Consider the following 228,542-nt stretch of genomic DNA (forward strand, 5'->3'; position numbering starts at 1 on the left):
CGGACTCAACCTGGAATCCGCCGACCTTCCCCGTGGCAAAGCCGGTCCCATCTACCCCCTGGAACTCGTCCGAGCCGTCACGCTGACCTGGCTGTTCGCCGGGCAGCGCAGCAACGAGATCGCACGGCTGCGTCTCGGCTGCATCCGCTGGCAGCACAACGGCAATCCCGTCGCCGGCGACTCCGAACGCATCCTCGCGCGGGACGCTGTCTGCCTGCTGGACGTTCCCGCGCACAAGACCGGGACGGCGTTCACCAAACCGGTCGACCCGCTGCTCGGCCAGGCCATCAACGCCTGGGAAGCACTCCGCCCCCAGCAGCCGAAGCGGACCGACCAACGCACCGGAGAACAGGTCGACTTCCTCTTCGCCTACCGCGCCCGCGCCGTCTCCAGCGGCTACATCAACAGCAGCATCATCCCCATGCTCTGCCGCAAGGCCGGCGTCCCGGCCGCCGACGTCCGCGGCAACATCACCAGCCACCGCGCCCGCTCCACCATCGCCAGCCAGCTCTACAACGCCAAAGAACCCATGACCCTCTTCGAGCTGCAGGCCTGGCTCGGCCACCGCTCACCGGAATCCACCCAGCACTACGCGAAGATCAGCCCCAACACCCTGACCAAGGCATACGAGGACGCCGGGTACTTCGCCCGCAACGTGCGCACCATCGAAGTCCTCGTCGACCGCGACGCCGTCACCTCCGGCGCGGCAGCAGCCGGGGAACCGTGGCAGCACTACGACCTCGGGCACGGCTACTGCACGTACACATTCTTCGAGCAGTGCTCGCACCGCATGGCCTGCGCCCGCTGCGATTTCTACACCCCCAAAAGCTCCAGCAAAGCTCAGCTCTTGGAAGCGAAGGCCAACCTGCAGCACATGCGGGCCGCCATCCCACTGACCGACGAAGAACAAGCCGCCGTCGACGACGGTCAAGCCGCCCTCAGCCGGCTCCTGGAACGTCTCGCGGACGTCCCCACGCCATCCGGCGCCACCCCGCGCCAGCTCCTGCCAATTATTGAGCTGCCGCCATCTTGAAGAGGCAGATCAGAGACATGCCGTGGCCCTGCTGGGGACTCGCGCTGATCGACGGCGGCGGTCCGCCGTGCCGATCGTGCCAGCGATACGGACGGTGCTCAGAGAGCGGCTTGACCTTGACGCTGGGTCAACCCTCCATGCTTCCGGCAGGAGCTTCCTCGCAGTCGCCTGGAACGACTCCATGAAGGAGGCAGATGACCATGACGGCCCAATCAAGCGCCAGCCCGGTGATTCGCGTGCAGGGTCTGGAGAAGTCGTATGGGAAGCTCGAAGTGCTGCGTGGCGTGGACTTCGAGGTGGCGGGGGGCAGCATCTTCGCCCTGCTCGGCTCCAACGGGGCGGGCAAGACCACGACCGTGAGGATCCTCGCCACGCTCCTGAAACCCGACGCGGGGACAGCCAGCGTCCATGGCTTCGACGTCGACAAGCAACCGGCGAATGTGCGGGAGTCCATCAGTCTCACCGGGCAGTTCGCGGCCGTCGACGAGATCCTCAGCGGTCGGGAGAACCTCGTACTCGTCGCCAGACTGCGCCACCTCAAGGACCCGGGCGCGATCGCAGATGACCTGCTGAGGCGTTTCTCGCTGACCGACGCCGGCCCGCGGAAGGTGTCCACGTATTCGGGTGGGATGCGCCGCCGGCTGGACATCGCGATGAGCCTCATCGGAAATCCGTCCGTGATCTTCCTGGACGAGCCGACGGCCGGACTCGACCCCGAGGCGCGTATCGAAGTGTGGCATGCCGTCAAGGAGCTCGCCGAGTACGGCACGACGGTGCTGCTCACCACGCAGTATCTGGACGAGGCAGAGCAGCTCGCCGACCGGATTGCGATCCTGCACCAGGGTCGGATCATCGTGAACGGCACCCTTGCCGAGCTCAAGCAGCTCTTCCCGCCCGCCAAGGTCGAGTACGTCGAGAAGCAGCCGACTCTGGAGGAGATCTTCCTCGCCGTCATCGGCGGCGGCCACGAGAGCGGCGTCACTGGCGCGACAACGGGGGGACAGCGATGACCGCGTACTTCTTCAGCGACACTGCCGCGCTCACGGGGCGGACCCTGCGCCACGTCACACGCAGCATGGACACCATCATCACGACCGCCATCACGCCGGTCGCCATGATGCTGATGTTCGTCTACGTGTTCGGTGGCGCCATTGATACCGGGTCGGTTCCGTACGTGAACTACATGCTGCCCGGCATCCTGCTCATGACCATCGCCTCAGGCATCTCCTACACCGCCTACCGGCTGTTCACCGACGTGAAGAGCGGGATCTTCGAGCGATTCCAGTCCATGCCGATCGCACGCTCGGGCGTGCTGTGGGCGCATGTCCTCACCTCTCTGGTCGCCAACCTGATCGCGCTCGTGCTCGTCGTGAGCGTCGCGCTGCTGATGGGCTTCCGCTCGGGGGCAGGAGTTTCGGCGTGGCTCGCGGTCGCCGGCATCCTGCTCTTGTTCACCCTGGCGCTGACCTGGCTCGCCGTGATCCCCGGGCTCTCCGCGTCGTCGGTCGAGGGCGCTGGCGCTTTCGCCTACCCGCTCATCTTCCTGCCGTTCGTCAGCTCGGCGTTCGTGCCCACAAACACGATGCCCGGCCCGGTGCGCTGGTTCGCCGAGAATCAGCCCGTCACGTCGATCGTCAACACGATCCGTGCTCTGTTCACAGGGCAGCCGGTCGGCGACGACATCTGGACCGCCCTCGCCTGGTGCGTCGGCATCCTCGTCGTGGCGTACATCTTCGCGATGGCCGCCTATCGCCGGAAGATCGCTTGAGGCAGTCTGAGACCCATGCTCACCATTAGCCAACTTGCGGCCTACGCAGGGGTGACGGTGCGGGCGGTACGCCACTATCACAAGGTCGGGCTGCTGCCCGAGCCCGAGCGCGACCGGTCCGGATACCGAATCTACGACGCCGCCGCGGTCGTGCGACTGATCCGGATCCGCACCCTGGCCGATGCAGGCGTGCCGCTGGCCCGGGTGCAAGAACTCCTCGACGCCGGCCCAGAGGAGTTCGCCAGCGGCACCCAGGAGATCGACAAGGATCTGCGCGCCGAGATCCGGCGGCTGCGGGACACCCGCAGCCGGCTCGCCCGGCTGGCCGCCGGAGAGCACCTGGCGCTCCCGCAGAGCGTCGTGGGCTACCTCGACCGGCTGCGCGGTCTCGGCGTCGGGGAGCGGTACATCGAACTGGAACGGGATGCCTGGATCATGATCGCCGCGCAGGTGCCACACCTGATCGACTCCGTGATTGCCAAGAAACACCAGGAGCTGGACGACCCCGACATGGTCAGGCTCTACAGCTTCTTCACCGGGGAGCCCGACTGGCAGGCCGGCGATCCACGGATCATCGAGGTCGCCGACATCCTGGAGCGCCTGATGATTCGCGCAGTAGAAGCCGGCGAGACGGGTGCCGACGGCTTCGACGATCAGTTCGTCGCCCTGATGGACTCCACCATGCTTGAGTCCGCCCCGGGCGCCGAACTGGTGCTAGCGATTCTGAAGGAGCGCGGCTGGAGCGGCTGGACCCGCATCGAACGAGTACCTGCCGACAGACTCAACACGCACACCTGATGCCACCCAGCTGTGCTCATGCCCGCTCGGGTCGGCAGCCTGCCGCGCACATCCAGCAGTACGGTTTGACAAATTTGATTCCACAGAATACGGGTGTGGCACGCGCTGTGGCTGACCCGCATCGATGCGAAGATCACCGCCGTGCGACAGCGGCAGGCAGAAACCGAGCACGGCCGGCGCCACCGCCCCGAGCCGCCACAGTGGACAGTCGAGCTCGGCATCGGCACCGGGCGCCCGCCCGTGCAGATCCACGCTGGTGACTGCCACATGGCGGGCAAACGGCGCCGCCCGGTCGGCCGGGACGAAGCTCGGCGTCTCCTCGCCGGTGGCCTGCGGTCCTGCACCCACTGCCGTCCCGACACCCAGCTCGACATCATCGACTTACCCCGCGGCACCACCACCCCGGCCCTCAGTCCACTGCCGCAAGGACACCAGCACGATGAGCACTCCCCCGCTCCCACCGCCGGTCACAGACCCTGACCCGTCGACGTTCGTCTGCCTGGGCAGCCAGGTCGGCCCCTGCGCCGTCTGCCAGCGCAGGACACACAAGTACGGCCACGGCGGCAGCCCCCTCTGCCAGTGGTGCATGGCACCAGTCCTCAAAGGCTGGGGGCCGACCACCCGATTCACCAGCACTCGCACCTGACGGTCCGCATGCCGGGCGCCGCATGCCGGGCCGTTCCGGAGTACACCGCCACGGCCGTCCGGTGGAAGAGATCTCCGGTGACGTGGCATCTGCCCCAGCCCATGCTGACCGCCCCGGCCTGCCGCCGGGCTGGGCCGCGGAGCCGAGGTGGGACGGCTACCGCGCACGACTCGCCCGCTACGGCGACGGCCGCGAGGACCAGCGGCCTCGGCGGTCCCGAACGCACCGGTCGGGACGCCTCGCGGCGGCAGCCGCTCTAGGCTGGAGGAGGCCGCCGGAGACCATCCCCGGCGGACACCGCCGTCCGGACGGAGGTGTGACGCGTGACGACCGCCGACGATCAGGACGCCCCGACCGCCGTCGTCGTGGTCGACCCGGACGGCCGGGTCAGCGGCTGGAGCGAGGGAGGGTGTCAGCTGCTCGGCTGGACGGCGGAGGACACCGTCGGACGGCCGGTGACCGACCTGCTGGCCGGGCCTGTGCCGCCCGGATTCCCCGGGAGCCACGACGCGGACGACCTCTCCGGGGCCGTCGCCCTGCGTCACCGGGACGGTCACACGGTGGACTCCGTGATCACGGCACAGCCGTTGCGCGGCCTCCAGGGGCGCGCGCAGGGCCAGGTGGTCACCGTCCAGCGCTGGGATCGCCGGCCCGTCATCGCGGACCGGGCCTTCGAGCAGTGCCCCTTCGCGCTGGGCGTCTACGACCCCGAGCTGCGGTTCCTGTGGATCAACGCCTCCTCGGGGCGGGTGATCGCACACTCCGAGGAGCAGGTGCTCGGCAGGAAGTACCGCGAGGTGCTGCCCGAGTTCGACCGCTCGCTGTTTCCCGAACGGGACGACAAGCCCTACACAGACAAGCTCGCCGAGGTGGCGAGGACGGGCGAACCCGCGCGCCTGATCACCGTCTTCCGCCCCCTCGGCAGCAACTACGCCAATGCCTGGGCGACCAGCATCTGGCCCGTCCGGGATGCCGAGGGCAACGTGCGCGCGGTCGCCAACTGGGGCTTTGACATGAGCGCCGAGTACTGGGCCCGGCAGCGCCTGCTCATCCTCAACGAGGCCACCACCGGCATCGGGCGCACCCTCGACGTCATAGGCACCGCCCAGGAGCTGGCCACGACCTCCGTACCGGGGTTCACCGACCTGGTCACCGTGGATCTCTTCGACGAGGTGCTGCGCGGGGAGGAACCACCCTCCCCACCGACGATCAGCCGCGACGAACCCCTCACGCTCAGCCGTGCCGCCCGGCACGGCTCCGCGGACGACGCCGATCGATCGGCCGGGCCAGCGGTGCCGGTCACGCATGCGGCTCATTCCGTGGCCGCCGCCTGCGTGGCCACCGGAAGGTCCACCGCGGAACTCGCCGCCGATCCCGGCGTCGGCGGTGAATGGGCCTTCGGTCCCGGGCTCGCCGCAGACCCGGCCCACTGGCCGCCTGGCAACCCCGTGATCGACAAAGGCATCACGGCGGAAGGACTGACCGGCCGCATCACCGTGCCGCTCCGGGCCCGCGGCGCGCTGCTAGGCGTCGTCACCTTCTCCCGGCTTGACCGGCCCGAGGCCTTCACCGCCGACGACCTGATCCTCGCCGAACAACTCACCGCCAAGGCGGCCGTCGCCATCGACAACGCCCGCCGGTACGTGCACCAGAGCACCACCGCGCTGACCCTGCAACGCAGTCTGCTTCCACAGCGGTTGCCCAGCCAGGAAGCGGTCGAGGTGGCCTCACGCTACCTGCCCGCGGGGATCGACGCGGAGGTGGGCGGCGACTGGTACGACGTCATCTCCCTGTCCGGCGCACGGGTCGCGCTGATCATCGGCGATGTCGTCGGCCACGGCCTGCACGCCTCGGCCAGCATGGGCCGGCTGCGCACGGCGGTACGCACGCTCGCCGACGTCGACCTTCCACCGGACGAGCTGCTGACCCATCTCGACGACCTGGTCCTCCACTTCGCCAGCGACCTCCAGCCCACCAGTCACTTCCAGACGACCGCCGAAACCGGGGCGACCTGCCTGTACACCGTCTACGACCCGGTCTCCCGCCGTCTGACGCTGGCGAGCGCCGGTCACCCGCTCCCGCTGGTCATCGCTCCGGACGGCACCAGGATCCCGGTGTCCGCACAGCCGGGGCCGCCGCTCGGGATCGGTGGTCTGCCGTTCGAGGCGACCGAGTTCGAGCTGCCCGAGGGCAGCCTGCTGGCCCTCTACACCGATGGGCTGGTGGAGAACCGCGAGCGAGACGTCGACCAGGGGATCGCCGAACTGCTGGGCTTCCTGGACCACAGGGCTCCCTCACTGGATGCCCTGTGCGACACGGTGATGGAGGCCCTGCTGCCCGAACACCGCACGGACGACGCCGCGGTCCTGCTCGCGCGCACCCGTGCACTGGATCCCCAGCACGTCGCCGACCGGGACGTCGAGCCGGACGTCGCGGAGGTGTCGCGCGCCCGGCAGTTCGCCGTCGACCAGGTGGAGGCCTGGGGGCTGGAGGAGACGACGTTCGTCACCGAACTGGTCGTCAGCGAACTGGTCACCAACGCCATCAGGTACGGCGAGCCCCCCATCAGGCTCCGGCTGATTCGCGACACCGCCCTGATCTGCGAGGTCTCGGACTCCAGCAACACCGCACCGCACCTGCGCCGGGCGCGTGCCTTCGACGAGGGCGGCCGGGGGCTGTTGCTGGTCGCCCAGCTCACCCAGGGGTGGGGCACCCGGCACACTCCTCACGGCAAGACCATCTGGTGCGCGCAGTCCCTCGCACACACCTCCGGCGAGACTCCGCCGCCCCCTCCGGCTGAGTGATGTGCGTGGTGGCCAGGACCGGTAGGACGACCTCGACCCGGCGCCATCGATCGAATGTCCACGTGCGACAACGCAACGGGGCGCCCCGAAAGCGGATCATGCGGATCACGTATCGGCGCCGGACTTCAGTCATCCCGCTGGTCGGCCTGCGCGCCGCGGTCGACGAGACGATGATCCGGGTCAACGCATCCGGGATGAGCCGTCGGGGAGATGGCAGCACACGCCTGGACTCGCACGCAGCCTGCCAGGGCTTCGGCGGCGCGCCGCCGACCGGCGCGGAAACGGCGCAGATAGGACCACGCCATGGGGCCCGGGGGTACGCCGCGGGCGAAGGCGCGCATGTTGCGTTCGCCCGCGTTGTACCCCAGGGCGAGGAGTTCCTCGCGGGTGTACCGGCGCACATGGCACGCCGGAAGCCTGCCGTCGAGGTCCTTCAGGTGCAGCGCCGCCACGCGGATGGCGAAGGCGGGGTCGTCCCGCAGATCCTGCCAGCGCCCGGACAGACCGTGTACCCGTCGTACCTGCTCGAAGGCCGCCCGGTGCATGTTGGCCACCCCGAAGGACGCCTCCGGCTTCCACCACTGCCACAACCGCTCCAGCAGCGGATGGTGGGGCTTGTACGCCTCGTTGTACAGGACGCCCATCACCAGTCGCGGAGAGACACCGGCCTGCTCGGCACTACGCACCACCGCGCCGGCGTAGTCGGCCGGATCGTAGCCACCGGGCCGCAGCGGCGGCACCCGGACGCTGTCACTGTCCATGCACCTGCACGTGCCCTCAAGATCCCGCCGCAATCCCGCCCGGCGCCCATCCGCCCGGCCCGCGAAGAGCGCGCCCGCCCGGGGCGTCGGAGTGGTCGCGGCCGAGGAGGTACTCCAGCACGTTGGTCATCTGGAGCATCCGCTCAAGCACCTCCGGGCGGCTGTCCAGGTGGAAGTCGGCCCCGAGCGCGCGGGCCCGCCGGTGGATCATCAGCAGGGCGGACAGCCCCGAGGAGTCGATCCACGTCAGGTCACTGAAGCCGAGACGCACGGCCCGCGCAGACAGGAACCGTGTACTCGCTCCGACCAACTCCCACATCCCGGGCAGGCCATCCGCCTGGCGGTCGTCCGGGCCTTGACCCGGACGACCGCGTCCGTCACGTCGACGGACTCCACGAACACGCCCCCCAGCAGCAAGACCAGCATTTCGAAGACCTCCCTGCACCGCTACCTCCAGGGGAAGCCGCATCGCAGGTGCGGAGGTGGTCAATGCCGGACGGCACCTCCAGCGGAGGTCGGTGAGCCTCGACGGCCTGCTCTGGCGGTTGTCGGGGTGCGCAACCTCGGGGCCAGAGCTGTGCGCAGTGCCGGGGTAAGGATGTGGCGGGTCTCGGACGGGGTGAGGGCGGCGGGGGTAGGCAAGGGGTTGAGGTAGCGGGTGTAGATGAGGCCGCCGAGGAGCATCACCACGGCCGTGGCTCGGGCGGTCGCGTCCCGGCCACCAAGAAATTCAACAAGCCGGCCCAGCAGCTCGTGTTCCAGGTATTCGCGGATCACCTCGGCGGCCTCGTCTCCCTGGGTGGTGAGCTGCTGGAAGTCGGTGTCCTCCCACAGGTCCGTGACCGCGTCGATCAGGCGGTCGGGGAGGGTGGCCGGGTCGCCTCCGAGGACGTCGTCCACCGCCAGTGCGTTGGCGCACTGAAACTGCATCACCTCTGCGAACAGGCCCTTCTTTGAGCCGAAGTGGTAGGCGATCAGCGCCGGATCCACCCCGGCCGCCCCGGCCACCGCACGCACGGTGGTGCGTCGATACCCGTGCTCCAGGAACAACCCACGGGCCGCCGAGACGATCACCTGGCGGGTCGGCGGGTTGCCGCGAGGGCGGCCTCGGGTGCGGGCGGGTGCGAGGGCGGCGTTATTCATCAACGTTGAGCCTGTGCTTCGTGATCAGCACAGTCAAGGGCGTTCCGGGAAACACACGAAGGGATGACCCGACACCATGCGTATCGCAGTCTTCGGCGCCAACGGACCGACCGGCCGCCACCTCACCGACCAGGCCCTCGCCGCCGGCCACCAGGTCGTCGCCGTGACCCGCCGCCCCGGCTCCCTGCCCTCGCGGCCCGGCCTCACCGTGGCCATAGCCGACGCCACCGACCCGGTGACCGTCGATGCCGCGATCGCCGGGACGGACGCCGTCCTCTCCGCGCTGGGCGCACGCTTCAGCAAGGAGACCATCACCACGTACTCGGCGAGCGCCACGGCCATCACCGGGGCTATGGCCCGCCACGGCATCAAGCGACTTCTCGCCGTCAGCTCCAGCATCGCCGACCCGAACTGGCGTCCCACCGGCGCGCACTTCTTCAACCATGTGCTCGACCCGCTGGTGAACCGGCGCCTGGGCCGCACCCTTCACGAGGACATGCGCCGCATGGAGGACGTGATCCGTCGGACGAGTCTCGACTGGACCCTCGTGCGACCCTCGGGCCTGTTCGAGAACCCCGTCGTCACGGAGTACCACACCGCCGAGACCAGCGCCGACGGCGTCTTCACCGCCCGCGCCGACCTCGCCGCGAGCATGCTGCGCGAGCTGGAGGAACGGCGGTACGTCCGGACAGCCATGGGAGTCATCACCACGGCCGTGAAGCCGAATATCGCCAAGCTGATCTGGAACGAAGGCGTGAAGAAGAAGTGAGCCGGGCGACCGCCGAACTCCCGGCCAGCACACGGGCGTTCCTCACTCGCCCATACCCGGCCACCTTCACCACCCTCCGCCGCGACGGCACCCCGCACGTCACCCCCGTCCGCTTCACCTTCGACGCGTCCACCGGCCTGGCCCGGGTGACCACCCGGGCCAAGGCCCGGAAGGCCCGGAATGTGGCGGCGGGCGGCCCGGCGGACCGCGTCGCGCTCTGCCAGGCGGACGGCTTTCGCTGGGTCACCATCGAAGGCCGGGCCACCGTCACCGACGACCCCGCGCGCCTGGCCGAGGCAGTCCGCCGCTACATCGTCCGCTACCGCGCAGCCCCGCCCGCCTCGCTGGACCTGGTCGTCGTCGAGATCGCCGTCGACCACGTCCTGAGCCTCAACCTCTGAATCCCCCGTACTGAAAGCGAAGTGACCCCGCGATGCCCACCCTTCCCATCCTCGAGTCCACCCTCCACTACCGCGAGTCCGGCGACCCCGCCGGGCTGCCGTTCGTCTTCCTCCACGGCAACCCCACCTCCTCCCACCTGTGGCGGAACGTCCTGCCGGGTGTGGCCGCGCCCGGCCGCCGCCTGCTGGCCCCGGACCTCATCGGCATGGGCGACTCCGGCAAGCCCGACCTTGCCTACTCCTTCGACGACCACGCCCGCTACCTCGACGCCTGGTTCGACGCCCTCGGTCTTACCGAGGCCGTTCTCGTCGGCCACGACTGGGGCGGCGCGCTCGCCTTCGACCGGGGCGCCCGTCTCCCGGACCGGGTCCGCGGCCTTGCCTTCACTGAGACAATCATCAAGCCGCTGGTCGGCGACGAGTTCCCGGCTGCGGGGCGGGAGTTGTTCACCCTCCTGCGCACCCCCGGGGTGGGCGAGGCGATGGTCCTGGAGAAGTCGCTGTTCATCGAAGGACTCCCGGACACGGTCGCCACCCCGCTCGCCCCTGCTGACCTGGAGGTCTACCGCAGGCCCTTTCCCACCCCGCGGAGCCGCCGCCCGGTGTTGGCGTGGACGCGCATGATGCCGCTGGACACCGAGCCCGCCGACGTCGTGGCCCGCGTCGAGCACTACGACGCCTGGCTGGCCGCCAGCCCCGAAGTCCCCAAGCTGCTCGCCGCGTTCGAGCCGGGCCCGGGCGCGATGACCGACCACAGGGCCGTGGCCTGGTGCGAGGAAAACATCGCAGGCCTGGAGGTCTCCCGTCACGGCCTCGCCGGTCACCACTCCCCGGAGGACCGCCCCGAGGAACTGGCCGCGGCGATCAACGCCTGGGCCGACCGCCATGGGCTGGCGCGCCAATAGGTGCCCCCTACCACGACGTGCCGATCGTTGCGGGGCAAGCTGTGCTGCCGCAGACGGATGTACACGCCGCGATCGGCATCACCTTCGAACGCTCAGCGAACGGCAAGCCCCGGACGCCACCGCCCGGCCATCTCCTGGAAGCCCTGCCTGGGACAGCAAAAGACGCCATGGCGAAGTGACTACTCAATCAACTCATGGTCGAGGAGGGTGGTGCGGCCCCACGCCGTGTCGCTGCACGCCCCTGTCCGGGTGGGGAGTTGGGCAGTGCGGACCGGTTCAGGGGCGCACCCTGGTGCCGACTTCCGTCGGCCGGACCTCGTAGCGATCTTCTGGCAGAACCTTCGCTCCCGCCGGGCTGAGCCGGCTGGAACTGCTGCGCCAAGTCGGCAACGCCGCCTCGCGCCGTGTCGCGGAGGGCCGGGTACGGCGTGGAGGCCGTACTCCCGCCATGCCTCCCGCGTATCCCGAGGACGGCCATCTGCACGGGTGCCGTCTGCCGTCACCGTTCCGTCACAAGTAGTCACCGCACGGAACCCTGCCGCTCTCCCGCCATGTCTGCACTCACGTACCACGACCACGCGTACCGCGGGGCAACAACCGACGACCGAAACCGCGGACGAGACGACTCAGGGGGACGACGGCATGCGGCACAGCAATGGCATTCGCAGGGCGGCTCTGGCGACGACGGCGGTCACGGCCGTCGCGGCGGCGGTGACCGGCATCCTGCCCGGCACCGCCATGGCGGCGAGTACCACCACCTCCACCCCGCCGCCCGCCTGCTCGGCCTCCGCCCTCCAGGTCAGCGCCCGGCAGGCCGTCCACCGGCCCGTCGGGACCGGGACCGGGGCGGCGGTCGTGCAGTTCACCAACGTCTCCCGGAGGACGTGCGTCCTGAAGGGCCATCCGACGGTCGCGGGCGCCGGCAACGGCTCCCCCGCCCACAACACTCCGCTCAAGGTCACCCGTACCGGCAGGGCGGCCACCGTGACGGTCCGGCCGCACGGCAAGGCGTGGGTGAAGCTGACCTTCGTCCAAGTCCACGGGGAGGCCGACGGCTACTGCGTGTCGGGCAAGGACCCGGTGACGTATCCGACGATGGTCATCGGGCTGCCGCACTCCGGGAAGCACCAGGTCGCACTGAACGACGGGGTGTGGGCCGAGTGCGACAACAAGGTGACCGTCACCCCGGTCTCGGCGGTCAGGCCTTCCTGACCCCACCGTCTCCACAAATCGAGCAGCCTGCACGACGATCGCAACTCTCTGACCTGCACGTCTACGAGGCACTGCACACAAGTACAGGTCAGAGGCTTGCAACTGCACTACGAGCGGCGCAGATTGGCGCCCGCGACAGAACTGCCGCCCGGACACGGCGACAACACGAAGTCGTGGGCCCAGGACACCAGCTGGCTCACCGCGGCTCCCTGGAACTGACGAGGGATCGAACACCTGTACCTCAAGGGCCACAACAGCCTCGTGGGTGCGAAGTCACCTCGCTCAGTCCCGGCAGCTTCACCCAGTTCACCTCGGGCCTGGCGCCCCAGGGAGTCATCGAGGGCCCGATCCTCGCCCAGGCCGCCGGCACGTGGTACCTGTGGGGCGACGCCAACGCGCTGTTCTACACCTGGCAGACCAGCGACCTCTCCACCGGCACCTGGACCGCCACCGACCGGCGCGTCTAATCCCAGCCGCTGAACTCCAAGCACGCCGACATCAAGCAGATTCCCCAGACGGTGTACGACAACATGGTCGCCCGGTGGGGAAAGCCGGACTGGAACCGGCTGAAGTCCTACAACGTCCCGGACCGATTCTGGCGGCAGGCCGAAAGCATCGGCCGCATCGACCCGTACCCCTTCGACCCCTACACCGACTCGGAATGGAAGGTGGTGCCGGGACTGGCCGACTCCTCCGGCGTCTCCTTCCAGTCCGTCACCGACCCGACCCGCTACCTGCGGCACGCCTCCGGCACGCCTGGCATCGCGCCGAGGCCGTCCTCGGCACCGACGAGGCGGCGGCTGCGGACTTGGACACGGCTTCCGACTGGGCGCGGGCCAGGGGCGGCTATTCCGCTCAGGCGCTGTTCCTGGCCAAAGCCGCCGCGCTCAGCACCAACCCGGTCAGGCGCGCCGAGCGCTACCTCGCTGCGGCCCAGGGACCCGACCGGCGGCGGGCGGCTCGCGATCCGTCTCCCCCGCTGCCCGGCCTCGCTCCTGGGCCCACATCCACCGCATCGCAGCGCTTTCGCCCTCGGCGGCCGTACCCGACCAGGGGCGCAGTGCGCAACCCCGGAATGGGCGACGAGGGCCTCAAGGTCCTCGCCGAGTGACATCGCAGTTCCTCGTCGGCTCGCCGCAGTCGCCGGCCGGGCGCTGGTCGGGCACTGGTCGGGCGGCAGACAGTTACGTAGCTGCGCAGTACTGGTGGTCGACCGCGTTGAACCGGCCTGACTCGCTGGTGGTCACGCCCCTGTCGGCCCCGAGAGACCAGACACTGCGGGCGGTCTTGACGCCTGCCCTGCGGTCGGGTGCCATGGCCTTGTCGAAGGAGGGGCCGTGGCACTCGATGGGTACAGTGACGCCGGGGACCGTGCTGGTGAGGGTGGCGGTGACCGGCCGGACAGCTCACCGGATGCGCACCGTCCGGGACCTGCGGACAGTTTCTGGGTGGGGGTGCTCGTCCTGATCGCGGTGGTACTCCTCCTGACCGTCCTCGTGACCCACATGGACTGGAGCCCTGGAGACCCGACCAACAACATGCCGCCCTACAAGTGACACTTCCACCGCCGGCATGAGCCGATGGCCCGACGGTGCCGCCGCAGTTGCCGGCTGAGGAAGCGCAGGACAGAGCTGGACACGTGAAGCCTCTTGGTGGGTGACGTGGCAGCTGCCGGAACCGATGCTGAGCACTCCGGTGCCCGGTCCCTATCCCTGCGGCCGGGCTGGGCAGCGGAGCCGAAGTTATGGCGGGGGTTGGCAGTTGTCCGTTTGTCCGTAGTGCCGCGAGCTGGAGTGCAACGTCACCCCAGCGGTCTCGGGCCGCAGATCGACTCGCGTGGCTCGTCGGTCAGTCGGGTGTCTCGCCCGAGTCGGCTGGCTGGGAGTCGTTGGCCGGCGCGGACCGCTCGATGTCGTCGTTGGTCGCGGCCCAGCTGGCCAGCAGGTTCAGGGCGTCCTGCGAGGGTGAGTGGGGTTCAGCGGTGTAGGTGAGGAGGAACTGGCTGGGGCCGTCGGGGAGCGGGAAGGTTTCGAAGGGCAGGTCGAGGTCGCCGACGACCGGGTGGTGGAGTAGTTTCACGCCGGTGGTGTGCATGCGGACGTTGTGGGCAGCCCAGCGGTGGCGGAATTCCTCGCTGCGGGTGGACAGCTCCCCGATCAGGTCCGTCAGCCGTCGGTCGTAGAGGTCGCGGCCGGCCTCGGCGCGCAGCATGGCGACCGTGTCGCCTGCGACTTCGTCCCAGTGGCGGAAGAACTCGGTCGCGTGCGGGCTGAGAAAGACAAAACGGGCGTTGTTCGGCGGCCGTACCGGGTCGGCGTAGACCGGGGAGAACAGGGCACGTCCGAGGTGGTTGGCGGCCAGGATGTCCCCGCGTCCGCTGAGGATGAACGCGGGTGTGCCGGCCATCGAGTCAAGGACGCGCTGCACCGCGGGCCGCACGCGTTGTTGGGCCGGGCTGCGGCGTGGCGGGCGGGTCGTGCCGGCGCCGCGCAGGAGGTCGAGCAGGTGGATGCGTTCGGCCTCGTCGAGCTGAAGTGCTTGCGCGATGCCCTCGATGACGCTCTCGGAGACGCCGGTGGCGTTGCCGCGCTCCAGCCGGGTGTAGTACTCGCTGGAGATGCCCGCGAGGAGGGCTACCTCCTCCCGGCGCAGCCCGGTGACCCGTCGGCGCTCTCCGCCGTACAGGGGCAGGCCGGCCTGCTCGGGGGTGACCTTGGCCCGTCGCGTGCCGAGGAATTCCCGGATCTCCGCGCGGAAATCATCGCGGATGTCGCGGTTTGCGCCGTTGGGGTCGTTTCTTCCTGCCATGAGCTTCACTCTACGAGCCCATCCGCCGGGTTGGGGGTCCCTGTCAGTGACCCCCTCATCAGGGACTCCCGCCCCCGCGTGACAGCCGGTTTTGTTGGTGGTGCACCGCCCACGGCGGTGTGAACCGTTCAGACAGACGGCGCTCGCGGCGCCGGTCCCCGCCCTCTGCGACGCTCCGTGCTGCACGGATCAGCCCCCGCAGACAGCGGGTGCCGGATCTCGGCGCCGGAAAGGACCCCCCATGAGCAAGGTCATTCTCGTCACCGGTGCCGGACGCGGTCTGGGCACGGACATCGCCCGCGAGGCCCTCACCGCCGGCCACCAGGTCGTCGCCACCGGCCGCCGCCCCGAAGAGGTCGAGAAGACCCTTGGCGGGCCGCAGGACAATCTGCTGGTCACCAAGCTGGACGTCACCAGCCTGGAGGAGGCCGAGGCCGCCGCGCAGGCAGCCGTCGACCGCTTCGGCCGCATCGACGTCCTGATCAACAACGCCGGGAACCTGTTCACCGGCTACTTCGAGGAGATCTCGCCCGCGCAGATGCGCCGGCAGTTCGAGACCAACCTCTTCGGCCCGATGAACGTCACCCGCGCTGTCCTGCCCATCCTGCGCAAGCAGCGTGCAGGCCACATCATCACCATCACCTCGACCGCCAGGCTGGTCGGCATGGAGTTCACCTCCGCCTACGCCGCCTCCAAGTTCGCGGAAGAGGGCTGGATGGAGTCCCTGCGTCACGACGTCGAGCCGTACAACATCCACACCACGATCGTGGAGCCCGGCTACTTCCGCACCGAACTCCTCGTGGACGGCTCCACCAACTGGCCCGAGCTGTCCATCGACGACTACGCCCCGCGCACCGCCCCCAGGATCGAGGGCATGAAGAGCATGAACGGCCAGCAGCCCGGCGACCCCGCCAAGCTCGCCCGCGCCCTGCTGACCATCGTCGGCCAGGACAAGCCGCTGCTGCGGTTCGTCGCCGGTGCGGACGCCATCGAGGCCGCGGAGGTTAAGGCGAAGGAACTCCTTGCCCAGGCCGAGGCATCCCGCGAGCTGGGCGGCCGCCTGGCCTATGACGACGCTCACGCCTGAGCACCACGCCCCGCCCCCCTGCCGGGACAGGGGACGGCTGCCGGTTGCCTTTTCGACAGCACGGAGAGAGTCAACATGCCCCTCAAAGGCGAGTACGAGCCGAGCAAGGCGCAGTTTGTACGGGACCAGGTGGAGCTGTACGAAAGCTCCGGCGGTACACAGGGAACGACGCTGAGTGTCCTGGTCGCACGTAAGGAAGACGAGAGGCTCCGGGACCTGCCCGTCGTCATCCTGACCACCCTGGGAGCGAAGAGCGGCAAGATCCGCAAGACGCCGGTCATGCGGGTGGAGCACGACGGCTCCTACGCCGTCATCGCCTCCATGGCGGGAGCCCCCACCCACCCCGTCTGGTACCACAACGCGGTGGCCGACCCCCGACTCGAACTTCAGGACGGCCCGGTGCGCCAGGACATGCTGGCACGCGAGGTGACCGGGGACGAGAAGGCCCTGTGGTGGGCCCGAGCCGTCGAGGCCTTCCCCGACTATGCCGCGTACCAGAAGAACACGGACCGTGAGATCCCCGTCCTCGTTCTGGAGCCGGCGGCCCACGAGCACTGACCCGGCGCAGCCGGTTCAACCCAGGGATCCCCCGCCGCCTGGTCCTGCCGACACCAGTGTCGGACCCCACCTGACAGCGGCCGGTTCACATCCCCCGTGATCGGCCGGGTGAGCGCGCGGCTTGCCTGGACGAAGCACATCACGGACGACCGCGGCACGGATGTCCTCGGCAGCCTGACCTGCGACGACATCCACGTCTGAACACCACGCCAGGCCGAGCCGAGGCCGACAGCCACCGGGTCCATCTACGGCCCCGACCCGGCCGACGGCGCCCGCGTCGACAGCGCGCGGATCACCCCAGCACGGTCCGCCACGGGTGGCGCACCCCACTACGCACGACCACCGACCGGCCTGACAGCCGTCACGACAAGGAGTACCTGATGAAGCACGTATCACTGGGCGGGCTCGATGTCTCCCGCATCGGCCTGGGAGCCATGACCATGGCCGGCACCTACACCACGGGCGGGGGCCTCGATGACGCCGAGTCGATCCGCACCATCCACCGTGCGCTGGACCTCGGCGTCACCCACATCGACACCGCCGAGATCTACGGCCCCTTCCACAGCGAGGAAATCGTCGGCCAGGCCATCAAGGGCCGCCGCGACGACGTCGTCGTGGCGACGAAGTTCGGTCTCGTCTCGCACGCCGGCGACGGCCCCGGCGTCATCGACAGCAGCCCCGGCAACGTGAAGACCGCCGTCGAAGGCTCACTCCTGCGGCTCGGCACCGACCACATCGACCTCTACTACCAGCACCGCGTCGACCCGAACACCCCCATCGAGGAAACGGTCGGTGCGCTGGCCGAACTGGTCACCGAGGGCAAGGTGCGCCACATCGGACTCTCCGAGGCCAGCCCCGAGACGATCCGCCGGGCACACGCCGTCCATCCAGTGGCTGCGCTGCAAACCGAATACTCCTTGTGGACGCGTGACGTCGAGGCCGAAATCCTTCCGCTGCTACGGGAGTTGGGCATCGGGTTCGTGCCCTACTCTCCACTCGGCCACGGCCTGCTGACCGGGCAGATCCGCACCGTCGACGACTTCGCCGACGACGACTGGCGCAAGACCAACCCGCGCTTCACCGGCGAGAACTTCCAGCGCAACCTGCGCATCGTCGACGAAGTACAGGCAATCGGCGCCGAGATCGGAGCCACCCCGGCACAGACCGCACTGGCATGGCTGCTGACCCGCGGCGAGGACATCGCACCCATCCCCGGAACCCGACGGGTTACGCGCGTCGAAGAGAACACCGCCGCCGACGGCATCGAACTCAGCGCTGCCCAGCTCGACCGACTGAACAACCTCACACCGGCCGCAGGCGAACGCCACAACGAGGCGAACATGGCCAGCATCGACCGGTGATCTGACGTCCTGGCGACTTGCTGACCCGTCGCACCTGACCGACCCGCATCTGTTCACCCCGTTTCACTGATCACTGAAGAGGCTTTCTCATCATGTCCAAGGTTCTCCTTGTCGTAGGTCACCCCGACCTGTCCCAGTCGAAGGCCAACAAGGCCCTGGTGGACGCCGTCCGCGAGCTGGCCCATGTCACCGTGCACGACCTCTACGCCACCTACCCCGACTTCCAGATCGACGTCGACGCCGAGCAGGCACTGCTGGCCGACCACAATGTGATCGTCTTCCAGCACCCGGTGTTCTGGTACAACACCACCCCTCTGTTCAAGCAGTGGCAGGACAAGGTCTTCACCCTCGGCTGGGCCTTCACCATGGACGGCTCTGCCTCGCAGCTGGCCGGCAAGAAGGCCGTCGTCGCCGTGACCGCCGGCGTCCCCGCCGAGCACTACACCCCCGAAGGCTCGAACCAGGCCACCATCGAGACACTGCTCGGCAACTGGCACGCCACCCTGCGGCTGTGCCAGTTCGACATCCAGCCGATGGTCAAGCTGTACGGCACCGCCTTCGGCCTCTCCGACGAAGATCTGAACACCGCCGCCAAGCAGTACAACGAACTGCTCGCCTCCTTCGCCGCCTGACCGCACTCTCACGAAGACAGCCGCTCTCGCCGTCCGCGCGACGCAGCAGTGATGGTCTAGTCTCCGGTCGCTCTTCGCCGGATCGGCGCCATGCGACCGCTCCAGGCGCGGCACCGAGATGGGGCCGTCGTTTCCGGAGGTCGTGGCCGGGGCCGTGCAGCTGCCGGACGCGAACTCGTTGGACGGCAAGCTGGTCGTATGGGATGCCGCGGGCCGCCTCGCGTTCGAGCGGCTGCCGAACCGGCTTGCCCGGCGTGGTGCCGGGGCGGCCCGGGCGGCGCAGGAGTGGCCGGCCAACTTCGTCGCGTTCGATCTGCTCAGGCTGTCCGGGACGGACACCACCTCGTGGCCGTACTGGCGGCGCAGGGCCGCACTGGAACCGTGTTCGCTGCCCGCCGACTGTCGGCGCCGTGGACGCTGCGTCCGTCAACCGAGGCCGACGTCGTTCGCGAGTAACTAACGTGGGCGTCGATCGGGATGGAGGGGGTGGTCTTCCAGAGCCCCGCCAGCTACTTCCCGTCGATCTAGAAGAACCTTTCACCGCGGTCATGTCGAGGCATCCTGTCTGTCTGGGTGCTTTGGTACGACTGGACCAACTTCCCCGACGAGACGGTCTTCTTCTTCGTCTGGCAGGGTCCTCTTGGCTTCCTCGACGAGAACGACAAGATCCACGCGATCCTCGACTGGGAGGGCGTCCAGGCCCTGGCGCACAAGCCCGTCGAGGCGGCGATCTCCGCCTGACCCGACCGGGCATGACGGCCCGCCGACAAAGGTCGGCGGGCCGTCCGCGCCGTCCGTCAGCCCTACCGCACGGCGATGACGAGCTCCCCGATATGAGTCGCGCCGTCGACGCATCCCTCACCGCGCTCGGCCTCGACTACCTCGACCTCTTCCTCATCCACTGGCCGTCCCCGCACAGGATCTGTATGTCGAGACGTGGCAAGCCCTGGAAAAAGGTCCTCGCCGACAGCCGGGCGCGCGCCATCGGCGTGTCCAACTTCAAGCCCACCCACCTCGACCGCCTCCTGCGGGAGACCTGCCCGTGCCCGCCGTCAACCAGATCCAGCTGTCACCGCTGACAAGCCAGGCCGAACTGCGCGCCTACCACCAGCGCCCCGGCATCGAGACGGGGTCGTGGGGCCCGCTGGGCAAGGGAACCTCCCTGCTGAAAGACCACACGGTCAACCGGCTCGCGGTGAAGTACTCCCGTACTACCGGTCAGATCGTGCTGCGCTGGCACATGGACCTCGGCTTGGTCGCCATACCCAAGTCCACCGATCCCCAGCGGATCAAAAGCAACATCGACATCTTCGATTTCGCCCTGGCGCCCGAAGACGTGCTGGCGCGCTCACCGCCCTGGACAGGGGAGCCGAACGGCCCGCAGACTCCGACGTCTTCCAGCCGGGCCTGCGCGGCCACGGCCGGGTGCCCGCTCCCCGAAGCCCGCGCAACGTGCGCTACTTGCTCCAGACCTGGCTGACCTGGGCCGGCTTCCGCGCCGTCCGGCCCCATATGCGGGTCGCCGCCGACCGCGTGGACGTCGAGGCCATGCTCCGGGACCTCCTGACGGACAATGTCTGGTCCCGCGCCCATGGCAGGCCTACGGCGCCCAGCAATCCCATTGAACTCGCGCACAGGGCACGGGACTTGAATGCACTGCGGACGGCTCACGAAGCGTTCCTCGACATCGGGGAACACACCGAGCCGATCCCCGACGATGCCTTGCCGCAGCTTCTGCTGCTCGCCGACGACCGGGGGCGGCGGCTGCGCAGCGCCCCGGGCCCGCCCGCCGCCTGCTTCGACGACGAGTGGCCCGCACCCCGATCGGCGCAGACGTTCTCCCGCCTCCGCGGGCGGCTGAGTCCTGGCGCCGAGAAAGGGATCGACCAACAGCTGTGCCCCGCCTCCGGGTGACCTTTGCACCCCAGACCTGGGCGCCGGTCAGGGTGCGAGGGCGCCGTTCAACGCTGCCGTGAGCAGGAACCGAAGGGCATCGGACGTGACCGGGCGCGGATTGGCGTAAGGCTGGTCCACTGCCTGGCCGATGACTTCGTCCACCTCGTTCTGGGTCAGGCCGATGCCGGCGAGGGAGCGCGGGGCACCGAGTTCGACGCTCGTGCGGGCCAGGTGTCCCGGTACGTCGTCGGCGGCCAGGGCTCGGCTCAGCGCCTGTTCGGCCGCCGGTGCCGCCGGGAGGTTGAAGGCGGCGACGTACGGGAGCAGGACCGTGTGGGTTTCGGCGTGGGGCAGGTCGAAGGTACCGCCGAGGATGTGGCAGAGCTTGTGGTGCAGCGACATCGTGGTGGCCCCCAGGCAGGCGCCGCACAGCCAGGCCCCCCGCAGTGCGTCCGACCGCGCCCGAGGGTCCAGGGGGTGCTCAGCGATGGTGGGCAGGGCGGTGGCCAGGGAACGGACACCTTCCTCGGCCATCAAGGAGATGATCGGTGAGGCGTCGGGGGCGTACAGGGCTTCGACGGCGTGGGCGATGGCGTTGAAGCCGCTGGTCACCGACAATCCGACGGGAAGACCGAGGGTGAGCTCGGGGTCGTAGATCACACTGCGCGGCAGGACCGTACGGTCGCGGCCGGTCCGTTTGCGGCCGTGCTCGGTCAGGCCCCAGATGGGGGTCATCTCGGAGCCCGCGTAGGTGGTCGGGACACTGATCACGGGCAGCCCCGTTTCCAGGGCGATCGCCTTGCCCAAGCCGATCGTGGAACCGCCGCCGATGGCCAGACACCCGTCCGCGCCCGTCTCACGCGCGGCCTTGACGGCGTCCGCGGCGACGTCGGCGGGCACGTGCATCCGGGCTTCGGTGAAACGGCCCACACAGGCTTTTCCGAGCAGCGTCTCGGCTTGATCGGCGAGCTGCTCCTGCTGTGGCGTGGACAACACCAGCAGTCGGCGCAGGCCGAGTTGTTCCGCCTCCTGCGGGATCTGGGCAAGGCTTCCGGCGCCGAAGACCACTCTCATGGGCAAGGCCTCATAGTTGAAAGTCGGCTGCTTGGTGGTCATGGCGTGGCCTCCGGTGCTGTGGCCAGGACGATGTCGAACGTGGCGTGGGTGAAGGGTGCCCGCATGCCGAAGCGTTCGGCGTCCCGCTCGTCATGCGACTCGGTGAAGTCGGTGATGAGGCCGCGTTTCACGGCGAAGACGGCGTCGGAGTCGATGTACGGGCTGCCCGCGACGAACGCGTGCGTGGTGACCGGCTGATGGCCGTCGGCACGCGCGATGAAGTGCACATGGGCGGGCCGGTAGGGATGCCGACCGGTGGCGCGGAGCAGGCCGCCGACCGGGCCGTCGGTCGGGATCGGGTAGTGCGAGGGGACGACGCCGCGGAACCAGAAGCGGCCCTCGTCGTCCGTACGGAACAGCCCACGGCCGTTGCCCGGTGGCTGCACGTCGGGCTGCTGCACGTCGTAAAAGCCGTCCTCGGTGCACTGCCAGACGTCGAGTTCGGCATCGGGCAGGGGTGTGCCGTCGGCGCTCGCCACCCGGCCGGAGACGACGCACGGTCGGCCGGTGCCCAGCAGGTCGATGGACTCGCCGAGTTCGCGATGCGGCGAGACGGTCATGTGGAAGGGGCCCAGGACGGTGCTCTCGGTGCCGTCCTCGGCCCCATTCAGGGTTTCGACGAGCATGGAGACGCCCAGGACGTCGGAGAGCAGGACGAACTCCTGGCGGGTGTCGTCGCATGTCTGGCCGACGGCGGTAAGGAACCCGATAGCGGCTTCCCACTCCTCCATCGTCGGCTCGATGTCCCGCACGAAGTCGTGGAGGTGGCGAGTCAGGCTTTCCGTGATTTGTCGCAGCCGCTGGTCCTCGGTCTCCCGGAAGCTGTCCAGCACCGCGTCGGTGGCGGTCTCGACGGTGAAGTCCACCTGACGTTCCTAACTCTCGGAGGTGCCTCGGCCGGTGAGGCGGTCGGTGAACCAGTCGCCGGTGAGCGCGTCGCGTTCGGCCGCGTGGTTGTAGAGGGTGTGCTCGCCGTCGGGCCAGATCCGTACCGTGGCGGTGGCGGGGTCGGCGGCGCGCAGGAACGGCTCCTGGTCCTCGTAGCGGACCAGGGGGTCCTGGCTGCCGTGCAGCAGGAGCAGTGGGCAGGTGATGCGGTGCTTGTCCGGGTCGAAGCGCAGGCTGTCCATGACTTCGGTCACCCGGCCCAGTTCGTCTGTGCCGACCACGGCTGACAGTTGCTCGCGGGCGGTACGGAATTCCGGGACGGTCGGTACCGCCGGAGCACCGTTGACGACCACCGCGGCGACGCGCGAATCCGCGGCGGCCAGATGGGCGGCGAACAGGCCGCCGAAACTGATGCCCTGGACGCCGATCGGACCACCGAGGCGGGGATCGGCCTCGACCAGGTCGACGAAGCGGGTGAATCCGTCGATGACGTGTTCGTCGATGTACAGCCCGTGGCGCAGCCGTGACTCGCCTTGGCCGGGCCCCTCCACGAGCAGACAGGCCAGGCCGCGCGCGGTGTACACGTCAGCGACCGGCAGATACGCAGCCCCCCAGCTGCTGAGCCCGCCCCACGCGATCACAGTGGCCCGGGGCGTGCCGGCCGGCAGGCACAGCCAGCCGCCGAGCACGCCGTCGCGGTGCGGGATCTCCACGCGCTCCACCCAGGGCGCGAGAGCGGCGACCGCGGCGGTGTGCCGGGCGTACAGCTCCCGTTTCTCCGCGGTGTCGGTCTGGTCCGCCATCTGCGCGAACATCAGGGCCGCGGCAGCGAACCGGTATGCCTGCCGGGCGGTCGCGCCGTGACCCAACTCCCCTGCGCGCCGGGCTCGTTCGAGCTGCGTCTCCGCAAGGGCCGCGGCGGCGTCCGCCCACTGGGTCCCGGCCGCGGTGTCGGCGAGCAGGCGGCGGGCGTCGGCGGGATCCATGCCGCAGTCCGTGAGCCGGGTGAAGGGCATGGCCCGGTGCTGGGCGGCGACCAGCGGCGACAGCGTCGGCGTTTCCGGCTTCTCGGTCATGCCATCACCTTCACGGGTGCGGTCAGCGCGGCGTCGAGGGCGTCGACGAGCGCGCCGATGTCGGTGCTGTCGACGGCGGTGCCGAACAGGACGAAGTCCGGGCGGGCCAGATACGCGACCGCGCCGAGCAGGTGGAGGTACTCACGGTGGCGTCCGTCGAGGTCGTCGACCGTGTCGAGGGCGACCACGGCGCAACCCAGGCGCTCCAGCAGTGCTAGCCGCTCCGGCCCGAGGGCGGCGGTGGGATCCTCGGCCGTGACCAGCGCGAAGCCGTAGCCGGTCAGGTCGTCGAAGCGCCCGGTACGCCCGTCGGGCAGACCGATACGGCCTTGCGGAGTGAGCGTGCCGGCCGGCGCGTCCGTGCCCGGGCGCAGCACTCCATGGGCAAGTGGTGGGAACGGGGGCGGCGGGGGCACCTTACCGGCGAAGAAGGCCGCGTCCCGGCCTGCGGCTGCCTCGACGTCATGCATGTTGGCGACCTTGCCGAGGCCGATCGCCGCGTGAGTGAGTGCCGTGACGTGCGGGCGCGGATGCGCAGGCGGCGGAAGCCGTGGAGCCAGGCGATCGTGCGCTCGACGACGTAGCGGAAGACGCCCAGGCCAGTGCCGTGCGGCTCGCCTCGCTTCGCGATCACGGGCGGATCCCTCGCTGCCAGAGCAAGCGGCGGTACTTGTCGTGGTCGTAGCCGCGGTCGGCCAGCAGCGCGTCGGGGCGTCGGCGCGGTCTGCCGACCCGGCCCGCGACTGCCGGAATCTTGTCCAGCAGCGGCTCGAGTTGGGTGACATCATTACGGTTGCCGCCGGTCAGCGACACCGCGAGCGGGATGCCCTGCCCGTCGACGATGAGGTGGTGCTTGCTGCCCGGACGTGCGCGGTCGACCGGGCTGGGTCCGCTTTTGGGCCCCTTCGGGCCGCGCGGACGTGCGAGGAGTCAATCACCGCCCGGGACCAGTCCAGCTGGTTCTTCGACCGCAGCCTCTCCAGCAGCAGCACGTGGAGCTGGTCCCAGACGCCCGCCTCGTTCCAGGCTGCCAGGCGCCGCCAGCAGGTCATCCCCGAGCCAAAGCCCAGCTCCTGCGGCAGGTACTGCCACTGGATGCCGGTATGCAGGACAAAGAGGATCCCGCACAGGGCCTGGCGGTCCGGCACTCGAGGTCTGCCCTCGACCAGCTTCGGCGCCGGCTCGGGCAGCAACGGCTCGATAAATGACCAGAGTTCATCCGACACGATCCACGGTCGCGACTGGCGTTTCCCCAAGACCAGACCAACGAGCGGACAAGCCAACAGTCACATGATCAACAGCTTTTGTTAGAGCCAGTAAGAGCCCGCACCTGCGGCAGCGAGGGATGCGGCATGCGCATCAAGGTCCTCGCCCTGATCCAGAGCGGCCTGCAACTACTTCTCGTCTCCGGCCACATCACTTGAGTCCGACGACTGGAGCGTCGACTCCGAAGCTGCCGTCCAGTCATCAGGGTGTGAAATGGGCAGCAGGCTAGAACGTCAGCTCGGCGTGGCACTGCGCCGCACGACCGCTGCCGAACGCATCGCCGTCCTCACCTCGTCGACCAGCAGACGCCGAAAGACCAGCCTCTGCTGTCGAGCCTGGTCGCCGCAGGTGATCCCGGCATGGCGGCGTCCTACCGCGAGGTCGCTGCCTCACTCGGACTGGAAGTTCCCGCAGACGACGACGAGCTGCGTGACGTCCTGGAAGCCGACGTGCAGAAGGTTGCGTCGGCAAGGTCACGTGGAAAGGGGTTCGAGGCGTCCGCGATGGCCCCGTAGACCGTGGCGTGTTTCAACGCCCGCCAGTGCGACCCCTGCCCCCATCGGTCCTCGTGCACCCGGGGCGCTCGGCCCGCACCGTAGACGCAGACGGCGAAACAGCCTTGCCGGGCCGTACGGGTGGCGGAGCGGTTGGCTGCGCGATCACGCAGCCTCGGTGCACGTGTCGTAGGTAAGCCGGGTGAACACGCGAGCAACTTCACTCGGCGGTCAATCTGTCGGACAGGGCCCATCCCGGGGGCAGTGTTTCGGCCGCGCGGCCGAAACAGGCGTGGCGTCTACAACCGGCTGCGGATGTGGGCCGTCGACGGCACCTGGGAGCGCGTCTTCACGCTGATCACTACATTCTGAAATGATCACTAGGTTCCCGGGTCCAGGCGCATCGCTCACAGTGATCATTAGCGGATCCGCCACTCGTTCTTCTACGGCGCGCGACGGCCCGGCGGTGTCTTCTCCACGTCTGCTTCACCCCCCACCAGCCGCGCGCCCCGTTGCCGAGGTCGCCGCCCACACCGACCTCACCCTGAAGGGGGCTGGCGCCGTGGCCCTCCTCGACAAGCCGGCCGTCACCCCGGCTTGTGATGTCTCGGCGGGCGCGGCCAGTCCTCACATCCCCGCCATACCGCCGCCGGTGAGACCCGGAGCCAGCGCCGGGACCCAGAAGACGGCGACGGCCAGGACGATCGAGGCGATCCCCACGGCACGGGCCACCAAGCGACCAACCGGAGCGAGTTTCTCGGCGGTGATCACGGCGGCCAGGACCACCATGGCCCACAGGTTCATCACACCGAACGCCGCCAGCAACAACATCAGCGACCAGCAGCAGCCCAGGCAGAAGGCCCCGTGGTGGGCTCCGGCACGCAGATCGCGCGAGGCCCTGGGGTAGGAGGCGTAGCGCAGCATCAGGCCGATCGGCGAACGGCACCTCGCCAGACAACGGTCTTTGAGAGGCGTGAGCTGGTAGACGCCGCTGACGGCGAACACGGCCGCGGCCACTGCTGTCCCCGCCGCGGGAGTCAGGCGCGCCGCCCGGCCGAGGCCGACAGCCAGCGCGTAGGCCGGCAGCCCGGCCGCGGCCCAGACGAGCAGGTAGGCGACCGTGAAGACGACCATGTGCGGGGCCCGGTGCACGGTGATGGTGCGTGCGTACAAGGCGGCGACGGGTGCTGTGGCGGGCAGCATCATCGCAGTCATCATCAGCGTCCACACGGCCAGGAAAGCGGCCAGGCCCAGACCCATGGTGCCGGGCATCGCCGGCATGCCGCCCCAGCGCGTCACCATCCAGGACCAGGCTGCGGCCGCCACGACCAGCAGCACAGCGGGGGCCACCCGGATACGGACGGTAACCGGCCCACCGGTCATCCGGACCACGCGAAGGGCGCAGAGTGTCCGTTGCCACCCGTGAAGTCCCAGGACCGGCCGTACACGCCGTCCCCCGTCGCCCGGGTGGACCGGGCGATCGTCAGCGTGCTGTTCACCGGGTGGAACATGCCCGTCAGGCTCATCACCGGGCCGTCCTCGCCGAACTGCGGGGCGACCTGGTCCTCGATCTCGATGTCGATGGCATCACCCACCCGCGCGGCGTGGTGGCGGCCGTCGTCGCGGTAGTCGATGGGGACCCGCTCCACGCCGAGGACCTCGCCGATGAGCGGAGCGAGTCCCGCCATCGGCCCGCCCACCTGGCCCGAGAAGACCTTGCCCAGCGCCTCCGCCTGACCGTCGTCGGCTGAAGCGTCGACATACAGCGCCACCTGCCAGCCGCCCTCGGCCATCACCCGTGGCCCGTCGATGAAGACGGCCACGCTGCGGTCGGAGACGTCGACGTCGTCCACGTTCCCGCTGTCCACGTGGAACGCGAAGGTCACCTGGCAGCGCTCGTGGTCGGCCGGTGCGGTGAGGCCCGAGGTGGTGCAGGGGCACACCACGTCACAGTTACAGCTCTCCAGGTACGTGCCGTTCATATTCCAGGGCATGTCTCTTCCTCCCTGTTTTGCGGCCCCCCGGGGTCAAGGGGAAGCATCGAGAGGGTCCGCTCCGCCCCGGTGCCGCTCTCTTCCAGGCTATTCCTGACGCCCCCCATCGCGCAGATCCGCTGTCAGTCCAGCTCGCCGGCCTGGTACTCGATCGTCGGCGTACCGCGGCCCCGCCGGTTCGACGTCGCCCGTCAATTGGTCCCTCTGGTCCGGCATTGGTGCTCAGAAGCCGTCGCCCCATCCGAAGGTGACGTTGTACGCGCGCTGGAGTGCGTGCCTGCCATGGTCGCCGTCGGCGTAGACCCATACGAGGGCTGCGGCGAACCAGATCAGAAAGACTCCGCTGATGACGCTCAGAGCGACCAGCTTGCCATGCCAGCTGAGGAGGACCAGGGCGATGATCGCAATGGCCGCACCGACGTGGGCTCCCCGCAAGTCGAGCAACGCAGCCTTGCGTGCCGCTCTGCTTTCAGCTCGTTCTGCGGCGAAGCGTTCCTCTCGAAGAGACAGTGGTTCGTTCTCGTCGAAGTTCATCTCACCCCCCATCCCCTGACGACGCTACCTGACTCCTCCCTCGGCTGAAGCTGGGGGCTTCTCGCTCTGCCGGGTTGCCGTTGGACGGACCAGCTCCGGTGATGGGGAAGACCATGACGGCTATGGCCCCGGTGAGATTGCCGAGGCCGTAGGCGGCGGTCAGTACGGCCACGGTGGCCGGCTCGACGCCGAGGATCTTCGTCATGTGGACTGCGGTGTTCGGCAGTGCTGCAACGCTCAGGGCGACGATCATCGTCAGGTAGACGGTGCGGCGGAGGCGGCCGGTACGGGCGATGAGCGCGAGGGTCGCTCCCGGCTTGAGGATCGTCTTCTTGTCGCCGCCGTGGGACGGCGCGGTGAACGGCAGGAGCAGGACGCTGCCTGCCGCCGTGACCAGGGACGGCCCTACGGTGCCGCCGATGCCATAGGTGGCCACGTCCCCGCCCTGGGCCCGTCGTTGCGTGTGCAGTCGCGGTCCGACGATGGCGGGCAACCGGCTGCTGATGCCGCCTGTCAGCAAGGGCCCGCAGGTGCCAGCCGCGGCCAGCGTCAGCCCGGTCAGCACGGCGGGGACGTGACCGAAGGTCAGTACTGCTGTACTCAGGGCGGTGGCGTACAGCAGGCAGGCCGCCGCGATGACCTTCCGGCCGTCCTGGGCGAGGTCCAGCGGCCGGGCGACGAAGGGGCCGAGCAGGTGCGGGGCGGTGATGCAGGCGCCGAGTACTCCGGCCAACGTCCCGGAGCCGCCGGATGAGGTGACGAGCAGGACGACGGCGACCACGGCTCCGCCGTCGGCGGTGCGGGCGAGTGCAGCGGCGATGACGTAGCGCGCCAGGCCGCCGTTGCCTCTTGCGGGCACGGTGGGTGCCCCCGCCGTCCCCGGTGTGCTTGCTGTGTGCCGCTGGCTCATGTGGTCCGCGCTCAGGAGGTGAGCTGGAGGGCGTCCAGTGTGGCGACGACCTCGCGGCGGGCGGTCTCGTCCAGTGCGCGCAGGGGAAGCGGCAGGTTCGGTTCCCCCGTCAGGCCGAGGTGGGAGGCGGCGGCGGACATGACGCGCAGGCTGCCGTGACGGCGGCACAGCGCCCACAGCGGTTCGAGCCCTTCGGACAGTTCCGTGGCCGTTGCGGCGTGGCCGGCCTGGGCGGCACGGGTGAGGGCGAGGGCGGTCTGCGGGAAGGTGCCGCCGATGACCGAGTACCAGGCGTCGCACCCGGCGTTCAAGCCGCGGGCAGCCGTCCAGTCGCCGCTCACCCCGATGGTGACCGTGTCGGGGATCAGCTTGCGCAGCGCGTCGATGCGGAGCTCGGCCTGGCGCGGGTCGTCGGGCACTCCGGGGATCTTGATCGAGCCGACATTCGGCAACTGCGCGATGCGGCCGTGCAGTTCGTCGGTGAAGTGCACGTGCGTGGTGCCGGGGTTGTCGTACACGCACAGCGGTACGGAGAGCTCGCGGGTGACGTCCTCGTACAGACCGACCACCTCGTCCTCGGTGAGCGGCTGATACGTCATCGGGGCGAGCAGCACTCCGGACGCGCCCGCCTTCTGCGCGTCCTCGGCCAGCTCCAGCACGTGCGAGGTGCGCAACGCGCCTATACCGACGATGACCGGTACCCCGGAGGCGGCCTCGACCGCGGTCCTCGCGGCGTGCGCGCGCTGCTCTCGTCAAAGTTTGTCCTATGCCAAACCTACGGTACGTGTCGCCGTCGACGCCGGCAGCGTTCCCTCAAGGCGCTCTGCGCCGGCCGCCCGAAGGCCGCCACACGCGGATCAGCGAGTGGGTACACCCGAAAGACATTGGGCCACGGCGGGCAGCCGCCTCTCACGCGAGCCGGCGCGGTTCTTGATCAGCGGATGGAGGGCAGTGCCTTGTCGGGGTGGGCGGCGTGGACGAAGCGCACAGCGGTTCCGGGATGGACGCCGAAGAGGTGCACGAGATGCACCAGGTCGGCGGTGTGCCGGGCCTCGTCCAGTACTCGGTCTCTCCACATCTGACACGGAGTGATCATGGTCTGGTCGAACGCGCGGCGCAGTGCGCAGTCTGACGGGTGGAAGAGGGGTGGTGCGCCGAGTGCGTCGTGATCAGCGGGCGCGAAGGCCATCGCCTCCGCCGTCGGCGTCTGCACCACCTGAACGCCCAGCCTTTCGCCGGACAGCCGCAGATTCCACTGTCGTTGTACCCGGCCGATCACAGGAGGAAGGGCAGGTTCACCATCAGGGCGATGTATGCGATGCAGCCGAGCACGATGAACAGGGTGGACAGGACGATGTGGACGTGACGCCACGGCTGCTCGATCCTGCGGCGCAGGATGAGGCCCATGTCCTGCCCGTGACCGAACAGTACGGACTCGGTGTGCTGGTGTGGAGCCCGCCGACCCCGGGCCGGCTGTCGGGCGCGATCCGCGAGGGCCGTGACGTCACCACCAGCCGCTCGGCGTTCATGCCGGAGCGTTTCGACCCCGCAGTGCGACGCCGCTGAGCGGCCGCGCGAGGCGGCAGTGATCGGTGTTGATGAATGATCCATGACAAATCGGAAGTCACCGCCGAAGCGGGTTGAATTTGCAGAGCAAACATGAACTGTGTCACTTCTCGGGTTGCGCTGATTGGTGATCCCTGGGGGCTATGCCCACTTGTGAGGCTCTGGTTAGAGGCGCGTGAGTGGCCTTAGGTTGCGATCTGGCAGGTGATCGAACACATTCGGGCCGCAGTTCAACGCGGCTTTGTGGGGGAGCAGTTCATATGAATACGTACGGGGGGAGACGCCGGCTGCGCGCAGCCGGCGTCGTGTTCTCCGCGGCCATGGTGCTGGCGGCGAGCGCGTTCAACGGCGGCATGGCGATGGCCGGCGAGAGGGCCGGAGCCGCGGCCGCCGAAGCTGCAAAGGCAGCAAAGGACACGGATGCCGCATCGGCCGCCGAATCCGGCGGGACGGGCCACACCGCTGGAGGCGACGGGGCGGGCGAGGACAGCAAGGCGCTGGCCGAGGCCGCGCGCACGGGCAAGTTGGTGGAGATCACCTCGATGCGCGGTGAGAGCAGCGAGGTGTACGCGACCCCGGAGGGGCACCTGGAGGCGCGAGAGCATCTGCGTCCGGTGCGCACCCGGGTGGACGGCGTGTGGCGGGACATCGACACCACCCTGTCCCGTGACGCGGACGGAACGGTCGCGCCGAAGGCCACGACGGTCGGCCTGGTGTTCTCCGGCGGGGGTTCGTCCCCGCTGGTGCGGATGACGAAGAGCGGCCGTGAGCTGGCGTTGTCCTGGCCCGGGGTGCTGCCCTCCCCGGAGCTGAACGGGAACACCGTCACCTACCCGGAGGTGCTGCCCGGCGTCGATCTGCGGATGACGGCGCAGCAGGACGGCTTCACCCAGCTCCTCGTCGTCAAGTCGGCCGAGGCCGCGGCGAGCACGGACCTGAGCACGCTGCGTCTGAAGTTGGACGCCGACGGCATGCAGGTCAAGGAGACCCGGGACGGCGGTCTGGCGGCGGTCGACGAGGGCGCCAAAAGCGCGGTCTTCGAGGCCCCCCGCCCCGTGATGTGGGACTCCAGCACCAAGGCGCCCGGCAGCACCGCGACGCAGTCCGCCGCCGCAGGCGCCGCGCTCGCCCCGACGGCCTCGCCGAACACCTCCGACACGTCGAAGAGCACCTCCAACGGCACCTCGAAGCGCTCGGCCGCCGCGGCCGCCGAAGCCCCCGCCTCCGCCTCCGCGACGGCGTCCTCCTCCGCTCCGGCATCCGTGTCCGCCTCCGCCTCCGCTCCCGCGGCGGCCAAGGGCGGCGCCGACGGTTCGGAGGCCGTCGCCGCGGAGTCCGCGAACGTCGCGCCGGTCGGCGTGGACGTTTCCGCCGGGCAGGACGCGCTGGTGCTGACGCCGGACAGCGGCGTGCTGAAGGGCAAGGACACGGTGTACCCCGTGTTCATCGACCCGCAGTGGTACTCCCCGAAGGCCACGGCCTGGACGATGGCCTCCAAGTACTGGGCGTCGTCGCCGCAGTGGAAGTTCAACGGCGACTCGGACGCGGGCCTGGGGTACTGCAACTGGTCGTACTGCGCGCCGTACGACACCAAGCGGCTCTTCTACCGCATCCCGACCTCGAAGTTCGCCGGCCGGACCGTGCTCCAGGCGGAGTTCGTGGTCCGCAACACCTGGTCGGCGTCCTGCTCGGACCGGAGCGTGGAGCTGTGGCGCACCAAGGACATCTCCTCCTCGACGACGTGGAACTCGCAGGACAACGACGCCTTCTGGATCGATCGCCTCAGGACGCAGTCCTTCGCCTACGGGTTCACCGGCTGTGCGGCGAAGGACGCGGAGTTCGACGTGAAGTCCGCGGTGCAGCAGGCCGCGGACAAGAAGTGGTCGACGATGACCTTCGGCATGAAGGCCGCGAGCGAGTCCGACGGATACGCCTGGAAGCGGTTCTCGGACGACGCCTATCTGCGCGTGCAGTACAACCGCCCGCCGCCGCAGATCAAGATGTCGCAGCTGACCATGGAGTACGGCGGCTCGTGCAAGAAGCCCACCAGTGCCGCGCGGGTGCGCTCGCTGGGCAAGATCTACGCGAACGACGTCACCGACCCCGACGGCGACTCCGTCCGCGTGGAATTCCGGGCGAGCTGGGACACCGGTGACGGCAAGGGCGTCGTCACCCGCTGGAAGTCGGGTCTGACGACGGCCAAGAAGTCCGGCTCGGACTTCGCGATCACCCTGCCCTCGGTTCCCGCCAACAAGACGGTGAACTGGTACGTCCAGTCCTACGACGGGGCCCAGTACTCGCCGTGGTCGTACACGGGCGACCCGACCGCCTGTTACTTCGTGTACGACACGAGCGTGCCCAAGGCGCCCACGATCTCCTCGGCCGTCTATCCGGCCTCCGACCCCGAGAACCCGGACGACCCCTGGTACGACGGAGTGGGCCAGTACGGCGACTTCGTGATCACCGGCGCCGTCTCCGATGTGACGAAGTACTGGTTCGGCCTCAACGGCGACCCCGTCTCCGCCAACACGGTCGCCACCTCGGCCGGAGCGGCCAAGACCGTGCCCGTGCTGCCGCTCAAGCCGGGCCTCAACACCTTCACCGCGCGGTCCTTCGACACGGCCGGCAACGGCTCCGAGATCCGCACCTACCAGTTCCGGGTCAAGGCGGGGCAACTGGAGCGCGCCGACTGGTCGATGGACGAGGCGGCCGGCGCCACGCAGGCGGCGGGCAGCGCGCCCGAGCAGGCCGCGACCCTGTACAACGGCCCGACGCCTGATGTGGAGGGCAAGTTCGGCAAGGCGGTGCAGTTCGACGGCGTCGACGACTACGCCGCCACCGACATCGCCACCATCAACACCGACGTCAGCTTCTCGGTGTCGGCCTGGGTGAAGCTGTCGGCCATGCCGGCCGGAGCGGCCGTCGTCGCCTCTCAGCGCGGCAACAACACCCCCGGCTTCGAGCTGTACTACTCCAAGGGCTACGACCGCTGGGTGTTCAACCAGTACAGCGCCGACAAGGCCGACGCCACCCCCGTGCGGGCCATGCAGGCCGCCGCGGGCGGAGTCAAGGCCGGGGAGTGGACGCACCTGGTCGGCATGTACGCCGCCAGTGAGAAGCTGCTGAAGCTGTACGTCAACGGTGCGCTCGCCGGGTCCACCGCCTACTCCACGGCCTGGAACGCACGGCGCGGCATGGTGATCGGCGGCAGCTTCCTCAACGGCACGCCGACCTCGCCCTTCCCCGGCGCCATCGACGAGGTGAAGACCTTCGAGAAGCCGCTCTCGGCGGGCGAGGTGTCGAGCCTGTACACCTCGAACAGCATCGGCGGCGGCCGTCCGGCCCGTGCGGTCTTCCACATGGACGACGCCCACGGCGCGACCGCGCTGAGCGGCCGGGCCGACGTGAACCCCGCGGTCCTCAAGGGCGGCGCCACCACGGGCGCGGCCGGCGTGGACGGCAACGCGCTCACCCTGGACGGAACCGACGACTACGCCGCCACCGGCAGCCCGCACATCAACACCTCGTACAGCTTCGCCGTCTCGGCGTGGGTGAAGCTGCCGAAGACCAAACCGACCCATGCCGCGACCGTCGCCACGCAGATCGGCGACACGGTGACCGGCCCCGAGCTGTACTACTCAAACTCCTACGATCGCTGGGTGTTCAACCAGCACAGTGCCGACACCGCCGACTCCACGGTCGTGCGGGCCCTACAGCCCGAGGGCACCACCGCCTACGGCGGCGAGTGGACGCATCTGGTCGGCGTGCAGGACACCGAGGCCGACAAGCTCTCGCTGTACGTCAACGGGACGCTGGCCGGCACCGCGGCCATCCCCTCGAGCTGGTATGCCGGAGGAGCGGTGCAGATCGGCGCCAGCGCGTTCGAGGGCAAAGCCACCTCGTTCTTCCCCGGCCAGATCGACGACGTGCAGCTCTTCGACCGGCCGGTGTCGGCCGGTGAGGTGCAGCAGCTGTTCAAGCAGCGTGCGGTGGTCAAGGGCCGCTGGAAGTTCGAGACGTCCGCCGGCACCCCGCTGACCTCGCCGGACGCCTCCGCCTCCGGTAACGCCATGACCCTCTACAACGGCGCTCAGACGGGTTCGGGCTGGGTGGACGGCGCCGTCGTCCTCGACGGCACGAACGACTACGCCGCGGCCTCCGTGGTACCGGTCGACACCAGCGCCAGCTTCACCGTCAGCGCCTACGTCCAGACGGCCGCCGTGCCCACGAACCCGGTCACCGTGCTGAGCGCGCCCGGGGCCAAGAAGAGCGCGTTCGCCGTGCGCTACGAACCCAGTGCGACGCCGGCCACCGATCCGGGCCGCTGGAGGATCGCCACGGCCGAGTCCGACGTCGACTCCGCCGCGGGCTCCGACATCGGCAACGGCATGTTCTACAGCCCCACCGACTGGAACCACGTGGCGCTCGTCTACGACGGTTTCTCCAAGGAGATCCGTCTCTACGTCAACGGCGAGCTCCAGGAGACCGCCTGCGCCGACGCGGACGACGACGGCGCGCAGGACGACGCGAGCTGCGCCGACACCGTCTCGTGGTCCGACGATGTGCTCACCTACAAGGCCACGAAGACGCTGCAGCTCGGCCGGGACACCACCGGGACCACATCGAGTCAGTACTTCCCCGGTTCGCTGTCCGACGTCTGGGTCTTCCAGGGCGCGCTGACCGAGGCCCAGATCGACCACCTCGCCGTCGGCATGCCGGGCGTGGACACCGTCGTCCCCAGCGGCGACTGATCGGCTTCGCCGCGGGGAAGGGGCCGGCCGCAGTACGCGGCCGGCCCCTTCCCCGGGCCAACTGCTTCGCTCCGCCGTGCGCAGCTGTGCGCTGCCCGCGGAGCACTCAACGGGAGGAAGACGGACCGGCATGAATCTCGGACAACGCACACGAACAGGTCGGCCCTGGCGCCGGGTGGCCGTGGCCACCGCCGCGGTGCTGACGGCGACCCTGATACAGGCGTCGGGGGTCCCCGCCGTCGCCGAGGGCTGGCGCAAGCCGGCGCTGCCGCAGGCCGAGACGTCGGTCGACGGCGGTCCGGCGGGCAAGGCGGTGCCCCGCACCGTGCCGAAGGGTCCCCGTACGCCCGCGAAGGCGCCGGCCACCGCGTGGCCGAACGCGAGTGCGGCGGCGGTGACCTTGCAGCCGGAGGCGACCCGGGTCAAGGGTCTGCCGCTCACCCTGGACACGCGGGTGAAGCGGGCCGCGGACGCGGCCACCGGCACCTACACGGTGGGCACGCTGTCGCGCGAGGCGTCGCGGAAGGCGGGGGTCGACGGCCCGGTCTTCACGCTGACGCCGCGACAGGGCGCCGCCCTGCGCGGTGGCACGGTGCGCGCCGGTCTGGACTACTCCTCCTTCGCCGGCCTGTACGGCGGCGGCTACGCCTCCCGGCTGTCGCTGGTGCGGCTGCCGGCGTGTGCGCTGACGACCCCGCAGAAGGCGCAGTGCCGTACGACGCAGCCGGTGGCGAGTGTCAACGACCGCGAGAAGCAGACGCTGACCGCGTCCTCGGTGGCGCTCAGCGCGAGCACGGCGACGGTGCTGGCGGCGACCGCTTCGGCGAGCGGTGACAAGGGCGACTACAAGGCCACGTCCCTGTCGGCGTCGTCGACCTGGTCCACGGATCAGAGCAGCGGTTCGTTCGCGTGGTCGTACGACATGGGGGTGCCGCAGGTGCCCGGCGGGCTGATCCCGCAGGTCGGGCTGTCGTACTCCTCGGGAGGCATCGACGGCCGCACCGGCAACACCAACAACCAGTCCTCGTGGGTCGGTGACGGCTTCGACCTGGCGCCCGGCTTCATCGAGCGCAGCTACAAGAGCTGCACGGACGACGGGGCGACCAATGCCGACGGCAACAAACCGGGCGACCTGTGCTGGGCTTACGACAACGCCACGCTGTCGCTGAACGGTTCGGGCGGGGAGCTGGTGCCCAACGGCACGAACTCCTTCAAGCTGCGGAACGACGACGGCACGAAGGTCGACCGGATCTACGGCACTTCGTCAGACGTGCGCTCCAACGGCGCCCGCAACGACGAGTACTGGCGGGTGACGACCCCCGACGGCACGCAGTACTACTTCGGCTACAACCGGCTGCCGGGCTGGACCAGCGGCAACGAGACCACCGACTCGGCGTGGACGGTGCCGGTCTTCGGCAACAACGCCGACGAACCCTGCAACGCCTCGACGTTCGCGGCGTCCTGGTGCCAGCAGGGCTGGCGCTGGAACCTCGACTACGTGGTGGACCCGCACGGCAACGCCGTCGCGTACTACTACGACAAGGAGACCAATTCCTACGGCCGCAACCTCAAGGCCGCCGACGACACCCCCTACGTGCGCGGCGGCACCCTGGACCGCATCGAGTACGGCCTGAAGTCCACGGCCGTGTACTCGGCGAAGGCGCTGGCGAAGGTCGACTTCACCAGCTCCGAGCGATGCATCCCCGACAGCAACACCGACTGCTCCTCGATCTCCAAGGACGCGTTCTACTGGTACGACACCCCGTGGGACCTGAACTGCGAGGCGGGCGCCGACTGTGACAACGGCCGGTTCTCCCCGGCGTTCTTCACCCGCAAGCGGCTGACCGAGGTCACCACCCAGGTCCTGGTGTCGGGTTCCTACAGCAACGTCGACGGCTGGAAGCTCGCCCACCGGTGGGGCATGGCCGACACCGACTACCAGCTGCTGCTGGACTCCGTGCAGCGCACCGGCTACTCCGGCACGGCCTCGATCACCCTGCCGAAGGTCACCTTCGCCTACACCCAGCTCGCCAACCGCCTCGACAAGATCGGCGACGGCTACGCCCCGTACATCAAGTCGAGGCTGTCCACCGTCGCGGACGAGTCCGGCGGGCAGATCGACGTCGGCTACTCGGCCCCGGTCTGCGACGCCGCCTCGCTGCCCACGCCGCAGACCAACACCACCCGCTGCTTCCCGCAGTACATCGGCGGTAGTTCGACCGACGACCCCGACCGGCAGTGGTTCAACAAGTACGTCGTCGACACGGTCACCTCGACCGACCGCACCGGCGGGGCACCCGACCAGGTCACGATGTACGACTACCTGGACGGCGCGGCCTGGCACTACGACGACGATGACGGGATGACCAAGGAGAAGTCCAAGACCTGGTCGCAGTGGCGCGGTTACGGCCACGTCCGGGTGCGCACCGGCGGACAGGGCGGCGCGTCGGCGATGAAGACGCAGACCGACAGCTACTTCCTGCGCGGCATGGACGGCGACCGCAAGGACACCACCGGCGGCACCAAGAGCGTCCAGGTCACCCTCGACTCGGGTGAGGGCGACCCCCTTACCGACCACGAGTCGCAGGCCGGGTTCGCCTACAGGACGGTCACCTACTCCGGCCCCGGCGGGAAGGTGCTCTCCAAGACGGTGAGCCGGCCCTGGTACAAGGAGACCGCGAAGAAGGTCCGCACCTGGGGCACCGTCACCTCCAACCTCACCGGATCCGCCTCCACCAGGTCGTGGACCTCGCTGGACGACGGCGCGGGCGCCAAGTGGCGCACCACCGCCGGCTCCGACACCCACGATGCGACCACCGGCCTGGTCATCCAGAGCGAGGACCTGGGCGACACCACGACCGCGGCCGACGACCAGTGCACCCGCACCACGTACGTCGCCGGCAGCGTCCCCGTCGGCGCCATCGCACGGGTCGAGACGGTCGCCAAGGCCTGCGACGCCGCCACCAGCCGCCCCGCCGACGTCGTCTCCGACGTCCGCACCGCCTACGACGGCGCGAACTACGGCGCGGCGGCCACGAAGGGCGACGCCACCAGGACCGCGAAGCTCAAGACCTACAGCGGCACCAGCGCGCTCTACCTGGAGTCCACCTCCACCTACGACGGCTACGGACGGGCGCTGGCCACCACCGACCTGACGGCCGACGTCACGGTCACCTCCGCCGGCACGCTCACCCGCAGCGCCCGCACCGACGGACGGACCACCACCACCGCCTACACCCCCACCACGGGCTTCCCGACGAGCAGCTCGGTGACGACCCCGCCCGCCACGGCCGGGGACACCACGACCGCCCAGACGTCGAGCACCGCATACGAGACGCTGCGCGGGCAGCCGCTCACCGAGACCGACACCAACGGCAAGGCCACCACCTACGCGTACGACCCGCTGGGCCGCGTCACCAAGGTGTGGCAGGCCGACCGCACCACCGGCCAGACCCCGAGCTACGAGTTCACCTACACCATCACCGACGGCAAGCCGGTGGCCGTGGGCACGAAGACGATCGGCAACAACGGCGCCCAGGACACCACGTACGCCTTCTACGACGGCTTCCTGCGCCCGCGCCAGACGCAGGCCCCCGGTCCGAAGGGCGGCACGCTCCTTGCGGACACCTTCTACGACGAACGCGGCCTGACCGCCAAGGAGTTCGCCACCTACTACACCGACACCACCGCGCCCTCCACGACTCTCTTCAAGCCCGAGAACGCGCTGAGCGTCGAGACCCAGAACCGCTACACCTACGACGGCCTGGGCCGGGCGACCGAAGCACGGCAGATCGCCGGCAACGGCGACGGCGGCACGGTCCTCGGCATCACCAGGACGATCTACGGCGGCGACCGCACCACCGTCATCCCGCCCGTCGGCGGCACCGCCCAGACCACCCTCACCGACGCCCGCGGCAACACCACCGAACTGCGCCTGCTGCACACCCGCGCCCCCGAGGCGGCCTACGACACCACCACCTATGGCTACAGCCCGCGCGGTGAGCTGACCAAGGTCACCGACCCGGCCGGCAACGCCTGGACCTGGACGTACGACCTGATGGGCCGGCTCACCGACACCACCGACCCCGACAAGGGCGCCGGCCACAACGAGTACGACGACCGCTCCCGGATGACCAGCAGCAAGGACGCCCGCGGCACGGTCCTCGCCTACGTCTACGACGGCCTGGGCCGCAAGACCGAACTGCGCGACGCCTCCACCACCGGCGCCCTGCGCGCCAAGTGGGTCTACGACACCATCAGCGGCGCCAAGGGACAGCTCACCTCCAGCTCGCGCTACAGCGGCACCCAGGAGTACAAGACGAGCGTCGTCGCCTACGACCGGCTCTACCGCCCGCTGCGCACCTCGGTGACGATTCCGTCGTCCGAGGGCGCGCTGCAGGGCACGTACCTGTCGGCGACCACCTACAACGACTCCGGCACGGTGCAGGGCGTCGGCTACCCCAAGGCGGGTGCGCTGGCGGCCAATTCCGTCACCTACACCTACGAGGACGGCACCCTGCGGCCCGTCGGGATCAGCGGCCCGCTGAACCTGACCGCGACCGCGTCCTACAGCCTCACGGGCAAGCCGCTGCAGTACTCGCTGACCGCGAACGGCGGCAAGGCCACCCTGGAGACCAACACCTACGAGTGGGGCACCCAGCGGCTGGCCACCTCGCGGGTGGACCGCCAGGACGTCACGGGCGTCGACCAGTACAACACCTACAAGTACGACGAGGCCGGCAACGTCCTGTCCGTCTCCGACACCTCCCGCTCCGGCACCGACAACCAGTGCTTCGCCTACGACTACCTCGGCCGGGTGACGGACGCCTGGGCCCAGCCGACCACCGCCTGTGCCACTGCCCCCACCACCGCGGCCCTGGGCGGCCCGGCCCCGTACTGGTCGTCCTACACCTACGACAAGGTCGGCAACCGGCTCACCGAGACCCTGCACGGCACCACGACCGGTGCCGCGGACACCAAACGCAGCTACCACTACCCCGACCCTGGCGCCGTCCGGCCGCACGCCCTGGGCTCGGTGGACACCACTGCCGGGACGGTGAAGACCGGCGACAGCTACACCTATGACGCCGCGGGCAACACCCACACCCAGCTGCTCGGCGACGGCACCTCGCAGACCCTGGACTGGGACGCCGAGGGCCACCTGGCCAAGGTCACCCAGCCGGTGGAGGGCGGCAGCGACAAGGTCACCGACTACCTCTACGACGCGGACGGCAATCGCCTGATCGGCCGGACGCCGACCGAGACCACGCTCTACCTCGGCGCCACCGAGGTCACCCTGGCGAAGGGCGCCACCGTAGCCAAGGCCACCCGGTACTTCGACGTCGGCGGTGGCCACAAGGCCGTCCAGGCCGACAACGGGACGATCTCCTTCACGCTGGCCGACCACCACGGCACGGCCCAGCTGTCCGTCAACGCCGACACCCAGGCGCTGAGCCAGCGCCGCAGCCTGCCCTTCGGCGGATCGCGCGGCGCCGCGACGAACACCTGGACCGGCACCAAGGGCTTCCTCGGCGGCACCACCGACACCGCCACCGGCCTCACCCACCTCGGCGCCCGCGAGTACGACCCCGCCACGGGCCGCTTCCTGTCGGTCGACCCCCTCTTCACGGCCACCGACCCGCAGCAGATGAACGGCTACAGCTACGCCAACAACAACCCGCTGACGAACTCCGACCCGGCCGGCACGGAGATCGGCTCCAAGCCCAACTCCTGCCAGTACGACGTCAAGTACTGCACCAAGCACCAGCAGCAGGAAGTCGGCTACGACGCCAAGAGCGGCACGTCCGACTACCACCGCGGCAACATCTACAAGCGCTCCCACGCGGCGAAGAAGCACTGGGTCGCCACCAACACCCCGGTCACGAACGACGTCGACAAGCTCCAGAACTACTGGGCCAGCATGATGGACGGGGAGTTCACCGACGACTTCTGGTACAACCCGGTCTACGAGTCGGCCAAGGCGGGCTCGGCCTGTTATGGACGCGAGGGATGCCGCCAGGCCTACCTCTACGTGCTGCACACCGGCGACGCCGCCGACGCCGAGACGGCCAAGGAGATCGCGGCCACCTACTGCGTCTACCACGCGAGCCAGTGCGCGGACGAGGCCAAGGAAGTCGCGCGCGGCAGGGTCATCGAGGGCATCGTCGGCGACTTGTTCATGGCCTATCTCGGCGGTGCCGCGGGAGCCGAGAGCAAGGCGGCAGGTGCCTGCCGGAACAGCTTCGATCCCCGTACCGAAGTCCTCATGGCCGACGGCACCACCAAGCCCATCGTCGACGTGCGGAACGGCGACAAGGTCATCGCCAAGGACCCCAAGACCGGCAAAAGCGGTCCGCGTACGGTGACGGCCGAACTTCTCCACCGCGACAACGACCTCGTCGACCTCGAGGTCCGCGGCCCGGACGGCAAGACCGTCACCATCCGCACCACCTCTCACCACCCCTTCTGGGACGACACCGCCCACGCCTGGACCGAGGCCGGCCGGCTCGCCCTGGGCCACACCCTCAAGAGCGCCGACGACAGCCGGGTCACCCTGGTCGGCGTACTGGCCCGGCCCGGGGTGGCCGACATGTATAACCTCACCGTCGCCGACCTGCACACGTACTATGTGCTGGCCGGCGTGACGCCGGTCCTGGTCCACAACTGCAGCATCTCGATGGACGAGGCCATCAACCGAGCCATAGCGCACGTCGGTGACAACGCGACGGTGGTGCGGTCCGGCAGCGGCGGAGTCCAGTTCATGAGCGTGTCGACCGATGCGTCCGGGAACCAGGTCAGGAAGATCGCGAGGTTCGATGTGAACCCCGGAAGCGGGCACGTCCAGAAACTCGGGCCGCATGTGAACCTGGAGACCCAGATCAATGGAAAAACGGTCACCAGCGGTCCGCTCAAGGATCCGCACACGCCGATCGACCCGTCCACGATCCGAGACGGCGACTACTGGCCGTAGGCGAAGAGAGAGGTGTGCCGGTGAAGGTTTTGCGCGGTGACTCGACCGGGGAGCTGGAGCTCTCCGGAACCCGCTCCGAACTGCTGGCTCTCGGGCGGGAGTTGCGGACGGGGCGCGGGGAGTTTCCTCTGGAGAAGGTCTCCGATCCCTTCCCGTACAGCAGGTCGTTGTCACGGATGAGTGTCCGGCGAGCGAGCGGGAAGATCATGATCTCGTCGTCCGGAGACAGTGAATCCCTCGATGTCCAGGGCGGAGAGGAGGCTTTCGCGCTCCTCGCCGACAACATCGAAGGCTTCGCCTCGGAGGCGGACGGGGACGACCACCTTCACGTGGACTACTACCCGGACCACGACTATCTGGCCGAGGGGTCGGGATCGGTGGTCGTCGCCATCGGTTAGCCGCAGGACCGCTCGCCCGGTCACGAACGCCCTTGCCCGCCCCGTTCTCCACGGGGCGGGCAAGGGCGTTTCGGGACGAGGCGCCGGCCGTTTCGCCCGTCGCCGTCAGTCCAGTTGCGTGAGCTTCTACGGCGAGTACGCCAACGGCGCCCTGAGCAACGTCCGCATCTACCCCACCGCCCTGCCCCCGGCTGGCGCCTCGGCCACGGGCGACGGCCCGAGTCCAGGGGGTGTAGGTCCAGTCCCTGGTGCCGGTCAGCTTGCCGTCGACGTACCGGCGGAGTTCCTTGGCGGTGGCGTCGTGGACGCCCACCAGGGGACCCGGCACCGGGCATGCTTAGCACTTTGTGGGATACACGCAGGTCATGAGGTTGCTGGCAGAGATTCGTGAGACAGACCGGCATCTGGCCCAGCGGCTCGCTGCCAGTGCCCCACCCGCCCTTCACCGGGCGCTGTCAGCGGTGGAGGAGACGGCGGAGGGAACCAAGCTGTGGTGCGGCGCGGCCGCGGTGATGGCCTGGCTGGGCGGCGGGCGCGGCCGCAAGGCCGCCGCCGCGGGCATGACGGCTGTGACGGTGGCGCAACTGGTGTCCAACGGCGTGTGCAAGCAGCTGGCCGACCGTCCCCGCCCCCCGAAGGAGTGGTTCCCGCACGACGAGGCCGAGGACCGTCCCGACTCCTCCTCTTTCCCCTCCGGGCACACCGCCGCCGCGGTCGCCTTCACCGCCGCCGTCGCCCCGGCGTGGCCGCTGGCAGGCGCGCTGTGCACAATGCCAGCCGCCATGGTGGCCGTTGAACGCGTGCAAAGCGGCGCCCACTACCCCAGCGACGTCGCCGCCGGCGCGGCCATCGGCCTGGCCAGCGCCTGGCTCATCCACCGCGCCCCGCGCCTGATCCTGCGCCACTGGCTGTAGTGGTAGAACCTGCCGGCGACGTGAGAAATGGTGCCGGTGCAGAATCTGGTGGAAGACGATCTCGTCGACAGCCGCCATCACCGCCGCCCCGATCAGTGCGGCCACAGCCGTCGACCTCCAGGGCTCGACCGGAGCGGCTCGGGCAGTGCCCGGCCCGACCGATTCGCTCATGAGCGTGCCTTTCCGTACAGGGCCTCGTCGGCCGCCCGCCACGCATACCCCTTCCCACGGCGATACTTCCGCCGGGTGCGGGGCGGTGCCGGATCGGGGTACCCGGGCGGGCGTTTGGACACATGGAATGTGCGTCCCTGACCCAGGCGATCATGACTGACCAGACCCATATGACGATGGAGTCGCACCCGGACATTCTGGAGATGCGGGAGCGCCATGCCAGGGCTCGGCTCTTTGCGGGTTCGTCAGCCCTACGCCCTGCCGGAGCCCCGGCTGCTCGTACGCCGACGGAACCGGAACGAGCACACGATCAACCCGGTAGCGAAAGCGAGCGCGGCCGTGACGCCACGCAGCCGGTTCGGCATCGGACGCCGTCGGGTTCTACGGCCTCCACGGACATGCCCGCGACGGGCACGGCAACCCAGGCTGGGCCAGAGAGTTCGGGTCACCCGGCGCGCTGGGTCGTCTCCCCGGACTGAGCGGGTACGGCGGGCAGGGAGACGGTGCAGGAGGCGCAGCGTCGGGCCTGGGCGGGTACGGGGCTGAGGCATTCGGGGCAGTCCCGTTTGGGGGCTTGGACGTCTTGGTGCGGGGCGAGGCGTTCGTGAAGCTTGTTGATCGGGAGCACGACCAGGAAATACAGGGCGCCGGCCAGGAGGAGGAAGCTGATCGCCGCGTTGATGAAGGCGCCGTAGGGGAACTTGGTGGCGCCTACGATGAAGGTCTTGCGGCTCATGTCGCCGGTGGCGCCGGTGGCCAGCCCCACGAGTGGTGTCAGGAAGGCGCTGACGAAGCCGTTCACCACGGCGGTGAACGCTGCCCCGATGACGATGCCGACGGCCAGATCGACCACGTTGCCGCGCAGAATGAAGCTGCGGAAGCCCTTCACCTTCTCACCCCTAAGAGGCTCTCGACGTCGACGGGCGGCACCGAAACCGCGGTCGGCCCACCCCCTCCGCCTCGGATGCCCTGTCAGCCCTCGCCCATGCCGGCCCCGCCCCGCGGCGCGGTGATGTACGTCAAGCACACCATCGCGACCGCCCGCTCAGCCTGAGCTGCACCCCGCAGGCATTGGCTCACATACCGCCCTCTACGGCGGGCTCGGGATGAGAGGGTGCTCTCTCCACCGTGCGCTATGAGCGGCAAGCGTTGGGGTCAGCCGCCGGCGAGTATCGGGCCGGCCGGGGCAGAGAGTGTCTGGTGAGCGTGCGGGCACGACGTGGCAGAACTGGTTGTGGGAATGCGCATCCGGCGCAGGAGATCACGGGTGGTGCGCTTGCGCAGCGTGCTGCGCCAGGTCAGACCCGGGTGGCGGGACCGCAGGTGTGACAGCGCACGGGTGCCCAGGCCGGTGCCGTGGAAGCGCTCGTCGATGGCGACGGTGGTGATGACGCCCTGGGCGCAGTCAGTGCAGATCCGGTAGCGGACCTGGCCGACGACCTGGCGGGTGTGCACGAGGAGCAGACACTCATCGCCCGGGCCGGGGCCATCCGGGATGTGCGTGGACAGGAAATCGATTGCCCGGTAGGCGAGGACGCGGCGGCGCAGGCGGCCGCTTCGCCGGCGACGGCGTGAGTGCTTGGCGCCGTCGTGCCCGGGCGGCGACGTCTCGGCTGTGGACGGGCCGAATAGACTGCCGCTGGCGGGACGCGCATGTTGTCCGTGCATGACGTCTCGGGTGCCCGAACAGCCGACGGATACCCGTTCCAGCGCGCCGCGCGCGCCGCCGGGCGGCACCCCTCTTGTCCGGGAACGGCTCCCGTCACATGCTCGGCAGATGGTCGACGTGATCTTCCGGCGGATACCGGATCCGTCCAGCCAGGACAGCTGTCGGTCGTTTTCACTGCCATCGATCGCCGCGAAGCCCGCCGCGAGCACTCGGCAACTGACCTGCTGCGCACCGGCCTGCGCCGGGCCGGGCGGGATCGGAGCGCGCGCCGCCATGGCCGGGGTGCCGGGCCTACTCGGTGCGCGCTCTGGCCCGGCAGTTCAGTGCTGATGGTGATCGTGCTGGGGCAGGTAGAGAGAACTGATCCGGCTCCAATAGCCGCGCACGAGGTCTTCGGCCTCCTGCACCGCCCGCTGAGCGCACGGCGCGTCCGTCGGCAGGGCCAGCCCGGCTTGGGCGTCGGAGCCCATGCGCCAGGCAGCCCTCAGGGTCGCCCGACGTGCGGCACGGCGGTACGCAGCGGCAGTCCGTAGGCTGCTGCTTCGGCCCGCCAGGCACCATCGCGCCAGCAGGATCGTTGCCACCGCCGACAATGCGCTGGCTGCGTACATCTCGTGATTGGCCACCGGTTCCTCCTGCCGGACACAGACCGTGCCGCGTTCCGGTGCCCTCCTATCTCGCTTTCAACGTTACTGCTGGGTTACGAAAACCTCACAGCCGTGGCCGGGTGTGTGCTTCATGTGCATACGTCTGGATTTCGGGGTCGGCGTTGTGCTTCGGCGACGATGAACCGTAGGTCCAGCGACGGACGAGACGAGTCGACAGCTTGTGCAGGAAGTCCCGGCGCCGGTCGGCGATCCGCGCGTGGACCTTGGCGACGCGGCGACGGGCCTTCTCCTTCTCCCGGTTCACCGAGCCCTTGGCCGCGCCATTGGCTGATCCGACGGTTGAGGGATGACCGCGCGGATCTGCCGCCGGCGCAGATGGCCGCGGATCGCGCGGGATGAGTAGGCACGGTCGGCCAGGACCATGATGGGGCGGGTCCGAGGCCGACCGGGGCCGCCTCTCGGCACCCGGATGCGTGCCATGACCGCCTCGAAGGCGGGCGCGTCACCGGCCTGCCCCGCGGTGACGGCAAGAGCCAGAGGCCGCGCATGGCCGTCTGCGGCCAGGTGGATCTTCGTGCTCAGCCCACCGCGGGAGCGTCCGAGCGCGTGATCGGCTGGCTCATCGCGACCGGTTGCCCCTTTTTGAGCGCTCCGGCGGCGTGCTGGTGGGCCCGGACCACGGTGGAGTCGACCGACACCGTCCAGCCGATGTCATCGACGGCATCGGCTGCCGGGAGGACGGCGGCCAGGAGCTTCTCCCATGTGCCGTCGACGGCCCACCTGATCAGCCGTTTGTGAGCAGTCTGGAACGAGCCGAGCTCGTCGGGGAGGTCCCGCCAGGGAGAGTTGGTGCGGTACTTCCACGCAATGGCCTCGAGCGTGCGGCGGTGGTCGGCCCACCGCCGGCCCCGCACCGGATCGGCCGGCATCAGCGGCTCGATCCGGTCCCACATCGCATCAGTGACCACTAATCGGACAGACACACCCGATCAACTGACGAGCCCACCAAAGAGACACGCCCTAGGGGCGCAGGGTGGGGCTTCGACCACACTCCCCGCTCGCCGGCTCGTTCCTCGACGCCGACTCGGAGGTGGCGAGGAGCTTCGCCCTCCCTGATGCGGTGCATAAAAAGACACGCCTTCGGGAGTCGTCTCGTGCGGGGCGCTGTTCACCCCGAGGTCTCTGCCGCCTCAGTCTCGGACTTGTCGGGGAAGACCAGCCGCACCCCGCCGCCGATCACCAGGAAGCAGGACAGCAGGAGGGCGAAGCGCACGATCCTCGCGGCACCCGCCCAGTCGGACGAAGGTCCCAAGGCCAACCAGAACGCGAGAGCCATCCCCGCGATCACCACCGTCATGCCAACCAAACGACGCACCCCGTGATCCCTTCACTCAATGACCTTCACCCAACGGCCGTCACACAGCCGTCCCACTCTACGCACCGGTAACTGCGGTTCGGCGCACGGAAGATGAGCGGCCGGCTGGATGGCGCCGCACGCAGTCGTGGTGCCCCCGTGAAGGCGCAGAACAGGTGGAATTCCCTGGTCGCAGGTCAGGAGGTCCGGGGACGCCGGCGCTCGTTCGGGGGCGCCGGCATTCCGGTAGGTGTCGGCTCAGCTGGTCACGCGGAAGGTGGCGTCGCTGCGTCCTGTCGCGGTGGTGATCGGGTCGAGGCGGAGTTGGTAGGCGTAGTGGCGGATGTAGTGGTCGGGGTGGTTGTACGACTGGAAGGAGGACCAGGTGGGGTCGGCGAGGCCGGCTACTTGGCGGAAGGTGGCGTCAGCGGCGAACTGGGCGGTGCCGTCGTTGTTGACCAGCTGGAAGTCGTAGTTGGAGTGGCGCAGGAAGTATCCGGGCATGTTCACCGACTCGAAGGAGACGGTGCCGGTGCCCGCCAGGCCGGGCCGCACCCTGAACTGGGCGTCGTCGGCGGGGCTGACGGTGGGGTCGATGCGCACGTCCATGTCGGCGGTGTGCCGCACGTACCGGTCCTGGAAGTTGAACGACTGGAGCCGCTGGGCCGGGGTGCTCGGCCAGCGGGCGAGCACGCGGCTCTCCTCGGCGGCCGTCAGGTTCAGGATCCAGCCGTGGCGCTTCTTCGTGCCGCCCATGTTGTAGGTGCCCGAAGCCGGGATCTGGTAGGAGGAGGGATTGGACGGGTCGGTCGTCACCACCGGCAGGTAACCGCGTCCGGAAGCGTACTGGTCGACGTAGACGGCCCACTTGTTGGTGCCGTTGAACTTCATCCACATCGGGCCCTCGACCATCGCCCCGGTCAAACCGATGCTGGAGAGGTTGCCGAGGTTGGTCCACGTCCCGAGGATCGAGTTGCTGCCTTCGAACGTGATCTGACCGTCGCCGGAGGCACGCACGTAGCGGTAGTTGCCGACGCCCGCCGGCACCTCGACGATCTGGGTGTCGATGATCTCCTGGGTGCCTGGACGCTCGATGTAGATCTGCGGGGTGGTGATGGTGCGGAAGTCGCTGGTGTGGGCGTAGAAGATACGGTGCTTCGTTACGCCGTTGAGGGGCACGTTCGTCGCCCAGTACAGGACGTAGTCGTTGCTGGCCGGGTCCCAGATCGCCTCCGGCGCCCACGCGTTGCGCCCGTCGGGGATGGCGCCGGCAACGTTCAACAGCCGCGGCTGCGACCAGTTGACCAGGTCAGACGACTCCCACACCACGAGGTTGCGGCTGCCGTTGTTGATGGACTCCGACCAGTCCTGCCCGCAGCCGATGCACAGGTCGGTCGCTATGATCCAGTACTTGCTGCCGTCAGGGGATCTCACGAACGCGGGGTCGCGCACCCCCTTCGTGCCGACCGTGGAGCGCAGGACCATGCCGCCGCCGTTGAGGTCGTTCCAGTGCAGGCCGTCGGTGCTGTGCGAGAGGTACATCTGCTGGTTGGTGGCCCCCTCCCCGGTGAAGTGCACCATCAGGTAGCCGGGGTCGGCGGCGGCGGCCGGTTGGGGTGCGGTCAGGGCCTGACCCGTGAAGAGGAGGCATGCGGCGAGCAATATCGCCGACAGCCGTGCGCGCAGCGCGGACATTTACGTCTCCTGTCGTTCTGCCATGCCGCCATCGGGTGGGAGGGGCGCAGTGGAGTGGCTGGGAGCAGCTCGGTCTCGGTGTCGGCGGGTTCGTCGATGTCAGCGGCGGACGAGCGGAGTCTCCGTCTCCTGGTGGTGACCGCTGTCGCGTCCCGCGGTGTGCCGTCGCGGAGCTTGGCCGGGGAGAAGTCCAATGAGAGCAGTTGTTCGATAATTCGAACGTCGTTCGTAAGATCGTGCAGACGTTAAGTGTGCGTAGCGGGACGCGTCAATACTTCTGACACAGGTAGGGCGGACGGTGGTCGGCGGGTCACGTGTACGGGATTCCGATGCGCTTCAGAGGGCGAGTGGCGGTGACGGCCTCGGTATTCATGAAACCTCCCGAGCCTCGGAAAGAAGGTCCTCCCGCCCCCGAGAAAGTGGGCAGGACCATCCTGAGGCCGTGATGGCGGCCTCGAAGTCATCGAGCGAGTCGAACGCCCGGTAGACCGAGGCGAACCGCCGATACGCGACGAGGTCGCGCTCCTGCAACGGGCCGAGTACGGCGAGCCCCACGTCATGGGTGGTCAACTCGGCACTTCGCGACGAGAGCAGTCAGGGCACTGGCGACGCCCGCGGATCAATGTGCCCGCGCAAGGACACAGCACGATGAGTACTCCCCCGCCCCTGCCGCTCGCAGACCCTGACCCGTCCGCGTTCGTCTGCCTGGGCAGCCAGGTCGGCCCTGCGCCATCTGCCAGCGCAAGACACACAAGTATGGCAACGGCGGCAGCCCTCTCTGCCAGTGGTGCATGACACCCGTCCTGAACGGCTGGGGGCCGACCACACGATTCACCAGTACACGCCGCGCCTGACGGCCGCACGCCCTGCACCATGTGCCGGCCCGTCCTGGAGGACACCCGAACACCACCGCCGTCCGGTGGAAGAGATCCCCGGGGACGTGGCACCTGCCCCAGCCCATGCTGACCGCTCCGACCACTGACCCCGCCCTGGCGCCCGGCTGGCCGCAGAGCCCAAGTCAGGGACAGGTACTGGCGTCTGTCCGTTGTCCGGCGTCCGGGGTGGCGGGGCCGCCGACGGTGAAGATGCGATTGAGGTGGTGGCGGAGTACGGCGATGGCTGACTCCGGTGTCCGTTGGGCGACGAGGATGCTGGTGCCCATGGTCGCGGTCATGGCGAGCAGGCTGATGGCCTCGGTGCGTGCGTTGGCGCCCGGATCGGCCAGGCCTGCCGCCTGGGCTCCTTCGATCAGTCCGGTGAGGGCATTCTCGGCGGCGTCAGGGTTGTCGATGAAGGGCTGGGCGGCGAGTGCTCCGTCGGTCACGGACAGGATCGCGTAGGAGCTGTAGAGGAGGTGGAAGGTGCGGCTCTCCTGGTCGGTCGGCAGGGAGGCCAGCAGCAGCGCCTCGATCGTCGTGCGGGGGCCCGGGTCCGGGCCGGCAGCGGCCAGTCGGGCGCCCACGCGGGCGGTGAAGCGGTCGGTCAGGTGCTGGAGTCCGTAGAAGAGCAGCTTCTCCTTGGTCTCGAAGTAGTACTGCACGAGCCGGAGGGATACGCCGGCCTCGGCGGCCACGTCGCGCATGCCGACGGCGTGCAGCCCTCGCCGCCCCGCGACCTGGATGAGCGCTTCGGCGATCTGGGCGCGCCGTTCCTCGTGGTCCACGCGTTTTGGCATCAGTGCTGTCTCCGGCCCTGGGTGGGATGGGTGGTTCAGGGGCTCGTAGTCCGGCCCGGTCCGAACGTCCTTCATGGTACCGCCGTATCAACATTATGGTACGTTCGTATCACGAAGAATTGATCTTCCTGGAGGTGCCCCGTGCCCGAGAACACGACCCGAGTACGCCGCGACATCGGCCACTACGTGAACGACGAGCTGCGTGATCGCTACTTCGCCACCTGCGACGTCCTCTACGCGAAGGGCGCGCCCGCTCGCTCCGAGACCGACGTCGAGACGAGCTTCGGCACCACGCACGTCTACCGGTACGGCCCCGCCGACCCGGCAGCCGGGTCACGCGCGCCCGTGGTCCTGATACACGGTTCGGGAGGCTGCTCCGCCCAGTGGTACCCCAACACCCTTGCCCTCAGCGCCGAGCGCCCCGTCTACGCTCTCGACACTCCCGGCGATCCCGGCCGCAGCGTCCAGCGCGAACCGATGTGGCAGCCCGAGCGCGCGGCCCAGTGGATGGATGAAGCCCTCGACGCACTGGGCCTCGACAAGGTCCACCTCGTCGGCTCCTCGTACGGCGGCTGGCTGGTCATCAACCAGGCCCACCTTCGGCCCGGAAGGCTCGCCTCGGTCACCGCCCTCGACCCGGGTGGGCTGGAGAAGGTCGGCCTGCGCTTCTTCGTATGGATCTTCGCCAGCCTCTTCGCCACCTACGCCCCCAAGGCGTGGCGCCCCCGGCTCGCCAAGTGGCTGGAGCAGCCGGTGATCGTCGTCCCCGAGCTCCGCGCGATGATCCAGGCCAGTGTGAAGGCCTTTCGGATCCGCCGCCCCGCCCCGCTGCCGCTGACGGACGCGGAACTGGGCTCCATCCGGACGCCGTTCTACCTGATCATGGGCAAGCGCAGCCTGCTCGTGCACCCGAAGCGGCAGCTGGAACGCGTACCGCGCCTGCTCCCCGGCGCCCGCGCCGAGATCGTCGCCGCAACCGGCCACGGCCCGCAGATCGACCACCCCGACCTGGTGAACGCCCGGATGCTGAGCTTCATGGAGGACATCGACTCCCTCGATCCTGCGGCGGCACGGTGCACCCCGGACGCGTAGCCGCGAGGGCCGCAGACGCGAACTGTCCAACAGTGCATAACAGTCGAGACTGATCACGCCCGCCTGCTCGACGCCGCACACCGCGCCCTGAACCGCTGTTGAACCTCTCTTCACCGAGACCCGTTCCTCCCGTGCCGTACCCTCTCGGTGTTCCCGATGATCGCGGGCTCCGCCGGCCAGTTCGGGGTACACCGGCCCGAGGACCGGGCCGAAGTGATCGACCTTCTGGCCGAGTTGCATCGGGCCACCCCGGTGGTGGCGGACACCGCTTTGCGCACAGATCTGGTGCTGCCTGGCCGGGACCGGCTGCACGAGGCGCTGCGCGACCTCGACCAGGAATGGACTGGCGGGCCTTTGGCCGAGCCGGCCCGCCAGTTGCTCGCCGCGCACGCCGGAGGCATCCGAGGGTGGCTCGCTGACTTCGACCGATACGTCGACACGGTCCGTGGCACCGAGGCGAAGTGGGTGGTCACACACGGCGAACCGCATCCCGGCAACATCATGCGGTCCCCGGCCGGGCTGCGGCTTGTCGACTGGGGCACCGTGCGGATCTCTCCACCGGAACGAGACCTGTGGATGCTCACCACCGCCCTGGCCGACATGCTCGGTCAGGAGCCGGACCGCGGCGAGAACAAAGTACTGGCGCGCTACACCCGGGTCACCGGCCGCATCGTCACGCCGGCCGGCATCGCGCTGTATCGGATCTGGTGGACCCTCGCCGACATCGCCATCTTCGTCGACGAGCTGCGTCGGCCGCACGGCACCGGCGAGGACATCGCCGCGGCGTTGACCTGTCTCACCGGCTATCTCGAACCCAGCTGGGATTTCCACTAGGGCCTGTTCTGAGTTGAGGTCACGGGAGGGCTGGGGCTGCGTAACCAGAGGGTGGACCCGCGCAGGTGGAGTCCTGCGGCATAGCTCTCGGGTGTCTTGTCATAGCGGGTGGCCAGCCCTGAGGCGGCCTTTGAGACGCACGCCGTGTCGCCGGTGCACGCGGAGGTCACCAAACGCCTCCGCGAACTCTGCGTCGCGGGGACGGAGGCGTACCGGTTCGACATGGTCGCGGGAAGGGGCTCCCTGCGGCGCCTTGGGACAACGACGCGTCCCGACGGTCAGGCGCCGCAGGCCCCGTTTCCGCCGAGGCTGATCATGGCGCGGTACAGCTGCTCTTCGGTGAGCGGCGGTGCCGGCAGCGGGTGGGCGCGGTCGGTTCGGAAGCCGTCGAGCAGAAGGTAGAGGTGGCGGCGCCAGGCGTCCGGGGCGATGGCGTGGGTGGCCTCGGTGACGCGGCTGTGCGACCAGATGACGAAGGCAAGGTCCTCGGGGGTGAGGTCGGGGCGCAGGCTGCCCTGCTCCTGCGCACGCTCGACGATGTGTACACCGAGTTCACGGATGCGGGTCTGGGCGCCCGCCAGGCAGGCGCTCTCCGGCAACCGCATGGAGGCCAGATCGTTGAACCCCCGGTCCTGTGACTGGAGTTCGCACATGGTCTCCAGGAAGTGGCACAGCCCCGCCCAGGCGTCATCCATGGTGACGGCCTTCTCGGCGGCCTGCCGCCAGACGGCCAGCTTCTCGGCGAAGGTCGCCTGCACCAGGTCCAACCGGGTGGGGAAGTGCCGGTACAGCGTGCCGATGGCCAGCCCGGCTCGCTTGGCCACCTGCTCCAGGGGTGCCTCCAGGCCCTGCTCGGCGAAGCAGGAGCCGGCTGCGGTGAGCAGGGCCTCGCGATTGCGCTGGGCGTCGCGCCGCAGGGGGCGGACAGGGGCCGGGTTCCCGGCGGGGGCGGACGGAGGGTCGATGGCCATGTCACTCAGGCTACCAACCGGAGGGATGCCTCATGTTCTCTGCTACGCTCCAGAACATGAGGCTGCCCTCGACTTTCAGTCCTGACCGCCGTCGTGGCGGGAGGTGCCCCTCATCCGTCCAGCCCGTCCGACCACAGGAGCACCACCCATGCCCGTCATCGCCGTCATCGGGGCAGGCCCAGGCCTCGGCTTGTCCATCGCCCGCCGCTTCGGAAGGGAGGGTTTCCAGGTCGCCCTGGTGTCCCGGACCCAGAACAAGCTCGACGCGCTCGCCGCGCGGCTCGCCGAGGACGGCATCGAGGCCGCGGGCTTCGCCGCGGACGTGACGCGTCCCGACTCGCTGCAGTCGGCGCTCGCCGCGGTCGCCGACCGGTTCGGGGCCGTCGACGTACTGGAGTACTCACCCGCCGACCCCACGTTCGCCGGCGCCGCCGCCGTCGACGCTACGGCGCAGGACCTCCACAAGCAGCTCCACTACTACCTGTACGGAGCGGTTGCCGCGGTCCGTCAGGTGTTGCCCACCATGCTCGAACGCGGCAGTGGCACCCTGCTGTTCTCCACGGGCGCCTCCTCGGTCCGGCCGAGCGGCGGCGCGTTCGGCAGCATCGGCGTCGCGGCGGCGGCCCTGCGCAACTACGCCATGGCCCTGGGCGTCGACCTCGCCGAGCACGGGGTGCACGCCGCGCACGTGGCGATCGGGGTGTTCATCGGCAGCGGTCCCGGCACCGAGCCCGAGACCATCGCCGAGCACTACTGGGACGCCTACACCAAGCGCGACCAGGCCGAGATCGTCCACACCGTCCCCGGCGGCATCAGGTGACCACCTCCGGCACACCCGCGGCGAACACGGCCAGGCCACCCATGGTGAAGATCTTCCGAGCCGCCAACAAGGTCGTTCGGCCGCTGCTCGCCTCCCGCTTCCACAAGCCGCTGAGCGGGCGCCTGATGCTGCTCACGTACAAGGGGCACAGGACAGGTCGCGAATTCACGGTCCCCATCGGCTACTTCGACTGGGATCCCGGCACGGTGCTCGCCATGTCCTCCCAGCTCGGCTGGATCCCCAGCATGCGCGAAGGGTCCGCCGTCCGGCTGCGCATCCGGGGCCAGGACCACGCCGCCGTCCCGACGGTCGTCGAGGACCCTGAGGAAGTCGCCGCCCTGCTGGGTGAGTTCGGCCGGCGCAAAGGGCCCAAGGCCGCCAAGGGGCTGATGCTCGGCCTCCCAAGCGACCGGCAACCCACCGACGACGAGCTGCGCACGGCCGCCGCCAAGACCCGCTTCGTCTGCTTCCGGATGGAGCCGGAGCGGCCGAGCCGGTAGCACTCGACCGGCTGATGCCATCGACGGAGACCCTTCCCGCCCGCAAGCACTCCAACTATGAGCGCCAGGAGCGGATCATCACCGAGGCCCTGGCCGAACGCTGGCTGGACCCTGAACGGCAGCAGGCACTCCGGCTGGTCGCCATGGTCGGACTTGGCACACTGCCCCTGGCCATCGAGATCTGGAGCAGCCTGGAACGCCGTGGGCCGCTGGCCGACCATCTGGACGAGGCTTTCGCGGCAGTGCGATCCGAGTGGATCCGGTGACTCGCCGACTGCGCCGGACCCGCGGCTCGCACTCCGGAGGTGGCCAGCCCCCGCCATTCCTTGAACTTGTTGATGGCGCGCTCGACTGTGTTGCGATCTTTGTACCCTCCTGAAGCGGGAATGACCGATCCCGTGATCTCAACTCAGAACAGGCCCTAGTGGCAGCGGCCAGCTTCCGGACACGCAGCCCCGCCGGGCAGTCCTCCATGCCGTCGACCGCCGGCTCCTGCCGTCCCGGGAGGCTACTGCTGACGACACTGCTTCCGGGAGAGGTCAGGACCAGGGACTTACGACTCCTGACAAGTGGTGGGACCTGGTCAGAGGTCGGTGTCGTGCACGAGGCCGCTGGGAAGTGGGACGCGGTCAGCCGCGTAATCGCACGCGAAAACCCGGCGACGTCGGCGATCACCCCCGGGATACTGGGCGCCCATGGATGAGGTCAAAGTCGTCGTCGCCCATTCCGAGCGTGCGACTCTGCGCGTCGGCGACGTGTTCCTGAAGGTGGACGCCGATCAGGCGCGCATCGACGTCGAGGTCGAGGCGATGTCCCTCGCACCGGTCCCGACCCCGGAGGTCCTGTGGCACAAGCCGCCCGTGCTCGCGATCGCCGCACTCCCGGGGACGACGCTCGGGCGCCTCGGCGGGCCGTCGACCGGGTCGCCGGCGGCCTGGGCCGCGGCGGGCGCCGCCATCCGGAAGCTGCACGAAGCGCCGCTGCCACCGCTGCCGGGCCGGGCCGGCCGGAGCATCGTCGCGCTGGCGACGGAACTCGACGACGAGTGCGAGTTGCTCGTGACGAACGGTGTCCTGCCTGCTGACCTGGTCACCCGCAACCGCCAGGTCGCCGAGGCCGCGCTCCGGCCGTGGACTCCGGCGTTCACCCACGGCGACCTCCAGATCGCGCACGTCTTCGTCGACGGCGACGAGGTCACGGGCATCATCGACTGGTCCGAGGCGGGCCAGGGTGATGCCCTGTACGACCTCGCCACCTTCACGCTCGGACACGAGGAGCACCTCGACGACGTCATCGCCGGCTATGGCAGCGCCATCGACCTCGACGTGATCCACGCATGGTGGTCGTTGCGAAGCCTGCTGGCAGTTCGTTGGCTGATCGAGCACGGCTTCGACCCGTTCGCGCCGGGCTGTGAGGTCGACGTGCTGAGATCCCGGATGTGAGGCTGCGCGGCCCTCTGCCATCGGGATGCCTCATCCCTACGGCACAACGCGGCCCACGACAACCGTCACGACCCCACGTAACCCGTACCTCCGGACGTGGTGGCCGCCCAGCGGCGACGGAACCGCCCTCGACCGGTTCAGCTGGTGCTCGCGGGTCCTGCGCTCTGGTGCGGGCAGCCCCGGCGGCACCAGGCCGGCGGCGTACGCCAGTGCGAGGTCGACGTCGCCGAACTCCCCGAGGATCCCGACCCCTTGAGGCCCGGAGTACGTGTCTTTTCAGCCATACCCCTGCAACGTCCCTGCACGGAAAGGTACTTCCGTACAGGACCACGTGCCTGACATCTTGCATCCACCACTCGTTTCGTACGGCCCCGCCGGTGCCCTCAGCACGGCCGGGCCGTCTCTGGAGGACGCATTGATACCCCACATATCCAGCCGACCCAGACGCACGCTGGTGCTGGCGGCCACGCTCGGCGCCGCCCTCGCGTTCGGCGCCCCGGGCGCCCTCGCGGGCACGCTCCCGGTCGTCTCCTCCACCGCGCCGGCCGCCAAGGCCCACGCTCCGGCCGCCGTGCCGGCTTCCCAGAGTGCGGCCTGGGTGGCCGGCACGCGTGCTTACCTCGTGATCACCGCCCCCGGTGACACCTCGGCGGTCCGTTCCGCGATCGCGGCCAACGGCGGCACCGTCTTCTCGAACTTCGACGCCATCGGCGTGATCGTCGCCCACTCGGCGTCCACCGGATTCGCCGCCACCATGCGCGGCGTCGCCGGCGTGCAGCAGGTCGGCGCCACGCGTACCTCGGACGTCCCGGCCGACGCCTACAACCCGGCGCTCCCGGCCAATCCGGCCCAGGCCTCGACCCCGGCCGGAGAACCGGTCCGGGCCGACATGAGCCAGATCAAGGCCGACCAGGCCTGGGCCGTGAACCCAGGCTCCGCCTCCGTCACGGTCGGCATCCTGGACACCGGTGTGGACGACCAGCACCAGGACCTGGCGCCCAACTTCGACGCGGCCGATTCGGTCTCCTGCGCCTACGGCAAGCCCGACACCCGTGCCGGCGCCTGGCGCGACGTCGACACGCACGGCACCCACGTAGCGGGCACCGTCGCCGCGGCCAAGAACGGCAAGGGCGTCGTCGGCGTGGCCCCCGGGGTGAAGATCGCCGCCGTTCGGGTCGCCGAGCCGGGCAACGCCTTCTTCTTCGCCGAGAACACCATCTGTGGCTTCGTCTGGGCCGCTGACCACGGCTTCAAGGTCACCAACAACAGCTATTACACGGACCCGTGGCAGTTCAACTGCCCGGACAACATCGACCAGGCCGCCATCATCGAGGGCGTCAAGCGCGCCCAGGACTACGCCGAGGGCAAGGGTTCCCTTCAGATCGCCGCTGCGGGCAACGAGAACTACGACCTCGCCCACAAGACGACCGACTCCGCGAGCCCGAACGACTCGACGCCGGTCACCCGCACCATCACCAACGCCTGCCTCGACATCCCGACCGAGCTGCCGGGCGTGGTGACAGTCGCGGCCAACGGCACGGGCGTCACCAAGGCCTCGTTCTCCAACTACGGCCAGGGCGTCATCGACGTCGCGGCACCGGGCAGCAACGTTTACTCCACCGTCCCCGGCGGCGGCTACGGCAGCAAGAGCGGCACCTCGATGGCCACCCCGCACGTGGTCGGCGTGGCGGCACTCATCGCCAGCGCCAACCCGGGCATCACCCCGGCGGAGATCCGCGCCAAGCTGGCCGCCCAGGCCAACGACATCGCCTGCCCCTCGGACAGCCGCTGCACGGGCACGACGGCCAACAACTCGTTCTTCGGCGAAGGACAGGTCGACGCCCTCAAGGCCGTCGGTGCCACCCCGCCGCCCGGCAAGTACTTCGAGAACCTCGCGGACTTCGCCATCAACGACAACGCGACCGTGGAGAGCCCGATCGCCGTCACCGGCGTGACCGGCAACGCCCCGGCCACCCTCAAGGTGGGTGTGGACATCAAGCACACCTACATCGGTGACCTGAAGGTCGACCTGGTGGCGCCGGACGGCACCGTCTACACGCTGCACAACCACGCCGGCGGCAGTGCCGACAACATCGCCCAGAGCTACACCGTGAACGCCTCCCCGGAGGTCGCGAACGGCACCTGGAAGCTGCGCGTCAACGACAACGCCGCCTCGGACACGGGCACGATCGACGCCTGGAACCTGACCTTCTAGCGCAGGCCCGGCAACGCCCGCGCACCACACACCCAGCCGCCCCGGTCCCCCGACCACGCACCCACCCTTACCCGTCCCCTTCACCTTCCTTCTTCTGGTCCAGGGGGCGAGGGGGTGTGCAGAGGGGGCAGTCGGGCTACCCACCGGGACGGGAATCCTGTGGTGAGCTGCGGCGGTGCCGCCGGGGGCGGTGAGGGGCGGGTGCTGGTGTGGGTGGGGTTGTCCACGGCGTTCAGTGCCGCCTGCGAGACCCTCGGCATCGGCGCCCAGCCCACCCCGCCCCGCTGCGCCGGGAGGCGGACGGCAGCTTCACCCCGGTCGACTGGGACACCACCATCCGCGAGATCGCCGCCCGGCTGAAGACCGTGTGCGACACCCACGGCGGTGAGTCGATCTTCTTCTACGGGGGCGGCGGACAGGGCAACCACCTCGGCGGCGCCTACAGCGGAGCCCTGCTGCGCGCTCTCGGTGCCCGCTACCGCTCCAACCCGCTCGCCCAGGAGAAAACCGGAGAGGGCTTCGTCGACGCCCACCTCACCGGCGGACACACCACCGGTGACGTCCAAAACGCCGACGTCTCCCTCTTCCTCGGCAAGAACCCCTGGCCGTCCCACGGCGTGCCGCGGGCCCGCACCGTGCTCAAGGACATTGCCAAGGACCCCACCCCGCACCATGATCGTCATTGATCCGGTGCGCACGGAGACCGCTGACCTCGCCGACATCCATCTCCAGGTGCGCCCCGGCACCGACGCCTGGTGCCTGGCCGGCCTCCTCGGCGTCCTGGTCCAGGAAGACCTCCTCGACCACGCCTTCCTCACCGCCCGCACCACCGGCGCCGAAACCGTCATCGAGCAGCTCAGAGAGGTGGACGTCGCCCGCTGCGCGCAGACCTGCGGCGTGGACGAGGACCTGCTGCGCCAGACCGCACGCACCATCGGCACCGCCTCCAGCGTCGCCACGTACGAGGACCTGGGCGTCCAACAGGGGCCCAACAGCACGCTGGTGTCCTACCTCAACAAGCTGACCTGGCTGCTGACGGGCAATTTCGCCAGCCGAGCAGATGGCCACGCTGTTCCTGCCCGGGTTCCGCGGACTGGCCCACGAGTGAGCTCCGTGCGCATTACAGTCTTCTCCGCGCGACTCGTCACTGCGTGTCGCGCGAGGGAGTCATGGGGCGGAATTGGCCGCATGCCGAGGTGCGCCGTGGGGGGCTTGTGCAGGAAATGATCAAGGGTTCGAATGTGGCCCTGGCGGACTTGAGCGACGACGTCGGTTCGGTGATCGTCAGTCTGGGCTGGTCCAGCCCTACCGGCGAGGGCGACGCGGATGTGTCGGTTCTCCTGCTGGACGCCAATGGCAAGGTGCGCAGCGACGGCGACTTCTACTTTTACAACCACCCGGTGGCCGTCGATGGAAGCGTGCAGCTTCTGGGCAAGACACCGACGGTGGATGGCAGCGAGGACCGGATCAGCTTCGACCTCACCGCTGTACCGTCCGAGATCGACCGGATCATCGTCGCTGCGAGCAGGTACGACGGAGCCCGCTTCAGTGAATTGCAGGACGTGAGGATCACGCTGGCCGACGCAGCCGGTGAGAGCCTCCTTCAGTTCGCTGTCGATGATGCCGGCTCTGTGACGGCCGTCATCTTCGGCGAGCTGTACAGGCGCGGGGAGGAATGGAAGTTCCGCGCCGTCGGACAGGGCTACGCGATCGGTCTTGCCGGGCTGGCTGCGGACTTCGGGGTCGACATCGAAGATGACGCGGCCGCGGAGGCAGAAGGGTCGCTCGAGGGCACCGACGGAGAGGAGCAGACGGATGCCGCAGGTCCGGCGCCGGCCGAGGGCCCGGAGCCGCAGGCGGCCCTGGAAGCCATCCCTGCTCCCCGTCGGCCTGAGAGCGAAGCCGTTGGGCTGAAAGCGCCGTCCTCTCGCCCTCGCACCTCCAAGAAAAAGGTGACCCTGCCGAAGACGGTCAGGAAGACCCTGGCGGAGAATGACACCTGGAAGCGGGCCAGGCTCTTTCCGGTCTCGGTGCTCAAGAGCGACCGGGACCGGGAGACGCGCGCGCCACCTCGGTGCTGTTGGCGGTGATGGCCCAGGTACCGGAGTTCAGCAGAAGGCTCACCGCCGCATTTGGGGCTCCGGCAGGTCGCATGGAGACGTTCACGGAAGTCTCCCTGCCCCATGGTGACACTCCGCGGCGCCCGGACGGGGTGATTCGCGTGGAGCGGGCCGGCAAGTTGTGGACCGCGCTGGTCGAGACCAAGACCAACGGCAACGCGCTCAAAGTCGACCAGGTGCAGGCGTACATGGACATCGCCGCGCGTCGCGGTTACGAGGCCGTGATCACGCTGACGAACGATGTCGCGCTGGAGGGCAGCCCTCTCGTCGACGTCAAGATCGACAAGCGGCGCAAGCACAAGGTGGCTCTCTGGCACCTGTCCTGGGCCGAAGTCGCCTACCAGGCACAGATGCTGATCAGGCATGAGGGAGTCAGCAACGCGGCGCACGCCTGGCTTCTGCAGGAACTGCTGCACTATCTGCAGCACGAGAACTCCGGCTGCCACGGATTTCAGAACATGGGCCCCGCCTGGGTGCCCGTGCGCAACGGGATCGACGACGAAACCCTCTGCCAGGGCGACGCACGGGCCCTGGAGGTAGTAGAAAGCTGGGAGCGGCTCATCCGCCAGGTCTGCCTCAGGCTCGGCGGCGAACTCGGACAGAAAGCACTGCCCGTTCAGCGCGCCAAACGCGGAACAGATCCCAAGGAACGCCGAAACCGGCTCGCCGACCAGCTCTGCCTGAGCGGACGGCTTCAGGCGGAGCTGCGTATCGACGGCACCCCTGGCGTCCTGGCCGTCAACGCCGATCTGCGCACCGGCAAACTGCGCACCTCGATCGAAATCCCAGCCCCGGAGCAGGGCTACCCCTTGAGCTGGGTCAAGCGGCTCGTCCGGCGCCTGGCCGAAGCACCGGCAGACCTGCACGTCGAAACCCTCGTCGACAGTGAAGCCGCGGGCTCACGCGGGACGCTGGAGCGGCTCCGCCCCGAGCCGGCGGACCTGCTGCCCAAGGACAACGGCACCCGGATCACCGGTTTCCGCCTGTCCCTGCTCAAGAGCATGGGAAGCGGCCGCGGCAACGCCGAGTCCGGGTTCATCCGCAGCGTCGACGACGCCGTGCACCGCTTCTACACCACCGTCGTAGTCCACCTGGACCCGCCGACAGCACGCCAAGCACCGTCCAAGGAACACACGACTGCCGGATGACGCCTGGGCATCGACGGCAGCAACGCCGTAGCCGCCCAACGTGAGTAGTCCTCTTGCACAAGCCCACACCGGGGGTCCTGCAAGAGGACGCTCGCACAACCGGCACTATGCCCGTGTATGGCTCCCCGGCCACTCGGACCAAGCCGCACTGTCCGAGGCGTCGGAGACGCAGACCTCAATGACGGCCTCGACCAAACGGCGTTCATTCCTCAACCCAACCCCGCTCAACTTGCGGTGCAGCGTCGAGCGGCCCGGCAACTGGTCCTTCAACTGACCGCTGGCCCTGAGCAGTTCATGGACGTCCTCGACGGAGAGCCGGGCCTGCCTGCACCCTCTCTCCTCTCCGCCCCCTCCAGGACGGGTGCGCCGGCCACGTCCCGGCAGGTGCTCCGGCATCCTCCCCCTCCGTCCCGCTAGTGTGATGCGCCGGAAGTTCCTAGGCAGTTCTGGCTGAGCCGCGGACGGTCAACACGCCTGGCCGACGGCGAGAATCCGGCCGGCGAGACGAGATCGATCTACCAAAGGATTTCGGGCGCAGGACACTGGCCTCAGGACCCGGAAAGCAGGCGTTCCCGGGGGCCCTCGCCGACCACAGCCGGTGCCGTTCGCATACCGTCTTCCATGGACGGACCGTTCGGGCAGGTCCCGCCACCGCACTCCGGTCCGCACTCGGTGCGCAATCCCGTCAATCCGGCCTGCCAGTCGAGCTACACCCTAGGTTGTACACCGGTAACCACACTGGTTGTAGACGAAGTTCAAGTCCTGGGTGGACGAAAAGGGAACAGCCCCCCAGCTACTTTCGATCCAGCCGGGCAACATCGCCTCGGGCGCGCTCCAAACACTACCCCTGGGGACAGTCTCACCGGGCAGGCGACCGTGACCGTTGCCCGAACGCGCCGCATCGGGACGTTCCCGTCACACTCTCACTTTCAGGAGACGACCATGGCACGAGGCATGCCGCTCATAGGCACCCGGAAGAAGCTCGCGGTCGCGGCCGCCGCCGCAGGACTGGTCCTGGCCTTCTCCGGCCAGGCTCAGGCCGCTGACTATGAAAAGTCCACAGACGACGGCTGCGCCTCAGTCGTCGGCGCCTACGACTATCAGCGGGTCGGGACGGCCGGAGGCTACCCGCTCTACAACACGAGCTGGGACTTCAAGATCTGGGACAACTGCTCCGACGGCAGGGGCGCGGGGCTCTTCACCACGTACCGGAAGTGGGAGAGCGGAGAGTGGAAGTACCACTCACTCACCAAGCTCGGCAGCGACACCAACGGTTTCAACGGCACTCCCGGCTATGCCAAGGACGGACGCGGGTACAACGTCCGCGACGTGGGGCTGTACGTCTGCTTCATCGAAGCTGGGGGTTACGCCAACTGGAATTCCTGCAGGGGGCTGCTCTAGTGTCCTGCGCCGGAAGTTCCTAGGCAGTTCTGGCTGAGCCGCGGACGGTCAACACGCCTGGCCGACGGCGAGAATCCGGCCGGCGAGACGAGATCGATCTACCAAAGGATTTCGGGCGCAGGACTCTAGGGCGTGTCTGACAGTTCGCGTCGGATCAGCGCGCGGCGTCCGGTGCGGTGCATCGCAAGGCGGAGCATCGCCCGCGTACTGGATGTACTCGGGTGATGCGACAACGCGGCGAGGTGCCGTGCCGGACGCCGCGCGCCCGGCGGGAATTGTCAGACACGCCCTAGGCGGAGCGCCTCGGCCTGGCCGACCAGCAGGCTGGCCAGCGGGGAGTTCGAGCGTCTCGGGCGAACCGGCCCCGCCCCCGCTCCTCAAGGGCTCCCTCCACACGCTGTCCGTCCGCAGGGGGGACGGGCGGACCATCGGCATGGATTGACATCCTGGCCGCCACCACGCTCCAACTGTTCGGCGGCAACCTCAGGCAGCGAGCCCTCACCCACGCACACGAGACGCCACAGAACACATCGGCCGGCTGAGCGGGGACCGACCGGCATCGCCGCCTGCACCCACATCTGCTACGGCAGACTCACCGCATGAGTGAAGGCGGTGCGGCTCCGGACCATTCGGCGCGGGCAGCAGGTTTCCGTGTGCACGTTCTCGTGATGGTCTCCGTTCTCGAAGCGCCCTACATGCGGGCGCCCACGCCCCCTTGCCCCGGACCGGTGGGTCTGGTTTTGTACCGCGCTACAAGTGCGTGATCACCGAGATACGAGGAGAAACGAGCGGCGTGGACCGGGGAACACAGGCGAGGACCAGGGACTCTCTGCCGGAAGGACTCGGTCAGGCGATACGGGAGACCGCCGGTGCCATCGCCGCGCTCCTGGACGGCGTGACGGACATGACCGTTCCTGTACCGGGGTTGGAGTGGACCGTCGGCGAGACGGCCGCCCACCTGGCACTGGCCAACGGCCTGATGGCCGATCTCGCGTCCGGCAAGGAACGCTTCTATGGTGACGGCACGCCGCAGAGTCTCGCGGCGGCCAATGCACAGAGTCTCATCGAGTTCCCCGAGCGCAGGGCAGAACCGCTGGCCGCGATGATCGTGGAGCAGGCCGACGTGTTCCTCGACGCGGTGGACCGCGCCGGGACGGACGGGACCGCGGGCCGGACGCACCTGACCCCGCTCGGTCCGATGGACCAGGACATTCTCGCCTCGTACCTGCTGACCCACATGCTGGGCCACGGTTACGATCTCGCCCGCGGGCTGCGTCGGCCGCACATGATCGACGAGACGCGGGTCGGGTTGTGCCTGCCGTTCCTGAAGACGGCGATGCCGCGCGTCGCCGCCGCCTCCGCGCTGACCGCCCGGTACACCTTGCGCGTCGGGGGCGGCGCGACATTCGGCGTCACGTTCGCCGACGGCACGGTCCAGGTGCTTCCTGACCCGCCGGAGCGTTCGGAGTGCACCATCCTCACCGAACCGGTCGCCTTCCTCCTCATCGCGCTGGGACGTCTGGGCCCGTGGCAGGCCATGGCCCGCGGAGCTGTGCTCGCCTGGGGCCGCAAACCCTGGCTCGCCCCCCGCTTCCCCACTCTGTTCGACGCACCCTGACCCTGGCGTTCCTTCGTAGGCCCGCGCTGAGAGTCGTCGTGGCGGCGGGCCGAACGCCCTGTCCGGCAACATCGCAGGGCTTCGTAAAGTCTGATGATCTTCGACCAGCGCACGGCGGCAAGCAACGTGCACGCCGTGCGCTGGCCCTCTTGCGGTTCGCTGCGGGCAGGTGCCGGGTCAGCCCAGTTGTTGGGCGTTGAGGCCGGTGAGACGTTCGTAGGCGGAGCTTTCTTCGGGGTAGACGACCTGGATGTCGATGGGGAGGGCCGTGCCGGGATCGACGCTGTGTCCGCCGCCTTCGGGAGAGCCGAGAAGGATGGCGCCGTCGGTGCCGTTGCGGAGGATCTCGCCCCAGAAGGCGTCGATGAAGCTTTTGGACAGCGAGGTTCCCTCCGGCAGGTCGCCGAATCCCACGGTCCACTTCATGACGCGGGTGTCCTCGGCATACATCGTGAGCCGGTAGGAGTAAAGGTGCCCGGGGCCTTCCGCCCAGTGGCCCCGCAACTCCTGGTCGACGCGCAGGTTCCCCACGAAGGGGGACGCCAGCGCGGACCGGGCCTGGTCGTTCCAGGAGCCGTTCGGGCTCCCGGCCATGGGGATGGCGGCAAGGTTCGCAATCGAGGTCCCCCGCTCCACCGACAGCGAGTGTCCCTGCTGGTTGGCGGCCGAGAAGAGCGCGTTGTCCTCGATTGTGTTGTTGACGACCCCGCTCACCCCGTCGCCGCTGTGGTCGAACCCGTACTCCGAGAAGTCGTTGACGTACACGCCCACCGGAATGGCAAGGATCTTGTCACCCCGGCCCGGGGCCTGACCTACGTTGAAGCCCACGGCCCGGTAGAGACAGAAGTTCCCCTCGGGGCACGCCTCGGCCCCCTGGCCGTAGATCAGCTTTGGTTCCTTGTCGCTCACTGCACTCCCTCACCGTTTACGGCTGACGCGGCTGTCCCCGGGGCAGCCGCCGGGTTCCGTGGACCGTGACTGCCGCGGGTTGCTGTTCGGCGGGAGCCCAGCCCATCGTGACGATGGAAACGGCCCAGACACCCAACGCAACGCTATGCAAACTTTCGACTACTCAACGTAGTGACACGCGAGGCTCCCACACCCTGGGGCTTGGGCACAGCCGGCAACCAAGACGGCTACTGCCACGACGCCACCGCCCTCGCCCTCGCCCTAAGCCGGAAACCTGGCCCGCAGCAACTGCCGCAACGCCCGCCCGCTCCGGACCCGCCCGCCGCAACCCCGGCGGCGAGCCGGCCGACGCGACCCCGATGCCCCGATGCCCCGAACGAGGTGATCAGCGCCTTCAAGGACCTCCGGGCAGTCCAGGCGGGCCGGCGACACCGAGGCCGCTGCCGGGTTCGTCGCCGCCGAACCTGAGATGCCCGCGCTGCTCGTGAAGGTCGCCGAGCGGATCGTCGTCCCGGTCACCGCGCTGTGCGACATCGGCCCGGAGCCGTGCGACGACTCATTCGCCCTGCCGGCCGTCGGACGCGTCTTCGTAATCACCCTGCACAACCGGGCGCAAGCCGGGCCGGACACAGCGCAGGGCATCGCCCATGCCGTCATCCGCTTCACCAGGGAGATCCTCACCCGGGATCACGAAGACGTCGCCGACATCCTCCGACACATGGAAGCCGTCGGCGTCCGCGGTGGCCGTCCATGAACTCCGTGAACTCCTCGATGCTGCCCTCGTCCCCCGGGCGCAGCCGGTGGAGCCGGCGCCGGCCGATCATTTACATAAACTATGAATATAAAAATGTTATGCTCCGAGCATGAGTCGTCAAGACACCGCTCCTGGCGCGTCCGCCGCCATCGGGGCAGCCCTCTACGGCCTGGCCACCAGGGCCGCGAGACGCCTGCCCCGGGACATGAGCCTGACGTCCGCCGCCACCCTGGCCACCCTGGACCGGACCGGCCCTCGGCGCATCACCGATCTGGCCGCGGTCGAGGGCGTCACCCAGCCCGCGATGACCGCCCTGGTCCGGGTGATGGAGGAGTCGGGCCTGGTCGAGCGGCGGGGCGACGCGTCCGACAAGCGGGTCACGCTGGTGTGCCTGACCGAGGCCGGCGCCTCCTATGTCCGGACGCGGCGCCAGGCGGGCGTCCACGCGTTCGAGCGGTTGATCGGCGAGCTCACCGGCGACGAGGTCGAGGCGCTGGTGGCGGCCCTTCCGGCGCTGAAGCATCTGGCAGAGCTCGAAAGCCAGGACCGCGAAGGGCCGAAGCAGTGACCGGGCAGCCGGTCGGCGGGGGCGCGGTGAAGGCGTTCCCGGTGGCGCGTTCCGAGGCGCGGCTGCTGGTCCCCGCCCTGATGTTCATCGCTCTGGTCGTGGCGGCGGTCGCCAGCCTCGGGACGCCGCTCATCACCAGCGTGGCGACCTCGTTCCACGTCTCGCTCGGCAGCTCGCAGTGGACGTTGACCGTCGCGCTGCTCAGCGGCGCCGTCGCCACGCCGGTCCTGGGCCGGCTCGGAGCCGGCCCGCACCGGCGGGCCACGATCCTCGCCACGCTGACGGTCGTCGTCGTCGGCAGCGCGCTCACCGTGCTGCCGCTGCCGTTCGCGTGGCTGCTGGCCGGCAGGGCGGCCCAGGGTGTCGGGCTCGGGCTGACGGCGCTGATGATGGGCGTGGCCCGGGACCACCTCCCCGAGGAGCGCAGCGCGGCCGTGATCGCCCTGATCTCGGTGGTCTCGATCATCGGGGCCGGCGTCGGCTACCCGCTGGCCGCACTGCTCGCCGAGCTCGGCGGGGTACGGGCCGCCTACGGTCTCGGCCTGGTCGTCACCGCCGCCGCCCTCCTGACCGCGTGGCGCTCCATGCCCGAAGCCCCCGAAGGCCGCTCCGCCCACGTGGACGTGGCAGGCGCGGTCGTCCTGGCCGCTGCGCTGCTCCTGGTGCTGTTCCTCGCCGGCGAACGGAATCTGTGGAGCCGGCACCTCGCCGTGGCGGCGGGCCTCGCCGTCGCCGCGGTGGTGCTGCTCTGCGTCTGGGCCGTCATCGAGCTGCGCAGCACGACACCCCTGGTCGACGTGCGGGCGGTGCGGCACCCAGCGGTCGCCGGGGCCAACCTCGCCATGTTCGCCGGCGGGATCGGCATGTACCTCCTGCTCACGCTCATCACCCGGTACGCGCAGACGCCGCACGGCGCCGGCTACGGCTTCGGGCTGACGACCTTCGCCGCCGGGCTGGTCCTCATCCCGTTCTCGGTGCTGGGGTTCGTCGCCGGCAAGCTCACGCCGCGGGTCCGGACGCGGATCGCCGACCCCCTGCTCCTGGCCGGTAGCGCCGTCGTGGTCGGCGGCGGGTTCGCCCTGTTCGCGGCGGCCCGGTCGGACCTGGCCGAACTGTTCGCGGCGATGGGCGTGCTCGGCTTCGGCGTCGGCGGCTTCTCGGCCGCGATGCCCGGCGTCATCCTGGCCGCCACCCCCAAGCCCGAGACGTCGAGCGCCATGAGCTTCAACTACGTCGTCCGCAGCGTGGGGTACTCCCTGGGCAGCGCAATCGGCGGCCTGGTCCTCGCCGCGGGCACCGGTCCCGGCCACCTCTTCCCCGACGACAGCGCCTACACCACCGCGGCGCTGGTCGGCATCGGCGCCATGGCGATCACGACGCTGACAAGCCTCGCTCTCGCCCGCCGACGCTCGTCCGAGACCAACCTGTAAGTCAGATGCACTCATCCCCACACTGGAGGTTCCATGCCCAAGGGCTACTGGGTCAGCGCCTACCGCACCGTTTCAGACCCCGAGAAGCTGGCTGCTTACGACAAGCTGGCCCGCCTGGCCGTCGAGGCCGGCGGCGGCCGGGTCCTCGTCCGTGGCGGTCGGGCCGTGGCGTATGACGCCGGAATCGCCGAGCGCACCGTCCTGATCGAGTTCGACAGCTTCGAGCAGGCCGTCGCGGCGCGCGAGAGTGCGGCCTACCAGGAGGCGCTGACCGCCCTCTCCGACGGCGTCGAGCGCGACTTCCGCATCGTCGAAGGCATCGACTGACCGAGGCCCAGTCGGATCTTCACTGAAGCTGATCGCGCCGGCCGAGGGGCCTGCGGGAGTCGACCGAGTCGTGGGCGGACCTCCTGCGCGACCGCCGCCGGCGCGGCATGCGGGACCCGGAGCTGGTCGTCGGCGACGGCGCGACGGGCCTGTGGTGGTCCGGTCGTGGCCGGGGGCCCGATGTCACAGTCGGGGCATCCCGCTTTGAGACTCGGGCCAGGCTTGATCGCACTCTCGTATCGACGCCGGGTTTGGGGCTGGTGGACGGCGACCACGAGATGGCTCGCGAGCGGGCGGCGGCCATCGCGCGGTATGGCGGCATCCGCCTGGTCGAAGACCGCCTGGACATCGAGACATGCGAGGGCGCGGCGACCATCGGCCTGGAACTGGCGGACACCACACCGTCGTTCGACACCGTCCTGACAGCACGCTGGTGGCGGACGACCGAGACAACGGCAACACCGGCCGGCTCGCGCAGCACCTACGCCCTGGACAGAACGGCACCCACGCCGGCCGCGGCCGCTCGCTCCGGAGCGGCCGCGGCCGGTGTGATGGTCGGCGGGCCGTGACGGGCGTGGGCCCCGTGAGCGTCAGCGGACCGTGCCGAAGTCCTGCGTCCAGTAGTTGCCGGGCTGCGCCACCCCCACACCGATCTCCTTGAAGCCGCAGTCCAGGATGTTGCGCTTGTGACCGGCGCTGGCCATCCAGCCGGCCATGACCTGCTCGGGTGTGGAGTACCCGTACGCGACGTTCTCGCCGTAGGTGCTCCAGAGGTAGCCCGCGCGCGTGATCCGCTGTCCCGGGTCGGAGCCGTCGGAACCGGTGTGGGACATGGTGTTGTGGCTCGCCATGTCCGCGCTGTGGGCCTGGGCGGCCTGCGAGAGTTTCGCGTTCAGGGTGACCGGGGAGCAACCGACCTTGGCGCGCTCGCTGTTGACCAGGGCGACCACGCGGGTGACGGTGGGGGTCGCCGTGCCGGTGGCGGGGGCCGTGGTGGCGGGCGGCTTCGGTGCTGCCGTGGTCGTCGAGGTGGGCGCGGTGGTCGGCTTCGGCGCGGAGGTGGTCCTCGTCGGGGCGGGCGGGGTGGTCGTCTTCGAGACGGGCGCCTCGGGCTTCTTCGGGGCGGGCGCCGCAGTTCCGGGAGAGGTCGTGGGCGAGGCCGAGGGCGAAGCCGTCGCCTTGGGCTTCGCGGGCGGCCGGATGCCGCGCCCCCGGTGCCCGTCCCAGGACGTCTTCCTTCCGTCTGTCCGGTGTCCGTTCCAGGACGCCTTCCTTGCGTCCGTCCAGGGACCGCTGGACGTGGCGGTGATGGCTTCGGATCCTCCATCGCCCATGCACGCCATGGCGGCCGACGGCACCGCCACCGCGCTCAGCGCCAGGACGGCGACGGCTATGGACCGGCGGCGCGTCTTCCTGCGGTGCTTCCGGTGGTTCCTCATGCGGACCTCGTTCGGTCGACTCTCCTTGCGCCTCCGGCGGGCTCGGTTTTCGCACAGACACTGCGCTTGACCTGCGGGGACGCCTTGCCGGCCGTCATTGTTAAAAGCCGCGTGAGGGCACGGCAACGGGGGCTTCCACTACCTCGCCTAGTAGGCGAGGGCGCCCCTTGAATCCGCCCCGGGATTGTGCCGGGCCGCCGTGCCGGACACGGACGGCGCCTCACACTCCGTCAGAAGCACGGCAGGGGCGGTCCGGCGGCTCGAGGCCGGCGACCCGGGCCGGTGGCCCCGGCCGAGGTGCCGCGTATGCCTGCTTCCGCATGCCAGATCCGCCTATATCCGCCACATGCCACGTACTATCGCGGCACGTTGATAGGGACCGGGAACGTGAGGGATGTCACTGACTTTCCCCGCAACCCTGGTCGGCGTCAGGCCAGTGATCTTGGCTCTGGACCATGGCCGGCCATCACTCACCACCTTGATCCACTTCTGAAACACGCCCTAGAGTCGCCGCATGCGGCGAAGGACGGGACTGGCGATAGCTGGGGTTGCAGCCCTGGTCTGGGGCGAGTGGTTGAACTGGCGCTGGTCTCGAGCGCTCGTGGGGAATAGCGGGGGCGCTTCCGCCGCCGTGGTGGTGTTGGGGTACCGGAATCCCCAAGCGACGGCGAATTTGATCAACCGATGGCGAGTCCGTGCTGGAATCCGCTCCATCGACGCTGACGGGGCGCATGGGACCTGCGTGATCTTCAGCGGCGGTGCGACCAGCAGCGGCGCCACGGAGGCCCAGCTGATGGCTGACTACGCGAAGTTGGTGCTTGAGTTCGACGGCACGGTGCTCCTCGAAGATCAAAGCGCGACGACGTGGGAGAACATCGTGAACGTGATCCCACTGCTTGAAGACGTGGATCGCATCAAGATCGCCTCGCAGCCAGCTCATGCACTCAAGGCCCGTGCGTACTTGCGGCGGCAGCGCCCCGATCTTGCAGAGAGGCTGGTGCGCGCGGATGACTACCGCCCCTGCGAGTGGATGTTCGTCAAACCGTTGTTGGCTCTGTACGGACTTTGGACACTCCGCGGCCTCAAGGCCGATGTGCAGCACGAAGAGGATGCCCTGGGACACCAGCCGGTCCGGATGCCGCTTGCGCCCGGGGTGCCGGGCCCGACGCTCCACCTTCGGCAGCAGCGGCTCGATCACCGCCCACGGCTCGTCGTCGACTTCCCACGGCTTCGGCCGCGCCACCCCGCACCCCCCCGATCACCTGCTCCGGAGTGATCCGACCATCTCAGAGATCATTTCGTTAGGAGTTCTTAGTCAGGCGCCGAACGGTCCGGTTCGTTCAGCTTCCCGAAGGGGATGTGCACGCTGGGCGTGCTGCGGGCGGTGCCGGTCAGGTGGCCGACCTGATCGTCGAAGAAGATGTGGGGCCTGAGGACCTCCATGATCGTGCTCTTGTCTATGCCACCGAGGAAGAAGGCGTCGTTGACAGTCACTCCCCAGTTCTTCAGGCTGCGCACCGGTCGCTCGTGAGCGGGCGCGGCGCGCGCGGTGACCAGGGAAACGTGGACACGAAGCTCGTAGTCGGCGTCTTGTGCTCGTTGTTCTTCTTCGCGTCGCTGGAGCCGGTTGACGCCTGCCAGGAAGTCACGCAGGGGTCCCGGGTCGTGCGGGGTGGCGGCGTTCGTCGTCTCGTGGAAGCGGAAGCCCTCGATACCGCCGGCCCGGTATACCTGCTCCGAGGCGTCGTCGGCGAGAACTCCGTCGAAGTCGAAGGCGATCCGCAGATCCTGGTCATCTCCCTCGTCGGCCACCGCTGGGCCGAGCACGCGGCCGGCGGGCAGCCCGAGTGCGACGGCCTCGCGGACATCGTCCTCGTTCGCGGACAGGAACAGGGACATGTTCAGGGCGGGCATGAAGTGGTAGGGCGAGCGCCCCTGCATAAAGATGGCCCGGCTGATCGGCAGGCTGTAGGACTGAATGGACCGCATGACCCGCAGTCCGGTGTCGGGGTCATTGCGGGACAGGATGATGACCTCCACCAGAGGGTCACCGGGTGAGAGATCGTTCAGGGACAGCAGTCTGCGGATGAAGGGAAAGGCAACCCCTTTGTCCAGCGTGTCGTCCAGGTGCTCCTCCTGGTAGGCGCGGTAGGCCTCCTCCCCGTGATCGCGGAATACGGCATCCGCCTCCGCCAGGTCGAACAGTGCACTGGAGGCGATACCCACGACCAGGCGGTTCTTGAGTTCGTAGACGGCCATGGCGTCCTCCCCTGCACCCATTCGCACATACGCCTCGACCAGGGTAGGTCAGGGCGCGCTGCGAAGGCGGCTGACGCTGCGACGCCCGCATGCAGAGCAATGGTGGGGTGGCTTGCCACAGAGACGGGGTGTCCGATCGTGAGGAGCGAACTGCATAAAGCAGCAGCTCAGAGCGCAGGTGAGACGTCGGCAGGCTTCCTCCTCCCCCTCCCCGACAGAATGAGCCGCATGGCCGTAGACAAGGACGCAGCGTTCGGACTGCCGCGAGGCGCCACAGGCTTCTTCCACCCGAAGGACGGGCCGCTACCGGAAACCGACAAGCGGACGTTCCGCGCAGCGCTGTATGCAGCCGCCCTAGCGGCCAAAGGCCATGTGGGTGAGGTAGAGGAACAGACGTACCCCCGTACGTTTCATACCGCGGCAGTCGTCACGGGCACAGGCGAGTGCGTCATCCTGTGTCACGCTTACCACCCCTGGATCGCATTCGCTCAGGAACGCCGGGACTGGTACACCGAGGAGTTCCTCGCACCGCCACCGTGGGCCCATGCCTTTACCGACCTGGGGTTTGTCGTGCTTGATCACGCGCAACTCACTCTGCCGCTCTCGGACTTCGACACCTTGGCCCTAACCCAGGGTGAATGGCGCGAAGTTCGCCTCTACGGCATCACCACCTTGGGCGGAGTGCTCTTCAACGCATGGGACTGACGCCCCATCAAGACCGCGACGCCGGACGACACATGTCAGGGTCAGGCTGCGGGGCTGCGGCGTGCGCGAAGCCGGTGGACACCCTTCACGGAGTAGCCGATGCCCAGGAGGGTGAAGCCGACGATGCCGAGCCAGAGCCAGGAATCCGACACCCTGGCACTCAGGAACATGCCACCGAACAGCAGCAGGCCACCGACTGCGTCGATCAGGTCGAACCACCCCTTGGCGCGCACTGCGGGATCGAGTCCGCGCAGCCGGCGGATGATCGGAACGAGGCAGAGTGCCTGAAGGAGGGCGGAGGCGAGAATGACCCAGTCGAACCAGTCAGGTGTGTCCACGGCGGGCACTGTATCCCCCACCGGGGACCCTGGGGCGAAGATCCGGAAGACGCAGATGATCCGCCTGGTGACGCCCGTGGACACGTCAGACGAAGGCCGCCTCAGCGTCGGTCGTCCGACTCCGTCCGCGCTCCTCCATTTCCCCAGCGTCGCCCCCACAGGGGATATCAGGGCGCGGCGCGGCGACTTGAGCGGGACTGGACGGGGCGGGGTCGGTCGGCGTGCCGCACCAGCGGGGGCAGGGTCGAGGTAGCCGGGCTGGATGTCTGTGCCGGTGTTCACCTGTCCGCCCGGTCCGGCAGGACAGCGGTTGACGGATGCGGTCAGGCTGGGTTCCTCGGCGGGAGGGGGCGGTCATGCGGTCCCGCCTCATCGATGGGAGCACACATGCGCGGTAACCTTCTGCGCGCCTTCGGCAAGATCTTTCTGCTCGTGGCCCTACTGGGGCTGACTCTTCCCGCAGCGGGCGCCTCCGCATCCGCCCAGGTCATCCACCGGCGCACTGAGGTACTGGCGTTGAGCGGCACCTTTTCCTCCGCGGTGGAGCCAGTCACTCTGACCGGCCGGATCCGCGTCAGCGTCACCACCCGGACCAACCCGGGCGGCGGCGGGACCGCCACGATCACCAGCCAGCTGATCAACACCACCGGCATCGGCCAGGACAGCGGCCGCCGCTACCGCTACATCGGCGCCGACCGCACCATCGTCGCCTTTCCGCCGGGCCCGGTCATCCCGCTGGCCGTCTTCCCCACCTTCCTCGAGTTCTATCCGCCGGGCCCGATCGTTCCGCCGCACCCGATCCAACCCGTCACGGTCCTCACGACGGTCCTCGCCGACGGAAGCATCGACAGCATCTCCGCCACCGTCGGCCGTCTGATCGAAAACCCCGACAACTGAGCGACACGAACGCCACCACACCCGAGGACCGCGACCGCTGCGCCACCGCAGCGGTGTCGCGGTACCCGGCCGCTCGACCCCGGCATCAGCCTGCCGGCATTCCCCGCGCCGTCTGACGGCCGGGCGGGCTCCCGTTCCGGCTCGGGGGAATCACGGAACGGGAGCCCTGCCTCCATCTTCCCCGCCGGGCGGCCGTACGGATGCGTCACGTGCTGCGCGGTCTGCGCGCCGCCGTCTTCTTCGCAGTCTCCTTGGCCGCGGTCGCCGGCCGGAGACGGCGGAGGCCGGCCCGAGGAAGGGCGTCTTCTTCGGGCTCTTCCCGGCCGTGGCTTCTTCTCCGGCTGCGCGGGCTCGTGCACGTCGGCGTCATCGGTCTCACCGCGGGAGGCCTGCGCCTTGCGCGCCAACTCCTGCCGAGCGGCCATCAGGTCCAGGACCTGCCCCTGCTCCCTCGGTTCGGGCGCTTCGGGCAGCGGCTTGTCCTGCCGCCAGGACTCGATGATCTTCGCCCTGGCCTCGGGGCAGGAGCCGCCGGCCTCCTCCCTCTCAGGATCCTCGCGCGCCACACTCTCCATCAGCGCCAGCGCTGATCGGTGTCGCCAGCCCGGCCAGCGACAGCGATGCGGCAAACGCAGCCGGATGCCCGATCTTGTGTCACCGTTCGCAGTGGACGTCTTCGTGTACCCGCTTCGGATCGGTCAACGGCGCACCCGATAGCGCAGGTGAAGCACCCGGTTGCCCTGAATCGCCACGTCAGGGTCCTCCAACAGCTGCTGGGCGTGGACCGACCCGAAGTAGCGCTTGCCGGACCCGAACAGGACGGGTACGACGTCCATGCGCACCTCGTCGATCAGGCCCGCGGCAAGCACCTGGCCACCGACGTCGCCGGCGGCGACCTCGACCATGCGGTCGCCCGCAAGCTTCTGCGCCTTGGCCACGGCTGCCTCGACGCCGTCGACGAAGTGAAACGGCGCCTCGGGGTCCCAGTCCTCGGGCATCGGCCGGTGCGTCACGACGACCACGTGGTCGATCCCGCCCGGAGGCTTCCCGTCCCAGCCGTCCGTCAGGTCGAAGACGTGGCGGCCGACGATCGTGACTCCGATCTGGTCCCAGTACGGCCGGGTGTAGTCGTAGGAGGCCTGCGACACCTTCAGCTCGCCGCTCTCGTCCAGCGGGACGTCACCGCTGGACAACCAGTCGAACAGCGGTCCGGGCTGGTCGTTCTCGTCCGCGACGAAGCCGTCCACCGACACCGAGCTGTACAGGACCACCTTGCCCACGGGGCTCTCCTCTGCTCAGGGGTTCCCCAAGTTAGCGTGTCGTGAGCGGTCACTCCTGTAAGAAATCAGCCGGTCGGCGCGGCCGGCCGTCCAGCGCCTGGCCGGGATGTTCACGCAGGAACCGCCGCCGGACTTCGACGTACCGGGGTCGGTGTGAGCCGACTCAGCCAGCGCTCTGACCGCATACCTTCTCGCCGGGGTGAGCGGGTGTGAGGCCATTAATGCCGGCCACCTGGCCGAGGCATCCGCCTATGCTCGGCTCGTGCAGCCGCTTCCCGACAACAGCAATCCGTTGATCATGGCGTTCCCAGCCGAGCTTGCAGGCGACGCCGCGGCAGTTCTGGCAGTGATGCCTGATTCTCGGCTCCAGCCGCATGTCCCGTTCCCGGTCGCCGTGGGGGGCCAGCAGGTTTTGATCCCAGGGCGCCTCTACAACGACGAGCCGTCGACGGAAGCGGTGGCGTCGCTTTCGTCGCGCCAACGGCAGCTTCTGCACTGCCTGTACTCAAGGCACTCCGACGGGGTGGTCAGGCAACGTCATCTGGAGAAGGTCGTTGCTTCCACGGACCCATGGGTCGTCCCCTTCGTCGTGCAGCTCGTTGGCGAGTACGTCTTGGAGATCCTGGTCGTCATCTGCGATGAGCTCCGTGATCTCGCCACCCCCGGCGCCCGTGGACACCTCGCTTACGGGCAGTTCATCGTGGACAACCCGGCCTTCTTCGCGCGCACTCAACGGCGGGTCGTGAGCTACTGGAGCTGCTACTACCGGGGCTCCTACGCGAGTTTTCGGGGGTATCCGGGGTGCACGCTTCTTGACCTCCTACGGTCCGCTGCCTCCGCCAGAGCAGGGCATTCCTGGCCCAACCTCGCTCCAGCCGGCGCCAGGGTGGACGGCTACTGCTAGGACCCGGCCGGGCAGGCCGCCAGGCCGGTCAAACGGCACCGGCGAAGGGACGTCCGCCCCGACGGATGCCCTTCTTGCGTCACCCGCAGTCGCGGATCGCTCAGCGGGAACGCCCCGGGCCGACGGGTGACGGCAGTGACGTGCGCCCTTCGGGGATCGCCTGACGGGTTGCCTGCCGTCCGCGTAGGCCGACGGCCCCTGAACTCGCGGTGCACCTCGGCAGCGCGGTGGACGTCCCTCGACGCGGCGCCGGCGGGAGGACGCGCCGGGCGGTAGCGCATCCCCGCTCGGGCGTCGACGGCTTCTGCGACTGGGCGGTGGCGTGGGACCGCCGCTTTGCCAGGATGCGCCGGTTCCGGCCCGGAGCCGGCCGGGTGGTCAGTCCAGGACGGGGCGTGTGCGGCGTGCGGTGTGTGCGGGCCGCCCGACTGCGGCGTACCAGACCAGGGCCGCGCATAGGAAGGCCGTCGCCGCGGAGACCAGTGACCTTGTGAGGGTGTCGTTCCGTGCGCCGGAAAGGAGGGCGACGGCCAGTGCCGACGTCAGGGTGATGACGGGCAGCGCACGGGGGCTCCGCGTGGCGCCTGGCACGGCGGCCGGCGGCAGCAGCCAGGTTGCGAGGCCGTAAAAGGCACAGGCCAACAGTGTGGCTCCCAGCACTTCGCTGGGCCGGTGGCCGCCCATGGTCGCGCTGTAGGCGGCGATGCAGGCGAGCCACAGCACACCGGCCGTGGCGACGTAGGGCCGGATGCGGCGGGAAACCACGAGGACGGCGGCGAGGGTCAGCGCCGCGGGGATGGCCGTGTGCCCGCTGGGGAAACCCTGATCAAGGAGATTCTCGGGCGCGCCCACCAGATCGGGGCGGGGCAGGGTCGATTTGAGCACCTCCTTGCCTCCGGTCGTGAGAATGACGACCCCGAGTGCCGCGCACCCCTGCCGCCAGCACCGCCGCACCAGGGTGAGGACCACGATGACGGCCAGGCCCACCATCAGGGTGGGCTTGGCGCTCAATTCCAGCGGCGGCAGGGGCGTCGAGCCGTAGGCCGCTCCTGACAGGGGGTAGATCCATGCAGCTTCGGGGTCCCCTTTACCGAGATGGAACAGGGCGTTCTCAGCTCGTTGCCCCCACGGGGTGCAGACGGCGAGCAGGTAGACCGTCAGGAACCCCAGGGTGTAGAGCAGAGCCGGCATCCACGGCCGTGTCGTGCGCGACGGGCTGGGGTTGGCGGGGGCATCGGGGGCCTGCCTTGTGGCCCCCGGACGGTGCGCGGGCAGGGACTGAGAATCGTGCTGAGTCATCGCTCTGTTTCTTCCGTTGGGAGTAGTTCGGTCACGCACGTCTTCCGGCACGACGTGGGCCGCCGGGCTCGGCCGGCCCACCGGAGGTGGTCCGCTCCTATTCGGCGAGTGCCTGCCCCTGTCGGCGCTGGGCGGCGATCGCCAGGGCGGGGAGGGGTGCGATCAGCAGGATGAGGACGACCAGGTCCGGAAAGGACTGCATGAACGCGTCCGGCCGGACGACGATCGCCTGCGTGCGGACGATCGCGAACGCCGCGACGGGGATCAGCCACCGGTGGTCGCCGGTGGCGGCCGTCGCCACCCATGCGGCGATCAGCGCGGTGACTTCGAGGACGAACAAACCGCGCTGGAAAGCCGGACTGACGGAGATGATGTGCAGTCCCCCGGCCACGAACATGGCGAGCACGACGGGGGCCAGCCAGCGGTACGAGCGGCGTCGCAGACGGCCGGGACGGCAGAGCGCCAGCACGGCGCACGCGGCACAAAGTGCCCCCGACAGCACCAGGTCACGGGCCGTTATCGGGGCGCCGAGACCGTAGTAGCCGAGGCCCGCCTTGCCCTCGTCGCCGAAGAGGGTGCGGCCGTGGGGCGTGGCGCCGGCCCACATCATGGCTGCCGCGGCGGGCAGCGCGATCCACGGTCTGCCGCGCAGCAGGGCGATCAGGCAGCCCAGCGGGAGCAGTCCGTAGGGCAGCAGCCGTATCCGCGTGGGACCTTCGGCCCACGGGTACCAGCCGGAGAAGTGGAAGGCCATGGCGTGCTGTCCGGGGTCGATGTGCAGTGCCCAGTGCCACACATCCTGCAAGTACGGAACCAGCGCCAGCGCGGCGAGGGCCAGGGCGGCCAGATGGATGCCGTCCAGCCACCACGGCCGGGCCGTGTCGTCGACGACGGCACGGGCGCGGGCCTGCATCCCGGCGCGCACCAGGGCGGCGACTTCCCGCGGCGGGGGCCAGGAGCGGCCGGGATACGCCTCGGACAGGCAGGCCAGCACCTCCTCTCCCTGCCGTGAACGGTAGGGCTCGGGATAGGCCGCAAGCAGCAGACGGTTCATGCGGGGGCCGCTCCGGCGTCCCGCGCGTGTCCGATGACGACGGCCGCCGCCTGCTGCATCCGCAGCGCCTCCCGGCCGAGCGCCTCGGTGCCGTCCTCGGTGAGCCGGTAGTAGCGGCGCGCCCGCCCGTCCACGATCTCCTCATGGCCGGCGGCCACCAGCCCGGCCCGTTCCATCCGCTCCAACGCGCCGTAGAGAGTGCCGACAGCGATCCGGAGCCTTCCGTCGGTGGCCTGCTCGGCAGCCTTGATGATGCCGTAACCGTGCAACGGTCCGTCCATGAGTGCGGCAAGGATGAAGTACTGCGGTTCCGTCAAGGGCGGCTTCTGTCTGGTCATGCATCGAGCATATATCGAGCTACGAAATATATCCGCCAGCCCTGGGTGATCACCGGCAGCACCTCCACGCCCGCGGCGAGGGTCACCCTCTCCCGGCCGGCGGGCGCGACGGCGATCTCCTCGACGCACCCGCGCGGCCCCGAGGAAGGCGAGCCCGAAGTCGTCATCTGCATGGACGAGTTCGGCCGCTCAACCTCCAGCCCCACCCCGGGCGGCAGTGGACCGAACGCGGCGGCCGCCACAAGGATCCCGCCCGGGAACCGAGGCCCCGGCGGCGGCGACCTGCACCCGCACGCACGGGGTGCGGCACCTGTTCGCCGCCTATGACCTGGCCAAGGGAAAGCTCTACGGGGCCACATCGAGCCGAGGAAGAAGCGGACCGGGTTCCTGGAGTTCTGCCCTTGCCTGCGCGGCCTCTACCCGCCCGAGATCCGCATTGTGATCGTGCTCGTGGCAGGTCAGCAGGTTGAGCTGGAACCCGTACCGGGCATCCCGGCCGACTTCTCTGCTGCTTGCGGGACGGCTGCGGTCGGTTTTCTGACGGCGTACGGCGCCAGGGAGGACGGGCGCCGGCGCCGGTGGTTGCCGCCGGGTCACCGATGCGCGTCGAGCGCCCGCTCGTTCGTCATGACACTGCGCAAAATGTCCGCCACGTCCTCGGCGCGCTCGTTGGTGAAGAAGTGTCCCCCGGGCAACTCGTGCACGCGCAGGGCCGAGGAGGTGTGCCGCTCCCACGCCCGGACGTCGAGGGGGGTGGTGAGCGGGTCCGTGGTTCCCGTCAGTGCGACCACCGGACAGTCGATGGTCGAGCCGGCCTCGGGTCGGTAGCGGCTGTGCGCGAGGAGGTCACCGCGGATGACCGGCAGGAACATCTGGCGCAGCACCGGGTGGTCCAGCAGTCGGGCGTCGGCGCCTCCCAGCGATCCGATGAGTTCGACCAGCGGCCCGTCGGGGTCGCCCGAGCCCTCGCCGACCAGGGCGGGCAGTCTGATGCGCGAAGGGGCGGGATGCCCGGAGGCGACGAGCACGAGCCGCCGCTGGTCGGGCATGCGCCGGGCGACTTCGTAGGCCACCGCCGCCCCCAGGCTGTGCCCGAAGAGGACCAGCGGTCCGTCCCCGCGGACCGGGGCCAGTGCTTCGGCCACCTGGTCCGCGAGGATGTGCACATCGGTGAAGAGAGGCTCGCGTCCTCGTTCCGCACGCCCGGGGTACTGCACACACGCCGTCCGGGCCGTGCGGGCCAGCCGCGCCGCGAGTTCCTGGTAAGAGCCGGCGGAGCCGCCCGAGTGCGGGAAGAAGAGGATCCTCCAGGGCGTGGCGGGTAACGCCGTGGCAGGGAAGGACCGTATCCACGGTTCGGCATCGAGCATGACTACCGCTCTCCGGGAGGACGACGGACGACGACGTGGATCAGAGGGTGTGGAGCAGGGCGAGGGTCTGCTGGAGCTCGTCCCGCAGCGCCCGTCCGGCCGCCTCGGCGTCTCCCTGCACGACGGCGTCCACCAGGACGGCGTGCCCCGTGTCGCCGTGGTTCGGATCGTCGGAGCGCAGACCGAGCAACTCGACCAGGTCGAGCAGCCGTTGCTGGAGCACCGGTTTGAACTCGGTGAACAGGCCGGTAAGTACCGGGTTGTGGGCCGCGGCGACCATGACCTGGTGCAGGGCGATGTCGGCCTCCACGAACTCGGTGTTGCCGGCGTTCGCGGCGTCACGGCGCCTGGCCAGGGCCTCGTGGAGGGCAGTGATGTCGTCCTCGGTGCGGCGCTGCGCGGCCAGCTGTGCGGCCTCCACCTCGAGGAGCATGCGGACCTCGTAGACGTCCGTGATGACCGCTTGGCGGAGCTGGGTGGACCAGTCCTCCTTGGGGCTGGTCGCGATGACGAACACACCGGATCCCTGGCGTGCCTGCACCAGTCCAGCGCCGGCCAGTGCGCGCAGGGCCTCACGGACGGTGGAGCGCCCCACGCCAAGTGACTTGGCGAGGGCGGTCTCGCCGGGGAGCTTCGTCCCCACATCCCACTCGCCGCTGGTGATCTGCTCGCGCAGGTGTTCCGTGGCCTGCTCGACCAAGGGGGATGGCCGCAAGGCGCCTAGCGACATGTGAGGTTCACCTTCCCGTACCTCTCGGGTTGTCTGAGGAGCTGAGTTGTCGTTACTGTACCTCGCATGCTGCTGCACGAGCTCCTTCTCCTCGGCTGCCGCTGCGGGGCCTGACACGACCGGCACCCCGCAGCGGGGTATCGGGCTGCGCCGGTCACACGATGGCCGACTGAAAGAAGTTCAGTACACCATGGCAGCTCCCTCTCAGAGCGCGGCGTTTCCCACCCTGCGCACTCCGGCCGGTGACGTCCCGGCGGACGCGCCGCGCTGGAACCCCCAGCGTCCGAGCGCGATGCCGCACCACCGTTACCAGCCCGCTCACCAGCGGGTCGCCCTGCCCCTGACAGACCGCACCTGGCCCTCCCGCCGGATCGAGCGGGCCCCGTTGTGGGTGCCGGTCGATCTGCGCGACGGCAACCAGGCACTGGCCGAGCCGATGGACACCGAACGCAAGCGCCGGATGTTCGACCTCCTGGTCATGATGGGCTTCAAGGAGATCGAGGTCGGCTACCCGTCCGCCAGCCAGACCGACTTCGACTTCGTCCGGCACCTGGCCGACAGCGGCACCGTCCCCGACGACGTGACCATCTCCGTGTTCACCGCGGCCCGCGAAGACCTGATCGACCGGACCATCGCCTCCGTCGAAGGCCTCCCCCGCACCCTCGTACACCTCTACACCGCGACCGCGCCCACCTGGCGGAACGTGGTCCTGTCCCGCTCCCGTGACGAGGTCCACCGGCTGATCCTGGACGCCGCCGGCCACCTTCTGCGCAGGGCCGAACAGCGGCCGGGCGCCGACATCCGGTTCGAGTTCTCCCCGGAGGTCTTCAACCTCACGGAGCCGGACTTCGTCCTGGAGGTCTGCAACAGCGTGACCGAGCTGTGGGAGGCGAGCCCCGACCGGCCGGTGATCCACAATCTGCCCGCGACCGTGGAGATCGCCACACCCAACGTGTACGCGGACCAGATCGAGTACATGGACCGCCACCTGGCCCGCCGCGACTCGGTGATCCTCTCCGTCCACCCGCACAACGACCGCGGCACCGGTGTGGCCTGCGCCGAACTCGCCGTCATGGCGGGGGCGCAGCGCGTCGAGGGCTGCCTCTTCGGCAACGGCGAGCGCACCGGGAACGTCGACCTGGTGACCCTGGCCCTCAATCTGTACGCGCAAGGTGTGAACCCGATGGTCGACTTCTCCGACATCGACGCCGTGCGCGAGGTGGTGGAGCACTGCAACCGGCTGCCGGTCCACCCCCGCCACCCCTACGGCGGCGACCTCGTGCACACCGCCTTCTCCGGCACCCACCAGGACGCCATCGCCAAAGGCATGGCCCATCACGCCAAGCAGGCCGCCGAGCAGGGCTTCGCCGCCGAAGAGGCGCCGTGGGCGGTGCCGTACCTGCCCATCGACCCGGGCGACATCGGCCGTACCTACGAGGAGGTCATCCGCATCAACTCCCAGTCCGGCAAGGGAGGCATCGCCCACCTCCTGCACACCCACCACGGGCTGGACCTGCCCCAGTCGATGCGCCCGGACTTCTCCCGCACGGTGCAGCACGTCACCGACTCCACCGGCCAGGAGCTGAGCCACAAGGAGCTGTGGGAACTCTTCCGCACCACCTACATCTCCCCGGCTCTGGACGGCCCCATCGCCCTGGCCTCCTGGAACGCCACAGAACCCGCCACCGGGGAGCACCAGTTCACCTGCACCCTGCGCACCGGCGGGCAGGAGCACTCCTGCCACGGCATCGGCAACGGACCGCTGTCCGCCCTCGCCGACGCCCTGCGCACCGTGGGCATCGCCATCGACATCCTCGGCTACACCGAGCACTCCACCAGCACCGGGCCGGGGAGCCCCGCCGTGGCCTACGCCGAATGCCGGGTGAACGGCGTGACCTGCTGGGGCGCGGGGTGGGACACCTCCGTCCTGACCGCGTCGGTCCACGCCGTCATGGCCGCCGTCAACCGCTGCGAACAGGCGTCCTCGTGAGCACGGAACCGGTACTGCACGCGCAGGACGTGGAGGTCGTCCGCGACGGCAGCGCGATCCTCAGTGATGTGTCGCTGACCGTACGGGCCGGCGAGCACTGGGCGCTGCTCGGCCCCAACGGCGCGGGCAAGACCACCCTGCTCGCTCTCCTCGGGGCGCTCACCCACCCCACTCGCGGCACCGTCCAGGTACTGGGACACCAACTGGGGCGGGTCGACATGCGCCAACTGCGGTCCTCCGTCGGCCATGTCAATCCGCGGCACGACCTGCGCTCGGCCCTCAAGGTCCACGACGTGGTGCTGACCGGCGTCACCAACTCTCTCGAACGCATCCCCCGATGGGTTCCGGCCCCGGAGCAGATCGCCCTGGCCGACCGCCTCATCGAGCTGCTCGGACTCGGCGACCGCCGCGAGGCACGGTGGCCGACCCTGTCCCAGGGCGAGCGGGGCCGTACGCTGATCGCCCGGGCGCTGATGCCCGATCCGCGGCTGCTGCTGCTCGACGAACCCGCGACCGGTCTGGACGTCGCCGGCCGCGAGCAGCTCATCGAGCGGCTCGACACGTTGCAGCACACGTGTCCGGATCTCGCCTCGGTCCTGGTCACCCATCATCTGGAAGAGCTTCCTCCTGGGACGACCCATGTACTGCTGCTGCGCGACGGGCGCTGTCTGGCCTCCGGGCCCGTCGAGGAGGTCCTCACCAGCGACCAGGTCAGTAAGTGCTTCGACCATCCCGTCCGGCTCACCCGCACCGATGGACGCTGGAGCGTGACGGCCCGCCGCGGGCCCCGGCCGCACGTCGGCTGAGGCCGCCGGGCACGGTGGTGCGCGCCCACCGGCGCGCACCACTGTGCCCCCTGCCTCAGGCCAGCGACTTCCCGGCCTTCTCCACGGCGTCCTGAGCCAGCTCCCAGTCTCCGCCGAAGTGGTCGGCCAGCGCGTGCAGCCAGCGCTCGACGCCGAAGCCGACACAGCTGGTGGACGCCGGTTCGCCGGTCGGCAGCGAGATGGCGCACCGCTCACCGAAGAAGAGGAAGTGGGTGTTGACCGACGCGAGTGCCAGGCCTTTGTAGACGTACTCGTACTTGACGGGAAGCAGCTGCTGGAACGTGGCACGTTCGCTGGACTGGTCGAAGAAGGGGTCGGAGGCCGCGCGGCGTTCCAGCGGCAGGCCGACCTCGCCTGCCAAGGCGTCCAGGAAGCGCGCCGAATGATCGAGGTGGTCCGTGACCTGGTCCGGGCTTCCCAGCGCCACAACCTCACGCATCCGGAACGCCTTGAGCCGGCGGAGTCCGTCGAAGCGGTCCTCGTTGCGGAAGCACTGCGCGACCACGGTCACCAGCTCCCCGTCCGGGGACACCTGCCGGTCGCGGTGGTGGAGGTACACGCCGTAGCAGGCGCTGGATGGGAGGGCGAGGCCCGCCCCGCGCAGCGCCTCGGGACCGAACTCCCCGAAGGAGGCCTGCTGTTCGATCTGTCCGGTCCCGGCCGCGGCAACGTTCAGGGGCGAGGAGACGAGGGCGAGCTGAGGGAAGTTCCGGTAGACGTCGAGCGCGGCGAGGTCGGCGACCGGCAGCAGCGCAGGCACGGTCAGCGCGACGGCGCCCGATGCCCTGGCCCACCTGGTGCAGAGGTCGTCCAGCGTCTCGGCGAGTCGGGTCGGCTCCTCCTCCAGCGCGACGAGTCCTTCCGACACCCGGACAGCGGTCTGTGCGCTCATCTGAAGCTCCTTCGTGTGTGAATGCCTCAGCCGGCAGGGCGAACGCCGAGGCCAACACCTTTGACGGGGAGGGGTTTTCGCGCCTCGCGGCACTCGGTAAGGTAACACCTCAGAGGACCTGAGGACCTGAGAACCTGCTGATTCCAGATCTTTACTCCCCATGGCGAACAGGACAGGCTTTTCGATGAAAAAAGGGCAACTCGGCTTCCTGGCCGGCACGCATGCGGTCAACGACCTGTACCAGGGTGCGATCCCTGCGATGCTGCCGTTCCTGATGTCCGAGCGTCACTACAGCTATGCCGCGGTCTCCGGCCTGGCGTTCGCGGCGAGCGGCGTCTCCAGCCTGTTCCAGCCGCTGTTCGGCGTTCTCTCCGACCGCAGGCCACAGACCTGGCTCGTGCCGGCCGGGTTCGTCACGGCCGCCCTGGGCGTGGTCGCGGCCGGACTGTCGGGCAACTACGCGCTCACCTGGCTGTGTGTCGCGGTGGCCGGGATCGGTATCGCGGCCTATCACCCGCCGGCGACCAGCCAGGCCCGTGCCGCCGGCGGCTCCTCACAGAAGGCGATGAGCGTCTTCTCCGTCGGGGGGACGGTCGGCGGCGCCGTCGCGCCGACGCTGGTCACCCTGGTGATCGGGTCGGCGGGATTCGAGGTGAGCTACCTGCTGGCCGTCCCAGCCGCGATCATGGCGATCCTATGGGTGCTCAAGGCGCCATGGATGCGCTGGCGGGGCCATACGGAGGCGGCTCCGCTGGTGACTGCCGCATCGGCGACGAAGTCCGGGGCCGGCACGGCACAGGCCGACGACTGGCGCGCCTTCGGCCAACTGGTGGTCGTCATCATCGGCTGGTCCATCCCCTTCGTCACCGTCACCTCCCTGGTGTCCCTGCACGCGCAGCGCGATCTGGGGCAATCCGCGGCGGCAGGCGCCGCCGCGCTGACCGTCTACACCGCGGCAGGCGCCGTCGGCACCCTGCTGGGCGGCCTGGTCGGCGACCGGTACGGCCGGATGACCTCGCTGCGCTTCGGGTACCTGATGGCACTTCCGGCCCTGCTCGGCATCGCGTGGGCCCCGACGTTCCCGGTCCTGGTCGCCAGTGCCGCGCTGTTCGGCACCGCCATGTTCCTGCCCTTCGCCGCCCAGGTGACGCTGGCGCAGGACTACCTGCCCCAGCGGCCCGGCACGGCCAGCGGGCTGACGCTGGGGCTGGCCATGGCGGCGGGCGGCCTGTGTTCCCCCGCGTTCGGCTGGTTGGCCGATTCCAGTGGTCTGCGCGCGACCTTCTATGCACTGCTCCTCGTCTTCGCCGTCCCTGTCGCACTGGCGTTGCGCCTTCCCGACCGCGTCCCGGCCCGGCCCGATGCGCCGTCCCCGGAGTCCCTCGAGGCGACGAAGACCGGCAGCGCGCAATAGACATCTCAGCCACTTTGCAACAGGGAATATCCTGTGTCTCCTCGGTCGGCTATCCGTAATGTGAGATGCCCATTGAAAGTAACTTCGCGGTTACGTACCGTCTGGCCTGGGTCGTAAAGCGTTCCACCAAAGCAACGAGCCCCTGGACCCAAAGGTCCTCAGCCGTGCTCCATGTGCGTCAACTAGGAGAAATCCGATGAAGATAAACTGGGACGACCACGAGGAACTCAAGGCCGAAGGGATCGCGCTGTCGCGTCGCTTCGCGTTCGGCCAGGAAATGTCCTGCCTCAAAGTGGTGGCAGATCAGTCCGGAGACCTGAACCTGCCTCCGCACTGGCACGAGAACGAGCAGTGGGTCGTGGTCACCGAGGGGTCCATCCGCTTCGTCTGCGAGGGCACCGAGTACGAACTCAACGCTGGCGACGTGGCCTACATCCCCTCGCGTCAGCGCCACACGGCCACCTTCGTCGGAAAGGAAGGGGCCGTTCTCATGGAGTTCTCCGCTCCCCCGCGGCTCGACCTCGCCCCCGGCTCGATCCTCCCGTCCTCGATGAAATTCGACTGACGCCCGTCGAAAGACTCGCCGCTTGTCAGCGACCGCGCCGTTGGGGGGATCAATCGTGCGTAGCACCATGTACGACAGGGAAGATTCCGAGTCAACCATTCATGAGGCATTCGAGCGGATCGCCCGGGAATTCCCGGACCGCAATGCCATCGTCACCGCCCGGAAGGCGGTGACCTATGCGGAGCTGGCGGACAGGTCCCGTCGGATCGCTCACCGTCTGATCGGGCACGGCGTGCGGCCCGGCAGCATCGTCCCCGTCGTGGCCCGCAGGTCACCGGACCTGGCCGCAGTCCTTCTCGGCGTCCTCATGGCCGGCGGCGCCTACGGCGTCCTGGACGTGCGGTGGCCGGTCCCCCGCATCGCCGAACTGCTGGGCACCATGCGCTCCCCCGTCGTCCTGGCGGATGCCGCGGGTTCCACCCGGCTCGACCAGGCGGGGACCGGCCACACCACCTTCGACGACCTGCTGCGGACAGAGCCGGCCGCCCAGGCGCCGGCCGGCCTGCCGGACGTCCCGCCGGACGCCTGCGCAACCCTGTTCTGGACGTCGGGGAGCACCGGCAGCCCCAAGGGGGTGCTGTCCCCGCACCGAGCCACCACGAGACTGTTCGCTCCGAAGGGCTTCATGGACTTCGGCGAGCACCCGGTGATGATCCACGCGGCGGCCGTCGCCTGGGACGCCTTCACCCTGGAGTTGTGGGGCACCCTCCTCAGCCGCGGCACCGTGGTCGTGCACGAGGACGACCTGCTGCTGCCACCGGCGATCCGCTTCTACGTCCACGACCTGGGCGCCACCCATCTCTTCCTCACGCCTTCGCTCTTCGACGTGATCGCGGGCGGCGACATCGAGTGCCTTGGCGGTCTGCGGGCCGTGCTGCTGGGCGGGGACAAACCGTCTCCGTCGAACTGCCGGAAACTTCTCGACACACACCCCGGCATCGACCTGTACAACGGCTACGGGCCCGTCGAGTCCTGTGTCTTCGCCACGGTCCATCGCATCACCGAGGACGACACCGAAGCGGCGACCGGCATCCCGGCCGGCCTTCCCGTGCCCGGCACGCAGATATACATCGTCCGCGACGGCATCCCCGTCCGGCCGGGCGAGACGGGCGAGGTCGCCATCGGCGGGACGGGACTCGCTCTCGGCTATCTGAACGCCCCCGCCCAAACCGCCGCCGTGTTCCGGCACGTCACGGTCGGCCGGGAGCGGATTCCGGTCTATCTCACCGGTGACCAGGGCAACCTGGACGACTCCGGCGTCCTGCATTTCGTCGGCCGCAAGGACGCCCAGATCAAAATCGCCGGTCATCGAATCGAACCGGCGGAGATCGAGTCGGCCGCTCGAATCCTGGGCAGTACACGATCGGTCGTCATGCCGATCCCCGATCGCACCGGAACACCCCGCATCATCCTGTTCGCCGAGCAGCCCCACACAGCCATGACCGAGCAGGAAATGCAGGGATTGCTCAGGGAGAGGCTACCCGCCTACATGGCGCCCTCCATGGTGCATTTCGTCTCCTCGATGCCTCTCCTGGAGAACACGAAAATCAACAAGCGGGAACTTTCGGCGCGCTTCGGCTACACCTCGTGAACGCCGCACGGATTCCTGCTCCACAAGTGCCAGACCCCGCGCAACAGGCAAGGACTCGACACTTGAGTACACAGAACACCACCGAAGAAAGATTCTCCGTCGCCCTAGAATCCATCCAAGGAAAACGCAGAATAGAACGAGTACTGGAGGCGGCGAATGCTCTCCTCGACCGGTACGCGACCGAGCATGATCCCAAGGAACGTCTCAGGCTCGTCTTCGAGCTCGTCCGGCGAAACTTGACCCCGGAAATATCCATCACCTTCTCAGGCTTTTCCCTGGGCACCGGCGGACTCGGCGGGGTCGCCGGATCGGAGGCCGTAGCTCTCGCTCCCTCCGGAGGTATTCACGGCCAGTCAATTTTCCACTGCAAATTTGAGGCAGCTGATGGCCGGACCGGATCGCTCACCGCGTACTACAGGGAACCCGGACCTCTGGGCCTGACCGACGCCGAATGGCACGCGGCGATGCGACTGTTGGCCGGCGTCGCCGGCCTGGGCGTCGGGGGGCACGCCACATGCCCTTCGTAGCGACCGCAGAGTCTCCGGCAAGGCTGCTCTCACGGCCTTATTGGTACCGGCATCTCAGGGGGCAGGCGGACGTGCACCGGCTGGACGAGGGACTGTTCGCCGTGACCGGCAACGCCGCGGTGCAGGAGGCTCTGGCCCATCCCTCGATTGTGGCCGACCATCCGCTCAAGGCCAGCGCGCGCGCCTTCGGCCCCAACGTGCTCGACGCCGACGGGCCGAGCCACCGGGCCTTCCGCGCCCTGTTGGCACCGATCCTGTCCGCCGGACGCATCGCCGAGTACAAACAGGCGCTGATGCCAGGGCTGATCCACAGCCTGGTCGACAGCATCGCGGGCATCGAGACCGACGACTTCTACAACTCGTTCGCGCATCGGGTGCCGTACGGAATCGTGTGCACGATCCTCGGTGTCGACACCTCGCTGGAGAATCGGTTCCACCACCTGACCCGTCCGCTGGCGCGGCTTCTGGACTATCCCACCGAGGAGACCGACGAGACCCACGCCAACGCCGGCGAACTGCTGCGGCTGATCGAGGAACAGCGGGCCGCAGGAACCGCGGGCGCGCGGTCCCTGCTGGAGACGATCGAGCGGACCCGGGACCGCAAGGGGATCTCACTGACCGACAGCGAAGTGCGCTCGACGGCGCTGCTGTTCTTCCTGGCTGGTACGGAGACCAGCAGCGCGTTCATCACCTCGCTCGTGTACTGCATGGGACGCGGCCTCTTCGATCTGGTCGAGCTTCGCGACGAGGCGGTCCGGGACGACTACATCGAAGAGACCCTCAGGCTGTACCCGCCCGTGCAGACGATCGTCCGGTTCGCCGCCGAGGACCTGACCGTTCAGGGCGTGAGAGTGCCGCGGCACTCGGCAGTACTGGCCTCGGTCGCCGGAGCCAACCGTGACCCGCGGGTCTTCGACCACCCCGACCGGTTCGAAACCGGCAGAAGCCGCAAGGGCTCGATCCCGTTCGCGGTCGGAGCACACGCCTGCCCGGGGGCCATGCTCGCCAAGGCCGAGTTCTCGCTGCTCATCGAGGAGATCGTCCGGCGCTGCTCGGACGTGGTCGTCACCCGCGACCGCCTCGGCATGGAGAGCCAGTCGTTCTCCCATCCCACCGACTTCTCCGTGGAGTTCAGGACAAAGTAAGAGGAAGAGGGCACAGTGGAAAGCAAGATAATGTCGCTGCGCAAGTGGCTCGACGGCCTCCACGAGAAGCCGCTCGACATCCAGGAAGACACCGACCTCATCCAGTCGGGCGCGGTGACGAGCCTCCAGTTCGTCCAGATGGTCATCGAGATCGAGCGCCTGCACGGCCGCAAGCTGGACCCGGGCGTCATCACCATCGAGTCGATGCGCACCCTGAAGGCCATCGACGCGACCGTCTTCCAGGCCGCCTGATGGGGCAGGACGCCTCCCGGGTGGCGGTGGTCTCCGGCACCTCGTCCGGGATCGGCGCGGCTGTGGCGACGGAGTTCCTGCGCAGGCAGTACACCGTCGTCGGACTGTCCCGGCGTGGCAACCTCGCCCTCGCCGAGCAGAGCGGCTACATCGACCTCGTCGCCGACGTGCGAGACGGCGAAGCAGTGCGCGCCGCCCTCGCTTCCGCGGGCGCCGCCCTCGCCGAGGGGATCGGGGCGGTGGTGCTCAACGCCGGCCTCTCACCGGATCCCGCCGACCTCGTCAAGGTCGAGTGGCAGGTAGCGGCGGACACCTACGAGACGAACGTACGCACGGCGCTGAACCTCGTGCAGGCGACGGCTCCGCTGCTCAAGCAGGCCGGCGGCGGCTCCCTGACATTCGTCGGGGCGAGTCTGGCCAACGGCTACCGGCCCGAACGCTGGGCGTACGCGGCCAGCAAGGCCGCGATGACCACCCTGATGCGAGCGTGCTCGGTCGAGTTCGCCGACGACGGTGTCGTGGCGAACGAAGTCCGTCCCGGCCCCGTGGCAACCGCCATGACGATGGCCGGGCTGGACGGTGAGATGAACGACCAGATCATCCGCGCCATCAACGCGGGATTCGGAACCGACTGGCTCAAGTCGCCGCGCACCGTGGCTGAGTGGATCGTCGCCATCGCCGAGTTCCCGCCGAACGGACCCACCGGTCAGGTCTTCAACTACAGCCGCAAGGTTCTGTAACCCAGAGAAAGGCAGACAGACACCATGTCGAAGCACCCTTCTTCCGAACAGCTTCTCGACCTGTTCAACTGGGCCTCTCCCGGCATGCTGGTCACCGACGCCGACGGCACGGTGGTGCTGGCCAACAAGGCCGCCACGGAGCTTCTGCGTGACAAGGCCGCGGCCGGCAGCAGGCTCCCCGACATCCTGGGCATCGACGGCCACGATGCCTTGGTGAAGGCCGGGACACCCGTGGAGAACCTGGAGGCGACGTTCACCAATCCCGAGTTCCCCTCCGGGTACGCCAACGTCGGCTTCGCAAGCGTCGACGGCACGACTTACGGCTTTTGGGCCCTGCGCCCGGTCACCACCCACCCGAGCCCCTCCCCTGCGCCGGGCGAGGGCTCCTCCACCGCCCAGGCATGGATCGACCAGGTCGACCGGTCCAGCGAGTCCTACACACCGGCCGGTGAAGACGCCGTCGCGTTCATCAAGGCCTACTACGACAACTGCCCCGTCGCCATCCACCTCATAGAGGAGGACGGCACGGTTGCCCACGCGAACTGGAAGGACATCGCGATCGTCGGGGCGAGCGAACAGCCGGACACCTACGTCGGTCGCCACATCCGGCACATCTACGCCGACCAGGACGTCGTGGATGACTTCCTGGGCCGCTGGGGCGAGGACGCACCGATCATCGACTTCCGCGCGGACTTCCTCAACAAGGGCGAGCGGGTCCCGGTGGTTATCTTCTCCACGGCCAAGGTCGAGAACAACAAGCTGAAGAACACCCGTTGCTTCGTCTTCCCCGACAGCCACCCGGACCGTGAGCGGGACAAAGTGAAGGCGCTGGACCTCAGCTTCTGAAGCCTCTGAGGCGTCACACCGCCGCACCAGCATGCAAGCCGGAATGCCGGGCCCCGGCGAGCAACCCTCGCCGGGGCCCGTCCGAGCCCGCGAAGCCCCATCACGCACTCTGAGCGAACATGGCTCACACATCCCCCCGACGAGGCAGTCGGCTCATCGGCTGGGATCCCGAAGCCGAGGACGCCTACGCCTGGAATGCGGGAGGCGCTTGACCGCCCGCCGCGACCTCGTCCTGCCCGTCCTGTCCGAGCACGTCGGATCCTCGGTGTGGACCCTGCCTCGCCCTGTTCATGTCCCCCGAGATCGGTCTCGGTCTCGGGTGCCCAGACCCCATTCTCGCCGGCGACACCGGCTCCTGGACGGCGATCCGGTCCCTCGTAGGCCGCCCGCCACCCGCCGCGACCTGGAACGGCTGCTCCGGCCCTGAAACCCGCTCCGCCACCGCCTTCTCCCGCCGTCACAAAGGAGTTCGTGTTGAAGACGATCGCTTTCCTCGGCCTTGGCACCATGGGCAGCCCGATGGCTGTCAACCTGTGCAGAGCCGGACACACCGTATACGGCTGGAACCGCAACGACGCCAAGGCCGGACCGCTGCGGGCAGCGGGCGGCCGGTCCGCGGCGTCGATCCGCGAGGCAGTCCGCGAGGCCGAGGTAGTGATCACCATGCTCCCGGACGCTCCGCAGGTCGAGGAAGTTGCTCTCGGCCTCGACGGCGTCCTGGCCCACGCCCGCCCGGGAACACTGCTGATCGACATGTCCACCATCGCCCCGCAGCAGGCGATCAAGCTGGCGGACAAGGCCGCCGAGCGCCGGATCCGGGTCCTGGACGCGCCCGTCGCGGGCGGGGAGACCGGCGCGGTCGACGGCATCCTGTCGATCATGGTCGGCGGGGATGCAGACGATTTCGCGGAAGCGAAACCCGTCTTCGAGGCCCTGGGCAGGACCATCGCGCACTGCGGTCCGAACGGACGGGGCCAGACGGTGAAAGCCGCCAACCAGCTGGTCCTCGCGATCAACCTGCAGGCGTGCGCGGAAGCGGTGGTCTTCCTCGAGAAGTCCGGGGTGGACCTCGAAGTCGCCCTCGACGTCTTGGGTGGCGGCCTCGCGGGCTCCAACGCCCTCGCCCGCAAGAAGGACAACTTCCTGAAGCGCGACTACACACCCAGCTTCAGAATGGGGCTGCACCACAAGGACCTGGGCATCGTCACCGACACCGCCCGCGCGATCGGCGCCGCCATCCCCCTGGGCAGCGTCGCCGCCCAGTTCGTGGCATCCGCCGTGGCCCGCGGGGAGGCGGAGCTCGACCACTCCGCCCTGCTCCGCGGCGTCGAACTCCTCAGCGGATACGACCACGATCTGGTGGTGCGTATGGCGGGCGAAGACGGGGGAGACATGGTCGAGGATCGGAAGGCGCCGCCCGAAGTCTAGCAACTGGCAGCAGCGCGCGAGGAATTCAGCGCGGGATCCATGGGCGAGGGTGGCGGTGCCGTCCTGGCGCTTCCGGTCGCGGCTCGCTGCGACCACCGCGTCCTTGTCCGTAGCGGTTCTGACCTGCTCGGTCGCCGCTCCGAATCCGCCGTGGCGTGATCGGTTGGCACAGCTCGAGATGGCCGACCACGTCAGAGGGGCGGGCGGGCCGCGCCCGGCAATCCCGTCCGAACCGTTGACGCGTTGGCGGGATTCGCCCATGATCGGGCCACTCGATGTCAACGTTGACACAAGTCATCGCTGACATCCTCTGGTCGACGGTGTGGACGACATCGCGGGCCAGGGCGTCAGATTTCGGGCCGCCCGCCGCAGGCTGTGCTGCGTGGGCTGCGCACAGGAGGCACCATGAGCTCTGGACGTGTATCGCGGCATGCCCGCGTGCGGATGACCGCCGCGGCGGCGGCCGTCTGTGCCCTGTCCGCCGCCCTGCTCGCCCCTCGGGCCGCCGCGGCCGACACACCGCCACACTCCGAGACCTACCGTCCCCAGTTCCACTTCACTCCGGAGAAGAACTGGATGAACGACCCCAACGGCCTCGTGTACTACAAGGGCGAGTACCACCTGTTCTACCAGTACAACCCGAGCGGCAACTCATGGGGCGACATGTCCTGGGGCCACGCGGTGAGCACGGATCTCGTCCACTGGCAGGAACTGCCGCTCGCCCTGTCGCACGACGACAAGGAGATGGTCTTCTCCGGCAGCGCCGTCGTCGACGAGAACAACACCACCGGGTTCGGCACCAAGAAGAACCCGCCCATGGTGGCGATCTACACCAGCTACAACAAGTCCACCGGCATGCAGTCGCAGGCGCTCGCCTACAGCACTGACCGCGGCCGAACCTGGACCAAGTACCAGGGCAATCCCGTCATCGACATCGGTTCGAGGGACTTCCGCGACCCCAAGGTCCAGTGGTACGCGCCGACCAAGAGCTGGCTGATGACGGTATCGCTGTCCGCCGAGCACAAGGTGCGGTTCTACTCCTCGAAGAACCTCAAGGACTGGACTCAGCTCAGCGAGTTCGGCCCGGCCGGCGCGACGGGCGGTGTGTGGGAGTGCCCCGACCTGTTCCCCCTCGCCGTCGACGGGGACAAGAACAACATCAAGTGGGTCCTGGTCGTCAACATCAACCCCGGTGGGATCGCGGGCGGTTCGGCAGCCCAGTACTTCATCGGCGCCTTCGACGGCACCAAGTTCACCGCCGAGGACAACGGCACCTACACCCCGCCCGCCGGAGCGGTCATGCAGGACTTCGAGGGCAGCGGCTTCGGTTCGTGGACGGCCACGGGCACCGCGTTCGGCCCGGGACCGGCAGCCGGGACGCTCGACGGGCAGCAGACCGTCGCCGGCTTCGACGGCAAGGGCCTCGCCAACAGCTTTCACTCCGGGGACGCCACGGGCGGCACCCTCACCTCGCCCTCCTTCACCGTGAGCAGCCCCTACCTGAACTTCAAGATCGGCGGCGGTCGGCACCCGCACCAGCCCGGGAAGGTCCTCGCCGACTTCGACGGCGGCACCTACGGGGACTGGACGACGACCGGCGACGCCTTCGGCCCGGCACCGGCCACGGGCACCCTCCCCGGCCAGCAGCAGGTCTCCGGCTTCCAGGGCAGCGGCCTGGTCAACACCTTCCTCAACGGCGACGCCGGCACCGGCACCCTCACCTCTCCCGAGTTCACCATCGACAAGCGCTACGTCAACTTCCTCATCGGCGGCGGCAATCACCCTGCGGGCTCCGCCAACCCCACCGCCCTCGAACTCCTCGTCGACGGCCAGGTCGTGCGCAGCGCCACCGGAACGGACACCGAATCACTCGAGACGGCCTCCTGGGACGTCCGTGACCTTGCCGGCAAGAAGGCGCGGATCAGGGTGGTCGACGACAACACGGGCGGCTGGGGCCATCTCAACGCCGACCAGATCGTACTGTCCGACACGCAGGCCCAGCCCGGCTCCCAGGAGACGGCCGTCAATCTGATCGTCGAAGGCCAGGTCGTCCGCAGTGCGACCGGCTCCGACAGCGAGATGCTGGACTGGGCCTCTTTCAACATGCGCCCCTACCTGGGCAAGAGGGCGCAGATCCAGCTCGTGGACATGAACGCCGGCGGCTGGGGCCACATCCTCGCCGACCAGTTCACCGCCGCCGACTCCCCCGCCCTCTCCGTCCAGCAGCGCGCCGGCTGGGCCGACTACGGTAAGGACTACTACGCGGCCGTGTCCTGGGAGAACACCCCGGGCAGCAAGCGGTACATGATCGGCTGGATGAACAACTGGGACTACGCCGGCGCCACCCCCACCTCCCCCTGGCGCGGAGCACAGAGCATCCCCCGCCAGACAGCCCTGCGCACAGTCGACGGTCGCGTCCGGCTGACCAGTGAGCCGGTCAACGCCGTGAAGTCCCTGCGGCAGGATCCACCGGCGACCGCGACCGCCGCCATCGTGACGAACACATCCAAGGCACTGATCGGTCCCGCTGCCGACGGCAAGGCGCTCGACATCGAGGCCACCTTCTCCCCCAAGGACGCCGAACGCTTCGGGCTCAAAGTACGCACCGGCACCACGGGCGAGGAAACCGTCATCGGCTACGACACCACGACCCAGGAGCTGTACGTCGACCGCACACACTCCGGCACCGTGGACTTCAACAGCACCTTCCCCGGCATCCAGACCGCACCTCTGAAGGCGGCAAACGGCAAGATCAAGCTGCGGATCCTGGTCGACTGGTCGTCCGTCGAGGTCTTCGGCGGCAGCGGCGAAGCCGTGATCACCGACCAGATCTTCCCCGACCCCGCCGGCCAGGGAGTCCAGGTCTTCGCCGAGAACGGCTCGGTGAAGCTGGACAGCGCCACCGTCTGGCACCTCGACTCCACCCGCTGACCCCAACGGCCGCACGAAGGCTGGCTTTACGTCCGCTGTGCTGGGAAAAAGCGAGCTGCTGAAGCTGTATGTGGCTGGCGCCCCGTGGACGCCGGCTCATGTGCCATGTGCGGTGCCCGAGTGGGGGCGGCCTGCCTGACGAGGGCCATGGAGATCGGCCCGCTCCGGGCCGCCCGCTCGCCGGTACCGATCGAGGGCACGCTCGCCACGCAGTTCCGCATGCTGCGAGTTGCCTGCCTCGTGGGCGTGTTCAGATACAGATCCGCCTGTCAGATGCAGATGACGATCTTTCCTCGGGTGCGTCCGCGCTCGGCGTGTGCGTGGGCGTCGGCGATCCGCTCCAGGGGGTAGGCCCGTTCGATACGGGGCGTGTAGCGGCCTTGCCCGCCCAGTGCCGCCGCCGCGGACAGGAGAGTGGAGTCGTTCACCGCGTGGGCCACGTGCGTGCCCAGGCGCTGCCCGCCCGCTTGGTCGGCGACCGTCGCGACGCGCTTCGGGTCGCCCGCGATCGCGACGAGGTCGTCCAGGGAGCCGGAGGCCGCGGTGTCGAGCACGATGTCGACGCCGTGCGGAGCGAGGGTGGCGAGGCGCTGTGCGAGGCCGGGGCCGTAGGTGGTGGGGACGGCGCCGAGAGAGGTGAGGAACTCGTGGTTGCGTTCGCTGGCTGTCCCAATCACGGTGCCGACACCTAGTGCCACGGCGATCTCGACCGCCGCGCTGCCCACGCCTCCGGCGGCACCCTCGACGAGGAGGGTGCGCCCCGCGAGGGGACCAAGCGCGTCGAGCCCACGCATCGCGGTCACGGACGCGAGACCGGCGCCCGCGGCCTGCTCGTCGTTCCACGTGGCGGGGGTGTGCGCCCAGGCCGAAAGGATGAGCAGCTCCGCGGTCGCGCCGGTGAGGCCGCCCAGCCCGAAGACCCGGTCTCCGATGCTCACCCCCTGCACCCCATCGCCGATCTCGTCGACCACACCGGCGCCGTCGCGCCCGGGAATGCCGGGCAGATCCAGGGGGAAGATCTGGTGCAGGGCGCCGGAGCGCAACTTCCAGTCGACGGGATTGACGCTGGCCGCCGCGACGCGGACACGAATCTCACCGGGTCCGGGGTGGGGGTCAGGGGCCTGCTCGATCACCAGGCTCTCCACTCCGCCGTACTCGTGGAACCGGGCTGCGCGCATAATGGTCTGCCTTACTTTGACGGGCCGGAATGACGTGTTCGTCTACCGCTCGTCACTTTAGAACCTGACGTTGACGTGAGGTGCAAGCCGCAACTGCCACCGGGCCGGAGGAAGGCAGGTGCGGAGGGGTGAGGTTGCCGAGCAGGCGGGGGTGAGCGTGGGGGCCTGCGCCACTACGAGGGATCACGCCGCCGTCACGGTCGACACCCATGTGCCCTCGGGCGGGCACGGTGATCCCGGCACGACGCGAGGACTGCCGTGCGTACGTGAACCGCGTGACGCCCTCGGGTCCACCACTGGGCCATGATCAATCTCGGCGCCGGCAACGGTTCGATCGGCCCCCCAGAGCTGCCCTCGGAGCCGGCATCGCTAGCCTGAACCTGACGTCAATGTGAGGTACGAGCGGGAAGGGAGCGACCTGCGTCATGCGCATCGGACAGCTCGCCAGGCGGTCAGGGGTCAGCGTGCGGGCCCTGCGCTACTACGAGGAACAGCAACTCCTGGAATCGACGCGGACGTCCGGTGGGCAGCGTGACTATCCCGACGAAGCCCTGGAGCGGGTCCAGCTCATCCAGGACCTCTTCGCGGCCGGCCTCTCCAGCCGTACCGTCGTCGAACTCCTGCCGTGCGTGAGCACCGGCGTCGCGACCCCCGCCATGCTCGACCAGCTCATCATCGAACGCGACCGCATCGCCGCACGCATCCAGGACCTGACCCGGGCCAAGACCAAACTCGGCCACGTGATCGAGAATGTGGCCGCGGCGAACGTGGCGCAGGACTGATCGACCCGTCGCGAGGGGTGGGGCCCCGACCTGTCCGGCATCTACCGGGCGCGATCGTGACCGAGTCTTGCTCTGCGCCGTGTGTCACGGGCGAAGCGCCGGTGCCCCGGTGGCGGCGCGTCCCACGGGTTCGTCAGGCGTCGGCGAGCAGCGGGTCATACGGGGTGTTCGTGCGGTGGCCTGCCATGAAGGAAAGGAAGTCGCCCACGAAGGCGCTGCGGCCGTAGGTGCCGTCGGTGGTGGTGAGGTCGCGGTGGAAGGCGGTGCGGAAGAGCGTCCTGTGCTCGTCCGCGTCGATGGTCCCGCTGCCGTCCTTGTCAGTGGCGTCAAAGAGCACCTCGGCGACGCGGATGAGCGCGGGACCGGCGAGGGAGGGTACGGCGGCAGCGTACTCGCCAGCGCTGACACGGCCGTCACCGTCCGTGTCGAGGGTGGACTGGAGTTCGCGCCACCAAGCGGCGAAGGCGTCGTAGAGCCGGGTCTCCTGGGCTTCGTCCAGGTCGAGGCGCGTGGCCAATTCGCGTGCCATGGCGGCGAGGTCAGGCCAGTCGAGGTGGCCGTCGCCGGTCTGGTCCAGCACCTGACGGAAGAACTCCTCCGCCGAGCGCCGGCCCTCTCCCGTTGTCCGCGAGGCGGCCGGGTCCGGGTCGGGGCCGGTCTCTTCGCCCAGTGGTGTCAGAAGGCGGAGCAGGGCCGAGGCCCGCTTCATGCGGGCGCGCAGCGCGCTCACGGTCCGGGCGCGGGGGTCGTCGCTGTCGGGTGAGAGGGAAAGGGTCTCGATGATGGCTTCGGCGTTGATCCAGCCCTCCGGCAGGAATCGGCTGAGCCCGGCAGCCAGGTAGGCGCCCTGCATGAGAGTCGGGGCGCCGGGCATCTCGGGCAGGCCGGCCCTGCGGCGGTAGGGCTCGGGGAGCGATGCGACGGTGATCGCGCCGAGAAGCGGACCGACGACGGCCCGGCCGGCGGCCCACAGTGTCGGTGCGCCGGCGAGCAGTGCCGGGGCGGGCAGGTGGTCGAAGAGCCGGTAGAGGATGACCCGGGCTGCCTCGGTGTTCTCCAGCTCCTCCTCGACGACCCGGTCGAAGTACCGCCAGAAGTCGGTGAGGTTTTCGGGGAGTTCTCCGGCGTCGCCGTCGAGCGCGGCGAGGAACAGGCGGTACTCGGCGTACATGCGCTCCATGGTGTCCTGGTCGAGCGGCTGGCCACTCAGTCGGCACATGGTGACGGCGCTTTCGAAGAGGGTGGCCACGACCCAGGCGCGGGTCGCGCGGTCCATGGCGTCGTAGCCGCGGCCGCGGGAGTCGGAGCCGCTCATGCGGGCGTGCAGCCTGTTGAGGCGGGAGGCCTCTCGTTCGCGTACCGCCGGATCTGCGTCGAACATGCGCCGCATGCTGAGGAAGGTGTTGCGCAGCCGGCGCCAGGGGTGGGCGACGAAGGTGGAATTGTCGGCGAGGGCGGCACCGATCTGCGGGTGGGCGGCCTCCAGCACGATGGCGCGGATCATGGCCAGCGCCCAGCGCGGGTCGTCGAAGAAGGCGCTGAACTGCGACTCCGGCCCGAACAGCGGTGTTTCGTCGCCCGTTGTGGTCGTTCCAGTCGTCATTCCGGGTCTCCGTTCGTCTGGGGCGGCACGCCGCCGAAGCGGCGGTCACGGCGCCGGTAGGTGTGCAGGCAGGCGAGGAAGTCCGGGGCCCGGAAGTCCGGCCAGAGCACCTCGGGGAAGACCCACTCGGCGTAGGCGACCTGCCAGAGCATGAAGTTCGAGATGCGCTGCTCTCCGGAGGTGCGGATGACGAGGTCCACGTCGGGGGTGTCGGGGAACGGCAGGTGGTCCGCGAAGAGCCGCTCGGTCACCTCCTCGGCGGGCGTCTTGCTACGGATCAGCGACCTGGCAGCCTCCACGATGTCCCGGCGTCCGCCGTGGTCGAAGGCGACGGTCAGCGTCATCCCCCGGTTGTCGGCGGTCAGCGTCGCCAGATCCTCGAAATCCTGAGCCAGCTCACGGGGAAGGCGCGGGTCCGCGGCCCCCAGGAAGCGGCAGCGGATGCCGCGGGCGAGCAGCAGCGGCGCGTGCTTGCGCACAACCCGGCGGACCAGGCGCATCAGAAAGTCGACTTCGGAACCAGGACGGTTCCAGTTCTCGGTGGAGAAGGCGTACAGGCTGAGCCACTCGACGCCAGCGGCCCGGGCCGCCTCGATGATGTCGATGACGGTGGTCTCCGCAGCCCGATGGCCCGCCGTCCGGGGAAGCGAGCGCCGCTGAGCCCAGCGGCCGTTGCCGTCCATCACGCAGGCCACGTGCCGCGGCACCGCACGCACCGGCCCGTCGACTCGCCGCTGCTCGTCGCTGTCCGGCCGCCCACCCGGCCGGTCCCCCGTCGCCGCGCGTGTGCGCTGGACACCGTGGCCCCTCACACCCACCCCCGTCTCGCCCGGAGCGGCACGGTCTGCCCTACCGCGCTCGGTCACGCCCACCCCGTATCGCCCATACGCACGCCCCACCGGAGCGTCCCTCTCCAGGAGTCTGGCGGAATGGAAGGGTCCTGACCGACCGAACGGGGGGCCGTCACCCCTGGCTCATCTGCACGATTCCCTTCGGCATCGGATGGGACCGGCGTGACTTGACCCCGGCCTCGGCCTACCGCGACCGGGCTGTTGGTGCGGCCGTCCGGGGTGTTCCCGCCGCGCATTGTCCGGCCAGAACGAGTCCGGCATGCGCCGCAGGGTGCCAGGCGGCGCCTCAAGTACGATGCGTCGCCCCTCTGCAAGGCCCAGGCCGGTCATCGCCGGGGCCGAAGCGCCGCCTACGTCGACGTCGACGTAGGCGACCGCGGAAAGTTCCATGTGGCACGCCTCTTTGTCGCTCAGAGCAAGGTGGTGCAGCATCTGCTCCCAGGCCGGGCGGGTGAGCAGACTGATCTCGCCGGGCGGGTGAGGAGACTGATCTCGCCGGCCGCTTGCCAGCCTGGCCCGGTCCGTCAGCGGTATAGCGCAGAGCGCCCGCGGACTGGACGTCGCTGATGTGACCCTCGAGCTGCACTCCCGGCGCCTGGTACCCACCCTGGAACCTGGCGAAGATCTGCACGTCCTGGAAGAGACCGCCTGGCAAACCGAAGCGGTGTTCCGCTGGGCATGGGGACGCCTGCCACTGCCGAAGCCGATGCTCCATTCTTTGGCGCGGCCGTCCTGGCGGCACGCCCGCCAGGACGGCGCCCCTGACTTGCCCGGGTAGAGACGCTCAGGTGCGCAGTGCCTGCTCGAGGGTGGGATGGCAGGTGATGATGGCGTCGATGCCGACCACTTCGAGGACACGCAGGACCGATTCCTGCGCGGCGGCGATCCGCAGCCAGCCGTCGGCGCCGGTGACAGTCTGGTGGGCGGTGACGAAGACGTTGATGCCGCTGGAGTCCATGAAGGTCACGCCGCTGAGATCCGCCACGATCCGCGGGGCCAGGGTGCCCTCGGGGGGCAGCAGGGCGTTGCTGAGGACGTCCTTGACGTCGTTGTCGATCTCGCCCTGCACAGTCACCACACGGATGCCGTCGACTGTGCGCTGCTCGACGGAGAGCCGCTCCGGCTTGTCCGCTTTGTCGATGTCGGTCACCGTGTCCTCGGCTGTGCTTGGGCGTGTCCTGGTCAGATCCTGCGGGGATGATTCTGCCCCACTCGCCTGGACATACGCTCGGGCGGCCATGCCGAACAACATGGCTCAGGCATGTATGACGAGATGGCGGGTAGTGGGGCAGGCGTGAATGCAGCATGAGGGCCGCACCAAGGGGATCCCGAGCCCACGGTGACGGCTGCACCGGGCCGGTCGAGCACCTGATCCGCGCCGGCTACGCGCTCGGCGGAGGCGACGGCTGCATCGCCGACGCCCGCCGGCACGCTCTCGCCTTCCTCGACCAGGCCGAAGCCGACTACCCCGTGTTGGTGCCCGCCCGTACGCGGGACCTGACGCAGCTGGTGGTCAGTGAGCTGGTCACGAACGCCTGCAAGTACGCCCCCGGCCCGGTCCTGGTGGAACTGGCCATCAACATCCACGCCGTGGACGTCATCGTGTGGGACAGCGAGCCCGTCGTGCCCGTGGCCCGGACCGCCGATCCCGACCGGGTCGGCCAGCACGGCCTGGAGATCGTCAAGGCCGTCAGCGAGGCCCTGTTCGTCGAGCCGCAGTCGGTCGGCAAGCGCATCACGGCCCGCATCACCCTGTTCGACCCGCCCGGCGGCGGCACCACCCGCCGCTGAGGCAGGCGCCGTCGGCCGCCTTCGGGTTCTGACTCCAGATCTCCGGCACGGCGCTGGAAGGCCGACCCATCGCCCGCGATTGCGGCATCGCCCACCACCCCGCTCCCGCCGCCGAGCCCGCGCGACGTGAGCACTTTGCCCAACCCGCGGCCGCAGGGAACCTCACGACGATCGTGGTTCCGACGAGCGCTTCAGGGATGCCGCCAAGGCGTGGCGGTGGGGAGCCCGCGAAGCGGGCCACATGGCCGAAGACTCCGCGACCTGTTTGTAGAACGCATGGAGGGCCCTGGCGCCGTGCGGCGCCAGGGCCCGAAGGAACTGCTACACCATCTGCCGGCCCTACTTTTGCGCCGGCCTTCTGTCACCGCACACCTGGCCGAAACGCTGCCAGGAATGCTGGGATCGCGGTTGCTCGACCGGAGACCACCTCACTATCGATGTCCTGCGGTACCCGGACTCAGAAAGCCGCCCGGGCGATCCTGATGGCGTCCACTTCCTCCGTTCTTCCCTCATTGCTGATACTGCTCTACTGCGTTGTGTACTCCTGGTGTGATGCGACCTGCTCAGTGGCCTGTCACAGCGCCACTCTCCGGCAGCCAGCCCCGCTCGCCCATCCTGCGCCTGCTCTGGCTTGGAACCCCACTGCCGAACCTCCCGGTGCGCGCCCGCAGCCGACGCCTTCACCGAGGTGTTGCTCACCGACTTCACTGCTGAGTACTGCGAACTGCACTTATGCGTATTGCCACTGCGGTACTGCTGTCGGCGGCCCCTGATCACTGCGGGCCACCCAGGGTCCGGTCGTCAGCTCCGTCACCGTCTTGCGACAACCCTGGCTTCGGAACTCCACCACCGAACCGTCCTGCTCACTGCGGAACTACTGCCCGGCAGTTCGTGTCTGCCGGGCCCTGTTCTCTCTGGGCTACGAGAGAAACCATAACCACGACACCACCCAATGTCTACTCCAGCCACGACAGATTTTCGCATGTGGGTGATGAGGTGTGTCTTAGGCCGCGGCGGAGAACGGCAACAAAAGCCCGTCAAGGGACTGCGGAAGGATGAGCGGGCAGCCGGGGAGCGCGGTAAGGGGACACGCAGTGAAGGTCGGCCGCGGGCGCGGAACTGCGCGCCTCCGAGCCGGGCGACGAGGGATGTCATGGCTGACCGCCCTGGCACCCATGGCGTCTTGGCCGACCGTCACGGCAGAGGCGGCAGGGTCGCCGGGGACCGCGCGATCTCCAGGCCGCGCCGGCCGATCACGCCGGGATCGGCGGCGACTTGGCGAGGCGATCGGCCGCGACTTGGCGAGGCGATCGGCTGCGGCGAAGACGCACTGGCGGCCCACCCATGGCACCCCTTAGCGCTGCCCTCAGTTCGGGCTCTGGCCCGATCGATGGTACCGACGGTACCATCGGTACCATGTCACCTATCAAAGCCATGAACCTGCGTTTCCCCGATCCGGACCAGCGGGCCGCGATCGAGGCCGCGGCGAAGCAGGAGGGTGTCAGCCTCCAGGAGTACATCCTGTCCGCCGCCTACGCCCGCGCCACCGCCGTGCAAGATCGCTTCCTCGACGCGTTCAGGGAATCGATGTCCCGCAGCGGCAACGCGTTCGCCGCGGAGGCCGGCACGGCCGATCCCAGCCCGGAGCAGCGCGCTGCGGAGCTCGAGGCGCGGCGCGGCCTCGAGGCGCAGGAGGAGCGGGGCCACGCCGCGTGACGCAGGAACCGCTCCAGCCACTCGAGGTGCCTTTCCTTCTGCACGCGGCGCAGCTGTTGCCCGGTGATCCGCAGGTTGACGACTACGGGCCGCTCTACGCGGCCGTCGCCCGGGTCAACGCTCGGGCCATGGATCGTGACATCTACGGCTCTGTGTACCTTCGGGCGGCCGCGCTGCTCCAGACGCTCGTGAAGCTGCCGAGTCTGGAGCACTCCAACGAGGCTTTCGCCTGGCACTCTGCGGAGGCGTACCTGGCTCTGAACGGATGTCAGCTCGACTACCCGCCGAAGGAGGCGGTCTCCTTGGTGCAGGACGCAGCTTCCGGCGTGATGGGCGTTGGCCTGCTCGGCCGTCAGCTGCGTGCATGGGCCGGCTTCTGACCCGGCCGGGTGTGGTGAGCCGCCTCTTGGCGTTCAGCGTCAGCTTCCGTGACGAGTGACGGTTTTCCTGACTGCCGTCGAGAAGGTCCGCCAGCTCATCGAGTCGGCCAACGACACGCTCAAAGGCCAACCTGAGCTGGATCAATACTGACGCCGGACCATCGAGGGCGCCGCCATGCGCGTCGCTCAACGCATCCGGGCGCTGGCCGCCGCGATCTGGCACAACAACAACTCCGGCGCACCGATCACCCGCTCACTGATCTCCTACGATTCGGCTGTCGTGGCCTTGGGAGCCGGCTTGGCTTTCCTGGCTCGTTGGGAGAGCCGGCATGTGTCGGCTTCGCGGATGAGTTCTCGGCAGCCGATCCGGTGCAACTCGATGTGCATGCCGCTCGCTCCTACTGCCGGAGCTCCGTGACGTCGGCGACCACGCAGCTGACGTTGTCGGGGCCGCCGGAGCTGATGGCGAGGGTGATCAGTTCGCGGACAGCCTGCTCGGGTGTGCTGATCTCGGAGAGCACGCGGCGGATTTCTTCGGTCGGCACGACGGTCGACAGACCGTCGGAACAGAGCAGATATCGATCGCCCCGCTGAGCGTCGTGGAGACGCATGTCAGTGGCGGTGTTGCCTCCTCGGCCCAAGGCTCGGACCAACAGCGACCGCTGGGGGTGGGAGGCGGCTTCTTCCAGGGTGAGCCGTCCTTCGTCGACCATCGACTGGACCATGGTGTGGTCGTGCGTGATCTGGCACAGCTCTCCGTCGCGCAGGAGGTAGACGCGGGAGTCGCCGATGTGGACGAGACCCAGCTGCGATCCGGTCCAGAGCATCGCGGTGAGTGTCGTGCCCGTGCCATCTGGCGAGGAGCCGCTCCCGGCGACGTCGTGCACGGCCTGCTTGGCTTGCTCGATGACGTCTTCGAGGACGTTGAGGAGATTGCCGGCCGGGACGCCGTCGGTTTCGAGGTGCTTGAGCGCGTCGACGGCGGCTGCGCTGGCAGGGGCTCCTTGGCTGCCGCATCCGTCGGCGACGGCGAGCAGGCGGGGACCGGCGTAGGCGGTGTCCTGGTTGCTCTCGCGGACCAGGCCCGTGTCGGACAGAGCGGCGTAACGGATTTCCAGGGGCTTGGCGGTGGGAGACATGGCAGGGTCCTTCCAAGACAGATGGTCGATGAGGAAGGTGGCCAGGTCCCGCCGTGCGGCGGTGTCGGCCTCGGTCTGGACCCAGAACGCGCGGACCTCCTGGGCTGCCGCACCTGCATCCAGGGTGCAGATGTGCTGGATGCGGGCCAGAGGCATTCCAAGGCGGCGGAGCCAGGCGACCAGCCGGGCCTGCTCCAGCTGTTCCGGTGCGTAGAAGCGGTAGCTGGTGACCGGGTCGACGCGAGCGGGGGGCAGCAGTCCGAGTTCGTCGTAGAGACGCAGCGCCTTCGGCGACAGCCGGGACGCCTTCGCGAACGCCCCGATGGTCAGCAACCCCATGCTGGTTCCTCCTCATGCCGAGCACGTCGCCCGGCCCCACTGATGCTGTGGGCTCCCCCAAGGTGAAGGTCAACCAAGGGTTCCGCTTGGCGCTCTCCGATCGTCTCCCAGCCTGTCGCCGGGCAGTCAGAACTTGCCTACATACGACCGGGATCTGGCCGTACGTGCCTACGGAAATGCGGGACTGCCTACACATCGCACAGACAGGACACCCTGCTTGCGGCGGTCTGCCAGGTGGGCCGCGCGACACGCGACCCGGCCGAGGACGTCCGCGACCGTGGGTCCCGACTCGGCGCGCCGTCAGGTCCCCTGGTTCTGGCTCCACTTCGGGAACACCGAGGTCAGGAACGCCTCGCCCCGGGACACGCTCGCCGTTGAGTAGTTGCAGGAGAACGAGTCGGGCCAACTCGGGTTGAACTTGAGCAGCATGACCGTGGCGTTGCTCACGGCGGTGGCCTGGTCGACGCCGAGATTCTCGGTCATCCAGGAGTACACCGCGCTGCGGCGCTGTTCTTCGCGGACGACGGGGTCGCCGCCGCCCTTCACCTGGCCCGCGGCATTCATGAGGCCCAGGCGCTGCATGGCCTCCTTGAAGGAGACGCCCATCAGCTGCCAGTTGTCCTCCCACATGGCGCGGTTCGCCGCGGCCTGCTGCTTCAGCTGGTCGGCCTGCTGCTGCGTGAGAGGCGCGGCATTGGCGTGGGCCAGTTGCATGCCCGCGATGACCGTGGGGTCGAGGGAGGGGTAGACGGACTCGCCGAACTGGGGGAACAAGGCGTCCCAGCTGGTCTTATTCAGGACGTGGCCGATGCTGGCGGTGGCGGTGATGTCCACCGCTCCGATGGGACTGCCCTGCCGGTACAGGACGTAGTCAGGTCGGGTGGAGCCGTACGTCACCTGCGTGGCGAAGTACGTCCCCGCCGGCAGAGTGGGTTTTCCGGCGCCTTCCAAATGGGCTTGTGTGACGGACTCGATCGCGTAGCCGAACTCCTTGGAGATGCCTCCGCTTCGGCCGGTGGCGTGATAGTCCTGCCATACCTCGACCCAGCGTTTGGTGTAGCCGTCGTAGTCGGCGAGCGGGCCAAGCTGCGGGGCGGTGGTGACGTAGTGGTAGGCCCACCCGACCGCGTTGTCCACGGCAGTGAAGAAGTCGTTGAACAACTGCGTCTCGACCGTGCCGGGTGTGCCCTTCTTGATCTCGATGATTCGGCGCTGCACCGCAGTGCCGCCGTCGACGTGCTCCTGGCCCACCGGGTGGCCGGGGGCGTGTCCGGCGGACGGCGCCGGGCCCGCGAGCGCGCGAACGGCGTTCGCCTCGGCCTCGCGTTCGAAGCGGTCACCGGGGTCGGAGATCCGGAGCCCGGCCCCGTTGTCGGTGCCCGCGACCGGACCCTGCCGCTGCTGGATCACATGGGTCAACTCGTGGGCCAGGGTGTGTCGGTCGGTGCCGCCGTCACCGAGCACGATGTGACTGCCCGAGGTGTACGCGCCGGCGCCCACCTCGGCGGCGGACGCGCGGGCGGCGCTGTCCGTGTGGACGCGTACATCGCCGAAGTCGGCCCCGAGCCGGCTCTCCATCTCCTGGCGCACGGGCGCGTCCAACGGTCTGCCGGGCCTGCGCAGAACCTCGTGCACCGACGAACGCTGGACGGACGCCTCGCCCTCCTGCCCGGCAGCGTTGGCACCCCGGGCCCGCTGGAGCATCCGCACGACGGCCGCGTTGCCGGCGGTGCGCTGCAAATCTGTGAGAGCTGCGGCATCCCGGCCGTCGGCACGCGCCGACGGCGCCGCCGCTGTGGCCGGTCGGGCGGTGAGCCCGGGCTGGTGGCTCTCGCTGTCCGAAGTGGCGCCACGGGCTCGCAAGTTCGCTCCTTCCGGCGGTGCTGGGCGGCGTTCGCCGAGCGCGCACGGCGTCGACGTGGACAGGGGTGGGGCGCCGCCCCACCCGCCCAGCTTCGCAGCCCGGTCGGACACGACGGGAGGGCCGAAAGGGAAGACCCTGGGGCATTCCTCGTGCCCTCGCCGTCCGCGTGGGAGGCAGCGACCTGCCTGAGCATGGCCGGAGGACGTCGTGGCGGGCTCGGACGCCGGTTCCTGGGCCGCAGGAGAGGGGCGGCGCCTTCCTCGCCACAGCAGCGAGCCACCGATGGCCACGACGCCGTCGTCGACGCGTGCGCCGAACAGGTCGAGCGTGGACGGGCTCCTTGGAACCCTGCCGCCCGGCACATCTGCACAGTCGTCCGGGCCCCCGACACTCGCGCACTGCCCCTCACCTGGCCGATCCAGGCTGACCTACGGTGCCTGCTCAGCCTGTTCACGCGTCAGCGGGCCCGGCTCCAGGCCGGCAGAGCACCGCGGTCAGCGCTTCCCGCAGCAGCTGGGTCGCCTCGGTGATGTCGGCGGCTCCGCTCGGCCGACGCCAGGCCACGTACCCGTCCGGGCGGACCAGCAGCACGCCCTCCTCGTCGATCTCCGCTCGGCGGCTCCACTCGCCGTACGCGTCGTGCGCGTCGCGGTCGACGACGACGCCGCACAGGTCGAGGCGCAGTTCCTCGGCCAGGGTGTCCGCGGCGTCGGCCCACAGGGTGCCGGCCAGGCCGGTCAGGACGGTGAACCTGCCCTTGCCGCCGAGGTCGAGCGTCGAGATCCGCCTGCCGTTCGGGTCGACGAGCCAGGCGTGCGGCAGCTTGGCGCCGGGACGGGAGGTCGGGTGTCCGAAGAGTTCGTCGTCGCGAGCCATCGTTTCCGTGGTGCCGTCGGGGATGACGGACGCCGACTCGTAGCGCTGGTTGTGCTCGACCCCGTGGGCGTTGAACTCGTAGTGCTTCAACTCGATCGCCTCGCGAATGGCCCGGCGCTTCTTCGCCCCCTCCGCGTCCGGCTGGCGCGCCGCGTGCAGAGCCTTGGTGATGCCCTCCTCGTCTCCGCCGACGACGCCCAGTGCCTCGAACAGGGGCAGGAACTGGCCCCGGGAAAGGTTGGCGCGTTCGACGATCTGCTTCGCGACCGGTGCCCGCTCGTCGGAGTATGTGTCAAGCAGCTCGGGTCCGGCATGTCCCTTGAGCACGGCCGCCAACTTCCACGCCAGGTTGTAGGAGTCCTGGACGGAGGTGTTGGAGCCGAGGCCGTTGGACGGCGGGTGCCGGTGGACGGCGTCCCCCGCGCAGAAGACCCGTCCGGCGTGCAGCCGGGTCGCGTAGGCATGGTTGACCGTCCACAGGGAGGCGCTGTCGATCTGCACGTCGAGTTCGTCGTCGCCCACGAGATCACGGACGATCGCTGCCGCCACTTCGTCGGTGACCTTCGGCGGGGGGTTGTCGATGTCGTAGCCCCAGACGATGAGCCACTCGTTCCAGGGCCGGACCATCCGCAGCAGGCCCATCCCGATCCCGCCGACATCGGCGCCCGGGCGCATGATCCAGTACAGGACGCTGGGCCGGTGCTCGACGTACTGCGTGAGGTCGGCCCTGAAGACGATGTTCATGCTGCCGGCCTTGCCCATCTGCCCCTCCATCGGCAGACCGAGCTTGTCCGCGACGATGCTGCGGCCGCCGTCGGCGCCGATCATGTAACGGGCCCGCACGGTGTGTTCAGTACCGCTGGGCCGGTCGCGCAGACGTGCGGTCACTCCGTCCGGGTCCTGCTCGAAGTCGACGAGCTCGGTGTTGAGCCGGACCACGGCGCCGCGCTTGGCGGCGTTGGCCAGCAGGATGGGCTCCAGATACGTCTGCGGAAGGTCGGTCATGCCGCAGGGGCTCTGGGAGGAGTACTCGGTCAGGCTCTCGTCGCCGGTCCCCCAGGTGCGGATGCGGCCGATCTCCTCGCCCAGGAGGGAGGTGGCGAATACGGTGTCGCCCATCAGACGGCTCGGTGTGCCCTTCTCCAGTGCCTCCTGCTCGATCCCCAGATCGCGGAAGACCTCCATGGCACGCTGGTTGGTGATGTGGGCGCGCGGTGTGCCGGCCAGCCATCCGTACTTGGTGACCAGGTGGGTGCGCACACCGTACGTCGCCAGGAGCAGGGCCGCGGTGCCGCCGGCGGGTCCGCTGCCGATGACCAGGACGTCGGTGTCGTACTTCTCAGACGTGCTCATGGTGTGTCTCCGGGAAGCTGTGTGAAAAGACGTCACGGACGTCAGGGGGTTACGTGCTGTGCGGCGCCCGAGGCATGCTCAGTCGCCGAGGCGCGCGATGCGGAAGGTGAACTCGAGCAGGCGCCACTCACCGTCGATGAGCCGGCCGTCGGGCGTCGGGCCGGTGCGCCGGACGAAGTCGGTGATCAGGTCGTCCTTGACGCCGAAGACCGCGTCCCGCTGCCCGGGGGCTCCGTCGAGGTAGGCCCCGCCCCGTACGAACAGCTGGGTGATCAGCGGCTGGTGGCCGGGGGCGTCGATCAGGAAGTGCACGTGCGGGGCACGGTAGGGGTGGCGGCTCACGGCGGAGAGCATCCTGCCGACCGGCCCGTCGTCCGGGATCGGATACTCCGAGGGGAGGATCGACCAGAACGTGAACCGCCCGTCGGCACCCGTGGTGAACCGGGCGCGCAGCACCGGCCCGTCAACATCTGGGAGCTGGACGTCGTAGAAGCCGTCCTCGTTGGACTGCCACACGTCCACCACGGCACTGGCGACCGGCTCCCCTTCCTGGTCGGTCACCTGGATGTCCGCCCACATCGGCGTGCCCGTGAGCCCTCCGGCGATGTCGCTGCCGTGTTCGGCGGCGGGCGGCCCGGCCACGTAGAAGGGGCCGAGGATCGCGGAGGAAGTCGCGTCCGGATTACGGGAGTTGGAGAGGGCGTCGACCACGCTGGACACGCCGAGGGTGTCGGAGAGCAGGATGAACTCCTGTCTCGTGTCGCTGGTGATGTGGCCGGCCTCGGTGAGGAAGTCGATGGCCCGCTGCCACTCCTGCGGGGTGAGGTGGTTGCGGATCGTGTAGGCGTGCAGGGTGCGGGCGAGATCGGCGAGCAACTGCCTCAGGCGCGGGTTCGCGCAGCCGTCGAAGCTCGCCACGACCTCGTCGGTCAGCGGGCGCAGGTCGGGTGCGGAGCCGGTCGCCGCCTGCGGGCGGTGGCCGTGCCAGGCGTCCCCCAGTAGATCCGCGAGGCCGCTGCGGGTCAGCTCACGAGGGTTCGGATACGGCTGTGCGGTGGCCAGTTCCGCCGCGCGGTCCAGGTCGGCCTCCGCCATGCCGAGATCGCGCAGCGACGTCGGGCCGCCGACCCGGCGGATCAGGTCGAAAACGCCGGTGGGGGCGTCGGACACGCCCAGGGCGCGCGCGATGCGGTCCATCGCCTGCGGTGCGGCGGGCGCGTTGTACGCCATGGCGTGCGGAAGGACCACGGTGTGGGTCTCGGCGTGCGGCAGGCCGAAGGTGCCGCCCAGCGTGTGGCAGAGCTTGTGGTGCAGCCCCATGCCGACGGCACCGAGGCAGGTGCCCGCCAGCCACGCCGCCTGGAGCAGTTCCGCCCGCGCCTCCAGGTCGGAGGGTTCGTCGTGGAGGGCGGGAAGGGCACGGGCGACGGCGGCGACCGCCTCCAGGGCCATGGCGTCGGTGACCGGAGTGGCGTCCGGTGAGTAGAGGGCTTCCACGGCGTGGGCCAGGGCGTTGACGCCGCTGGTCACCGACATGGGGACGGGTAGCCGCAGGGTGAGCTCGACGTCGTACACGACCGTTTCCGGCAGGATCGCGGGCGAGGACCGGGTGACCTTGCGGCCGTGCGCCGTCTCGCCGAGCACGGGGGTGACCTCGGATCCGGCGTAGGTGGTCGGCACGATCACCTGGGGCAGTTCCGTGCGGACCGCCAGCGCCTTCGCGAGGCCGGTCGTCGACCCTCCGCCGATCGCCACCAGGCAGTCCACGCGCTGCTCGCGCACCAGGCTCAGGGCCCGCTCGGTCACCTCTACGGGGGTGTGCATGGCCGCGCCGTCGAACTCGGCCACCGCCACGTCGCCCAGGGCTTCGCGGAGCCGTTGGACGTCCTTGCGCAGGGCCGGTGATCCGTCGGAGAGGAGCAGTACCCGGGCCCCGCCGAGTCGCTCGACCTCATCGCCGACCTGCGAGAGCGTACCCGTGCCGAAGACCACCCGGCTCGGGCCGGTGGTGTGCACAAAACTTCTCATGAAGCGGCTCTCCGTGCTGCGGGGTCGGGGGTCTCCCACAGTATTCGCGGCTGTGGGCCGGCCGTTCCTGCATAATCTCCGCATCGCCTTGCACAAAAACGGCGTCGGCCGCGGCTCGGTCCGTGCTTGCCCGCCGGTGCCGGGTGGCAGCAGGACCGTGCTCCGAAGGAGGGCCTCGTGAGCGAGATGGGCCTCGGTGACACCCACGGCATCCTGACGCGGCCCGGGGTGCGTCCCGTCCGCAGCAGCAGGGGTCTCGGCTGGGAGCAGTTGTATCTGTCGACGCAACGGGAACTGCCGTACAGGGACGCTTTTCACGGAGCCGGCAGCCACCTGGTGATCCTGCATCTGGACGGCCCCGTCACGGTGAGGAGGGGACGCCGCGGGTTGACGGCCGCACGGCAGGTGCCGCCCGGAGGGCTGTTCCTGCATCCAGCCGACACGGAGCTGGACGTGGAACTCGGCGGTCATCTGAACACGGTGCACGTCTACCTGTCGGACGCGGCCCTCCAAGCTACGGCAGAGGCGGCGCAGGACGGCCGACCGGTGCGACTGAAGGAGGAGTTCGGCACCACGGACCCGCTGCTGGAGCAACTCGTTCTGGCACTCGACGGTGTCGTACGGCACTGGGAGCCCAGCGGGAGCACCTATGCGGATCAGCTCGCGCTCATGACCGCTGCCCAGCTGGCCCGCCGACACAGCGTCCGTCGCGTCGCCGAGCCGACGCCAAGCCAAGTGGGGCTGCACGAACGGCAGTTCACGGCTGTACGGGAACTCATGGACGCCCGCCTCTCCGAGCCGCTGTCGCTGGAGGACCTCGCCTCGGCCGTGGGGCTCGGTGTCAGCCAGTTCGCCCGGCGTTTCAGGGCTCGCACGGGGTGCCCTCCGCACCGGTACCTGGTGCGGCTGCGCGTGGAGCGGGCCGCCCGCCTCCTGCGCGCCGGATCCATGCCCATCGCCCAGGTGGCGGCCGCCTGCGGCTTCTCCCACCAGGAACACCTGACCCGAGTGATCCGCTCCCACCTCGGTACGACGCCGGCCGCGCTGCGCCGCGAGGGCTGACACGGCTCCGGGCCTGGAAACCGGCCCACACGGCATCCGCCTGAACTCCGCTTCACCCCAGCCACATCGAGACCGACATGACCGCATCCGCCCCGCCCGCCCTGCGCGAGGCGGGCATCCGCAATCCGCTGCTCGGCCGCACCGGCACGGTGGACGCGGTCACCCCCACATAGAGCAGCAGCAATCTGAGACAGAAACTGAGCGGGCAGGGTGACGTTGTGGCTTTGTGATCGTTGGCGGTAGGTGATCACACTACTCAGGCGAGTCTCGTCCCCGGCTTCCTCGCTGTCCCGTGCGGGCCGGGGCCTGTGCGTCGGCCGCCCGGCTGGAGCGTCTCTGTGATCCCGGCGCAGAGTGAGCGGACGGTCAGGGACGTGCGGGCCGTGGTCGTGGGAGCGGGGTTCTCCGGGATCGGGGCCGCCGTACGGCTGCGCGAGGCAGGGCTCGACGACGTCCTCGTCCTGGAGAAGGGGACGCAACTGGGCGGCACCTGGAGGGAGAACACCTACCCGGGCTGCGCCTGTGATGTGCCCTCGACGCTCTACAGCTACTCCTTCACGCCGGACGCAGCCTGGAGCAGGGTCTTCGCCGGCCAGCGGGAGATCCTCTCCTATCTGCGGTCGACGGCCGAGCGGTACCGGCTCGGTGACGTGCTGCGCTGCGGTGTGCAGGTACTGGGGGCCCGGTGGGACGGGGAGGTTGGCCGCTGGCTGCTGGAAACCAGCGACGGGCCCTACAGCGCGGCGATTCTGGTCCTGGCCACCGGCCCGTGGCACGTCCCGCGCCGCCTGGAGGTTCCCGGGCTCGAGGACTTCGACGGTCCCGTGTTCCATACCGCCGGGTGGGATCACAGCGTCGACCTGACCGGGCGGCGGGTGACCGTGGTGGGCGGCGGCGCCTCCGCCGTCCAGATCGTCCCGGCCGTCGAGGCACAGGCCACGGCCGTGGACCTCTTCCAGCGCACTGCTCAGTGGGTGCTGCCCAAGCCCGATCTGCCGGTTCCCGCAGCGCTCAACCGACTGGTGGACCGCGTCCCCGGCGCGCGCAGCGTCCTGCGCGCCGGCCAATACACCCTGCAAGAGGGCTTCGGTCACGCCTTCCGTCACCCGCAGGCCGCCCGTCTCCTCGAGATGGGCGCCCGCGCGCACCTACGCCTGGCGGTCCGCGACGGACGGTTACGTCGGCAACTGACACCGGATTACCGGCTGGGCTGCAAGCGTCTTCTGACGTCGAGCACCTTCTACCGGGCCCTGTCCCAACCGCATGTGCGTCTGCATCCCACCGCCGTGAGCGCCGTGCGCGCCAACCAGGTCGTAGGCGCCGACGGCACCACCGTCCGCGCCGACGTGCTCATCGAAGCCACGGGCTTCCGCGTCGGTGAGCTGCCGCTGGCCGCAGCCCTGTACGGCACGAACGGCCAGACACTCGACCAGGCGTGGGGCGGTGAACCGCAGGCGTACCTGGGCACCACCGTGAGCGGCTTCCCCAACCTCTTCCTGCTTCTGGGCCCCAACCTGCTCGGAGGCTCCACCTCGGCGATCACGGTCCTGGAAGCCCAGCTGACCTACCTCGTCGCGGCCCTGGCCCACCTCCGCCAAAGCGGTCACCGCAGCCTGCACGTCCGGTCGGCCGCACAGGTGGCGTACAACAGCGCCGTCCAGGAGGCGCTCGCCACCACGGTCTACAACACGGGCGGCTGTAGCAGCTACTACTTCACCTCCACCGGGCAGAACACCTTCGCCTGGCCGTGGTCCACCGGGCGGCTCGTGCGCCGCCTGAGCCATTTCGACGCCGACGCCTATACCTTCGACGCACCGGCCCGCCCCCTCGGCCTCCCCACGCAGACGAGGCCACAGCCCGGAGATCGCACAGCAGCCACGAACGCAGAGCAGCCATGACGCGGAGGGTGCGGCCGGCGGAAGGACCACGGGCCTGTCCATGTCGGACGGCCGGGCCCGGCAGGAGTGAGCGGCTCTCCGATCGCGCTGCGCGGCACGGGCCCCGGTGAAGCGGCTCGTCGAACGTCCGCTCGTCCGCAGGCCCGTGCCAGGCTGCGCCGACCGGTCGACGTCCCGTGGTGGCCGCCGAGCGGGGGCGGCCCTCAGTGAGCTTGCGGTACCGCTCCGGGACGCCGGTAGACGTACGGGGGCGGTTCCTCGGAGGGGCCGTGGCCGACGAGTGTGCGAACGAGGTGGTGGTCGGGCGACAGCCCGCACGCCGGGTCGGTGCGGGCGGCGTCACCGGTGAGGGCGTACGCCTGGCAGCGGCAGCCGCCGAAGTCCTCCTCCCGGCGGGGACAGCCGCCGCAGGGGCCGGTCATCCAGTCGGTGCCGCGGAAGCGGTTGAAGGCCGGGGAGTGGTCCCAGATCCAGGCCAGCGAACGGTCCCGGATGTTGGGCGCGTCGAGGTCCGGCAGGACGGCGGCGGCCGGGCACGGCAGGACGGTGCCGTCGGGTGCGACGGTGAGCGAGACCGCCCCCCACCCGCCCATGCAGGGCTTGGCGACGCCGTCGAAGTAGTCGGGGACGACCCAGACCAGGTCGATGCGGCCGGCGAGCTGCTCACGTCGGCGTTCGACGGCTTCGCGGGCACGGACCAGTTGATCGTGTGAGGGCAGCAGGGCGGCACGGTTGAGCAGGCCCCAGCCGTAGAACTGGGCGTTGGCCAGTTCGATGCGGTCCGCGCCCCAGGCCACGGCCAACTCGACGAGGTCGTCGACGGCCTCGAGATTGTCACGGTGCAGCACCACATTGAGGCCGAGGGGAAGCCCGGCCCGGCGAACGAGTTCCGCGGCCCGCTCCTTGGCGGTGAAGGAGGACGGGCGTCCGGCGATCCGGTCGTTCGCCAGGGGATCGGCGTGCTGGACCGAGAGCTGGACACTGCGCAGCCCCGCCGCGCAGAGCGCGCTCAGCCGGGCCTCGTCCAGGCCGGTACCGCTCGTGACCAACTGGGTGTAGATCCCGGCGGATCCGGCGGCGGCGACGATCTCCTCCAGATCGGGGCGCAACAGCGGTTCGCCACCGGAGAGATGGGTCTGTACGACGCCCAGCGCGCCCGCTTGGCCCATCAGGTCGGTCCACTCCCCGGTGCTCAGTTCGCCCGAGCGGCGGGCCAGTTCCAGCGGGTTGGAGCAGTACGGGCAGTGGAGAGGGCAGGCGTGGGTGAGTTCGGCGAGCAGGGCCCACGGGCGGGCCCGATCTGCGGTGTCCGTGGATGCCTGGTCAATGGTCACCTGAGCCAACCCTCCTGGTGCAGGCGGTCGAGGAAGGAGGGCACCTCGGTGGCCACGGGGGCGCCCGGGTAGCGCTCGGTCAGTTCGTCGACGATCCCGCACACCGTGCGCGTGCCGTCGCACAGGCCGACGACCTGGCCGGCGTGTCCCTCGAGGACGACGACGCGTTCGGGCAGGAGCAGCAGGTCCGTGCCGCGCACGCTGTCGTGCCGCAGCATCAGGGCGGGGGCGAGAGCCGGGCGCCATGGGCTCTCGGACGGCGGCATCACCTGTGCCCCCGTCGGCCGGCCGGCTGATCGACCTGGTCCTGCTGCCCGGCCTGCTGCACGGCGTCGAGCAGGGCCCACAGCACGTCGCACTTGAAGGTCAGCGCGGCAATGGCCCGCTGCTGGTCCTCGCGGGTGCGGGCCCACTCCAGGACGAGCGCGAGGGCCTCACCGCTGTCGCGCCGCCCCTGGTCGACCCGGGTGCGGAAGTAGTCGAGCCCGGACGGCTCGATCCAGGTGTAGTGACGCTGGAAGGCCTCGATGCGCAGGCGCATCAGGTCGGGAGCCGTCAGCTCGGTGAGCGAGGCCGCGACGGCCTCCAGCGGGGGGCGCAGTCGGCAGAAGTCGACGTAACCCGACACGGCCAGTCGCACACCCGGCAGTACGGACTCGCCCGCCCGCAGGTTCTCGCGGTCCAGGCCGGCCGCCTCGCCGAGCCGCAGCCAGCGCTCGATACCTCCCTCCCCGTCCCGACGGCCGTCGTGGTCCTCGATCCGCCGCAGCCACATGCGCCGCAGCCGCGGGGACTCCAGCTTCGCGGTGATCAGCGCGTCCTTGACGGGGATGTGGCGCTGGTAGTGGAAGCGGTTGGCGATCCAGCGGCGCATCTCCGCCGGGCTGAGGTCGCCCTCGTGCATGCGGATGTTGAAGGGGTGGCGGTCGTGGTACCGCTCCTGGCCGACCGCACGCATGCGGGCTTCGAACTCGGCGGGGCTCCAGGGCTCCGTCAGGGCGGCGAGTGCCGTGGTCACAGCTCGATCACCATCTCGTCGTCGGCCACCTCGATGCCCAGTCCCGCGAGCCGCTTGTGCTGCGCCGCGGTGGGATCGACGAGGGGGTTGGTGTTGTTGAGGTGCGTATACAGGCAACGGGCGGGCAGCGTGGCGAGGATGCGGGCGGTGCCGCCCGGTCCGTCGATGGGCAGATGCCCCATGGCGGTGGCGGTCCGGGAGGAGATACCGGTGCGGCGGGGTTCTTCGTCGTCCCAGAAGGTGCCGTCGACGATGACGCAGTCGGCCTCGGCGGCGACCTGGTGCAGCGCGTCGGACCACGCGGCCACGGCGGGTGCGTAGACCACCGACCTGCCGGTGACCGGGTCGTACAGGCGTAGGGCCACCACCCAGGCGTCGTGCTCGGGGGCGTCGGCGGCGTAGCGGGGGCGTTTGGTGGACACGGGGACGGCGCTGATCCGCACGCCGTCGCCGGACGGGCCGGGTGCGTCGGCGCTCAGCGGCTCAGCGCTGTGGCAGGGCAGCTCGCGCCAGGTCAGCGCGGTGTAAGGGCCCAGTACCTCGCCGAGGCGCAGGCGGTCGTCCAGCGCCTGGCGGACCGGGGCCGTGGCGAGGATCTCCAGGTCTTCGGCCTCGCGCAGTCGCGCGAGGCCCAGGGTGTGGTCGAGTTCGGCGTCGGTGAGGACGACCCCGGCGATCGGTGTCTGCCGCGGGCCGGGCCCCGGGTGGAGCGTGCGGTGGGCTTCGATCTGGTCACCGATGTCGGGGGTGGCGTTGACGAGGTACCAGCGGCCCTCGTCCGTGCGGACCGCGAGCGAGGCGTGACGGCGGCGGCGCTCGGGATGCGCGCGTGCCCCGGAGCACCCGGGGCACGCGCAGTTCCACTGGGGGACGCCGCCGCCGGCCGCGGTGCCGAGCACCTGCAGCAGCATGGCGGCGGGCTAGCGGGTGGAGAGGGAGTAGGCGGTGACTTCCAGTGCGGTGTCGACGACCGTGTAGCCGGGCGTCATCCAGGGCGTGGCGTCGGCCTGCTCCGTGGTGGTGCCGGCCGGCTGCTCCGACTGCTCAGTGGTCTCCGTCATGGTGCGTACCTTCCTTTCGGGGATGGGGATTCACTCCTGCGTGAGGAGCCGATCGAGGGGAGGTCACTTGATGCTGATCTTGAGGATGCGGTCCTTGTCGTCCCCGCGGTCGGTCGTGCCGAGCCAGAGCTCGTCGGCGCCGGGGACCTTGGCGATGGCCCGCAGTCGGCCGTAGGCGCCGTTGTAGTACGACTTCGCCGTTCCGACGTCCTTGCCCGTGCTGTCGATCGGCAATGCCCACAGCCGCTGGCCGAGAAGTGTGGAGACGTAGATGACGTCGCGCTTGATAGCGATCTGCGCGGGAACGCCTCCCTGGTCCGGATTCCAGACCTTCTTGGGGTTGGTCATGCCCGCCTTGGAGCAGGACCCCTCGCAGGTGGGCCAGCCGTAGTTCGCGCCCGCAGTGACCAGGTTCAGTTCGTCCCACGTGGACTCGCCGATCTCGGTTTCCCACAACCTGCCCCGGGCGTCCCAGGCGAGGCCTTGGGGATTGCGGTGGCCCAGGCTGTACACGCGGTTGCCGAACGGGTTGCCCGGGGCCGCGGCACCGCTTTTGGTGATGCGCAGGATCTTCCCGTTGAGCGAGTTCTTGTTCTGCGCGAGAGACCCCTGAAGGGCGTCACCGACGCTGACGTACAGATAGCCGTCGGGCCCGAAAGCGAGCTTGCCGCCGTTGTGGTCCCCGCCCCGGGTGATTCCGCCGAGCACGACGCTGTAGTCGCTGAGGGAGGTGCCGTCGAAGTGCATCTTCGCGACCCGGATGTCGGAGGCGGCCGTATGGACGAAGAAGACGTCCCGGTCCGTGGTGCCGTTCCAGGTCGGCGAGGGCGCCACACCCAGCAGTCCGCCGCTTCCGACCCGGAGGGCCGGCGAGGGGACCACCGTGTGCGGCACCGCACCCACCTTCTTCTTGGACCCGTCACTGCGCTGAACCCACACCGTGGCGCTACGGCGCTCGGTCACCAGTGCCTTCTTCCCGTCGGGCAGGAAGGAGATGGCCCAGGGCCTCGTCCACTTGTCGGAGAGGACGGACACACCGGACGGGGCACTGCCGTCTGCCCGGGTACCTGTTCCGACCGCCGCCTTGGATGCGGTGTTCCCCGATACCGCCGTGGCCGACGCCGGATGCAGGACGCAGACGCCGACAAGAGCGGTGACGGCAGCGATCGCGGCTCTGCCCGGACGGACCCGATGCACCGCCGAATGCGCCAAGCGTGACATGTGTGATGCCTTCCCTGTCGTGGAGGACGACGGGCCGAATTCGAAGAGGAAATTCGCCGCCGAATCAGATACCGAGATGCCCGTTCCTGCGCCGTGGTGATGCACTCTCGCAAAGAGAAAAGGGGCGAGGGCCGTGGCGATGACTCCTCAAGGAGTATTGGGTCATGATTTCCGCGCGGGCCACCTGGATTCCTCCATCCTGCTGACGAAACCGGACGCAGCGCGGGGGCCGACCAGCTTCGTGGCGAGCGCGGGCTCCGAGAGGGGTGCTCGGCCGGCCGGTCCGCCGTGTCCCTCACCCCGGCAGACGGCTGAACGCGAGTTGTCGGGGACCGGTTGCCCCACACGGCCGGGGCCCGCTGCGGAGGGCGGCTCGACGTCGTGCCACCCCGTGGCGTCCGCGGAGGCGCTTCGCCCCCCTCCGAGCGAACGGGCTGTACGACGTGAGAAGTGCCGGGGCTCAGCTCCGCCCCGGGCGGTCGGCGGGAAGAACTGCTGCGCCAGGCCGAGACGATCATCCTGACCGAAGGCTTCACCGCGGTGACCATGGATGAGCTCGCCCAGCGGCTGGGGTGCTCCAAGGCGACGCTGTACAGCCTCGCCTCCACGAAGGAACAGCTTGTCCTGGCGGTCACCCGCGCCTTCTTCCGGGAGGCGACAGCCGAGATCGAACCGGCTCTGTCCAGGCCGAGCCCGACCCCCGGCAGCGGATCCGGGTCCCTCTCGCCCGGGGACGAGGTCTGGGCGCCCAGGTAGGGAGGGACCGTTCCGTTCCCCTGCCTCAGCCACCGACCGCGACAACACCAGGACCAGGACCAGGCGGATCGCGCGCCAGATGCACGGACGAGCGGGCTTCACCCACTTTCGCCTGCGCACCCTCCTCGGTGGTCGAACCGCCCATTTGACCGGATGCCACCTCCGTTTTAATCTCGAAGACGCTCGGAGGCAGCATCCGTTTTGATGCGGCCACAGGATCACGGCAGGCAGGAGGCGCATGAGCGACGGTGAACAGCGGGGACGCAAGCCCCGCGCGGACGTCCAGCGCAACCGCGCCGCCCTCCTGGAGACCGCGCAGCGTCACTTCCTTCAGCACGGGGTCGGCACCTCCCTCGAGGCGGTGGCCAAGGAGGCGGGCGTCGGGCCCGGCACCCTGTACCGGCACTTCCCCACCCGGGAGGCGCTGCTGGCGGCCGTGCTACAGACGCGCTCCGAGGAACTCGTGGCCCGCCAGGCGGACATCGAGCAACTCGACGACGCCGCCGAGGCGTTGGAGCAGTGGCTGCGGGCGATGGAGGAGTACTTCAGCGCCTACAGCGGGCTGCCGGAACCGCTCATGACCGCGGCCCGGGCGCAGGAGCCGGACAGCCCGCTCACGATTCCCTGCGACATCCTCATCACCGCCACCGAGCAGTGCGTGCGAGCCGCGCAGCTCGCGGGGCGCGTGCGCGCGTCGGTACTGGGGTACGACCTGTTCCTCGCGGCCTGTTCCCTTGCCTGGATCAAGGGCAACGGCGTCGAACAGGAGTCACTCGACCGGCTCCGCACGCTCATCGCGAGCGGCTACCGCCAGCGGGAGATCCCGGCATAAACCGCCAGGCACCCCGCCCCGGCGCCCGCAACGCCAGTCGGCACCACCACACGGCCATCACATCGCGCCGGTGCGCAGGTGCCCACCATCGAGCAGGCCGCCCGCGAACTCACCCAGGCACAGAAGGACGCCCCCACGGTCATCGCCGACGGACGCCGGCCCCGCCAGATCGCCGGCCCCGCCCCCGTCCGCGACCAGCTCGAGCAGATGACCAACGCCGCCGGTGTCAAGGAGGTCATCGTCCAGGACGTGATCGCCGACCCCGCGGCTCGCGCCCGCTCCCGCGCCCTGCTGGCCCAGGCCCTCGATCTCGCCCCGCCCCGCCCCGCCCCGCCCCGAAATGACGGGCCACCCTCACCGGCCCGTTTCCTTCCTGCGTCCGCTCATGGCTGATGCCGCATGCCGGGGCAGGGCGCCCGCTGGCCAGGCATGGTTCGAAGCCCTCGGCGATGTCACGCGCGAGGACAACGCGACGTAGGCGACGACCGACCAGGAACGGCCTGGCGGATGTGCGCCTGTGCGGTCGCCTGAGGGGCTTGGGCCCCGGGTGGTTGGACCGTTCAGATCCCTGTGGACGCCGAAGCGACCAGATCCGCTGGGCGATTCCGGGACTGTTCCACCGGGCGGGGACCGCCGATCCGCGGATAAACCTTCCTCTCCCGCCCCTGAGCGGGCGCCCCTACGGTCGGGGCTGCGGGCGCTCACCGGCCCGCCGTACCGAAGGAGCAAGACCCGATGAAGATGACCGGCAACACGATCCTGATCACCGGCGGAACCTCGGGCATCGGCCTCGGTCTGGCCTTGCGTCTGCACGAGGCCGGCAACAAGGTGACCGTCGCCGGCCGGCGCAAGGAACTCCTCGACGAGATCACGGCCGAGCACCCGGGCATCGACGGGCTCGTCCTCGATGTCGCCGACCCCGACTCGATCGCCCGGGCCCGTGAGACCGTGGCGGCGAGCCTCCCGGGGCTGAACGTCCTGGTCAACAACGCCGGGATCATGCTGCGGGAGAACCTCCTCGACCCGGCCGGACTCCCGGTCGCCGAGGATCATGTCGCTACCAATCTGCTCGGCACGCTGGGAAGACGTACGCCTTCCTGCCCCTGCTCGCGGGCAAGGACGACGCGGTCGTCATGAACGTCACCTCCGCGCTGGCGTTCGTCCCGTATCAGAGCACCCCGACCTACAGCGCGACCAAGGCCGCGCTGCACTCCTTCTCCGAGAGCCTGCGCATCCAGCTCACCGGTGCCGACGCCGGCGTCCAGGTGATCGAGGTGGTCCCGCCGGGCGTGCGCACGACCCTGCTGGGCCAGGAGGACAACGACCACGCCATGCCGTTGGACGACTTCCTCACCGAGACCCTCGACCTGCTGCGCGAGAAGCCCGACGCGAAGGAGATTGTCGTCGAGCGCGCCAGGTTCATCCGCGACGCGGTGGCCACCGGCTCCTACGACGACGTCCTCGCCATGATCACCGGCAGCTGAACACAGCTGAACTCAGCTGAACAACCTTCAGTGACCGACGCGGAACGGTAAGAAGCGTTTTGGGCTTCGCCCCGGTCGTCGTACTGGAGGCGACCGGCTCCCTCCTGGGCACTGACGGGCACGCGAGCGCCCCTCACACTACGGACATCGTCGTGTCGGCCAGGCCGGGCGACGAGGCCCGGGGCACGGGGCCGTCCAACGCGTCGGGCGTCCTCGACGCGTGCCGTCGCCGCAGGCCGTCTTCCCTTCCGACGGGCGGTGGCTGACCGCCGGCGGTCAGCCGTTTCCCAGCGGTTCGTGCAGCTCGAAAGACCATGAGTCGTCTCGCTGCGAGCGCCCTCGTCGCGGCCGCAGGGGCGCCTGCGCAGGAGGGGGAGAGGACTGCTCAGCCATGGATCGGCGGTCTCTGGATAGCCGGGCGGGATGCGGCGAGGATGGGGGCATGGACAAGAAGGAACTGGCGGAATTCCTGCGTCACCGGCGTGGGACGTTGCGCCCCCGCGACGTCGGGCTGGTCGAAGGGCCACGCAGGCGTACGCAGGGGCTTCGCCGCGAGGAGGTCGCGCAGCTCGCCGGCATGTCCACCGACTACTACGCCCGGCTGGAACAGCAGCGTGCCCCGCAGCCCTCCGTCCAGATCACCGCGGCCCTCGCCCGGGCACTGCGGCTGACCCTGGACGAACGCGACCATCTCTTCGTCCTCATCGGACACAACGCCCCGGCCCGCTTCCAGCGCTCCGACCACGTCAGCCCGACGCTGCTGCGGGTCCTGGACCGCCTGGACGACTCCCCGGCAATGGTGCAGACCGACCTGCTCGACACCCTCGCGATGAACCCCTTGGCCGTCGCCCTGCTCGGCGACCAGACCCGCCACACCGGTCTGGCCCGCAGCGGCTACTACCGCTGGTTCATGGACCCGGCCGAACGCCTGATGGTTCCCGAGGAATCCCACGAACGCCACGGCCGCGCCCAGGCAGCCCGCCTGCGCGCCGCGCTGACAGCCGGCAGCGACACTCCCCGAGCCGCCCGGATCCTCGCCGAACTCCAGGAACACAGCCCCGAGTTCGTCCGCATGTGGGAACTTCAGGAGGTCGCACAGAGTTACGACGACTGCAAGACCATCCTCCATCCCGAACTCGGCCGCGTCGACGTCGACGCCCAGCTCCTGTTCACCGACAACCGTGCCCAGACCGTGGTGGTACTGACCACTCGCCCCGGCACGGAGAGCCACAGCAAGCTCGAACTGCTCTCCGTCATAGGGCACCAGCAGCTCACCCCGTGACGTCCTCGATCCGGGAGTGCCTCTCTTGGCAGCGCCATGCTGCACGGCCGATACGGATGAGCGTCCCCTACGGCGTCTCCCGGGAGCCCTCGAACGTCGCGGCCGGCGGACACGGCCGCCCTGTCCGGTTCCGCTGTGTGGGCTGTGACCCCTCTTCTCGAGGGGTGAACTCCTCCACGCGCTGGTGTGCGGCGTGGAGATGGGTCTCCTGGTGGTAGAGGAAGTCATCGGTGTCGTTCAGGCCGCGTGCGGCCTCCTTGTTGTCGTCCACGGTGCGCCTCCGGAGAGGATTGTGAGCGCGCGCGGGACATCTGCCGTCAGACCGGAGGGCGGAGAACCCGCCGCCCTGCGAGTCCGGGGTGTGGCTACGGCGTTCATCGCCGGGAGTCGGGTGCCGGTGCCACGTACTCGAAGGTCGGTCCGGCTGTCGTCTCGTCTCCGTCGGGCATCCGGAGCAGGGTCTGTGCCTGTGCCTTGAGCGCGTACATCGTGCCCATCCCCGCCCCGAGCATCTGCGGGCTGCCGTTGAACGCCTGCTCCAGTTGGTCGAGCAGGGTGCAGTAGGTCTGGTTGAACTTTTCCTGCGCGGTTCGGATCGGGTCGCCCGAAGGGTGGTCTGTCATACGCGGGTTGGGGCGCATCGGGAGGATGCCGTCGGGGTCGACCGCGATCGCCTCACCGGTGGGGCCGGATGCGGGGGTGTCGCCGCGCCGGTACCGCCGCCCCCGTTCGAGTTCCTCGAACCGGTAGTAGTGAGCGACCTCGTCACGGTCGGGGTGGAAGATGTCCTGGTCGCCGTCCCAGACTTCGCCTCGCGCGGTGCCCTCGCCCTGCTCGACGATCTCCTCCATCGCCGCGAGGGCCGAGGCGAGGTCGGTGACCGGCTTCAACTGCCCGCCGGTGTGGGAGAAGGGGCCGGCCGTGATCTGACGGGCCGGGTCGCCGACGAAGACCTCTTCCTCGCCGAGTTCGGCGCACAGATGGTGCAGCCCTTGTGCGATGGCGTCGTAGAACTGCCCGATCGTCTCGTAGTCATCGCCTTCCGCCGGGGCGGCGGGTGGAGCCGGCTTCTCCAGGCGGAGGAACATCTCGAGAGCCTGCGCCCCGAACGGGACCAGTGACAGCGTCAGAGAGCGGTCGCCGTGAGGCAGGGTCCGGGGGTGGCCCGGCAGCATGGTCGACGGGTCCAGGCGTGGCTGCCCGCCGACCGCGTTGAGGAGGTTGGCCGCCAGGGCGAGATGGATCATCTCCTCGACGAAGACACCGCTCACCGCCTGGGCGGCGTCCGGATTTCGCTGCGGGTCGAGGGAGTACAGGGCGCAGAGATAGGGCGGCAGAGTGGCGTGTTCGAGTTCGATCGCCCACTGAAGGTGCTCGCGAAGGCTGTCGAGCGTGTCGAGCCGTGCGGTCACGGACGCCGCGGTGACGTCGACCTGTCGAGCTTCTTCCACGGGTGTGCTCACTTCCGCTGTTGTGGCCGCGCACCCGAGAGGTCACGGAGCGTGCGCGAGCTCGGTCCGACTCGGAGAGCCGGAACGGGTATGCCGGCTCTCACGGTCTTCACGATGCGCCTCTCCGCCTGCCGGGGTACGCGATGCTGTCCGATCAACAGGTAGGACAGGACAGCCCCACGATCTGTGACATCCGCCGAGTCAGGCTTTCGCGGGCGGATCGGCCAGGACTCCCCTGAGCAGGCCCGTGGACTGGCCCACCGCGATGAGGTAGCCGTCGGGGTGACGCAGACAGCAGCGCAGCTCGGACGCGCCGTAGACGGGCGCGGTGAGGAAATGCGTGCGGTGAGCTCACTTGGTGAGCTCGCGCGTCGCGGCGGCCGTGTCCTCACCGCCGAACAGCACGAGCACTGCCGCACGGGACTGAACCACCTGGCGTTCCCCGTCAAGACGCCGCCACGGTCGAGGAGTTGGCTGCCGGGGCCGCTCAGCACGGCTTGCACCTCATGTTCGCCGAACGGCATCCGTACGCCGGCGGCGCACAGCGGTACGCCGGCTGCGTGGAGAACGACGACGGCTTCGAACTCGAACTCGTCGCGATCAAGTCACCCGAACGAAACGAAGATCAACCGATCCACAGGCCCTGACGATTACTTGCGATCCGCCAGTTCAGTCAACGGCCTTCTTGTCGAACCATCCGGACATCCGGGCGACGGACGCGCCGATGAAGAGGATGCCGAGAGGAACGATCGTGAACCAGGCGGCATCGGCTTTCATGGCCGCGAGCAGGGCGATGGCGCCAATGGCCAGCGCCAGGAGCACCAGCATGCCCAGAAGGACACGGATTTTGGAAACCAACGGAGGACTCTCCAATGTTCGGCTGGGGCACTGTGCACCAGACAGCGTTGGCTACTCGTTGGACCGCCGGTGACGGTTGCCAAGCAGGGAGCCAGCAAGCCCCCGGTGTGACGCCACCGCTCCGTCAGGAAGCTCCTTGGGCGAGTCTCCCAACGCTGCCTTCCGAAGTCTCCAGTGGAATTACGTATTCGAATACGTAGGTTCACCGGCCGGGGCGGGGCGAAGCAGGCCGCACAGTGAGCCCTACCGCCCTCGGTGAAGCCCTTCTGCCAGGACGGACCGGACCGGACCGGTTCACCGGCGTGTGAGCGGAAACCTGAGGACTCCGCGGTCGTGTCCGACGATCAGGTCGGAGCCCGCGGTGGTCAGGCAGGTGACCGTCACGTCCAGGGCCATGTGCCGTACCGTGCCGGCCTCCGGCTCCCATATCCGCAGCCGGTGACCGAGTCTGCTGCCGGTGACCAGGACGGTGTGCCCACCGTTCGGCATGGTGGCGGTCATGACCGGAAGACCACCGGTCCCCGTCGAGGCGGGCAGGCCGTCGCCGACCGGGGCACCGGTGGCAAGGTCCCACAGCATGACCACACCACTGTCGTCTCCGGTGGCCAGCAGGGTTCGGTCGCGTGTGGGCACGGCCGCCACGGCCACCGCTCGGTGGTCGGCATCCTGAAGCGCGTGTGCGCTCAACTGGACGGCCGCGCCTCGTTCCCAGGGGTCGTCGACGGCCGGATCCCACACGTGAACGCGGCCCGCGGTGTCCGCTGCCGCGATCAGCGTACGGTCGGCGGAGATCGGGACGGCGGCGATCGACCGGATCGGGGATCCGTAAGGATTGAGGCGCCCGACCGACTCACCGGTGAGCGGATCCCACAGCCGGACCGCGCCTCGGGGAGTAGCGGTGACGAGCAGGGTCCGACCGTCAGGGACGGTCGCGGTGCACATCCCGGTCACCCCGCCGGGCCAGTTGCCGGCCGGTTCTTGAACCGGTCGTCCGGTGACGGGATCCCACAGGGCGATCGTCCCGGTGTCGCCCCCGCTCGCCAGAAGCGTACGGCCATCGGGCAGAGGCAGTGCCGTCATCGAGCAGATACGGTCAGGATGTCCTGGCAGCGGTTCATGGACGAGTCGGCCGTCGGCCACGTCCCACAGGCACACCACGCCCCCGGCCCCGGCCCCGGCCCCGGCCACGAGCGTCGGCTGACCGGGGCGGGATACCACCGCCAGTGCGTTGACACCCCCGGATGAACTGGGCGTGGAATCCGAGAACACGGATATCCGGCCCCAGGCTGTGCCGTCGGCCGCGAGCAGAGCGTTCCCGTCCTGCCGGTACCGGGTCGCCGTTGCAGCTGTCGGGTCCGGCGCCGGCTCCGCCGTGGTAGCCGGCCCAGCGGGGGCCGTCGACGGCTCCATCGGGTCGTGAGGGTGCGCGCCGTCCGGGTCCTCCGCCACGCCGTCAGCGATCGTCCAGGTCCGCTCGCAGTCCCAGCAGCGGAAGTATCCGGTGAGCAACAGTAGTTTGCGAGCCCATTCCCTCCCGTCACCGTGCGGGGTGCCCATGACCGCGACCATGCCGGCGACCAGGCACAGGACAGCCTGTCCCGGTGTTTCGGCGGGCACTCCTGCCGTCGCGGCCGTGCGCGCCACCCGCAGGAACGGCTCCCACTCCTCCCCCAGCGCCTCCTCCTGCAACGCGGCGGCGACTGCGCCCCAGGGATGATCTCCCTGACGGACCAGGGCCGGATCGGGAAGCTCCGGAGCTTCGAAAGGCGGACTCACCGGGTCCACGAAGAATGTGGGCATCTCGGTGTCCGTCCCGCATCCGGGGCAGAAGAGCAGGAGGTAGCCCTCCTGGGGTTCGAGCCCCGACAGCGCTGCGCCGGTGTGGTGACCGGCGAAGGCGACACAGCACAGCGCGAGGGAGGCGCAGACCGTCGCGGGAGCGCCGACGGCCAGGAGGCTCCGCACGGCGGCCCGTTCAGCCAGACGAAGTGCGGCACTGAACCCCGCGTCGAGATCGGCCGGGACGGGGTGTCTGTCCTCCGCCGTCACGATGAATCCCAGGTCCACCCAGAAGTCCACGGACTGTCCCGGAGGCAAGGCCGCTGCTGCCTCGACGAGATGCGGCAGGGCTGCATAGGCGCCGTCGAAGACGGTTCCGTTGTCCAGCAGGCCGTCAGTCATGTACGACCAGGTCTTCCTCCACTCATCGCCGGTCCCGGTGACTGCCGGGGATGCCATCTGTTCCAGGAGTGCTTTCACCTCATCGGCCGTCACACCGTGGAGGTCACGCCAACGAGGGCTGTGCAGGGGCAGCTTCGGAATCATGGAATGAGGCTCGCAATCGGCGGTGACAAGAAGGGGTGTGGGGGTCAGCGCATCATCTGATCGGCGACAGTTGCCACCGCACGGGGCACGAGGCGCTCCAGGACCGGCATGGCAGTGACCCAGTCATCGAGGAGCAGGACCTGTGCGGCAAGCCTGCGGGCCCGGGGCGGCTCGGACAGCTCCGCGAGCGCGGCCAGGGCGCGGGCTCGTGTCGAGCGGTAGGCGATCGAGTGGGTGAGAGCCTCGGCCCGGCCCGGCTCGCCACGCCGGGCCAGCTCCCGGACCACTTCGATCAGTGCCTCGCCCCGCCCCCAGCGGTCGGTGATCGAGTGGGTGAGAGCCTCGGCCCGGTCCGGATCACCGCGCCGGGCCAGCTCCCGGACCACTTCGACCAGTGCACTGGTGTGGGCACGGCGGTCGTCGATCGCGTGGGCGAGAGCCTCGGCCTTGTCGGTGTCACCGTAGCGGGCCAGTCTCGCGGCGATCTGTGCCTGCCGCTCCGCGCGGTGACCTGGTTCGACCCGGTCGGCGAGAGTCATGGCCCGCTCGACGTGCCCTCGCTCGGCCAGCAGCAGCGTCACGGCCTCGAGGAGAATGCTGTGATCAGGGCCGCCGCCGGGGTCGAGCAATGTCTCCGCCCGGTCGGCCAGGGCGAGGACCATGTCCTGGTCGGCGGTTTCGGCGACCGCGTCCAGCACACGTGCCAGGTCGCGGGCACGGAGGAAGGATCTGGTGGGGAGCGGGTGGCTCTCCACCTCGCGCACGTCGTCCGGATCTCCTTGCAGTGCCACGTCCTGGTCGGTGAATCCGCCGAGCGCCCCACCGCACAGCCTGGGCCCGGCGCCGACCGGGGGTCTGGGTGGGGTGCGCAGCAGAGCGTCGATCCGGTCCAGCTCTCCTGTCAGCACCTCCCGGGCCAGTACCACCGCCAGGGACGGGGGCCGGGACCGGGACGATGCCGTCCGGCTGTGGGATCGGGCGAAGTCCTCCACACGGTCGGCGAACGCAGCGGCCCGGAGCTCGTCGCCGCCGGCGGCGGCCACCTCCATCAGGAGGGCGAGCACCTCCCCCGCCCCGTCGAGGGTGTAGGAACTGACCTCCCTGTCGGCGCGGGCAGCGAACCCGAGTGCCGCAGCGGCGTCGCCGTTGTCCGCCGTCGCCTTCGCCAGCAAGGCCCAGGTGCGCCCCCAGTTGTGGGGATAGCGGATCCTCTCTGCCAGAGCGGCGGCCGTGTCGCGTTCACCGGCACGGGCCCACGCCTCCACAAGGGCGACCAGTGCGTCGTCCCGCCATCCCCGCAGGGGGATCGACTCGGCCAGGGTCTGCGCGCCGCACAGGTCTCCCGCCTCGGCCGCGGTCTCCACCAGCGCCAGGAGTTCCTTGCCCTGTCGGTGCTCGTCGCTGATCGTGTACGCGAGTTCGGCCGCGCGGGCGAGGTGGCCTGTGCGGACGAGCGCGCCCAAGTACCAACCCCTGGTGATGCGGTCGTCTGCGGCCCTTCCCAGCGATATCCGGAGTACGGCAAGGAGGCAGGGCTCGAAGCCGCTTCGCGCGATGGCCTCGCCCGCCTCGTTCTCCGGCGCCAGGCCGTGACGCAGGTCCCCGTCCCGCATCCAGAACAGCTCTTCCCCCACTCGGCCATCCCCTTCGGCATGCCTACGGCGCTCCCTTGCCGGAGCCGACTCCCAACGACGATACGGGCGGGCACTGACAAGCATTCGCCCGAGTGGCGCGCAGAGGGGAAGGTGACTCGTCCTGGCAGATGCTGACCTCTGGCGGCGTCACTCGTTCTGAGGTTCCGAGGCCGGGTGTCCGCTGCGCCGCTCCTCCCGCTTTCGCAAGTTCGGCTTGGCGTCGGAGAGGCCTGTTGGGGAGGAGATCAGGGCTTGGACGAGCAGCACGGTCGCCAGGACCGTCTTGAAGTGGACGCCGCGCATCGGTTGCTCCCGTGTATGACTGGGGCCTGCCGCCCCGTGGCCGTGAATCAGCTACCGCTACCACCTCTTGGGCGCCCCTGTGCCGGACGGCACGACGGCCATCCCGCTGTTCGACGATCCGCTCGCCGTAGTCGTACCCGACGGGCTGTGCGAGGCGGTGCGCCGCGACGGTCTCGCCGCCCTGCGCGATCTCGCGTGGGTTTCTGCGCCCGAGCCCAGTACCTGCCGCGAAGTACTCCTGCGGCGCGGGATTTCGGATGTCACGATGCCGATCGCTTCCACCGGACAGGCAGCGTCCGGCTTTCGAGGCACCGAAGGAGTCGAAGTTCGCGCTCACCGCCATCGCCCGCACCGTGGTACCCGCCCTCGGCCGGCTGACCGTGACCACCGGTACGGTCAGCTCCATCGCCCCCGGCGGTGTCGTCGCACCCCACCACACCGCGCTGATCGATCCCGGAGTCGTCCTGAGCGCGCTGCGCGGTTTGGGTGCCGAGCCCCTCGTCCTCGCCGCCGCCGGACTGTGGAGAGTTCCCGTTCTGGGCCGCTTCCTCACCCGGGAAGAGTCTCCGCGCACCGTCGGCGGGGGCTCGCCGCACCCCAACTCGGCTATCGACAGCGGGTGTTGCGGAGGGGAGCGGGCTGCCTTGCCATCGTCCCGAAGCCTCCGGCCATCCGGGGCGGACAGCGGGCACGCACCGCTCCCGGGCGGGACATGGATCGGCGATCCGTCGCCCACACGCGCCTCGACACTGCCGAGCGAAGTGATTCGGCGTTCACAACACATCCCCGGGGTTCCAAGTATCTCGCCTGGGACAGCGCCTTCGATCAGCTGATTCAACGTTTACCCAAGGTCCGCCGATGGTCGGCCGCGCATCGTGATCCAGGACAGGAAAGAGCGCACACGCAATCCGGGGGCCCAGCTCGGCGGGCGCCGAGCCGCACAGTGAATGGGCGGCCACGACGCGCGGACAGCCACCAACCCAGGGGTGAAGGGATCCCTCGAACCCTTGTCAACGTCTCCAACGGCACAGCCGGCGGCCCTCCTTGCAGAGCCGTGAAGACCCGCACAGGGGCGGGACCTGCCGTTCCGCGGACCGTATCGGATTTGCACAAGCCGCGGAGGCGGCTTGTACGTCGCTATCGCCGCCACTTTCGGGTGGTGATCAGGACTGGCTACAGCGGGGAGTAGAGGCATGTCCATGAATACCCGATCTGTTCGGACGCGCACGGGGATGTGGCGCCGGGCGCTGGCCACGGCGGCGGTGCTGGCCGCCACCGGCAGCGCGCTCACCGTCGCTCCGCATCCCGCACAGGCGGCGTTGCCGCAGCAACAGATCGCCGATCCCGTCCACTACTGGAACGATGTGCTCCTCCAGGTGATCCGGCGTGAGGGTGGAGGACCGGGACCGATGTCCCGTTCCGCGGCGATGCTGAACGCGGCGATCTACGACGCGGAAAGCTCGTACCAGCTGAAGTGGAAGGGCAAGATCACCTCAGAGCCGTACATCTACGCCCACAAGTACGACGGCTGGGTCGAGGGCCCCTCCGAAGAGGAGCGGGTGATCGGCCGTACGGCATACAACATCCTGCTGGGGCTGTACGGCAAGAACCAGACGCAGTTCCTCGACTCGAAGTTCCGTGAGCGGTTCGGCACCGAGCCCACCGGGTTCGACCTGCTCGATGCCACGGTCGTCGGCCGCATGGTCACGCAGATGAGGGACGCGCGAGCCGGCGACGGCTCCGAGAACGAAAGGGTGTACGTCGGCGACAACAAGCCGGGCGCATGGCGGGCCACCAGCTACCCCGACATGCCCGATCCCTCCTGCGAGCGCGACAGCCAGGCAGTGACACCGTTCTGGGGCCAGATGAAGCCCTTCGCCCTCACCTCCGGCTCGCAGTTCCGCCCTGCGAACCCGGGTTTGTACGGGACGTACGAGAAGCTGCTGGCCAGCGACGCCTACAAGGCTCAGGTCGACGCGGTGCGCTCGCTCGGCGCCGACAAACCGACCGTGCGTACGCCCGCCGTCAGCCGAACCCAGGAGCAGGAGGCGGCGGCCTGGTTCTGGGCCAACGATCTGGACGGCACCTACAAGCCGCCGGGCCAGTTGCTTCAGGCGACCCGAGAGATCTCCCAGGCCCGCGGCCTGACCACGTACGCGAACGCCCGGCTGTTCGCGCTCGTCTCCCTCGCCATGGCAGACGCCGCGATCGCGGTACGGGACGTCAAATTCCTGACACCGATCGACCTGTGGCGGCCGGTGTCCGCGATCCGTGAAGGCGGACTCGACCCGGAGTGGAAGCCGCTGCTGAAAACCCAGAGCGGCGTGAACGTCAGCCCGTGCTTCCCGGCTTGGGCCTCGGGGCACGCGACGTTCGGCGCGGCCTGGGCAGGGGTGATGAAGCGCTACTTCGGCAGCGACAACATCGCTTTCGACATGACGACCGACGAGCCTCAGTCACCGGTGAAGACCCGCCACTTCACCAGCTTCAGTGCGGCGGCCACCGAGGACGCCTACAGCAGGGTCTGGCTCGGCGTCCACTTCCCGTGGGACGCGGAAGACGGCCTCACGCTGGGCGACAAGGTCGCGTCCTTCGTCTACACCACAAAGTTGCGCAAGCTCTAGCCCGACAGCTTCGTGACGGTCCGCCGACGGAGTCGGTGGACCGTTTTCGTGCCGTGGGCCCAGGCTGTGCAGGCCGAAGACCCGCGCGGCACAGATGGCCCGTAGGGCCTTCTCCCCAGAGGCTGCGAGGGTGTCGACGAGGTCGGTGACCTTCGCTCCGGAGGTCACCGGTCCGAACACGGTCGGCGCGGCCCGCAGCATGGCGACGCCCCACCTGGTCCGGTCCGGGTGTTCAACGAAGCGGAGTTCCAGAGAACGCCGCGTGCGTTGGCGTCCGGGGGCCACCCGCTCGCGGAATGTGCGCGAGGTGTGCATGCCTCGCAAGGGCGCGTGAGGCGGCGCTCCACGCCCGCCTCCGGCCACCGTGGACCGTCCGTCCCGCCTCTGGACCTGGCCGGCTGACATCGTGCGTGCCGCCGGGTGAGAACTCCTGCGGTGCGCGGGTTGGCGGGGCTCAGAACGGGCGCTCGGCCGCGCGGGCTTCCGCGGTCATCGCGCAGGGGCGAGGCGTCAGGATCCTCGTCACCTGGACGGGGCCCTCGGGCAACCCGTGTACCTCATCCCTCACGCCGCGTCAGCGCGCATCGCGGCATACCCCGGTGTCGGTTTCGTTAGCCTGTTTGCCGACCTGCGGTGATTCCGCCATCACCACGGCCCCTCCGCCTCTGGCCTGCGGGAATACCTGTTTCCAGGCAGTCGATACGCCTGTCCGAGCGAGACGTGTGCCGATCCGTCAGGTTGCGGAGGTGACGCAGCGTCGGTTGCCTCGGCAGTGGCACAAAAAATCATGCTTCACACGACAGACCGGACACTGCTCCGCTGGAGGGGTTCTTGTGGGCAAGACACGTGTGGGAATCGGCGTCGGCCTGGTGGCCGGTTTCCTGGTACTTCAGATCCCGGTCGCCGCTGCCGCCGGTGACTCAGGTCTAGACATCGACTCGCGGCAGACCGCTCAAGGCTCCACGGTCACGGTCAGCACCACGGCATGTGGCGCCGACGTGACCTACGGCAAGGGCGAGTCCGAGGCGGCAGGGGCGTTCCACCTCTTCGAAGGCGAGAGCAAGGGTGTGCTCACCGGCGAGTTCACCGTGCCGGAAGGATCGTCGCTCAGCACCGACACCGTGACCGTGAAGTGCCCGCCACGGATCAAGATCACGGACTCGTACGAGCTCCCGACCCGCCAACCTGACGGTGCTGTCGAGGCCGGCTTCGGAGACACGGGGCAGGGAGCCCAGCAGCTTGCTCTGGGCGCGGTGCTGATCTCCGCCGCCGCCGCCGGAGGGCTGGTGAGGATGCGTCACCGCTCGAGGTCGAACCAGAACTGACCGCCGCTTCTCCACCGGCCCCGCCGTCGTCTCCCGAAGCCTCTGTGGTCACGGGAGCCGGCGGGGCCCCATCACCTCTCCCCTCCCCCGCCGCAAGCAAAGAACTCACCGCGATGGCTTCCAGGCGTACCACCGACCCGCCCTCGTTGATCCCTTCGATCAGGCTTCTGGCCTGGACACTCGTGACGGGTGCCGCGCTGGTCACCGGCGCGGTGCGAGGTGAGCAGCCACCCCAGCCCTCGGCGGGTCAGGCGTTCTCCCCGCTGCCCGGAGCCACGGCCCGGGGCACCGCCGTCCGGGCGGACCCGGCCGTGTCTCCGCTCCCGCCCGCAGAACCGCTGTGGCTACGGATCCCCGCCATCAACGTGAGCGCCCCCGTCACCAAGCTGCACCTCGACTCGTCGGGGGCGCTCGAGCCCCCGCCCTTCGAGCACCCCGATGACGCCGGGTGGTACAGCGAGGGCACGCCACCGGGATCCGCCGGGACGGCCGTGACGGCGGGACACGTGGATCTGCCCACCGGCAACGCGGGCGTCTTCTACGAGCTCGGCGCACTGGCCAGGGGCGACACCATCGAGGTCCGGCGGGCGGACCAGCGCACCGCCGTGTTCACCGTCGACGCCATCGAGGTCTACGACAAGGAACGCTTCCCGAGCGAGAAGGTGTACGGCAACTCCGGGCGGGCCGAACTCCGGGTGATCACCTGCGGCGGCGGTTACACCAAGCGCACCGGCTACCAGGGCAACGTCGTGGTCTACGCGACACTCACCGCGGTGAGATGACGTCGCGGCTCACGGCGGTCCGGCTCAGCCGTTTCCGCCGGTGGGCGCGGTGCAGCCTGATCCACGTGGACCTTGCCCGGGCGGGCGCGGTCCGGAGCGTCCCCAACGCCTTCCGCCACGGGACGGGCCCGGGGACGATCGCCGACGTCGCCGGATTTGTCGCGTGCGATGACGCGGCTGTCCGCGTCCCGATACCCGGCGGCCTCGTGCGCGGCAGCGACCTCTGACCAGGTCAAGTCCACCACTTCTGTGAGGAGTTCCGACGCCCGTACCAGTCACTGCAAACGACGCGGACACAGCCCCTGAGAACTGCCCGGCATTCAGGACGGACACCATTGCAGTTCAGCCCGAGGGAGGGGTGAAACCTTCGGCGCGGTCCGGCCATGAGGTGCCGAGATCGCGGCGCATGGCCATCTGCGCTTTCTCGGCCGCTGCGAGATACGCATGGAGATGCCCGCCGAATTCCGGATGACTTCTGGCTGAGCCTCTTGCGACCACGTCGCGGAGGTCGCGAACCCTGTAGAAGGCCTGATTGACGGGTTCCATGACCTCCCACGGTGCGATCAGGGCGAGCTCGTAGCGCAGTGGATACAGGTTGCCGGACAGGAACACCTCGTGAGCTGCGGTCCGCGTCTCCTGTGCGGGACGTCCGTCGCGGGCGAGCTCGTCCAGGTGCTGATACACGTCCGACAGGGCTCCCATGAAAGCCGCGTACGTCTGACGGCGCGTGTCGCGGTCGAGGGCTGCACGGTCACGACGCCAGCGAAGCCGATCAGCGAGAAGTGTGGATCCAACGCCGATACCGGCGCCGATCAGCGTGTTCACAGGGGCCAACCAGTCCATGTGCCGGACCCTACGGTGGCGTCGTGTGGCGGTGCCAACCCGGCTGGCTGCGGACCTGGTGGTCGCCGGGCCGCACGGTGAGACGCCCTTCCAGTGGTTGACCACGGTGCTCGCGTGGGGTCCTGGATCGGGCAGCTCCGCTGGGGAGTCGCTTGCGCGACTCCTTTCCGGGCGGGCGGCTGTCGGGCCTCCAGTGTTCCCTACAGGCCCCGTGGAAGGCAGAGGGAGACGGCGATGACGGCGGCGCCGATGACGAAGAGGTACCAGACGCCGCTCTGGGCCACCTCGCGGTTGTCGACGCCCGTCAGCCGGACGAGGGCGCGGTCGTCGGCGGTGGCCCGGACGATGCGGTCGGACTGGGTGCCGCGCGCCGTCCGGTCCGGCCCGACGGCTCACTTCCGGCGCGTCCGGGGCGAGGCGACGCGCGGGCGCGATCCCCGGTGAAGAACACGACGGCGGTGTGGGTCTCGCACACCTGCGCCCGCGTCGGCGCCCCTGGTGGGCGGGCTCAGTCATGCGGGACGACGGCGACGGGGCAGCGTCCGTGGTGGATGGCGGCATGGGCGACCGGTCCGAGGTGGGGATTCCCGCCGTGCCGGGGCGCACGCCGGCCCACGACCAGCAGGTCGGCGCCGTCGGAGGCCTGGACGCCGGCTTTGGCGGCGCTCACGAGACGGATGCTCTCCACCACCTCCACCTGGGGGTACTTCTCACGCCAAGGACGCAGCACCGTGCTCAGCTCCTGCTGCGCGTCCCGCGTCATCTCCTCGGTCACCTGGTGGTCCACGCCCCAGGGCACCCGCGCGTGGAGGGGCACGCTCCGGCCGTGCGCCGCGAGCAGCGGAACGTTCCTGGCTGCCGCGGAATGGAACGCGAAATCCAGCAGACCGTCACAGGCCCCGTTCAGCTTGAGAGCCACGACCACCGGGCCGGCGGGCGCGGGGTCCACTCCCCCGTCCGGTGACCCGGCGCGCACGAGCACCACGGGGCACTGCGCGTGTGCCACGACCGGCATGCTGACCTCGCCCATGAAGTAGCTCTCGACGGTGCCCAGCCTGTGGGAACCGAGCACGGTCATCTCCGACTCCGACGCCGCCTGGAGCAGAGCAGCGTGCGCGTCGTCGGCCACGAGACTCCCGACGACGGTCAGGCCCGGGTGACGGGCCTGCGCCTCGGCCCGCGCCGTGTGCACAAGGCGCTTCGCCCAGTAGTTCTGGTCGACCGCGGAAGTGGCGTGCGCGGGCTCCGGCGACAGCAGGGGCCACGCATGGAGCAGACGCAGCGTGAGCCTGCGCTTGTCGGCCTCGTCGGCAGCCCACCGAGCGGCGGCGAGACTTTCGGGTGAGCCATCGAGGCCCACAGTGACGACCGGTTCCATGGCGGCGGCCTCCGTCTCGTTGCGAAGCGGGATCCGACGGTGGATGAGGGTGTACGACCCCGGCGGCGAATCCGATCCGGGATCCGCCGACGTGCCGGACACGCTGCTTCCCTCCTTCGAGAATCACTCCATCGCCTCCCCACCGCATGCGGACCGGGCCTGACGCCGAGCTCCAGGGACCTTCGGCCCCATGCACCGGGCTCCGCGTCGTTCGACGGTGAGGGGAGGTGGTGAGGGGGTGGCAGGGAGAGCCGGCGAGCGCCTGGAGGCCCGGTGGTCCGCACGGTTCCGCCGGTGACAACGGCCGCACTCCCCGCGCGGCGGGGCCCACCGGCGTGCGGGCCCGCCGTCGGCGACTGCTCTGCGGCCGTGCCCGGCACTCGGCGGTCGGCCGCCTCAGGCTCAGAACTGCCTGTCAGGACTCAGACCGTTGAGCATGGCTGCGGTGTGCGCGGCCGACGACCCGCCGGCCGCGCACACCCGGTGCGACCCGACGCGCCCTGCCTTAAGCCGCGTCGCACCCGGATGGTCCTGGTGCCCGCCCTCCCCTCGGGACCGGGACCGTGATGGTCGGTACGCCGCCCTCGTACCGCGCGGCTCGCGTCAGTCGTGCGGGACCACGGCTACCGGTGCGCAGGCATGGTGCAGCACCGCTTGCGCGATCGGGCCGATGCGGCCGACGGCCGGCGCGTGGCTCCTCTTCCGCCCGACGACGACCAGTGACGCGTCTCGCGAGGCGTGGACGAGATGGCGGCCCGGGCTGCCGATGACGGCCTGTGCGCGCATCTCGACCCCGGGGAACTTGTCCTGCCAGGGGCGCAGAACGTCGTTCAGGCCGTGCCGCGTCTCCTCCGCCAGGTCGGCGCTGAGCCCCGAGTCGAGGACTGCTCCGTAGCCGTAGACGGTCGCCGGGTTCCAACCGTGGACGACCCGCAGGCCTGCCGCGCGACGTCGGGCACTCTCGAAGGCGAACTCGACGACGGCGTCGTCCGGTTCGGCCAGGTCCAGTCCCAACACCACGTCACGGCAAGGAGCAATGGCCGAGCCGGCGCCCGCGGCGTCCGGCAGATGCTCGACGTGAGCGTGCTCACCGGCCCGTACGAGGACGACCGGTCGCTCGGAGCGCGCCACGACGGCGAGGGCTACGGAGCCGACCAGGAACCCGGCCACCGTGCCGAAGCCCCGGGAACCGAGAACCAGCAGTTCCGCGTCCTTCGCCGCTGCCAGCAGGGCCGCGACGGCCTCCGTCTCGGCCTGCTGCGTCGTGACACGCAGGCCGGGATGGCGTTCCGTGAGCCGGGACTCCGCCTCGCCCAGCAGACGCTCGGACCACTCACGGTGCGCTTCGATCGCGCCCGGCGCCGGAACCCCCATGTAGGGGACGTACAGGGAAGCCACCATGTCCGTGGCATGGACGAGACACAGCTGCGCCTCCCGTTGCGTCGCTTCGCGAGCGGCCCAGTCTGCGGCGGCCAGGCTTTCGGGCGAGCCGTCGAGACCGACGATGATGGCGGGCATGTGCGGACCTCCTTCGGGGATGCGCCATCAGTCTCCGAGCCACGCACCGGGCGCAGCAGGGGCCAGAGGTCCCCGCAAGGAGCCGATCGGCCCCGGTGAAGGCGCCGTCGTCCAGTGCGGTGGGCCGGGGACTGTTCCGGTCCCGGGTCCCCGGCTCACGAATACGCTGTCCGCCGGGCGCGTCAGGAGCGCACCGGCAGACGGTGGCAGCCGCGCTCCGGTCCGCTCGGCTGCCGCGGCGACGCCCTGTGTGCCCGACGGCGCAGCAGGCGGCCGGTAGGCGCTTCGTGGGCCGCGGTGAGGACGTATGTGAGGCCCACCGCCCGCACGAGGAGTGCCGCGCATCGTTCCCGGAACTCCGGCGTGAGACTCGTCGGCGTCGTGCTCACCCTCTCCGGTCCGATCCCTGTCCCTGTCCCTGTCCCTGTCCCTGTTCCTGTTCCTGTTCCTGACACCAGCCAACTCCCGCGCGACTCGGACCACATGAGGCGCGGGAAGGACCCGGCCGAGGCGCAACGGAGCGGCCGGGTCGCAGGCCGCGCACCCCGCACCACGCACCACGCACCACGCACCGCGCACCAGGATCCGCGAGAAGCGGGTGGAGTCCTTCCGCCCAGTCGTGCGCAGGTCTGCCCTCGTGCGGTCCGGGCCCGTGTTGCCTCCCGGCGCGGGCGCCGTGCGCCTCGGCAGCTACGCCTTCCGCGCCGGCACCCGCCACGTCAGCGTGGTGCCGCCACCCTCGGGGCTGCCCAGCTCCAGCCCGCCGCCCAACTGTTCCGCCCGCTCGGCCATGTTGCGCAGCCCGCTGCGCCGACCGCCGACGGGGATGCCCCCGCCGTTGTCCGTGACCGACAGCCGTACCTGCCGCCCGTCGGTGGCCAGCAGCACGTCGGCGCGGTCCGCGTGGGCGTGCCGGGCGATGTTGGTCAGGGCCTCGGAGAGCACCGCCACGACGTGATCGGCGATCTCCTTCGGCACGTCGGTGTCCAGCAGGCCTTCCATCCGGACGCTGGGGGCGAAACCGAGGACCCGCGCGGCTTCCCCGACCACCCGTACGGCACGCGCCCGCAGTCCGGCCTCTCCCGCGCCCTCGCGGGTGCGCAGGCCGAAGATCGTCGACCTGATGATTTTGATGGTTTCGTCGAGGTCGTCGACCGCGCGCACGACGCGCTCGGCGGCCTCCTCGTGCTCGATGAAACGGCCGGCGCTCTGGAGGGTCATGCCGGTGGCGAACAGGCGTTGGATGGCCAGGTCGTGCAGGTCGCGCGCGATACGGTCGCGGTCCTTGAGGACCGCGACCTCCTCGGCCTCCTCCCGGCGTTCCGCCAGCTCCATGGCCAGGGCGGCCTGTCCGGCGAAGGCCTTCAGCGGTTCGGTCTCCGTCACCGAGAACACCGGCTCGCCGGCCTTGCGGGCCAGCAGGACGACCCCCCGTGGACCTGCGGAACCTGTGCCGATGGGCACGGCCACGGCGGGTCCGAGCCCGTCGAACCGCGGCGGCTCCAGGGAGATCCGGTCGTCGTGGCCCACGTCGGCGCTGGAGACCGGTGAGGCGCCGGAGAAGGCCAGCCCCATCAGACTGCTGTCCATGGGCAGGACGAGGCCCCGGTGCGCCTCCGCGTCCAGGCCGACGGCGATCTCCACCGCGAGGGTCCCGGTGTCCTCCATGGGCAGGGCGACCGCCGCTAGGGCGGAGCCGGTGATCTCTCCGGCCCGCTCGGCGATCAGCGCCAGCACCTCCGCACGGTCGCGGCCGGACATCAGGCTGTGCGTGATCTCCGCGTTCGCCCGCAGCCAGCGCTCCCGCAGCCGGGACTCCTCGTAGAGGCGGGCGTTGTCGATCGCGACCCCGGCCGCCACGGCGAGCGTCAGCGTGACCGAGACGTCCTCCTCGTCGAACTGGGCGCCGCCCCGCTTCTCGGTCAGGTACAGGTTGCCGAAGACATGGTCGCGCGCCCGGATCGGGACGCCGAGGAAGGTGTTCATCGGCGGGTGGTGGGCCGGGAAACCGTACGAGGCCGGGTGATCGGAGATCTTCGCCAGGCGCAGCGGCTCCGGGTGCCTGATCAGCTCGCCCAGGATGCCGTGGCCCTCCGGATAGGGCCCGATGCGGGCGATCTGTTCGTCGCTGACGCCGACCGTGTGGAAGGCCGACAGCCGCCTGCCGTCCGGACCGATCACGCCGAGCGCGGCGTACTCCGCGTCGACCAGCGACGCGGCGGCCTCGACGATGCTGTGCAGGGCCTGCTCCAGGTCCAGCTCCCTGCCGACCGACAGCACCGCCTCCAGCAGGCTGTGCACCCGGTCCCGGGTGCCGCGGGCCGCGTCCAGCCGTGCCTGGAGCTCCTCCAGCAGCTCGTCCAGTCGCAGCTGCGGCATCCGTACGCGGGCCTCCTCGGGGCTTCCCACCTGCGTTCCTCCAGGTCCCCTCAATGCTCGGACGCCCACCGGTCCGATCGTGTGCCACGTTAGTCCCCGGCCGGAGCGCGTGGTAGCGGATCGGTCCGGGTGTCCCAGGCCGGCGCCTGGGCGGACCGGCCCCGTGGAACGGACCGACAACCCCTGCACCTGCCGCTTCGACGGTCCGGCCCTGAAGCTGTGTCCAGCCTGCCGACGAAGGCGACCGGCGCCATGCCCGCTAGATGTATTGAGCATGAGCGTTGTTGACACCGGCGGGTCTTGGACATGGCGAAGACCTCCACTGTGGTGGAGCTGTCCAGGACTGCACCGCACGGAGGCCTTCGTGTCCCACCGCAATGCCCGGCTGACCGTTCATGGCAGGCGATTGCTCGTCGAACGTGTCCGTTCGGGTCGTCCTGTCGCTCATGTGGCCGCCGAGATGGGGATCTCGCGGGCCACGGCCCACAAGTTCCGCCGGTTACCCGGGGCGCGCCCGGCAGGGCGGACGGACCCGGCAGAGGGTCATCCGGCCCCCACGGCCGGGACCTTCGGCACCAGCGGGAACCGTGTGGTCCGGGGGAGAGTGGTCGAAGGAGCGGCGCCGATCCCCCGCGGTGTCGCTCCGTGCACGCTCGGGCCCGGGCACGGCGGCGGGGGTCGGAGAACCGGTGAGCGAACTGGCTTATGTGCAGCTCGGGCTGAAGCCCCGGGACTCACTCCGGGGTTTCAGCCAGGCCGGGGACCGGAAAGCCGTCAGTGTTGAGGCGTTCCCGGCGCTGTGGGTGTTGTCGAGTTACTCGCGGACCTGAGCGTTCACTCTGGGATGCGCGTCACCGCGGTCCGCGCCCAGGCCCGCGAGCAGGCGCAGGCCGTCCTCGGCGGGGCTGCCGGGGGCCGCGGACAGCACCAGCAGCTCCATGCCTGATTCGTCCGGTAGTGCGAAGTTCTCCTGGTGCAGTTCCAGCAGTCCGACCAGCGGGTGCCGGTACCCCTTGCGTCCATGGGTGCGGGCACGCACGTCGGCGCGGGCCCAGAGGTGACGGAAGCGCTTGCTGCCCATCGCCAGCTCGCCGATGAGCGAGGCCAGGTCGGGGTCCTCGGGGTACTTGCCGGCGGCCAGGCGCAGGTGCCCGACCACGTCGAGGGTGCAGTTCTCCCAGTCCGCGTAAAGGCCCGGGTGTTCACTTTCCACTTCGCGTACGGCGTCGGCGAGCACAGCGACACCAAGTACGGCGAGCGCTTCGGCGAAGGAACCCTCGCGGGCCGCAGGGCCCTGCTGTCGGTGACCGCCGGCGGCCCGGAGCCGCATTACGCCGCCCGCGGGATCAATGGCCCCATCGACGATCTGCTGTTCCCGATCCAGCACGGCATCCTCCACTACCCGGGCATCGAAGTACTGCCGCCGTTCGTGCTGTACGGCACCGACCGGATGACTGACGAGGACTACCCGGACGTCGCCAAGGCCTGGGAGCAGCGCCTGCTCACCCTGGAGTCGACCGAGCCGATTTCTTTCCGGCGGCAGAACTTCGGTGACTATGAGATCCCCTCGCTGCACCTGAAGGAGGGACTGGAGCCCGCGGGCCGCACGGGTTTCGGGCTGCACGTGCGGGGCTGACCGCGGGAGAGTGAGTCACGGCCCGGTGGAAGCGCCGCGTGTGGTGGCGCCGGCCTCCTGGACGATGCTCCTCGGCTCCGAGGCGCCGGGCATCCGCCGAAGGGGGCCGCCCGGATGTTGAACGGCCCTGGTGGCAGGGCCGTTCAGTAGGGGAGGCGTACGCCGTACAGGGAACGTCCGCCGACGAGTTCGCGTCCGGTGAGCAGCTCCGGGTCGATGCGCAGGAAGACCTCCTGCGGCGCCGGCGCCCAGGAACGAGGACCGGTCAGCAGCATCCGCGTGTGCTCGGCGAGGTCGGTCACGACGGCGGCCGCGCCCATGACGACGACGCTCCACCCGGAGTGCGTGGCGGCGTCGACCTCGTCGGCCTCGAAGGCGACCAGCGCTCCGTCGACCGCGCGCACCAGCTCCGAGGAGGCCGACGTGCGCACCAGCACCGCACCGTCGTGGTCCAGGCAGAAGTTGAAGGGCAGAACGGCGGGCAGCGCGTGCCGTGTGTACACGATGCGTCCCACCGGCACGGTGGCCAGCAGGCGCAGACACTCCTGCCGGTCGAGTTCGCGGAATCCGTCGTTGGCGTCCATCTGCCTTCTCTTCTCTCACCCGATAATGTGCTGCGCCGGTCCCCCGTCGGGCCGTGCGGCATCCCGGCCGCGAACCGGCGGCCCTGGCCCGTCCGAGAACCAACCGGCTCAGAGCGTGATGCGGCGGCCCGTGACGGCGTACGGTTCGACGCGCACCCAGACGTCACGCCGACCGCCGGCCCATGGTGTGCTGTGCGCACGTCGCGCGAGCAGTTGCGCCTCGCCGAGGTCCGTTACCATGCGCGCGTGGCCGCGCACCAGCACGCTCCAGCCCTGGCTGAACGCGTCGTCTATTCGGTCGATCTCGAAGGCGACGGGGCTGCCGACCGCGAGGGACGGTGTGGCGCCGTGTGCGGTCCTGAAGACGATCGTGCCGTCGATGACGCTGTAGTTGACGGGGACGATCACCGGGCCCTGGGCGGTGGGCACCGCGAGCCTTCCGACACCGTGCGTGGAGAGCAGGTCGCCGCACTCGGTCCGGCTCAGCTCGGTGAAGGCGGGTGAGTGCCCTGCCAGTCCGGGGCCGGGCGGCAGATCGGCGTCCCCTCCGGTGAGCGAGGAGAGCGTGGTCTCCAGGGCTCCCGCCAGTCTGAGCAGCACGCCGTGGCTCGGCGAGGCGTCGGGATGTTCCTCCAGGTGCTTCAGGTAGCCGGGGTCCATGCCGGCCCGGCCGGCTGTCTCCTCGCGCGTCAGTGCGAGTTGGGTGCGGCGGGTGGCGAGCCGGCGGCCCAGATCACCCGACGGCCGTCCCTGCGGCGCCTTCGCCGTGTCTTGTTCGGTCATGATCTGTCACGTCCTCTCGTCAGGCCGCCCGGACAGCGATCTCCTCGTGCGACTGCTCGCCGAGGACCACCTTGAGCGCGCCGGTGTCGGCGGCCCGGGCGAACACGTCGTAGGCCTCCTCCATGCGGTCCAGGGGGAAGGTGTGGGTGACCAGCTGCGCGGTGGGCAGCCGGCCTGCGGCGGCCATCCGCAACAGGGTGGCGTGGAACGGGTGTCGACCAGACCGGTGGTGATGGTCACGTTCTTGATCCACAGGTCTTCCAGGTGCAGCGTGGCGGGCTTGCCGTGCACGCCGACGGTGGCCACGTGACCGCCGGGCCGCACCATCCGTGTGCACATCTCGAAGCTTTCCGGCACTCCGACCGCCTCGATGACCACGTCCGCGCCGAGCCCGTCGGTGAGATCGGCGATCAGCTGCTCGGGGTCCTCGTGGGCGTCTGCCACCGCGTCGGCGCCAAGCTGTTTCGCCGCTTCCAGCCGGGACGCCGCGAGGTCGACGGCGACGATCCGCTCGGGTGCGAACAGGTGCGCCGTGGCGATCGCCGCGAGGCCGACGGGCCCGGCCCCGACGACGGCCACCGTGTCTCCCGGCCGCACCCGCCCGTTGAGCACGCCCACCTCGTAGGAGGTCGGGAAGATGTCCGCGAGCAGGACGGCGTCGTTGCTCCCGACCGCGCTGGGCAGGGCGTGCACGGACAGGTCGGCGTGGGGAACGCGGAGGTACTCGGCCTGGGCGCCGTCGATCAGGTGGCCCAGGATCCAGCCCCCGCCGCCCCTGCACTGGCCGTAGCTGCCCTCTCGGCAGTACCGGCAGCGGCCGCACGCGCTGATGCAGGAGACCAGCACACGGTCCCCCGGCCGGACGGTCCGGACGTCGCTGCCGGCCTCCACGATCTCGCCGACCGCCTCGTGACCCAGGACAGTGCCCGGACGCACCTCGGGCACGTCGCCCTTGAGGATGTGCAGGTCCGTGCCGCAGATGGTGACGGCGCCCACCCGCACGACGGCGTCGGTGGGCTCCTTGATGCCAGGGTCCGGGACCTCCTCCCAGGCGGACTGTCCGGGGCCGTGGAAGACGAAGCCTTTCATGATGTCCTTCACCATCCCTTTTCCGGTTGCCGCGATTGCCCGACGCATCCAGATTGTCGGCTTCCCGCTCGGTCCGCTTGGGCCGTCCGGCCCTCATCGCCCGCCCGGACGGTCCTCCCCGTCGGGCCGCCCGAGGGCCCGGCCGGCACGTCGGGCCGCAGCACCCGGGTCGGGCCTCTCGGGGACTTGGGCTGAACGGCCCTCACCGGCAGCCGTACTCCAGCAGGTGGGCCGGGGTGGCGGGCGGGGCGATGTCGTTCACGGCGACCAGCTCGACGTCCTGCGTGCCGGCTCCGGCACGGTCGCGGGCGGCGCGCAGGTGGGTGCGGCCGATGCGGCCGCAGCCGTTGACGCCGGCGCGTACGGTCATGGCGGTGGGTCCTTCCGGAGTGCGGGACGGTCAGTCGTTCCAGGTCCAGTCGGCGACCTCGGGCAGGTCGGTGCCGTGCTCGCGGATCCAGGCCTGGTGCCGGGTGCGCGCGTCGGCCATCCGCTGGCGTACGGCGGCGGCGCGTACGGCCAGGCCGGAGACGCGGTCGATGACGTCCATGACGAGGCGGTAGCCGTCGAGGTCGTTGCGCACGACCATGTCGAACGGCGTGGTCGTGGTGCCGGACTCCTTGTAGCCGCGTACGTGCAGGTTCCGGTGGCCGGTGCGGCACCGTCGGGTTGGCGATCTTGTACCCGTTGAGGTGGAGGATCGGCAGGACGGCTCCGTCGTGTGCGGGGTCGAGGAACTTGTCCGAGTGCCAGGCGGCGGCCAGCGGCCCGGTCTCGGCCTCGCCGTCGCCGATCACGCAGGCGACCAGCAGGTCCGGGTTGTCGAAGGCGGCGCCGTAGGCGTGGGCCAGTGAATAGCCGAGCTCGCCGCCCTCCTGGATGGAGCCCGGCGTCTCCGGGGCGACGTGGCTGGGCACACCGCCGGGGAAGGAGAACTGCCGGAACAGCCGGGCCATGCCCGCGCCGTCTCGCGGCACGTCCGGGTAGGTCTCGCTGTAGCTGCCCTCCAGCCAGGAGTTGGCCAGGATCGACGGGCCTCCGTGGCCCGGCCCCCAGACGCACAGGGCGTCGAGTCCGCGTGTCTTGATCACCCGGTTGAGGTGGGTGTACACGAGGTTGAGGCCGGGCGAGGTGCCCCAGTGGCCGAGCAGCCGGGGCTTGATGTGCTCGGGCCGCAGGGGCTCGGTCAGCAGCGGGTTGGCCATCAGGTAGATCTGTCCGGCGGCCAGGTAGTTGGAGGCCCGCCAGTGTGCGTCCAGGGTGCGCAGTTCGTCGTCGGTCAGTACGGTGGCGTCCTGGTGTTCGACCTTGGACATGGTGGGCTCCGGAAGTCGTCGGCGTGGGGTCGTCGGGCGGTCTTGGACGGAAGCGGCCGTCGAGGAGGCGGCATTCACGCCGGCTCGGGTACGACGGCGACGGCGCAGGCGGAGTGGTGCAGGACCGCGTGGGCCACGCGCCCCAGTTGGAGCCCGAGGTGTCCCTGGTGGCGGCGGGCGCCGACCACCAGCAGGTCGGCGTCGTGCGAGGCGTTCAGCAGGACCCTGCGGGCCGGACCCTCGACCGTCCGCCGGTGCAGGTCCACGTCCGCGGGCGTCTCCCCCAGCGCCTTGTCCAGGACCTCGACGGCGTGCTGTTCGTGCAGCCGCGCCGGTGCGCCGGCGAGCAGGGGGTGGTCGGTGGTCTCGTGCGCGGGGCACCGCCAGGCCCGTACCGCGTCCAGGCTCGCCCGGCGCAGCCGCGCCTCCTGGACGGCGAAGCGCAGCGCCGCGGAGTCCGTACCCTGCTCGCCGACGCCCACGGCCACGCGGCGGCGCGTTCCCGCCCGGACCTGGTTGTCGTTGCCTGGACGCACCACGATCACCGGGCAGGCGGCGCGAGCGGCGACGGTCAGACTCACCGACCCGAGCAGCATTCCCACCAGGCCGCTGCGTCCGCGGGTGCCGAGCACCAGGGCGCAGGCGCCGCGTCCCTCCCGGACGAGTGCGTACTCGGGCTCCTCCGGCAGCACGTCGGTGGAGATCTCGACGCCGGGCTGCCGCAGCCGGGCGCGCTCCGCGGCCACCCGCACGATGTCCTCGGCCCGCACCTGCTCGGACGGTTTGCCGACGTCCTCCGCCAGGGACTCCCCCTCGTAGCGCTCCCAGAGGGAGGCGTACACCAGCCGCAGCGGCGTCCCGCGCAGGTCGGCCTCGTCGGCCGCCCAGTCGGCGGCCCGCAGGCTCGACTCCGAGCCGTCCACGCCCACGACGACGGGCAGGTCCATGGTCCTCACCGTCCCGTTTCGAGGTCGAACACGATGCGCGCCTTGACCTCGCCGCGCAGCACCTCGTCGATGGAGTCGTTGACGGAGGCGAGCGGGCGGGCCTCGTAGACGACCTCGGTGCGGCCGGCGGCGTGCAGCTGGAAGACCTCGGCGAGGTCCTGCCGGGTGCCGACGATCGAACCGATCACCGAGGTGCCGTTCAGCACGGTGTCGAAGACGGGCACACGGACCGTGCCGTGCGCGGGCAACGCCACCATGACGAGCTTGCCGCCGCGCCGCAGCCCGGCGTTGACGGCCTCGAAGGCCGCGTCGTTCACCGCGAGCGCGATGGCGGCGTGCGCGCCGCCGTGCCGCTTGAGCACCTCGCCGACGTCCTCGTTGCGGGCGTCGACGACGATGTCCGCGCCGAGCTCCGCGGCCAGCCGGAGCTTGTCGTCGGTGACGTCGACGGCGGCGACGGTCGCGCCGGCGATCTTCGCGTACTGCAGGGCCAGATGGCCGAGCCCGCCGATGCCGGAGATCGCGACGAGCTGGGCGGGCCTGACGTCCGCGACCTTCAGTGCCTTGTAGGTCGTGACGCCCGCGCAGGTCAGGGGGGCGGCTTCCAGGGCGGTGATGCCGTCGGGCACCGGCTGCGCGAAGTCGGCCCAGGCCAGCATCTTCTCGGCGTGTCCGCCGTCGCAGCCGTAGCCGGTGTTGATCTGCTGCTCGCACAGGGTCTCCCAGCCGGAGAGGCAGTGCTCGCACCGCCCGCACGCCCGGCCGAGCCAGGGCACGGCGACCCTCTGCCCGAGGGACAGGTGGGTCACGCCCTCGCCGAGCGCCTCGACCAGGCCGACGCCCTCGTGCCCCGGGACGAACGGCGGGTCGGGCCTGACCGGCCAGTCCCCGTGCGCCGCGTGGATGTCGGTGTGGCAGAGACCCGATGCCTCCACCCGGACGCGGACCTGGCCGGGGCCGGGCTGCGGGTCGGGGCGCTCCTCGATGACCAGAGGTTCACCGAACGCTCGTACGACCGCTGCTTTCATGTTCTCTTCTCCTCGCAGGTGTTCGGGAGCGACCCGGGTCGGGTCAGCCGTGGGGGACCACGGCGACGGGGGCCGCGCAGTGGTGCAGGACGGCGTGCGTGACGTGCCCGATGTGGGCGCCCAGTGAGCTGCGCCGGATCCGCCGGCCCACGACCACGAGGGAGGCCTCGCGGGCGGCGTCCACGACATGGACGGCCGCGCTGCCGTAGCGGGACTCCTCGACGACCTCCACGTCCGGGTTCTTCTGCCGCCAGGGCCCCACCGCCTCGGCCAGGGCCCGGGCGTCGGTGAGGGCCAGCGCCTCGTGCAGCGCGGGATTGGCGGGCGTGCCGTAGGCGTAGTAGGGCGGCGGGTTCCAGCCGTGGACGATCCGCAGGGTCGTCCCGCGGCGCCTGGCGGCGTCGAAGGCGAACTCGATCAGCGTCTCGTCCTGGTGCCCGACGTCGAGCCCGAGGACCACGGGCAGGAAGGGTGTCGCGGCGGAGGGGACGCCGACCGGGTCGGGCTCGTGCTCGTCGGCGGCCACTTCCGGTGCGCGCACCAGCACGACGGGACGGTCCGCGTGCGCGAGGGCGGACAGACCGACCGAGCCGACCATGAACCCGCCGAGCCCCCCGAGGCCGCGCGAGCCGAGGACCAGCACTTCGGCGCTCCTCGCCGCCTCGGCCAGAGCGTCGGCCGGACGACCGGACACCTGCTCGGTGCGCACCTCGACGCCGGGGTGACGCAGCCGGAGCCCTTCCGCTGCCTCCCGGGGAACCCGCTCGGTCCAGTGCTGGTGGGTCTCCGCGCCCAGGAGCGGCGCCTGCGCCATCGGCTCCGGCACCGGTTCCCAGACGTGGACGATCTTCAACGGCAGGTCGCGCAGCCTTGCTTCGCGGGCCGCCCATTCCGCGGCCGCCCGGCTCTCCCGCGAGCCGTCGAGACCTACGGTGACAGTGCGGAGCATGATCTCCACCTCCTGAGGCGAGGAATCCGATTTCAGAGTGGTCCTCGGGCGGTTGCTCGTGCAGGGGCCACTGGTCCCGGACCAGGGACCAGTGGCCCCTGCTCGGCTCGGGTCACGATCCGACCGGCGACCTCCTTGAACTGTGCTTGCCCGCACCGGGCGTTCCTCGGCGGCGAGGACGGCTGGTCCCCGTCGCGGACAGCCTCCGCGGGTTCGGCGCGGCCGTCTGTCATACGGCGCGTCCCCGTCGCGCGACGTTGACGCTGGAAGTGCCTCCGGGAGCAGATCACCGGTTGCGGCTGCCGGACGTCGCTGAGCCGGCACCCGGATACTTCGACAAGCTGACACGCCGGCTCCAGCGGAACCGATCTTGTCGTTCCCGGCCGTGCCGCTCCCCGTGCTCGCGTCGACGGCGGGAGCACGTGATCGAGGGCGAGGGCGGTGGCGACCCGGTCGATGTCGGCCTGCCCGGGCCCGCGGGGGTTTCCTGAGGTCCCGGTCCCGGAGGCCATGCATCCCCGCGCCTCGACGCGGCCACGAAGGGGGGTCTGACGGGCCGCTCGGAAGGCCGGGTGGCCCATGGATCCTCTCGGAGCCGGGGCGCAGGGTGGCAGTGGAAGTCCGGACCCCCGCGAGGGAGACAGGCCATGAACACTTGCACCACCGCCGTCATGCTGCGCTCGCTGTCCGCCGATCACCGCGAGCGGCTGATGCGCGTCGCGCACGAGGTGTCCGTCCCGCAGGGAGCACGCCTTTTCGAAGAAGGCGGACGCGCAGACCGCTTCTGGATCATCCGCACCGGCCGGATCGAACTCGACACGCGTGTCCCCGGCCGCCGGGCGGCCGTCGTCGAGAACCTCGGACACGACGAACTGGTCGGCTGGTCCTGGCTGTTCCCCCCGCACGCCTGGCACATGGGCGCCGAGGCGACCACCCCCGTGCGGGCCTACGAGTTCGATGCCACGACCGTCCGGCGCATGTGCCGGGAGGACCCCGCGCTGGGGCACGACGTCGACCAGTGGGTCGGCCGGGTGCTCGCCCACCGTCTCCGCTCGACGAGGACGCGACTGCTGGACCTGTACGCCCCGTACGGCGCCGGCAGCACCGTCTGAGCCGGCCCCCGACGAACGACGAAGGAGCGGCCATGCACGGCACACCGCACATCGTGAGCGACGTCATGACCCAGACGGTCGCCGCCGTCGGTCGCGGAGCGGCCTTCAAGGAGATGGTGCAGCTGATGCAGGACTGGAAGATCAGCGCCCTGCCCGTCGTCGAGGGCGAAGGCCGCGTCGTCGGCGTCGTCTCCGAAGCGGACCTGCTGCCCAAGGAGGAGTTCCGCGACAGTGATCCCGACAGGACCACACAGCTGCGCCGCCTCCCCGACCTGGCGAAGGCCGGCGCGGTGACGGCGGAGGAACTCATGACCTCCCCGGCCTTCACCGTCCGTCCGGACACCACGCTCGCCCAGGCCGCGCGGACCATGGCCCGCGCGAAGGTCAAGCGGCTCCCCGTGGTCGACGCCCTGGGCCTGCTGCAAGGCGTCGTCAGCCGGGCCGACCTGCTCAAGGTCTTCCTCCGCACCGACGAGGAGATCGCCGAGGAGGTACGGCGCGAGGTCGTCTCCTACCTGTTCCCGGCTCCGGGCTCGCGCGTGCGCGTGGAGGTGGCGGACGGCGTCGTGAAACTCGCCGGCCAGGTCCGGGACACCTCCCTGGTACCGGTGGCGGCGCGGTTGATCCGCGCCGTCGAAGGCGTCGTGGACGTGGACTTCGACCTCACTCGCCACACGGACCCGACCGGGCCGGGGGACGCGCTCGGGGACGACCGCCCACGCGCGCACGGCGGCCTGCTGCCGGACGGCGCCCCCCTCACGGACGACGCCGAGACAGCCGAGACGACCGGCCCGGAGTGACCGTGTCGCGCGTCGGGTGGCGATGCGCGGCGCTCCGCCGGCTCATCATGGTGGGGCGCCCGGACGAGTCGTCCTTGCGGGGTAGGGCCGATCGGCCCCTGGTGCCGGTGGCCCGGGCGAGTGATGATCGACATCAAGGAAGCCCGCAACCTGTCCGCCACAGGGGAAGCCAAGGGGACGCGATGCCGGAGCCACGCACTTTCACCGAGCAGAACCCGATCCGGGTGTTCCTGCTGGACGACCACGAGGTCGTCCGCCGCGGCCTGGCCGACCTCTTGGACGCCGAGCCGGACATCTCGGTGATCGGCGACGCGGGCACCGTCGACCATGCGCTGGTCCGGGGCCCCGCCCTCCGCCCCGACGTCGCCGTCCTCGACGTCCGCCTGCCCGACGGCGACGGCATCTCGGTCTGCCGTGAACTGCGCAGCCAGATGCCGGAGCTCGCCTGCCTGATGCTGACCTCGTTCGACGACGAGGAGGCCCTGCTCGACGCGATCATGGCCGGCGCCTCGGGTTACGTCCTCAAGCAGATCAAGGGATCCGACCTCGTCTCCGCGGTCCGCACCGTCGCCGCCGGCCAGTCGATGCTGGATCCCTCGACCACGGCCCGCCTGATGCGCTCACTGCGGGCCGACCCCGCGGACAGCCCGGCCGTGCCGTCCGAGCTGGCGAGCCTGTCGCCCCGCGAGAGGGACATCCTGGCGTTGATCGGCGACGGCCTGACCAACCGCGAGATCGGCAAGAAGCTCTACCTGTCCGAGAAGACCGTCAAGAACCACATTTCCCGCCTGCTGGCCAAACTGGGCGTGCAGCGCAGGGTCCAGGCCGCGGTCCTCGCCTCCCAGCTGGAGCGGCCGGAGGCGGGCGAACACCGGACCAGGTGACGCGGACCGGCTCCGCCGGCCTTGCACGATGCGGTCACGCGGCGGTGAGCCGCTCCGGTGCCCCGCCGTCGGGAGGAGTCAGAACACGGCACGGACTTCGCAGCCTCGCCCCGCCCCTCACACCCTCTCCTGCCCCTGCCCGTCAAGCGGCGCGCCCGGACGGTGATCAATGCTCGTCGCGTCGCCCGGTGCGAGAGCGTGCCAGTGAGGCCGTTGTTGCTGCTGGGGCGGTGTGCGGCTTCCGTGGCTGCTGTGACGGCGGAGGCGATCGATCGGCGTGCTGTGGGGAGGCTGCCCGGGCAGACCCCGTGACTAGAGGGGGCAGGCAATGCTAGAAAGGCCGGATGAGAGACCGTTTTGCCCGATTTCGGCACATACCGCGGAAGGCGTCGCTGGTGCGCAACAGCACGCGAACCGTCGCGGGCCAGATGTTTCTCATGCAGGTGACGCTGGTGGTGCTTCTCGTGGCATTCGCCGTGTTCGCCCTTGTCGTGCAGTCGGAACGGCACACCGACGCCGAAGCCAAACGGAGATCCATAGCCGTCGCCCAGACGTTCGCGCATTCCCCCGGCGTGCTGTCCGCACTGCAAGCACGCGATCCCTCGAGAGTTCTGCAACCGCAGACCGAGGCCGGACGCAAGTCCGCGGGCGTCGACTTCGTCGTCGTCATGGACACGAAAGGGATCCGCTACACCCATCCCCTGCCGGACCGGATCGGAAAGCGGTTCGTGGGAAAGATCGAGCCGGCGCTGAAGGGAAGGGTCTACACCGAAAGCGTGCACGGTCCCCTCGGCCAGGAAGTCCAGGCCACCGTGCCCATCCGGAACAACCGAGGCACAGTGGTGGCCCTCGTCTCCGCCGGGCTGAAGGTGAAGAACGTGACAGGCCTCGTGGAGCGGCAGATACCGTTCATCCTGACGGCCGGGGCATGCGCACTCGGGGCCGCTACCGCCGCCACGGTGCTGGTGAGCCGGCGGCTACGACGACAGACGCACAGCCTGGCCCCGAACGAGATGACCCGCATGTACGAGCACCACGACGCGGTGCTGCACTCCGTGCGGGAAGGGGTGCTCATCGTCAGCGGAGAAGGGCGGCTGCTCCTGGCGAACGACGAGGCCAAGCGGCTTCTGGAGCTGTCCCCGGAAGCGGAAGGGCAGCTCGTGTCGCAGGTCTCGCACCTCGAACCGGAGATCATGTCGCTGCTCAGCTCCGGCCGCGAGGCCAATGACGAGGTGCATCTGGCCGGACCGCGGCTGCTGGTGGTCAACCAGAGGTCCACGGGTGGCGCGGGCCCCCGGGGCACCGTGGTGACGCTGCGCGACTCCACGGAACTCCAGGCCGTGTCAGGCAGGGCCGAAATCACCGGTGAGCGGCTGAAGCTGCTCTACGACGCCGGACTGAACATCGGCACCACCCTCGACGTCGTCCAGACGGCCGACGAACTCGCCCGGATCGCCGTCCCCCGCTTCGCCGACTTCGTCACCGTGGATCTGGCCGACGCCGTGCTGCACGGCGAGGAGCCAGCTACCACCGCGAAGGGAATGAGACGTGTCGCCGTATGCGGCATCCGCGACGATCAACCGCTCTACGAGAAGGACCGGCTGATCGACTTTCTTCCCTCCACACCCCAGGCACGCGGCTACGACACCGGCCGCTCCGAACTGGTCGCCGACCTGTCCACCGCGACGGGCTGGCATCTACAGGACCCGGAACGCACCGAACAGATAGTGGACTACGGCATCCATTCGCTCATAGCGGCTCCGATCCAGGCCCGCGGGGTCGTGCTGGGCATGGTCAACTTCTGGCGCTCCACCGAGCACAAGCCCTTCGACCAGGAGGAGCTCTCCCTGGCGGAGGAACTGGTGGCTCGTGCCGCGGTCAGCATCGACAACGCACGTCGATACACGCGCGAGCACGCCCTGGCGGTCACCCTCCAGCGCAGCCTGCTGCCGCAGGGCCTCCCTGAGCACAGCGCCCTCGATGTCGGCTACCGGTACCTCCCGGCCCAGTCGGGTGTGAGCGGGGATTGGTTCGACGTGATTCCCCTGCCGGGCAGCCGTGTGGCGCTGGTCGTCGGCGACGTCGTCGGCCACGGCCTGCACGCCGCAGCGACCATGGGGCGGCTGCGGACCGCGGTGCACAACTTCTCCACGCTCGATCTGCCGCCCGACGAACTGCTGAGTCACCTGGACGACCTGGTCGGGCGCATCGACCAGGACGAGGCGTCCACGGGCGACCCCGCGGCCGTCGTGGGCGCCACCTGCCTGTACGCGATCTACGACCCGACGACGCTCCGCTGCACCATGGCCCGGGCGGGGCACCTGGCTCCGGCGGTGGCCGACCCCGACGGAAACGTCACCTTTCCCGACCTGCCACCGGGTCCGCCACTGGGGCTCGGCGGTATGCCCTTCCAGACCGCTGAGCTGGACATCGCCGAGGGTTCCCAGCTCGCCCTGTACACCGACGGTCTCATCGAGGACCGGACCCGCGACCTCGACGAAGGGATGGAACTGCTGCGCAAAGCCCTGGCGGGCCACCCTCGACGCGCCCCGGAGGAGAGCTGCCGCGCCGTACTGGGATCACTGCTGCCCGACCACCCCACGGATGACGTGGCTCTGCTCATCGCCCGGACCAATGCGCTGCCCGCGGATCGGATCGCCGAGTGGGATGTGCCCCCCGACCCGGCCGCCGTCGCCTCGGTACGCGCCACAGCGACCGGCAAGCTCGACGAGTGGGGCCTGTCCGAACTGGCCTTCAGCACGGAACTGGTGCTGAGCGAGCTCGTCACCAACGCCGTCCGCTACGGCTGCGGGCCGATACACCTGCGGCTGATCCACGACCGCACGCTCACGTGCGAGGTGACTGACGGCAGCAGCACCTCGCCCCACCTCCGCTACGCCGCGACGACCGACGAAGGCGGCCGGGGCCTCTTCCTGGTGTCGCAGCTGACCGAGCGCTGGGGAACCCGCTACACGCCCCAGGGCAAGGTGATCTGGGCTGAGCAGGCACTGCCTGAACACTGAGCGCCATGCGCTTGCGCGCACACCCGCTCCACCGGTGCGGCAGCTGCGACCACGCCCACCAGGGTGATGGGAGACAGAGGGCGTCGGGTCAGCGATCGCCGGTGGGGGTGTGCAGGACGCCGGCGCTGTCCGGGCCGGTGGGGGCGACCGGCGGCGCCTCCGCCGCGGCGAGGCTCTCGCGAGCCGCGGCGACGACCGCGTCGGCGGTGAGCCCGAACTGCTCGTACAGCACGGTGTAGGCCGCGCTGGCTCCGTAGTGGTTCAACCCGACGATCCGGCCGGCGTCGCCGACGAACTCGCGCCAGCCCATGGGCACGCCGGCCTCGACGCTCACGCGGGCGCGCACCGTGGGCGGCAGCACGTGCTCGCGGTAGGTCCGGTCCTGGGCCGCGAACCACTCCCAGCACGGCAGGGACACGACCCTCGTCGGGATGCCGTCGGCCTCCAGCGCCTCTCGGGCGGCGACGGCGATCTGCACCTCGGAGCCGGTGGCCATGAGGATGACCTCGGGGGTGCCGCCGGAGGCCTCGGCCAGCGTGTAGCCGCCCCTGGCGACTCCCTCGGCGGACGCGAACTGTGTGCGGTCGAAGACGGGCAGGTTCTGCCGGGACAGCGAGAGTCCGGCCGGGCGGTCGTTGTGCTCGAGGATGGTGCGCCATGCGACCACCGTCTCGTTGGCGTCGGCCGGGCGGACGAAGTCCAGGCCCGGGATGGCCCTGAGCGCCGCGTAGTGCTCGACCGGCTGGTGGGTGGGGCCGTCCTCGCCCAGCCCGATGGAGTCGTGCGTCCAGACGTACGTGACCGGAAGCTGCATGAGCGCGGCCAGCCGCACCGCGCCGCGCATGTAGTCGGAGAAGGTGAGGAACGTGCCGCCGTACACACGGGTCCCGCCGTGCAGCGCGATGCCGTTCATGATCGCGCCCATGGCGTGCTCGCGGACCCCGAAGTGCAGCGTGCGCCCGTACGGGCCGCCCGACCACATCTTGGTCTGCCGGTCCGCGGGCAGGAACGAAGCCTCCCCCTTGACGGCGGTGTTGTTGCTCTCCGCCAGGTCGGCCGATCCGCCCCACAGCTCCGGCAGGGCCGGGTACAGGGCGGCCAGGACCTCTCCGGATGCCTTCCGGGTGGCCACGCCCTTCGGGTCGGCCTCGAAGGCCGGCAGGTTGTCCGCCCAGCCCTCAGGCAGCGTGCGGGTGGTCAGCCGCTCCAGCAGCGCGGCACCCTCGGGGTGGTGGTCGCGCCACGCGTCGAAGGCCTGCTGCCACTTCGCGTGCTCCTCCTGGCCCCGCTCCGCGACCCGGCGGGCGTGCTCGAGGACCTCCGGGGCGACCTCGAAGGTCGTGTCGGGGTCGAAGCCGAGGATCTCCTTGGTCGCCCGGACCTCGTCCTCGCCCAGCGCCGACCCGTGGGCCGCGCCGGTGTTCTGCTTGTTCGGCGAGGGCCAGCCGATGATCGTCCGCAGCACGATCATCGACGGCCGCCCGGTCTCGGCCCGGGCGGCGGCCAGTGCGCGGTCGACCGCGGCCAGGTCCTCGCCGTCGTCGACGTGCTGCACGTGCCAGCCGTATGCCTCGTACCGCTTGCCGACGTCCTCGGTGAACGCGATGTCGGTGTTGTCCTCGATCGAGATCCGGTTGGCGTCGTAGACCAGGACGAGGTTTCCCAGTTCCTGGGTGCCGGCCAGCGACGACGCCTCGCCGCTGACGCCCTCCTCCAGGTCGCCGTCGGAGGCGAACGCCCAGATCATGTGATCGAACACGCTCTCGCCCCGGGGAGCGTGTGGGTCCAGCAGGCCGCGCTCCCGGCGGGCGGCCATCGCCATACCGACGGCGTTGGCGACGCCCTGGCCCAGCGGCCCGGTCGTCGTCTCCACACCCGGTGTGTGGTTGACCTCGGGGTGGCCCGGGGTCAGGGACCCCCAGGTGCGCAGGGCCTGAAGATCGGAGAGTTCCAGGCCGTAGCCCGAGAGGAAGAGCTGGATGTACAAGGTGAGGCTGGAGTGCCCCATCGACAGGACGAAGCGGTCGCGCCCGACCCAGTTGGGATCACTCGGGTCGTGGCGCAGCCACTTCTGAAACAGCAGGTAAGCCGTGGGAGCCATACTCATCGCGGTGCCGGGGTGGCCGTTGCCCGCCTTCTGTACGGCGTCCATCGCCAGCACGCGCGCGGTGTCGATCGCGCGCCGGTCGAGATCACCCATCCCCTCCGGCAGGGTGGGGTGCGGCGAGGAAGGGCTGCCGGTGGGCGTGTCGCTCGCGGCTTCGGCGGGCGCCTCGGGGCGGGTGCTCTGCGTCCCCGTGGCGAGGTCTGTCTCGTGGGTGGTCATAGGTTTTGGTGCTCCCTCGGTTTGGGGGGGTGGGTGCGCCGGCCGCACGACGGGCTGGGCGTCGATTCGGCCGCGCCCGGCGGCGCTGGTGCGTCAGGCGAGTGGGGTGTCCTGCGGGGCCGCGGCGAGGCCGCCAGGGGTGTCGCGGGTGGCGACGGCGCCGGCCTTACGCTGCTCGTCCTCCCCGGGACCAGCGGACGGGACGACGATCGCGGGCATCCCGGCTCTTTTCGCCGCCTCGACGTCCCCAAGCGAGGCGACGACCATCACCCTCGGCACCTCGGACGGCGCGCCCAGCGTCCTGGCTGTCCGCGGCAGGTCACGTGCCGGTTTGGATGCCTCGGCGCCGGCGCCGGCGCTGGTGGTCCGGCAGCCGGCTATGCAAGGGGGGTCAGGTCGGTCCAGGAAGACGTCCATGGGGCGCTGCCGTCCAGAGCCGGCCGGCGCCGGGCGGTGGCCGCGGTCCTCGGCGGTCACCAGCGGATGACGAGCCCCGGGCACCGACGTCCCCTCCCCCAGCGGCGCGCCGGTCCCCCGGCTCGGCTGCTCCCGGGTCTGCCCGCCCACCCGGCAGTCCAGGTCCTCGCCTTCGATGGCGGTGGGCACCTGGTCCCGGCCCGTACCGGTCGGCCGGTACGGCTGCCACAGCCAGTGGGCCCCACCCACCGACAGGGCCCGGTACCTGGCGAGTGCGTGCTGATGGCTGGAGTCGCTGGGCGTCCCATGGATGTCAAGGACGGCGATGACGGAGTCGGTCACGCTCACCGGGTGCCCTGCCGCCCAGCGCCCAACCGAAATACGACCCCCGGGGTCGTCGCGTTCGCGCACACCGCACGCCGGACTCGCGCCGGACCCGGGGGCGGTGTCGGCGACGTCGGACGTGCCGCTCCGTCCTGCGGGCGGCACCTCACACGCTCACACCACGCCCGCGCTGTCCCGATGACGGTGCTCAGCCGCAGACCGTGGCGGCCGGACCGCGGACGTCGGCGCCCCGCGACCATCCGCCGCAGGCCCTCCATCGGTTGCGCTGCCTCCAGCACCTCCTGCGACCGAAGACCCGGCGCCCGCCCGCCGCCCGGGCCACGAACAGCTGAGCGCTGCCGGGCCACGAACAGCTGAGCGCTGCCGCGCGCGCTGTCATCCCCCAATTTCTGGGGATTCACGCACCGTCCTCAGCCAGGCCATCGTCCAGGGTGTGCTCCGGACTTCGGTGCGTACTCCGCTCGGCTGCCCACGGCCGACAATGAACTGGGGGAAACGATGAGAAGAAGCATTCTGCGGCGTCGTGGTGCCATCGTCGCCGTGCTGAGCGCCGGCACGCTGGCACTTGCGACCGGCGCTGCCTCCGCGGCGGACGCCGTGATCCCCATCACCGAGAACTCCGTAGTGGGCGTCTACACCACGACGCACACGCGGCACGGCAAGGTGGGAGTCCCGGACCTGGGTTTCCGGGATGCGATCGTGGCGGACTGCTGGGGCCGAGGAGACAACATCGACAACCTCGGGAACGTCTGGTATCACACGCGGTCGGAGCGCTACACCGCCCGCGGCCTGGAACTGTTCATCACGGGGTGGACGTACGGGGCGTACGTGGACAGCAACGAGGCCTTCCACAGCGGACTCATTCCGGAGTGCTGACCGGGTGAACGGGCCCGTCCGGTGCTGAGCTGTTTCAGCGCCGGACGGTCCGCCCCGGAGAAGGCTGGGAATTGAAGCATCCAATTCCGATTTCCGTGACGGAGGCTGCATATACGCCAAGGATCGCCCTGTGTCGGCCAACGTGTCACGGTTGTGGGTGCTTGCGTGTGCACCCACCCATAATCCTTGCATGAATCCGGACCTGGAATTGATCTACCGGACGCTGCCGTCGGCGGCAGCGGAGGCCACCACGATTCCCGAATTGGGCAAGGTGATGTCACGGCAGATCATGCGTCTCGTGCCGCACGATGGATACATGCTCAGAGGAACTGACCCGCTCACGGGTGCCGCCTGTTTCCTCACCAAAGAATACGGATACGGGGCTGATTGCTACCGTGAACTGGAATCAGAGGAAATACTCGGCCACGACCAGCACACCGTGGCCGGCCTCTCCAGAAGCGGCCGTTGCGTCGCAGTCCTCGAATGCGACGCACCTGACCGACGCCAGCACAGTATCCAGCACGAGAAGATCATGAGCGTGACCGGAGTGGGCAGCGAGATGCGCATCGCGCTCACCCTCGACGGCAGGGCGTGGGGCCTTTTGGTACTGCTTCGGGGAAGAGGCGGCAGACCCTTCACCACCACGGACTCGGCAACCGCGGGGAGGCTGTCCGAACCCTTGGCAGGTGCACTGAGGCAGTACGTCGCGAGCCGGTTCCTGCGTCCCGTCCGTAGCGCACCGGACCCGGGCATCGTGGTGATCGACAGCAGCGACACGATAAGAGCCGTCACCAGCACCGGCCGTGAATGGATTCGCAGGCTCGTACCGGACGCCGTGCTCTCCGATGAAGACGAGATCTTCGCGCACGTCTGGAACATCGCCCTCACGGCACGACAGCCGGGCCGTCGAGCGCTGAGCCGTATCCCCGGTCCTGACGGGTGGATCGTGCTGCAGGCCCAGCGGTTCGACGACTCATCGCTCGCCGACGTGGCAGTGACCATCCAGTCGGCTTCGTCCGACGTGCTGCTGCCTGCCGCGGCTGTCCTCTACGGCATCACTTCCAGGGAGCAGACGGTCATCCGGCGAGCTCTCGACGGACTGGCGGCCAAACAGATCGCCCGCAGTCTGAACATCTCCCTGCATACCGTCAATGACCACTTGAGGGCAATTTACCGAAAGACCGGGGTCAACAGCCGCGAGGAACTTATCTCCAGCCTCTCGCAGTAGCTCGTCCGGTGGGAGTCTCGACGGCCTTTCACCACGCAGTGAGGTCTTATGGCGAAGACCGTTTCCCGTGCCCGTCGAAACGAGTGCGGCTCGGGCCATGTCGCCGACACTGCCGGCACCGAGTACCGCAAGTCCTCCACCCCGAAGTGAAGGTCAAGGTCCATACTCCGAACGGCACGTTCGTCGTCGTCGTCGGAGCCACCGAAGTCGCCACCCGCGCGCGAGTGGCGGGCAGCGCGGCACGAGGACATGCGGCCGGGGCCGGACGCGGCGGTCATGATGCGCGTAACCCTGTGAAGTGCGGGGCCCGGGACAGACCGGACCCCGCACAAGAGGGTGCTCACGATCCCCCGCGCATCGTTACGACTTGTCGAGCACCGTCCCCGTCAGCACCGGCCTGTCGGGCAGCGGCTCCGCGTTGCGGTCGGTCAGCGCCAGGCGCATCGACTCGGTCGGCTCGGCCACCTGGTCCCGCACGGTCGGCACGACGAAGTCCACGCCGGTGCTCCCGGGCGGAATGTTCAGCCACACCCAGAGGGCCGCGTCGGACAGCGGCCGCTCGGGGTCGGGCACGTCACCGGACGAGTCCTCGAGCCACTGCGGGTCCACGTCCTTGGTGGACAGCTCGGCGCCCTCGGTGACCGCGAGCACCCGCACCGGCTGCCAGATGTCCACCGCCGCGGGCGCGTCCACGGACAGCCGCCAGGTCAGCGTCTCCCCCTCGCTCACCCGGTCCGCGACCGGCGACAGGGTGACCACCGGCTCGGGGTCGTCGTTCTCGACGGTGACCCCGCCCCGATGCTTGCCGACGACGGCGCCCCGGACGGCCTTGACTGCGATGTCGTGCTCCACGTCGTCGCCGTAGACCGTGTCGCCCCTCACCTCGACAGGGACGTCGATCGCGTCACTGCCGGGCCGTACGGTCACGAGGCGGTTCTCGGCCCGGCCGCTGTCCGGGTCGAGGGTGTAGACGCGGACCTGTCCGCTGCCGTGCCCGGAGATCTCGACCGGGATCCGGTAGGTGCGGGTGCCCGAGTCGCCCTCCTTGACGATCGTGCGGCCCACGTCGACACGCGCCAGTGCGGCCGCCTTCACCGCCGAAGTGCCGGGCGCCCAGCCCCAGGCGTCCATCATCCAGGCCCGCCCGGACTGCGAACGGGGCGTCAGTCCAAGGGACTTGACATGCCTGAGATCGAGTCCGGCCCGGGTCGCGGCCGACAGCGGGACGCGCAGCTCCTGAGCCCAGTACGAGGCGGTGTTCGCGGAGCCCGGGAGCCCCTCCACCTGGACCGAGCCAAGCGTCACCCGACGGTTGGAGGAGTCGGTGAGGGACACGTCGAACTTCGTGCCGGTCGTGTTGGGCGGTACGAAGACCCGCAGCGCGAGCTTCTGGGAGCCGCGCAGGGAGAGCGGCTTGGCCGCAGTGACACGGGCGGCCGTACCCGGCGCGGACCACTTCAGTTCCACCGCGCTGCGGCCGGTCTCCTGTGGCGTCTCCCACCCCGCGAAGTGCGGTGACCTACCGGAGGTCTCCGGGTCCAGACAGGCCACGGCCGGGTCGGGGTCGATCGCCGAACACAGCCGGGCGCCGGTCACCTTCACCCCGCCGTCCGGCAGGAAGCCACCGCTGCGGCGGCCGCCGACCGCGTGGGTCAGCACCCGGGCCGGGTCCGCGGACGGGGCCCGCTTGCCGGAACCGTCGAGCAGCGGGCGGGCCCGGTCGTCCCTGGCGAGGAACAGCCGGGCCGCGGCGGCGATGTACGTGGCGCCCGCCTTGTGCTGCTGGGCGGCGGTCAGCCGGGTCGCGGCACCCGGCGTGCACACCGGGTCCGGCTGCTCCGGGTCGGTCCCGAAGTCGTCCGCGGCCGGTGCGACGGCCTCACCCGGGGTCCACTCGCTGTTGAAGTAGTTGTGGTTGGCGCCGACCATGTAGAGCGCGCTGTGCAGCGCGGCGCCCTGGCTGATCCCACGCGTCCCGTCGACGAAGTCCTCGCCCTGGAGGTCCGACACGTCGCCGTCGCAGCCCGGCAGCAGTGTCACGGAGGGCACGTCGGCGACCGGATTCTGGCCGAAGATCGTCGGTCCGACGAGCACGGTCCCGCGCACTTTCCACCGCACCGGACCCTTGTAGCCGTCCTCGGCGGCCGGCGGCGGGTAGAGGCTGTCCATGGCGGCCCGGTTGACGCCCTCGCCACCGCGCGAGTGACCGACGAGCAGGACCTGGGAGAGGTCCGCCTTCGCCGCCTCGCGTACGACGGCCGGGGCCGAGGAACGATGGGCACTCCAGTCGGCCCAGCGGGCGAGGTGCTGGCGTACCAGCGAGGAACGCGCCTGCGCGCCCGCGTCCTCGGCCTGCCAGTCCTGGGCGTTGATGCCGTTCGCCGAGATCGACACCGTCACATAGCCCTGGGAGGCCAGCAGTTGCTGGTCACGCCGATAGCCCAGGTAGCTCGGGATCGGCTTGTAGCCGTCCGCGCAGGGCCAGTCGCCGCTCACGTCGTCCTCGGAGCCCGGTTTGTAGCAGGTGCCGTGGCGGCCGTGCAGGAACAGCGCGAGCGGCCGGCTGCCCTTGGCCCCCTTCGGCGCCACCACCTCGGCGGTCATCTCCACCGGGGTGTCGAACCCTGGCAGGCGCACCGGGTCGAGGTCGTATTGCCCGGTGACCGTGCGGTACGAGCCGGGCTTGCCCGGGTCGACAGCGTTGGCCGGCGCCTGCGCGGGCACATGTGCCGCGCGTGGGCCGGACCTGTGCGTGCCGTCGGCCGCCGCGTCCAGCCGTCGTCCCGCGGCCGTCACTTGCAGGTCCGTCAGCTGCTTGGGCCGCACCTCGTCGAGGTCGAGCCGGAAGGTCCGCCCGTCCTTCGCCGGCTTCGGCACCCCGAGCAGCCGGTCCCCGGTACGGAACTCGACCCGGGCATCCCCCATGGGCACGGCCTTCGGCGCACGCCAGACCAGCTCACGCGCCCCGCTCTCCCCGTCGATCCGCCAGCCCGGCGGGAGGGGGTTGCCGTCCGTGGCGTTCAACGGCCCCGATGGGTGGGGCTGTTCAGCCTGTGCCAGTCCGGGTGAGCCCGCCAGGGCCGCCAGCACCGCCACGGCTGTCACACATATTCGCCGGGCACGGATCAATGGTTCTTCACCTCAAAACACCGTGCGCAGACGACCCGTCGGTCCCGGGCGCCTCTCGCGACACCTAGGACGGGGAAGGGGTGTGGGTAGGTTGTCTGCCGGAGAGGCGCGGACAACGGGTGAAGGACGCGATCAAGCCAGTACAGCTGTAGGGACCAGCGGACCAGCGGACCAGCGGACAGGGGAAGCCCTTCCGGGGAGCCCGACTCCCCACCTCCGCACGCCGCATGCGCGGCTGCGGACCGCACATGCGGCGGTCGCGATCGGCCTGAGGGTTCCGTCGGCGCACCGAGGCGGCGTGCAGGAAGGGTCGGCTGCGTCGAGGCGGGGCACGCCAGTCGCCCTGTGACACGACGAGGCAACCGACGAATCCCATGATTGCGGCCGTCCATGCGAACGCGACCGGCGCCAGTCCGAGGCCCAGGCCCAGGCCCCCACGAGCATGGCCGAGTGGCATCCAGTCGGCGAGGGGGCGCCGAGGGGCGGGTGATGACGAACGCGGTCCGGAACGCGGTCACCGCATCGAGGGCGCCGAGACGGTGGGCCAGGGCGGGCACACAGATGGCGGCCGCGAAGAGGATGACCGAGCGATCCTCCCCGCCGCAGCCTCGACCACCGGCGTGGCGGCCTTCCACCACGAGGTCGAGGTCGCCCAAGGCGAAGAAAGCCGGTGAGGGCTCGGGCCGACCGCCCTAGGGCAGGCGCCTGTAGGAGGTCCACACCAGTTCCGGTGTGTCACCCAGACGGCCGGGAAGCCTTCGGCCTCACCTCCACCGGCGTCTGCCATCGCGGCCGCACGGACACCGGGCTCACCCGCTGGCACGTTGGCCCCTTACCCCCCTTCACTCCGCCTTGATCCGAGCCGGATGGGAACGACCGTTCCACCGGTCCTCGGGCCCGCAGTGCCGCGGCCCGGATGCGACCGCCCGGACAAGAGCCGAAGGTGGCCTCATGACGATCATCGTGATGCAGGAACTGCGCAAAGAAGCGTCGGCGAACGTCGTCGTCCCTGGCGACGCGCTCGAGCGTGTCGAAGCGGTGCACGCGGCACCAGGCGACCCGGATATCCCGGGAGTCGCGGACGACCGCACGTTCTGCGGCATGCCGACAGCGGACATGGAGCGGCTGTCCTACCAGCCCTCGGGACCGGACGCGTCGTGGCTGCCGCCCCACATGGAGCGCTGGAAGTGCACCGGCTGTGCCGAGGCCCTCCGGTCGCATTGACATCCTCGCCGCCCTGAAGGACGGCGGTTCCCGCCTACGGAGCCGTTGAAGGCTGCGGTGTCGAGTGTGTTCCCGCTTCGCCGCGCGGCGCCGGGACGACTCCCTCTCTTATCTGCGCTCCACAGGCTGACACGGCCAGTCCAGCCGCCTCGGCGAAGTCGACCGCCGCGTTGACGTCCCGGTCCAGGACGGCCCCGCATGCCCCGCAGGTCCACACACGGACGTGCGGGGGCTTGGGGCCGTCCTTGACGCCGCACTGCGAGCCACACCGGGGACGTAGGCTCGCCGGTAGTGATCGACCAGCGGGCGTTCGCGGTGGAGCGGACCGCCTGCCGGGTGTCCTTCCGCGACTTGTACCGCGGCGCACCCATGCGCGGGCGCTTGCCCTGCCCCTGCCATCGGGCAGGGCATCGCTCAAGATGGTCTCTTTCAGAATGCCTTTTGGTCGGCGGGCTTCTCGATCTCGGTGGTCACCCGTGCCCCTCGGAAGATCACCGGGAGCCACAGGAGGCATGCCAGCAGGGGGACCGCGGCGTAGGTGGCCATCCCCACACTGGAGCCCAGCCCGTCCCTGAGCGCGCCGAGGACGAGATAGCCGATGCCGATGAGCGTCGACTCCACGAATGCGATCATCGACAGCAGGCTCGCCCGGTGGCGCGACGGCACTGCTTCGACACCGCCAGCCCGGCGGGGGACGCACATGCCGCGCTGGAACAGCGTGTTGGCGAGCACAGCGTATGCGTAGAGCGGGCGCGTGAAACTTCGTGCCGCATAGTCGAGTGCAGACGAGGCCTTCCATGTCGACGGCCGCACACGACAGCCATGCCCGCGGGTACCGGTCGGTGGTCGACGGGCACAGCGCCACGGCGCCGACAGGCGCCGCGCGGCGGACACCGACTCCAGCACGGCCCTGCGCCGCCGATACGGCCAGGCGGTGGTGTCGGTCCCGGACAGCCTCGGCACATCGAAGGCGACAAAGCGCGCCGGCCACTCGCCGGCCGCCCGGGCCGCCCCAGCCCCGCTGCGGGTGCGCGCCGCGTGTCCGGCCCTGACGGGACCGCCCGTACACCGTGGACGGTGTGCCAAGTAACTGCGGACGGCGTGCCAATGACAGGGGAATGAGCGCCGCCCATCCTTGTGGTCGCCGCAGAGATGTCTGGGACTTGCCACAGGACAGGCCTCTGATTTCAAGACCGATGCGGTCAGCTCAGCCAACCGTCAACAGAAAGGGAAACCCATGCCGATTTCTCGTTTCATGAAGAGTGCACTAACGGCGGCGATAGCGACTGCGGGGTTGGTGGTGTTCGATGCAGCTCCGGCCCTTGCAAGTCAAGATGTTACTGTCCATATTCCGCAGTGCGGATTCGAGTACTGCCCCTCTGCAGGGTACGGGTGGTTCCATGCCGATCCGAACGGGAGTCTTCCCGGTGACGCGCTGAAAGCCTGTGACCTGCACGCCGATGGCCGTGGCATAAAGGCGACGCTGACTAATCGAGACACCGGCAAAGTCATTCGCACCGCCAGTACCTCAGGTCACAATTCGCCCTATTGTACGGATTGGAAAACCGGTGACCTTCCGGAGCAGACCCGGGTCTGGCTCGACGTGTGCACGACGGGCAAGGAGCCAATCACATGCGCTTACGGTGCCGAAGGATGGAGTTGACGGGTCTTCGCCGCCGCGATCCGCCCGGGCGCGTATTCCGGCGTCGTCGGCAGGCCACGGCGAGGGCCGGAATTGCTCTTCCCGGACCGCGTATCCGTCCAGTGATCGCCGAACGCGGCCAGCCGCTCGGCCTCGCCACCTGCCTCATCACCCACCGCCACGTCCAACGTCTTTGTCAGGACCTCTCGGACGGACCGGAACACGCTAAGACGTCGTTTTCTCCCGTTGTTCCATCCTGACATCTGCTGTTTGGTCTGCGGTGCGACCGGAGTCTCGCAGCGGCGCGGCTTCACAGCATGGTGTTCAGCCACCATGACTGGATCGATGCGAGCAACCGTCGCGAGCACAACCGCGACGGCTGGCGGCAACTCTTCGCCGAGTTCGACGCCGTGGTGTGTCCCATCACGCCCACTCCCGCGTTCCCGCACGACCATCACCCCGATCCGAGGGAACGCCGGATCGACATCGGCGGCGTCGCGTACCCGTACTTCGACCAACTCGTCTGGGCCGGCCTGGCCACCATGCCCGGCCTACCCGCCACCGCCATACCAACGGGCCGGTCCCCCGAAGGTCTCCCGGTGGGAGTGCAGCTCATCGGTCCGATGTTCGAGGACCGCACCCCGTTGCGGTTGGCCGAGCTGCTCGAGCAGAGGATCGGCGGCGACACGATGGGGTTCTCTCCGGCACGAACGCAGCCGGGGCGTGGGGGGAGTCCGCGGCCAAGGTGCAGACGACTCCTAGCGGCGTACCGCCGAGATCAGCCCGCCCGGCCCCTCGTCCCGCTGCGGCGGGGTGCTGATCGGGCGGCCGTAGGCGGCGGCGCGGTCGCGCAGGGTGAAGGCTTCCGCGTCCCAGCCCAGGCCGGAGAGCCAGCCCACCGGGTCCTCGGGCATCTCCGACACCCACAGGGAGGCCGCCGACCCACGCGCGGCGTCGCCGGCGAAGCGTGCGAGCACACCGCGCGAACCCAGGGTCAGGCCCATCCGGCTGCCCGTCGCGGACAGCCCGCCGATCCGGTCGAGCAGCAGTTCCACCGCGTCCTCGGGCAGGTAGACCAGCAGTCCCTCGGCGATCCACACCGTCGGCAGAGCCGGATCATGCCCGGCGGCGGCCAGCGCGCCCGGCCAGTCCTCGCGGAGGTCCACCGCGACGGGGGTCCGCTCGCAGCCGGGTACGGCGCCCTCCTGGCGCAGCACCGATGCCTTGAAGTCCAGGGGTTCGGCGGTGTCGACCTCGTACAGCCTGGTGGCCGCGGGCCAGGTCATGCGAAAGGCCCTGCTGTCCATTCCGGCGCCTAGCAGAACAACCTGCCGGATGCCGGCCTCGGTGGCCCGGTCCAGCAGGTCGTCCAGGAACTTCGTCCTGATGACGATCGAGGAGGCCACCCCGAGCCAGCGCTGCCGTTCTGCCTCGTCGGCGCGCTCGGGGAGCGGCGAACCCGGGCCGACTCCCCCGGCGGTGGCGAACGCGAGCGCCAGTGGATCCCGGAACAGCGGGTTCTCCCGCGCAGTCTCCAGAGCCCTCACCCGCGCCACACCCACAGCGGTCGCCCATACACCGGACGGCTTCACCCGTCCCCGCGCCTCAGTCATACAGGCAGCCTAATCCGCAGGGTGCAGCCGACTTCGCAGGGCGGCAGCAGCGGCCGACGGTGCCCGAGACGCCATGACGGCTGCTGTTGACCGCGGTCCCGGGCGCGGCGACGTCCCTGCTGACGCTCCTTGGCTTCGGCCCGCCGCCGGCCTTCGACGAACAGCTCTACAAGCGGCGCAACATGGCCGAACGCTGCTTGAGACGTCGTTTCTTAGGGCTGCGGTGTGGACGACTATCAGCGGGGCGCGCGGGAGAGTGCGGACCGGGCGCGAACGACACGTGCGGGCGCCACGGCAGGCTGTGCTTCGAGGTATGTCGGCCACTTGCCATCAGTGTCGATCGGCCTGCGGCAGTGGCAGCAAGCAGACCGTCAGGGATCGTCGGCGTGGGACCGGGTGTGCGGCCGACCGGCGCCGACGCCGGGTGTGGGTCTGCAAGCCGTAGGTGTCATGCAGGGAGCGCACGCCCTGGTCGGCACAGACCGCGTTCCACACGCCTCCCGGCAATACAGCACGTCGCCGGGGCGGAGGACCAGGTCGGCGGCGGGCGGTGGGCTCCTAGCCGGGATCCTCGATGTCGCGGTACCGCGGGACGGGCGGGTGGTGCCGTAGATCCGCCACTGCTTCGCGCGCCGCCAAGCCGGACGATCACCGTGTCTATCCGTCCCAGTGGACCTGAAGCCCTCGATGCTGGGACACGACGTGTACACGCCGCGGTAGTTCCGCCGATGAGTTTCCGGCGGTCGCGTCGTCTACCCCTCGACGAAGGGAGCGCACCATGCGCGAGATCATTGTTTGCACGTTCCTGACACTGGACGGCGTCATGCAGGCGCCGGGCGGTCCGGACGAGGACGCCGAGAGCGGTTTCGAGCACGGCGGCTGGCAGAAGCCGGTGTCCGACGACGAGGTCGGCGCGGCCATCGGCGGTTGGTACGAGGCCTCCGACGCGATGCTGCTCGGCCGTAAGACGTACGAGATCTTCGCGTCGTACTGGCCGACCGCCGATCCCGGCAACCCGTTCACCGATCGGATGAACAGCATGGAGAAATACGTGGCGTCTCGGACCCTGACGTCCGTCGAGTGGCAGAACTCCGCGCTGTTGGAGGGCGACGTGGTCGATGCCGTGCGCAGGCTGAAGGCGTCCGACGGGGGCAACATCAACGTCGTCGGCAGTGGCGACCTCGCCCAGACCCTCATGCGGCACGGCCTCGTCGACGAGTACCGCCTGACCATCCATCCGGTGATCATCGGCACCGGCAAGCGGCTGTTCGCCGACGGAGCGATCCCCGCCGCGCTGGAGCCGGTCAGCGTCTCGACGACGAAGGGCGGCACCATCGTCGGCGTCTACCGGCCGAACGGCAAGCCCAGCTACGACAGCTACTAGATTCGGGATCGAAAGCGCCGGAGCCGGTCAGGGCCGCCGCTTCGTCGGGCTTGTCGTTGTTCACCATCGTGCGTTCCTTTCGTGACGCTCCGGCGGACCGGGTGCCGCCGGCTCTGCGGTGGAGCGGAAAAGTCCCGTAGCGCAGTGGCCCTACCACGGACCGCCGGAACGCCGGAACGCCGGAACGCCGGAACGGCGAAACGACAGACCCGGTGCATGCCGCCGTGGCCGAGCCGCCCACTTGCACGTCGCAGCGACACTCCGAGTAGCTCTGCGTAGCATCTCCATGATCTCCATGCCATCCGGCTACGCGGATTCGGCAAGAATCCCTTACGCCGACGAGGGCGACCACTGCTACATTCTTCGTGGCCGTGCGAAGGATCGAGGAGGTGGTACCCGTGAACGCAGTTTCGACGTGGGTGCTCCCCTCCGGGGTCACGGTCGGGCGATAGAGAGGTCGTCCGGGAGCGCCGTTGCAGTGCACTCCCGAAAGGCACGACCATGCATTTCACTTCCGAGCGGCGCCTCGACGACGGTGTCCTCGAACGCGAATTCACCCTCGACGAGATCCCGGGCCTGCTGTGGACACCCGCATCGGCGTCCGCGTCCGCACCGGCGCCGTTGATCCTGCTCGGCCATCCTCCCCTCGGGTTGCGCAAGATGTACCCGCGGTTGGTGGCCCGGGCCCGGCACGCCGGGGCGGATGGCTTCGCCGCGGCCGCCATCGAGCTCCCCGGAAGCGGTGACCGGCCCCGTTGGCCCGCCGTCGAGCAGGCCCGTGCCGACCTGCGTCGGGCGATGGAGGCCGGTGAGCAGGCCGGCGACGAGATTGTCGACGCTCTCGTCCTCCCGTTGGTCGAAAAGGCCGTCCCGGAGTGGCAGGCCGCTCTGGATGCTCTCCTTTCGCTGCCCGGGATCGGCGGCCCGGTCGGGTACTCGGGGGGAGTGATCTCCATCGGCATCCGGCTGGCGGTGGTCGAGCCACGCATCTCGGCCGCCGTTCTGTTCGCCGGGAGTTTCGTGCCTCGCGTCATGTTCGAGGAAGCCCGGCAGGTCACCGTTCCCCTGCACGTCCTGTTGCAGTGGGACGACGAAGGCAACGACCGGCAGGCGGCTCTGGACCTGTTCGACGCCTTCGGCTCCGCGGAGAAGTCCCTGCACGCCCATCTCGGCGGGCACAGCGGCGTCCCGGAGTTCGCGGGGGACGCGGCGGCCCAGTTCTTCACCCGGCACCTGACGTGAGGCCAGGCCGTCGGACGGGCAGCAGACAGTAGCTGATGCCGGCCGGCGTCCGCTCGCCGAGGACGGGCAGGGGCCCTCCGCAGCGTTCCGCATCTCGGGCCCCTGCTGAACTCTCGGCAGGGGCCCGTGCGGCCCGAAGTCATGAACTGTTGGACATCTGCGGAGCTTCGAGGGCTGTCCGCGCTCGTGTGAGGGTGCCGTCGGTTCTCGGGCCGCACTCCTGGCCAGGCGCGGCGAGACGTGTGCCGAGTAGCTGACTATGCACCGTCGCTGTCGTCGCGCAGGGAATGGATCATGCTCCGCAGGATCCGGAACGCGGCTGACTGCTCCGTCTCGGTCATGCCGGCCAGCATTCTGACCTCGACGGACCGGACCGCTACGGTCGCCTTCTCCAGGCTCCGTCGGCCGCGGGGCGTGAGCCGGGCGGGAAGAGCCTTCCCGACCGGCGCCTCCGCGGGCCTGGTCACGTGGCCCTCTCGTTCCAGGGCCTGGAGCAGCACGTTCATCGACTGCCGTGTCACGAACGCGCCCCGCGCGAGCTCGGAGTTCGACAGGCCCGGCCGCTGAGCGAGCAGTTCGAGGCAGGAGTAGTGCGTCACGGTCATCCCGAGCGGCCGCAGCACCTCCTCCATGGCTGCGCGCAGGGCACTCGAGGCCTCTTTCAGCAGGTAGCCCAGTGATTTGTCCAGGTCGACGCCGACACCCTTTTGACTCATGTCAGTATTCTGACATACCTTGACCTGTGTCAGAAAGCTGACACGACCAGGAGGAGCATCATGCCCGCCACCGGCCCCGACTTCATCTCGCTCCAAGCGCGCGACCTCGACGCTTCCCAGGCGTTCTACGAGCAGTACCTCGGCCTCGTCCGCTCGCAGGCCGGGCCTCCGCACGCTGTCGTCTTCGAGACGAAGCCGATCGCGTTCGCACTCCGGGACGTCGTTCCCGGCACCGATCTCGCATCCGTTGCCCAGCCCGGCATCGGTGTCGCGATCTGGCTCCACGCCACGGGCGTCCAGGCCATTCACGACGCTCTCGTGGCCGACGGCCACACCATCGTCTCCGCACCGATCGACGGCCCCTTCGGCCGGACGTTCACCTTCGCCGACCCCGACGGCTACCAGGTGACTCTCCACGACCGCGCCTGACAGGCCGAACGCCACCGCCGGTCACCGTTCCCCAGACGCGGTTGGCGAACCGGTCGCCGCTCGAGGTCGGCGTCTGCTGCCTAGTGCCGCGACAGGCAACGTTCGCCCCGTCGCGACGCCCGGCACGCACTCTCGCCGTACCGGCCGAAAGCCCAGGTACGTCCAGTACGAGGACTTCCGGCCGGCACGCCGAGAGCACGCACCGGACGCCGCTCCTTGACGGGCAAACGTTGCCCGCCGCGGCACTAGATGACGCAGCCGTTCCCGCCGGGTACGCCGTCGATCCAGTTGGTGCTGTTCTCGATGTAGTAGCTGGACATGATCCCGTACTTGTCCCAGCCGCGCGGCGAGACCATCACCCAGTACGGGTTGCCGCCCACGGTCTGGCCCGGAATCTGGCAGTACACCAACACCTCGTCCCAGGAGTTGATCTGCCCGATGACGGGACAGTTCGAAGCGCTCGGCGACTCGAAGCAGCCGCCCTCGTTGATATCGCGGACGTTGACCCCGTTCGCCCACACGCCGTACCAGCCGCGGCCGTGTCCCTCGGCCGCGGCGCTCTGGGAGAAGGTGACCACGAGGGCGAGTGCCCCAGCAGCGGCGAGTGCCGCGGTCGTCTTGCGCATGACGTTCCCTTCGATGCCTTGGGGGAGATTCGCGAATGATTGCCGTACTCCTCGCCCCGCACCATAGGCAGACCCGAGAGGCCGTGGTCCTGACGTATGTCAGGACCGTACGGTTCCGGGTCTCCCTACAGTTCTGAGCGTCGGCAAGCCGCCCCACTCGGGCACTGCGGACCAGGAGCAGGACTGCTTCCGGCCACACCATCCACACCTTCGTCCTTCGGGGGACACACATGAAGCGACTGATCAGCCGTACCGCCATGGGCCTCGCGGTGACCGCTCTCGCCGTCGGCGGCCTCGCCACCACGGCCCAGGCGGCCCCGGCCGCCGTGGCCAACAGCGGCGACCCGACCCTCACAGACGTCTACATCTGGGCCACCGACGTCAACCTGCGCCAGCAGCCGACCACCGACTCGCCGCGGCTCGCGGTCCGTTCGCAGTGGTGGGGAGACGCCCTGTGCCAGACGCAGGGCCAGACCGTGCGCGACCCGGCCGTCGGCACCAACAACTGGTGGACCGCCGTCATGGAGTTCTCGGGCAGCGACATCGCCTGGGTGAACAACCTGTACATCCAGGGCGGCGAGAAGATCGCCGGAGTACGGGACTGCTGACGCACCGGTTCCTGCACATGCCTGCGCCGGCGGACCACCGCGAAACCGGTGGCCCGCCGGCGCAGGCATGTGCACGCCGAACGGGGGCGGACCGGCGTACCGGCCGCCCCCCTTCGGCGTCTGATGCGGCTCAGTACCAGCCGGTGCTCACCAGATCGTGGCCGTCGCAGGCGAGCAGGGCGCGCGAGACGCGGCCGTTGAGGTTGTTGCCCATCATCGTGTAGGCGTAGTTGATGCCGGAGTCGACGGTCTCGGAAACCCAGCCGTCGATCCGGCCCGCGCCGTTGTCGGAACGCTGTAGTACGGCCGCGCAGCCCGCCCGGGAGTTCTCGATCCGGGCGAACGAGCCGCACTTGTCGGAGTAGAAGTACTTCAGGGCCATGCCCTCGGCGGACTGGGTCGCCCCGATCTGCCGGAACGTGCCCGTGCAGAAATTGGTGGTGGGGTACTGCCCCTCATTGCCGTAGGCCCCGTAGTTCCCGCCCGAGAACGGCTGGGCCTGGGCGGAGGCCGGAAGGAGCGCCATGACCGCGGCGGCGCCCCCCGCGGCCAGCAGTGTCCTGAGTGAACGGCGGCTCATGAGCCCTCTTTCGTGTGTCGGCGGTTGATCCGGTCGTGCGCGACGGCCGGCCGCCGGGCCCGCCGTCACTCGCTGGGCGTGACCGTACGGGGCGTCACCGCACCGCCGACACCTGACACTTATCAGGGTCGAATCCGCAGGTCGCCTCGCTCTGCCGGAGCCCTGACATTCGTCAGGACCGCCGCCCCGCCCCGACTCCTATCGTGGCGCCGCGGGCCAAGAGCCCGAAGGACAACCCGGGCGAATCAGGAAGGGCAACCATGCGCATGCTCCTGCGCGGCGCCGCCATGCTCGCGGCCGTCGTCACGGTCGCGTCACTCACGAGCGGGGCGACGGCACAATCCCGGACAGGCAGGGCGGCCGAGACCGCCGGGGCCGTCCAGACCTCCGCAGCCGCCCAGATCCCACCCGGCGTCACCGCCGGCGTGGCCGTCTTCGACCGCCGGACCGGCACATTCACCGAACAGGTCAACGAGAGCGCGCAGTTCCGGTCCGCCTCGGTCGTCAAGCTCCTGCTGACCCTGGACTTCCTCTGGGACCGCGGGCCCGACTACACCATCCCCCCGGCCGACCGCGCCCGGCTGGAGCCGATGCTGCGCGGCAGCGACGACGACGCGGCGAACCACTACTGGTCGACGTACGGCGGCTCGGAGATCATCAACCGGATGACCGCCCGGCCCGCGCTCGGTCTGCGCGACACGGCGCCGCCGCCCGCCGAGTACGCGGACTTCTGGGGCTACACCGCCCTTTCTGCCCGGGACACGGTCTCGATCTACCGGTACATCCTGGAGAAGGCGCCCGCCCCCGTCCGTGACTTCATCATGGACAACCTGCGCCGCTCCACTCGCTGCTCCTCCACCGACCACTTCGACCAGCACTTCGGCATCGCCGGTGCGTTCGACCGTCCGTGGGCGGTGAAGCAGGGCTGGGCCGGGAACTACGCGAAGGGCACGTGCGGCTCCCAGACCGCGTCCTCGGGAACGCCGGCGCAGTCGGCCGCCCCGGCTCCCCGCGCCGCCACGGCCGTGGACCTCAGCCGCCCCGCACTGCACACCACCGGCACGGTCGGCGCGGACGACCGGGCGATCGTGGCCGTGCTGACGCTGCACCCGGTCGGCACCTCGTACGGCAAGGCGTACACCGATGTGGGCCGGCTGACCCGCTCGCTGAACGTGCCGGGGGCGAAGCGGCCCGCCGGTACCTGGTTCGGCACCTGGGGCGAGTTCGTCAACGTCCGCATGGGCCCGGCCACGGGCAGTGCCCGGGTGACGCAGCTCCCGGCCGGCGTCGAGGTCCTGGTGGGCTGCCAGACCCGGGGCGAGGTGGTCGATGTGCCGCCCTACACCAACGAGTGGTGGGCCTATCTGCCCCAGTACGGGGGCTACATCTCCAACATCTACATCAGCTCGCCGGACAACCGGCTGCCGAACGTCCCGGAGTGCGGACAGCCGTGACGGGAACGGGGGACGAGTGGTGGGCGGGGCTGAGGCCCCGCCCACCACTCGCGTTCGTGCGGCTCAACGCTGGTACTCGGCGAGGTAGCGCATCACCTTGTCCACGTGCGGCCGGACCCGCTCCGGTACGCCGCGCTCCTCGATGACCGTGCGGTCACTGGTGCGGTAGCCGGCCGCGACGAGCGCCGGCAGGTCCTTCTTCGGCAGCCCGGCCTGCTTGAAGCGCTGGTCGAGCCAGCACACGTACAGGCTCATGGTGGAGATCGCGTCCGGCGGCGACATCTGGTCCTTGTCGCCGTCACCGTCCCCGTCCACCGCCCAGGCCCGGAACACCGACGGCGTCCACATGGCGATGCCGTACTCCTCGCTCTGCGGGCGGGATGCCTTCGCGTCGAAGTTGCTCTCCGCTTTGATCAGCGCGGCCAGCAGAGCGGGGGTGATCTCCTCGTCGGTGCAGCGGTGGGCCGCGCGGGCGATGACGGGGCGCAGGGCCTCGGGTACGTCGGAGTTCTCGGGGATGTCACCGGCCGGCGGGCTGGCCGTACCGGTGGCGGAGGGGGAGTCGTGGTCTTCGTCCTGGGCGCCTCCGCCTCCCCCGAGCAGGGCCGCCCCTGCGACCGCGGCGGCGGTCAGGACGACGAGTCCGGCCCCGATCGCGGGCATCAGGCGTCTTCGGCGCCGGTGCGGGCCGCCGGTGACGGCCTCGACCCGGGCGGCGACACCGGCGGCCGTGTACGGGAGCCGGGCGGCATGGTCCGGGGCCAGGCAGTCGGCGATCAGCCGGCGCATGTCCTCGTCGAGACCGGCATCGAGCCGCAGGGGTGCGGTGCCGCGGGCGTAGGCCTGGGCCGCGAGCGAGCGGGCCCGGGCCGTCGAGCCCGGGAAGGGGTGGAGCCCGCCGGTGAGCACCTGGTGGGCGAGGACGCCGAAGGCCCAGATGTCGGCGGTGGGGCGGACGACGGTGCCCTGTGTGCCGGTTCGCTGGGACCACCACTCGGGGGGCAGGTGGTCGAGGGTGCCGAGCGGCGGCAAGTGGGCGTGGGTGCCGTCGAGTTCGGTGGCCAGGCCGAAGTCCGCAAGCCACACCTGGCCGCCCGGGCCCAGCAGGACGTTGGCGGGTTTGAGGTCGCCGTGCACCCACCCGGCGCCGTGCATGTGGGCGAGTCCGGCGGCGACTCCGCGCAGGACACGGTCGGCGTCCGCGATCGGCCCGCCCGTCCCGGCGGCGTCCAGTGCGTCCTTCAGGCTGGCCTCGGCCCGGTCCATGACCAGTGCGATCGCGCCGTCCAGGGAGGGCAGTTCCGGGACCTCGACGGTGCACACGGCGTGGGTGCGGACGAGGTGGGGGTGGTCGGCCTCTGCGCTGAAGCGGGCCTCGCGGGCCACGAGTTCACCGAGCGCGGCACGTTGCCCGGGCCCGAGGGCACCGGTGGGGAGCACCTTCACGGCGACGGGCGTGCCGTCCGCGACGGTACGGCCCTCGTACACGGTCCCCCAGCCCCCGGAGCCGATGACCGCTCCTACCTCCCAGTCCTCGATGCGGACGCCCTCCGGGAGAGCGGGCGGGCGGGGCACTTCGAACTCGTCCCGTTCTTCGGGCGTCGTCATACGCCGGCCTCCTGCGCGTCGGTGAGGCGGCCGGCGCCGCGGGGCGGCAGCAGGCTGAGGTGGTCCTCGCGCACCAGGCCGAAGCGCAGGGCGACGGAGGCGAGCCGGGTGCGTTTGGCACCGGTGCGGCCGCCGTCGGTGGCCGTGGCCTCCTCGCCGAGGTCCAGGCGCAGCTTGGTCAGGGCGAGATAGTCGATGTGGTAGTTCACCGCGGAGCGCGTCAGGTCCCGGCAGGACTTCAGAGGCCGCAGCCGCTCCACGATCTGCCCGACGCCCGGCAGCGCCGAGTCGGAGGGGTCGCGCAGCCTGGGTTCGCACAGGGCCACCAGGACGAGGAAGTACTTCGACGTCGGGTCCAGGGCGAACGGCAGGACGGTCTGTTCGCCGCCGCCCGGCACGGACCGCTCGCTGAGATAGGCGTGCTGGGGTGCGAACACCTTGAACGTGGCGGTGCCGGACAGGGCGGGCAGCACCACGCGGGAGAACTCGAAGGGCACGGGCGCCCCGAGCCGTCCCGGCGCGACGGTGAGGTACTCGCCGGCTCCCTCCAGGTTCTCCACCACGTACGACACGCTGCGGCTGAAGTTGGACAGCCGCCAGTAGTCCCCCGCGGCTTCCAGTTGCCCGGCCCGGCGGGAGATCCCCGGGTCGGTGAGGACGATGCGGACCCCCGTCCCGCCGCGTCCGAAGTCCGCGATTTCCCCCGGCCCCAGGTGGATCAGTTCGGGACTGCCCGTCTCGTCCACACCCCACTGGGCGGTACCGGGTAACTGCACGATGATCGTTTCCACGCGGACTCCCCCGCTGATGTCGCCCCCGATTTGGTCGCAAGGATTCTACGGTCGGTTGCCGCGTGTCGCGGGGTCGGCGGGGCTGCCTCAAGGCGGCGGTTTCCGGGCGCTGTGCGACGAACCCGAACTCCCGGCCCGGCCGGTCCGGCGCGTCGCGCACGCCCTTCGACACCTGTGCCCGCACGGCTGGTTCCGCCTCGGCCTCCTGCCGCCCGCGCAAGCGCAGCTTCGAGTCCGACGTCGCATCTGCCTGTCCGCGGCGAACACATCCGTCCACCGGGAAGATCACCAGAGGACGCTCAGGGGCCTGGGAGGTCGAGTGGATTCTCCGTGGCCGGGGCTTGTGACCATGCAACGGGGAGTGCTCCAGGCCGCATTGATCGCTGTCGCGCCTGCTGACCGGCCTGCCTGGCCTGTCTGCGGCGCGTGGACGTCTCCCGTCTGCTCGCCGTCCAGGACACCGACCAACACCCTGCCCACACCACCCCGTTGTTGCCCAGCGACCCCGCGGCGGCGATCACCGCGGGCCGCTTCCACCGTGTCCCCGTACTCATCGGCAACACCCACGACGAGGGCAACGGCTGGGCCGCCGGCATCGTCCAGGCCGGCTATCCGGTCACTCCCGACACCTGGCCCGACGTCGTGGCCTCTTTCTTTCCCCTCCTGGGGCAGGCGAAGGCGATCGTCCATGAGTACCCCGTGCACCGCGCCGACGGCGGCCCGGTGTTCGGCGCGGTCATCGGCGACGCAGACTTCGCCTGCCCGACGGCGCGCACCGGTCGCCTGCTCGCCGCCCATGTACCCGTCTGGCGCTACGAGTTCGCCGACGAACACGCCCCGCCCCTCACGTCGGGAACGCCACCGTTCCCACTCGGCGCGCCGCACGCGAGCGAACTGCCCTAGCTGTTCGACCTGGGCAGCCGCCCCCGCGACCTGACCGCGGCACAACACCGGCTGGCCGACACCATGATCGACTACTGGGCCCGTTTCGCCCGCAGCACCGACCCGAACGCCCCGTCGTCGCCGCACTGGTCCCGCCGGACGGTGCTGTCCCTGGCACCGGACCACAGCGTCCCCACCCGCACGGTGCAGACCCGCCACCACTGCACTTTCTGGAACACCCTCGGGTGATCGTGGAGGCGTCGCCATGGGGTCCCCGCGAACCGGATCCCCCCGAACCCGGGAACCCTCCCGCCTCCCCCGGCGGTGCCTGCCCGAGACGGCCGCAGACGGCGACGTCGGCCCGGTCGGTCAGGGAGCGCTCCGGGAACGCCTGCTCGCCGACGATGTCGAGCGGGTGCTCGCCGTGGGTCCCTCACCCGGTTCATCCGACCGGTGCGCGCGGCCGGACCGGCCGTGGTCCCTCGATGCCGCGCATCGGGGGGCCACAGTCGGTCGGCCATCGGGTATGTCCGTCAGTTCCGGGTCCAACCGCCAGGGCCGACCCAGACGGTCTGCCTGTTGCGCGTCGGGACGACGTCGTAGCGCGCTACGGCCTGGTAGTAGCCGCCGTTGGACCGCTTGCAGAACAGGTTGCCGATGATGGTGTTCCGCTGGCCGAGCGCGACCTTGCCGTAGACCAGGTCATCGCCCATGTCCCAGTTGGTGCTCCACTGGTCCGTGTAGGCCTGGATTCCCTTGACCGTGGCATTCGGGCAGTTGCCGAGCCATTTCGGGAAGGAGATGTACACCCAGCCGTAGCTTGCGGCCTGTGCGGTGCCCTGGGTTGCGGCCACTCCGCTGAAGGCCAGGCCGAGCACTGACAGCGCCACGGAGAGCTTCTTGATTCTCGTCTTGAACACGTTCCCGCCCCACTTCTCGTTGTCGCTCTGCCAGGACCGTGGACCGAACGGATCACGACCCCGGGAGGTTGATCATGTGAGCCTGCGGGGCCGACGGGGGAAGCATGCGTAATTCCAACGCACATCGTGACAGTGCTTTCTATTTCTTATCGCATCAACAGGTTTCTCTCGTTCTCGCGTTCGCACGGGATTCGAAAAGGCCGTAGCGCACCTCACCCGGCGAGGTCTCCGGCGCCCAGGGCTTTCAGGGCGCGCACCGGCGGGCGGTCGCGCAGCACGACTCGTCGGTGGGCGTCGGCCTGCGGCCGCGCGGTGACCTCGCCGCCCCGTCCCACCACTCCCCCACGGCACCTCGGTGACGCGCTTGACGATGCGTGTCCCTCGCCACAATTTGTCCACTTATGAGCAGAAGCATGCCTATGGTGACAAAGCTGTCGCACCACTTCGGCGATCAGCGCAGGGATGCAAAGCCAGTGCCATGGGAGAAGCGTTTCATCATGCTGAGTAAACGACGCACCCGACTGGTGGCCACGGCCGGCGTACTCGGCGGCGTCCTCGCAGTCACGGCCCTCGGCGGCACGAGCAACGCTGCCGCCAGCGGCAACGAGGCTGGGGATCCATCGACATCGCAGGCGCGGACACCTCGGACGGGCGCCCAGGAAGCCTCCGACGCCCGGATAGGGATAACGCCCGGGCAAGGCACCCACAGCGTCGGGATCACCGACCCGGTCAGTGTCACCGTCAGCAACGGAAAGCTCACGCGAGTGACCATGACCGCTGTCGCGACCGGCACCGAGATCCCGGGCGTTCTGTCCGCGGACCGCACCTCCTGGAAGCCGAACGGCCCGCTGAAGCGCGCCACCAAGTACCAGATCGCCGCCGAGGCCGAGGACGCCAAGGGCCGCTCCGCCTCCGACAGTGCCACGATCACCACGGTCTCCCCCGCCAACGACTTCCTCGGGCACGTCTCCCCCGAGGCCGGTTCTACCGTCGGCGTGGGCATGCCCGTGAGGGTCGACTTCGACCGGGCGGTCGACGACAGGACCGCGGTGCAGTCGGAGATCCAGGTCAGCTCCAGCAGCGGCCAGCGGGTCGTCGGCCACTGGTTCAACGGTCACCGTCTGGACTTCCGCCCCGAGAACTACTGGAAGCCCGGCTCCACCGTCACCGTCACGCTCGACCACCAGGGCATCCAGAAGACGGTCACGTTCACGATCGGCCGGAGCCAGATCAGCACCGTCGACGCAAAGACGAAGAAGATGACCGTCGTCCGGGACGGCAGGACGATCCGGACCATCCCTATCTCGTCAGGCAGCCCCGAGCACCCGACGTACAACGGTCGGATGGTGATCTCCGAGAAGTTCCGGCGGACCCATATGAACGGTGCGAGCGTCGGCCTGCTGGAGAAGAACGGCAAGCCCTCGTACGACATCAAGGCCGTACCGCACGCCATGCGCCTGACCGACTCGGGGACGTTCATCCACGGCAACTACTGGGGCACCGACGCGGTCTTCGGCAAGGTCAACACCAGCCACGGCTGCATAGGCCTGAAGGATGTCAGGGGCGGCGGCGACGGCAGGCAGCCCGCCGCGTGGTTCTTCGACCACTCGATGATCGGCGACGTCGTGATCGTCAAGAACTCCGAGGACAAGACCCTGTTGGCCCCGGACAACGGCCTCAGCGACTGGAACATGCCGTGGAGCGAGTGGGTCGCGGGCAGCCCGGCCACCTGACACCGGACCTGCTCTGCCCAGCCGGACCGGCATCCCGGCCGTCTGCGGTGCCAGGACGCTCGAACAGTTCCCGGCCCGGGGCCCGAAGCCGGCTGTTCCGTCCGGCGGCGGATGCACCCGTCCGCTCCACCGATCGACCGGTCGGGCAGCGGGTGCGCGGGGACGCAAGGGCGGATCGGGGTCGCTGACGTGGCGCCCCGTGGGCCCGACGGGCGCGGACCGTCCGACGGTGATGTGGCCGCATGAGAGGGCTCACTTGGATTCGACTCGTCCTGTCGGATCGGGGCCGGTCCTCAGTGCCTCGATAGCGGCCTGCCACGTCAGGGCCCGGGAGTGAAGCCGGGTGTGGAGGTAGGCCGCGCTGAGGCGGGCGAGGGTGGCGACCCGTCCGGGACTCTCGTCGGTGGTCTCGGCGGCGTCATATCCGGCGATCCCGCCGAGTCCGTGCTCCGCTCCGAACAGGGTGAGGAGAGCCTTGGGTCCGGGGGCGAGGGTGTAGGGGTCGGCGTGCCAGTCCGGTCCCATGGCCGTGAAGTGCCGGGAGTCGTCCTTGTCGCCGACGACGACCAGCGCGGGTGTGGTCATCGTGGAGAAGTCGATGGTCCGCAGGACCGGCAGCGCGTCAGCCACCGGTCCGTCGAGGACGTCACCCCTGCCGGGCGCGGCGAGCAGCACGCCCGCCTTGATGCGGGGTTCGAGCAGGCTCACCTCTCCCACGTCGGGGTCGGTGACCCGGGCACCGAGCAGGAGGCTGGAGGTGAAACCGCCGAAGGAGTGCCCGGCAACGGCGACCTTGGTGTGGTCGATCCGCCCGGCGAGCGACGGCACGGCCTTCTCGATCATGTCGAGTCGGTCGAGGATGTGCGACATGTCCTCGGATCGCGAGCGCCAGAAGAAGGGCGCCCCGGGGGCATCGGCAACCTGGTGGCTCAGCGTCCTGGAGCTGAGGTGGGTCGGCTGGATGACCACGAATCCGTGAGCGGCCCAGGAGCCGGCGAGCGGCGCGTAGCCGTTGAGTGAGGAGAGGTTGTTCGAGGCGCCTTGACCGTGGGAGAGGAGGATGACGGCGAGGCCGGTTCCGGTCGCGGGCGCGGAGACGCGTACCTGTAGGTCCACCGGACGCCCCGGCACGGAGAGCACGACAGGGCTGAAGGACAGGACCGGGGCGGGTGCGCCCCAGGCGTCGACACTGGTGACAGCGGTTGTGCTCACGAGGTGGATTCCCTTTCTGTGGCATTCCTGCCCGCCGGTCTCCTGCGACCGGGCAACGGCAAGGTGGTCGGAGCCGTCCCGCTTCGAACCAGCCGAAACGGAACGTCGTCCCGTTTAGTATCCGGAACAACGCTCCGTTTTGTCAATCGGTCGCGGAGGAGAACGCGACGCCACCGGCAGTGCGGCAGGGCAACCGCCATCCCGGGCGGCAGGGCACCCGCTCTCCCGAGGCAAGCGTGTCCACGCCCAGCGCATCCGGCAGACGGTGATGCTCACTGCCGCCGCCGAAGCGTTCGTCACCTCGGGGGCCGGGGCGCCGATCCGCCCCATCGCGGCCAAGCGGGCGCCGGGGACGGCAAAGACCCGTCGCTCCTGCTCATCGGGCGGATCTCTTCAGCGCCGCCTACGCCACCAGCATCGCCCAGATGCTCACGCAGGCGAGGGCCTGTCGGCGTGCACGTACACATCACCCTCGGCCATGTCGTCGACCTCTTCGGCCCGCACGACGGAGAAGCCCGCCAGCCGCAGGATCCCGATCAATGCCGTCTGCATGAGGAGAACGACTGCGGCATAGCGCTTCCATTCCTGCGCCGCCGGGTTCTGCTGTTCGGCCGCTGCCCGCAAACCAGCCTCTCCCATTTCCGGGGCGCTCCAGCGGACGTAGAGGCCTCCGGCGTATTCACCCTGGCTGTCGACGCCCACCTGGACGCCGGGCCGGCTCGGCACGCCCGGACGCTCGACCTGAGCGGGAAGACCGGCCCGGTGGAGTTCTCGGCAGACCCGGCCCGCCAGATCGTACCCAGCGGCGATGATTTCCTCCGAAGCGAACGGGTAGCCCTGCGCCTCAGCCCTGGCCCGACTTTCAGGGTCCACATACGTCACTGCACATCTCCTGATTGTGAGGTCATCCCCGAACGGAACGGGCCAACAGCCGGTGACCCGCCGCCCGCAGGCCACTTCGACCGGGTGGTAGGCGTGTTCGTCCACGAACCTCCACCAGGCGGCGTGGGCGACCGGAGCATCGAGCACGGGCAACAGGATCGCCCACTGGTAGCACACGACGTCGACGGGATACTGCATGCCTGTCTGCCTCCGCTCCCCCGGCGCGGCCCTGCCCACCGGGCCGATCATCTACGGGGACGCCGCTCGCGGCGGATCGAGCGTACGGGCAGGGGGCGCCGTTGCCCCCTGCCGGTCGGCGATGGTCAGAGAGCCTCTTGCGCCCCATGCCCTCGTCGACGGATCCTCCGTTGCGCCCGCGACCGGCCGTGGGCCCACGTGGTGACGTGCGCCCTCGACCGACACGCCGCCTCGCGACCGCTGACGCGGCACCACGTCCGCTCGTTTCCGAACCGTGACCATCAGCGTGCCCAGCCCCCTCACCTGCACGGCCGCACGCCCCGCCACGACCTGCACACTCGATGTATACACACTGCGTATACACGGTGTGTAGAGTACGGGTCATGTCCATCGGTCACACCCTATTGGGGCTTCTGGAAACCGGCCCGCGCCACGGCTACGACCTCAAGCGGGCCTTCGACGAGCAGTTCGGTCACGACCGGCCGCTGCACTACGGCCAGGTCTACTCGACGATGTCCCGGCTGCTGAAGAACGGGCTCGTCGAGGTCGACGGCATCGAGGCGGGCGGCGGTCCCGAGCGCAAGCGCTACGCGATCACCGACGCCGGCATCACCGACGTAGAGCGGTGGCTGGCGACCCCGCAGAAGCCGGAGGAATACCTCCAGTCGACCCTGTACACCAAGGTCGTCCTCGCCCTGCTCACCCGGCGCGACGCCACCGAGATCCTCGACACCCAGCGCTCCGAGCATCTGCGCAGCATGCGGATCCTCACCGATCGCAAGCGCAAGGGCGACCTGGCGGATCAACTGATCTGCGACCACGCCCTGTTCCACCTGGAAGCCGACCTGCGCTGGCTCGAGCTGACCGCCGCCCGACTCGACAAACTCCGTAAGGCTGTGACCCGATGACGACTTCTCCCCCCGGTTCCCTGCTCACCGCGCACGACCTGCGCAAGGCGTACGGCCCGACCAACGCACTGGACGGCGCCGCGTTCTCCATACACCCCGGCGAGGTCGTCGCCATCATGGGCCCCTCCGGGTCCGGCAAGTCCACGCTGCTGCACTGCCTCGCGGGTATCGTGCCGCCCGACTCCGGGTCGATCACCTACAACGGGCGTGAACTGACGAAGATGAGCGATGCCCAGCGCAGCGCGCTGCGCCGCTCGGAGTTCGGGTTCGTGTTCCAGTTCGGTCAGCTGGTGCCCGAGTTGACCTGTGTGGAGAACGTCGCCCTGCCGCTGCGGCTGAACGGCTCGTCCCGCAAGGACGCCGAGCGGACCGCGCTCGGCTGGATGGAGCGCCTGGAGGTCGACGACCTCGCGGCCAAGCGTCCCGGTGAGGTCTCCGGTGGCCAGGGCCAGCGTGTCGCCGTGGCCCGCGCGCTGGTCACCGGAGCGCGCCTGCTGTTCGCCGACGAACCCACCGGCGCGCTCGACTCCTCCAACGGCGAACGCGTGATGGAACTGCTGACCGAAGCCGCCCGCTCGACCAACGCAGCCGTCGTCCTCGTCACCCACGAGACACGCGTGGCCGCCTACTCCGACCGCGAGGTCGTCGTCCGCGACGGCAAGTCCCGGGACATGGAGCGCGCCGTATGAGTCCTCGCCAATGGGCCGCAGACCTGGCCATGGGAGCCCGTTTCGCCGTCACCGGCGGGCGCGAGGGCTGGGTCCGGATGACGCTCACCGCCGTCGGCGTCGGCCTCGGCGTGGCACTGCTCCTGCTGTGCACCGCCCTGCCCAACGTGTTCGCCGCCCGCGCCAAGGTGGAGGATGCCCGCTACGACGCCCTGTTCCTGTACTCCGACAAGGCCCCGCCGAAGGCCGACAACACCTTCCTGCTCGCCAACACCGACACCACCTGGCACGACGACGACGTCCGCGGCCGGCTCGTCGAGCCCGAGGGCAAGCGGGCACCGCTGCCCCCAGGGGTGGACAGCTTCCCGGGCAACGGCGAGATGGTGGTCTCCCCCGCGCTCAGGGACCTGCTCGCCTCGGACGGCGCCAAGCTGCTGCGGGAGCGACTGCCCTACAAGATCACCGGCACGATCGGCGAGAGCGGCCTCATCGGCTCCCACGAACTGGCCTACTACGCGGGCGCCTCGGGGCTGAAACCCACGGACTCCTCCCCCGTGCACCGGCTGACCGGATACGGCCGGCCGGACGCGACACCCGAGAAGACCGACCCGGTGCTGCTGCTCATGATCCTGGTCGTGTTCGTCGTGCTGCTGACCCCGGTCGCCGTGTTCATCGCCGCCGCCGTCCGCTTCGGCGGCGAGCGCCGCGACCGCCGACTGGCCGCGCTGCGCCTGGTCGGCTCGGACAGCCACATGACCCGGCGGATCGCGGCGGGCGAAGCACTCGCCGGAGCCCTGCTCGGCCTGGTCGTCGGCAGCGGCTTCTTCCTCCTCGGCCGTCAGACGCTGGGGTCCACCGAGGTGCTGGGCATGAGCGTCTGGCCCAGTTACCTCGATCCCTCCCCCGCGCTCGCCGCGCTCGTCGCGGTGTCGATCCCGGTCGCCGCCGTACTCGTCACGCTGCTCGCGATGCGCGGCGTCGTGGTCGAACCGCTCGGCGTCGTGCGCGCCGCCACGCAGCGCCGCCGCCGACTGTGGTGGCGGCTGCTGCCCCCGCTGGCCGGCCTCGCGATGCTCTACCCGTTGATCGGCAAAGGCCGCGAGAACGGCGACTTCAACCAGTACCTCGTCATCGGCGGCGTGCTGCTGCTGCTGATCGGCATCACCGCGCTGCTCCCATGGGTCGTGGAGGCGGTCGTCGTCCGCCTCGGCCGGGGCGCACTGTCCTGGCAGCTCGCGGTACGGCGGCTCCAGCTGAGCAGCGGAACCGCCGCACGCATGGTCAACGGCATCGCCGTCGCCGTCGCCGGAGCCATCGCCCTGCAGATGCTGTTCACGGGAACGCAGAGCCAGTACACCAAGGCCACCGGCAAGGACCCGGGCCGGGTCCAGATGCAGGTCGACTTCAGCGACCGCAAGCCGCTGTCCGGTGTCGAGCGCGAACTCAACGGCACCAAGGGGGTACGAGCCGCAGTGGCCCTGGCCATCTCGCAGTACGGCGACGCGCGCCGCGACCCGAAGAACAGCAACGGCCTGACCGTGGGCAACTGCACCGCCCTGCGCGAACTCGCCACGCTGCCCTCCTGCAAGGACGGCGACACCTTCGTCATGCGAACGCGGAGCGGCTACTCGGATCCCGACAACGCCGACGAGATCGCCGTGATGAAGCCCGGCCGGCAGCTCTACATCGACCCGTCGTACGAGGACGCCACCGAACGCGGCATCGAGGTGCCCTGGACCGTTCCGGCGAACGTACGGGTCGTGGACGCGCGCAAGGACGCACTGCAGGAATCCAACAGTCTGCTGGTCACCCCCGGCGCCCTGCCGGCCGAGGCCGCACCGGCGTTGTTCTCGGACGGGGTCTACCTGCGTCTGGACCCGTCGGTGCCGGACTCACGGGAGTACGTCCGCAACGTCGTCGCCCGGATCGACCCCCTGGCACACACCTACGGCTGGTCGGCGACCCAGGAGGACACAAAGTACGCCTCCATCCGCACCGGCCTGTTCGTCGGCTCCGCCTTCGTGCTGGCACTCATCGGCGCGAGTCTGCTGGTCTCCCAGCTGGAGCAGCTGCGCGAGCGCAGGAAGCTGCTGTCCGCGCTGGTCGCCTTCGGCACCCGGCGCCGCACGCTGAGCCTGTCCGTGCTGTGGCAGACGGCCCTCCCGGTCGGACTCGGCCTCGTACTGGCCACGACGGTGGGCATCACCCTCGGCTCGGTGCTGCTGAAGATGACCCGCACACCGGTGGCCATGGACTGGGCCAGCGTCCTGACCATGACCGGTGTGGGCGCGGCCGTGGTCGGCGTGGTCACGCTGCTGAGCGTGCCGCCGCTGCTGCGGATGATGCGCCCGGAGGGCCTGCGCACGGAATAACCTCTCACGCATCCCCGCGAGATGGGCTTCTCCTGACGGGAGGAGCCCATCGCGCACGCAGTCGAGCCCGGTCGCGCCTCGGCACCGACGGCGTCAGGGCATCCTCGGCGCACAACGGGATCCCAGCACCCCGAGCGGGCTGCCGAACGCCGGATTCGATCCCCGGCCGCAGCCCGCCCCCGCGCGTGCGCCGGTGATCCCCGGTCAGCGGCGGCCGGTGGCCAGGATGACGAGGAACTGGCCGCCGCCCGGCTCGACGTCGGCGGTCACCGGCAGCCCCGGTACGAGCCGGGAGAACCGGTCCACCAGCCACTCCGCCGCGTCTTGGGCGTCCTGCCTGGTCGGGCAACGGCCCACCATCTCGCGGCCCCCCTTGCGCTCCAGCCTGCCGGCAACGGTGATCAGCGGCGCGGGTTCGACCACATACAGGCTGTCCGGCCAGGCGATGACCACCTTGACCGCACCCTTGCGGGTGTTGCACCCGCGGTGCGCGAGCCGCTCGGCGACCTTGGCCTTCCGGTCGGCGGTCCGGCTGTCAACACTGGGCCCCAGCGGGTCGTTCGCCGACCTGTCGGGGTCGACCGGCTCGTCACACACCCAGCAACGCCAGCCGTCACGCTCAGCCACATCATCAAGGAGACTCACCCGAGCAAACTAGCCTGCCCGGCCGCCACCGCGCGCACCAGGGTCACGGCAACCAGCTGAGCCGTGGTCCACGCTGTTCCCGAAGAACGCTGCCTCCGGTCCCCGCCTGGTGGCTCGCACAACAGCGCCGCTCCTGCTCCTGCTCCTGCTCCTGCGCACCGTCTGCGGGTGAGGGCGGGCGCGGCTGGCAGGCGCCCGGCGCCCGCGTGACGATCGGCGGCCAGGGCCGCCCGTGGGGCGCGGGCATGAGCGCCGCGCTGCTCAGGTCCGTTGCGGCGCGCACACGTCGAGATCACGCCACGGTGAAATCGGCCGCCTTGGTGTCCAGCGTCGTGTCGCCGTCCTCGGCGGTGGCCAGGACGGCCACGTGCCACAGGCCGCGCGGGGATCCGTCGGCGTCCTCGCGGGTGACGGTGACCCGGTAGGTGCACCGCTCGGTGTCCCCACCCGAGGGCTTGCAGACGGCCGGCTCAGCGGCGGCCATGTCCTTGGCGGTCAGCTTCTTCTTCGCGAAGGACGAGTTCGCCGGCCAGGCCAGCACCTTCACGTTCTTGACATCGGAGGACGCCGTGACGTCGGTGGTGAACGTCAACGAGCCGTCGCGGTCACCGTCGGGAGCGGTGTAGCGGGCCGTGCTGTGCGCCAGCGCCGGAGGCTGGTCCCCGGCGTGGGCGAGGGCGAACGCCCCGGCACCTGCGAGGACGACGACACCGGCAGTCACGGACAGGACGATACGACGCGACATGAGAAGTTCCCCTGGAAACTCGGCTGGATCACATCGGCGCTCTCGTCGGCGCCGTGCACCCATACTGGCCGCGCAGCGGATGCCGAACATGAGCACCCGTACTCAACTCCCGCCTGAGTAAAGGTGATTGCAGGTTCGCTGGCTGCCTGGACCGGCCGCGGATGAGACGCACCGTCAGGTTCCTGGGCAGACGGCGGAGCTGTTCCCGGTGGTGCCGGACCGTCACCGCCGACCGCGTGGGCTCTGGTGAGCTGAAGGGCGCCCTGTGCTCTCACAGGCCGTCCGGGTCGCCGGCCGCTGCCACGCGTCGCACGACCCGAGCGAAGCCGCAGCGCTGAGCGGCGTTGTGTGTGTACCCGCCTGCGACGACGTGAGGGAGCAGCGGTGTGGCCCGTACACGTGGGACAAGAGGCGATGGCCCCCGGCCCATGGTGGCGGGGTCCTCGATCGTCCAGCGAGGCTTGTCGCTGTCAAAGCGCTTGCTGCACAAGGGGTGAAATCCATATATGGGGTATCTGTCAAGCTATGGGAGTACATCTCGTTACGGGTGCTGGTTCGGGTATTGGCGCGGCGGTGGCGGGGTTGCTCGCCGCGCGCGGGGAAGAGATGTGACGACACCGGCTGCTCACACGGCATGTCCCGCGCGTTCGCCCCTGCGTGGCGTACGACTACTCGGGTGGTAGAAGGTCGGGCCCGACCCACGGCGCTCATGAAGGGGCCGTGGCCATTCAAGGCCGATTTTCTCAGCCCGGAAGGTGTCCGAACAAAGTCCGATTACCGATCGGCTTTCTCAGACTGACGTCGTCACGTGGTAAAGGGCAGTGAAAGCAACCACGTTGTCCTCGACTGCGGACTGCCGCTCGAGGAGCCGATCAAGGAGCTCGTCGGCTGTGGATCCGCGACGGTCGTGGACGCGATGACCTCCTGACCGGCAGGGTTCTACCGAGACGCAAGCAGCCGACTACGGGCCGACGTGGTGCAGCAGCGAATGCAGGAGCCCCTTCATCCCTTCCTGGGAGACGAACCGCAAGGTCGGGTCCTGGCCGTCCGGTTCCTGCGCCCACCACCGGGGCAATCCGACGTCGAGCAGGTTGTCGGCGTACCAACGGCCATAATCCTCGCCGTCGAGCAGAAGAGTGGCCCAGGGCAGCAGACGATAGCCGAGCGAGGTTTCCGCCTCTGGATGTGCGGGCCGGCTCGGACGCCGGAGACGGTCTTGCAGCGCGAGGAGACGTCGCTGCTCGGCGGCACCGGCCTTGCTGATATGAGTCTCGCGGAGCGACCACGTGCCCAGCAGGGCCGCTGCCATGCACAGCACGAGAGCCGTGGAGGTGTTCCCCCTCCACATCAGGAATCCACCGGTCACCACGGCAATCGCCATGCTGAACAGCACGTAATACGGTCGGGCCAAGTAGCCGCGCTCACGGGCAGCCTTGGTCACGCCCGCCTGAAGCTGCGCGAGGCTGATCCTGGTACCGCGGAGGGAGGCCGGCGGACCGGGTTCGCGCCGGAGCCGCAGCTCACCTTCCCTGCCGAGGATCGCGTCCAGCAGGGCGGCCCGGTCCGGGGGAAGCCCGGCCCCGGACCGGGTGCCGGGAAGTATCACGTAGCCGTCTTCGTACGCCGTCACTCGCAGACAGCCGTCCTCGGCAAGTGCCACGGTTTCGCTCATCACGACCTGCATCGGGTTCTTGCGCCCGACCAGCCAGCTGCCGACCAGACAGCTCGACTCGGGCATCCCCGCCTCCGGGCCTGCACCTTCCACCCGTCCCCCTCATGATCGCACCGACGTTGGGACGGTACCGAAACCCTCGGAGCGACGGAACGGAACGCTGGAAGACGGGTCGGCCTGTCCTGGCAGCGGCACCCTTCGGCGGCGGTGGAAGGGACACGGCGGCACCACGGCGCCGACATGAAGGCCCGGGATTCCCTGCGGAGGTAAGGGTGGGGGCGGCCGGTCCGGGCCCCAGACGGACCGGCCGCCCCGGCGGGCACCCGCGTGGCCCGCCCCTCTCTTAAGCCTCCGCGGGCTCCGCGTCGGGGGTCGGCGCGGTGAGGTATTCCTCCGTGATCTCCTTCGGTCCGAAGGGCCACACCTTCTCGAAGCGCGCCCACAGCGCGTAGGCCACGATGCCGAGGGCCAGCCAGGCCAGTGACCATTCGATGGGGTGGCGGCCGGGCGAGTTCTTGTCGGCATAGCCGTAGATCACCAGCCAGCCGACGAGGGCGACCAGGCTGGGCAGGGGGTACAGCCACATCTTGTACGGGCGGCGCAGGGTCGGCTGCCGCCTGCGCAGGACCGTCACCGCGGCGATCTGGGCCAGCGCCTGCACGAGGACCATCACCGTGGTGAGGAGCTGGATCAGCGTCGCCAGGTCGGTGTGGCGGCCGATGAGGAAGCCGATCGCCGTCACCACGCCCATGGTCGCCAGGCCCAGCATGGGGAAGCGGTGCTTGGGGTGGAGTTTGGCGTAGGGGCGGAAGAAGACCCGTTCACGGGCCGCGTCGTAGGGGACCCGGGAGCCGCCGAGCAGGCCGGTGAACACGGAGGCGAAGGCGGTGATCAGGATCAGCACGGTGACCGTGTCGGCCGCGGCCTTGCCCCAGGTCTTCTCCAGGACCGCCGAGGCGACGGAGGTGGAGGCGATGTCGTCGGGGTCCGTCATCCGGTGCCAGTCGATGACGCCGAGCGTGCCGATCTGCAGGAGCAGGTAGATCGCCATGATGCCGAGGATCGAGTAGATGATGGAGCGCGGCAGCGTACGGCCCGGGTCCTTGATCTCGGCGCCCATGTAGGCGGTCGTGTTGTAGCCGAGGTAGTCGTAGATGCCGATGGTCAGGCCCGCGGCGAAGCCCAGCCAGAAGTGGTTGCCGGTGAGGTCGAAGGCGTGCGCCGGGTAGGTGAAGGCCAGGTCCGCGCTGAAGTCGGTGGCCGCGGCCACGATCACCAGCAGGACCGAGGTGATCATGACGGCCCACATCACGGCCGTGATCCGGGCGATGTGCTCGATGCCCCGCCACAGCAGGGCGATCACCAGGACGATCATGCCGAGGCCCACGAGGTCGCCGGTCGTCCTTCCCATGTCCGGTGCGAGGTAGCCGAGGTACTGGACGAAGCCGACCACGCCGGTGGACATGATCAGCGGGATGAACAGCATCGCCGTCCAGACGAAGAGGAACGGCATCAGCCGCCCTGTGCGGTACTGGAACGCCTGGCGCAGATAGACGTAACTGCCGCCGGAGCCGGGCATCGCGGCACCCAGTTCGGCCCAGATCAGGCCGTCGGCGAGCGCCAGGAGCGCGCCGGCGATGAAACCGATCACCGCCTGCGGGCCGCCGAACGCGGCGACCATCAGCGGGATCGTCACGAACGGCCCGATACCGCACATCTGGCTCATGTTGATCGCGGTCGCCTGGAACAGGCCGACACGGCGGACGAAGCCACCCTCGGGTGGCGGGCTACCGGACAAGGGTCCTCCTGAAGCGGGACGCGGGGAGATGTACGGCGTGCCGACCGACGCTGCTCGGCGGCCGGCGGATCAAGGGCGGCGGGTATCCGGTCGACGCTGGGCTCCCCTTGGCGTGCCCGGCGAGGCTGAGAGCCTGTACTCAGGCACGGACTCTCGCTTGGGCGATAAAGTTAAGGAGCCTTACTAGATGCGTCAAGAGGGTGTCCCCCATGGGTGAGAATGATGCGATGTCCGTCGGCGACGCCGGCGGCCAGCCGGATCAGCCGTGGAACCGCAGGCGGTTGCGCAGCACCAACGAGCGCCTGCTCCTGGACCGGCTGCGTGCCGCCGGCGCCGCTTCACGCGCGCAGCTCGCCCGGGAGACGGGCCTGTCGAAGCCGACGGTCTCCAGCGCACTGGCGGCCCTGGCCGGGGCCGGCCTGGTCCACGAGGTCGGCACGCACGCACCGGAGCGCGGCCGGGTCGCCGTCCTGTACGCCCCGGACCCCTCCGCCGGGTACGCGCTGGGCATCGACATCGGACGCGGCTGGCTGCGCGTGGCGGTCGCCAACCTGGACGGCGAGCTGGTCGCCCGCGCGGACGTGCGCAACCGGGCACGCTCGTCCGGCGCCCTGGCCGACCTGGTCGTCACCACGGCCCGGCAGGTCGTCGGAAACTCCGGCGTCGGCCATGACGAGGTGGCGCATGCCGTGGTGGGCACGCCGGGCGTGTACGACGCGGAGCAGCGGCGGGTGCGGTTCGCGATGCATCTGCCGGGCTGGGGCCGGGCCGGGCTGGTCGACCGGATGCGCGAGGAGCTGGGCGTCCCGCTGGAGGTCCACAACGACGCCAATCTGGCGGCGCTCGGCGAGTACACGTACGGCGTCGGCGCGGGCAGCCGGCTCTTCGCGTACATCATGATCGGTACGGGGCTCGGCATGGGGGTGGTCAGCGAGGGCCGGCTGTTCACCGGGGCACACGGCGGCGCCGGCGAGATCGGGTTCCTTCCGTGGCCCGGGCAGCAGCGGCCCCAGACGCTGGAGGACGCCGTCTCGGGGGTGGCGGTCGTCGAGTCGGCGCGGAGGTTCGGGATGACCGGGCAGCTCACCGCCAAGGCGGTCTTCGACGCGGCCAGGCAGGGAAATCCCGCCGCGGTCAAGGCGGTCGGGCTGGAGAGCGAGCGGATCGCGCACACGGTCGCGGCGGCCGCGGCGGTGCTCGACCCGGATCTCGTGGTCCTGGGCGGGGGCGTGGGCCACAGCGTGGACCTGCTGCTGCGCCCCGTCCGGGAGAACCTGCGCGCGCTCACACCCCTGCGGCCGAAGATCGTGCCCAGCCGGCTCGGCGAGGACGCGGTGCTCCTGGGCGCGGTGGCCACGGCCCTGGGAACCGCGCGGGACGTGGTGTTCGACCGCCGATCGGCCCCCTGAGCGACTCCCGCACCGGGACCGGTGATTGACATGCCTTGCCGCCGCCCCTAGCTTGAGGACCCGATTAGTAAAGTTTCCTAACTTGCAGTGTCGTAGCGCGGATGCTCCCCCACCTCCCTAGGAGACATACGTGTTCCACCGCCCTGTCGTCAGAGGCCGCCTCGTCACGGCCGCCGTCGCCCTGGGTCTGCTCTGCACGCTGTCCACGAGCGCCTCGGCCGGCGCCCGTTCCCCTTCGCCACCCCGGGCCCATGCCCAGGTCACCACCGTCACGTCCCGCGCCGGCGGCACCACGGCGCTCTCCGGCTACACCATCCAGTCGACGGCGAAGGTGACCGACCCGGCTTCGGCCGTCTCCTCCCCCGGCTACCCGGCGAGCGGCTGGTACCCGGCGGGGTCCCGCTCCACAGTGCTCGCGGCGCTGCTCGCGGCCGGGAAGTACGCCGACCCGTTCTACTCCACGAACCAGCAGCAGATCCCCAAGGCCGACTTCCAGGTCCCCTGGTGGTACCGATCGGACTTCACGGTCGCCGACACCGCCGAGCGCACGTATCTGGACTTCAGCGGCGTGATCTCCGCCGCCGACGTCTACGTCAACGGCCGCCAGGCCGCCACGGCCGCCGACGTGGCGGGCGCGTACACGCACCACGAACTGGACGTCACCTCGCTGGTGCGCTCAGGCACGAACACGGTGGCCTTCCGCATCGAGCCCAACAGCCCCAACAGCAGACTCACCATGGGCTGGATCGACTGGTTGCAGCCGCCGCCCGACGAGAACATGGGCATCGTCCGTGATGTGCTGGTCCGGCGCGGCGGCCCGGTCGCCCTGCGCGACGTGCACGTCGTCACCAAGCTCGACGTGCCGTCCCTTGCCGCCGCGGATCTGACGGTCAAGGCCCAGGTCCGCAACGACACCGGCTCCCCCGTCACGGCCGCGGTCTCCGGCAGCATCGGCGCGATCTCGTTCGACAAGTCCGTCTCCCTGGCCGCCCATGAGGCCAGGACGGTCACCTTCACTCCGGCCGACGCCCCGGGTCTGCACTTGGCCTCGCCGAAGGTGTGGTGGCCGGCGGGCATGGGCGGACAGCCCCTGTACTCCCTGGACCTCACCGCATCCGCCGCCGGCACCGTCTCCGACACGGCGCACGAGAGCTTCGGCATCCGGGACGTCAAGGCTCCCCTCAACTCCGACGGAGCCCGGCAGTACAGCGTCAACGGGCGGAAGCTCCTCATCAAGGGCGGCGGCTGGTCCCCCGACGAGTTCCTGCGCTGGGACAGAACCTATGTCGAGGACCGCCTGAAGTACGCACTCGACCTCGGCCTCAACACCATCCGCCTCGAAGGGCACATCGAACCGGACGAGTTCTTCGACCTCACGGACCGCTACGGCATCCTCACGCTGCCCGGCTGGGAATGCTGCGACAAGTGGGAGGGCAACGTCAACGGCGGCGAGGCGGGCGACAAGTGGACCGCCGCCGACTACCCGGTCGCCAAGGCGTCGATGGCCGCCGAGGCCGCCCGGCTGCGCGACCACCCCAGCGTCGTCTCCTTCCTCATCGGCAGCGACTTCGCGCCCGACGCGACGATCGAGAAGAACTACCTCGACGCGTTGAAGGCCGCCGACTGGCCCACCCCCGTGGTGGCGGCCGCCTCCGACAAGTCCTCGCCCGTCAGCGGCAGTTCGGGCATGAAGATGTCCGGCCCCTACGACTGGATCCCGCCGAACTACTGGTACGCCAAGCGCGAGGGCGGCGCCACCGGCTTCAACTCCGAGACCAGCGCAGGCCCCGACATCCCGACACTCGACACCCTGCGCCGCATGATGAGCCAGGCGGAACTCGACACCCTCTGGAAAAACCCGGGTTCCAAGCAGTACCACCGGTCGCCGTCGTCGACCTTCAGCACCCTGAAGCTCTACGACGACGCGCTGACCGGACGTTACGGCGCACCCACCGGCCTCGCCGACTACGTCCGCAAGGCACAGCTCGCCCAGTACGAGAACGTCCGCGCCCAGTTCGAGGCATACGGACGCAACGCCACCGACTCCTCGAAACCCTCGACCGGTGTCGTCTACTGGATGTTCAACAGCGGCTGGACCTCACTCCACTGGCAGCTGATGGACCGGTACCTCGACCAGGGCGGCGCCTACTTCGGGGCGAAGAAGGCGAACGAGCCGCTGCACGTGCAGTACTCGTACGACAACCGGTCGGTCGTCGTGGTGAACAACCGGCACGCCTCGGCGTCCGGCCTCACTGCGCGGACCACGCTGTTCAACACCGACGGCACCCAGAAGTACGACAAGACCGTCACCGGTGTCACGGTGGGGGGCGACGGCGCGCGAAGCACCGCACTCACCCTGCCCTCGTCGGTGAGCGGTCTGTCGACGACCTACCTCGCGCGCCTCGTCCTGAGCGACTCGGCAGGCAGGGAGGTGAGCCGCAACGTCTACTGGCTCTCCACCAAGCCGGACACCCTCGACTGGGACAACACCGACTGGTACTACACGCCGACGACCAGCTACGCCGACCTGAAGGGACTGGGCACGATGGCGCAGGCTCCGGTGTCGGCGACGGCATCGACCACCTCGTCGGGTGGCACCTCGACCACGACCGTCACCGTGCGCAACACGGACACCGGCAGGACGCCGTCGCTGCTGACGGACGTGCATCTGGTGGACGCGGCGGGGAAGCCGGTGCTGCCGGTCCAGTGGTCCGACAACGAGGTCGGTCTCTGGCCCGGCGAATCGGTCACGTTGACGGCCACGTACCGGACAGCCGATCTGCACGGCTCGGCACCGCGGGTGCGGGTCTCCGGGTGGAACACGCCGGAGCGGACCCTGCCGGCGTCCTGACCCGAGGGGGTGGGCCGCACCGGCCCACCCCCTCGGGCTCCGCTCACGGCGAGCGCCGTGTCGTCGATGACGAACGACGTCCCCAGGGTGCCCGACCTCAGGAGCGTGGCGTCCCGGGCGTGAGCGGCTGCGCCGGGCGGCCCTCCAGCTCCCGCTGCCTGGCGGTCAGGGCCCTCGCCAGCACCTTCTCCCGGTACGGGTTCGACATATCGAGGGCCTTCGCCACTTCCACGGCCTCGTCCAGCAGGGCCAACCGTCGCTCAGGCAACTCCCGCACCAGGGGCGACGCGCTCACCTCCACCAGGACGTACGCCAGCTTCGACCCGTACACCTCCGGCTCGACCTGCGCCAGAAGACGGTAGATCCACAGCCCTTCCGCACCGCGCACCACCCGCCGGTTGGCACCGAGCAGCCTGACCCTCGCCAGCACGATCATGTCCTGATCCACCGATCCCCCTTCGTCCCGACCCCCTCCGGCCGGCGCCCGTCACACGGCGAGACAGCACGGCGAACGTGCCGACAGCCGAGAACGGCTGCCGGCACGCTGGCCGGAGAGTGGATGACGACGAGTCTGGCGCGCGACACCGGCTGCCACAAGGTCGAACGGACGTGCGCTGCGTCCTACCGAAACCGCCTGTGAACAGGCATGATGGACCTGACACTCACTCAAGGATCATCTGTCTCCATGGGCGTGTACGCAACCACCGCATCCTTGGCCGCCCCGCGTGCAAATCCGGGCCGGCCACCGGCGTGATCCAGCCGCCCAGGGCGCCCACCGCGGACGTCACGCTCCGCCGGGAGGCAGAGATGACACACGCCGTGGATCACGCCGTCCCACACTCCGGGTAACGTCAGGGTATGAGCCATCCGCACCCCGACCTCAAAGCCGCCCCGCCCCTTCCCGCAGCAGGCCTGCGGATCACCGCCCTGGGCGGCCTGGGTGAGATCGGCCGCAACATGACCGTCTTCGAGCACGCCGGCAAGCTGCTCATCGTCGACTGTGGCGTGCTCTTCCCCGAGGAGACCCAGCCTGGCGTCGACGTGATCCTGCCGGACTTCACCTCGATCCGGGACCGGCTGGACGACGTCGTGGCCGTGGTACTCACCCACGGCCACGAGGACCACATCGGCGGCGTGCCGTACCTGCTGCGCGAGCGGTCCGACATTCCCGTCGTCGGCTCCAAGCTGACGCTGGCGTTCCTCGAGGCCAAGCTCAAGGAGCACGGCATCCGGCCACGAACGGTGCGCGTGCGGGAAGACGACCGGCGCCGCTTCGGGCCCTTCGACTGCGAGTTCGTCGCGGTGAACCACTCCATCCCGGACAGTCTCGCGGTCGCGATCCGCACCCGGGCCGGGCTGGTCCTGCACACCGGCGACTTCAAGATGGACCAGTTCCCTCTCGATGACCGCATCACCGACCTGCGCGCCTTCGCCCGCCTCGGCGAGGAGGGCGTGGACCTGTTCCTCACCGACTCCACCAACGCCGAAGTACCCGGCTTCACCACCTCCGAACGCGAGCTGAACCCGGCGATCGAGCAGGTGATGCGCACAGCGCCGCGCCGGGTCATCGTCTCCAGCTTCGCCAGTCATGTGCACCGCATCCAGCAGGTCCTGGACGCCGCCCACCAGCACGGCCGCAAGGTCGCCTTCGTCGGCCGTTCGATGGTCCGCAACATGGGCATCGCCCGTGACCTGGGCTACCTGAAGGTCCCCTCCGGCCTGGTGGTCAGTACGAAGGAGTTGGAGAAGCTCCCCGACCACAAGATCACGCTGGTCTGCACCGGCTCCCAGGGCGAACCGATGGCCGCGCTGTCGCGGATGGCCACCCGCGACCACGTGATCCGCATCGGCAAGGGCGACACCGTCCTGCTCGCCAGCTCCCTCATCCCCGGCAACGAGAACGCCATCTACCGGGTGATCAACGGGCTGACCCGGTGGGGCGCCCACGTGGTCCACAAGGGCAACGCCAAGGTGCACGTCTCCGGGCACGCCAGCGCCGGGGAACTCGTCTACTGCTACAACATCGTCAAACCCCGCAACGTCATGCCCGTGCACGGCGAATGGCGCCACCTGCGGGCAAACGGCGACCTCGCCATCCGTACAGGCGTCGACCCCGACCGGGTCGTCATCGCCGAGGACGGCGTCGTCGTCGACCTCGTCGACGGACGCGCGTCCATCACCGGCAAGGTCCCCGCAGGCAACGTCTACGTGGACGGCATGGAAGTGGGCGGCGCCACCGAAGCGTCCCTCAAGGACCGCCTCACCCTCGCAGAGGAAGGCGTCGTCACGGTGGTGGCGATCGTCGACGCGGACACCGGCGCCCTCGCCGAGGCACCCGACTTCCTGGCCCGCGGCTTCGTCCACGACGACACCACCTTCGAGTCGGTCGTCCCAGTCATCGAGAAGACCCTGTCCACGGCGGCCGACGAAGGCGTCGGGGACGCGCGCCAACTCGAGCAGCTCCTCGCCCGCGCCGTGGCGAACTGGGCCTTCCGCACCCACCGCCGCAAGCCCCTCATCATCCCCGTCATCATCGACGCCTGAGTCACAGCCCCGTCTCTGCCGAGCTCGGGGCGCAGCAAAGAGCCCCGCCGGAGCGAAGAACGGCCCGGCGGGGCCCGGTGGTCAAACTGCCTCAGACAGGGCAGTCGGCCCGGTCAGTAGTTCGCGTTGGCCAAGAGCCCGCCGTCCTTGTCGTACACGGTCACCAGCCCGTTGTCGGATTCGTAGCACGACGTGAACGCGCTGGCGATCAGCTTCCCCTCACCCTGGTGCGGTCCCATCAGCCCGCCCGTGAAATCGGTGAACACCTCAGGGGCGTCGAGAATGTCGTTCCGCTTGTCAGCGCCGGTGACCTTCGTGACGTGCTTGACGGCGGCCTTCTCGGTGGCCGTGCCGGTCTTCGCGACGCAGGCCTGGAACGTCTCGGCCTGGGTTGCCTCGGCCTTGGTCTTCTCGGCCGGAGCCTCCTTCTTCGCCGGCGCCTCCCCGGCCCCGTCGGTCTTCGCGGACGCGGTTGCGGCCACGGCCTTGTCCTTCTTGGCGGTGTCGCTCGAGTCGCCGCCGCCGGCACTCGCCGCGATGCCGATGATGACAAACAGGCCGACGACGCCGAGGCAGCCGAGACCGGCGATCTTGCCGACGCTGCGCTTCTTCGGCGGCTGGGGCACCGGCGCTCCGTAGCCCGGCGGCTGCGGGTACGGCTGGTTGGGCTGCTGCTGGTACGGCTGGTCGGGCTGCTGTGGATACTGCTGGCTCATGATGTCCCCGAGGTATCGATGTGTCTTACACGTATGCGACCGGTGTGGACCCTGTGTGGTTGCGTGCGATGGGGAACCTTCACCGTTTCGTGATCAAGTGGCGTGGCGCCGAGCAGGCACTTCTCGTCACGGACCCGGGGCGGTGCACAGGCCGCTCCCAAGGGCCGGGCCCGACGGAACCTCCGGTTTCGCACTACATCCATCCGTCCAGGCCCTGGGGACGGTGCTGGCCGCGCTCGGCCTGCTGCTCGTTCCGGTCGTCAGTCACATCGGCGTGTATGTCGCCGTGCTCGCGTTGCTCGCCATGATGCTGAACGGCTTCGGGGTGGCGCTGTTCAACGTGTTCGCCGTGAGCCTGAGGATGCACAGCGGCTCGGCCGGACGGCGGACGCGAGCGTGACCGCTGCGGACACCGACACGGACGCGGACCGGCATCCCTCAGCCTGAGCGCGATCCGGGCTCGGAAGCCGACCCGGTGCGGGCTTTCGCACGCACGGCAGTCGCACACCTCGCTTGCTGCGGGGTGTGCGTCACCGCTCGGTGGAGGTCGCGTAGTGCGCTCGGAAGGAAGCCGGGTGGCGACTTCGGGGGAGGCTGCGACGCGGCCTTCCGGGAAGTTTCGTGCCCCCTGCGCCGCTTGGATGCGGATGCGGTCGCGGATGCTTCGGCGGGTGCCGCCTGCCGCCCACGACCCTCGACCACTGCTCCCGCCTCACTCATCCCTCGACGCCGGTGGAGGTGTGGGAGGCGCCGACGGGCTTGGACTCCGGGGAACCACGCTGGCGCAGGTAGACGGAGAGGATGGCCATGGACGCGACGGCCAGGAGCTCGGACTGCCAGTTCTGAAGGCTGCGGCTCCAGAAATCGGCGGAAGCGATGTACTGCGTCCACCCGATGGGAGCTTGCAGCTGCCTCAGCTGCTGCTCGTTGTAGGCGGCGACGCCCGCGATGGACTGGGCCAGCCAGGACAAGAGGAACAAGGCGGCCATGACCAGACCGAGCGACCGGGAGAACACCGCCTGGCGTACTCCACCCGCTCTTGCCCAGCGGGGCGAGTCCGGGCCGGCGTGCTCACCCAGCCGCTGGTCCTCATCCGATTCAGGGCCGGCCTTGTGCATCTCCTTCGACTCCGGCGAGCCGCGTTGGAGCAGCCAGACGGTGGCGAAGATGTACAGGAAGAACTGGAGGTACTCCGACTGCCAGTTCTCCGCCACGTCTACCGCGAAGTCCGAGGTCGTGAGGTAGTCGAGGAAGCCGATCTGCGCGAGCCCGTCGGTGGCGAGCTGGTTGTTGAACTCCGCGCTGCCCGCGATCGCCTGCCCGGCGAGAGCGAGCAGGAAGGCGAAACCGAAACCCAGAGTTATGCCGTTGTCCCGTACGAAGCGACGCACCCTCCGCCCCTTGACGGCGTCGTCCTTCTCGTTGTCGCGGCCAGGAATCCCGCCCGGGGGCGGCGGCGTGGCGGGGGTCATCGCTGCATCAGCCCCACCGCGATGAAGTAGGCCAGCCCGCCCAGGACGACGGCCAGGCAGAGCGTGAACATGGTGCGCATGGGTCAGCTCCCCTTGACGGAGCACTGGTAGGGCCGGCCGGGGCGGGGCAGGCATCCGGCCGCGGTGATCTTCCAGCCGTCCCGGAACTCTGAGAGGAACAAGGTGTCGGAGGCCAGCACCACCCGCGCCTGGCGCCCGTGGACGTCCACGCCGTGGATCGGGCCCCCGGCGGAAAGGACCTGCTCGACGATGGCGTCGGCACACGCCTTCTTCGCTGAATCCTCCACCTCACCGCGCGTCTCCGGGGCGAGAGCCGCGCACAGTGCCGTCCGATCACCGCCGCTCAGCGCCTTCTCGAAGGCCGTGGCCGCAGCGGACGCTGACGCTTTGCGTGCTGCGCTCCCGCCGCAGGCGCTCAGAGCCAGCATGAGCGCGCCGAGCAGGAGCGCCCAGGTGATGCGTCGGCCATGTCCGCTCACGCCGGCTTCTTCCTCGGGCAGATACACGTGCTGACCTATCGTGACGGCCGAGTACCCTCAACGCCGCCGGACACGCCCTTGTCCCTCGGCCCGTGACACTTGCGCGGTCAACCGCCGCCATTCCCGCCTTCCCTGACGGCGGGTTCCGGCAGCGTGCGAATGCGGGCCCATCCACCGCCCACTCTTCCGTTCGACGGCTGCACCGACTGCACCGTCGCGGGTACACACTGCACGGCAACGCAGGTGCCCGATGCCACCCGGCAGGTCGTGTACGCACTCGCACTCGCGGGGACGGTGAAGGACGGCCGCTTCTCGTCTGCGGCCCGCGCCCACACGCGGCCACCCCTGTGGCAGGACGGGGCCGCTCAGCGCACCAGAAGGTCGATCACGCCCGTCAGATCCTCCTCGCCGCTCCCCTCGGCCAGGCGGCGGCGCATGAGCTCGAAGTACGGGCTGAGCAGTTCCGGGCTGACACCCTGCTCCTCGGCGGTGCGCAGGAAGGTCGGTGTGCCGGACACCTGCATGGCGAGGTTGGAGACAACGCCCTTGGTGTAGTCGCCGCTTCGCAGCTGGTCGGCTGTCTGGTGAACCGCGGGGGCCATCGCGACGAGCCAGTCGGCCAGGAGCGGGGCGAGCGCAGTGGGGTCGATGTCCTCTTTGCGGGTCAGGGCGAAGGCGTGGGCGGCACCGGCGAACATTGCGTACATGGCGCTGAGGAGAGCCACGTCGTACAGGGCTGCGAAGCCCGCGTTCTCACCGACATAGGTGGTGCCGGCCGGGACGGCCAAGGTCTCCCGGTGCAGCTCGAACAACTGCGGCGAGCCGCTGTAGAAGACATAGCCGCCGGCTTCCGCGACGCCGATCATCGGAGGGACAGCCATGATTTTGCCGTCCAGGTAGCGGGCACCGCGCTCGCGCGCCCACTCGGCGCGTGCACGCGCCTGATCAGGGGTGCTGGTGGTCAGATTGACCAGATCTCTGCCGACCAGGTCGGTGCCGGCCAGCACCTGGTCGACCGAGGTGTCGTCCAGCAGACACACCACGATCAGGGTGTTCGCCGCGACCGCCTCCGCGGCGGTGTCCGAGCCCCTTGCGCCCTCGGCGGCAAGGGGCTCGGCGCGGGCCGGGGTGCGGTTCCAGACGGTGAGCGGGTGGCCGGCGGCAAGCCAGGTGCGAGCCAGTGCGGTGCCCATCGCGCCCAGGCCCAGCAGCGTGACGGGTGTCTTCTCAAGAGTGTTGTGTGCCATGCCGATTAGGCTGGCCGCAGAGCCGGAGGCGATCAAGTACCCACTTGGCGGTGGGTGGTTACCCCGGGGTGAGCGAGCACGTCAGAAGGGGTGGGGCATGACGACGCTGAACCGGCCGGGCGCACCAGAGGGGCACGTCTGCGGGATCGACGCCGCGATGGAGGTGATCGGCGGCAAGTGGAAAGTGCTGATTCTGTGGGCGCTCCACGAGCATCCCCACCGCCGATTCGGTGAGCTGCGCCGACTGCTGACGGGCATCACCGAGAAGGTGCTGGCCTCTCACCTGCGCGAGCTGGAGGCGGACGGCGTCGTGCACCGTGTCTCCTACGACGAGGTGCCGCCCCGCGTCGAGTACTCACTGACCGATGACGGGGTGCGCCTCAACGACGCACTCCAGCCGCTGGCCGCCTGGGGCCGCGAGCGGCCCACCGCTCGAGGGCCGGAAGGGTGGGCGGGCCGGGGTTCGTCGTGAACGTGCCGGCCACAGTCACTTGTCGACGGCCGCGACCGGCTCGGGCCGGCGAAGGCTGCGCAACACCGTGGGGGTCGTCCAGCCGCGCAGCGTGGCGTGGATCATCGGCACCCGAGCCGCACTACCCGGCCCGCGGCGGCATCCCCGCCTTCCTGGACGACAACGGGTGAAGACGCGGCAGGCCGCCGCCGGCAACAGCGGGCGGAACACCCGAGGCCGCCGGGCCCTTCTCCGCCGGCCGGCTGTCGGGCATGGCCCCGGAAGGTCGAAGAAGACCACCGTCAGGGGCTGTGGGTCCGCCGCCTCCTGACGAACCATCCGCCCGTCAGGGCCGCAAGGGCAAGCACACCCGCGGCCGGCGCCCAGTGCTGCCGACGCCACAGCGGGTTCTGCCACCGCCACAGCGGCGCGGGTGCGGCCTCGACGGGGATCGTCGCGCGGTCGTTGCCGGGCACGGGGTCGTTCGGGCTGTACGCGGTGACGGAGCCCTCGGCCCCGGGGATCCGCTTGTCGATGCGGATGTGGAAACCGATGGTGGCCGAGGAGCCGGGCAAGGGGTTGCCGTCGCACAGGAAGAAGTAGTTGTCCTTGTCCTGCGGCAGTCGGCAGGAGTACCTGCGATCGTCGTCGTCCCCTTCCCAGGGGATGGACGTGACCGTGGTCCCGGGAGGCGGTACCACCGCGAAGGTCCCGGAGGCTCCGTCGTCGGCGGGACCGGGACTCAGGTTCCGCACGCCGAGCCGGACCACGACGGTGTCACCCACCCTTCCTTCGACCCTCGCGGTGACAGGGGCGTAGTCGGCCGGCGACGACCGGGCGGCATCACCGGAGAGTGCCGCGCGGGGGTGCGCCAGGTCCACGGCGTGGACCGCGCGGGTGGGTGGCACACGGCGGGGGGCGGTCCAGGGCCGTTGCGGCGGCCGGGGCTGCGCCTCCACCGGCCACGCCATGGCCCCGAGCGCGGCCAGGGACACGACCGCGGCACCGATCCGGCGCATGACGGCACGCTCAGCCATGGGCCCGACCCGTTTCCCTCGCATCCGTGTCCCACATTCCTGTACGTCGGTGCGTCCTTCTGCGACGGCGCCGCGAGCATGCGGACGCGCGAGCAAGCGAGGGTAGCCCTGGAAACCGCTCAGTGGGACCGCTTCCGCCCTCGTGGACAGCCGTGCTCCGACACCACGAGGTCGCCGTTTATGCGAACTACCACGGACGTCTCACCGAGCGGGCTGCCGGTAGAGGTTACCGGCCCGGGTGGTTTTGCGTGGAGTAGCCCGCAGGACTCTCTCTGCCTCCGAGAGGGTGGTTGCGTCGAGTCACGGGTAGAGAGGAGGGGCGGGGGTGAGCACCCCTGTGATCGCGGATTTGTATCCCACGTTGCGTGTGCGCCTGGCATCCTGCACAGCTACGGTCCCCGCAGACGTGCTGGATCGCTTCGGTGTCGGGGAGGGGCAGCCGTTCCTTCTCTGCGGTGACGGTTCGTACGACGTGGATCTGAACCGCTTTTTGCGTGAGCTGCCGAGCCGGGGGGCGCGGGCGGAGAACAGCGTGGCGGCGTACGCCCGCGACCTGACGCTGTTCGTCCGGTTCCTGGAGACCTCGCGGCACGGCAAGCGAATCTGGGCTTGTGACGGTGAGGACCTGTGGGCCCATGAGCGGGTGCGGTTGTGGAGGACCTGGCCCGCAACCGCGTGAACCTGAACAAGGTGATCACGCACTGGCCAGAGAGGTGTGCATCTCCTGGTGAGTGGCGTGGTCTGCCGGCCCGCGACGAGTAGGCTGGTCGTTCGTCATCGGACCGGGGAGGTCGGCGTGGACTATGGCGACAAGCTCTTCTGGCTCTCGGTTGTGATTCAACGCAAGTACGCGCAGATCTGCGCCGAGTTCGACCTGACCCCCTCGCAGGCCACGCTGCTCTGCGCAGTCAGGAACGAGCCGCGGCAGATGGCCGACCTCGCCGCGTCGTTGGGTATGACCAAGAACGCATTGAGCCAGCTGGTCGATCGCACCGCGCGGCGCGAGTTGGTCGGCCGGGCAAGCTCGGCGCAGGACCGACGGGTCGTCATGCTCAGTGCGACGCCCACGGGGAAGGTGCTCGCCGAGGCCCTTTATGCCGAGGTCGCCAAGCGCCTGCCCGAGATCGCGAGGAACCTCGACGCCGACGACCAGCGCGACTTCGAGCGCGTGGCCACCGCCATCGTGGACACGTCGGACCTCTCTTCGCCCACCTCGAATCAACCCATCACACCGTGAGGTCCCGCTACACCCACACCTTGACGTAGTTCATGCCATGAACTAGTTTCGTTCATGGCATGAACTAGTGAAGGGTGGCAGCGATGAGCACACAGACGACCGGCACGATCGCAGTCTTAGGCGCGACGGGGCAACAGGGCGGGGCGGTGGTCGACGCGCTGCTGGACCGCAAGGCGCGGGTGCGGGCTTTGGTCCGCAACCCGCAGTCCGACCGGGCTCAGGCGCTGGCCGCCCGCGGCGTCGAGCTGGCGGCCATCCGGGCCGACGACCCGGCGTCGCTGGCCACCGCCCTGGCGACAGTCGAGGGGTTCTACTTCATGACGCCGGAGGCGAACAGCCTCGAAGAGGTCGAGGCGGAGATCCGCATCGGTACCGCGCTCGTCGACGCGGCGGTCGAGGCGGGCGTCCCGCACGTCGTGTTCAACTCGGTCTTCGGAGCGGACCGGGAGTCGGGTGTGCCGCACCACGACTCGAAGCACTGGATCGAGGAGCACCTGAGGAAGTCCGGCCTGAGGGCCACGATGGTTCGCCCGACCGCCTTCATGGAGAACTTCGCGAGCGTGATGGCACCGAGCCTGGAGCATGGGGAGATCGTGCTGAGGCTGCCGCTGCCGGAGGACGTCGCCCTGAAGATGATCTCGGTCAGGGACATCGGCCTGGTCGCCGCCGCGCTCCTGCTCGACGCCGCGGAGGCGCCCGGCGGAGCCGTCGAGCTCGTCGGCGACGAGCTGACGGGCCCCCAGATCGCCGCGGCGTTCGGCGCGCGCGTCGGGCTCCCGGCACGGTACGAGGCCCTCCCGTTGAGCGTGCTTCCCAACGACCTCGACAAGGCGATGTTCCGCCAGTTCGCGGAGGCGGCGGAATACCCTTCGGACCTCGCGGTGGTGCGCTCGATCGAGCCGGCCACCCTGGACCTGGTCGAGTGGATCCGAGCTACCGGCTGGACCGCGCCCACAAACGTGGCTGGTTCCTGAGCCTCCGGCCGCGATGAACGCCCCGCGATCGTGCCCACGGTCTCGGCGCTCTGGGCACGGCAACGCATCCGCCAACGGTTGAAGTAGTCACGAAGCTCCCGGGGCGTGCCCGAGGCCGACGCCGGCACACTGGTTGTCGGGAGGCCGCCGGTCGACGGCGAGGTAAAGATGTGTTCTTCAACAGGCCCTCGATGATGTAGACGGCCTCCCGGACGCCGCATGGGATGAAGTGCGTGAATAGCGCGATGTAGGTGTCCGAGACGTGGTGGTAGGCGATGCCGCCCGGCTTGCCGTAGCGGACGCTCGTCTCGGAGAGCAGGTTGTCGAGGTAGGTGTCCATATGGGTGCCGTCCGCCGCCACCGCGTTGCCGTCGAGTGCCCTCCGGCAGCTCCACCGCCCGCCGTTCGAAGTCCACCATCATCACTGGGACGTCCTCCAGAGCCGGGAAACGCATCCGAGCTCCCCACGCCTCCGGGCGGCCGCCCGCGCCAGGGCGACCTTCTAGTGCGGAAAGCGGCGAGGAGGACGAGTCACTACCGACTCGCGGAACTCGGCGATACGTGAATGGACTTGACGCATCAGGTGGGTGTCCTCGATCCGGTCCAGGTAGAGGCAGCGGGCGGCCAGGCCGGGAAGGTCGAAGGCGAAGCAGAGGGACATCAGCGGGTTCACGAACAGCTCGCTGTCCCGGGTGCGGTCAGTGAAGCGGACGTCGCCGAACGAGCCGCGCACGGCTGCCGCGACGGAACCGTTCACGATGCTGGGATGCTCCGGGGTGTGGTGCTGAGCATGTGCCACCGCGTCGAGGTACAGAGCGCCCTCACGGGTGGCGCGCGGTATCGAGAACGCACCGAGGTACGCACCGTCGCGCTCCAGGGCGGCGATATTCTCCAGTACCTGCACATGGTTGACGCCGTGGTACGCGTCCACGCCGAAGCCGACCGACACCACAAGGCGGGTCGGTATGTCCTCCAGCGCCGCCAGCGCCGCCACGCTGGTCAGGTCTTCCTCCGGAGTACCGAGCCCGGCTTCGTCACCGCGCATCAAGATGTCCGTACCGCCGTCGACCAGCACCACGGCGTCGACGCGGTGCAGATCGATCAGTGCCTGGTAGGCGGCGCGCAGCGGGCGTACCCCGGTCTGGGGGAAGGCGTACACGGTCGACGGGTATGCGTGTCGGCTCAGCCACTGAGCGAGGGTCCGCTCCGGGAAGTAGCTCTGGTGCGAGGCGGAGTCGGGAGTGACGGCGGCCAGGTCGGGGGCGACCCAGTCATCGATCGGGAGACCGGCGAGTGCGCTGAAGGAGAGGTTCGCGAAGTACACCTGCTTGCCCTGATGCAGGAGGGAGAGAGCCAACGGCAGCCCCGAATAGATGTCGAAGCCGCCACCCGCGCCCGCGACGAGGATCCTTTCGGCATCGGCGAGCCGGGTGAAGAGGGGGTTGGCGTGGAGGGGTGTCATGACGATCATTGTCCGGCGGCCCGGCCCCGGGCGCTTGCGAATTCTCCTCGCGACGACGCAGACACGGAGTGGTCGGGGTTTCGCGCCTCCGTTCCTCGACCGTCCCCTGTCCGCCTGTTGCGGTGATGCTCCTGGGCGGCGTCCGCTCATGAGACAGCCGCAGCAGTTCGCGTGAACGGCGGGCCGGTTGTCGGGGACGCCGGGTGAACGCCGGGGTCGCGCAGTGCCGTTGCTTGGCCGGACGATGCCGTGCAGGGCGTCGCCCGGCAGGGCGCCCTGAGGGCGCGGCCTCGCAGCACCGCCCGCCATGCCTGTCCGTCCTTGATGACGTCCGCACCCGCCTGGCCCCCGGTTCCCGGGTGGTGCGCGGCCCCAAGCGGGAGATCACCTCCCGTTGCTACAACGCCCTTCTGCGCTCCACTCTCGCCGTGTGCTTCTCCGACGCGCAGTGCGGGTTCAAGGCGGTGCGCCGCGATGTGGCCGAGCGGTTACTGCCCCTGGTGCAGGACTCCGGGTGGTTCTTCGACACCGAACTGCTGGTGATCGCCGAGCGCTCCGGGCTGCGTATCCACGAGGTGCCGGTCGACTGGGTGGACGACCCCGACAGCCGGGTCGACATCCTGGTGACCACGCCCCTGCCCACCGCCGAGCCGTCCGCCCCGCATCCGGCACAGCACGCTCCCGAACGGAACCCGGGTGACTGGCCTGGATACACGCGGAGGAACGTGGCTGGAACCGCGACGTCCACGCCCGGGCCGAAGCCCTCGGCAACCAGCGTCTCAGGAACGGGGCTCCAGCATTTCCAGGGCGCCCGTTTCGGTGTCGTAGCTGCGCAGGGTGGTGAGCTGGACGGACAGCGGCGGCGCCGGCAGCAGTTCGGGGACCCGTCGGCCGGCGAAGGCACCGGGCCGCCGGGTCCGGCCGAGGGTGATGTGCGGGCTCCAGTGTCCGGGAACGTGGAAGGGGTTGAGGGTTTCGGGCGGGCTGTCGGAGGCGACCGCCTCCCACACCCGGCGGTGCAGACCGGCCAGCGTCGAGTCGAGATCCAGCGCCCAGGCCAGCACCGAGGTGGGCCGCTCGAAGCGGACCACACCGCTGAACCGCACCGCCAGCGGCAGGGCGGCAGCCACCTCGGCGAGCTCCCAGCGAATCGGGGCGGTCAACTCCGGGCACGCGGCCAGGGTCAGGTGCGGGCTGTTGGTGGGTGAGCGGTGGCGCGCCTGACTGGGCAGGCCCGCGTCCGCGAGCCGCCGCCAGGCCTCCCGGACGACCAGGTCAGCCGCCTCATCCAGCAGTAACTCGACCGTGCGCACCGCCGCAGCCTACCGTCCGTCGCCCCGGCACCGCGGCCGACCGGGCCGTCCGTCCAAGCGCTCGGACCGGGGCACGCGCGAACGGTCAGGCCGCTTCGTGTTGCGGCTCGGCCACCCGCACGACAGGCCCCCGACGACGACCCCTCAGGGGGGAACGGCCGTACCACTCCACACTGCGGGACGACGGTATTGCCCCACGAGCCGACGCCGGACCAGGAGGGGTGGTGGGCCGACGGGAGCCCGGCCGGGGCACGGAGCAGGCCGGGCGGAGCCGGCGGAAGCCCGCAAGCCCGACCGAGGTGACGGGCTCGCCGAGCCGGGGCGCCCCGGGCAGTGAACGCGGAGAGACGGAAGGCTCGCGTACGGCGCTTTCAAGCGGTGGGCGCTGCGCTGCCGCGTCGGCCTTCTCGGTGGCGGCCAGGGAAGCGAGCAGGCGTAGTCCCTCTTCCGAGGGGGAGCTGCCGGGTTCCGCGGTGTAGCTGGTCATGGTGAGGCCGGGTTCGGCGGCCAGGTCCAGGGATTCGTAGGCGAGGGTGAGGTCGCCGACGGACGGGGGGCGGAAGCGCTTGGTGCCTCTGCCGTGGCGGCGGACGTTGTGGGCGCCCCAGCGGGTGCGGAAGTCCTCGCTGCGGGTGGACAGCTCCCCGATGAGGTCGTGCAGGCCCTTGTCGTGGGGGTCGCGGCCGGCTTCGCGGCGCAGGATGGCGACCGCCCGGCGAACTGCCGGGATGGACGCAGGTGGCCCGCAACGCATCGCCTCTCAGGCGCCCACCGCACGCAGTGTCTGTGCGGGCCGCCCGGCGGCTCCGCGCGCGAGCCACTCCTGGTACGCCGGCGCCTGACGGGCCGCCTCCCAGTAGGCCCCCTCCAACTCGTCGAACGCTGTGTCGAGTTCGTCCGCCGTCCGGGCCGCGAGCATCAGCCGCACTCCTATCGGGTCGCCCTGCAGGGGCCGGATGACGAGGTCGGAGCGGGGTGGGAGCGCGGTCGGCTGGCTGACCGTGACGACCTCCCCGATGGCGGCCAGGAAGTAGGCGCTGAGGTAGTCGCCGTGCAGAAGATCCGGCTCGATCCCCGCGGCGCGCAACACCCGGCACACCCCCTCCCACTCGCCGTCGACCGTGGCGTCCACCATCCAGCGGTCCTGCGCGAGGTCCGTGAGACGCACTTCGCGCCGGGTCGCCGCGGGGTGGTCGGCGGCCATGGTGACGAACTGGGGTTCGCGCTCCATCAGGATCCGCAGACACAGCCCGTCCGGGACGCGCAGCGGGCTGCCCTCGACCTCGTGCACGAACGCCAGGTCGAGCCTGCCTTCGGCCACCTGCCGCAGCAGGGCGTTCGCGGACACGTCCATCTGCAGGCCGGGCTCGACCGCGGGCATACGGGCGCGCAGCCGGCTGAGCCAGCCGGGGACCGCTCGGCTGGCCGTGGCGCCGATGCGCAGCCGGGGGCCGCCCGCCGCGCGGGCTGCCGCCGCCCGGGTCTCGGTCACGATCGCGGAGAGTTCGGCGACCAGCGGCCGCGCCCGGCTCACCACGACGTGTCCCAACGGTGTGGGACGGCTGCCCGTACAGTCGCGGGTGAACAGCAGGCCGCCCAGCAGTTGCTCGATGCGGCGCAGCTGGGTGCTCAACGAGGGCTGGGACATGCCCAGTTGACGAGCCGCCTTGTGCAGGCTGCCGGCGTCGGCGATGGCGCACAGCACGCGTAAGTGCCTCACCTCGAGCTCCATGCGCGGAGCGTAGGGGCTGGGTCGGATGAGGCGCCAGATGTTCAAACGCCAATGAATGAGCACGAGTTGCCCTGATAGCCGTGGGCTATCGCCAGTTGCCATCATCCGCTCGACAGGCAGGCTGCCCCACACTCGGCTCTACCGATCGTTCACCACCCCACACGAACGAGCAGGAGCCCCCACATGACGTCCAACCGTACGTCCTTCACGTCCGCGAACGCGTCCAGGAGATTGCTGGCGCTCGGCCTGGGCGTGACGTTCGCGGCGCTCGGCGGCGCGATCCCGGCGAGCGCCCAGACCACCGGCTCCACCGCCACCGTCCGCGCCGGCTACACCGGTTCGGCCCAGGAGGCGGCGGACAGCAAGGCGTTCTTCGAGGCCGTGCTCAACTCGGTCGCCAGGAAGCAGGCGGCCAACCCCGGCCTTCAGTCGGTGACGGTCTACTACAACGTCTCCCAGGCACCGAGCTTCCGCTCCCAGATATCGAGCGCCGCCTCGATCTGGAACAGCTCCGTGAGCAACGTCAAGCTGCAATCCACCTCGGGCAGCGGCGACTTCTCGTACTACGAGGGCAACGACTCCCGGGGCTCGTACGCCTCCACCAACGGCCACGGCAGGGGCTACATCTTCCTCGACTACGCCCAGAACCGGCAGTACGACTCGATCCGTGTCACCGCGCACGAGACCGGTCACGTGCTGGGGCTGCCGGACCACTACAGCGGCCCGTGCAGCGAACTGATGTCGGGTGGCGGACCTGGCACGTCCTGCACCAACCGCTACCCCAACACGACCGAGCGGACGCGCGTCAACCAGCTGTGGGCCAACGGTCTGGCCAAGGCCCTCGACAAGCTGAACAAGGTGCGCTGACCGCCCGAGGATTCCCGCCCCGACCCGGAAGCGGGCCGTGCGACCGGTGACGGCATGGCCCGCTTCGCCGTGCCGCGCCCGCGGCCCTGCCGGTCGTCGGCGGTGACACCGGAACGGTGCCACAGAGCCCGTGACGGGCCGCGTTCCGTCCCTGCCCGGGCCCCGTCCGCCGTCTGCCGTCCGCCGTCCGCCGTCAGTCCTCATTCCTCATTCCTCAGTGCGTCTCTCCTTGGTCGGACCCGCGGAACCCGTCGAATCCGTCGGACCGACCGCCGAGGGTCCCGTCGGGGTCCGCAGTACGGTGGCCCAGGCGTCCACGACGTCCGCCACGGTGTGCGCGGGCGCCCGAAGCAGCGCCGACGCCACGGTACGGACGAAGAGGGTGCAGCCACCCCACCGTCCGCCCGCTCGGGGCACGGATCGTCCGCCGGGCCGCCACCGGCGTCGCGGACGGGCCCGCGCGGGGCGTCACGGCACTACCGGACGGTTGTCCCCACCGAGTACGCTCCCCACCGCGCACTCCGGCGACCGGTGGGGAACGAGGGTCAGGGTGCCGCACCGCAACCGCAGTGGCCGAAAATGTGTCTCCTCACGCGTGGCTCGAAGCTTCGGAGGGGCGGAAGCAGGGCCGCACGGCCGCCGTGGGGGGATGGAATGGACACATGGGCAGTGCCCGGATACACCGAGTCACTGGAACTCGGGGCAGGGGCCAGCGGGCGGGTCGTTCTGGCCGTGCACGAGGAGACCGGCCTCCCGGTAGCGGTCAAGTACCTCAGCGAGTCGCTGCGTACCCGGCCGGGCTTCGTGCACGGGTTCAGGGCTGAGGCACGGCTGCTCGGCGGACTGGAGAGCCCTTACGTCGCCGACCTGTACGAGTACGTCGAGAGTCCGGACGGCGCCGCCATCGTGATGGAGCTGGTCGACGGCGTCTCGTTGCGCACCCTGCTGACCAGGACGGCCCCGCTCGACCCCGAGGCCGCTCTCGTGGTCCTCAAGGGGTCGCTGCTCGGTCTGGCCGACGCGCACCGCGTCGGCGTCGTCCATCGCGACTACAAGCCGGAGAACGTCCTGGTCGTGCCGGACGGGTCGTCCAAACTCGTCGACTTCGGGATAGCCGTGGACGTCGGCGCCAGCGCCGGCGCGGCGGGGACCCCCTCCTACATGGCGCCCGAGCAGTGGACCGGCGCCCCCGCCTCCCCCGCGGCCGACGTGTACGCGGCCACGGCCACCTTCTTCGAGTGCCTGACGAGCCGCAGGCCGTACTCGGGTGACAATCTCGCCGAGCTCGTCGTGCAGCACGTCGACGGGCCGATCCCCGCCGACGAGGTCCCCGAGGCGGTACGGCATCTGGTGCGGCGCGGTCTCGCCAAGGACCCGGGGGAACGTCCCGCACACGCCGAGGCGTTCGTCGCGGAACTGGAAGCGGCCGCCGGAGCCGCCTACGGGACCGACTGGGAGGAACGCGGCCGCGGACGGCTCGCCGCGCTGGTGGCCCTGGTGCCGCTGCTCCTGCCCTCGGCCCGCAGTGCCCCGCCGAGCAGCACCACGGACACCGCACGCACGGTCCTGGGCCGCGGAGCGGCTCACGGGCCGGCGCGGTCGTGGCTGCCCGGCCGGACGGGCGTACTCGTCTCCGCCGCTGTCGTGCTCCTGGGCGTCCTCCTGTCCCACAACCTGCCGCACACCCCGCAGGCAGCTCCGCAGCAGGCGGCGCAGGCCCTGGCCACCAGCAGTGCCCGGCCCGCCGTGGAGCCGGAAGCGTCCGCCGCTCCGACCGCGTCGGCCCACTCCGCCCCGCCCCCGACGTCCACCGCGTCGCCCACCGCGTCCCCCAGCCTGTCGGCCTCGGCCCCCGTGACCGCCGGCGCCGGCGAGCCTTCGGCGTCCGCCACCACGGCCACGAGCCCGGAAACGACGCCCAGCGCGTCGACCACGGGGTCACCCACGCCGTCGGCCTCCCCGACCCCGCCCCCTGCTCCCGCCGTCAAGGACGTCACGGTGACGAACTTCCGGCAGACGGGTTCCACGACCGCCTCAGCGACCATCACTGTCACTACGGACGGAACCGGCCCGCTCTCCATCAGCGTCTCGTGGTTCACGAGCGACAGCGGCCGAGGGCTCGGCACTGCGGACGGCGCGTCTCAGACCTTCCAACGGAGCGGCTCCACCCAGTACAGCCTCACCGTCGACCACACCTTCGGGAACACGGGCTGCTACTGGGCGGTACGGGCCACGACGGCCCCCACCTCCGCCGACAGCGGCGGCTCGCAGCAGCTTCTGACCAGGCAGTGTGAAATCCGGTGACCGCACCCGACGACCGTATCCCCGCCTCCGCCGACGAATCCGAGCCCACCCGGGTACTCGGCTTCACCGCCTCGCACGCCCCGAGCGCCGAACGCGGCCCCGACGACGCCGAGTACAGCGCCACCGTGCTGGCCAGTCACTGGATCCAGCGGCCGCCCGAGCCGGATGCCACTCTCGTCGAACCGCCCGCCACGCGGATGCTGGAGACGCCGACGTCCACACCGGATCGCGTCGAAGGCACCGTGTTGCGTTTCGGCCCGGGCGTGACCGCCGCCGTCGCACAGCGCACGCACCGCACGCTGCCCTCGCTGCCGCCGGCGCCCGCGCCCTCGCGTCGGCGTCTGCGCAGACACGCCCTGCCCGCGCTGGTGCTCATCTGCGTCATCGCGTTCCTCGCCTGGCAGCGCCTCGGGCCGTCCCTCGCAACGGGCTCGGTGCAGGTCGTGGCCCGGCCGACGGTTGTGGGCTGCGACGACACCGCGGACATCGTCGGCCTCGTCGCCACCAACGGCCGACCGGGCACACTCTCGTACCGATGGACCCGAAGCGACGGCACGGCCTCGGGCGTACTGCGGGAAGTAGTGGTCAGGGGCCCGCATCAGGCACGCCTGCACCTGCTGTGGACCTTCCAGGGCAAGGGCCACTACGCGGCCCGGGCCGAACTGCACCTGCTCTCTCCCACCGACCGCACGGTCGTCACCCACCTCACGTACGACTGCCCCTGACCGGCCGGAGCGGTTTCGGGCCGCCCCTGAAAGGTCCCTCGGAGCTTCGACTCGCGCATGCCCGACCAGGTGCACGACCGCACAAGCCCTCGATGCGCGTTCGGCGCCCTGAGCTCCTCGCTGCGGACCGCGCTGCCGTCCGGCGTCTCGCGTCTGCCGTCGCGCCGACCGCAGGGCTAGTGTCTGTCGAGTGAACGCAGACGATGCGAACCGGCGGTGGACACGGTCCATGCCCGAAGCCTACGAACGCCACCTGGTGCCTGCCCTCTTCCGCCCGTTCGCCGCCGACCTGGCCGCCAGGGCAGCAGCTCTGCGACCCCGGACGGTCCTGGAACTCGCCGCCGGAACCGGCGCGTTGACCTCCGCCCTACTCACTGCGGCACCCACGGCCTCCGTCATAGCCAGCGATCTCAACCAAGCGATGGTCACCGCCGGCTCGGCACGCGAACCACGCGCCGACTGGCGGCAGGCGGACGCCCAGGAACTGCCCTTCGAGGACGGCACCTTCGACCTCGTGGTGTGCCAGTTCGGAGTGATGTTCTTCCCCGACAGGCCCGCCGCCTACAACGAAGTGCGCAGGGTCCTCGCCCCGCAGGGGCGGTTCTTGTTCAACAGCTGGGGCCCGCTGGCCTCGCACGGGTTCGCGGCCGCCTTCCAGACCGCCCTGAAAGAGTCCATGCCTGGCGCGGCGCCCGCGTTCCTCGAAGACGTGCCGCACGGTTACACGGACCTGGCCCAGGTCGCGTCGGACCTCGCGGCCGCCGGGCTGACCCTGGCCAGCGCCGAGGAAGTCACGCTGGACGGCAGCGGGGAGTCCGCCGCCTCTGTCGCCACCGGGTTCCTCACCGGCACTCCGGTCAGCGCCGTCCTGGACGCCCGTCAGGACGCGCAAGGCATCAGGACCGCAGTCGCGCAGAAGATGACGGCCCTCCTCGGCACCGGTCCTGTGACAGCGGCGATGACCGCGACGCTTTACACAGCGCACCACCAGGCATGACGACCCGGTTCCGGTCGGCACCGCATGCCCGGGCCGGGACAGAACCGGCGGACCGCCGGCCGCCCGGGTGCCGACGGCATCGGTCAGGATTCGAGAAGCAATGACCGCGGAGACCCCCCTAGCGTGAAGGCATGACATCCATCGACTGCATCACCCTGGAAGTGGCCGACCCGCAGGCCGCCGAGCGCTTCTACTCGGAGGGCTTCGGCCTGGACAAGCAGGTGCGCATACGGGCCTCGGAGGAACCCACCTCCAGCTTCCGAGGGTTCACGGTCTCGCTTGTGGTGTCCCAGCCGTCGATCGTCAACGGCCTCTTCGGCACCGCGCTCGACGCCGGCGCAACCACGCTGAAGCCCGCCAGGAAGTCGTTGTGGGGCTACGGCGGCGTCGTACAGGCCCCCGACGGAACCATCTGGCAGATCGCGAGCTCCTCGAAGAAGGACTCCGGCCCGGACACCCGGCAGATCGACGAGATCGTGCTGCTGCTGGGCGTCTCGGACATGGCTGCGAGCAAGCGGTTCTACGTCGACCGCGGCCTCACGGTCGCGAAGAGCTTCGGCAGCAAGTACACCGAGTTCGACGCCTCGTCGAGTCCCGTCAAGCTGTCCCTGTACGGACGTCGCGGCCTGGCCAGAGTCGCCGGCGTACCGCCGGAGGGCACTGGATCGTCCCGGCTCGCGATCGGAAGCGACGCCGGGTCCTTCACCGACCCGGACGGATTCGTGTGGGAGACCGTGGCATGAGGTTCCGGACCCCGTCGAGCCGATACCGCGAGGCGCTCGACGCCCTTCGGGCACCGTTTTTGCCGAACCGGCAACAAAAGTGGCAGCCCGGGATCGGGTGGGCGACGGTGGGCCCGTGACCGACAACATCGCAGCAGGACCACCCGCGACCGACCACCTCTCGTTCACCGACGGATACGTCGGAGACCCCGCGGTGCGGGCGGAATGGGACAACCGGTACACCGAGCAACAGCAGTTGTGGAGCGGCCGGCCCAACGGTGCGCTCGTGGCCGAGGTCGCCGGGCTCACCCCTGGGCGGGTACTCGACGTGGGCTGCGGCGAAGGCGCGGACGCGGTGTGGCTCGCGCGCCAGGGCTGGGACGTCACCGCGCTCGAGGTCTCGGGCGTGGCGCTGGAGCGCGCGGCCGGGCACGCACGGGACGCCGGCCTCGCCGTTCACTGGGTACACGCCGCCCTCACCGAGGCGACGCTCCCGCCGGCCTCCTTCGACCTGGTCTCAGCGCAGTACCCGGCCCTGCTGCGCACCCCCGACGCCGCTGCCGAGCGGGCGCTTCTGGCAGCCGTCGCACCGGGCGGCGTGCTGCTGCTGGTACACCACGCCGGGATGGACACCCAGCCGGCGCACGACAGTGGCTTCGACCCGGCCGACTACGTCTGGCCCTCGATGGTCGCCGGACTTCTCGACGCCGGCTGGGAAGTGGAGGTGGACGAGCAGCGGCCACGCGTGGCACCCGACGGCGGCGCCGGCGCCCACCACACCGACGACGTGGTGCTCCGCGTACGCCGACTGAGCTGAGACCCCGCGGCTCTCCTCAGACCCGGCCACCGGGGCGTCGATGCCGTCAACGGCTGCCCCGTTCCACCGGTCGCTTTCGCACCGACGGCCGACCGATGCGGGACCCATGGCCGGATGCATTCCGTGCGGCCGCTCAAGCGGACTCGGAGGGGCGAGACCCGCGCGAGCGTCTGAAGGAGACCGTCCTCGCTGAGTCTGGGTCAACCGTGCTGGTCGGGGCGGCGGCGCTCCCCTTGACGACCTTGGATCCGAGGCGTGTGGCGGTGGCCACGCCGGCCGAGAAGGCGACGGCGAGGATCTCAGCCAGCATGCTGTTGGGTCCGGCTTGCGGAAACGGTGTGATGGAGCAGAACGCCTTGTGCTCCTGGCTTTCAAGCCAGTCCAGGTCTGCGGCGACGGTCAGCCACTCGCCGTCGGACCGGATATGGACATTCCCTGCGCCCAGGGTGAGAGCCTCGGTGGCGATCATCCCCGCGAGCTCGATGGCATCGAAGGCTCCTGAGCGGAAAAATCGGTTTTCGTTCCTCTCCAGGTAGCCCATCAGGTCGATCTCGGGGATGTCGTCAGGGTCGTACTTCACTGTCTGGGACGCTGACAGGGTGAATCACTCCTCGTATGACATCTCACACGACGTCGCCACCGTGCGTATGCCGCAGTTGCTGGAGCTGTTCGCCTCGGCATGGTGGGCAACCGGACGTACGGAGGCGGCGGTTCGCGGCATGCTCGACGGATCAGACGTTGTGGTGACCGTCGTTGACCGACGGGCCGCACGGCTCGTCGGTTTCGCTCGAGTGCTGACCGACAGGACGTATCTGGCCGTCGTCCTTGATGTGATCGTATCGCCCGAGGTTCGAGGCGGGGGCGTCGGCGCGATGGTCATGGATGCCGTGCTGGCGCATCCCTGGGTCGCGGACGTCGGGAGCGTCGAGCTGGTATGCGAGCCCGATCTGATCGCCTTCTACGAGCGGTGGGGATTCACAGAGCATGTCGGGCGATCCCGGCTCCTGCGCAGAACCACCGATCCATCGCCCACAGGTGGCTGAAGGGCCCCGGTCGGCGGCTCCGTCCGAAAGCCTCCCCTCGGTTCGCGCTTGAAGCGGCCTTCGGCATGCCCGGGTAGTCAGAGTGATCGAGATAGAGCGAGGCGAGGCCGAGCGAGGCAGTTCTACGATCTGAGTTCATGACGACCCCCGACTGCTACACATGCAGCAAGGAAGCAGAGTTCGACAGCCTTCCGGCACGCGAGTGCGTGACGTACGACCAGCACTGGCGAGTGGCCCACGCCCTCAACACCGCGGTGCCCGGCTGGCTGGTGCTGGTGCCTCGGCGCCATGTCGCCGCCGTTCATGACCTCACCGACGCCGAGGCATCCGGCCTGGGGGCGTGGCAGGTCAAGCTCTCCCGGGCGCTCCGCAGCCTCACCGGGTGCACCAAGACCTACATCGTCCAATTCGCCGAAGCCGAGGGCTTCGCGCACGTGCACTTCCACATCGTTCCGCGGATGGCAGACCTGCATCCGCAGCATCGTGGTCCGGGTATCTTCGAGCTGCTTCGGCGCCCGGAGCAGGAACGAGTATCCGATGACCGGGCGGACCGTATGGCCCAGTCTCTCCGAGTACGACTTCGTGACTCCTCCCCTGGCTGAAGCCGGGGGTTTCGCCATGCCGGGTTGGCGTTGCGACGGACCGGCCCGGCCCGTAGGGCGCTGTTGCCGGTTCGCCGGCACGGCGTTGCGCCCGTCGTCGGACCTGGCTGTGGTTCTAGGCTCGGCCCGTGGGGCAACCTGAGCAGCGCGCCGAGGGCGCGGGACCGTTCACCACCCGGCTCACCTGGCACCTTCCCGACGGCGGCACCGCCGTGTGGGAGTCCCGGCTCGCGCGGCGGCGTGGGGTGCTTGCCGTTCTTCCTGTCGGTGCGGCGGCCGCTCGTCACATCCGTGCGGACGCCGTTTCCCTCACCCGCCTGCGCCGGCTCAACGCCATCTCCGCGGTCGCCTTCGTCATGGGCGGAGCCCTTTTCGCGGTCGGCGCGGCCGTCGCCCAGTTCGGCTCCGGCGACGCCACCGAGTGCGCCTCGGTCTACTTCGCGGGCGGCCTGTTCTTCACCACCGGCGGGTACGTCTCGCTGCTCCAGGTGATCAACGCGCCCCGTCACGTCGCCGGTGGCGAGGGACGGCTGGTCACAGGACACTGGCGATGGTGGAGCTACGAGCCGACGCGGGTGGACTGGCTGAGCGCGTTCGTCCTCTTCGCGGGCACACTGGTCTTCGCCGTCGACCTGCTGGACTCCTTCCTACAGGGCCTGACCGCGCAGCAGGTCAACCGGCTCATCTGGGCGCCGGACGTGATCGGCTGCATCCTCTTCCTGCTCTCGGGCCATCTGGCCTTCGTGGAGATCTGCCACGGACGGCCCTGCGTTCGGCCGCACGACCTCGGCTGGCTGATCGTCGCCGTCAACCAGCTCGGGTCCGTCCTGTTCATGGTCTCGGCGCTCGCCGCCTACACCCGTCCCGCCACCGGCAGCCTCGTCAACTCCGATATCGCCAACTGGGGCACGCTCATGGGCGCCCTGTGCTTCTCCCTCGCAGGTTTCTTCCAACTGGGGGAACACTCATAGGGCCCGTGGGCGAGAGGGCGCCGAGCAGCGCGAGGTGGTGCCCCGCCGTCGTGGCCACCGCCTCGCCGCTGCCGGATCCACGCAGGTCACACAGTTGTGCACGCCGTGTGCGAGGGGCCCTTGGATCCGGGCTCGCTCGTCCTTTCGCCCCCGCCGGACTGCTACCGGACCGCGTCGGCCGGCCCGGTAGCAGCGGTCGTTGCCCTCGGTGGTGTGCGGATTGCCGCACGCGCCGGACGTGTCAGCGGGACGCCGCCTGCGGCCGAGGATGTCCGGAAACGGATTCGGTCACGTGGACCCGGTGCCCGTACGAGCGTGCGATGCCGTCCTGCGGTCCCCGTCCGACGACGGATCGGCCGGTCCGGGCAGTTCGCCGGGACCGACGCCCGGGATCGACTGTCCGGGGGACGACTCGGCGCTCTCGCCGAGGAAGCCACCCGACTGGTGCTGCCACAGCTTGGCGTAGGCGCCGCTCGCCACGAGCAGCTCCTCGTGGGTGCCCTGCTCGACGACGCTTCCGTGGTCGAGGACGACGAGACGGTCCATGCCGGCGACGGTGCTCAGGCGATGGGCGACCACGAGGGCCGTCCGTCCGTCCATCAGCCGCCACAGGGCGTCCTGGACGAGGAGCTCACTCTCCGAGTCCAGCGCGCTGGTCGCCTCGTCGAGCAGCAGGATCGGGGCGTCGCGCAGGATGGCTCTGGCGAGGGCGACGCGCTGGCGCTGGCCGCCCGAGAGCTTCACTCCCCGCTCCCCCACCAGCGTGTGAAAGCCGTCGGAGAGTTGGTCGGCGAATTCCGTGACGTGCGCTGCCGCGGCCGCCGCGTGGATCTCCTCATCGGTGGCGCCGGGCCGGGCGAAGGCGATGTTGTCCCGCAGGCTGCGGTGGAACATGGCGGGTTCCTGCGGGACGTAGGCGATCAGTGAGCGCAGGTCGCTCTGGCGCAGCCGGCTGATGTCCTGACCACCGATCAGGATGCGTCCGTCGTCAATGTCCGACATGCGCAGCAGGAGCCGGGTGAGTGTGGTCTTGCCGCCGCCGGACCTGCCGACCAGACCGATCCGCGCGCCTGCGGGCACGTCCAGGTCGAGTCCCTGGAAGATCGGCTTGGCACCCGAGTGGGCGAACGTCACCGCCTCGAAGCGGACGCCGGTGTCACGCGGGGCGAGCGGTTCGGGTTCCCGCGGGTCGAGCACGGTGGGTGGATCCAGCAGCAGCTCCGTGAACTGTGCGGCCTCGGTCATCGAGCTTTCCAGACGCCGGTAGATCTGGTTGAACTCGAACATGATCTGGGTGGCGTTGGAGTAGTAGGTGAAGGCGACGACGACCTCCTCCACTCCCTGGCCCGGGCCGCCGAGGGCGATGGCGACGAACAGTCCGAGCACGTTGGTCAGCACGGACAGCGGCGCGATCAGGGTGTCGACGCGCAGGTTGCCGTAGTCCCACGACCTCAGCGTCAGGCGCCGGGAGTCCGCGACCCGGCTGCGGTGTTCGTCGGCCTCCCGCTGCTCGGCCGCGAACGCGCGGATGGTCTCCATGTTGGTGAGACTGTCGGCGACGTGGCCGGAGACCCGGGCGATCGCCGCCTCCCGGTCGCTGACGAGCCTCTGCCGACGACGGATCAGGGGTGTCGCGGCCACCACGGTCAGCGCGATCATCACGAGAAGGCCGACGACGAGCATCGGTTCGTAGCTCCACAGGACCACGGCACCGAACACGAGTGGGACGACACTGCCGACGATCCGGTAGGTCACCGTGTCGACGAAGTCCTCGAAGCGCTTACCGAAGCTCAGCACCCGTTTGGTGAGGGAGCCGGCGAAGTTGTCGTGGAAGAAGGCGGCGTCCTGGGCGAGGAGTTCGTCCATACCGCTCACGTACAGGTGTTCCATGCCGAGGGCGTCCACGCGGTTCAGGCAGTGCTGCCCGACCCGCCACACGGCCTCGGCGAGCAGTAGCGTCACGCCGAAGCCCAGCACGTAGGGCAACGCCGAGCCGAGGGTGAGACCGCTGTCGTCGGCGGCCTGTCCTGCCAGTTTGGCGATGAGCAGGGGGGCGATGTAACGGATGCCGATGTTGCCCACGGCCGGCAGCAGCAGCGCCGGCAGGGCCAGCCGTCGTAGTCGTAGCAGTTCCCGGGCGTAGCGGCGCAGTGCCAGAACGACCGCGCTCCTGCCCGGCGTCGACCCGCGCATATCTGTGGTCCGCATCACACTCCTGGAGGTTCGGAAGCCGGAAGTGTCCCGTCCGGGGAGTCCCTCAGTCCAGGCATTTACCGCGGACCGGCGATAACCGGACACCTCTGGCGTTCCAGGTACGCAGCGGACGTATCCGTTGGTGAGCTTGCGGTAGTGCGCGGTCGCTGTCGTGAACGATGGCGGGACCGCTCGGTCGGCGTCGACCGTGGTGGCGAGTCGTGGGCTGCTTCGTCCACCAGGCATGGACTCGCCGACGCCCGCGTGAGCCGGTCCCGCTCGGGGTTTGTCGCGGAGGTCCGCCGAGCCGGTCGGGCGTCGCCTGCTCGGCCGCTCGCCGGCAGCGCTCCACCTTTTCCGACTGTCGCGGAGCAGGCGGGGCACGGCCCGGGAGTGCGCCTTGGAGGGCTCGCCCCGCCGGAGTTCGTGCCGCTGCGAACTCAGCTCCCGGGCGGTGGCGGGCCCTGGGCGGCGATCCTGTGGTGTTCGTGCTCCGCCAGTTCGGACAGGGTGAGGGTCCCGCAGGTATCCGCCAGGGTTTTCGCCTGTTCCAGCTCGGCGAGCGCCTCGGTCCGGTGGCCCGAGGCGGACAGTGCGGTGCCGGCGGTCAGGCGGGCCATGGCCTCGTAGAGCGGCATGCGGGCCGCGCGGAACTCGGCGGCTGCCCGGCACGCGGTGGGACCTGCCGCCGGGTTCTGCCCGGCGAGTCGTACCTCGGCGCGGGCCAGTAGCGCGAACCCGCGCCGGCCGGTCGTCACACCGAGGGCCGTGGCAGCGGCCGCGCGGTCGGCCCACCTCTCGGCGGCTGTCACATCGCCCAGGGCCAGTTCCGCATCAGCCAGCAGCCGGAACCACATGGGGCGGACCGGGGCTTCGAACCCGAGGAGGTCTTGGCCGCCGCCCGCTTCGAGCACCTTGCTGACACAGCCCTGCGGATCTCCGTCGAGCAGCAGTGTCTGGCCGAGCATCCCGACGATCGCCGACCGGTGCGCACCCGTTGCGGGGCCGGCCGCGGAGAGTGACTCCTCACAGATCTTCCGTGCTCCGGCGAAGTCTCCCCGCCACAGCAGGACGGCCGCGCCCACCACCTCGGCCAGCGAGCGAGGCTCGTCGCTGCCGACGAGTGACGCCGCTTCCAGGGCGTCGTCGGCGTAGGTCGCCGCATCGTCCAGGTGTCCGAGCCACAGGTGGACGTAGGCGGAGGCCGCGAGGAGATCGGCGAGCACGAGGCTCTGGCCGGTGCGGCGGGACGCCTCCAGGCCCCGGCGGAGATGGCGCAGTGCGGGGTCGTAGCGTCCGTGGAGCATCTCCGTCCAGCCCGTCATGACGAGTGTGTCCATCTGCCCGGCAAGCTCCTGGTCGTCGGCGTCGTCGAGCACTTCCACGACGGTGTCGAGGTAGCGGGCCGCCCGGGCGTCGCCGACGGAGGTGTGCGCCAGGGCCAGCAGGGCGCGGACCGCTGTCGTCTGCACCGGGTCGCCGATGCCTTCCGCCGAGAGCAACGCGCGTCGGCCCCAGTCGATCGCCGTGGCGGAGTCGTTCCTGCGAAGGGCGACAACGGCGACGCCCAGCTGCAAAGTGGCGGTCTGCGGCTGTAGTTGGCCCTCGTGGTCCGTCAACTCCCGCAGCAGCAGGGCCGTGGCCTCCTCGTAGCGGCCGAGCGCCCACTCCATGGTGGCTCGCAGGGCGGCGACCTGGGCTCGTCGCCCCACGGCCTGCGCGGGCACGAGGGTGGCGGCCGTGCGCAGGACGGCGCGGCTTTCCAGCAGTCGTCCGGCCATGCCCAGCGCCTCGGCCTGCTGGAGCCACAGTTCGGGCCGCAGCCGGCTCCGCTCGCCGAGTAAGCGCAGGGCCTCCTGTGTCCAGTGGGCGGCGGTGGCCGGTGCGATCGTCATCACCTGACGGGCGGCCCGTACCAGTATGTCGACGGCGTGTTCGTCTCCCGCGCGCGCCGAACGCTGAACGTGCGACGCCTGGGCGGTCAGCGGGGCGCCGCGCAGTGCCAGGCTGTCCGCGGCCCGGGCATGCGCCTCGATCCGCCAGCCGGCGCCCGCACCCTGGTACACCGCCGCCCGCACCAGCGGGTGGCGGAACCGGAACTGGCGCGTGGAGCCGATCTGGCGTACCAGGTCCCGCCCTGCGGCCTCGTCCAGGGCGGCAAGGGCCTGTGGCTCACCGGTTCGCGCCACGACGGCCACCATGTCGGCCTCGAAGGAGTCACCGAGCACCGCGGCCGCCTGTGTGCAGACCCTGGCGGTGGGCGACAGGCCGTCCAGCTCCTCCAGCAGTGCGGCACGCACCGAACCCGGTAGGTCGTCGGCAACAGGCACCGAGCCGGCCGGGACGGCCCGGGTCACCGGAATCGGCGGCAGGCTCTCGTCCCGGGCACTCCGGGTCAGCGCCTCGAGGTAGAACGGGTTGCCGCCGCCGGCCTCGTAGAGCTGCCGAAAGCGCCAGTGATCCGGCCCGGCCCCGCACAGCTCCGCTCCCTCGGCGGGAGACAGCGGTCCCACCTCGATCCTGGCCAGCCTCCCTTCCGCCGCCGCCCGGGCGAGTGCCGCGGACAGTCGCGGCGGAGCCTGCCGGGGGCGGTAGGCGAGGGCGAGGAGCAGCGGTGTCCTCGGCGGGTGCCGTACCAGGTGGTCGATCAGCTCGGCTGTGCCGTCGTCCGTCCACTGGAGGTCGTCCAGGCTGAGCACGAGCCCGCCGTCGGCACTCAGCGTCTCCAGCAGCGTCCGCACCGCCCGGTGGAGCCAGTACCGTTCGACCGTCACCGGCTCCGGCCCGGGCGGGAAGCGGTCGCAGAACGCGGGGAAGACCGTACTCAGCAAGGTGAACGCGCCCGGCGGCGAGCCGTCGTGCCGGAGCCGGCCGAAGTCCACCGTGCCGAGGTGGTCGTCCAGGGCGTCCACGAACGCGCCGTAGGGAGCCCGGTCGAACTCCACGCTGCGTCCGGCCAGGGACACGAAGCCGCGCTGCCTCGCGCGTTCGCCCAGTTCACCGAGCAGTCGTGTCTTTCCGATACCCGGCTCCCCGACCAGCTCCAGCACTCCTGGTTCACCGGCCAGGGCACCCTCGATCGCATGGTCGAGGGCCGTCAACTCCGTTGTTCGACCAACCAGTCGGCTCCCCGTCCGTGGGCGCCGCGGTGTCGGCGGGCCGGGCGGGACACCGTCCTGCCGGGTGGGGGACACCGGCGGGGAGGCGGGCGACGGGCGCGGCACGAGGGCGCCTGGGGACCTCGAAGAGGACCTGGCGGCCGGGACGTTCAGTGCGGGATCGCCGGTGAGGATCTTCTGGTGCAGGTGCCGCAGCGGAGGGCTCGGGTCGCAGCCGAGTTCTTCGGCCAGCAACCGCCGGGTCCGCTCGTGGTGGTGGAGAGCGTCGGCCGTGCGACCACAGCGGTACAGAGCGAGGATGTACTGACAGGCCAGCCGTTCGTCCAGGGGATGCGTCTCTGCCCGGGCGGACAACTCGGCCAGCAGCCCGGTGTGCTGACCGCAGCGGAGCCGGACGTCGGTGTGGTCCAGTTCGGCCGCGAGGCGTTCCTGGTCCACGGCATCGCGGAGGGCGTTGATCCAGGGGGTGTCCAGGCCCGCGAAGGCGTGTCCCCGCCAGAGGCCGAGTGCCTGCCCGAACAGGGCGGCTGCCCGCTCGTCCTGCCCGCTTCCCGCGACCGCCCGGGCCTGGGCGACGTAGTCGCGGAAACGGTGCAGATCCACCGCCGCCGCTTCCACGCCGAGGACGTAGCCGGCGGATCGCCGGACGATGTCCGTCCCCCCGACGGGGGCCAGCACCTGCCGCAGCCGGGAGAGGTAGCCGTAGAGCGTGTTGCGGGCCCGCTGCGGAGGACGGTCCGCCCAGACGCGCTCGACGAGCTGGTCCACGGAGACAACCCGGTTGGCGTCCACCAGCAGCACGGCCAGCACACACCGCTGGCGGGCATGCCCCAGATCCACGATGCGGCCGTCCACACGCGACTCGACGCTGCCGAGCACTTCGAACTCAACCGTCACCGCACCCCCCACGAGTCCCGGACCCACCCTGGCACAACACGATCGACCAGCCCATTCAACGTTCGGCCAAGGTTCACCGACGGTCGGCCGCGCGCCTTGGTCCAGGCCAGGAGCCGCGCCAGAAGGGCCGGCTGGCGCGCCGACACCTCAGCAGACCAGTGCCGATCCCGCAGCGGCTCCGGCCTCACGGCGGGCCCGGCCGACCGAGGGATCGGGAAGGTTCGGAGCCTGCCGTGTCGTCCAGCAGCCGGTCGTGCGCGGCCACCCCGTCATCACCACCCAGGAGGACTTTCATGGTCAACGGCATCACGCTCAAGGGCATCGGGAAGAAGCTCGCGGTCGCGACCGCCACCGCGGGTCTGGTCATCGCCGTCTCCGGCCAGGCCCAGGCCGCGAACTACTACCAGAGCACCTACGACGGCTGCGCGTCCGTCGGCGGCTCGTACAACTACTGGCAGGTCGGGACGGCCGGCGGCTACCCGCTCTACGACACGAACTGGGACTTCGCGATCGCCGACAACTGCGCCGACGGCAAGGGCGCGGGGCTCTACACCACGTACCAGAAGTGGGAGAACGGTTCGTGGAACTACCACGGCTACACCAAGCTCGGCGCCGACAGCAATGGCGCCAACGACACCCCCGGCTACGCCAAGAGCAAGGGTTACAGCGTTCGCGACGTGAAGCTGTACGTCTGCTTCGTCGGTGACGGGAACTCCTGCGTGGCGCTGTTCTAGCGTGTTCGGGGGTCGGCTCCGGGAAGTCTCCCGGAGCCGACGCACTTCGGCTGCCACTGACCGGACGCCCGGCTCGCGCAGGACACCATGGCCCTCGTCGCCCGCCAGGACGACCGCTGCCGCGAGCAGTCACTTCGCCTCCAGCGCCGCCGGCCGCAGCTCCAGCTGATCGACCCGGTGCCGCAGCAGGGCGACCTGGGCTTCCGGGCTGACTTCCCGCTCCGCCCCGCGCTGGATGCGCGGTGACCGGCGGCGCGCTCGATCACCGCGTCCAGCCGGACCAGGCGGTGTGGCCCGTTCGGGCCGTCGACGAGCCGGGACCGGCCCACCGTTGCGGTACCCCCTGACACCCGCCCGACGATCTACGCCGTCGCGGACGTCCTGGCGCTCCTGGCGCTCCTGGCGGATCTGACGCCACCCGCCCTCCCTCCGCGCCCGCCGGCTTGCGCGGGAAACCGGCGAAGGCGTCGCCGGATCAGGCGTCGGCGAGCAGGATCGCCGGGCGTTCCACGCAGTCGGCCACGAAGCGCAGGAAGCCGCCGGCCACTCCCCCGTCGCAGACCCGGTGGTCGAAGCTGAGGGAGAGCTGCATGACCTTGCGGACCGCGAGCGAACCGTCCACCACCCAGGGCTTGTCGACGATGCGGCCCGCGCCGAGGAGAGCCGCCTCCGGGTGGTTGATGATAGGCGTGGAACCGTCCACCCCGAACACCCCGTAGTTGTTGAGCGTGAAGGTCCCGCCGGTCAGACAGCCGGGCGGCAGGCCCCCCTGG

At 69.8% G+C, this 228,542-nt stretch carries 202 protein-coding genes and 28 pseudogenes (2 of these 230 cut by a window edge); 122 read left to right on the top strand and 108 right to left on the bottom strand.

Annotated elements, in window-relative coordinates; all coding sequences use genetic code 11:
* The 6 genes from OHS71_RS01145 to OHS71_RS01170 form a co-directional block, all read left to right on the top strand.
* A protein-coding gene (locus OHS71_RS01145; protein WP_328475845.1) for a tyrosine-type recombinase/integrase crosses the window boundary here: on the top strand, positions 1–1,033 show its final stretch. 1,253 nt of this gene lie to the left of the window's left edge; only the last 1,033 of its 2,286 coding nucleotides appear in the window; its start codon lies beyond the left edge, outside the window; its stop codon occupies positions 1,031–1,033.
* Between the two features lie 200 nt (positions 1,034–1,233).
* Entirely contained in the window at positions 1,234–2,043 is an 810-nt protein-coding gene (locus OHS71_RS01150; RefSeq protein ID WP_328475847.1) for an ABC transporter ATP-binding protein, read from the top strand.
* Positions 2,040–2,801: an ABC transporter permease gene (locus OHS71_RS01155; protein ID WP_328475849.1), complete on the top strand. Its 762-nt coding sequence runs from the start codon at positions 2,040–2,042 to the stop codon at positions 2,799–2,801. The genes OHS71_RS01150 and OHS71_RS01155 overlap by 4 nt, the downstream gene beginning before the upstream one ends.
* Before the next feature lie 15 nt (positions 2,802–2,816).
* Positions 2,817–3,599, top strand: a complete 783-nt coding sequence (locus OHS71_RS01160) for a MerR family transcriptional regulator (RefSeq protein WP_328475851.1) — start codon at positions 2,817–2,819, stop codon at positions 3,597–3,599.
* 141 nt (positions 3,600–3,740) lie between these two features.
* Complete coding sequence (locus OHS71_RS01165; RefSeq protein ID WP_328484362.1) at positions 3,741–4,079, top strand: DUF6233 domain-containing protein; 339 nt, start codon at positions 3,741–3,743, stop codon at positions 4,077–4,079.
* 489 nt (positions 4,080–4,568) lie between these two features.
* Entirely contained in the window at positions 4,569–7,049 is a 2,481-nt protein-coding gene (locus OHS71_RS01170; protein ID WP_328475853.1) for a SpoIIE family protein phosphatase, read from the top strand.
* A 125-nt stretch (positions 7,050–7,174) separates the two neighbouring features.
* Here OHS71_RS01170 and OHS71_RS01175 read toward each other — a convergent pair whose 3' ends face one another.
* The 3 genes from OHS71_RS01175 to OHS71_RS01185 all read right to left on the bottom strand — a co-directional run bounded on the left by OHS71_RS01175 (position 7,175) and on the right by OHS71_RS01185 (position 8,953).
* The gene (locus OHS71_RS01175) at positions 7,175–7,810 is read right to left on the bottom strand and encodes a lytic transglycosylase domain-containing protein (RefSeq protein ID WP_328475855.1); all 636 of its coding nucleotides are present in this window, start codon (positions 7,808–7,810) and stop codon (positions 7,175–7,177) included.
* A 16-nt stretch (positions 7,811–7,826) separates the two neighbouring features.
* The gene (locus OHS71_RS01180) at positions 7,827–8,129 is read right to left on the bottom strand and encodes an STAS domain-containing protein (RefSeq protein WP_328475857.1); all 303 of its coding nucleotides are present in this window, start codon (positions 8,127–8,129) and stop codon (positions 7,827–7,829) included.
* A 167-nt stretch (positions 8,130–8,296) separates the two neighbouring features.
* Positions 8,297–8,953 carry a TetR/AcrR family transcriptional regulator gene (locus tag OHS71_RS01185; protein ID WP_328475859.1) on the bottom strand — a complete coding sequence of 219 codons (657 nt, stop codon included), beginning with the start codon at positions 8,951–8,953 and terminating at the stop codon, positions 8,297–8,299.
* 76 nt (positions 8,954–9,029) lie between these two features.
* Between OHS71_RS01185 and OHS71_RS01190 the strand changes: the two genes are divergently transcribed.
* From OHS71_RS01190 to OHS71_RS01220, 7 genes and pseudogenes are all read left to right on the top strand, one after another.
* Positions 9,030–9,722, top strand: a complete 693-nt coding sequence (locus OHS71_RS01190) for an NAD(P)-dependent oxidoreductase (protein WP_328475861.1) — start codon at positions 9,030–9,032, stop codon at positions 9,720–9,722.
* Complete coding sequence (locus OHS71_RS01195; protein ID WP_328475863.1) at positions 9,719–10,123, top strand: pyridoxamine 5'-phosphate oxidase family protein; 405 nt, start codon at positions 9,719–9,721, stop codon at positions 10,121–10,123. Before OHS71_RS01190 ends, OHS71_RS01195 begins: the two co-directional genes overlap by 4 nt.
* A 32-nt stretch (positions 10,124–10,155) precedes the next feature.
* Positions 10,156–11,028: a haloalkane dehalogenase gene (locus OHS71_RS01200; protein ID WP_328475865.1), complete on the top strand. Its 873-nt coding sequence runs from the start codon at positions 10,156–10,158 to the stop codon at positions 11,026–11,028.
* Between the two features lie 642 nt (positions 11,029–11,670).
* Positions 11,671–12,240, top strand: a complete 570-nt coding sequence (locus OHS71_RS01205) for a DUF4232 domain-containing protein (protein ID WP_328475867.1) — start codon at positions 11,671–11,673, stop codon at positions 12,238–12,240.
* Between the two features lie 173 nt (positions 12,241–12,413).
* Entirely contained in the window at positions 12,414–12,707 is a 294-nt protein-coding gene (locus tag OHS71_RS01210; protein ID WP_328475869.1) for a hypothetical protein, read from the top strand.
* Positions 12,708–12,770: 63 nt separating this feature from the next.
* A pseudogene (locus OHS71_RS01215) lies at positions 12,771–12,929 on the top strand (AbfB domain-containing protein); the annotation flags it as partial.
* A gap of 119 nt (positions 12,930–13,048) precedes the next feature.
* A complete protein-coding gene (locus tag OHS71_RS01220) occupies positions 13,049–13,351 on the top strand; it encodes a hypothetical protein (RefSeq protein ID WP_328484811.1) in 303 nt (100 codons plus the stop codon).
* 737 nt (positions 13,352–14,088) lie between these two features.
* Here OHS71_RS01220 and OHS71_RS01225 read toward each other — a convergent pair.
* Positions 14,089–15,048, bottom strand: coding sequence for a helix-turn-helix domain-containing protein (locus OHS71_RS01225; RefSeq protein WP_328475871.1), 960 nt, complete (start codon positions 15,046–15,048; stop codon positions 14,089–14,091).
* 241 nt (positions 15,049–15,289) lie between these two features.
* On the opposite strand from OHS71_RS01225, the gene OHS71_RS01230 reads away from it, so the two are divergent.
* The 9 genes from OHS71_RS01230 (at position 15,290) to OHS71_RS01270 (ending at position 20,600) form a co-directional block, all read left to right on the top strand.
* Positions 15,290–16,135: an SDR family oxidoreductase gene (locus OHS71_RS01230; RefSeq protein ID WP_328475873.1), complete on the top strand. Its 846-nt coding sequence runs from the start codon at positions 15,290–15,292 to the stop codon at positions 16,133–16,135.
* Between the two features lie 75 nt (positions 16,136–16,210).
* The gene (locus OHS71_RS01235; RefSeq protein WP_328475875.1) at positions 16,211–16,693 is read left to right on the top strand and encodes a nitroreductase family deazaflavin-dependent oxidoreductase; all 483 of its coding nucleotides are present in this window, start codon (positions 16,211–16,213) and stop codon (positions 16,691–16,693) included.
* Positions 16,694–17,073: 380 nt separating this feature from the next.
* Positions 17,074–18,054: an aldo/keto reductase gene (locus OHS71_RS01240; protein WP_328475877.1), complete on the top strand. Its 981-nt coding sequence runs from the start codon at positions 17,074–17,076 to the stop codon at positions 18,052–18,054.
* A 92-nt stretch (positions 18,055–18,146) separates the two neighbouring features.
* On the top strand, positions 18,147–18,686 hold the full coding sequence (locus OHS71_RS01245) for an NAD(P)H-dependent oxidoreductase (RefSeq protein WP_328475879.1): 540 nt from the start codon (positions 18,147–18,149) through the stop codon (positions 18,684–18,686).
* A 118-nt stretch (positions 18,687–18,804) separates the two neighbouring features.
* A complete protein-coding gene (locus OHS71_RS01250) occupies positions 18,805–19,146 on the top strand; it encodes an ATP-dependent DNA ligase (RefSeq protein ID WP_328475881.1) in 342 nt (113 codons plus the stop codon).
* A gap of 113 nt (positions 19,147–19,259) precedes the next feature.
* Entirely contained in the window at positions 19,260–19,427 is a 168-nt protein-coding gene (locus tag OHS71_RS01255; protein ID WP_328475883.1) for a hypothetical protein, read from the top strand.
* Between the two features lie 92 nt (positions 19,428–19,519).
* Complete coding sequence (locus tag OHS71_RS01260) at positions 19,520–19,765, top strand: aldo/keto reductase (RefSeq protein WP_328475885.1); 246 nt, start codon at positions 19,520–19,522, stop codon at positions 19,763–19,765.
* Entirely contained in the window at positions 19,729–20,166 is a 438-nt protein-coding gene (locus tag OHS71_RS01265) for an aldo/keto reductase (RefSeq protein ID WP_328475887.1), read from the top strand. Before OHS71_RS01260 ends, OHS71_RS01265 begins: the two co-directional genes overlap by 37 nt.
* Entirely contained in the window at positions 20,148–20,600 is a 453-nt protein-coding gene (locus OHS71_RS01270) for a hypothetical protein (RefSeq protein WP_328475889.1), read from the top strand. Before OHS71_RS01265 ends, OHS71_RS01270 begins: the two co-directional genes overlap by 19 nt.
* A 27-nt stretch (positions 20,601–20,627) precedes the next feature.
* Here OHS71_RS01270 and OHS71_RS01275 read toward each other — a convergent pair whose 3' ends face one another.
* The 5 genes and pseudogenes from OHS71_RS01275 to OHS71_RS01295 all read right to left on the bottom strand — a co-directional run.
* Positions 20,628–21,698 (bottom strand): maleylacetate reductase, encoded by a 1,071-nt coding sequence (locus OHS71_RS01275; RefSeq protein WP_328475891.1) that lies wholly within the window; start codon positions 21,696–21,698, stop codon positions 20,628–20,630.
* On the bottom strand, positions 21,695–22,564 hold the full coding sequence (locus tag OHS71_RS01280; RefSeq protein WP_328475893.1) for a dioxygenase family protein: 870 nt from the start codon (positions 22,562–22,564) through the stop codon (positions 21,695–21,697). The genes OHS71_RS01275 and OHS71_RS01280 overlap by 4 nt, the downstream gene beginning before the upstream one ends.
* A gap of 9 nt (positions 22,565–22,573) precedes the next feature.
* Positions 22,574–23,662: an alpha/beta hydrolase family protein gene (locus tag OHS71_RS01285; RefSeq protein WP_328475895.1), complete on the bottom strand. Its 1,089-nt coding sequence runs from the start codon at positions 23,660–23,662 to the stop codon at positions 22,574–22,576.
* Positions 23,659–24,132 carry a hypothetical protein gene (locus tag OHS71_RS01290; protein WP_328484812.1) on the bottom strand — a complete coding sequence of 158 codons (474 nt, stop codon included), beginning with the start codon at positions 24,130–24,132 and terminating at the stop codon, positions 23,659–23,661. Before OHS71_RS01290 ends, OHS71_RS01285 begins: the two co-directional genes overlap by 4 nt.
* Before the next feature lie 56 nt (positions 24,133–24,188).
* A pseudogene (locus tag OHS71_RS01295) lies at positions 24,189–24,918 on the bottom strand (IS5 family transposase); the annotation flags it as partial.
* A 369-nt stretch (positions 24,919–25,287) separates the two neighbouring features.
* On the opposite strand from OHS71_RS01295, the gene OHS71_RS01300 reads away from it, so the two are divergent.
* Positions 25,288–25,443, top strand: a complete 156-nt coding sequence (locus OHS71_RS01300) for a hypothetical protein (RefSeq protein ID WP_328475897.1) — start codon at positions 25,288–25,290, stop codon at positions 25,441–25,443.
* A 606-nt stretch (positions 25,444–26,049) separates the two neighbouring features.
* On the opposite strand, the gene OHS71_RS01305 is transcribed toward OHS71_RS01300, so the two are convergent.
* From OHS71_RS01305 to OHS71_RS41240, 7 genes and pseudogenes are all read right to left on the bottom strand, one after another.
* Positions 26,050–26,772 carry a DUF2182 domain-containing protein gene (locus OHS71_RS01305; protein WP_328475899.1) on the bottom strand — a complete coding sequence of 241 codons (723 nt, stop codon included), beginning with the start codon at positions 26,770–26,772 and terminating at the stop codon, positions 26,050–26,052.
* A gap of 29 nt (positions 26,773–26,801) precedes the next feature.
* On the bottom strand, positions 26,802–27,416 hold the full coding sequence (locus OHS71_RS01310; RefSeq protein ID WP_328475902.1) for a DUF1326 domain-containing protein: 615 nt from the start codon (positions 27,414–27,416) through the stop codon (positions 26,802–26,804).
* A gap of 222 nt (positions 27,417–27,638) precedes the next feature.
* Complete coding sequence (locus OHS71_RS01315) at positions 27,639–27,950, bottom strand: hypothetical protein (RefSeq protein WP_328475904.1); 312 nt, start codon at positions 27,948–27,950, stop codon at positions 27,639–27,641.
* Position 27,951: 1 nt separating this feature from the next.
* On the bottom strand, positions 27,952–28,809 hold the full coding sequence (locus OHS71_RS01320; protein ID WP_328475906.1) for a hypothetical protein: 858 nt from the start codon (positions 28,807–28,809) through the stop codon (positions 27,952–27,954).
* A gap of 62 nt (positions 28,810–28,871) precedes the next feature.
* Positions 28,872–29,597, bottom strand: a pseudogene (locus tag OHS71_RS01325) (dihydrodipicolinate synthase family protein); the annotation flags it as partial.
* Positions 29,598–29,794: 197 nt separating this feature from the next.
* Positions 29,795–30,139 carry a hypothetical protein gene (locus OHS71_RS01330; RefSeq protein ID WP_328475908.1) on the bottom strand — a complete coding sequence of 115 codons (345 nt, stop codon included), beginning with the start codon at positions 30,137–30,139 and terminating at the stop codon, positions 29,795–29,797.
* Positions 30,136–30,267, bottom strand: coding sequence for a hypothetical protein (locus tag OHS71_RS41240; protein WP_443047193.1), 132 nt, complete (start codon positions 30,265–30,267; stop codon positions 30,136–30,138). The genes OHS71_RS01330 and OHS71_RS41240 overlap by 4 nt, the downstream gene beginning before the upstream one ends.
* Between OHS71_RS41240 and OHS71_RS01335 the strand changes: the two are divergent.
* The 5 genes and pseudogenes from OHS71_RS01335 to OHS71_RS01355 form a co-directional block, all read left to right on the top strand.
* Positions 30,259–30,414, top strand: a pseudogene (locus OHS71_RS01335) (aldo/keto reductase); the annotation flags it as partial. The gene OHS71_RS41240 and the pseudogene OHS71_RS01335 overlap by 9 nt on opposite strands.
* Before the next feature lie 272 nt (positions 30,415–30,686).
* The gene (locus OHS71_RS01340; RefSeq protein ID WP_328475910.1) at positions 30,687–35,177 is read left to right on the top strand and encodes a LamG-like jellyroll fold domain-containing protein; all 4,491 of its coding nucleotides are present in this window, start codon (positions 30,687–30,689) and stop codon (positions 35,175–35,177) included.
* Positions 35,178–35,307: 130 nt separating this feature from the next.
* The gene (locus OHS71_RS01345; protein ID WP_328475912.1) at positions 35,308–42,147 is read left to right on the top strand and encodes a polymorphic toxin-type HINT domain-containing protein; all 6,840 of its coding nucleotides are present in this window, start codon (positions 35,308–35,310) and stop codon (positions 42,145–42,147) included.
* A 20-nt stretch (positions 42,148–42,167) separates the two neighbouring features.
* Complete coding sequence (locus OHS71_RS01350; RefSeq protein WP_328475914.1) at positions 42,168–42,545, top strand: Imm32 family immunity protein; 378 nt, start codon at positions 42,168–42,170, stop codon at positions 42,543–42,545.
* 365 nt (positions 42,546–42,910) lie between these two features.
* On the top strand, positions 42,911–43,459 hold the full coding sequence (locus tag OHS71_RS01355) for a phosphatase PAP2 family protein (protein ID WP_328475916.1): 549 nt from the start codon (positions 42,911–42,913) through the stop codon (positions 43,457–43,459).
* 27 nt (positions 43,460–43,486) lie between these two features.
* Here OHS71_RS01355 and OHS71_RS01360 read toward each other — a convergent pair.
* The 10 genes and pseudogenes from OHS71_RS01360 to OHS71_RS01405 form a co-directional block, all read right to left on the bottom strand.
* Positions 43,487–43,630 (bottom strand): annotated as a pseudogene (locus OHS71_RS01360) (DUF2243 domain-containing protein); the annotation flags it as partial.
* 445 nt (positions 43,631–44,075) lie between these two features.
* Positions 44,076–44,519: a large conductance mechanosensitive channel protein MscL gene (gene mscL / locus OHS71_RS01365; protein WP_328475918.1), complete on the bottom strand. Its 444-nt coding sequence runs from the start codon at positions 44,517–44,519 to the stop codon at positions 44,076–44,078.
* A 266-nt stretch (positions 44,520–44,785) separates the two neighbouring features.
* Positions 44,786–45,574, bottom strand: a complete 789-nt coding sequence (locus tag OHS71_RS01370) for a GNAT family N-acetyltransferase (RefSeq protein ID WP_328475920.1) — start codon at positions 45,572–45,574, stop codon at positions 44,786–44,788.
* 45 nt (positions 45,575–45,619) lie between these two features.
* Positions 45,620–45,925 carry a hypothetical protein gene (locus OHS71_RS01375; protein ID WP_328475922.1) on the bottom strand — a complete coding sequence of 102 codons (306 nt, stop codon included), beginning with the start codon at positions 45,923–45,925 and terminating at the stop codon, positions 45,620–45,622.
* A 178-nt stretch (positions 45,926–46,103) separates the two neighbouring features.
* Positions 46,104–46,223: pseudogene (locus OHS71_RS01380) on the bottom strand (transposase); the annotation flags it as partial.
* 11 nt (positions 46,224–46,234) lie between these two features.
* Positions 46,235–46,890, bottom strand: a pseudogene (locus OHS71_RS01385) (IS5 family transposase); the annotation flags it as partial.
* 185 nt (positions 46,891–47,075) lie between these two features.
* On the bottom strand, positions 47,076–47,282 hold the full coding sequence (locus OHS71_RS01390; RefSeq protein ID WP_328475924.1) for a hypothetical protein: 207 nt from the start codon (positions 47,280–47,282) through the stop codon (positions 47,076–47,078).
* A 237-nt stretch (positions 47,283–47,519) separates the two neighbouring features.
* Complete coding sequence (locus tag OHS71_RS01395; protein ID WP_328475926.1) at positions 47,520–48,956, bottom strand: glycoside hydrolase family 43 protein; 1,437 nt, start codon at positions 48,954–48,956, stop codon at positions 47,520–47,522.
* Positions 48,957–49,400: 444 nt separating this feature from the next.
* Positions 49,401–49,535: pseudogene (locus OHS71_RS01400) on the bottom strand (transcriptional regulator NrdR); the annotation flags it as partial.
* A gap of 439 nt (positions 49,536–49,974) precedes the next feature.
* Positions 49,975–50,631 carry a TetR/AcrR family transcriptional regulator gene (locus tag OHS71_RS01405; RefSeq protein ID WP_328475928.1) on the bottom strand — a complete coding sequence of 219 codons (657 nt, stop codon included), beginning with the start codon at positions 50,629–50,631 and terminating at the stop codon, positions 49,975–49,977.
* Between the two features lie 141 nt (positions 50,632–50,772).
* Here OHS71_RS01405 and OHS71_RS01410 point away from each other — a divergent pair, with 141 nt between their 5' ends.
* Both OHS71_RS01410 and OHS71_RS01415 read left to right on the top strand, forming a co-directional pair.
* Positions 50,773–51,723, top strand: coding sequence for an alpha/beta fold hydrolase (locus OHS71_RS01410; RefSeq protein ID WP_328475930.1), 951 nt, complete (start codon positions 50,773–50,775; stop codon positions 51,721–51,723).
* 156 nt (positions 51,724–51,879) lie between these two features.
* On the top strand, positions 51,880–52,557 hold the full coding sequence (locus OHS71_RS01415; RefSeq protein WP_328484363.1) for a phosphotransferase family protein: 678 nt from the start codon (positions 51,880–51,882) through the stop codon (positions 52,555–52,557).
* Positions 52,558–52,835: 278 nt separating this feature from the next.
* Here OHS71_RS01415 and OHS71_RS01420 read toward each other — a convergent pair whose 3' ends face one another.
* Positions 52,836–53,528, bottom strand: coding sequence for a TetR/AcrR family transcriptional regulator (locus tag OHS71_RS01420; protein ID WP_328475932.1), 693 nt, complete (start codon positions 53,526–53,528; stop codon positions 52,836–52,838).
* Between the two features lie 148 nt (positions 53,529–53,676).
* Here OHS71_RS01420 and OHS71_RS01425 point away from each other — a divergent pair, with 148 nt between their 5' ends.
* The 10 genes and pseudogenes from OHS71_RS01425 to OHS71_RS01475 all read left to right on the top strand — a co-directional run bounded on the left by OHS71_RS01425 (position 53,677) and on the right by OHS71_RS01475 (position 64,792).
* Positions 53,677–54,348: an SDR family NAD(P)-dependent oxidoreductase gene (locus OHS71_RS01425; protein WP_328475934.1), complete on the top strand. Its 672-nt coding sequence runs from the start codon at positions 53,677–53,679 to the stop codon at positions 54,346–54,348.
* Between the two features lie 41 nt (positions 54,349–54,389).
* Positions 54,390–54,848 carry a hypothetical protein gene (locus OHS71_RS01430; RefSeq protein ID WP_328475936.1) on the top strand — a complete coding sequence of 153 codons (459 nt, stop codon included), beginning with the start codon at positions 54,390–54,392 and terminating at the stop codon, positions 54,846–54,848.
* Between the two features lie 14 nt (positions 54,849–54,862).
* On the top strand, positions 54,863–55,114 hold the full coding sequence (locus OHS71_RS01435) for an acyl-CoA-like ligand-binding transcription factor (protein ID WP_328475938.1): 252 nt from the start codon (positions 54,863–54,865) through the stop codon (positions 55,112–55,114).
* Between the two features lie 429 nt (positions 55,115–55,543).
* Positions 55,544–56,290: a phosphotransferase family protein gene (locus tag OHS71_RS01440; RefSeq protein ID WP_328475940.1), complete on the top strand. Its 747-nt coding sequence runs from the start codon at positions 55,544–55,546 to the stop codon at positions 56,288–56,290.
* Positions 56,291–56,744: 454 nt separating this feature from the next.
* Positions 56,745–58,505, top strand: coding sequence for a S8 family peptidase (locus OHS71_RS01445; RefSeq protein ID WP_328484364.1), 1,761 nt, complete (start codon positions 56,745–56,747; stop codon positions 58,503–58,505).
* A 209-nt stretch (positions 58,506–58,714) separates the two neighbouring features.
* Complete coding sequence (locus OHS71_RS01450; protein WP_328475942.1) at positions 58,715–59,191, top strand: molybdopterin-dependent oxidoreductase; 477 nt, start codon at positions 58,715–58,717, stop codon at positions 59,189–59,191.
* Positions 59,178–59,732: a hypothetical protein gene (locus OHS71_RS01455; RefSeq protein WP_328475944.1), complete on the top strand. Its 555-nt coding sequence runs from the start codon at positions 59,178–59,180 to the stop codon at positions 59,730–59,732. Before OHS71_RS01450 ends, OHS71_RS01455 begins: the two co-directional genes overlap by 14 nt.
* Positions 59,729–61,773: pseudogene (locus OHS71_RS01460) on the top strand (TerD family protein). Before OHS71_RS01455 ends, OHS71_RS01460 begins: the two are co-directional and overlap by 4 nt.
* A 942-nt stretch (positions 61,774–62,715) precedes the next feature.
* Positions 62,716–63,174, top strand: coding sequence for a Tat pathway signal protein (locus OHS71_RS01465; RefSeq protein WP_328475946.1), 459 nt, complete (start codon positions 62,716–62,718; stop codon positions 63,172–63,174).
* A gap of 793 nt (positions 63,175–63,967) precedes the next feature.
* Entirely contained in the window at positions 63,968–64,792 is an 825-nt protein-coding gene (locus OHS71_RS01475; RefSeq protein ID WP_328475948.1) for a maleylpyruvate isomerase family mycothiol-dependent enzyme, read from the top strand.
* A gap of 177 nt (positions 64,793–64,969) precedes the next feature.
* Here the strand turns inward: OHS71_RS01475 and OHS71_RS01480 are convergent, their stop codons facing one another.
* On the bottom strand, positions 64,970–65,701 hold the full coding sequence (locus tag OHS71_RS01480) for a hypothetical protein (protein ID WP_328475950.1): 732 nt from the start codon (positions 65,699–65,701) through the stop codon (positions 64,970–64,972).
* A gap of 469 nt (positions 65,702–66,170) precedes the next feature.
* Here OHS71_RS01480 and OHS71_RS01485 point away from each other — a divergent pair, with 469 nt between their 5' ends.
* The 6 genes and pseudogenes from OHS71_RS01485 (at position 66,171) to OHS71_RS01510 (ending at position 69,349) form a co-directional block, all read left to right on the top strand.
* Positions 66,171–66,455, top strand: a complete 285-nt coding sequence (locus OHS71_RS01485; protein ID WP_328475952.1) for a hypothetical protein — start codon at positions 66,171–66,173, stop codon at positions 66,453–66,455.
* A gap of 205 nt (positions 66,456–66,660) precedes the next feature.
* On the top strand, positions 66,661–67,023 hold the full coding sequence (locus OHS71_RS01490) for a MarR family winged helix-turn-helix transcriptional regulator (RefSeq protein WP_014173936.1): 363 nt from the start codon (positions 66,661–66,663) through the stop codon (positions 67,021–67,023).
* Positions 67,020–68,453, top strand: coding sequence for an MFS transporter (locus OHS71_RS01495; RefSeq protein WP_328475954.1), 1,434 nt, complete (start codon positions 67,020–67,022; stop codon positions 68,451–68,453). Before OHS71_RS01490 ends, OHS71_RS01495 begins: the two co-directional genes overlap by 4 nt.
* A gap of 33 nt (positions 68,454–68,486) precedes the next feature.
* On the top strand, positions 68,487–68,780 hold the full coding sequence (locus tag OHS71_RS01500; RefSeq protein ID WP_328475955.1) for a DUF1330 domain-containing protein: 294 nt from the start codon (positions 68,487–68,489) through the stop codon (positions 68,778–68,780).
* Between the two features lie 47 nt (positions 68,781–68,827).
* Positions 68,828–68,936, top strand: a pseudogene (locus OHS71_RS01505) (transposase); the annotation flags it as partial.
* Positions 68,937–69,031: 95 nt separating this feature from the next.
* Entirely contained in the window at positions 69,032–69,349 is a 318-nt protein-coding gene (locus tag OHS71_RS01510; protein ID WP_328475957.1) for a hypothetical protein, read from the top strand.
* Between the two features lie 21 nt (positions 69,350–69,370).
* On the opposite strand, the gene OHS71_RS01515 is transcribed toward OHS71_RS01510, so the two are convergent.
* Positions 69,371–70,219 carry a CAP domain-containing protein gene (locus OHS71_RS01515; RefSeq protein ID WP_328475959.1) on the bottom strand — a complete coding sequence of 283 codons (849 nt, stop codon included), beginning with the start codon at positions 70,217–70,219 and terminating at the stop codon, positions 69,371–69,373.
* Positions 70,220–70,733: 514 nt separating this feature from the next.
* Between OHS71_RS01515 and OHS71_RS01520 the strand changes: the two are divergent.
* Positions 70,734–71,312: pseudogene (locus tag OHS71_RS01520) on the top strand (YdcF family protein); the annotation flags it as partial.
* Here OHS71_RS01520 and OHS71_RS01525 read toward each other — a convergent pair.
* Together OHS71_RS01525 and OHS71_RS01530 are read right to left on the bottom strand one after the other, a co-directional pair.
* Positions 71,277–71,462, bottom strand: a pseudogene (locus OHS71_RS01525) (transposase); the annotation flags it as partial. The pseudogenes OHS71_RS01520 and OHS71_RS01525 overlap by 36 nt on opposite strands.
* 68 nt (positions 71,463–71,530) lie before the next feature.
* Entirely contained in the window at positions 71,531–72,478 is a 948-nt protein-coding gene (locus OHS71_RS01530) for a 5'-nucleotidase (RefSeq protein WP_328475961.1), read from the bottom strand.
* 228 nt (positions 72,479–72,706) lie between these two features.
* On the opposite strand from OHS71_RS01530, the gene OHS71_RS01535 reads away from it, so the two are divergent.
* The gene (locus tag OHS71_RS01535) at positions 72,707–73,183 is read left to right on the top strand and encodes a hypothetical protein (RefSeq protein WP_328475963.1); all 477 of its coding nucleotides are present in this window, start codon (positions 72,707–72,709) and stop codon (positions 73,181–73,183) included.
* Positions 73,184–73,224: 41 nt separating this feature from the next.
* Here the strand turns inward: OHS71_RS01535 and OHS71_RS01540 are convergent, their stop codons facing one another.
* Positions 73,225–73,521 (bottom strand): hypothetical protein, encoded by a 297-nt coding sequence (locus OHS71_RS01540; protein ID WP_328475965.1) that lies wholly within the window; start codon positions 73,519–73,521, stop codon positions 73,225–73,227.
* Positions 73,522–73,908: 387 nt separating this feature from the next.
* Between OHS71_RS01540 and OHS71_RS01545 the strand changes: the two genes are divergently transcribed.
* Positions 73,909–74,418, top strand: coding sequence for a hypothetical protein (locus tag OHS71_RS01545; RefSeq protein ID WP_328475967.1), 510 nt, complete (start codon positions 73,909–73,911; stop codon positions 74,416–74,418).
* A 698-nt stretch (positions 74,419–75,116) separates the two neighbouring features.
* Here the strand turns inward: OHS71_RS01545 and OHS71_RS01550 are convergent.
* Positions 75,117–75,698, bottom strand: a complete 582-nt coding sequence (locus OHS71_RS01550; protein ID WP_328475969.1) for a dihydrofolate reductase family protein — start codon at positions 75,696–75,698, stop codon at positions 75,117–75,119.
* A gap of 262 nt (positions 75,699–75,960) precedes the next feature.
* Here OHS71_RS01550 and OHS71_RS01555 point away from each other — a divergent pair, with 262 nt between their 5' ends.
* Positions 75,961–76,602 (top strand): hypothetical protein, encoded by a 642-nt coding sequence (locus OHS71_RS01555; protein WP_328475971.1) that lies wholly within the window; start codon positions 75,961–75,963, stop codon positions 76,600–76,602.
* A gap of 378 nt (positions 76,603–76,980) precedes the next feature.
* On the opposite strand, the gene OHS71_RS01560 is transcribed toward OHS71_RS01555, so the two are convergent.
* From OHS71_RS01560 to OHS71_RS01570, 3 genes are all read right to left on the bottom strand, one after another.
* Positions 76,981–77,901: a phosphatase PAP2 family protein gene (locus OHS71_RS01560; protein WP_443046836.1), complete on the bottom strand. Its 921-nt coding sequence runs from the start codon at positions 77,899–77,901 to the stop codon at positions 76,981–76,983.
* A 97-nt stretch (positions 77,902–77,998) separates the two neighbouring features.
* Positions 77,999–78,955, bottom strand: a complete 957-nt coding sequence (locus OHS71_RS01565; protein WP_328475975.1) for a hypothetical protein — start codon at positions 78,953–78,955, stop codon at positions 77,999–78,001.
* Complete coding sequence (locus OHS71_RS01570) at positions 78,952–79,293, bottom strand: PadR family transcriptional regulator (protein ID WP_328475977.1); 342 nt, start codon at positions 79,291–79,293, stop codon at positions 78,952–78,954. The genes OHS71_RS01565 and OHS71_RS01570 overlap by 4 nt, the downstream gene beginning before the upstream one ends.
* A 138-nt stretch (positions 79,294–79,431) precedes the next feature.
* On the opposite strand from OHS71_RS01570, the pseudogene OHS71_RS01575 reads away from it, so the two are divergent.
* A pseudogene (locus tag OHS71_RS01575) lies at positions 79,432–79,740 on the top strand (IS630 family transposase); the annotation flags it as partial.
* A gap of 146 nt (positions 79,741–79,886) precedes the next feature.
* On the opposite strand, the gene OHS71_RS01580 reads toward OHS71_RS01575, so the two are convergent.
* Together OHS71_RS01580 and OHS71_RS01585 are read right to left on the bottom strand one after the other, a co-directional pair.
* A complete protein-coding gene (locus tag OHS71_RS01580; RefSeq protein WP_328475979.1) occupies positions 79,887–80,663 on the bottom strand; it encodes a thioesterase II family protein in 777 nt (258 codons plus the stop codon).
* A 40-nt stretch (positions 80,664–80,703) separates the two neighbouring features.
* Complete coding sequence (locus OHS71_RS01585) at positions 80,704–81,393, bottom strand: FadR/GntR family transcriptional regulator (protein ID WP_328475981.1); 690 nt, start codon at positions 81,391–81,393, stop codon at positions 80,704–80,706.
* A 190-nt stretch (positions 81,394–81,583) separates the two neighbouring features.
* Between OHS71_RS01585 and leuA the strand changes: the two genes are divergently transcribed.
* Together leuA and OHS71_RS01595 are read left to right on the top strand one after the other, a co-directional pair.
* Complete coding sequence (gene leuA / locus OHS71_RS01590; RefSeq protein WP_328475982.1) at positions 81,584–83,383, top strand: 2-isopropylmalate synthase; 1,800 nt, start codon at positions 81,584–81,586, stop codon at positions 83,381–83,383.
* The gene (locus OHS71_RS01595; RefSeq protein ID WP_328475984.1) at positions 83,380–84,189 is read left to right on the top strand and encodes an ABC transporter ATP-binding protein; all 810 of its coding nucleotides are present in this window, start codon (positions 83,380–83,382) and stop codon (positions 84,187–84,189) included. Before leuA ends, OHS71_RS01595 begins: the two co-directional genes overlap by 4 nt.
* 55 nt (positions 84,190–84,244) lie before the next feature.
* Here OHS71_RS01595 and OHS71_RS01600 read toward each other — a convergent pair whose 3' ends face one another.
* Positions 84,245–85,102 carry a hypothetical protein gene (locus tag OHS71_RS01600; RefSeq protein ID WP_328475986.1) on the bottom strand — a complete coding sequence of 286 codons (858 nt, stop codon included), beginning with the start codon at positions 85,100–85,102 and terminating at the stop codon, positions 84,245–84,247.
* Positions 85,103–85,286: 184 nt separating this feature from the next.
* Here OHS71_RS01600 and OHS71_RS01605 point away from each other — a divergent pair, with 184 nt between their 5' ends.
* The 10 genes from OHS71_RS01605 (at position 85,287) to OHS71_RS01650 (ending at position 96,541) form a co-directional block, all read left to right on the top strand.
* Positions 85,287–86,516, top strand: coding sequence for an MFS transporter (locus OHS71_RS01605; RefSeq protein WP_328475988.1), 1,230 nt, complete (start codon positions 85,287–85,289; stop codon positions 86,514–86,516).
* A 196-nt stretch (positions 86,517–86,712) separates the two neighbouring features.
* Entirely contained in the window at positions 86,713–87,081 is a 369-nt protein-coding gene (locus OHS71_RS01610; protein ID WP_328475990.1) for a cupin domain-containing protein, read from the top strand.
* 55 nt (positions 87,082–87,136) lie between these two features.
* A complete protein-coding gene (locus tag OHS71_RS01615) occupies positions 87,137–88,672 on the top strand; it encodes an AMP-binding protein (RefSeq protein ID WP_328475992.1) in 1,536 nt (511 codons plus the stop codon).
* A gap of 62 nt (positions 88,673–88,734) precedes the next feature.
* Positions 88,735–89,199, top strand: a complete 465-nt coding sequence (locus tag OHS71_RS01620; protein ID WP_328475994.1) for a hypothetical protein — start codon at positions 88,735–88,737, stop codon at positions 89,197–89,199.
* A gap of 71 nt (positions 89,200–89,270) precedes the next feature.
* Entirely contained in the window at positions 89,271–90,344 is a 1,074-nt protein-coding gene (locus OHS71_RS01625; protein WP_328475996.1) for a cytochrome P450, read from the top strand.
* Positions 90,345–90,359: 15 nt separating this feature from the next.
* Positions 90,360–90,596: a phosphopantetheine-binding protein gene (locus tag OHS71_RS01630; RefSeq protein WP_328475998.1), complete on the top strand. Its 237-nt coding sequence runs from the start codon at positions 90,360–90,362 to the stop codon at positions 90,594–90,596.
* Positions 90,596–91,336 (top strand): SDR family NAD(P)-dependent oxidoreductase, encoded by a 741-nt coding sequence (locus tag OHS71_RS01635; RefSeq protein WP_328476000.1) that lies wholly within the window; start codon positions 90,596–90,598, stop codon positions 91,334–91,336. Before OHS71_RS01630 ends, OHS71_RS01635 begins: the two co-directional genes overlap by 1 nt.
* 24 nt (positions 91,337–91,360) lie before the next feature.
* Positions 91,361–92,182, top strand: a complete 822-nt coding sequence (locus tag OHS71_RS01640; protein ID WP_328476002.1) for a PAS domain-containing protein — start codon at positions 91,361–91,363, stop codon at positions 92,180–92,182.
* A 474-nt stretch (positions 92,183–92,656) separates the two neighbouring features.
* Positions 92,657–93,610 (top strand): 2-hydroxy-3-oxopropionate reductase, encoded by a 954-nt coding sequence (locus tag OHS71_RS01645; RefSeq protein WP_328476004.1) that lies wholly within the window; start codon positions 92,657–92,659, stop codon positions 93,608–93,610.
* 405 nt (positions 93,611–94,015) lie between these two features.
* Entirely contained in the window at positions 94,016–96,541 is a 2,526-nt protein-coding gene (locus tag OHS71_RS01650) for a GH32 C-terminal domain-containing protein (protein ID WP_328476006.1), read from the top strand.
* Between the two features lie 269 nt (positions 96,542–96,810).
* Here the strand turns inward: OHS71_RS01650 and OHS71_RS01655 are convergent, their stop codons facing one another.
* Positions 96,811–97,719 (bottom strand): NADP-dependent oxidoreductase, encoded by a 909-nt coding sequence (locus OHS71_RS01655; RefSeq protein WP_328476009.1) that lies wholly within the window; start codon positions 97,717–97,719, stop codon positions 96,811–96,813.
* Positions 97,720–98,144: 425 nt separating this feature from the next.
* Here OHS71_RS01655 and OHS71_RS01660 point away from each other — a divergent pair, with 425 nt between their 5' ends.
* Positions 98,145–98,501 (top strand): MerR family transcriptional regulator, encoded by a 357-nt coding sequence (locus tag OHS71_RS01660; RefSeq protein ID WP_328476011.1) that lies wholly within the window; start codon positions 98,145–98,147, stop codon positions 98,499–98,501.
* 133 nt (positions 98,502–98,634) lie between these two features.
* Here the strand turns inward: OHS71_RS01660 and OHS71_RS01665 are convergent, their stop codons facing one another.
* From OHS71_RS01665 to OHS71_RS01675, 3 genes are all read right to left on the bottom strand, one after another.
* Complete coding sequence (locus OHS71_RS01665; protein WP_328476013.1) at positions 98,635–100,104, bottom strand: oxygenase MpaB family protein; 1,470 nt, start codon at positions 100,102–100,104, stop codon at positions 98,635–98,637.
* The gene (uppS, locus tag OHS71_RS01670; RefSeq protein WP_328484365.1) at positions 100,101–100,820 is read right to left on the bottom strand and encodes a polyprenyl diphosphate synthase; all 720 of its coding nucleotides are present in this window, start codon (positions 100,818–100,820) and stop codon (positions 100,101–100,103) included. Before uppS ends, OHS71_RS01665 begins: the two co-directional genes overlap by 4 nt.
* Positions 100,821–101,739: 919 nt before the next feature.
* Positions 101,740–102,105, bottom strand: a complete 366-nt coding sequence (locus OHS71_RS01675; protein WP_328476015.1) for an STAS domain-containing protein — start codon at positions 102,103–102,105, stop codon at positions 101,740–101,742.
* Between the two features lie 155 nt (positions 102,106–102,260).
* On the opposite strand from OHS71_RS01675, the gene OHS71_RS01680 reads away from it, so the two are divergent.
* The 4 genes and pseudogenes from OHS71_RS01680 to OHS71_RS41245 form a co-directional block, all read left to right on the top strand.
* A complete protein-coding gene (locus tag OHS71_RS01680; protein ID WP_328476017.1) occupies positions 102,261–102,746 on the top strand; it encodes an ATP-binding protein in 486 nt (161 codons plus the stop codon).
* Between the two features lie 1,416 nt (positions 102,747–104,162).
* Positions 104,163–104,462, top strand: a complete 300-nt coding sequence (locus OHS71_RS01685; protein ID WP_328476019.1) for a type II toxin -antitoxin system TacA 1-like antitoxin — start codon at positions 104,163–104,165, stop codon at positions 104,460–104,462.
* Positions 104,459–104,842, top strand: a complete 384-nt coding sequence (locus OHS71_RS01690) for a fic family toxin-antitoxin system, toxin component (protein ID WP_328476021.1) — start codon at positions 104,459–104,461, stop codon at positions 104,840–104,842. Before OHS71_RS01685 ends, OHS71_RS01690 begins: the two co-directional genes overlap by 4 nt.
* Before the next feature lie 76 nt (positions 104,843–104,918).
* Positions 104,919–105,113: pseudogene (locus OHS71_RS41245) on the top strand (IS982 family transposase); the annotation flags it as partial.
* 127 nt (positions 105,114–105,240) lie between these two features.
* Here OHS71_RS41245 and OHS71_RS01695 read toward each other — a convergent pair.
* The 4 genes from OHS71_RS01695 to OHS71_RS01710 form a co-directional block, all read right to left on the bottom strand.
* Positions 105,241–106,320 (bottom strand): MerR family transcriptional regulator, encoded by a 1,080-nt coding sequence (locus tag OHS71_RS01695; RefSeq protein ID WP_328476023.1) that lies wholly within the window; start codon positions 106,318–106,320, stop codon positions 105,241–105,243.
* Between the two features lie 300 nt (positions 106,321–106,620).
* The gene (locus OHS71_RS01700; RefSeq protein ID WP_328484366.1) at positions 106,621–108,024 is read right to left on the bottom strand and encodes an eCIS core domain-containing protein; all 1,404 of its coding nucleotides are present in this window, start codon (positions 108,022–108,024) and stop codon (positions 106,621–106,623) included.
* A gap of 610 nt (positions 108,025–108,634) precedes the next feature.
* The gene (locus OHS71_RS01705) at positions 108,635–110,413 is read right to left on the bottom strand and encodes an FAD-dependent oxidoreductase (RefSeq protein ID WP_328476025.1); all 1,779 of its coding nucleotides are present in this window, start codon (positions 110,411–110,413) and stop codon (positions 108,635–108,637) included.
* Positions 110,414–110,491: 78 nt separating this feature from the next.
* The gene (locus OHS71_RS01710; protein ID WP_328476027.1) at positions 110,492–112,441 is read right to left on the bottom strand and encodes a maleylacetate reductase and hydroxyquinol 1,2-dioxygenase domain-containing protein; all 1,950 of its coding nucleotides are present in this window, start codon (positions 112,439–112,441) and stop codon (positions 110,492–110,494) included.
* A gap of 186 nt (positions 112,442–112,627) precedes the next feature.
* On the opposite strand from OHS71_RS01710, the gene OHS71_RS01715 reads away from it, so the two are divergent.
* Entirely contained in the window at positions 112,628–113,503 is an 876-nt protein-coding gene (locus OHS71_RS01715; RefSeq protein WP_328484367.1) for a helix-turn-helix domain-containing protein, read from the top strand.
* A gap of 338 nt (positions 113,504–113,841) precedes the next feature.
* On the top strand, positions 113,842–115,401 hold the full coding sequence (locus OHS71_RS01720; RefSeq protein WP_328476029.1) for a flavin-containing monooxygenase: 1,560 nt from the start codon (positions 113,842–113,844) through the stop codon (positions 115,399–115,401).
* 203 nt (positions 115,402–115,604) lie between these two features.
* Here OHS71_RS01720 and pqqE read toward each other — a convergent pair whose 3' ends face one another.
* From pqqE to OHS71_RS01750, 6 genes are all read right to left on the bottom strand, one after another.
* A complete protein-coding gene (pqqE, locus tag OHS71_RS01725; RefSeq protein WP_328476031.1) occupies positions 115,605–116,735 on the bottom strand; it encodes a pyrroloquinoline quinone biosynthesis protein PqqE in 1,131 nt (376 codons plus the stop codon).
* Positions 116,732–117,001, bottom strand: a complete 270-nt coding sequence (gene pqqD / locus OHS71_RS01730) for a pyrroloquinoline quinone biosynthesis peptide chaperone PqqD (RefSeq protein ID WP_328476033.1) — start codon at positions 116,999–117,001, stop codon at positions 116,732–116,734. Before pqqD ends, pqqE begins: the two co-directional genes overlap by 4 nt.
* The gene (gene pqqC / locus OHS71_RS01735; RefSeq protein ID WP_443047148.1) at positions 117,001–117,693 is read right to left on the bottom strand and encodes a pyrroloquinoline-quinone synthase PqqC; all 693 of its coding nucleotides are present in this window, start codon (positions 117,691–117,693) and stop codon (positions 117,001–117,003) included. Before pqqC ends, pqqD begins: the two co-directional genes overlap by 1 nt.
* Before the next feature lie 56 nt (positions 117,694–117,749).
* Complete coding sequence (gene pqqB, locus OHS71_RS01740; RefSeq protein WP_328476037.1) at positions 117,750–118,664, bottom strand: pyrroloquinoline quinone biosynthesis protein PqqB; 915 nt, start codon at positions 118,662–118,664, stop codon at positions 117,750–117,752.
* A 9-nt stretch (positions 118,665–118,673) separates the two neighbouring features.
* A complete protein-coding gene (gene pqqA, locus OHS71_RS01745) occupies positions 118,674–118,814 on the bottom strand; it encodes a pyrroloquinoline quinone precursor peptide PqqA (protein WP_328476039.1) in 141 nt (46 codons plus the stop codon).
* Between the two features lie 63 nt (positions 118,815–118,877).
* On the bottom strand, positions 118,878–119,849 hold the full coding sequence (locus tag OHS71_RS01750) for a PQQ-dependent sugar dehydrogenase (protein ID WP_328476041.1): 972 nt from the start codon (positions 119,847–119,849) through the stop codon (positions 118,878–118,880).
* 636 nt (positions 119,850–120,485) lie between these two features.
* Here OHS71_RS01750 and OHS71_RS01755 point away from each other — a divergent pair.
* The 6 genes from OHS71_RS01755 (at position 120,486) to OHS71_RS01780 (ending at position 124,389) form a co-directional block, all read left to right on the top strand.
* Positions 120,486–120,791 (top strand): TetR/AcrR family transcriptional regulator, encoded by a 306-nt coding sequence (locus tag OHS71_RS01755; RefSeq protein WP_328476043.1) that lies wholly within the window; start codon positions 120,486–120,488, stop codon positions 120,789–120,791.
* 238 nt (positions 120,792–121,029) lie between these two features.
* Positions 121,030–121,623, top strand: a complete 594-nt coding sequence (locus OHS71_RS01760; RefSeq protein WP_328476045.1) for a TetR/AcrR family transcriptional regulator — start codon at positions 121,030–121,032, stop codon at positions 121,621–121,623.
* Between the two features lie 78 nt (positions 121,624–121,701).
* Positions 121,702–122,016: a hypothetical protein gene (locus OHS71_RS01765; RefSeq protein WP_328476047.1), complete on the top strand. Its 315-nt coding sequence runs from the start codon at positions 121,702–121,704 to the stop codon at positions 122,014–122,016.
* A 342-nt stretch (positions 122,017–122,358) separates the two neighbouring features.
* Entirely contained in the window at positions 122,359–122,760 is a 402-nt protein-coding gene (locus OHS71_RS01770) for an SDR family NAD(P)-dependent oxidoreductase (protein WP_328476049.1), read from the top strand.
* Positions 122,757–123,107 carry an SDR family NAD(P)-dependent oxidoreductase gene (locus tag OHS71_RS01775; RefSeq protein ID WP_328476051.1) on the top strand — a complete coding sequence of 117 codons (351 nt, stop codon included), beginning with the start codon at positions 122,757–122,759 and terminating at the stop codon, positions 123,105–123,107. Before OHS71_RS01770 ends, OHS71_RS01775 begins: the two co-directional genes overlap by 4 nt.
* Positions 123,108–123,549: 442 nt before the next feature.
* A complete protein-coding gene (locus OHS71_RS01780; RefSeq protein WP_328476053.1) occupies positions 123,550–124,389 on the top strand; it encodes a helix-turn-helix transcriptional regulator in 840 nt (279 codons plus the stop codon).
* Between the two features lie 67 nt (positions 124,390–124,456).
* Here the strand turns inward: OHS71_RS01780 and OHS71_RS01785 are convergent, their stop codons facing one another.
* The 3 genes and pseudogenes from OHS71_RS01785 to OHS71_RS01795 form a co-directional block, all read right to left on the bottom strand.
* Positions 124,457–124,660: a hypothetical protein gene (locus OHS71_RS01785; protein WP_328476055.1), complete on the bottom strand. Its 204-nt coding sequence runs from the start codon at positions 124,658–124,660 to the stop codon at positions 124,457–124,459.
* A gap of 103 nt (positions 124,661–124,763) precedes the next feature.
* Positions 124,764–125,840 carry a ferritin-like domain-containing protein gene (locus OHS71_RS01790; protein WP_328476057.1) on the bottom strand — a complete coding sequence of 359 codons (1,077 nt, stop codon included), beginning with the start codon at positions 125,838–125,840 and terminating at the stop codon, positions 124,764–124,766.
* Between the two features lie 201 nt (positions 125,841–126,041).
* Positions 126,042–126,176: pseudogene (locus OHS71_RS01795) on the bottom strand (VOC family protein); the annotation flags it as partial.
* Positions 126,177–126,310: 134 nt separating this feature from the next.
* On the opposite strand from OHS71_RS01795, the gene OHS71_RS01800 reads away from it, so the two are divergent.
* A complete protein-coding gene (locus OHS71_RS01800) occupies positions 126,311–126,487 on the top strand; it encodes a hypothetical protein (protein WP_328476059.1) in 177 nt (58 codons plus the stop codon).
* Positions 126,488–126,509: 22 nt separating this feature from the next.
* Here the strand turns inward: OHS71_RS01800 and OHS71_RS01805 are convergent, their stop codons facing one another.
* The 4 genes from OHS71_RS01805 to OHS71_RS01820 all read right to left on the bottom strand — a co-directional run bounded on the left by OHS71_RS01805 (position 126,510) and on the right by OHS71_RS01820 (position 130,960).
* Complete coding sequence (locus OHS71_RS01805) at positions 126,510–126,668, bottom strand: hypothetical protein (protein WP_328476061.1); 159 nt, start codon at positions 126,666–126,668, stop codon at positions 126,510–126,512.
* Between the two features lie 324 nt (positions 126,669–126,992).
* On the bottom strand, positions 126,993–128,879 hold the full coding sequence (locus tag OHS71_RS01810) for a WD40 repeat domain-containing protein (protein ID WP_328476063.1): 1,887 nt from the start codon (positions 128,877–128,879) through the stop codon (positions 126,993–126,995).
* Positions 128,880–129,067: 188 nt separating this feature from the next.
* Positions 129,068–130,657 carry a hypothetical protein gene (locus tag OHS71_RS01815; RefSeq protein WP_328476065.1) on the bottom strand — a complete coding sequence of 530 codons (1,590 nt, stop codon included), beginning with the start codon at positions 130,655–130,657 and terminating at the stop codon, positions 129,068–129,070.
* Positions 130,658–130,804: 147 nt separating this feature from the next.
* A complete protein-coding gene (locus OHS71_RS01820) occupies positions 130,805–130,960 on the bottom strand; it encodes a hypothetical protein (RefSeq protein ID WP_328476067.1) in 156 nt (51 codons plus the stop codon).
* A 1,193-nt stretch (positions 130,961–132,153) separates the two neighbouring features.
* Here OHS71_RS01820 and OHS71_RS01825 point away from each other — a divergent pair.
* The 3 genes from OHS71_RS01825 to OHS71_RS01835 all read left to right on the top strand — a co-directional run bounded on the left by OHS71_RS01825 (position 132,154) and on the right by OHS71_RS01835 (position 135,691).
* Complete coding sequence (locus OHS71_RS01825; protein WP_328476069.1) at positions 132,154–133,584, top strand: vanadium-dependent haloperoxidase; 1,431 nt, start codon at positions 132,154–132,156, stop codon at positions 133,582–133,584.
* Positions 133,585–134,417: 833 nt separating this feature from the next.
* A complete protein-coding gene (locus OHS71_RS01830) occupies positions 134,418–134,909 on the top strand; it encodes a sortase (RefSeq protein WP_328476071.1) in 492 nt (163 codons plus the stop codon).
* Positions 134,910–135,022: 113 nt separating this feature from the next.
* A complete protein-coding gene (locus tag OHS71_RS01835; RefSeq protein WP_328476073.1) occupies positions 135,023–135,691 on the top strand; it encodes a class F sortase in 669 nt (222 codons plus the stop codon).
* Positions 135,692–136,033: 342 nt separating this feature from the next.
* On the opposite strand, the gene OHS71_RS01840 is transcribed toward OHS71_RS01835, so the two are convergent.
* The 4 genes from OHS71_RS01840 to OHS71_RS01855 form a co-directional block, all read right to left on the bottom strand.
* The gene (locus tag OHS71_RS01840; protein ID WP_328476075.1) at positions 136,034–136,534 is read right to left on the bottom strand and encodes a hypothetical protein; all 501 of its coding nucleotides are present in this window, start codon (positions 136,532–136,534) and stop codon (positions 136,034–136,036) included.
* A 508-nt stretch (positions 136,535–137,042) separates the two neighbouring features.
* Entirely contained in the window at positions 137,043–137,912 is an 870-nt protein-coding gene (locus OHS71_RS01845; protein ID WP_328484368.1) for a universal stress protein, read from the bottom strand.
* A 603-nt stretch (positions 137,913–138,515) separates the two neighbouring features.
* Positions 138,516–139,430: a universal stress protein gene (locus OHS71_RS01850; RefSeq protein ID WP_328476077.1), complete on the bottom strand. Its 915-nt coding sequence runs from the start codon at positions 139,428–139,430 to the stop codon at positions 138,516–138,518.
* 690 nt (positions 139,431–140,120) lie between these two features.
* On the bottom strand, positions 140,121–141,839 hold the full coding sequence (locus OHS71_RS01855; protein ID WP_328476079.1) for a sensor histidine kinase: 1,719 nt from the start codon (positions 141,837–141,839) through the stop codon (positions 140,121–140,123).
* Positions 141,840–142,173: 334 nt separating this feature from the next.
* On the opposite strand from OHS71_RS01855, the pseudogene OHS71_RS01860 reads away from it, so the two are divergent.
* Positions 142,174–142,308, top strand: a pseudogene (locus tag OHS71_RS01860) (IS481 family transposase); the annotation flags it as partial.
* 315 nt (positions 142,309–142,623) lie between these two features.
* On the opposite strand, the pseudogene OHS71_RS01865 reads toward OHS71_RS01860, so the two are convergent.
* A pseudogene (locus OHS71_RS01865) lies at positions 142,624–143,010 on the bottom strand (MmyB family transcriptional regulator); the annotation flags it as partial.
* On the opposite strand from OHS71_RS01865, the pseudogene OHS71_RS01870 reads away from it, so the two are divergent.
* Positions 143,005–143,445 (top strand): annotated as a pseudogene (locus tag OHS71_RS01870) (NAD(P)H-dependent oxidoreductase); the annotation flags it as partial. The pseudogenes OHS71_RS01865 and OHS71_RS01870 sit on opposite strands and share 6 nt — an antisense overlap.
* A 143-nt stretch (positions 143,446–143,588) precedes the next feature.
* On the opposite strand, the gene OHS71_RS01875 reads toward OHS71_RS01870, so the two are convergent.
* The 9 genes and pseudogenes from OHS71_RS01875 to OHS71_RS01910 all read right to left on the bottom strand — a co-directional run bounded on the left by OHS71_RS01875 (position 143,589) and on the right by OHS71_RS01910 (position 150,141).
* Positions 143,589–144,029 (bottom strand): pyridoxamine 5'-phosphate oxidase family protein, encoded by a 441-nt coding sequence (locus tag OHS71_RS01875; RefSeq protein WP_328476081.1) that lies wholly within the window; start codon positions 144,027–144,029, stop codon positions 143,589–143,591.
* Positions 144,030–144,137: 108 nt separating this feature from the next.
* Positions 144,138–144,812, bottom strand: a complete 675-nt coding sequence (locus tag OHS71_RS01880; protein WP_328476083.1) for a helix-turn-helix domain-containing protein — start codon at positions 144,810–144,812, stop codon at positions 144,138–144,140.
* A 19-nt stretch (positions 144,813–144,831) separates the two neighbouring features.
* A pseudogene (locus OHS71_RS01885) lies at positions 144,832–145,901 on the bottom strand (zinc-dependent alcohol dehydrogenase family protein).
* A gap of 214 nt (positions 145,902–146,115) precedes the next feature.
* Positions 146,116–146,271 (bottom strand): annotated as a pseudogene (locus OHS71_RS01890) (glyceraldehyde 3-phosphate dehydrogenase NAD-binding domain-containing protein); the annotation flags it as partial.
* Between the two features lie 30 nt (positions 146,272–146,301).
* Entirely contained in the window at positions 146,302–146,541 is a 240-nt protein-coding gene (locus tag OHS71_RS41250) for a hypothetical protein (RefSeq protein ID WP_443047149.1), read from the bottom strand.
* Positions 146,542–147,217, bottom strand: a pseudogene (locus tag OHS71_RS01895) (phosphoketolase); the annotation flags it as partial.
* A 74-nt stretch (positions 147,218–147,291) separates the two neighbouring features.
* Positions 147,292–148,164 (bottom strand): universal stress protein, encoded by an 873-nt coding sequence (locus OHS71_RS01900; RefSeq protein WP_328476085.1) that lies wholly within the window; start codon positions 148,162–148,164, stop codon positions 147,292–147,294.
* Positions 148,165–148,169: 5 nt separating this feature from the next.
* Positions 148,170–149,192, bottom strand: coding sequence for a zinc-dependent alcohol dehydrogenase (locus OHS71_RS01905; protein ID WP_328476086.1), 1,023 nt, complete (start codon positions 149,190–149,192; stop codon positions 148,170–148,172).
* Positions 149,193–149,235: 43 nt separating this feature from the next.
* Positions 149,236–150,141, bottom strand: coding sequence for a universal stress protein (locus OHS71_RS01910; protein ID WP_328476088.1), 906 nt, complete (start codon positions 150,139–150,141; stop codon positions 149,236–149,238).
* Between the two features lie 647 nt (positions 150,142–150,788).
* On the opposite strand from OHS71_RS01910, the gene OHS71_RS01915 reads away from it, so the two are divergent.
* The 4 genes from OHS71_RS01915 (at position 150,789) to OHS71_RS01930 (ending at position 155,960) form a co-directional block, all read left to right on the top strand.
* The gene (locus OHS71_RS01915; RefSeq protein WP_328476090.1) at positions 150,789–151,253 is read left to right on the top strand and encodes a cyclic nucleotide-binding domain-containing protein; all 465 of its coding nucleotides are present in this window, start codon (positions 150,789–150,791) and stop codon (positions 151,251–151,253) included.
* A gap of 32 nt (positions 151,254–151,285) precedes the next feature.
* Positions 151,286–152,053, top strand: coding sequence for a CBS domain-containing protein (locus OHS71_RS01920; protein ID WP_328476092.1), 768 nt, complete (start codon positions 151,286–151,288; stop codon positions 152,051–152,053).
* Positions 152,054–152,235: 182 nt separating this feature from the next.
* Entirely contained in the window at positions 152,236–152,937 is a 702-nt protein-coding gene (locus OHS71_RS01925; protein WP_328476094.1) for a response regulator transcription factor, read from the top strand.
* 428 nt (positions 152,938–153,365) lie between these two features.
* Positions 153,366–155,960 (top strand): SpoIIE family protein phosphatase, encoded by a 2,595-nt coding sequence (locus OHS71_RS01930; RefSeq protein ID WP_328484369.1) that lies wholly within the window; start codon positions 153,366–153,368, stop codon positions 155,958–155,960.
* 88 nt (positions 155,961–156,048) lie between these two features.
* On the opposite strand, the gene tkt is transcribed toward OHS71_RS01930, so the two are convergent.
* Positions 156,049–158,286, bottom strand: a complete 2,238-nt coding sequence (gene tkt / locus OHS71_RS01935; RefSeq protein WP_328476096.1) for a transketolase — start codon at positions 158,284–158,286, stop codon at positions 156,049–156,051.
* A 93-nt stretch (positions 158,287–158,379) separates the two neighbouring features.
* Entirely contained in the window at positions 158,380–159,045 is a 666-nt protein-coding gene (locus OHS71_RS01940; RefSeq protein WP_328476098.1) for an HAD family hydrolase, read from the bottom strand.
* Between the two features lie 501 nt (positions 159,046–159,546).
* On the opposite strand from OHS71_RS01940, the gene OHS71_RS01945 reads away from it, so the two are divergent.
* Positions 159,547–159,924 carry a hypothetical protein gene (locus OHS71_RS01945; RefSeq protein ID WP_328476100.1) on the top strand — a complete coding sequence of 126 codons (378 nt, stop codon included), beginning with the start codon at positions 159,547–159,549 and terminating at the stop codon, positions 159,922–159,924.
* 190 nt (positions 159,925–160,114) lie between these two features.
* A complete protein-coding gene (locus tag OHS71_RS01950) occupies positions 160,115–161,152 on the top strand; it encodes a LuxR C-terminal-related transcriptional regulator (protein WP_328476102.1) in 1,038 nt (345 codons plus the stop codon).
* Between the two features lie 360 nt (positions 161,153–161,512).
* Here OHS71_RS01950 and OHS71_RS01955 read toward each other — a convergent pair whose 3' ends face one another.
* The gene (locus OHS71_RS01955; RefSeq protein WP_328476104.1) at positions 161,513–164,257 is read right to left on the bottom strand and encodes a hypothetical protein; all 2,745 of its coding nucleotides are present in this window, start codon (positions 164,255–164,257) and stop codon (positions 161,513–161,515) included.
* A 975-nt stretch (positions 164,258–165,232) separates the two neighbouring features.
* Between OHS71_RS01955 and OHS71_RS01960 the strand changes: the two genes are divergently transcribed.
* Positions 165,233–165,505 (top strand): hypothetical protein, encoded by a 273-nt coding sequence (locus OHS71_RS01960; protein WP_328476106.1) that lies wholly within the window; start codon positions 165,233–165,235, stop codon positions 165,503–165,505.
* A gap of 34 nt (positions 165,506–165,539) precedes the next feature.
* On the opposite strand, the pseudogene OHS71_RS41255 reads toward OHS71_RS01960, so the two are convergent.
* A pseudogene (locus OHS71_RS41255) lies at positions 165,540–165,767 on the bottom strand (zinc ribbon domain-containing protein); the annotation flags it as partial.
* Between the two features lie 167 nt (positions 165,768–165,934).
* A pseudogene (locus OHS71_RS01970) lies at positions 165,935–166,177 on the bottom strand (MFS transporter); the annotation flags it as partial.
* 1,254 nt (positions 166,178–167,431) lie between these two features.
* Between OHS71_RS01970 and OHS71_RS01975 the strand changes: the two are divergent.
* Positions 167,432–167,830 (top strand): annotated as a pseudogene (locus OHS71_RS01975) (amidase family protein); the annotation flags it as partial.
* Positions 167,831–167,905: 75 nt separating this feature from the next.
* On the opposite strand, the gene OHS71_RS01980 reads toward OHS71_RS01975, so the two are convergent.
* Positions 167,906–168,760: a class I SAM-dependent methyltransferase gene (locus OHS71_RS01980; RefSeq protein ID WP_328476110.1), complete on the bottom strand. Its 855-nt coding sequence runs from the start codon at positions 168,758–168,760 to the stop codon at positions 167,906–167,908.
* Between the two features lie 778 nt (positions 168,761–169,538).
* On the opposite strand from OHS71_RS01980, the gene OHS71_RS01985 reads away from it, so the two are divergent.
* Positions 169,539–170,144, top strand: a complete 606-nt coding sequence (locus OHS71_RS01985) for a dihydrofolate reductase family protein (RefSeq protein ID WP_328476112.1) — start codon at positions 169,539–169,541, stop codon at positions 170,142–170,144.
* Positions 170,145–170,645: 501 nt separating this feature from the next.
* A complete protein-coding gene (locus OHS71_RS01990; RefSeq protein WP_328476114.1) occupies positions 170,646–171,386 on the top strand; it encodes an alpha/beta hydrolase in 741 nt (246 codons plus the stop codon).
* A 257-nt stretch (positions 171,387–171,643) separates the two neighbouring features.
* Here OHS71_RS01990 and OHS71_RS01995 read toward each other — a convergent pair whose 3' ends face one another.
* Positions 171,644–172,102, bottom strand: coding sequence for a MarR family winged helix-turn-helix transcriptional regulator (locus OHS71_RS01995; protein ID WP_328476116.1), 459 nt, complete (start codon positions 172,100–172,102; stop codon positions 171,644–171,646).
* 60 nt (positions 172,103–172,162) lie between these two features.
* Between OHS71_RS01995 and OHS71_RS02000 the strand changes: the two genes are divergently transcribed.
* Positions 172,163–172,531: a VOC family protein gene (locus OHS71_RS02000; protein WP_328476118.1), complete on the top strand. Its 369-nt coding sequence runs from the start codon at positions 172,163–172,165 to the stop codon at positions 172,529–172,531.
* Positions 172,532–172,776: 245 nt separating this feature from the next.
* Here the strand turns inward: OHS71_RS02000 and OHS71_RS02005 are convergent, their stop codons facing one another.
* Entirely contained in the window at positions 172,777–173,157 is a 381-nt protein-coding gene (locus OHS71_RS02005) for a hypothetical protein (protein ID WP_328476120.1), read from the bottom strand.
* A 230-nt stretch (positions 173,158–173,387) separates the two neighbouring features.
* On the opposite strand from OHS71_RS02005, the gene OHS71_RS02010 reads away from it, so the two are divergent.
* Positions 173,388–173,765 carry a peptidase M23 gene (locus OHS71_RS02010; protein ID WP_328476122.1) on the top strand — a complete coding sequence of 126 codons (378 nt, stop codon included), beginning with the start codon at positions 173,388–173,390 and terminating at the stop codon, positions 173,763–173,765.
* Between the two features lie 130 nt (positions 173,766–173,895).
* Here the strand turns inward: OHS71_RS02010 and OHS71_RS02015 are convergent, their stop codons facing one another.
* A complete protein-coding gene (locus OHS71_RS02015) occupies positions 173,896–174,345 on the bottom strand; it encodes a hypothetical protein (protein WP_328476124.1) in 450 nt (149 codons plus the stop codon).
* 260 nt (positions 174,346–174,605) lie between these two features.
* Between OHS71_RS02015 and OHS71_RS02020 the strand changes: the two genes are divergently transcribed.
* Positions 174,606–175,799: a hypothetical protein gene (locus OHS71_RS02020; protein ID WP_328476126.1), complete on the top strand. Its 1,194-nt coding sequence runs from the start codon at positions 174,606–174,608 to the stop codon at positions 175,797–175,799.
* Between the two features lie 63 nt (positions 175,800–175,862).
* On the opposite strand, the gene OHS71_RS02025 is transcribed toward OHS71_RS02020, so the two are convergent.
* Positions 175,863–177,407, bottom strand: coding sequence for a serine/threonine-protein kinase (locus OHS71_RS02025; RefSeq protein ID WP_328476128.1), 1,545 nt, complete (start codon positions 177,405–177,407; stop codon positions 175,863–175,865).
* The gene (locus tag OHS71_RS02030) at positions 177,404–178,198 is read right to left on the bottom strand and encodes a serine/threonine protein kinase (protein ID WP_328476130.1); all 795 of its coding nucleotides are present in this window, start codon (positions 178,196–178,198) and stop codon (positions 177,404–177,406) included. Before OHS71_RS02030 ends, OHS71_RS02025 begins: the two co-directional genes overlap by 4 nt.
* A 417-nt stretch (positions 178,199–178,615) precedes the next feature.
* On the opposite strand from OHS71_RS02030, the gene OHS71_RS02035 reads away from it, so the two are divergent.
* Together OHS71_RS02035 and OHS71_RS02040 are read left to right on the top strand one after the other, a co-directional pair.
* Positions 178,616–179,101: a hypothetical protein gene (locus OHS71_RS02035; protein WP_328484370.1), complete on the top strand. Its 486-nt coding sequence runs from the start codon at positions 178,616–178,618 to the stop codon at positions 179,099–179,101.
* 63 nt (positions 179,102–179,164) lie between these two features.
* Entirely contained in the window at positions 179,165–179,329 is a 165-nt protein-coding gene (locus OHS71_RS02040; RefSeq protein ID WP_328476132.1) for a hypothetical protein, read from the top strand.
* 284 nt (positions 179,330–179,613) lie between these two features.
* Here OHS71_RS02040 and OHS71_RS02045 read toward each other — a convergent pair whose 3' ends face one another.
* Both OHS71_RS02045 and OHS71_RS02050 read right to left on the bottom strand, forming a co-directional pair.
* Complete coding sequence (locus tag OHS71_RS02045) at positions 179,614–180,000, bottom strand: hypothetical protein (RefSeq protein ID WP_328476134.1); 387 nt, start codon at positions 179,998–180,000, stop codon at positions 179,614–179,616.
* Between the two features lie 212 nt (positions 180,001–180,212).
* Entirely contained in the window at positions 180,213–180,338 is a 126-nt protein-coding gene (locus tag OHS71_RS02050) for a hypothetical protein (RefSeq protein ID WP_328476136.1), read from the bottom strand.
* 159 nt (positions 180,339–180,497) lie between these two features.
* Here OHS71_RS02050 and OHS71_RS02055 point away from each other — a divergent pair, with 159 nt between their 5' ends.
* Entirely contained in the window at positions 180,498–181,733 is a 1,236-nt protein-coding gene (locus OHS71_RS02055) for a L,D-transpeptidase (protein ID WP_328476138.1), read from the top strand.
* 252 nt (positions 181,734–181,985) lie between these two features.
* Here the strand turns inward: OHS71_RS02055 and OHS71_RS02060 are convergent, their stop codons facing one another.
* Both OHS71_RS02060 and OHS71_RS02070 read right to left on the bottom strand, forming a co-directional pair.
* Positions 181,986–182,945 (bottom strand): alpha/beta hydrolase family protein, encoded by a 960-nt coding sequence (locus tag OHS71_RS02060; RefSeq protein ID WP_328476140.1) that lies wholly within the window; start codon positions 182,943–182,945, stop codon positions 181,986–181,988.
* Between the two features lie 429 nt (positions 182,946–183,374).
* Positions 183,375–184,025 (bottom strand): hypothetical protein, encoded by a 651-nt coding sequence (locus OHS71_RS02070; RefSeq protein WP_328484813.1) that lies wholly within the window; start codon positions 184,023–184,025, stop codon positions 183,375–183,377.
* Between the two features lie 383 nt (positions 184,026–184,408).
* Between OHS71_RS02070 and OHS71_RS02075 the strand changes: the two genes are divergently transcribed.
* Genes OHS71_RS02075 through OHS71_RS02085 form a run of 3 tightly spaced genes read left to right on the top strand, consistent with a single transcriptional unit; the run spans position 184,409 to position 187,973 of the window.
* On the top strand, positions 184,409–184,933 hold the full coding sequence (locus tag OHS71_RS02075; RefSeq protein WP_328476142.1) for a PadR family transcriptional regulator: 525 nt from the start codon (positions 184,409–184,411) through the stop codon (positions 184,931–184,933).
* Positions 184,930–185,622, top strand: coding sequence for an ABC transporter ATP-binding protein (locus tag OHS71_RS02080; protein ID WP_328476144.1), 693 nt, complete (start codon positions 184,930–184,932; stop codon positions 185,620–185,622). The genes OHS71_RS02075 and OHS71_RS02080 overlap by 4 nt, the downstream gene beginning before the upstream one ends.
* Positions 185,619–187,973 (top strand): ABC transporter permease, encoded by a 2,355-nt coding sequence (locus OHS71_RS02085; protein ID WP_328476146.1) that lies wholly within the window; start codon positions 185,619–185,621, stop codon positions 187,971–187,973. Before OHS71_RS02080 ends, OHS71_RS02085 begins: the two co-directional genes overlap by 4 nt.
* A 204-nt stretch (positions 187,974–188,177) precedes the next feature.
* On the opposite strand, the gene OHS71_RS02090 is transcribed toward OHS71_RS02085, so the two are convergent.
* Together OHS71_RS02090 and OHS71_RS02095 are read right to left on the bottom strand one after the other, a co-directional pair.
* Entirely contained in the window at positions 188,178–188,618 is a 441-nt protein-coding gene (locus OHS71_RS02090; protein ID WP_328476148.1) for a hypothetical protein, read from the bottom strand.
* A gap of 292 nt (positions 188,619–188,910) precedes the next feature.
* Positions 188,911–189,363, bottom strand: a complete 453-nt coding sequence (locus OHS71_RS02095) for a DUF5707 domain-containing protein (protein WP_328476150.1) — start codon at positions 189,361–189,363, stop codon at positions 188,911–188,913.
* A gap of 525 nt (positions 189,364–189,888) precedes the next feature.
* Here OHS71_RS02095 and OHS71_RS02100 point away from each other — a divergent pair.
* A pseudogene (locus tag OHS71_RS02100) lies at positions 189,889–189,972 on the top strand (SDR family oxidoreductase); the annotation flags it as partial.
* 352 nt (positions 189,973–190,324) lie between these two features.
* On the opposite strand, the gene OHS71_RS02105 reads toward OHS71_RS02100, so the two are convergent.
* A complete protein-coding gene (locus OHS71_RS02105) occupies positions 190,325–191,101 on the bottom strand; it encodes a hypothetical protein (protein ID WP_328476152.1) in 777 nt (258 codons plus the stop codon).
* Positions 191,102–191,378: 277 nt separating this feature from the next.
* On the bottom strand, positions 191,379–192,833 hold the full coding sequence (locus OHS71_RS02110; protein ID WP_328476154.1) for an APC family permease: 1,455 nt from the start codon (positions 192,831–192,833) through the stop codon (positions 191,379–191,381).
* A 209-nt stretch (positions 192,834–193,042) separates the two neighbouring features.
* Here OHS71_RS02110 and OHS71_RS02115 point away from each other — a divergent pair, with 209 nt between their 5' ends.
* Entirely contained in the window at positions 193,043–194,242 is a 1,200-nt protein-coding gene (locus tag OHS71_RS02115) for an ROK family protein (RefSeq protein WP_328476156.1), read from the top strand.
* Positions 194,243–194,372: 130 nt separating this feature from the next.
* Entirely contained in the window at positions 194,373–197,093 is a 2,721-nt protein-coding gene (locus OHS71_RS02120; RefSeq protein ID WP_328476158.1) for a glycoside hydrolase family 2 protein, read from the top strand.
* Between the two features lie 97 nt (positions 197,094–197,190).
* Here OHS71_RS02120 and OHS71_RS02125 read toward each other — a convergent pair whose 3' ends face one another.
* A complete protein-coding gene (locus OHS71_RS02125) occupies positions 197,191–197,541 on the bottom strand; it encodes a hypothetical protein (RefSeq protein WP_328476160.1) in 351 nt (116 codons plus the stop codon).
* Between the two features lie 410 nt (positions 197,542–197,951).
* Between OHS71_RS02125 and OHS71_RS02130 the strand changes: the two genes are divergently transcribed.
* Positions 197,952–199,637, top strand: coding sequence for a ribonuclease J (locus OHS71_RS02130; protein ID WP_328476162.1), 1,686 nt, complete (start codon positions 197,952–197,954; stop codon positions 199,635–199,637).
* A gap of 113 nt (positions 199,638–199,750) precedes the next feature.
* Here OHS71_RS02130 and OHS71_RS02135 read toward each other — a convergent pair whose 3' ends face one another.
* Positions 199,751–200,353, bottom strand: coding sequence for a hypothetical protein (locus tag OHS71_RS02135; protein ID WP_328476164.1), 603 nt, complete (start codon positions 200,351–200,353; stop codon positions 199,751–199,753).
* Between the two features lie 223 nt (positions 200,354–200,576).
* Here OHS71_RS02135 and OHS71_RS02140 point away from each other — a divergent pair, with 223 nt between their 5' ends.
* Positions 200,577–200,753 (top strand): hypothetical protein, encoded by a 177-nt coding sequence (locus OHS71_RS02140; protein WP_328476166.1) that lies wholly within the window; start codon positions 200,577–200,579, stop codon positions 200,751–200,753.
* A gap of 316 nt (positions 200,754–201,069) precedes the next feature.
* Here OHS71_RS02140 and OHS71_RS02145 read toward each other — a convergent pair whose 3' ends face one another.
* From OHS71_RS02145 to OHS71_RS02155, 3 genes are all read right to left on the bottom strand, one after another.
* Positions 201,070–201,825 (bottom strand): DUF6766 family protein, encoded by a 756-nt coding sequence (locus tag OHS71_RS02145; RefSeq protein WP_328476168.1) that lies wholly within the window; start codon positions 201,823–201,825, stop codon positions 201,070–201,072.
* Positions 201,826–201,908: 83 nt separating this feature from the next.
* Positions 201,909–202,325: a hypothetical protein gene (locus OHS71_RS02150; protein WP_328476170.1), complete on the bottom strand. Its 417-nt coding sequence runs from the start codon at positions 202,323–202,325 to the stop codon at positions 201,909–201,911.
* A 365-nt stretch (positions 202,326–202,690) separates the two neighbouring features.
* Positions 202,691–203,572, bottom strand: coding sequence for an NAD(P)-dependent oxidoreductase (locus OHS71_RS02155; protein WP_328476172.1), 882 nt, complete (start codon positions 203,570–203,572; stop codon positions 202,691–202,693).
* A 97-nt stretch (positions 203,573–203,669) separates the two neighbouring features.
* Here OHS71_RS02155 and OHS71_RS02160 point away from each other — a divergent pair, with 97 nt between their 5' ends.
* Entirely contained in the window at positions 203,670–204,044 is a 375-nt protein-coding gene (locus tag OHS71_RS02160) for a winged helix-turn-helix transcriptional regulator (protein WP_328476174.1), read from the top strand.
* Between the two features lie 281 nt (positions 204,045–204,325).
* On the opposite strand, the gene OHS71_RS02165 is transcribed toward OHS71_RS02160, so the two are convergent.
* Positions 204,326–205,060: a hypothetical protein gene (locus OHS71_RS02165; protein ID WP_328476176.1), complete on the bottom strand. Its 735-nt coding sequence runs from the start codon at positions 205,058–205,060 to the stop codon at positions 204,326–204,328.
* Positions 205,061–205,466: 406 nt separating this feature from the next.
* Here OHS71_RS02165 and OHS71_RS02170 point away from each other — a divergent pair, with 406 nt between their 5' ends.
* The 3 genes from OHS71_RS02170 to OHS71_RS02180 all read left to right on the top strand — a co-directional run bounded on the left by OHS71_RS02170 (position 205,467) and on the right by OHS71_RS02180 (position 207,271).
* Entirely contained in the window at positions 205,467–205,739 is a 273-nt protein-coding gene (locus OHS71_RS02170; protein WP_328476178.1) for a site-specific integrase, read from the top strand.
* 117 nt (positions 205,740–205,856) lie between these two features.
* The gene (locus tag OHS71_RS02175; RefSeq protein WP_328476180.1) at positions 205,857–206,297 is read left to right on the top strand and encodes a MarR family winged helix-turn-helix transcriptional regulator; all 441 of its coding nucleotides are present in this window, start codon (positions 205,857–205,859) and stop codon (positions 206,295–206,297) included.
* A gap of 83 nt (positions 206,298–206,380) precedes the next feature.
* Positions 206,381–207,271, top strand: a complete 891-nt coding sequence (locus tag OHS71_RS02180; RefSeq protein WP_328476182.1) for an NmrA/HSCARG family protein — start codon at positions 206,381–206,383, stop codon at positions 207,269–207,271.
* A 166-nt stretch (positions 207,272–207,437) separates the two neighbouring features.
* Here the strand turns inward: OHS71_RS02180 and OHS71_RS02185 are convergent.
* Positions 207,438–207,644, bottom strand: a pseudogene (locus OHS71_RS02185) (Tn3 family transposase); the annotation flags it as partial.
* A gap of 129 nt (positions 207,645–207,773) precedes the next feature.
* A complete protein-coding gene (locus OHS71_RS02190) occupies positions 207,774–208,733 on the bottom strand; it encodes a DUF1152 domain-containing protein (protein ID WP_328476184.1) in 960 nt (319 codons plus the stop codon).
* Positions 208,734–209,062: 329 nt separating this feature from the next.
* Between OHS71_RS02190 and OHS71_RS02195 the strand changes: the two are divergent.
* Positions 209,063–209,362: pseudogene (locus OHS71_RS02195) on the top strand (glycosyltransferase family 2 protein); the annotation flags it as partial.
* Positions 209,363–209,512: 150 nt separating this feature from the next.
* On the opposite strand, the gene OHS71_RS02200 reads toward OHS71_RS02195, so the two are convergent.
* From OHS71_RS02200 to OHS71_RS02210, 3 genes and pseudogenes are all read right to left on the bottom strand, one after another.
* Complete coding sequence (locus OHS71_RS02200; RefSeq protein ID WP_328476186.1) at positions 209,513–210,046, bottom strand: 2'-5' RNA ligase family protein; 534 nt, start codon at positions 210,044–210,046, stop codon at positions 209,513–209,515.
* A 388-nt stretch (positions 210,047–210,434) separates the two neighbouring features.
* Positions 210,435–210,758: pseudogene (locus OHS71_RS02205) on the bottom strand (MmyB family transcriptional regulator); the annotation flags it as partial.
* 48 nt (positions 210,759–210,806) lie between these two features.
* Positions 210,807–211,778: a LysR family transcriptional regulator gene (locus tag OHS71_RS02210; protein WP_328476188.1), complete on the bottom strand. Its 972-nt coding sequence runs from the start codon at positions 211,776–211,778 to the stop codon at positions 210,807–210,809.
* A gap of 183 nt (positions 211,779–211,961) precedes the next feature.
* Here OHS71_RS02210 and snpA point away from each other — a divergent pair, with 183 nt between their 5' ends.
* The 6 genes from snpA to OHS71_RS02240 all read left to right on the top strand — a co-directional run bounded on the left by snpA (position 211,962) and on the right by OHS71_RS02240 (position 218,210).
* Positions 211,962–212,645, top strand: a complete 684-nt coding sequence (gene snpA, locus OHS71_RS02215) for a snapalysin (RefSeq protein WP_328476190.1) — start codon at positions 211,962–211,964, stop codon at positions 212,643–212,645.
* Between the two features lie 654 nt (positions 212,646–213,299).
* The gene (locus OHS71_RS02220) at positions 213,300–214,949 is read left to right on the top strand and encodes a protein kinase domain-containing protein (protein ID WP_328476192.1); all 1,650 of its coding nucleotides are present in this window, start codon (positions 213,300–213,302) and stop codon (positions 214,947–214,949) included.
* A complete protein-coding gene (locus OHS71_RS02225; protein ID WP_328476194.1) occupies positions 214,946–215,674 on the top strand; it encodes a hypothetical protein in 729 nt (242 codons plus the stop codon). Before OHS71_RS02220 ends, OHS71_RS02225 begins: the two co-directional genes overlap by 4 nt.
* Before the next feature lie 229 nt (positions 215,675–215,903).
* Positions 215,904–216,671: a class I SAM-dependent methyltransferase gene (locus OHS71_RS02230; protein ID WP_328476196.1), complete on the top strand. Its 768-nt coding sequence runs from the start codon at positions 215,904–215,906 to the stop codon at positions 216,669–216,671.
* Between the two features lie 131 nt (positions 216,672–216,802).
* On the top strand, positions 216,803–217,414 hold the full coding sequence (locus tag OHS71_RS02235; RefSeq protein ID WP_328476198.1) for a glyoxalase: 612 nt from the start codon (positions 216,803–216,805) through the stop codon (positions 217,412–217,414).
* A 115-nt stretch (positions 217,415–217,529) separates the two neighbouring features.
* On the top strand, positions 217,530–218,210 hold the full coding sequence (locus OHS71_RS02240) for a class I SAM-dependent methyltransferase (protein WP_328476200.1): 681 nt from the start codon (positions 217,530–217,532) through the stop codon (positions 218,208–218,210).
* 133 nt (positions 218,211–218,343) lie between these two features.
* On the opposite strand, the gene OHS71_RS02245 is transcribed toward OHS71_RS02240, so the two are convergent.
* The gene (locus OHS71_RS02245; protein WP_328476202.1) at positions 218,344–218,790 is read right to left on the bottom strand and encodes a hypothetical protein; all 447 of its coding nucleotides are present in this window, start codon (positions 218,788–218,790) and stop codon (positions 218,344–218,346) included.
* A gap of 19 nt (positions 218,791–218,809) precedes the next feature.
* On the opposite strand from OHS71_RS02245, the gene OHS71_RS02250 reads away from it, so the two are divergent.
* The 3 genes from OHS71_RS02250 (at position 218,810) to OHS71_RS02260 (ending at position 220,826) form a co-directional block, all read left to right on the top strand.
* A complete protein-coding gene (locus OHS71_RS02250) occupies positions 218,810–219,253 on the top strand; it encodes a GNAT family N-acetyltransferase (RefSeq protein ID WP_328476204.1) in 444 nt (147 codons plus the stop codon).
* A gap of 137 nt (positions 219,254–219,390) precedes the next feature.
* Positions 219,391–219,855 carry an HIT family protein gene (locus OHS71_RS02255; protein WP_328476206.1) on the top strand — a complete coding sequence of 155 codons (465 nt, stop codon included), beginning with the start codon at positions 219,391–219,393 and terminating at the stop codon, positions 219,853–219,855.
* Between the two features lie 128 nt (positions 219,856–219,983).
* Complete coding sequence (locus tag OHS71_RS02260; RefSeq protein ID WP_328476208.1) at positions 219,984–220,826, top strand: hypothetical protein; 843 nt, start codon at positions 219,984–219,986, stop codon at positions 220,824–220,826.
* 288 nt (positions 220,827–221,114) lie between these two features.
* On the opposite strand, the gene OHS71_RS02265 is transcribed toward OHS71_RS02260, so the two are convergent.
* A complete protein-coding gene (locus tag OHS71_RS02265; RefSeq protein WP_328476210.1) occupies positions 221,115–223,034 on the bottom strand; it encodes an ABC transporter ATP-binding protein in 1,920 nt (639 codons plus the stop codon).
* Positions 223,035–223,459: 425 nt separating this feature from the next.
* Positions 223,460–227,035, bottom strand: a complete 3,576-nt coding sequence (locus OHS71_RS02270) for a BTAD domain-containing putative transcriptional regulator (RefSeq protein ID WP_328476212.1) — start codon at positions 227,033–227,035, stop codon at positions 223,460–223,462.
* Between the two features lie 293 nt (positions 227,036–227,328).
* Here OHS71_RS02270 and OHS71_RS02275 point away from each other — a divergent pair, with 293 nt between their 5' ends.
* Together OHS71_RS02275 and OHS71_RS02280 are read left to right on the top strand one after the other, a co-directional pair.
* The gene (locus OHS71_RS02275) at positions 227,329–227,769 is read left to right on the top strand and encodes a Tat pathway signal protein (protein ID WP_328476214.1); all 441 of its coding nucleotides are present in this window, start codon (positions 227,329–227,331) and stop codon (positions 227,767–227,769) included.
* A gap of 87 nt (positions 227,770–227,856) precedes the next feature.
* A complete protein-coding gene (locus OHS71_RS02280; RefSeq protein WP_328476216.1) occupies positions 227,857–228,015 on the top strand; it encodes a hypothetical protein in 159 nt (52 codons plus the stop codon).
* A 229-nt stretch (positions 228,016–228,244) separates the two neighbouring features.
* Here OHS71_RS02280 and OHS71_RS02285 read toward each other — a convergent pair whose 3' ends face one another.
* Positions 228,245–228,542, bottom strand: partial view of a dihydrolipoamide acetyltransferase family protein gene (locus tag OHS71_RS02285; RefSeq protein WP_328476218.1) — the final stretch only. Its footprint extends 1,214 nt past the window's final position; only the last 298 of its 1,512 coding nucleotides appear in the window; the start codon falls outside the window, past its right edge — the gene reads right to left on this strand; it ends in the stop codon at positions 228,245–228,247.

Origin of the sequence: Streptomyces sp. NBC_00377, from assembly GCF_036075115.1 — a bacterium.
In the GTDB taxonomy this organism is placed as follows: domain Bacteria; phylum Actinomycetota; class Actinomycetes; order Streptomycetales; family Streptomycetaceae; genus Streptomyces.

Bases quoted from the DNA above. Each gene is read 5' to 3' on its own strand.
- OHS71_RS01150 (WP_328475847.1), top strand. From the start codon at position 1,234: ATGACGGCCCAATCAAGCGCCAGCCCGGTGATTCGCGTGCAGGGTCTG.
- OHS71_RS01155 (WP_328475849.1), top strand. From the start codon at position 2,040: ATGACCGCGTACTTCTTCAGCGACACTGCCGCGCTCACGGGGCGGACC.
- OHS71_RS01160 (WP_328475851.1), top strand. From the start codon at position 2,817: ATGCTCACCATTAGCCAACTTGCGGCCTACGCAGGGGTGACGGTGCGG.
- OHS71_RS01175 (WP_328475855.1), bottom strand. From the start codon at position 7,810: ATGGACAGTGACAGCGTCCGGGTGCCGCCGCTGCGGCCCGGTGGCTAC.
- OHS71_RS01180 (WP_328475857.1), bottom strand. From the start codon at position 8,129: ATGTGGGAGTTGGTCGGAGCGAGTACACGGTTCCTGTCTGCGCGGGCC.
- OHS71_RS01185 (WP_328475859.1), bottom strand. From the start codon at position 8,953: ATGAATAACGCCGCCCTCGCACCCGCCCGCACCCGAGGCCGCCCTCGC.
- OHS71_RS01190 (WP_328475861.1), top strand. From the start codon at position 9,030: ATGCGTATCGCAGTCTTCGGCGCCAACGGACCGACCGGCCGCCACCTC.
- OHS71_RS01200 (WP_328475865.1), top strand. From the start codon at position 10,156: ATGCCCACCCTTCCCATCCTCGAGTCCACCCTCCACTACCGCGAGTCC.
- OHS71_RS01205 (WP_328475867.1), top strand. From the start codon at position 11,671: ATGCGGCACAGCAATGGCATTCGCAGGGCGGCTCTGGCGACGACGGCG.
- OHS71_RS01225 (WP_328475871.1), bottom strand. From the start codon at position 15,048: ATGGCAGGAAGAAACGACCCCAACGGCGCAAACCGCGACATCCGCGAT.
- OHS71_RS01230 (WP_328475873.1), top strand. From the start codon at position 15,290: ATGAGCAAGGTCATTCTCGTCACCGGTGCCGGACGCGGTCTGGGCACG.
- OHS71_RS01235 (WP_328475875.1), top strand. From the start codon at position 16,211: ATGCCCCTCAAAGGCGAGTACGAGCCGAGCAAGGCGCAGTTTGTACGG.
- OHS71_RS01240 (WP_328475877.1), top strand. From the start codon at position 17,074: ATGAAGCACGTATCACTGGGCGGGCTCGATGTCTCCCGCATCGGCCTG.
- OHS71_RS01245 (WP_328475879.1), top strand. From the start codon at position 18,147: ATGTCCAAGGTTCTCCTTGTCGTAGGTCACCCCGACCTGTCCCAGTCG.
- OHS71_RS01250 (WP_328475881.1), top strand. From the start codon at position 18,805: ATGGGGCCGTCGTTTCCGGAGGTCGTGGCCGGGGCCGTGCAGCTGCCG.
- OHS71_RS01260 (WP_328475885.1), top strand. From the start codon at position 19,520: ATGAGTCGCGCCGTCGACGCATCCCTCACCGCGCTCGGCCTCGACTAC.
- OHS71_RS01275 (WP_328475891.1), bottom strand. From the start codon at position 21,698: ATGACCACCAAGCAGCCGACTTTCAACTATGAGGCCTTGCCCATGAGA.
- OHS71_RS01285 (WP_328475895.1), bottom strand. From the start codon at position 23,662: ATGACCGAGAAGCCGGAAACGCCGACGCTGTCGCCGCTGGTCGCCGCC.
- OHS71_RS01290 (WP_328484812.1), bottom strand. From the start codon at position 24,132: ATGCATGACGTCGAGGCAGCCGCAGGCCGGGACGCGGCCTTCTTCGCC.
- OHS71_RS01300 (WP_328475897.1), top strand. From the start codon at position 25,288: ATGGCGGCGTCCTACCGCGAGGTCGCTGCCTCACTCGGACTGGAAGTT.
- OHS71_RS01310 (WP_328475902.1), bottom strand. From the start codon at position 27,416: ATGCCCTGGAATATGAACGGCACGTACCTGGAGAGCTGTAACTGTGAC.
- OHS71_RS01315 (WP_328475904.1), bottom strand. From the start codon at position 27,950: ATGAACTTCGACGAGAACGAACCACTGTCTCTTCGAGAGGAACGCTTC.
- OHS71_RS41240 (WP_443047193.1), bottom strand. From the start codon at position 30,267: ATGGGCCTCATCCTGCGCCGCAGGATCGAGCAGCCGTGGCGTCACGTC.
- OHS71_RS01340 (WP_328475910.1), top strand. From the start codon at position 30,687: ATGAATACGTACGGGGGGAGACGCCGGCTGCGCGCAGCCGGCGTCGTG.
- OHS71_RS01345 (WP_328475912.1), top strand. From the start codon at position 35,308: ATGAATCTCGGACAACGCACACGAACAGGTCGGCCCTGGCGCCGGGTG.
- OHS71_RS01355 (WP_328475916.1), top strand. From the start codon at position 42,911: ATGAGGTTGCTGGCAGAGATTCGTGAGACAGACCGGCATCTGGCCCAG.
- OHS71_RS01370 (WP_328475920.1), bottom strand. From the start codon at position 45,574: ATGGCGGCGCGCGCTCCGATCCCGCCCGGCCCGGCGCAGGCCGGTGCG.
- OHS71_RS01395 (WP_328475926.1), bottom strand. From the start codon at position 48,956: ATGTCCGCGCTGCGCGCACGGCTGTCGGCGATATTGCTCGCCGCATGC.
- OHS71_RS01405 (WP_328475928.1), bottom strand. From the start codon at position 50,631: ATGCCAAAACGCGTGGACCACGAGGAACGGCGCGCCCAGATCGCCGAA.
- OHS71_RS01415 (WP_328484363.1), top strand. From the start codon at position 51,880: ATGATCGCGGGCTCCGCCGGCCAGTTCGGGGTACACCGGCCCGAGGAC.
- OHS71_RS01420 (WP_328475932.1), bottom strand. From the start codon at position 53,528: ATGGCCATCGACCCTCCGTCCGCCCCCGCCGGGAACCCGGCCCCTGTC.
- OHS71_RS01425 (WP_328475934.1), top strand. From the start codon at position 53,677: ATGCCCGTCATCGCCGTCATCGGGGCAGGCCCAGGCCTCGGCTTGTCC.
- OHS71_RS01430 (WP_328475936.1), top strand. From the start codon at position 54,390: ATGGTGAAGATCTTCCGAGCCGCCAACAAGGTCGTTCGGCCGCTGCTC.
- OHS71_RS01435 (WP_328475938.1), top strand. From the start codon at position 54,863: ATGCCATCGACGGAGACCCTTCCCGCCCGCAAGCACTCCAACTATGAG.
- OHS71_RS01440 (WP_328475940.1), top strand. From the start codon at position 55,544: ATGGATGAGGTCAAAGTCGTCGTCGCCCATTCCGAGCGTGCGACTCTG.
- OHS71_RS01455 (WP_328475944.1), top strand. From the start codon at position 59,178: ATGATCGTCATTGATCCGGTGCGCACGGAGACCGCTGACCTCGCCGAC.
- OHS71_RS01465 (WP_328475946.1), top strand. From the start codon at position 62,716: ATGGCACGAGGCATGCCGCTCATAGGCACCCGGAAGAAGCTCGCGGTC.
- OHS71_RS01485 (WP_328475952.1), top strand. From the start codon at position 66,171: ATGCCCGCGCTGCTCGTGAAGGTCGCCGAGCGGATCGTCGTCCCGGTC.
- OHS71_RS01490 (WP_014173936.1), top strand. From the start codon at position 66,661: ATGAGCCTGACGTCCGCCGCCACCCTGGCCACCCTGGACCGGACCGGC.
- OHS71_RS01500 (WP_328475955.1), top strand. From the start codon at position 68,487: ATGCCCAAGGGCTACTGGGTCAGCGCCTACCGCACCGTTTCAGACCCC.
- OHS71_RS01515 (WP_328475959.1), bottom strand. From the start codon at position 70,219: ATGAGGAACCACCGGAAGCACCGCAGGAAGACGCGCCGCCGGTCCATA.
- OHS71_RS01530 (WP_328475961.1), bottom strand. From the start codon at position 72,478: ATGGCCGTCTACGAACTCAAGAACCGCCTGGTCGTGGGTATCGCCTCC.
- OHS71_RS01535 (WP_328475963.1), top strand. From the start codon at position 72,707: ATGGCCGTAGACAAGGACGCAGCGTTCGGACTGCCGCGAGGCGCCACA.
- OHS71_RS01545 (WP_328475967.1), top strand. From the start codon at position 73,909: ATGCGCGGTAACCTTCTGCGCGCCTTCGGCAAGATCTTTCTGCTCGTG.
- OHS71_RS01560 (WP_443046836.1), bottom strand. From the start codon at position 77,901: ATGACTCAGCACGATTCTCAGTCCCTGCCCGCGCACCGTCCGGGGGCC.
- OHS71_RS01565 (WP_328475975.1), bottom strand. From the start codon at position 78,955: ATGAACCGTCTGCTGCTTGCGGCCTATCCCGAGCCCTACCGTTCACGG.
- OHS71_RS01570 (WP_328475977.1), bottom strand. From the start codon at position 79,293: ATGACCAGACAGAAGCCGCCCTTGACGGAACCGCAGTACTTCATCCTT.
- OHS71_RS01580 (WP_328475979.1), bottom strand. From the start codon at position 80,663: ATGCTCGATGCCGAACCGTGGATACGGTCCTTCCCTGCCACGGCGTTA.
- OHS71_RS01585 (WP_328475981.1), bottom strand. From the start codon at position 81,393: ATGTCGCTAGGCGCCTTGCGGCCATCCCCCTTGGTCGAGCAGGCCACG.
- leuA (WP_328475982.1), top strand. From the start codon at position 81,584: ATGGCAGCTCCCTCTCAGAGCGCGGCGTTTCCCACCCTGCGCACTCCG.
- OHS71_RS01600 (WP_328475986.1), bottom strand. From the start codon at position 85,102: ATGAGCGCACAGACCGCTGTCCGGGTGTCGGAAGGACTCGTCGCGCTG.
- OHS71_RS01605 (WP_328475988.1), top strand. From the start codon at position 85,287: ATGAAAAAAGGGCAACTCGGCTTCCTGGCCGGCACGCATGCGGTCAAC.
- OHS71_RS01610 (WP_328475990.1), top strand. From the start codon at position 86,713: ATGAAGATAAACTGGGACGACCACGAGGAACTCAAGGCCGAAGGGATC.
- OHS71_RS01635 (WP_328476000.1), top strand. From the start codon at position 90,596: ATGGGGCAGGACGCCTCCCGGGTGGCGGTGGTCTCCGGCACCTCGTCC.
- OHS71_RS01640 (WP_328476002.1), top strand. From the start codon at position 91,361: ATGTCGAAGCACCCTTCTTCCGAACAGCTTCTCGACCTGTTCAACTGG.
- OHS71_RS01650 (WP_328476006.1), top strand. From the start codon at position 94,016: ATGAGCTCTGGACGTGTATCGCGGCATGCCCGCGTGCGGATGACCGCC.
- OHS71_RS01655 (WP_328476009.1), bottom strand. From the start codon at position 97,719: ATGCGCGCAGCCCGGTTCCACGAGTACGGCGGAGTGGAGAGCCTGGTG.
- OHS71_RS01660 (WP_328476011.1), top strand. From the start codon at position 98,145: ATGCGCATCGGACAGCTCGCCAGGCGGTCAGGGGTCAGCGTGCGGGCC.
- OHS71_RS01665 (WP_328476013.1), bottom strand. From the start codon at position 100,104: ATGACGACTGGAACGACCACAACGGGCGACGAAACACCGCTGTTCGGG.
- OHS71_RS01680 (WP_328476017.1), top strand. From the start codon at position 102,261: ATGAGGGCCGCACCAAGGGGATCCCGAGCCCACGGTGACGGCTGCACC.
- OHS71_RS01685 (WP_328476019.1), top strand. From the start codon at position 104,163: ATGTCACCTATCAAAGCCATGAACCTGCGTTTCCCCGATCCGGACCAG.
- OHS71_RS01695 (WP_328476023.1), bottom strand. From the start codon at position 106,320: ATGGGGTTGCTGACCATCGGGGCGTTCGCGAAGGCGTCCCGGCTGTCG.
- OHS71_RS01700 (WP_328484366.1), bottom strand. From the start codon at position 108,024: ATGCTCCAGCGGGCCCGGGGTGCCAACGCTGCCGGGCAGGAGGGCGAG.
- OHS71_RS01705 (WP_328476025.1), bottom strand. From the start codon at position 110,413: ATGAGCACGTCTGAGAAGTACGACACCGACGTCCTGGTCATCGGCAGC.
- OHS71_RS01710 (WP_328476027.1), bottom strand. From the start codon at position 112,441: ATGAGAAGTTTTGTGCACACCACCGGCCCGAGCCGGGTGGTCTTCGGC.
- OHS71_RS01715 (WP_328484367.1), top strand. From the start codon at position 112,628: ATGGGCCTCGGTGACACCCACGGCATCCTGACGCGGCCCGGGGTGCGT.
- pqqD (WP_328476033.1), bottom strand. From the start codon at position 117,001: ATGCCGCCGTCCGAGAGCCCATGGCGCCCGGCTCTCGCCCCCGCCCTG.
- pqqC (WP_443047148.1), bottom strand. From the start codon at position 117,693: ATGCGTGCGGTCGGCCAGGAGCGGTACCACGACCGCCACCCCTTCAAC.
- pqqB (WP_328476037.1), bottom strand. From the start codon at position 118,664: ATGCTGCTGCAGGTGCTCGGCACCGCGGCCGGCGGCGGCGTCCCCCAG.
- pqqA (WP_328476039.1), bottom strand. From the start codon at position 118,814: ATGACGGAGACCACTGAGCAGTCGGAGCAGCCGGCCGGCACCACCACG.
- OHS71_RS01760 (WP_328476045.1), top strand. From the start codon at position 121,030: ATGAGCGACGGTGAACAGCGGGGACGCAAGCCCCGCGCGGACGTCCAG.
- OHS71_RS01770 (WP_328476049.1), top strand. From the start codon at position 122,359: ATGAAGATGACCGGCAACACGATCCTGATCACCGGCGGAACCTCGGGC.
- OHS71_RS01775 (WP_328476051.1), top strand. From the start codon at position 122,757: ATGAACGTCACCTCCGCGCTGGCGTTCGTCCCGTATCAGAGCACCCCG.
- OHS71_RS01780 (WP_328476053.1), top strand. From the start codon at position 123,550: ATGGACAAGAAGGAACTGGCGGAATTCCTGCGTCACCGGCGTGGGACG.
- OHS71_RS01805 (WP_328476061.1), bottom strand. From the start codon at position 126,668: ATGCTGGTGCTCCTGGCGCTGGCCATTGGCGCCATCGCCCTGCTCGCG.
- OHS71_RS01810 (WP_328476063.1), bottom strand. From the start codon at position 128,879: ATGACTGACGGCCTGCTGGACAACGGAACCGTCTTCGACGGCGCCTAT.
- OHS71_RS01820 (WP_328476067.1), bottom strand. From the start codon at position 130,960: ATGCGCGGCGTCCACTTCAAGACGGTCCTGGCGACCGTGCTGCTCGTC.
- OHS71_RS01825 (WP_328476069.1), top strand. From the start codon at position 132,154: ATGTCCATGAATACCCGATCTGTTCGGACGCGCACGGGGATGTGGCGC.
- OHS71_RS01835 (WP_328476073.1), top strand. From the start codon at position 135,023: ATGGCTTCCAGGCGTACCACCGACCCGCCCTCGTTGATCCCTTCGATC.
- OHS71_RS01840 (WP_328476075.1), bottom strand. From the start codon at position 136,534: ATGGACTGGTTGGCCCCTGTGAACACGCTGATCGGCGCCGGTATCGGC.
- OHS71_RS01845 (WP_328484368.1), bottom strand. From the start codon at position 137,912: ATGGAACCGGTCGTCACTGTGGGCCTCGATGGCTCACCCGAAAGTCTC.
- OHS71_RS01850 (WP_328476077.1), bottom strand. From the start codon at position 139,430: ATGCCCGCCATCATCGTCGGTCTCGACGGCTCGCCCGAAAGCCTGGCC.
- OHS71_RS01875 (WP_328476081.1), bottom strand. From the start codon at position 144,029: ATGGACGCCAACGACGGATTCCGCGAACTCGACCGGCAGGAGTGTCTG.
- OHS71_RS01880 (WP_328476083.1), bottom strand. From the start codon at position 144,812: ATGACCGAACAAGACACGGCGAAGGCGCCGCAGGGACGGCCGTCGGGT.
- OHS71_RS01900 (WP_328476085.1), bottom strand. From the start codon at position 148,164: ATGGACCTGCCCGTCGTCGTGGGCGTGGACGGCTCGGAGTCGAGCCTG.
- OHS71_RS01905 (WP_328476086.1), bottom strand. From the start codon at position 149,192: ATGAAAGCAGCGGTCGTACGAGCGTTCGGTGAACCTCTGGTCATCGAG.
- OHS71_RS01910 (WP_328476088.1), bottom strand. From the start codon at position 150,141: ATGCTCCGCACTGTCACCGTAGGTCTCGACGGCTCGCGGGAGAGCCGG.
- OHS71_RS01915 (WP_328476090.1), top strand. From the start codon at position 150,789: ATGAACACTTGCACCACCGCCGTCATGCTGCGCTCGCTGTCCGCCGAT.
- OHS71_RS01920 (WP_328476092.1), top strand. From the start codon at position 151,286: ATGCACGGCACACCGCACATCGTGAGCGACGTCATGACCCAGACGGTC.
- OHS71_RS01925 (WP_328476094.1), top strand. From the start codon at position 152,236: ATGCCGGAGCCACGCACTTTCACCGAGCAGAACCCGATCCGGGTGTTC.
- OHS71_RS01930 (WP_328484369.1), top strand. From the start codon at position 153,366: ATGTTTCTCATGCAGGTGACGCTGGTGGTGCTTCTCGTGGCATTCGCC.
- tkt (WP_328476096.1), bottom strand. From the start codon at position 158,286: ATGACCACCCACGAGACAGACCTCGCCACGGGGACGCAGAGCACCCGC.
- OHS71_RS01945 (WP_328476100.1), top strand. From the start codon at position 159,547: ATGAGAAGAAGCATTCTGCGGCGTCGTGGTGCCATCGTCGCCGTGCTG.
- OHS71_RS01950 (WP_328476102.1), top strand. From the start codon at position 160,115: ATGAATCCGGACCTGGAATTGATCTACCGGACGCTGCCGTCGGCGGCA.
- OHS71_RS01960 (WP_328476106.1), top strand. From the start codon at position 165,233: ATGACGATCATCGTGATGCAGGAACTGCGCAAAGAAGCGTCGGCGAAC.
- OHS71_RS01980 (WP_328476110.1), bottom strand. From the start codon at position 168,760: ATGACTGAGGCGCGGGGACGGGTGAAGCCGTCCGGTGTATGGGCGACC.
- OHS71_RS01985 (WP_328476112.1), top strand. From the start codon at position 169,539: ATGCGCGAGATCATTGTTTGCACGTTCCTGACACTGGACGGCGTCATG.
- OHS71_RS01990 (WP_328476114.1), top strand. From the start codon at position 170,646: ATGCATTTCACTTCCGAGCGGCGCCTCGACGACGGTGTCCTCGAACGC.
- OHS71_RS01995 (WP_328476116.1), bottom strand. From the start codon at position 172,102: ATGAGTCAAAAGGGTGTCGGCGTCGACCTGGACAAATCACTGGGCTAC.
- OHS71_RS02000 (WP_328476118.1), top strand. From the start codon at position 172,163: ATGCCCGCCACCGGCCCCGACTTCATCTCGCTCCAAGCGCGCGACCTC.
- OHS71_RS02005 (WP_328476120.1), bottom strand. From the start codon at position 173,157: ATGCGCAAGACGACCGCGGCACTCGCCGCTGCTGGGGCACTCGCCCTC.
- OHS71_RS02010 (WP_328476122.1), top strand. From the start codon at position 173,388: ATGAAGCGACTGATCAGCCGTACCGCCATGGGCCTCGCGGTGACCGCT.
- OHS71_RS02015 (WP_328476124.1), bottom strand. From the start codon at position 174,345: ATGAGCCGCCGTTCACTCAGGACACTGCTGGCCGCGGGGGGCGCCGCC.
- OHS71_RS02020 (WP_328476126.1), top strand. From the start codon at position 174,606: ATGCGCATGCTCCTGCGCGGCGCCGCCATGCTCGCGGCCGTCGTCACG.
- OHS71_RS02025 (WP_328476128.1), bottom strand. From the start codon at position 177,407: ATGACGACGCCCGAAGAACGGGACGAGTTCGAAGTGCCCCGCCCGCCC.
- OHS71_RS02040 (WP_328476132.1), top strand. From the start codon at position 179,165: ATGATCGACTACTGGGCCCGTTTCGCCCGCAGCACCGACCCGAACGCC.
- OHS71_RS02055 (WP_328476138.1), top strand. From the start codon at position 180,498: ATGCTGAGTAAACGACGCACCCGACTGGTGGCCACGGCCGGCGTACTC.
- OHS71_RS02070 (WP_328484813.1), bottom strand. From the start codon at position 184,025: ATGCAGTATCCCGTCGACGTCGTGTGCTACCAGTGGGCGATCCTGTTG.
- OHS71_RS02075 (WP_328476142.1), top strand. From the start codon at position 184,409: ATGTCCATCGGTCACACCCTATTGGGGCTTCTGGAAACCGGCCCGCGC.
- OHS71_RS02080 (WP_328476144.1), top strand. From the start codon at position 184,930: ATGACGACTTCTCCCCCCGGTTCCCTGCTCACCGCGCACGACCTGCGC.
- OHS71_RS02085 (WP_328476146.1), top strand. From the start codon at position 185,619: ATGAGTCCTCGCCAATGGGCCGCAGACCTGGCCATGGGAGCCCGTTTC.
- OHS71_RS02095 (WP_328476150.1), bottom strand. From the start codon at position 189,363: ATGTCGCGTCGTATCGTCCTGTCCGTGACTGCCGGTGTCGTCGTCCTC.
- OHS71_RS02105 (WP_328476152.1), bottom strand. From the start codon at position 191,101: ATGCCCGAGTCGAGCTGTCTGGTCGGCAGCTGGCTGGTCGGGCGCAAG.
- OHS71_RS02115 (WP_328476156.1), top strand. From the start codon at position 193,043: ATGGGTGAGAATGATGCGATGTCCGTCGGCGACGCCGGCGGCCAGCCG.
- OHS71_RS02130 (WP_328476162.1), top strand. From the start codon at position 197,952: ATGAGCCATCCGCACCCCGACCTCAAAGCCGCCCCGCCCCTTCCCGCA.
- OHS71_RS02135 (WP_328476164.1), bottom strand. From the start codon at position 200,353: ATGAGCCAGCAGTATCCACAGCAGCCCGACCAGCCGTACCAGCAGCAG.
- OHS71_RS02145 (WP_328476168.1), bottom strand. From the start codon at position 201,825: ATGACCCCCGCCACGCCGCCGCCCCCGGGCGGGATTCCTGGCCGCGAC.
- OHS71_RS02155 (WP_328476172.1), bottom strand. From the start codon at position 203,572: ATGGCACACAACACTCTTGAGAAGACACCCGTCACGCTGCTGGGCCTG.
- OHS71_RS02160 (WP_328476174.1), top strand. From the start codon at position 203,670: ATGACGACGCTGAACCGGCCGGGCGCACCAGAGGGGCACGTCTGCGGG.
- OHS71_RS02165 (WP_328476176.1), bottom strand. From the start codon at position 205,060: ATGGCTGAGCGTGCCGTCATGCGCCGGATCGGTGCCGCGGTCGTGTCC.
- OHS71_RS02180 (WP_328476182.1), top strand. From the start codon at position 206,381: ATGAGCACACAGACGACCGGCACGATCGCAGTCTTAGGCGCGACGGGG.
- OHS71_RS02190 (WP_328476184.1), bottom strand. From the start codon at position 208,733: ATGACACCCCTCCACGCCAACCCCCTCTTCACCCGGCTCGCCGATGCC.
- OHS71_RS02210 (WP_328476188.1), bottom strand. From the start codon at position 211,778: ATGGAGCTCGAGGTGAGGCACTTACGCGTGCTGTGCGCCATCGCCGAC.
- snpA (WP_328476190.1), top strand. From the start codon at position 211,962: ATGACGTCCAACCGTACGTCCTTCACGTCCGCGAACGCGTCCAGGAGA.
- OHS71_RS02220 (WP_328476192.1), top strand. From the start codon at position 213,300: ATGGACACATGGGCAGTGCCCGGATACACCGAGTCACTGGAACTCGGG.
- OHS71_RS02230 (WP_328476196.1), top strand. From the start codon at position 215,904: ATGCCCGAAGCCTACGAACGCCACCTGGTGCCTGCCCTCTTCCGCCCG.
- OHS71_RS02235 (WP_328476198.1), top strand. From the start codon at position 216,803: ATGACATCCATCGACTGCATCACCCTGGAAGTGGCCGACCCGCAGGCC.
- OHS71_RS02255 (WP_328476206.1), top strand. From the start codon at position 219,391: ATGACGACCCCCGACTGCTACACATGCAGCAAGGAAGCAGAGTTCGAC.
- OHS71_RS02265 (WP_328476210.1), bottom strand. From the start codon at position 223,034: ATGCGGACCACAGATATGCGCGGGTCGACGCCGGGCAGGAGCGCGGTC.
- OHS71_RS02275 (WP_328476214.1), top strand. From the start codon at position 227,329: ATGGTCAACGGCATCACGCTCAAGGGCATCGGGAAGAAGCTCGCGGTC.
- OHS71_RS02280 (WP_328476216.1), top strand. From the start codon at position 227,857: ATGGCCCTCGTCGCCCGCCAGGACGACCGCTGCCGCGAGCAGTCACTT.